This is a genomic window from Methylobacillus flagellatus KT, assembly GCF_000013705.1.
Lineage (GTDB): Bacteria > Pseudomonadota > Gammaproteobacteria > Burkholderiales > Methylophilaceae > Methylobacillus > Methylobacillus flagellatus.
In genome coordinates, this window is the sequence record NC_007947.1 from 627,882 (window position 1) to 858,567 (window position 230,686).

General features: G+C 55.3%; 214 protein-coding genes, 2 tRNA genes, 2 pseudogenes and 1 CRISPR repeat array (2 of these 219 only partly in view). Of the genes and pseudogenes, 107 read left to right on the top strand and 111 right to left on the bottom strand.

The window, feature by feature from the left end; genetic code table 11:
* From cas8c to MFLA_RS03115, 6 genes are all read left to right on the top strand, one after another.
* Positions 1-1,633, top strand: partial view of a type I-C CRISPR-associated protein Cas8c/Csd1 gene (gene cas8c / locus MFLA_RS03090; RefSeq protein WP_011478970.1) — the 3' portion only. The gene continues 182 nt to the left of window position 1, outside the view; only the last 1,633 of its 1,815 coding nucleotides appear in the window; its start codon lies off the left edge, out of view; it ends in the stop codon at positions 1,631-1,633.
* An 18-nt stretch (positions 1,634-1,651) separates the two neighbouring features.
* Complete coding sequence (gene cas7c, locus MFLA_RS03095; protein ID WP_011478971.1) at positions 1,652-2,533, top strand: type I-C CRISPR-associated protein Cas7/Csd2; 882 nt, start codon at positions 1,652-1,654, stop codon at positions 2,531-2,533.
* 37 nt (positions 2,534-2,570) lie between these two features.
* A complete protein-coding gene (gene cas4 / locus MFLA_RS03100; RefSeq protein ID WP_011478972.1) occupies positions 2,571-3,221 on the top strand; it encodes a CRISPR-associated protein Cas4 in 651 nt (216 codons plus the stop codon).
* Positions 3,218-4,234 carry a type I-C CRISPR-associated endonuclease Cas1c gene (cas1c, locus tag MFLA_RS03105; protein ID WP_011478973.1) on the top strand — a complete coding sequence of 339 codons (1,017 nt, stop codon included), beginning with the start codon at positions 3,218-3,220 and terminating at the stop codon, positions 4,232-4,234. The genes cas4 and cas1c overlap by 4 nt, the downstream gene beginning before the upstream one ends.
* Positions 4,235-4,241: 7 nt before the next feature.
* A complete protein-coding gene (gene cas2, locus MFLA_RS03110) occupies positions 4,242-4,535 on the top strand; it encodes a CRISPR-associated endonuclease Cas2 (RefSeq protein WP_011478974.1) in 294 nt (97 codons plus the stop codon).
* Positions 4,536-4,710: 175 nt separating this feature from the next.
* Positions 4,711-10,873: direct repeats of the CRISPR family, unit length 32 nt; unit sequence GTCGCACCCTGCGCGGGTGCGTGAATTGAAAC.
* Between the two features lie 322 nt (positions 10,874-11,195).
* Complete coding sequence (locus MFLA_RS03115; RefSeq protein WP_195742061.1) at positions 11,196-12,728, top strand: EAL domain-containing protein; 1,533 nt, start codon at positions 11,196-11,198, stop codon at positions 12,726-12,728.
* 45 nt (positions 12,729-12,773) lie between these two features.
* Here MFLA_RS03115 and MFLA_RS03120 read toward each other — a convergent pair whose 3' ends face one another.
* From MFLA_RS03120 to MFLA_RS03140, 6 genes are all read right to left on the bottom strand, one after another.
* On the bottom strand, positions 12,774-13,853 hold the full coding sequence (locus MFLA_RS03120; RefSeq protein ID WP_011478976.1) for a sulfate/molybdate ABC transporter ATP-binding protein: 1,080 nt from the start codon (positions 13,851-13,853) through the stop codon (positions 12,774-12,776).
* Positions 13,854-13,888: 35 nt separating this feature from the next.
* On the bottom strand, positions 13,889-14,785 hold the full coding sequence (cysW, locus tag MFLA_RS03125) for a sulfate ABC transporter permease subunit CysW (RefSeq protein ID WP_011478977.1): 897 nt from the start codon (positions 14,783-14,785) through the stop codon (positions 13,889-13,891).
* Positions 14,786-14,798: 13 nt separating this feature from the next.
* Entirely contained in the window at positions 14,799-15,638 is an 840-nt protein-coding gene (gene cysT, locus MFLA_RS03130; RefSeq protein ID WP_011478978.1) for a sulfate ABC transporter permease subunit CysT, read from the bottom strand.
* Positions 15,639-15,761: 123 nt separating this feature from the next.
* Complete coding sequence (locus tag MFLA_RS03135; protein WP_407635286.1) at positions 15,762-16,367, bottom strand: EAL domain-containing protein; 606 nt, start codon at positions 16,365-16,367, stop codon at positions 15,762-15,764.
* The gene (locus MFLA_RS15035) at positions 16,352-16,645 is read right to left on the bottom strand and encodes a hypothetical protein (protein WP_011478980.1); all 294 of its coding nucleotides are present in this window, start codon (positions 16,643-16,645) and stop codon (positions 16,352-16,354) included. Before MFLA_RS15035 ends, MFLA_RS03135 begins: the two co-directional genes overlap by 16 nt.
* A 10-nt stretch (positions 16,646-16,655) precedes the next feature.
* Positions 16,656-17,645: a sulfate ABC transporter substrate-binding protein gene (locus tag MFLA_RS03140; RefSeq protein WP_011478981.1), complete on the bottom strand. Its 990-nt coding sequence runs from the start codon at positions 17,643-17,645 to the stop codon at positions 16,656-16,658.
* 355 nt (positions 17,646-18,000) lie between these two features.
* Here MFLA_RS03140 and epsC point away from each other — a divergent pair, with 355 nt between their 5' ends.
* From epsC to MFLA_RS03155, 3 genes are read left to right on the top strand one after another with little or no spacing between them, the layout of a single operon-like run.
* Positions 18,001-18,954, top strand: a complete 954-nt coding sequence (gene epsC / locus MFLA_RS03145) for a serine O-acetyltransferase EpsC (RefSeq protein WP_011478982.1) — start codon at positions 18,001-18,003, stop codon at positions 18,952-18,954.
* Positions 18,955-19,012: 58 nt separating this feature from the next.
* On the top strand, positions 19,013-19,930 hold the full coding sequence (locus tag MFLA_RS03150) for a family 2A encapsulin nanocompartment shell protein (RefSeq protein ID WP_011478983.1): 918 nt from the start codon (positions 19,013-19,015) through the stop codon (positions 19,928-19,930).
* Positions 19,917-21,782 carry a family 2A encapsulin nanocompartment cargo protein cysteine desulfurase gene (locus MFLA_RS03155; RefSeq protein ID WP_011478984.1) on the top strand — a complete coding sequence of 622 codons (1,866 nt, stop codon included), beginning with the start codon at positions 19,917-19,919 and terminating at the stop codon, positions 21,780-21,782. The genes MFLA_RS03150 and MFLA_RS03155 overlap by 14 nt, the downstream gene beginning before the upstream one ends.
* Positions 21,783-21,860: 78 nt before the next feature.
* Here the strand turns inward: MFLA_RS03155 and MFLA_RS03160 are convergent, their stop codons facing one another.
* The 6 genes from MFLA_RS03160 to MFLA_RS03185 all read right to left on the bottom strand — a co-directional run bounded on the left by MFLA_RS03160 (position 21,861) and on the right by MFLA_RS03185 (position 26,365).
* Positions 21,861-22,076 (bottom strand): TOBE domain-containing protein, encoded by a 216-nt coding sequence (locus MFLA_RS03160; RefSeq protein ID WP_011478985.1) that lies wholly within the window; start codon positions 22,074-22,076, stop codon positions 21,861-21,863.
* 42 nt (positions 22,077-22,118) lie between these two features.
* Complete coding sequence (locus tag MFLA_RS03165; RefSeq protein ID WP_011478986.1) at positions 22,119-22,478, bottom strand: DUF2325 domain-containing protein; 360 nt, start codon at positions 22,476-22,478, stop codon at positions 22,119-22,121.
* A 74-nt stretch (positions 22,479-22,552) separates the two neighbouring features.
* Positions 22,553-23,563, bottom strand: coding sequence for a sulfate ABC transporter substrate-binding protein (locus MFLA_RS03170; protein WP_011478987.1), 1,011 nt, complete (start codon positions 23,561-23,563; stop codon positions 22,553-22,555).
* Between the two features lie 27 nt (positions 23,564-23,590).
* Positions 23,591-23,791, bottom strand: a complete 201-nt coding sequence (locus MFLA_RS03175; RefSeq protein WP_011478988.1) for a YezD family protein — start codon at positions 23,789-23,791, stop codon at positions 23,591-23,593.
* A 175-nt stretch (positions 23,792-23,966) separates the two neighbouring features.
* Positions 23,967-25,502: an alginate export family protein gene (locus MFLA_RS03180; RefSeq protein WP_011478989.1), complete on the bottom strand. Its 1,536-nt coding sequence runs from the start codon at positions 25,500-25,502 to the stop codon at positions 23,967-23,969.
* A 287-nt stretch (positions 25,503-25,789) separates the two neighbouring features.
* Positions 25,790-26,365: a cob(I)yrinic acid a,c-diamide adenosyltransferase gene (locus MFLA_RS03185; protein WP_011478990.1), complete on the bottom strand. Its 576-nt coding sequence runs from the start codon at positions 26,363-26,365 to the stop codon at positions 25,790-25,792.
* A 146-nt stretch (positions 26,366-26,511) separates the two neighbouring features.
* On the opposite strand from MFLA_RS03185, the gene murI reads away from it, so the two are divergent.
* Entirely contained in the window at positions 26,512-27,300 is a 789-nt protein-coding gene (gene murI / locus MFLA_RS03190) for a glutamate racemase (RefSeq protein ID WP_048811532.1), read from the top strand.
* 82 nt (positions 27,301-27,382) lie between these two features.
* Here the strand turns inward: murI and MFLA_RS14305 are convergent, their stop codons facing one another.
* Complete coding sequence (locus tag MFLA_RS14305) at positions 27,383-27,574, bottom strand: zinc-finger domain-containing protein (RefSeq protein WP_011478992.1); 192 nt, start codon at positions 27,572-27,574, stop codon at positions 27,383-27,385.
* Between the two features lie 29 nt (positions 27,575-27,603).
* On the bottom strand, positions 27,604-28,524 hold the full coding sequence (locus MFLA_RS03200; protein WP_011478993.1) for a branched-chain amino acid transaminase: 921 nt from the start codon (positions 28,522-28,524) through the stop codon (positions 27,604-27,606).
* A gap of 260 nt (positions 28,525-28,784) precedes the next feature.
* Here MFLA_RS03200 and MFLA_RS03205 point away from each other — a divergent pair, with 260 nt between their 5' ends.
* The 12 genes from MFLA_RS03205 to MFLA_RS03255 all read left to right on the top strand — a co-directional run bounded on the left by MFLA_RS03205 (position 28,785) and on the right by MFLA_RS03255 (position 39,824).
* Positions 28,785-29,444 (top strand): OmpW/AlkL family protein, encoded by a 660-nt coding sequence (locus MFLA_RS03205; protein ID WP_011478994.1) that lies wholly within the window; start codon positions 28,785-28,787, stop codon positions 29,442-29,444.
* A gap of 86 nt (positions 29,445-29,530) precedes the next feature.
* On the top strand, positions 29,531-30,106 hold the full coding sequence (locus tag MFLA_RS03210) for an SCO family protein (RefSeq protein WP_011478995.1): 576 nt from the start codon (positions 29,531-29,533) through the stop codon (positions 30,104-30,106).
* A 79-nt stretch (positions 30,107-30,185) separates the two neighbouring features.
* The gene (ccoN, locus tag MFLA_RS03215; protein ID WP_011478996.1) at positions 30,186-31,643 is read left to right on the top strand and encodes a cytochrome-c oxidase, cbb3-type subunit I; all 1,458 of its coding nucleotides are present in this window, start codon (positions 30,186-30,188) and stop codon (positions 31,641-31,643) included.
* 44 nt (positions 31,644-31,687) lie between these two features.
* Positions 31,688-32,422 carry a cytochrome-c oxidase, cbb3-type subunit II gene (ccoO, locus tag MFLA_RS03220; protein WP_011478997.1) on the top strand — a complete coding sequence of 245 codons (735 nt, stop codon included), beginning with the start codon at positions 31,688-31,690 and terminating at the stop codon, positions 32,420-32,422.
* A gap of 12 nt (positions 32,423-32,434) precedes the next feature.
* Positions 32,435-32,602 (top strand): cbb3-type cytochrome c oxidase subunit 3, encoded by a 168-nt coding sequence (locus MFLA_RS14310; RefSeq protein WP_195742136.1) that lies wholly within the window; start codon positions 32,435-32,437, stop codon positions 32,600-32,602.
* Positions 32,603-32,617: 15 nt separating this feature from the next.
* A complete protein-coding gene (gene ccoP, locus MFLA_RS03225; protein WP_011478999.1) occupies positions 32,618-33,553 on the top strand; it encodes a cytochrome-c oxidase, cbb3-type subunit III in 936 nt (311 codons plus the stop codon).
* 90 nt (positions 33,554-33,643) lie between these two features.
* A complete protein-coding gene (gene ccoG, locus MFLA_RS03230; RefSeq protein ID WP_011479000.1) occupies positions 33,644-35,080 on the top strand; it encodes a cytochrome c oxidase accessory protein CcoG in 1,437 nt (478 codons plus the stop codon).
* A 3-nt stretch (positions 35,081-35,083) separates the two neighbouring features.
* Positions 35,084-35,881: a FixH family protein gene (locus MFLA_RS03235; RefSeq protein WP_011479001.1), complete on the top strand. Its 798-nt coding sequence runs from the start codon at positions 35,084-35,086 to the stop codon at positions 35,879-35,881.
* Entirely contained in the window at positions 35,874-38,294 is a 2,421-nt protein-coding gene (locus MFLA_RS03240) for a heavy metal translocating P-type ATPase (protein ID WP_011479002.1), read from the top strand. Before MFLA_RS03235 ends, MFLA_RS03240 begins: the two co-directional genes overlap by 8 nt.
* Before the next feature lie 199 nt (positions 38,295-38,493).
* Positions 38,494-38,979, top strand: a complete 486-nt coding sequence (bfr, locus tag MFLA_RS03245) for a bacterioferritin (protein WP_011479003.1) — start codon at positions 38,494-38,496, stop codon at positions 38,977-38,979.
* A gap of 13 nt (positions 38,980-38,992) precedes the next feature.
* Positions 38,993-39,472, top strand: a complete 480-nt coding sequence (gene bfr, locus MFLA_RS03250; protein ID WP_011479004.1) for a bacterioferritin — start codon at positions 38,993-38,995, stop codon at positions 39,470-39,472.
* Positions 39,473-39,626: 154 nt separating this feature from the next.
* Positions 39,627-39,824, top strand: a complete 198-nt coding sequence (locus MFLA_RS03255; RefSeq protein WP_048811831.1) for a (2Fe-2S)-binding protein — start codon at positions 39,627-39,629, stop codon at positions 39,822-39,824.
* A 77-nt stretch (positions 39,825-39,901) separates the two neighbouring features.
* On the opposite strand, the gene hmpA is transcribed toward MFLA_RS03255, so the two are convergent.
* The 8 genes from hmpA to lnt all read right to left on the bottom strand — a co-directional run bounded on the left by hmpA (position 39,902) and on the right by lnt (position 48,376).
* Positions 39,902-41,110, bottom strand: a complete 1,209-nt coding sequence (gene hmpA, locus MFLA_RS03260) for an NO-inducible flavohemoprotein (RefSeq protein ID WP_011479006.1) — start codon at positions 41,108-41,110, stop codon at positions 39,902-39,904.
* Between the two features lie 76 nt (positions 41,111-41,186).
* Positions 41,187-41,636 (bottom strand): RrF2 family transcriptional regulator, encoded by a 450-nt coding sequence (locus tag MFLA_RS03265; RefSeq protein ID WP_011479007.1) that lies wholly within the window; start codon positions 41,634-41,636, stop codon positions 41,187-41,189.
* 62 nt (positions 41,637-41,698) lie between these two features.
* Positions 41,699-42,409 (bottom strand): M48 family metallopeptidase, encoded by a 711-nt coding sequence (locus tag MFLA_RS03270; protein ID WP_011479008.1) that lies wholly within the window; start codon positions 42,407-42,409, stop codon positions 41,699-41,701.
* Entirely contained in the window at positions 42,409-43,119 is a 711-nt protein-coding gene (locus tag MFLA_RS03275; RefSeq protein ID WP_011479009.1) for a lysophospholipid acyltransferase family protein, read from the bottom strand. The genes MFLA_RS03270 and MFLA_RS03275 overlap by 1 nt, the downstream gene beginning before the upstream one ends.
* Positions 43,120-43,148: 29 nt before the next feature.
* Positions 43,149-43,691 carry a D-glycero-beta-D-manno-heptose 1,7-bisphosphate 7-phosphatase gene (gmhB, locus tag MFLA_RS03280; RefSeq protein ID WP_011479010.1) on the bottom strand — a complete coding sequence of 181 codons (543 nt, stop codon included), beginning with the start codon at positions 43,689-43,691 and terminating at the stop codon, positions 43,149-43,151.
* A gap of 29 nt (positions 43,692-43,720) precedes the next feature.
* Positions 43,721-45,847, bottom strand: coding sequence for a glycine--tRNA ligase subunit beta (glyS, locus tag MFLA_RS03285; protein WP_011479011.1), 2,127 nt, complete (start codon positions 45,845-45,847; stop codon positions 43,721-43,723).
* Entirely contained in the window at positions 45,844-46,782 is a 939-nt protein-coding gene (gene glyQ, locus MFLA_RS03290) for a glycine--tRNA ligase subunit alpha (protein WP_011479012.1), read from the bottom strand. The genes glyS and glyQ overlap by 4 nt, the downstream gene beginning before the upstream one ends.
* 100 nt (positions 46,783-46,882) lie before the next feature.
* Entirely contained in the window at positions 46,883-48,376 is a 1,494-nt protein-coding gene (lnt, locus tag MFLA_RS03295) for an apolipoprotein N-acyltransferase (RefSeq protein WP_011479013.1), read from the bottom strand.
* A 126-nt stretch (positions 48,377-48,502) separates the two neighbouring features.
* Here lnt and mscL point away from each other — a divergent pair, with 126 nt between their 5' ends.
* A complete protein-coding gene (gene mscL, locus MFLA_RS03300) occupies positions 48,503-48,922 on the top strand; it encodes a large conductance mechanosensitive channel protein MscL (RefSeq protein WP_011479014.1) in 420 nt (139 codons plus the stop codon).
* A 232-nt stretch (positions 48,923-49,154) separates the two neighbouring features.
* Here mscL and MFLA_RS03305 read toward each other — a convergent pair whose 3' ends face one another.
* From MFLA_RS03305 to miaB, 4 genes are read right to left on the bottom strand one after another with little or no spacing between them, the layout of a single operon-like run.
* The gene (locus tag MFLA_RS03305; protein WP_011479015.1) at positions 49,155-50,015 is read right to left on the bottom strand and encodes an HlyC/CorC family transporter; all 861 of its coding nucleotides are present in this window, start codon (positions 50,013-50,015) and stop codon (positions 49,155-49,157) included.
* Positions 50,016-50,024: 9 nt separating this feature from the next.
* Positions 50,025-50,474, bottom strand: a complete 450-nt coding sequence (ybeY, locus tag MFLA_RS03310; protein ID WP_011479016.1) for an rRNA maturation RNase YbeY — start codon at positions 50,472-50,474, stop codon at positions 50,025-50,027.
* A gap of 5 nt (positions 50,475-50,479) precedes the next feature.
* On the bottom strand, positions 50,480-51,460 hold the full coding sequence (locus MFLA_RS03315) for a PhoH family protein (protein WP_048811832.1): 981 nt from the start codon (positions 51,458-51,460) through the stop codon (positions 50,480-50,482).
* Positions 51,461-51,470: 10 nt separating this feature from the next.
* Positions 51,471-52,799, bottom strand: coding sequence for a tRNA (N6-isopentenyl adenosine(37)-C2)-methylthiotransferase MiaB (gene miaB / locus MFLA_RS03320; RefSeq protein WP_011479018.1), 1,329 nt, complete (start codon positions 52,797-52,799; stop codon positions 51,471-51,473).
* A 250-nt stretch (positions 52,800-53,049) separates the two neighbouring features.
* On the opposite strand from miaB, the gene cysG reads away from it, so the two are divergent.
* On the top strand, positions 53,050-54,453 hold the full coding sequence (gene cysG, locus MFLA_RS03325) for a siroheme synthase CysG (protein ID WP_048811535.1): 1,404 nt from the start codon (positions 53,050-53,052) through the stop codon (positions 54,451-54,453).
* On the opposite strand, the gene MFLA_RS03330 is transcribed toward cysG, so the two are convergent.
* Both MFLA_RS03330 and ompR read right to left on the bottom strand, forming a co-directional pair.
* Complete coding sequence (locus MFLA_RS03330; RefSeq protein WP_287111931.1) at positions 54,374-55,738, bottom strand: ATP-binding protein; 1,365 nt, start codon at positions 55,736-55,738, stop codon at positions 54,374-54,376. The genes cysG and MFLA_RS03330 overlap by 80 nt on opposite strands.
* Positions 55,739-55,750: 12 nt before the next feature.
* Positions 55,751-56,479 (bottom strand): osmolarity response regulator transcription factor OmpR, encoded by a 729-nt coding sequence (ompR, locus tag MFLA_RS03335; RefSeq protein ID WP_048811833.1) that lies wholly within the window; start codon positions 56,477-56,479, stop codon positions 55,751-55,753.
* 266 nt (positions 56,480-56,745) lie between these two features.
* Between ompR and MFLA_RS03340 the strand changes: the two genes are divergently transcribed.
* The 3 genes from MFLA_RS03340 (at position 56,746) to MFLA_RS03350 (ending at position 59,188) form a co-directional block, all read left to right on the top strand.
* Positions 56,746-57,375, top strand: coding sequence for a hypothetical protein (locus tag MFLA_RS03340; protein WP_229407149.1), 630 nt, complete (start codon positions 56,746-56,748; stop codon positions 57,373-57,375).
* A 222-nt stretch (positions 57,376-57,597) separates the two neighbouring features.
* On the top strand, positions 57,598-57,810 hold the full coding sequence (locus MFLA_RS03345) for a glycine zipper 2TM domain-containing protein (RefSeq protein WP_011479023.1): 213 nt from the start codon (positions 57,598-57,600) through the stop codon (positions 57,808-57,810).
* Positions 57,811-58,066: 256 nt separating this feature from the next.
* Positions 58,067-59,188 carry a GNAT family N-acetyltransferase gene (locus MFLA_RS03350; RefSeq protein WP_011479024.1) on the top strand — a complete coding sequence of 374 codons (1,122 nt, stop codon included), beginning with the start codon at positions 58,067-58,069 and terminating at the stop codon, positions 59,186-59,188.
* A gap of 7 nt (positions 59,189-59,195) precedes the next feature.
* On the opposite strand, the gene ybaL is transcribed toward MFLA_RS03350, so the two are convergent.
* Complete coding sequence (ybaL, locus tag MFLA_RS03355) at positions 59,196-60,863, bottom strand: YbaL family putative K(+) efflux transporter (protein WP_011479025.1); 1,668 nt, start codon at positions 60,861-60,863, stop codon at positions 59,196-59,198.
* Positions 60,864-61,140: 277 nt separating this feature from the next.
* On the opposite strand from ybaL, the gene MFLA_RS03360 reads away from it, so the two are divergent.
* From MFLA_RS03360 to MFLA_RS03370, 3 genes are read left to right on the top strand one after another with little or no spacing between them, the layout of a single operon-like run.
* Positions 61,141-61,617, top strand: a complete 477-nt coding sequence (locus MFLA_RS03360) for an SRPBCC family protein (RefSeq protein WP_011479026.1) — start codon at positions 61,141-61,143, stop codon at positions 61,615-61,617.
* Between the two features lie 17 nt (positions 61,618-61,634).
* A complete protein-coding gene (locus MFLA_RS03365) occupies positions 61,635-61,829 on the top strand; it encodes a hypothetical protein (protein ID WP_195742062.1) in 195 nt (64 codons plus the stop codon).
* Positions 61,830-61,837: 8 nt separating this feature from the next.
* On the top strand, positions 61,838-62,077 hold the full coding sequence (locus tag MFLA_RS03370) for a hypothetical protein (RefSeq protein ID WP_048811537.1): 240 nt from the start codon (positions 61,838-61,840) through the stop codon (positions 62,075-62,077).
* Positions 62,078-62,100: 23 nt separating this feature from the next.
* On the opposite strand, the gene MFLA_RS03375 is transcribed toward MFLA_RS03370, so the two are convergent.
* Positions 62,101-62,358, bottom strand: a complete 258-nt coding sequence (locus MFLA_RS03375; RefSeq protein WP_011479028.1) for a hypothetical protein — start codon at positions 62,356-62,358, stop codon at positions 62,101-62,103.
* A 574-nt stretch (positions 62,359-62,932) separates the two neighbouring features.
* Here MFLA_RS03375 and MFLA_RS14315 point away from each other — a divergent pair.
* Positions 62,933-63,220 carry a hypothetical protein gene (locus MFLA_RS14315; RefSeq protein ID WP_195742063.1) on the top strand — a complete coding sequence of 96 codons (288 nt, stop codon included), beginning with the start codon at positions 62,933-62,935 and terminating at the stop codon, positions 63,218-63,220.
* A 171-nt stretch (positions 63,221-63,391) separates the two neighbouring features.
* A complete protein-coding gene (locus MFLA_RS03385) occupies positions 63,392-64,915 on the top strand; it encodes a phospholipase D family protein (protein WP_195742064.1) in 1,524 nt (507 codons plus the stop codon).
* A 63-nt stretch (positions 64,916-64,978) separates the two neighbouring features.
* Here the strand turns inward: MFLA_RS03385 and MFLA_RS03390 are convergent, their stop codons facing one another.
* From MFLA_RS03390 to MFLA_RS03425, 7 genes and pseudogenes are all read right to left on the bottom strand, one after another.
* Positions 64,979-65,215: a hypothetical protein gene (locus MFLA_RS03390; protein WP_011479031.1), complete on the bottom strand. Its 237-nt coding sequence runs from the start codon at positions 65,213-65,215 to the stop codon at positions 64,979-64,981.
* A 610-nt stretch (positions 65,216-65,825) separates the two neighbouring features.
* Complete coding sequence (locus tag MFLA_RS03395) at positions 65,826-68,009, bottom strand: putative bifunctional diguanylate cyclase/phosphodiesterase (RefSeq protein WP_011479032.1); 2,184 nt, start codon at positions 68,007-68,009, stop codon at positions 65,826-65,828.
* Positions 68,010-68,256: 247 nt separating this feature from the next.
* Complete coding sequence (locus tag MFLA_RS03400; protein WP_011479033.1) at positions 68,257-68,508, bottom strand: hypothetical protein; 252 nt, start codon at positions 68,506-68,508, stop codon at positions 68,257-68,259.
* A gap of 153 nt (positions 68,509-68,661) precedes the next feature.
* Complete coding sequence (locus MFLA_RS03405) at positions 68,662-70,713, bottom strand: hybrid sensor histidine kinase/response regulator (protein WP_195742065.1); 2,052 nt, start codon at positions 70,711-70,713, stop codon at positions 68,662-68,664.
* 99 nt (positions 70,714-70,812) lie between these two features.
* Positions 70,813-71,079, bottom strand: coding sequence for a hypothetical protein (locus MFLA_RS03410; protein ID WP_011479035.1), 267 nt, complete (start codon positions 71,077-71,079; stop codon positions 70,813-70,815).
* 432 nt (positions 71,080-71,511) lie between these two features.
* Positions 71,512-72,708: pseudogene (locus MFLA_RS03415) on the bottom strand (FAD-dependent monooxygenase).
* A 665-nt stretch (positions 72,709-73,373) separates the two neighbouring features.
* Positions 73,374-73,450 (bottom strand) — tRNA-Met (locus MFLA_RS03425).
* Between the two features lie 8 nt (positions 73,451-73,458).
* Between MFLA_RS03425 and MFLA_RS14810 the strand changes: the two genes are divergently transcribed.
* A complete protein-coding gene (locus tag MFLA_RS14810; RefSeq protein WP_229407151.1) occupies positions 73,459-73,638 on the top strand; it encodes a hypothetical protein in 180 nt (59 codons plus the stop codon).
* Between the two features lie 114 nt (positions 73,639-73,752).
* Entirely contained in the window at positions 73,753-75,231 is a 1,479-nt protein-coding gene (locus MFLA_RS03430; protein WP_011479036.1) for an iron-containing redox enzyme family protein, read from the top strand.
* A 118-nt stretch (positions 75,232-75,349) separates the two neighbouring features.
* On the opposite strand, the gene MFLA_RS03435 is transcribed toward MFLA_RS03430, so the two are convergent.
* A complete protein-coding gene (locus MFLA_RS03435; RefSeq protein ID WP_011479037.1) occupies positions 75,350-75,592 on the bottom strand; it encodes a KGG domain-containing protein in 243 nt (80 codons plus the stop codon).
* A 197-nt stretch (positions 75,593-75,789) separates the two neighbouring features.
* Complete coding sequence (locus MFLA_RS03440; protein WP_011479038.1) at positions 75,790-76,344, bottom strand: DUF4142 domain-containing protein; 555 nt, start codon at positions 76,342-76,344, stop codon at positions 75,790-75,792.
* Between the two features lie 265 nt (positions 76,345-76,609).
* Here MFLA_RS03440 and MFLA_RS03445 point away from each other — a divergent pair, with 265 nt between their 5' ends.
* On the top strand, positions 76,610-77,041 hold the full coding sequence (locus MFLA_RS03445; protein WP_011479039.1) for a DUF421 domain-containing protein: 432 nt from the start codon (positions 76,610-76,612) through the stop codon (positions 77,039-77,041).
* A gap of 61 nt (positions 77,042-77,102) precedes the next feature.
* On the opposite strand, the gene ychF is transcribed toward MFLA_RS03445, so the two are convergent.
* The 8 genes from ychF to MFLA_RS03485 all read right to left on the bottom strand — a co-directional run bounded on the left by ychF (position 77,103) and on the right by MFLA_RS03485 (position 83,963).
* On the bottom strand, positions 77,103-78,188 hold the full coding sequence (gene ychF / locus MFLA_RS03450; protein ID WP_011479040.1) for a redox-regulated ATPase YchF: 1,086 nt from the start codon (positions 78,186-78,188) through the stop codon (positions 77,103-77,105).
* A gap of 33 nt (positions 78,189-78,221) precedes the next feature.
* Positions 78,222-78,800, bottom strand: coding sequence for an aminoacyl-tRNA hydrolase (pth, locus tag MFLA_RS03455; protein WP_048811835.1), 579 nt, complete (start codon positions 78,798-78,800; stop codon positions 78,222-78,224).
* Between the two features lie 74 nt (positions 78,801-78,874).
* Positions 78,875-79,498, bottom strand: a complete 624-nt coding sequence (locus MFLA_RS03460) for a 50S ribosomal protein L25/general stress protein Ctc (RefSeq protein ID WP_011479042.1) — start codon at positions 79,496-79,498, stop codon at positions 78,875-78,877.
* A gap of 109 nt (positions 79,499-79,607) precedes the next feature.
* On the bottom strand, positions 79,608-80,543 hold the full coding sequence (locus MFLA_RS03465) for a ribose-phosphate pyrophosphokinase (protein WP_011479043.1): 936 nt from the start codon (positions 80,541-80,543) through the stop codon (positions 79,608-79,610).
* A gap of 118 nt (positions 80,544-80,661) precedes the next feature.
* Positions 80,662-80,738 (bottom strand) — tRNA-Gln (locus tag MFLA_RS03470).
* Between the two features lie 17 nt (positions 80,739-80,755).
* Complete coding sequence (gene ispE, locus MFLA_RS03475) at positions 80,756-81,628, bottom strand: 4-(cytidine 5'-diphospho)-2-C-methyl-D-erythritol kinase (protein ID WP_011479044.1); 873 nt, start codon at positions 81,626-81,628, stop codon at positions 80,756-80,758.
* A 43-nt stretch (positions 81,629-81,671) separates the two neighbouring features.
* On the bottom strand, positions 81,672-82,274 hold the full coding sequence (gene lolB, locus MFLA_RS03480) for a lipoprotein insertase outer membrane protein LolB (protein ID WP_011479045.1): 603 nt from the start codon (positions 82,272-82,274) through the stop codon (positions 81,672-81,674).
* A complete protein-coding gene (locus MFLA_RS03485) occupies positions 82,275-83,963 on the bottom strand; it encodes a tetratricopeptide repeat protein (RefSeq protein WP_011479046.1) in 1,689 nt (562 codons plus the stop codon).
* 357 nt (positions 83,964-84,320) lie between these two features.
* Here MFLA_RS03485 and MFLA_RS03495 point away from each other — a divergent pair, with 357 nt between their 5' ends.
* The 11 genes from MFLA_RS03495 (at position 84,321) to MFLA_RS03545 (ending at position 94,698) form a co-directional block, all read left to right on the top strand.
* Positions 84,321-85,253 carry an ABC transporter ATP-binding protein gene (locus MFLA_RS03495; protein ID WP_011479047.1) on the top strand — a complete coding sequence of 311 codons (933 nt, stop codon included), beginning with the start codon at positions 84,321-84,323 and terminating at the stop codon, positions 85,251-85,253.
* A 31-nt stretch (positions 85,254-85,284) separates the two neighbouring features.
* Entirely contained in the window at positions 85,285-86,031 is a 747-nt protein-coding gene (locus MFLA_RS03500) for an ABC transporter permease subunit (protein WP_011479048.1), read from the top strand.
* Positions 86,032-86,043: 12 nt separating this feature from the next.
* Positions 86,044-87,417, top strand: coding sequence for a GldG family protein (locus MFLA_RS03505; protein ID WP_011479049.1), 1,374 nt, complete (start codon positions 86,044-86,046; stop codon positions 87,415-87,417).
* Positions 87,414-88,295: a DUF4340 domain-containing protein gene (locus MFLA_RS03510; RefSeq protein WP_011479050.1), complete on the top strand. Its 882-nt coding sequence runs from the start codon at positions 87,414-87,416 to the stop codon at positions 88,293-88,295. The genes MFLA_RS03505 and MFLA_RS03510 overlap by 4 nt, the downstream gene beginning before the upstream one ends.
* Before the next feature lie 12 nt (positions 88,296-88,307).
* A complete protein-coding gene (gene mutM / locus MFLA_RS03515; RefSeq protein WP_011479051.1) occupies positions 88,308-89,147 on the top strand; it encodes a bifunctional DNA-formamidopyrimidine glycosylase/DNA-(apurinic or apyrimidinic site) lyase in 840 nt (279 codons plus the stop codon).
* A gap of 281 nt (positions 89,148-89,428) precedes the next feature.
* Entirely contained in the window at positions 89,429-90,460 is a 1,032-nt protein-coding gene (locus tag MFLA_RS03520) for an AAA family ATPase (RefSeq protein WP_011479052.1), read from the top strand.
* Between the two features lie 3 nt (positions 90,461-90,463).
* On the top strand, positions 90,464-91,327 hold the full coding sequence (locus tag MFLA_RS03525) for a DUF58 domain-containing protein (RefSeq protein ID WP_011479053.1): 864 nt from the start codon (positions 90,464-90,466) through the stop codon (positions 91,325-91,327).
* Complete coding sequence (locus tag MFLA_RS03530) at positions 91,324-92,229, top strand: hypothetical protein (protein WP_011479054.1); 906 nt, start codon at positions 91,324-91,326, stop codon at positions 92,227-92,229. Before MFLA_RS03525 ends, MFLA_RS03530 begins: the two co-directional genes overlap by 4 nt.
* Positions 92,226-93,206 (top strand): vWA domain-containing protein, encoded by a 981-nt coding sequence (locus MFLA_RS03535; protein WP_011479055.1) that lies wholly within the window; start codon positions 92,226-92,228, stop codon positions 93,204-93,206. Before MFLA_RS03530 ends, MFLA_RS03535 begins: the two co-directional genes overlap by 4 nt.
* Positions 93,191-93,727, top strand: a complete 537-nt coding sequence (locus MFLA_RS03540; protein ID WP_011479056.1) for a hypothetical protein — start codon at positions 93,191-93,193, stop codon at positions 93,725-93,727. Before MFLA_RS03535 ends, MFLA_RS03540 begins: the two co-directional genes overlap by 16 nt.
* Positions 93,724-94,698, top strand: a complete 975-nt coding sequence (locus MFLA_RS03545) for a vWA domain-containing protein (RefSeq protein ID WP_011479057.1) — start codon at positions 93,724-93,726, stop codon at positions 94,696-94,698. Before MFLA_RS03540 ends, MFLA_RS03545 begins: the two co-directional genes overlap by 4 nt.
* A gap of 94 nt (positions 94,699-94,792) precedes the next feature.
* Here MFLA_RS03545 and cadR read toward each other — a convergent pair whose 3' ends face one another.
* Positions 94,793-95,254: a Cd(II)/Pb(II)-responsive transcriptional regulator gene (gene cadR / locus MFLA_RS03550; RefSeq protein ID WP_011479058.1), complete on the bottom strand. Its 462-nt coding sequence runs from the start codon at positions 95,252-95,254 to the stop codon at positions 94,793-94,795.
* Positions 95,255-95,290: 36 nt separating this feature from the next.
* On the opposite strand from cadR, the gene MFLA_RS03555 reads away from it, so the two are divergent.
* A complete protein-coding gene (locus tag MFLA_RS03555) occupies positions 95,291-96,184 on the top strand; it encodes a cation transporter (RefSeq protein WP_011479059.1) in 894 nt (297 codons plus the stop codon).
* A gap of 243 nt (positions 96,185-96,427) precedes the next feature.
* On the opposite strand, the gene MFLA_RS03560 is transcribed toward MFLA_RS03555, so the two are convergent.
* From MFLA_RS03560 to MFLA_RS03580, 5 genes are all read right to left on the bottom strand, one after another.
* The gene (locus MFLA_RS03560; protein WP_011479060.1) at positions 96,428-97,906 is read right to left on the bottom strand and encodes a sodium:solute symporter family protein; all 1,479 of its coding nucleotides are present in this window, start codon (positions 97,904-97,906) and stop codon (positions 96,428-96,430) included.
* Positions 97,907-98,049: 143 nt separating this feature from the next.
* Positions 98,050-99,594 (bottom strand): ubiquinone biosynthesis regulatory protein kinase UbiB, encoded by a 1,545-nt coding sequence (gene ubiB / locus MFLA_RS03565; protein WP_011479061.1) that lies wholly within the window; start codon positions 99,592-99,594, stop codon positions 98,050-98,052.
* A gap of 11 nt (positions 99,595-99,605) precedes the next feature.
* Positions 99,606-100,196 carry a ubiquinone biosynthesis accessory factor UbiJ gene (locus tag MFLA_RS03570; protein ID WP_011479062.1) on the bottom strand — a complete coding sequence of 197 codons (591 nt, stop codon included), beginning with the start codon at positions 100,194-100,196 and terminating at the stop codon, positions 99,606-99,608.
* 31 nt (positions 100,197-100,227) lie between these two features.
* Entirely contained in the window at positions 100,228-100,968 is a 741-nt protein-coding gene (gene ubiE, locus MFLA_RS03575; RefSeq protein WP_011479063.1) for a bifunctional demethylmenaquinone methyltransferase/2-methoxy-6-polyprenyl-1,4-benzoquinol methylase UbiE, read from the bottom strand.
* Positions 100,969-100,983: 15 nt separating this feature from the next.
* Positions 100,984-101,358, bottom strand: a complete 375-nt coding sequence (locus tag MFLA_RS03580; protein WP_011479064.1) for a gamma-butyrobetaine hydroxylase-like domain-containing protein — start codon at positions 101,356-101,358, stop codon at positions 100,984-100,986.
* 193 nt (positions 101,359-101,551) lie between these two features.
* Here MFLA_RS03580 and MFLA_RS03585 point away from each other — a divergent pair, with 193 nt between their 5' ends.
* From MFLA_RS03585 to MFLA_RS14320, 3 genes are read left to right on the top strand one after another with little or no spacing between them, the layout of a single operon-like run.
* The gene (locus MFLA_RS03585) at positions 101,552-103,510 is read left to right on the top strand and encodes a dynamin family protein (protein WP_011479065.1); all 1,959 of its coding nucleotides are present in this window, start codon (positions 101,552-101,554) and stop codon (positions 103,508-103,510) included.
* Positions 103,507-103,713, top strand: coding sequence for a cbb3-type cytochrome oxidase assembly protein CcoS (gene ccoS, locus MFLA_RS03590; RefSeq protein WP_011479066.1), 207 nt, complete (start codon positions 103,507-103,509; stop codon positions 103,711-103,713). Before MFLA_RS03585 ends, ccoS begins: the two co-directional genes overlap by 4 nt.
* 18 nt (positions 103,714-103,731) lie before the next feature.
* Positions 103,732-103,872, top strand: coding sequence for a hypothetical protein (locus MFLA_RS14320; protein WP_195742223.1), 141 nt, complete (start codon positions 103,732-103,734; stop codon positions 103,870-103,872).
* Positions 103,873-103,966: 94 nt separating this feature from the next.
* Here MFLA_RS14320 and rpoH read toward each other — a convergent pair whose 3' ends face one another.
* The 7 genes from rpoH to MFLA_RS03625 all read right to left on the bottom strand — a co-directional run bounded on the left by rpoH (position 103,967) and on the right by MFLA_RS03625 (position 111,183).
* Entirely contained in the window at positions 103,967-104,824 is an 858-nt protein-coding gene (rpoH, locus tag MFLA_RS03595) for an RNA polymerase sigma factor RpoH (protein WP_011479067.1), read from the bottom strand.
* Between the two features lie 144 nt (positions 104,825-104,968).
* The gene (locus MFLA_RS03600) at positions 104,969-105,583 is read right to left on the bottom strand and encodes a DUF3299 domain-containing protein (protein WP_011479068.1); all 615 of its coding nucleotides are present in this window, start codon (positions 105,581-105,583) and stop codon (positions 104,969-104,971) included.
* Between the two features lie 33 nt (positions 105,584-105,616).
* Positions 105,617-106,888 carry an ABC transporter permease gene (locus MFLA_RS03605; RefSeq protein WP_011479069.1) on the bottom strand — a complete coding sequence of 424 codons (1,272 nt, stop codon included), beginning with the start codon at positions 106,886-106,888 and terminating at the stop codon, positions 105,617-105,619.
* Positions 106,885-107,583: an ABC transporter ATP-binding protein gene (locus MFLA_RS03610; RefSeq protein ID WP_011479070.1), complete on the bottom strand. Its 699-nt coding sequence runs from the start codon at positions 107,581-107,583 to the stop codon at positions 106,885-106,887. The genes MFLA_RS03605 and MFLA_RS03610 overlap by 4 nt, the downstream gene beginning before the upstream one ends.
* 2 nt (positions 107,584-107,585) lie before the next feature.
* On the bottom strand, positions 107,586-108,137 hold the full coding sequence (locus MFLA_RS14110) for a DUF2796 domain-containing protein (RefSeq protein WP_011479071.1): 552 nt from the start codon (positions 108,135-108,137) through the stop codon (positions 107,586-107,588).
* Positions 108,138-108,171: 34 nt separating this feature from the next.
* Entirely contained in the window at positions 108,172-108,927 is a 756-nt protein-coding gene (locus MFLA_RS03620; protein WP_011479072.1) for a ZIP family metal transporter, read from the bottom strand.
* Positions 108,928-109,008: 81 nt separating this feature from the next.
* The gene (locus MFLA_RS03625) at positions 109,009-111,183 is read right to left on the bottom strand and encodes a TonB-dependent receptor (protein WP_195742069.1); all 2,175 of its coding nucleotides are present in this window, start codon (positions 111,181-111,183) and stop codon (positions 109,009-109,011) included.
* A gap of 141 nt (positions 111,184-111,324) precedes the next feature.
* Here MFLA_RS03625 and MFLA_RS03630 point away from each other — a divergent pair, with 141 nt between their 5' ends.
* From MFLA_RS03630 to MFLA_RS03645, 4 genes are all read left to right on the top strand, one after another.
* The gene (locus tag MFLA_RS03630) at positions 111,325-112,110 is read left to right on the top strand and encodes a PEP-CTERM sorting domain-containing protein (RefSeq protein WP_011479074.1); all 786 of its coding nucleotides are present in this window, start codon (positions 111,325-111,327) and stop codon (positions 112,108-112,110) included.
* A gap of 51 nt (positions 112,111-112,161) precedes the next feature.
* On the top strand, positions 112,162-112,674 hold the full coding sequence (locus MFLA_RS03635) for a hypothetical protein (protein WP_011479075.1): 513 nt from the start codon (positions 112,162-112,164) through the stop codon (positions 112,672-112,674).
* A complete protein-coding gene (locus MFLA_RS03640) occupies positions 112,668-112,979 on the top strand; it encodes a hypothetical protein (RefSeq protein WP_195742070.1) in 312 nt (103 codons plus the stop codon). Before MFLA_RS03635 ends, MFLA_RS03640 begins: the two co-directional genes overlap by 7 nt.
* Before the next feature lie 274 nt (positions 112,980-113,253).
* Positions 113,254-113,526 (top strand): hypothetical protein, encoded by a 273-nt coding sequence (locus tag MFLA_RS03645; RefSeq protein ID WP_195742071.1) that lies wholly within the window; start codon positions 113,254-113,256, stop codon positions 113,524-113,526.
* A 425-nt stretch (positions 113,527-113,951) separates the two neighbouring features.
* Here the strand turns inward: MFLA_RS03645 and MFLA_RS03650 are convergent, their stop codons facing one another.
* Both MFLA_RS03650 and MFLA_RS03655 read right to left on the bottom strand, forming a co-directional pair.
* On the bottom strand, positions 113,952-114,164 hold the full coding sequence (locus tag MFLA_RS03650; RefSeq protein ID WP_011479077.1) for a DUF3820 family protein: 213 nt from the start codon (positions 114,162-114,164) through the stop codon (positions 113,952-113,954).
* Between the two features lie 3 nt (positions 114,165-114,167).
* The gene (locus MFLA_RS03655) at positions 114,168-114,485 is read right to left on the bottom strand and encodes a DUF4144 domain-containing protein (RefSeq protein WP_011479078.1); all 318 of its coding nucleotides are present in this window, start codon (positions 114,483-114,485) and stop codon (positions 114,168-114,170) included.
* A 164-nt stretch (positions 114,486-114,649) separates the two neighbouring features.
* Here MFLA_RS03655 and MFLA_RS03660 point away from each other — a divergent pair, with 164 nt between their 5' ends.
* The gene (locus MFLA_RS03660; protein ID WP_011479079.1) at positions 114,650-114,979 is read left to right on the top strand and encodes a cupin domain-containing protein; all 330 of its coding nucleotides are present in this window, start codon (positions 114,650-114,652) and stop codon (positions 114,977-114,979) included.
* A gap of 210 nt (positions 114,980-115,189) precedes the next feature.
* Here MFLA_RS03660 and MFLA_RS14325 read toward each other — a convergent pair whose 3' ends face one another.
* The 3 genes from MFLA_RS14325 to MFLA_RS03670 form a co-directional block, all read right to left on the bottom strand.
* Entirely contained in the window at positions 115,190-115,402 is a 213-nt protein-coding gene (locus tag MFLA_RS14325; protein WP_195742072.1) for a hypothetical protein, read from the bottom strand.
* A 209-nt stretch (positions 115,403-115,611) separates the two neighbouring features.
* Positions 115,612-116,949 carry a sensor histidine kinase gene (locus MFLA_RS03665; protein ID WP_011479080.1) on the bottom strand — a complete coding sequence of 446 codons (1,338 nt, stop codon included), beginning with the start codon at positions 116,947-116,949 and terminating at the stop codon, positions 115,612-115,614.
* 16 nt (positions 116,950-116,965) lie between these two features.
* Entirely contained in the window at positions 116,966-117,667 is a 702-nt protein-coding gene (locus tag MFLA_RS03670) for a response regulator transcription factor (RefSeq protein ID WP_011479081.1), read from the bottom strand.
* Positions 117,668-117,860: 193 nt separating this feature from the next.
* Here MFLA_RS03670 and MFLA_RS03675 point away from each other — a divergent pair, with 193 nt between their 5' ends.
* The gene (locus MFLA_RS03675; RefSeq protein ID WP_011479082.1) at positions 117,861-118,373 is read left to right on the top strand and encodes a Spy/CpxP family protein refolding chaperone; all 513 of its coding nucleotides are present in this window, start codon (positions 117,861-117,863) and stop codon (positions 118,371-118,373) included.
* Positions 118,374-118,452: 79 nt separating this feature from the next.
* On the opposite strand, the gene MFLA_RS03680 is transcribed toward MFLA_RS03675, so the two are convergent.
* The 6 genes from MFLA_RS03680 to MFLA_RS03705 form a co-directional block, all read right to left on the bottom strand.
* Positions 118,453-118,671 carry a formate dehydrogenase subunit delta gene (locus tag MFLA_RS03680; RefSeq protein ID WP_011479083.1) on the bottom strand — a complete coding sequence of 73 codons (219 nt, stop codon included), beginning with the start codon at positions 118,669-118,671 and terminating at the stop codon, positions 118,453-118,455.
* Positions 118,672-118,673: 2 nt separating this feature from the next.
* Positions 118,674-119,510 (bottom strand): formate dehydrogenase accessory sulfurtransferase FdhD, encoded by an 837-nt coding sequence (gene fdhD / locus MFLA_RS03685; protein ID WP_011479084.1) that lies wholly within the window; start codon positions 119,508-119,510, stop codon positions 118,674-118,676.
* 2 nt (positions 119,511-119,512) lie between these two features.
* Positions 119,513-122,362 carry a formate dehydrogenase subunit alpha gene (fdhF, locus tag MFLA_RS03690; protein ID WP_011479085.1) on the bottom strand — a complete coding sequence of 950 codons (2,850 nt, stop codon included), beginning with the start codon at positions 122,360-122,362 and terminating at the stop codon, positions 119,513-119,515.
* A gap of 181 nt (positions 122,363-122,543) precedes the next feature.
* Entirely contained in the window at positions 122,544-124,094 is a 1,551-nt protein-coding gene (locus MFLA_RS03695) for a formate dehydrogenase beta subunit (protein WP_011479086.1), read from the bottom strand.
* Positions 124,091-124,561 (bottom strand): formate dehydrogenase subunit gamma, encoded by a 471-nt coding sequence (locus MFLA_RS03700; protein WP_011479087.1) that lies wholly within the window; start codon positions 124,559-124,561, stop codon positions 124,091-124,093. Before MFLA_RS03700 ends, MFLA_RS03695 begins: the two co-directional genes overlap by 4 nt.
* 579 nt (positions 124,562-125,140) lie before the next feature.
* Entirely contained in the window at positions 125,141-126,553 is a 1,413-nt protein-coding gene (locus MFLA_RS03705; RefSeq protein ID WP_011479088.1) for an FAD-binding oxidoreductase, read from the bottom strand.
* A gap of 234 nt (positions 126,554-126,787) precedes the next feature.
* Between MFLA_RS03705 and serA the strand changes: the two genes are divergently transcribed.
* Positions 126,788-128,020, top strand: a complete 1,233-nt coding sequence (gene serA, locus MFLA_RS03710) for a phosphoglycerate dehydrogenase (RefSeq protein WP_011479089.1) — start codon at positions 126,788-126,790, stop codon at positions 128,018-128,020.
* Positions 128,021-128,263: 243 nt separating this feature from the next.
* Here the strand turns inward: serA and MFLA_RS03715 are convergent, their stop codons facing one another.
* Positions 128,264-129,913 carry an electron transfer flavoprotein-ubiquinone oxidoreductase gene (locus MFLA_RS03715; protein WP_011479090.1) on the bottom strand — a complete coding sequence of 550 codons (1,650 nt, stop codon included), beginning with the start codon at positions 129,911-129,913 and terminating at the stop codon, positions 128,264-128,266.
* A gap of 10 nt (positions 129,914-129,923) precedes the next feature.
* The gene (locus MFLA_RS03720) at positions 129,924-130,850 is read right to left on the bottom strand and encodes a LysR family transcriptional regulator (protein ID WP_011479091.1); all 927 of its coding nucleotides are present in this window, start codon (positions 130,848-130,850) and stop codon (positions 129,924-129,926) included.
* Positions 130,851-130,963: 113 nt separating this feature from the next.
* Between MFLA_RS03720 and MFLA_RS03725 the strand changes: the two genes are divergently transcribed.
* The 3 genes from MFLA_RS03725 to MFLA_RS03735 are packed head-to-tail and all read left to right on the top strand — an operon-like array spanning position 130,964 to position 133,447.
* Entirely contained in the window at positions 130,964-131,710 is a 747-nt protein-coding gene (locus MFLA_RS03725; protein ID WP_011479092.1) for an electron transfer flavoprotein subunit beta/FixA family protein, read from the top strand.
* Positions 131,710-132,639 carry an electron transfer flavoprotein subunit alpha/FixB family protein gene (locus tag MFLA_RS03730; RefSeq protein WP_011479093.1) on the top strand — a complete coding sequence of 310 codons (930 nt, stop codon included), beginning with the start codon at positions 131,710-131,712 and terminating at the stop codon, positions 132,637-132,639. The genes MFLA_RS03725 and MFLA_RS03730 overlap by 1 nt, the downstream gene beginning before the upstream one ends.
* 31 nt (positions 132,640-132,670) lie before the next feature.
* Entirely contained in the window at positions 132,671-133,447 is a 777-nt protein-coding gene (locus tag MFLA_RS03735; protein WP_011479094.1) for a ferredoxin--NADP reductase, read from the top strand.
* A gap of 146 nt (positions 133,448-133,593) precedes the next feature.
* Here MFLA_RS03735 and MFLA_RS03740 read toward each other — a convergent pair whose 3' ends face one another.
* From MFLA_RS03740 to ftsY, 4 genes are read right to left on the bottom strand one after another with little or no spacing between them, the layout of a single operon-like run.
* Positions 133,594-134,649, bottom strand: a complete 1,056-nt coding sequence (locus MFLA_RS03740; RefSeq protein ID WP_011479095.1) for a hypothetical protein — start codon at positions 134,647-134,649, stop codon at positions 133,594-133,596.
* A gap of 29 nt (positions 134,650-134,678) precedes the next feature.
* The gene (gene ftsX, locus MFLA_RS03745; RefSeq protein WP_011479096.1) at positions 134,679-135,578 is read right to left on the bottom strand and encodes a permease-like cell division protein FtsX; all 900 of its coding nucleotides are present in this window, start codon (positions 135,576-135,578) and stop codon (positions 134,679-134,681) included.
* Positions 135,575-136,231 carry a cell division ATP-binding protein FtsE gene (gene ftsE, locus MFLA_RS03750; protein WP_011479097.1) on the bottom strand — a complete coding sequence of 219 codons (657 nt, stop codon included), beginning with the start codon at positions 136,229-136,231 and terminating at the stop codon, positions 135,575-135,577. Before ftsE ends, ftsX begins: the two co-directional genes overlap by 4 nt.
* Positions 136,232-136,283: 52 nt before the next feature.
* Positions 136,284-137,291 (bottom strand): signal recognition particle-docking protein FtsY, encoded by a 1,008-nt coding sequence (ftsY, locus tag MFLA_RS03755; RefSeq protein WP_011479098.1) that lies wholly within the window; start codon positions 137,289-137,291, stop codon positions 136,284-136,286.
* 328 nt (positions 137,292-137,619) lie between these two features.
* Here ftsY and MFLA_RS03760 point away from each other — a divergent pair, with 328 nt between their 5' ends.
* The 13 genes from MFLA_RS03760 (at position 137,620) to MFLA_RS03820 (ending at position 155,225) form a co-directional block, all read left to right on the top strand.
* On the top strand, positions 137,620-138,939 hold the full coding sequence (locus MFLA_RS03760) for a M16 family metallopeptidase (RefSeq protein WP_048811842.1): 1,320 nt from the start codon (positions 137,620-137,622) through the stop codon (positions 138,937-138,939).
* Positions 138,929-140,269: a M16 family metallopeptidase gene (locus MFLA_RS03765; protein ID WP_011479100.1), complete on the top strand. Its 1,341-nt coding sequence runs from the start codon at positions 138,929-138,931 to the stop codon at positions 140,267-140,269. The genes MFLA_RS03760 and MFLA_RS03765 overlap by 11 nt, the downstream gene beginning before the upstream one ends.
* Entirely contained in the window at positions 140,256-140,813 is a 558-nt protein-coding gene (gene rsmD / locus MFLA_RS03770) for a 16S rRNA (guanine(966)-N(2))-methyltransferase RsmD (protein WP_011479101.1), read from the top strand. The genes MFLA_RS03765 and rsmD overlap by 14 nt, the downstream gene beginning before the upstream one ends.
* Positions 140,814-140,852: 39 nt before the next feature.
* Positions 140,853-141,335: a pantetheine-phosphate adenylyltransferase gene (coaD, locus tag MFLA_RS03775; RefSeq protein WP_011479102.1), complete on the top strand. Its 483-nt coding sequence runs from the start codon at positions 140,853-140,855 to the stop codon at positions 141,333-141,335.
* A 19-nt stretch (positions 141,336-141,354) separates the two neighbouring features.
* Positions 141,355-141,612, top strand: a complete 258-nt coding sequence (locus tag MFLA_RS14330; protein WP_011479103.1) for a YfhL family 4Fe-4S dicluster ferredoxin — start codon at positions 141,355-141,357, stop codon at positions 141,610-141,612.
* Positions 141,613-141,893: 281 nt separating this feature from the next.
* Positions 141,894-142,292, top strand: a complete 399-nt coding sequence (gene gloA / locus MFLA_RS03785) for a lactoylglutathione lyase (protein ID WP_011479104.1) — start codon at positions 141,894-141,896, stop codon at positions 142,290-142,292.
* 137 nt (positions 142,293-142,429) lie between these two features.
* On the top strand, positions 142,430-143,386 hold the full coding sequence (locus MFLA_RS03790) for a bifunctional enoyl-CoA hydratase/phosphate acetyltransferase (protein WP_011479105.1): 957 nt from the start codon (positions 142,430-142,432) through the stop codon (positions 143,384-143,386).
* Positions 143,383-144,570: an acetate/propionate family kinase gene (locus tag MFLA_RS03795; protein ID WP_011479106.1), complete on the top strand. Its 1,188-nt coding sequence runs from the start codon at positions 143,383-143,385 to the stop codon at positions 144,568-144,570. Before MFLA_RS03790 ends, MFLA_RS03795 begins: the two co-directional genes overlap by 4 nt.
* A 175-nt stretch (positions 144,571-144,745) precedes the next feature.
* On the top strand, positions 144,746-146,086 hold the full coding sequence (locus tag MFLA_RS03800; RefSeq protein WP_195742073.1) for an MdtA/MuxA family multidrug efflux RND transporter periplasmic adaptor subunit: 1,341 nt from the start codon (positions 144,746-144,748) through the stop codon (positions 146,084-146,086).
* A complete protein-coding gene (locus tag MFLA_RS03805; RefSeq protein ID WP_011479108.1) occupies positions 146,083-149,217 on the top strand; it encodes an MdtB/MuxB family multidrug efflux RND transporter permease subunit in 3,135 nt (1,044 codons plus the stop codon). Before MFLA_RS03800 ends, MFLA_RS03805 begins: the two co-directional genes overlap by 4 nt.
* 19 nt (positions 149,218-149,236) lie before the next feature.
* Positions 149,237-152,392 (top strand): multidrug efflux RND transporter permease subunit, encoded by a 3,156-nt coding sequence (locus MFLA_RS03810; RefSeq protein ID WP_011479109.1) that lies wholly within the window; start codon positions 149,237-149,239, stop codon positions 152,390-152,392.
* Positions 152,389-153,822, top strand: coding sequence for an efflux transporter outer membrane subunit (locus MFLA_RS03815; RefSeq protein ID WP_011479110.1), 1,434 nt, complete (start codon positions 152,389-152,391; stop codon positions 153,820-153,822). Before MFLA_RS03810 ends, MFLA_RS03815 begins: the two co-directional genes overlap by 4 nt.
* 407 nt (positions 153,823-154,229) lie before the next feature.
* The gene (locus MFLA_RS03820) at positions 154,230-155,225 is read left to right on the top strand and encodes an alpha/beta hydrolase (protein WP_011479111.1); all 996 of its coding nucleotides are present in this window, start codon (positions 154,230-154,232) and stop codon (positions 155,223-155,225) included.
* 227 nt (positions 155,226-155,452) lie between these two features.
* Here MFLA_RS03820 and MFLA_RS14335 read toward each other — a convergent pair whose 3' ends face one another.
* The gene (locus MFLA_RS14335; RefSeq protein WP_011479112.1) at positions 155,453-155,713 is read right to left on the bottom strand and encodes a hypothetical protein; all 261 of its coding nucleotides are present in this window, start codon (positions 155,711-155,713) and stop codon (positions 155,453-155,455) included.
* 48 nt (positions 155,714-155,761) lie between these two features.
* On the opposite strand from MFLA_RS14335, the gene leuA reads away from it, so the two are divergent.
* Positions 155,762-157,447, top strand: a complete 1,686-nt coding sequence (leuA, locus tag MFLA_RS03825) for a 2-isopropylmalate synthase (protein ID WP_229407291.1) — start codon at positions 155,762-155,764, stop codon at positions 157,445-157,447.
* Between the two features lie 116 nt (positions 157,448-157,563).
* Here leuA and MFLA_RS14340 read toward each other — a convergent pair.
* From MFLA_RS14340 to waaC, 6 genes and pseudogenes are all read right to left on the bottom strand, one after another.
* Positions 157,564-158,736 (bottom strand): annotated as a pseudogene (locus tag MFLA_RS14340) (Bcr/CflA family multidrug efflux MFS transporter); the annotation flags it as partial.
* A 138-nt stretch (positions 158,737-158,874) separates the two neighbouring features.
* The gene (locus tag MFLA_RS03835) at positions 158,875-159,216 is read right to left on the bottom strand and encodes a hypothetical protein (RefSeq protein WP_048811549.1); all 342 of its coding nucleotides are present in this window, start codon (positions 159,214-159,216) and stop codon (positions 158,875-158,877) included.
* 21 nt (positions 159,217-159,237) lie between these two features.
* A complete protein-coding gene (gene dnaJ, locus MFLA_RS03840; protein ID WP_011479115.1) occupies positions 159,238-160,359 on the bottom strand; it encodes a molecular chaperone DnaJ in 1,122 nt (373 codons plus the stop codon).
* A gap of 232 nt (positions 160,360-160,591) precedes the next feature.
* Positions 160,592-162,514, bottom strand: a complete 1,923-nt coding sequence (dnaK, locus tag MFLA_RS03845; protein ID WP_011479116.1) for a molecular chaperone DnaK — start codon at positions 162,512-162,514, stop codon at positions 160,592-160,594.
* 134 nt (positions 162,515-162,648) lie between these two features.
* Positions 162,649-163,203, bottom strand: coding sequence for a nucleotide exchange factor GrpE (grpE, locus tag MFLA_RS03850; protein WP_011479117.1), 555 nt, complete (start codon positions 163,201-163,203; stop codon positions 162,649-162,651).
* Between the two features lie 112 nt (positions 163,204-163,315).
* Positions 163,316-164,266, bottom strand: a complete 951-nt coding sequence (gene waaC / locus MFLA_RS03855; protein WP_229407156.1) for a lipopolysaccharide heptosyltransferase I — start codon at positions 164,264-164,266, stop codon at positions 163,316-163,318.
* 72 nt (positions 164,267-164,338) lie between these two features.
* Between waaC and MFLA_RS03860 the strand changes: the two genes are divergently transcribed.
* From MFLA_RS03860 to MFLA_RS14345, 12 genes are all read left to right on the top strand, one after another.
* On the top strand, positions 164,339-165,514 hold the full coding sequence (locus MFLA_RS03860; protein ID WP_011479119.1) for a glycosyltransferase family 4 protein: 1,176 nt from the start codon (positions 164,339-164,341) through the stop codon (positions 165,512-165,514).
* On the top strand, positions 165,511-166,347 hold the full coding sequence (gene rfaP, locus MFLA_RS03865; RefSeq protein WP_011479120.1) for a lipopolysaccharide core heptose(I) kinase RfaP: 837 nt from the start codon (positions 165,511-165,513) through the stop codon (positions 166,345-166,347). Before MFLA_RS03860 ends, rfaP begins: the two co-directional genes overlap by 4 nt.
* 38 nt (positions 166,348-166,385) lie before the next feature.
* Positions 166,386-168,083: a phosphoethanolamine transferase CptA gene (gene cptA / locus MFLA_RS03870; protein ID WP_011479121.1), complete on the top strand. Its 1,698-nt coding sequence runs from the start codon at positions 166,386-166,388 to the stop codon at positions 168,081-168,083.
* Positions 168,076-169,578 (top strand): lipopolysaccharide kinase InaA family protein, encoded by a 1,503-nt coding sequence (locus tag MFLA_RS03875; RefSeq protein ID WP_048811550.1) that lies wholly within the window; start codon positions 168,076-168,078, stop codon positions 169,576-169,578. Before cptA ends, MFLA_RS03875 begins: the two co-directional genes overlap by 8 nt.
* Complete coding sequence (locus MFLA_RS03880; protein WP_011479123.1) at positions 169,575-171,293, top strand: carbamoyltransferase family protein; 1,719 nt, start codon at positions 169,575-169,577, stop codon at positions 171,291-171,293. The genes MFLA_RS03875 and MFLA_RS03880 overlap by 4 nt, the downstream gene beginning before the upstream one ends.
* A gap of 142 nt (positions 171,294-171,435) precedes the next feature.
* Positions 171,436-173,250, top strand: coding sequence for a phosphogluconate dehydratase (gene edd / locus MFLA_RS03885; RefSeq protein ID WP_048811551.1), 1,815 nt, complete (start codon positions 171,436-171,438; stop codon positions 173,248-173,250).
* Positions 173,251-173,408: 158 nt separating this feature from the next.
* Positions 173,409-174,038: a bifunctional 4-hydroxy-2-oxoglutarate aldolase/2-dehydro-3-deoxy-phosphogluconate aldolase gene (gene eda / locus MFLA_RS03890; protein ID WP_011479125.1), complete on the top strand. Its 630-nt coding sequence runs from the start codon at positions 173,409-173,411 to the stop codon at positions 174,036-174,038.
* Positions 174,039-174,133: 95 nt separating this feature from the next.
* Positions 174,134-174,802 carry an HAD family hydrolase gene (locus MFLA_RS03895; protein WP_011479126.1) on the top strand — a complete coding sequence of 223 codons (669 nt, stop codon included), beginning with the start codon at positions 174,134-174,136 and terminating at the stop codon, positions 174,800-174,802.
* A complete protein-coding gene (locus tag MFLA_RS03900) occupies positions 174,796-175,485 on the top strand; it encodes a toluene tolerance protein (protein ID WP_011479127.1) in 690 nt (229 codons plus the stop codon). Before MFLA_RS03895 ends, MFLA_RS03900 begins: the two co-directional genes overlap by 7 nt.
* A gap of 3 nt (positions 175,486-175,488) precedes the next feature.
* Positions 175,489-176,583 (top strand): glycosyltransferase, encoded by a 1,095-nt coding sequence (locus MFLA_RS03905; protein ID WP_011479128.1) that lies wholly within the window; start codon positions 175,489-175,491, stop codon positions 176,581-176,583.
* A 22-nt stretch (positions 176,584-176,605) separates the two neighbouring features.
* Positions 176,606-177,457: an FkbM family methyltransferase gene (locus MFLA_RS03910; RefSeq protein ID WP_011479129.1), complete on the top strand. Its 852-nt coding sequence runs from the start codon at positions 176,606-176,608 to the stop codon at positions 177,455-177,457.
* 9 nt (positions 177,458-177,466) lie between these two features.
* The gene (locus MFLA_RS14345) at positions 177,467-178,336 is read left to right on the top strand and encodes a DUF6625 family protein (RefSeq protein ID WP_011479130.1); all 870 of its coding nucleotides are present in this window, start codon (positions 177,467-177,469) and stop codon (positions 178,334-178,336) included.
* On the opposite strand, the gene MFLA_RS14350 is transcribed toward MFLA_RS14345, so the two are convergent.
* The 8 genes from MFLA_RS14350 to hrcA form a co-directional block, all read right to left on the bottom strand.
* Positions 178,323-179,252 carry a hypothetical protein gene (locus MFLA_RS14350; RefSeq protein WP_195742074.1) on the bottom strand — a complete coding sequence of 310 codons (930 nt, stop codon included), beginning with the start codon at positions 179,250-179,252 and terminating at the stop codon, positions 178,323-178,325. The two genes, MFLA_RS14345 and MFLA_RS14350, sit on opposite strands and share 14 nt — an antisense overlap.
* Positions 179,221-179,847, bottom strand: a complete 627-nt coding sequence (locus tag MFLA_RS14355; RefSeq protein WP_011479132.1) for a hypothetical protein — start codon at positions 179,845-179,847, stop codon at positions 179,221-179,223. The genes MFLA_RS14350 and MFLA_RS14355 overlap by 32 nt, the downstream gene beginning before the upstream one ends.
* A 12-nt stretch (positions 179,848-179,859) precedes the next feature.
* Positions 179,860-180,900, bottom strand: coding sequence for a lipopolysaccharide heptosyltransferase II (gene waaF, locus MFLA_RS03925; RefSeq protein WP_011479133.1), 1,041 nt, complete (start codon positions 180,898-180,900; stop codon positions 179,860-179,862).
* On the bottom strand, positions 180,900-182,366 hold the full coding sequence (hldE, locus tag MFLA_RS03930) for a bifunctional D-glycero-beta-D-manno-heptose-7-phosphate kinase/D-glycero-beta-D-manno-heptose 1-phosphate adenylyltransferase HldE (RefSeq protein WP_011479134.1): 1,467 nt from the start codon (positions 182,364-182,366) through the stop codon (positions 180,900-180,902). The genes waaF and hldE overlap by 1 nt, the downstream gene beginning before the upstream one ends.
* Positions 182,367-182,388: 22 nt before the next feature.
* Entirely contained in the window at positions 182,389-182,952 is a 564-nt protein-coding gene (locus MFLA_RS03935; protein WP_011479135.1) for a D-sedoheptulose 7-phosphate isomerase, read from the bottom strand.
* A gap of 19 nt (positions 182,953-182,971) precedes the next feature.
* Positions 182,972-183,952, bottom strand: a complete 981-nt coding sequence (rfaD, locus tag MFLA_RS03940) for an ADP-glyceromanno-heptose 6-epimerase (RefSeq protein WP_011479136.1) — start codon at positions 183,950-183,952, stop codon at positions 182,972-182,974.
* A gap of 109 nt (positions 183,953-184,061) precedes the next feature.
* Complete coding sequence (gene hemH, locus MFLA_RS03945; RefSeq protein WP_011479137.1) at positions 184,062-185,096, bottom strand: ferrochelatase; 1,035 nt, start codon at positions 185,094-185,096, stop codon at positions 184,062-184,064.
* Positions 185,097-185,171: 75 nt separating this feature from the next.
* Positions 185,172-186,191 (bottom strand): heat-inducible transcriptional repressor HrcA, encoded by a 1,020-nt coding sequence (gene hrcA / locus MFLA_RS03950; protein ID WP_011479138.1) that lies wholly within the window; start codon positions 186,189-186,191, stop codon positions 185,172-185,174.
* Positions 186,192-186,353: 162 nt separating this feature from the next.
* On the opposite strand from hrcA, the gene MFLA_RS03955 reads away from it, so the two are divergent.
* The 8 genes from MFLA_RS03955 to MFLA_RS03990 all read left to right on the top strand — a co-directional run bounded on the left by MFLA_RS03955 (position 186,354) and on the right by MFLA_RS03990 (position 196,373).
* A complete protein-coding gene (locus MFLA_RS03955) occupies positions 186,354-187,217 on the top strand; it encodes an NAD kinase (protein WP_048811847.1) in 864 nt (287 codons plus the stop codon).
* An 86-nt stretch (positions 187,218-187,303) separates the two neighbouring features.
* Positions 187,304-188,962, top strand: coding sequence for a DNA repair protein RecN (recN, locus tag MFLA_RS03960; RefSeq protein WP_011479140.1), 1,659 nt, complete (start codon positions 187,304-187,306; stop codon positions 188,960-188,962).
* Positions 188,963-188,998: 36 nt separating this feature from the next.
* On the top strand, positions 188,999-189,844 hold the full coding sequence (bamE, locus tag MFLA_RS03965; protein ID WP_011479141.1) for an outer membrane protein assembly factor BamE: 846 nt from the start codon (positions 188,999-189,001) through the stop codon (positions 189,842-189,844).
* A 110-nt stretch (positions 189,845-189,954) separates the two neighbouring features.
* A complete protein-coding gene (gene dapB, locus MFLA_RS03970) occupies positions 189,955-190,758 on the top strand; it encodes a 4-hydroxy-tetrahydrodipicolinate reductase (RefSeq protein WP_011479142.1) in 804 nt (267 codons plus the stop codon).
* Between the two features lie 194 nt (positions 190,759-190,952).
* Positions 190,953-192,083 carry a glutamine-hydrolyzing carbamoyl-phosphate synthase small subunit gene (gene carA / locus MFLA_RS03975; RefSeq protein ID WP_011479143.1) on the top strand — a complete coding sequence of 377 codons (1,131 nt, stop codon included), beginning with the start codon at positions 190,953-190,955 and terminating at the stop codon, positions 192,081-192,083.
* Positions 192,084-192,088: 5 nt separating this feature from the next.
* The gene (gene carB / locus MFLA_RS03980; RefSeq protein WP_011479144.1) at positions 192,089-195,295 is read left to right on the top strand and encodes a carbamoyl-phosphate synthase large subunit; all 3,207 of its coding nucleotides are present in this window, start codon (positions 192,089-192,091) and stop codon (positions 195,293-195,295) included.
* 133 nt (positions 195,296-195,428) lie between these two features.
* Positions 195,429-195,905, top strand: a complete 477-nt coding sequence (gene greA, locus MFLA_RS03985) for a transcription elongation factor GreA (protein ID WP_011479145.1) — start codon at positions 195,429-195,431, stop codon at positions 195,903-195,905.
* Between the two features lie 12 nt (positions 195,906-195,917).
* Entirely contained in the window at positions 195,918-196,373 is a 456-nt protein-coding gene (locus MFLA_RS03990; protein WP_011479146.1) for a DUF4149 domain-containing protein, read from the top strand.
* A gap of 58 nt (positions 196,374-196,431) precedes the next feature.
* Here the strand turns inward: MFLA_RS03990 and MFLA_RS03995 are convergent, their stop codons facing one another.
* Positions 196,432-196,725: a YhbY family RNA-binding protein gene (locus MFLA_RS03995; protein WP_048811849.1), complete on the bottom strand. Its 294-nt coding sequence runs from the start codon at positions 196,723-196,725 to the stop codon at positions 196,432-196,434.
* Positions 196,726-196,761: 36 nt separating this feature from the next.
* On the opposite strand from MFLA_RS03995, the gene rlmE reads away from it, so the two are divergent.
* The 5 genes from rlmE (at position 196,762) to MFLA_RS04020 (ending at position 202,280) form a co-directional block, all read left to right on the top strand.
* Complete coding sequence (gene rlmE, locus MFLA_RS04000; RefSeq protein ID WP_011479147.1) at positions 196,762-197,385, top strand: 23S rRNA (uridine(2552)-2'-O)-methyltransferase RlmE; 624 nt, start codon at positions 196,762-196,764, stop codon at positions 197,383-197,385.
* 72 nt (positions 197,386-197,457) lie between these two features.
* Positions 197,458-199,353: an ATP-dependent zinc metalloprotease FtsH gene (ftsH, locus tag MFLA_RS04005; RefSeq protein WP_011479148.1), complete on the top strand. Its 1,896-nt coding sequence runs from the start codon at positions 197,458-197,460 to the stop codon at positions 199,351-199,353.
* A gap of 84 nt (positions 199,354-199,437) precedes the next feature.
* The gene (gene folP / locus MFLA_RS04010) at positions 199,438-200,277 is read left to right on the top strand and encodes a dihydropteroate synthase (protein WP_011479149.1); all 840 of its coding nucleotides are present in this window, start codon (positions 199,438-199,440) and stop codon (positions 200,275-200,277) included.
* Positions 200,278-200,310: 33 nt separating this feature from the next.
* Positions 200,311-201,672: a phosphoglucosamine mutase gene (gene glmM, locus MFLA_RS04015; RefSeq protein WP_011479150.1), complete on the top strand. Its 1,362-nt coding sequence runs from the start codon at positions 200,311-200,313 to the stop codon at positions 201,670-201,672.
* A 68-nt stretch (positions 201,673-201,740) separates the two neighbouring features.
* The gene (locus MFLA_RS04020; RefSeq protein ID WP_011479151.1) at positions 201,741-202,280 is read left to right on the top strand and encodes a phosphatase PAP2 family protein; all 540 of its coding nucleotides are present in this window, start codon (positions 201,741-201,743) and stop codon (positions 202,278-202,280) included.
* Positions 202,281-202,337: 57 nt separating this feature from the next.
* Here the strand turns inward: MFLA_RS04020 and MFLA_RS04025 are convergent, their stop codons facing one another.
* Positions 202,338-203,171, bottom strand: coding sequence for a zinc dependent phospholipase C family protein (locus MFLA_RS04025; protein ID WP_011479152.1), 834 nt, complete (start codon positions 203,169-203,171; stop codon positions 202,338-202,340).
* A 130-nt stretch (positions 203,172-203,301) separates the two neighbouring features.
* On the opposite strand from MFLA_RS04025, the gene MFLA_RS04030 reads away from it, so the two are divergent.
* Positions 203,302-203,670, top strand: coding sequence for a diacylglycerol kinase (locus MFLA_RS04030; RefSeq protein WP_011479153.1), 369 nt, complete (start codon positions 203,302-203,304; stop codon positions 203,668-203,670).
* 19 nt (positions 203,671-203,689) lie between these two features.
* Here MFLA_RS04030 and MFLA_RS04035 read toward each other — a convergent pair whose 3' ends face one another.
* The gene (locus tag MFLA_RS04035) at positions 203,690-204,334 is read right to left on the bottom strand and encodes a hypothetical protein (RefSeq protein ID WP_229407161.1); all 645 of its coding nucleotides are present in this window, start codon (positions 204,332-204,334) and stop codon (positions 203,690-203,692) included.
* Between the two features lie 166 nt (positions 204,335-204,500).
* Between MFLA_RS04035 and MFLA_RS04040 the strand changes: the two genes are divergently transcribed.
* The gene (locus MFLA_RS04040) at positions 204,501-205,703 is read left to right on the top strand and encodes a glycosyltransferase (RefSeq protein ID WP_011479155.1); all 1,203 of its coding nucleotides are present in this window, start codon (positions 204,501-204,503) and stop codon (positions 205,701-205,703) included.
* 74 nt (positions 205,704-205,777) lie between these two features.
* Complete coding sequence (locus MFLA_RS04045) at positions 205,778-207,031, top strand: D-amino acid dehydrogenase (RefSeq protein ID WP_011479156.1); 1,254 nt, start codon at positions 205,778-205,780, stop codon at positions 207,029-207,031.
* A 49-nt stretch (positions 207,032-207,080) separates the two neighbouring features.
* Here MFLA_RS04045 and pstB read toward each other — a convergent pair whose 3' ends face one another.
* The 4 genes from pstB to MFLA_RS04065 all read right to left on the bottom strand — a co-directional run bounded on the left by pstB (position 207,081) and on the right by MFLA_RS04065 (position 210,912).
* Positions 207,081-207,860, bottom strand: coding sequence for a phosphate ABC transporter ATP-binding protein PstB (gene pstB, locus MFLA_RS04050; RefSeq protein WP_011479157.1), 780 nt, complete (start codon positions 207,858-207,860; stop codon positions 207,081-207,083).
* A gap of 53 nt (positions 207,861-207,913) precedes the next feature.
* Positions 207,914-208,852 carry a phosphate ABC transporter permease PstA gene (pstA, locus tag MFLA_RS04055; RefSeq protein WP_011479158.1) on the bottom strand — a complete coding sequence of 313 codons (939 nt, stop codon included), beginning with the start codon at positions 208,850-208,852 and terminating at the stop codon, positions 207,914-207,916.
* Between the two features lie 2 nt (positions 208,853-208,854).
* A complete protein-coding gene (gene pstC / locus MFLA_RS04060; protein WP_048811850.1) occupies positions 208,855-209,796 on the bottom strand; it encodes a phosphate ABC transporter permease subunit PstC in 942 nt (313 codons plus the stop codon).
* A 93-nt stretch (positions 209,797-209,889) separates the two neighbouring features.
* A complete protein-coding gene (locus MFLA_RS04065; RefSeq protein ID WP_011479160.1) occupies positions 209,890-210,912 on the bottom strand; it encodes a PstS family phosphate ABC transporter substrate-binding protein in 1,023 nt (340 codons plus the stop codon).
* Between the two features lie 397 nt (positions 210,913-211,309).
* On the opposite strand from MFLA_RS04065, the gene prfB reads away from it, so the two are divergent.
* The 3 genes from prfB (at position 211,310) to MFLA_RS04080 (ending at position 214,883) form a co-directional block, all read left to right on the top strand.
* A protein-coding gene (prfB, locus tag MFLA_RS04070; protein ID WP_195742076.1) for a peptide chain release factor 2 occupies positions 211,310-212,414 on the top strand; the annotation gives its coding sequence in 2 pieces (ribosomal slippage) (positions 211,310-211,390 and positions 211,392-212,414; 1,104 coding nt in all).
* Positions 212,415-212,416: 2 nt separating this feature from the next.
* Positions 212,417-213,946, top strand: a complete 1,530-nt coding sequence (gene lysS / locus MFLA_RS04075; protein WP_011479162.1) for a lysine--tRNA ligase — start codon at positions 212,417-212,419, stop codon at positions 213,944-213,946.
* A 379-nt stretch (positions 213,947-214,325) separates the two neighbouring features.
* Positions 214,326-214,883 carry a bactofilin family protein gene (locus MFLA_RS04080; protein WP_011479163.1) on the top strand — a complete coding sequence of 186 codons (558 nt, stop codon included), beginning with the start codon at positions 214,326-214,328 and terminating at the stop codon, positions 214,881-214,883.
* 65 nt (positions 214,884-214,948) lie between these two features.
* Here MFLA_RS04080 and MFLA_RS04085 read toward each other — a convergent pair whose 3' ends face one another.
* Both MFLA_RS04085 and MFLA_RS04090 read right to left on the bottom strand, forming a co-directional pair.
* Positions 214,949-216,508, bottom strand: a complete 1,560-nt coding sequence (locus MFLA_RS04085) for a SulP family inorganic anion transporter (RefSeq protein WP_011479164.1) — start codon at positions 216,506-216,508, stop codon at positions 214,949-214,951.
* A 40-nt stretch (positions 216,509-216,548) separates the two neighbouring features.
* Positions 216,549-217,214 carry a carbonic anhydrase gene (locus tag MFLA_RS04090; protein WP_011479165.1) on the bottom strand — a complete coding sequence of 222 codons (666 nt, stop codon included), beginning with the start codon at positions 217,212-217,214 and terminating at the stop codon, positions 216,549-216,551.
* Positions 217,215-217,681: 467 nt separating this feature from the next.
* Here MFLA_RS04090 and MFLA_RS04095 point away from each other — a divergent pair, with 467 nt between their 5' ends.
* Both MFLA_RS04095 and MFLA_RS04100 read left to right on the top strand, forming a co-directional pair.
* Positions 217,682-219,103 (top strand): porin, encoded by a 1,422-nt coding sequence (locus MFLA_RS04095; protein WP_011479166.1) that lies wholly within the window; start codon positions 217,682-217,684, stop codon positions 219,101-219,103.
* A 104-nt stretch (positions 219,104-219,207) separates the two neighbouring features.
* Positions 219,208-222,615 (top strand): bifunctional diguanylate cyclase/phosphodiesterase, encoded by a 3,408-nt coding sequence (locus MFLA_RS04100; protein ID WP_195742077.1) that lies wholly within the window; start codon positions 219,208-219,210, stop codon positions 222,613-222,615.
* Here the strand turns inward: MFLA_RS04100 and fdx are convergent.
* From fdx to MFLA_RS04150, 10 genes are all read right to left on the bottom strand, one after another.
* On the bottom strand, positions 222,612-222,953 hold the full coding sequence (fdx, locus tag MFLA_RS04105) for an ISC system 2Fe-2S type ferredoxin (protein ID WP_011479168.1): 342 nt from the start codon (positions 222,951-222,953) through the stop codon (positions 222,612-222,614). The two genes, MFLA_RS04100 and fdx, sit on opposite strands and share 4 nt — an antisense overlap.
* 1 nt (position 222,954) lies before the next feature.
* Positions 222,955-224,823 carry a Fe-S protein assembly chaperone HscA gene (hscA, locus tag MFLA_RS04110; protein ID WP_011479169.1) on the bottom strand — a complete coding sequence of 623 codons (1,869 nt, stop codon included), beginning with the start codon at positions 224,821-224,823 and terminating at the stop codon, positions 222,955-222,957.
* A 9-nt stretch (positions 224,824-224,832) separates the two neighbouring features.
* Positions 224,833-225,366 carry a Fe-S protein assembly co-chaperone HscB gene (gene hscB / locus MFLA_RS04115; protein WP_011479170.1) on the bottom strand — a complete coding sequence of 178 codons (534 nt, stop codon included), beginning with the start codon at positions 225,364-225,366 and terminating at the stop codon, positions 224,833-224,835.
* Between the two features lie 59 nt (positions 225,367-225,425).
* The gene (gene iscA / locus MFLA_RS04120; RefSeq protein ID WP_011479171.1) at positions 225,426-225,749 is read right to left on the bottom strand and encodes an iron-sulfur cluster assembly protein IscA; all 324 of its coding nucleotides are present in this window, start codon (positions 225,747-225,749) and stop codon (positions 225,426-225,428) included.
* 12 nt (positions 225,750-225,761) lie between these two features.
* Positions 225,762-226,163, bottom strand: a complete 402-nt coding sequence (gene iscU, locus MFLA_RS04125) for a Fe-S cluster assembly scaffold IscU (protein ID WP_011479172.1) — start codon at positions 226,161-226,163, stop codon at positions 225,762-225,764.
* A 129-nt stretch (positions 226,164-226,292) separates the two neighbouring features.
* Positions 226,293-227,510, bottom strand: a complete 1,218-nt coding sequence (locus MFLA_RS04130) for an IscS subfamily cysteine desulfurase (protein ID WP_011479173.1) — start codon at positions 227,508-227,510, stop codon at positions 226,293-226,295.
* Positions 227,511-227,521: 11 nt separating this feature from the next.
* Positions 227,522-228,670 (bottom strand): cysteine desulfurase family protein, encoded by a 1,149-nt coding sequence (locus MFLA_RS04135; protein ID WP_011479174.1) that lies wholly within the window; start codon positions 228,668-228,670, stop codon positions 227,522-227,524.
* 10 nt (positions 228,671-228,680) lie between these two features.
* A complete protein-coding gene (gene iscR / locus MFLA_RS04140) occupies positions 228,681-229,151 on the bottom strand; it encodes a Fe-S cluster assembly transcriptional regulator IscR (RefSeq protein WP_011479175.1) in 471 nt (156 codons plus the stop codon).
* A 99-nt stretch (positions 229,152-229,250) separates the two neighbouring features.
* A complete protein-coding gene (gene cysE / locus MFLA_RS04145) occupies positions 229,251-230,003 on the bottom strand; it encodes a serine O-acetyltransferase (protein ID WP_011479176.1) in 753 nt (250 codons plus the stop codon).
* Between the two features lie 33 nt (positions 230,004-230,036).
* Positions 230,037-230,686: the 3' portion of an RNA methyltransferase gene (locus MFLA_RS04150; protein ID WP_011479177.1), read on the bottom strand. Its footprint extends 106 nt past the window's final position; only the last 650 of its 756 coding nucleotides appear in the window; its start codon lies beyond the right edge, outside the window; its stop codon occupies positions 230,037-230,039.

Genomic DNA, 230,686 nt, shown 5'->3' on the forward strand with positions numbered 1-230,686 from the left:
GCCGGTACCTCGACTTATATCTGTTCCCAGGCCAGAGAAGCGCACGTCAGGGATCAAGCCTAATTTTATGTGGGACAAAACCGCCTATGTGCTTGGCGTGGAAAGTAATAAAGACAAGAGTGCTGCCAAGGAGCAACCCTGGGTAGTCGCGGATAAAACCTTCCAGGCATTCAAGCAACTACATCTTGAGAAATTGCAGAGTGTTGAAGATGTAGGATTGCAAGCATTATGTAAGTTTCTCCAATCCTGGCAGCCCACAGAATTTGCGCAAGCGCCATTTTCAGCAGAGATGGTGGATGCCAATGTGGTGTTCCGACTTGATGGCGACTATGAGTTTCTGCATGAAAAGCCTGAGACTAGGCAGATATGGGGCGCCATGCTGGTTCCAGATGATGATGCGCTCATCGCCCCTTGCCTGGTGACTGGTGAAGCATCAGCCGTTGCACGCTTGCACCCTCCCATCAAAGGTGTTTACGGTGGACAAAGCTCCGGCGGTTCCATTGTTTCCTTCAATGCTGATGCTTATGCATCTTATGGCAAGGTGCAAGGGGAAAATGCTCCAGTATCCGAGGCAGCTGCGTTTGCTTACACCACGGCGTTAAACTATTTATTGCGCCGCGATAATCGTCAATGCGTATCCATTGGCGATGCCAGCACTGTGTTTTGGGCTGTGGCCAGCGATGAGACTTCGGCGCAGGAGGCCGAGCAGTTTTTTGCGGCATGTTTTGATCGTCCAGTCGATGATGCTGAGGAGCAAGCCAGGATCAGGCCTTTTTTAGAGAAAATTTCGCACGGGCGGCCATTGGCCGAGTGCAACCCGGGTGTTGATCTTCAAACCAGGTTCTATATTCTCGGGTTGGCACCAAATGCCGCGCGGATTTCTATTAGATATTGGATGGATACGACCTTTGGCGAGCTAGCGGAACATGTTGCCCAGCATTTCCGGGATATGCAGTTGGAGCCTTGTGCGTGGCGCGAGCCGCCTTCGATATGGCGTTTGTTGATTCAGACTGCAGCCCAAGGTAAAAGCGAAAATATTCCTCCTCAGTTGGCTGGAGAGTTAATGCGATCCATTGTGACAGGGCAACGATATCCGAGGATGTTGCTGTCGCAATTGACACAAAGAGTTCGAGTTGATGGTGATGTCACTGGGCTGCGGGCAGCATTGATAAAAGCAGTGTTGCAGCGAGATTATCGTAAACGGCTAATTCAAGAGGAGGTGCCTGTGGGACTGGATAGAGACAATAAAAACGTAGCATATTTGCTGGGGCGTTTGTTCGCAGTGATTGAGCGGATCCAGGAAGCGACCTTAGGGGATGTAAATAGTAGTGTCGTCGATAAGTATTACGGCTCGGCTTCCTCGATACCGTTCTCGGTATTTCCACGATTACTGGCTGGCAGCCAGAATCACCTGGCCAAGCTGCGGCGTGACAAACATGGTTACGCGGTGTTGTTGGGCAGGGATATGGGCGAGATTGTGGATGGGCTGGGCGGCACTTTCCCTAAACATTTTTCCATGGAGGATCAAGGGCGATTTGCCATCGGGTATTACCAGCAGAAACAGCATTATTTCACTACTAGAGGTAGTAAAAATGAAAAAGTTCTAGAAGCTGATGCTGTACCGGAAGATTAATTAATTGGGAGGATAAAAATGGCGATTACTAACCGATATGAGTTTGTATATTTTTTTGATGTAACCAATGGTAACCCCAATGGGGACCCTGATGCTGGCAATATGCCGCGGCTTGATCCTGATTCTAGTAAAGGCTTGGTCACTGATGTTTGCTTGAAACGAAAAATCCGGAATTTTGTGGAGCTGACAGAGGAAGGCCATCCTGGTTTTGAGATATATGTCAAAGAAAAAGGCATTCTGAATTTACAGAATAAAAAAGCGTATGAAGCATTGTCCATTACGCCTGAACCCAAGAAGCTGCCTAAAGATGAGGCAAAAGCAAGGGAGGTGACGGCATGGATGTGTGCGAATTTCTTTGATGTGCGTACTTTTGGCGCTGTGATGACTACCGAAGTCAACAGTGGGCAGGTGCGTGGCCCTGTTCAACTTGCATTTGCGAAATCAATCGACCCGATTATTCCATTGGAGCTTTCAATTACCAGAATGGCTGTTACCACTGAGAAAGAGGCAGAGGCTCAATCGGGTGGTAACCGGACAATGGGACGCAAGCATATTGTGCCTTATGGTTTGTATCGGGTGCATGGCTTTGTTTCCGCTAAGCTTTCGGAGAAGACAGGATTTTCTGACGATGATCTTGCCAAGCTATGGCAGGCGTTGACCTTGATGTTTGAACATGACCGATCTGCTGCACGTGGGGAAATGGCTGCGCGTAAGCTCGTGGTGTTCAAGCACGCTGATGCGCTGGGCAGTGCACCTGCGCACTTATTGTTTGACCGGGTAAAGGTAGAGCGGGTGAGTGGAGAGCGAGATACACCTGCTACTACTTTTTCAGATTACCGGATTGTTCTCGATACCAATGGTTTAGATGCCTTAGGCGTGACTGTCGAGGAAAAGTTTTAGCCTTTCCTTTGGCACGATAGTGATAGAGGGGGACGATATGATGGTTGCTGAGGCTAAGGAAATGGAGGTGCTGACTATCTCTGCATTACAGCACGTGGCTTATTGTCCTCGCCAGTTTGCATTGATTCATGTTGAGCAAGTTTGGGAAGAAAACTTTTTCACTGCACATGGACAGGTTCTGCATCAGCGCGTGGATGCAGGGGCGGCAGAACAACGTGGAAATGTACGTTCTGAGCGTGCTGTGTCAGTCTACTCTACAAAGTTAGGATTAAGTGGCAAGCTGGATTTGCTTGAGGTGGATGTATCTGGGGAAAATACGCGTTACTTTCCAGTGGAATATAAACGCGGAAAACCCAAGGTCGAAGATTGGGATCGTATCCAGTTATGTGCTCAGGCGATGTGTCTTGAGGAGATGAGAGGGATCCGTATCACGGAAGGAGCAATGTGGTATTGGCAGGAGAGGAAGAGGCAATCCGTGCAAATTGACCAGACATTACGGGATGCCACTGTCAGCGCCATCAAGCTGGCGCGTGAAATTCTGCTTTCCGGCAGAACACCATCTCCGGTCAAGGAAAAATCAAGGTGTAAGGCTTGTTCTTTGAATGAGTTGTGTGTGCCTGATGCGATTCGGAAGGATAATTCAGCAAATTATGTTGAGCAGATGTTTCATCAAGGTGTGCATGCATGAAGAAATTGCTGAATACGCTCTATGTAACGAGGCAGGAAACCTACGTACATAAGGAGCGCGATACCATTGTCATCAACAGCGCAGGGGAGAAGCTGGCTCAATTTCCCGCCCTCACGATCAGTAATATTCTCTGCTTTGGTCAAGTATCTGTTTCTCCACCTATGATGGGATACTGTGGTGAAAATGGAATAGGACTGGTTTTCTATACTGAATATGGTCGGTTCCTAGCCAGGATGATAGGTAAGCAGACTGGCAACGTACTACTGCGGCGTACGCAATATCGGCTAGCGGATGATCCTGAAAAAGCCAATGCCATTGCCAGGGTAATGGTGGGCGCGAAGATTGCCAATGCACGTACTGTGCTGATGAGGGAAATTCGTAATCATGGCGAACATGCGAATATAAGTCGTGCGGTCGAGCAATTGGGATATAGCCTGAAAAGCTGCCAATTCAGTCAATCTGTACCACAGACGATGGGAATAGAAGGGGATGCTGCCGCAACCTATTTTTCAGTATTCAATGGATTGATACGAGGCAGCAGATTTCAGTTTAATGGCCGTATTCGTCGACCAGCCACAGATCCTGTCAATGCCTTGTTATCCTTCATCTATTCCCTGATTACTCAAGAGTGTGTTTCTGCCTTGATGGGGGTGGGCTTGGATCCATATGTTGGATTTTTACATCAGGATAGGCCTGGTAGACCTAGCCTTGCTTTGGATTTGTTGGAAGAGTTCCGGGCATCGTGGGCAGATCGATTTGTCTTGACATTGCTCAATCGAAGACAACTATCACCGCAAGCATTTGTTACAGAAGCCAGTGGTGCTGTACGGCTGACGGATGATACGAGAAAACAAGTATTAGTTGCTTTTCAAGAGCGCAAACAGGAAGAGGTTGTACATCCCTACCTTCAGGAAAAGGTGCCTTATGGGTTATTGCCTCATTGCCAAGCATTGTTATTGGCCAGACATCTGCGTGGAGATATGGAGTTTTATACTCCATATCTGATTAAGTGAGTGCGCTATGTTGATTCTGATTACTTACGATGTGAGTGTATTGACGAAATCTGGCCAGCGTCGATTAAGAGCTATAGCAAGAACATGTCTGGATTATGGAATGCGAGTACAGAACTCGGTATTTGAGTGTGAAGTAACTCCAGATCAATATGTACGCCTGAAAAACGAATTGCTGAATATCTATGACCCTCATCAAGATAGTTTGCGATTCTATATGTTAGGCAGTAAAGGTCGACAAAAAATAGAGCACTGGGGTGCCAAAGTTATACCCGACCCTATCAAAGATGCTTTGATCATCTGATCCGCTAATCTCCTGTTCTCATCAAATCCCTAAGGGGTTATCGCTTTTTAACAATTTGAATTGATAAGCATAGTAAGTAAATGGCGCATAGTTTTGGTAAACTTGCGCTATTCCGTAAGTAGTTAGCGGGATGAAGGTTCGCAACCCAGACCCCATGCAGACTTACAGCAATACGGTCGCACCCTGCGCGGGTGCGTGAATTGAAACATGTTTGGCACAAGACCAGCGGTTGAACGCACCGTCGCACCCTGCGCGGGTGCGTGAATTGAAACATGAGGTCGCGGAAATCATCCAGGGCGCCGGTGGTCGCACCCTGCGCGGGTGCGTGAATTGAAACGAGTCAAAGACAAGCACCGTCCGCTGCTCAATCAAAGTCGCACCCTGCGCGGGTGCGTGAATTGAAACAACCAGAAGGGCTGTAAGGGATTCCAGACTGAAGTCGCACCCTGCGCGGGTGCGTGAATTGAAACCGATTCAACGTGAATGGCGCAGTGGCCGGGCAGGTCGCACCCTGCGCGGGTGCGTGAATTGAAACACCATCATGGCAGACGGTGAGGATGACAAAGAAGGGCGTCGCACCCTGCGCGGGTGCGTGAATTGAAACGCTTCAGCGCTAGGTGCCGTTAGGCGTTGGGGAGGTCGCACCCTGCGCGGGTGCGTGAATTGAAACTTTGCGTAATAGGTTCTGCTGGAATAGTGACTCGGTCGCACCCTGCGCGGGTGCGTGAATTGAAACCGCCTTCGGCCCACGTTTTATAGTCGTCGTACAGGTCGCACCCTGCGCGGGTGCGTGAATTGAAACGTGCGACACCCATCCGCCAGACTGCTTGCCGTCAGTCGCACCCTGCGCGGGTGCGTGAATTGAAACCATCCGGGTACGTCTTGCCGCCCATAATGCCAACGTCGCACCCTGCGCGGGTGCGTGAATTGAAACATATCTGACACCCGTTGATTTCCGTCCGTCCGACGTCGCACCCTGCGCGGGTGCGTGAATTGAAACATCTCGAAACTAGCCACCGCAACGGGTTCACCTTGTCGCACCCTGCGCGGGTGCGTGAATTGAAACTTGTCTTTGTTGCTCCATACCACCAGGGAGTTATGGTCGCACCCTGCGCGGGTGCGTGAATTGAAACTTCTCAACCCGGTTTCTCATTTCTCCAAGCTGACGCGTCGCACCCTGCGCGGGTGCGTGAATTGAAACGCACTGTCATGCGCTCAACCAGGTAATATGGCTGAGGGCGTCGCACCCTGCGCGGGTGCGTGAATTGAAACGCACAGGACAGAATGACCCCGGATCTGTTCGGTAGTCGCACCCTGCGCGGGTGCGTGAATTGAAACCTGCGCGTTGTGCAACAGCCAGCTTCGACTCCAGAGTCGCACCCTGCGCGGGTGCGTGAATTGAAACACCATCATGGCAGACGGTGAGGATGACAAAGAAGGGGTCGCACCCTGCGCGGGTGCGTGAATTGAAACATAAGTGTTCAATCTGTGGTCACTGCGGTGAGTGGGTCGCACCCTGCGCGGGTGCGTGAATTGAAACTAAGGTTGTGTGCTCTAACGGTTAGAGTGTGCCTGGTCGCACCCTGCGCGGGTGCGTGAATTGAAACCTGTGCTGCCAGCTTGTAGTTTTCAAAGCTAAGTGGTCGCACCCTGCGCGGGTGCGTGAATTGAAACCTGACGGCGCTCCCGCATGAAGTCCTCCAGGTCGCGTCGCACCCTGCGCGGGTGCGTGAATTGAAACCTGCGGCAACTATTCAGCTTGCTGATGGCGAGCGCGTCGCACCCTGCGCGGGTGCGTGAATTGAAACCAGACTGAATCCATCGGTTAAGTAGAGTAGATAGCGTCGCACCCTGCGCGGGTGCGTGAATTGAAACTACGATCTTACGCACCCTTGCCCGACGGGTTTATGTCGCACCCTGCGCGGGTGCGTGAATTGAAACCGAATGCCATTGATATGGTCAACCTGATGGGGCCGTCGCACCCTGCGCGGGTGCGTGAATTGAAACGTTTTAGCTGGTCGTTTGCAATTTCATAAACAGTCGTCGCACCCTGCGCGGGTGCGTGAATTGAAACTCCAAGCTGACGCTTGTATGAGCGTTCCATGGCGGGTCGCACCCTGCGCGGGTGCGTGAATTGAAACAACGACAAAGCAGAGAGTGTCGCTAAGTTTATCCGTCGCACCCTGCGCGGGTGCGTGAATTGAAACAAATTGATTTAATTCAAACTCGAAAACATACCGGCCGTCGCACCCTGCGCGGGTGCGTGAATTGAAACGTGAAGCCTGTTTGCTGGATCCAGAAAATTGCATGTCGCACCCTGCGCGGGTGCGTGAATTGAAACGTTAAGAGGTGTTTCGATGGTGGTGATTGACATGCGTCGCACCCTGCGCGGGTGCGTGAATTGAAACCGCGCGTTGCTGGCATGGGTGCCCGATGAGGATCGTCGCACCCTGCGCGGGTGCGTGAATTGAAACGAGTACATGATCTTGATGTTTTGCCGCTCGCACTCGTCGCACCCTGCGCGGGTGCGTGAATTGAAACGCGCCGCCACGCTCGCCATTGCGCCCACACCTCGGGTCGCACCCTGCGCGGGTGCGTGAATTGAAACCAGGCCTGGGGCGGGGCCTCAAAATTAGAGAGCGAGTCGCACCCTGCGCGGGTGCGTGAATTGAAACTGCCCTTATGGTGTCGGTTCGCGGGAAGTGTATTCGTCGCACCCTGCGCGGGTGCGTGAATTGAAACTGGGACAAGACCAACTGGCAGAGCCTGTGCGATGAGTCGCACCCTGCGCGGGTGCGTGAATTGAAACAGGCGAATCAATTAATTCCCTCGGTTTAAAATATCGTCGCACCCTGCGCGGGTGCGTGAATTGAAACAGTAGTGGATCGCGGCAGGGCCATTCCCCGGGCCTGTCGCACCCTGCGCGGGTGCGTGAATTGAAACTGGGATAAGGACAACTGGCAGAGTCTGTGCGATGAGTCGCACCCTGCGCGGGTGCGTGAATTGAAACCTGCTTGTCGTTGCTATCTATATCAATGGCTGGCTCGTCGCACCCTGCGCGGGTGCGTGAATTGAAACAAACTAATCAATGAATGTCGCCCGCGCTGCCAGGGTCGCACCCTGCGCGGGTGCGTGAATTGAAACAGTCAACCCGCAAGGTGATCTGTTTGGCAACTCCGGTCGCACCCTGCGCGGGTGCGTGAATTGAAACCGACAATCAATAACATCACGGGATTAGTTAGAAGGTCGCACCCTGCGCGGGTGCGTGAATTGAAACGTGACAATTGGGAGTTGTTCGATACTCTCGGAAGTCGCACCCTGCGCGGGTGCGTGAATTGAAACTTCATACAAACAGCAAGGATTTTACTTTGTATTTGTCGCACCCTGCGCGGGTGCGTGAATTGAAACCTTCACTGAGCATGGTATGATTATTGGCCTTGCTTCGTCGCACCCTGCGCGGGTGCGTGAATTGAAACCTGAGTTGAACGCCAGTCCCAATGTCTCGCAAAAAGTCGCACCCTGCGCGGGTGCGTGAATTGAAACCGGCCAATATCAAGTGCTGGAACCCCAACCAAGCGAGTCGCACCCTGCGCGGGTGCGTGAATTGAAACTGGAAATCATGGGCCTGCCTCCGTTTACACATGAAGTCGCACCCTGCGCGGGTGCGTGAATTGAAACGTCGGTACGGCTTACAAGCACCGGCACGTTGGCAACAGGTCGCACCCTGCGCGGGTGCGTGAATTGAAACCGGTGTCGATGTCTGGGGCGATGCGAACTACAGCAGTCGCACCCTGCGCGGGTGCGTGAATTGAAACTGCCCGCCGTGGCCCAAACCGATCAACCCAGAAGGTCGCACCCTGCGCGGGTGCGTGAATTGAAACGTGTGACCGTCATCAGCATGTCCAGAATTGGTGTGTCGCACCCTGCGCGGGTGCGTGAATTGAAACTCGACATCATGGGCCTCCCTCCGTTCACACATGAACGTCGCACCCTGCGCGGGTGCGTGAATTGAAACACCATATCTGCGATGGCCTCAACATGCTTCGACCGTCGCACCCTGCGCGGGTGCGTGAATTGAAACAATCAGAGGCGGGGTGACTTCGATGGTGGTGCCGGTGGTCGCACCCTGCGCGGGTGCGTGAATTGAAACGTCGTCATCACGCAGTTTCCGCACCTGGTGCATGTCGCACCCTGCGCGGGTGCGTGAATTGAAACGTGTCGCCCCATACATCAATGCCTTGACGCCAAGTCGCACCCTGCGCGGGTGCGTGAATTGAAACTTGTTGCTCCTGGTCGTGGTGCCGATGATGGGCTAGTCGCACCCTGCGCGGGTGCGTGAATTGAAACACACATGAACGGGACATCCCGTCGAGCGGCGATTGTCGCACCCTGCGCGGGTGCGTGAATTGAAACGTGAGATACGGGACAACAAACGGGTTGCGCAGGACGTCGCACCCTGCGCGGGTGCGTGAATTGAAACACGGAACACTACCCACCCAAGTAAACCAATGAGAGGTCGCACCCTGCGCGGGTGCGTGAATTGAAACTGCCTCAACAGGCCCGGATGTTTTGAACTGCGAATGTCGCACCCTGCGCGGGTGCGTGAATTGAAACTCAATAATTTCACCTGTACTGGAATCAATCAAATGTCGCACCCTGCGCGGGTGCGTGAATTGAAACCTGTGATGAGGGAGAGCATGCCTTGCCAGATCAATGTCGCACCCTGCGCGGGTGCGTGAATTGAAACCTGCATGGCCGCTTGGACATGGCCGACTTGCCGGTCGCACCCTGCGCGGGTGCGTGAATTGAAACATGAATCATGCCATTGCCGAAGATGTCTTAATGACGTCGCACCCTGCGCGGGTGCGTGAATTGAAACTTGCAGTGAGCGTAATTCTTGACCGGCGGCTTCAGTCGCACCCTGCGCGGGTGCGTGAATTGAAACACCCATAAAACGGGGCCAGTTGTCCCATACTAAGTCGCACCCTGCGCGGGTGCGTGAATTGAAACTGGATTTGAGAATCATTCATTTGAGCGACATAAGGGTCGCACCCTGCGCGGGTGCGTGAATTGAAACGGTTTTCATCCCTTACAGCTACCGCGACCAGGCTGTCGCACCCTGCGCGGGTGCGTGAATTGAAACCAGTACTACCACCAGAACAGAAACGCCGGCGACAGGTCGCACCCTGCGCGGGTGCGTGAATTGAAACACGCCGATGGAAACCAATGGCGTCGACCGTGACCTGTCGCACCCTGCGCGGGTGCGTGAATTGAAACAGACTCAGGAACAGACAATTTGTCAAGAAGTAATGTCGCACCCTGCGCGGGTGCGTGAATTGAAACGCAGACTCTCGCCATTGGCTATCCGTACGCAGATGGTCGCACCCTGCGCGGGTGCGTGAATTGAAACCGCACAATCAGATCAGGAGCTACATTCCCCACTGGTCGCACCCTGCGCGGGTGCGTGAATTGAAACAAATCAGCAACTTGACGTTGATGAGCAGTATTGGGTCGCACCCTGCGCGGGTGCGTGAATTGAAACCCTTGCTGCGGCAGCAGCCGAACAAACGCCGCCTGTCGCACCCTGCGCGGGTGCGTGAATTGAAACGAGCCGACCAGCTTGAGGAAACCACCCGGAAACTGTCGCACCCTGCGCGGGTGCGTGAATTGAAACTCATAGCTGAGGGCTATCAGATCGCCAGTATAGAGTCGCACCCTGCGCGGGTGCGTGAATTGAAACTCTGGATGGCCTCGAATCCGTTGTAATCAGTCTCGTCGCACCCTGCGCGGGTGCGTGAATTGAAACCAGGCTGGATCCCGGATATTACTCGCCAACAACAGTCGCACCCTGCGCGGGTGCGTGAATTGAAACGTGAACAGGTCACGACTTTAAATCTTAATCGTTTTGTCGCACCCTGCGCGGGTGCGTGAATTGAAACCGCCCGGGCGCACCTCCCAAGGTCGCGCGAGCACGTCGCACCCTGCGCGGGTGCGTGAATTGAAACCACCGCGATGATGAGCGTTTCCTGCGCTGGTTGCGTCGCACCCTGCGCGGGTGCGTGAATTGAAACTTTTGTGTAGGCAAGATTCTAGTATCGTGCTTGCTGGTCGCACCCTGCGCGGGTGCGTGAATTGAAACCGCACAGGGGAGATGATGAGCGGCGTTACGGGCTGTCGCACCCTGCGCGGGTGCGTGAATTGAAACGCCATCCGCGGCACGGGCAATGTCGACAATATTGAGTCGCACCCTGCGCGGGTGCGTGAATTGAAACCCAGTCAATGTTCGACCACGGGTCAAATACCCAGGTCGCACCCTGCGCGGGTGCGTGAATTGAAACGGTTGCCTGGCTGAATGGATAGAAAGGGGACATTGTCGCACCCTGCGAGTGAGTGGCTGGTGAGCATGCCTACGAGTCAAAGCGCTTCAATTAAAAAGAAAATATTGTCTATTGATTGACAAATAAATTGCCTACTACACAATCACCTTGTTGGCTTGAGATGCTACAGTAAGCGCTTACAGGGAGAGTGCTTTGTATTATTGTCCTAGAAATGGGCTTTTAATAAGCAATCAAGTTTCTAATTCAACATGACTGGCATGGAGAGGAATGGAAGAGCTCATGCTATTCGCGTTGATATCTAAAGATGATAGGCAGAGGTTGGGTGGGTACATTCAAGCAATGGCTGGAGTTTTCTCTCGTTGCATTTGCTGTGTTGTTTTTCGCAATGGCATTCCTTTTTTTGGGCAATGTCGTGATGCTTCAGGGTGATCGCCAGGATTTGCAAAGCTATTCCAACGATTTATTCGCCCGCGCTGTGGCCGTTGCTGCAGAGACTGAAAAAATTCTGGACTCTGATTGGGGCACTGAGGCGCCTTGCAGTGAGGATGATCTGGATCGCATGCGGTATGTCATTTTCTATTCGCGCATGCTTCGTGATGTCGGGCGGCTGGAGGTGAACCGGTTATTATGCTCTGCCGGGTGGGGGGCGTTGCCGGATGAGCTCCAGGCGTTACCGCCTTCTCAGTATCACATAGGAGCCGTCAGGTTCTGGTCGAAGATCATTAATCCTGCCCACCCACAAGTGATCAGTGATATCGCTGCCAAAGGCGATATTTTTGTGGCGACATCGCCAGCGGCATTCGACCGTTTTAGCTCTCCTCCTTCTGGCATTGGTGCCAAGGTGGTCACTTCGGATGGGCAATATGTATTTGAGAAGTTTGGTGAGGCAGACGCAATCAATTATGTTCCGGCAGAACAGTGGCGCGACCAAGGGAGTACGCTGCGTTTTGTGCGTTGTGACGAGAAGTACGCGTTATGTGTTGTTTCCCAGAAGACTGATGGCGGGCTCTTTTCAAGAGAAATCGTCCTGCCGGTGGTGTTGGCCTTGGCTGGGACGTTGTTTGGACTCTTCGCCGGACTGGTGGGCGTGATCCAGCTCCGTCACCAGCAATCGCTGCCGGTAAGGCTGCGTAAAATGCTGAGGGAAAAGAGCCTGGTGTTGCACTACCAGCCACTGCGGGTGTTGAGTTCCGGGAAGCTAGTCGGGGCGGAGGCGTTGGCGCGTTGGCCGCTGCACAATGGATCGTCGGTTTCACCTGATAAATTCATTCCCCTGGCTGAAGAGTTGGGCTTGATGAGTGAGTTGACCCGGCTAGTCGTTGAAAAAGCATTGGCGGAGATGGGCGCACGCCTGAGGGAGGATCCAGGTTTTTATATCAGCATCAATATTACTGCGGCGGATCTTCTGGATCATGATTTCGGCAAAGTGCTGGATGCCTCGGTTAAGCATCATGGGGTGTCGCCTGCGCAGGTAGTGCTCGAAATTACCGAGCGAACCACTTCCGATTATAGCCAGCTCGACGGAGCGATGCGATCACTGAGCCAGAAAGGGTTTAGATTCTATATGGATGACTTCGGGACGGGGTATTCGAATCTCGGCAGCCTTGCGCAGCTACCATTGGATGCCATCAAAGTGGACAAGGTGTTTGTGAAGGCCATTGGCACGGACTCGCCAGTGGCGGAGATGTTCGGACCGATCAGCAAAATTGCGCAGGATCTCCGCGTGAATATCGTTGCCGAAGGGATCGAGACTGCTGAGCAGTCCAGTGGGGTCTTGCAATGGGTGCCTGATGCCATTGGCCAGGGGTGGCTATTGGGGAGGCCGGTTCCTGCCGCCATGTTCCCCGCCAATTAGCATCGTGTTGAATATGGATGCTGGCGGTGCCAGGTTGCCATTCTTCTAGGCCGCGTTGCTGGTATTACCTTCCAGAAACACTTGTACGCTGCGCGGTCTGAGGTAGACATGGCTGCCTTGGTCGATGCCAAGTTCGCGGAAGCGCTCGCGTGTGATCTCGGCCTCGATGATGTCGGCCTCGTTCACGGGTTGCAGTTCCAGTCTTACCAGCGGGCCAGCGGCATGAATATAACTGACAACTGCCTGCAAGGCAGGGTGACCATTTTGCTCGGTATAAATGTCAATGTCGTGTGGGCGTACATAAGCGAGTGCATCGCTGTTTTGAACGGTGTGGTGCTCATTCAGGTTCAGTGCGATGTTGCCGATATGCGCTTGGCCTTGGTCAACCCGGCTGTAGAACTGGTTGACGTTGCCGAGGAATTTGTAGACAAATGGTGAAGCTGGGTTATCGTATACCTCTTGAGGGGAGCCGATTTGTTCGATCTTGCCTTGATTCATGACAACGATCCGATCCGCGACTTCGAGGGCTTCTTCCTGGTCGTGCGTGACGAATACACTGGTGATATGTAATTCGTCATGCAGGCGTCGTAGCCAGCGACGCAAGTCCTTGCGTACCTTGGCATCCAATGCGCCAAACGGCTCGTCCAGCAGCAATACCTTAGGTTCTACAGCGAGCGCGCGGGCGAGTGCAATGCGCTGGCGCTGGCCCCCGGAAAGCTGTGGCGGGTAGCGGTCAGCGAGCCAATCGAGTTGCACCAGGCTCAATAGCTGGTGTACCCGTCGATGGATTTCGGCGTCGCTGGGGCGCGTTTTCTTGGGCCTGACCCGCAGGCCGAACGCGACGTTCTCGAACACGGTCATATGGCGGAACAGCGCGTAATGCTGGAAAACGAAGCCGACCTGGCGTTCACGCACATCGCGATTGGTTGCTTCCTCGCCGTGGAAGTGGATGCTGCCGGAATCAGGCGTCTCCAGGCCGGCGATAATGCGGAGCAGCGTGGTTTTGCCGCATCCTGAAGGGCCGAGCAGGGCAACCAGTTCGCCGCTTGGCACATCCAGACTGACATTCCCCAGTGCTGTAAAGCTGCCGAATTCTTTTTTGATGTTGCGGATTTCAATACTCATGAAGTCATCCTTATGGCAGGTGTGCTGCCAATGCGTTATTGGTCAGAGGCTTTTTCACGCGCAATCGCGCTGCGGCTGCTTTGCCATTCGATATACGACTTGAGCGCCAGTGTGATGAGCGCAAGAAAAGCCAGCAGCGACGCCACGGCAAAAGCCGCCGCATAGTTGTATTCGTTGTAGAGGATTTCCACATGCAGCGGCATGGTGTTGGTGAGTCCTCGAATATGCCCCGACACCACCGACACAGCGCCAAACTCGCCCATTGCGCGGGCATTGGTGAGAATCACTCCATACAGTAGGCCCCATTTGATGTTGGGCAGGGTGATGTGCCAGAGTATCTGCCAGCCTGACGCGCCCAGCACCAAGCCTGCCTCCTCCTCTTCCTTGCCCTGTGCCTGCATGAGGGGGATCAGTTCGCGCGCGATGAACGGGAAGGTAACGAAGATGGTGGCCAGCACTATGCCCGGGAGGGCAAAAATCACCTTGAGGTCATGGTCGATCAGCCATTCGCCGAACCAGCCTTGCAGGCCGAAGATCAGTACATAGATCAAGCCGGCAATGACCGGGGAAACGGCAAACGGCAAGTCGATCAGCGTGATGAGGATGCTTTTTCCCTTGAACTCGAACTTGGCAATCGCCCAGGCTGCTGCAATGCCGAACACCAGGTTGAGCGGTAGCGAAATGGCGGCCGCGATCAGGGTAAGCTTGATCGCGGAGACGGCATCGGGCTCCACCAGAGCGGCAACATAGGTATCAAAGCCCTTGCGCAGTGCCTCGGTGAATACGGCAGCCAGGGGAATAAAGAGGAACAGGCTGAGGAACAGCAGGGACGAGATGATGAGCGCCCAACGGACCCAGGTGGGTTCCGAGGTCGCGCGGCTACGTGCTACCTTGGCATTGTAGTGAGCGAGTTGGGAAACGGTGGTCGACATTATTATGGTGTTCCTATCTCGAGGTGCTGTTGCGGCGGCTGCTCCACCATTGCAGGCCGTTGATGGTGAGCAATAGCAGGAATGAGATAACCAGCATGACCACGGCGACTGCGGTAGCGCCGGTGTAGTCATACTGCTCCAGTTTGGTGATGATGATCAGCGGGGTGATCTCGGAAATCATCGGCATATTGCCTGCAATGAAGATGACGGAGCCATATTCGCCAATCGCGCGGGCAAAGGCGAGTGCGAAGCCGGTGAGCAGGGCAGGCCAGAGCGCAGGAAGGATGATGCGGTGGAAGGTCTGCCAGCGGTTGGCGCCCAGGCTAGCAGCAGCTTCTTCGGCTTCAGCCTCCATATCTTCGAGCACGGGCTGCACGGTGCGTACAACGAATGGCAGTCCGATGAATGTCAGGGCCACCACGACGCCGAGCGGGGTAAATGCCACTTTCAGGCCATAGGGTTCGAGCAGGCTGCCGATCCAGCCATTGGTCGAGTAAACCGCCGTGAATGCGATGCCTGCCACTGCAGTTGGCAAGGCGAACGGCAGGTCAACCAGCGCGTCGACCAATTTTTTTCCGGGAAAAGTGTAACGGGTCAGCACCCAGGCAGTCAGCAGGCCAAAAATGGCATTGATGATGGCAGCGAGCAGGGATGCCCCGAAAGTCAGCTTGTAGGAAGCGACGACCCTGGGTGTCGTGACGGTATGCCAGAATTCACTGAAACTCAGTTCGGTGGTCTTGATGAAGGCGGCAGACAAGGGGATCAAGACGATCAGGCTCAGGTATAGCAGGGTATAGCCAAGAGAAAGATTGAAACCGGGCAGCACGCGGTGCGGTTTATGTTTTTTTGCCATGTTTTAAAGTTAGTGTGTTTGGCGGGAGTAGGGCCGGTGCAATGTAGCAGAAGCCACTGCTAGGCAAAAATAATATGTTTTCATAACGATATACCCCGATGTTATTTCCCCGAGGCTGTGCGATTATGCTACAGCTTGTTTGTTCAGGCGCAGGGGCTTCAATGCTTCGGCAGGCTGTAACTCCTTGGCGGTGACAGGCTTGCCGAGGAAGTGGCCTTGCAGCAATGTGCTGCCCGACTCGATGGCGATTTCCAGGCCGGCCTGCGATTCGATGCCGGTGATGACCGGTTGCGCGCCGATGTCATGTACAAGCTGAATCAGGCGGGGCAGTATCTTGCGTACGCGCGGGTTGCGCTCGGCCTCCTTGATCAAGCTGGTATCCAGCTTCACGAACTCGGGCGAGAGCTTCCACAGCCGCTCCAGATGGGAGTGCTTGCTGCCGAAGTTGTCGATGGCAATACGATAGCCACGCTCCGCGTAGTTCTCAATGGCATCCACCAGCTGGTTTTCGTGCTCGACGACACTTTCCTGTATCTCGATGACCACGCGATTGGTTGGCACGGAGTTCGCATGCAGGATACGCTCGAATACCTTGCCGTGGGCATTGACGCTGATCAGCAGGCTGGGGTGCACATTGAGGAACAGCAAGCCGTTTTCTGCATAGATCTGACGGAAATTGAGCACGTGAAGCGTACGCACGACACGATCGAACTTCACCAGCTTGCCCACTTGCCCAGCAAAGCTGAAGGCGAATTCAGGGCTGATGCCCTGTTGGCCGCCAAGCGATGGCCGGATAAGGCCTCATGCCCGAACAGGTCACCAGCCTCGCTATCGTAGATAGGCTGGAAGGCACTGTTGAGTTGCAAGCCTAGGAAGGTACTGTCGAACTCTCCCGAGGACTGTTCTTCCAGTCCATACTCGTCGAGGTCCAGATAGAGGGATTCCCGCAATTGGGACTTGAGCTGCTCAATGGCAGAAACACTAGGAGCTGTATTCTTTGTCGTCATGGCTGGCTACTTATTTGTTTACGTAGATCTGGTCAAAGGTGCCACCATCGGAAAAATGCGTTTTTTGCGCTTTCTGCCATCCCCCGAATAGTTCATCAACGGTGAATAGCTGCAGTGGCTTGAAGTCTGCCTGGTGGGCTGCCAATACTTCTGCGGAACGAGGGCGCAGGTAATGGCGGGCAGCGATTTCCTGCCCTTCCTGTGAATAGTGGAACTCAAGGTACGCTTGCGCCACCTGGCGCGTCTTGCGCTTGTCCACCACTTTGTCGACCAGGGCAATCGGGTTTTCCGCCAGGATGCTGGAGGATGGGTAGACCACGTCGAAGTTATGGTTGCCCAGTTCCTTCTTGATCAGGAAGACCTCATTTTCGAATGTCAGCAATACGTCGCCAATGCCGCGTTGAACAAACGTCGTGGTGGCGCCGCGGCCACCGGCGTCCAGTACCGGCACATTCTTGAACAGTTTCGTGACGAAATCGCGCGCCTTGGCTTCGTCGCCGCCTTTCTTGATCACGGCGCCCCACGCGGCAAGATAGCTGTAGCGACCATTACCGGAAGTCTTGGGATTGGGGATGACCACCCCGATCCCGGGCTGGACCAGGTCCTCCCAGTCCTTGATGTTCTTGGGGTTGCCCTTGCGCACCAGGAAGACGGTGGTCGACGTGGTAGGCGAGCTGGCATGGGGCAGGCGTTTTTGCCAATCGGCAGGGATGAGTTTGCCGCGCTCGAAGAGGATGTCGATATCGTTGCTCTGGTTCATGGAAATGACGTCTGCCTGCAAGCCGTCCGCCACTGACCTGGCCTGCTTGCTCGAGCCGCCATGAGACTGGTTGATCGTGACGGATTCCCCGGTCTTCTGCTTCCAGTACTGGCTGAAGGCAGGATTGAAGTCTTTGTAGAACTCGCGCGTCACGTCGTAGGAAACGTTCAGCAGCGTGGTGCCGGCATGCGCTAGGCTCGCTGCGACCAACAGGCTGACCGCCAATATTTTGTTCAGCATTAAGACCTCGAGAGGGATTGAGAGATGATGAGGCGCACTATAAAAGACTTATAAAATAATGTAAAAGAATATAGGGGAATATAATTAGGCTTGTCCATTATTTATGAGTGGATTCATTTATATATTTTTTGATTCTATTCATAGAAGTATTTTGAATATGTGATACTCTTCCATTATTGCTGTGTTTGTTGCACCATGATCAACATGGACAGCAAGCCTGCTATGTTGGGATCTGCGTAGGGACATCCTTTCAACACATGTTAGCGTAAGCTGACCGGACAACCGGAAGCCAGCACCTCATGAAAGAGGGGCTGGCTTTTTTATTTTTTACAAGACCAATGTGGGTGGCACCTGAATGAGTCAACTTCGAAACAATGCTGAGCTCGGTGATGAACTGGGGATCAGCCAGATCGTCACTAGCTTGCGCGAAGTCAGGTTAACTGCGTTGGAGCACCGCAACCGGCTGAACCGCCCTCCCAAGCTTCCTGCGCGCAAGGCGCTTGCGGGAGTCGTAGAGGGGTTGGGAGCCGCCTTATTTCCCAACCGCCTTGGTTTGCCGGACCTGCGGGAGGAGGGCATTGATTATTTCGTGGGGCATACGCTGGATGTGGCACTACGGGAACTGGTCGCTCAGGTGCGGCTGGAGTTGAGCTTCATCGCAGAGCTCGATCAGGTCGAGGACCTGAAAGTGCGCGCAACGGCCTTGGTGCGTGAGTTCGCTTCCCAGCTGCCCGCCATCCGGCATTTGCTCGACAGCGACATCCGCGCGGCTTATGAAGGTGATCCGGCAGCGCGCAGCGTAGACGAAGTGCTGGTGTGCTACCCAGGTATCAACGCTATCACCCACTACCGTATTGCTCATGTGCTTCACCAGTTGGGTGTGCCGTTGATTGCTCGCATGATCACTGAAATTGCCCATTCCGCCACAGGCATCGACATTCATCCCGGTGCCCAGATCGGTGAGGGGTTTTTTATTGACCACGGTACGGGCGTTGTCATCGGAGAGACCAGCATTATTGGCCGCCATGTACGCCTCTACCAGGCAGTCACGCTGGGCGCCAAGCGCTTTCCTGTAGATGCCGATGGCACCCTGGTGAAGGGGAATGCGCGCCACCCGATTGTCGAGGATGACGTCGTCATCTACGCCGGAGCCACGATCCTGGGCCGCATTACGATAGGTCGCGGCTCGGTGATCGGCGGCAATGTCTGGCTCACTTACAGTGTTCCACCCAATAGCAATATCACCCAGGCGCAGATGGGGGAAGGCGCGCCTGCAGGCCCGCGCAACGGCACTGTGACTCATCAGTAAAGCAATAGGCGGCATCTGGTCCGCCGCATCAATCGGTAATTTTAAAGGAGAGATTTTCATGTCAGACATTCATCAAGGGCAAACTGCCCTCGGCGACGTCGCGGCCCGCACGCTGGCGAATGCCACGAAAACCGTGCCCATGCTGGGTTCCATCACGCCGCGCTGGCTGGTGCACCTGTTGCAATGGGTACCGGTGGAGGCGGGTATCTACCGCGTCAACAAGGTCAAGGATAACCACCATGTCGAGGTGGATTGCTCCAACAAGGACGAACGCGAATTGCCCGCTACTTTCGTGGATTACGAAGAATGGGGCCGCGAGTATGTGCTGAATGCCGTGAATACCGTGGTGGATGTGCATACTCGCATTTCAGATCTCTACAGCAGTCCGCACAACCAGATCCGCGAGCAGTTGCGTTTGACCATCGAGACAGTGAAGGAGCGCCAGGAAAGCGAGCTGATCAACAACAAGGAATACGGCTTGCTGCACAACATTGCAGACGGGCAGAAAGTGAAGTCCCGCAGCGGCTCGCCCACGCCGGACGATTTCGATGAATTGATTTCCCGCGTGTGGAAGGAGCCAGCGTTCTTCCTCGCGCATCCGCAGGCGATTGCAGCCTTCGGCCGCGAGTGCACACGCCGCGGCGTGCCGCCGCCGACTGTCAGCCTGTTCGGTTCCCAGTTCATCACCTGGCGCGGCATCCCCATCATTCCGTGCGACAAGCTGCGGGTGACCAAGGGCAAGACCAACATCCTGCTGTTGCGTACCGGCGAAAGCCGCCAGGGCGTAGTGGGCCTGTACCAGCCCAACCTGCCAGGCCAGCAAAGCATGGGGTTGTCCGTCCGTTTCATGGGCATCAATCACAAGGCGATTGCTTCCTACCTGGTTTCCCTTTATTGCTCGCTGGCGGTATTGACCGAAGATGCGATTGCCGTGCTCGAGAATGTCGACGTAGGCAACTACTATGACTACAAGTAACATTCACGACCTGTCATCGTTTGAGCCCGAAGCCATCCTGGCAGCATTCCCGGGCGAGCATCCGCGCATGGCCGCGGCCATTGTGGTGGGGCGGGAGGCGCAGGCAAGCGGGCATCTGGATATTGACGAGCTGACCCGTATTGCCAATGAAATCTATGCCGAAGGTTTTCCGCATGGTGCGCCAGAACTTCCTTCCACGGCATCATTGACGGATTCCGCTGTGCCATATGCTGCCGGTAGCCCGGGAATAGGGGCACCCGTGCCGCCCGTCCCTTCCGCAGTGTCTGCATTGCCGGCGGGCGCGCCCGCTGCGGCCAATGTCGTTCCCGGTATTGAGCTTGCGCAGGTCACGCCCCCCAGCCTCGGGGTGTCGCCGTCCCGGCTACCGCCGGAATTCAGCCAGGAGCGGGTTGAGGCCGTTGGGCCTGCGCCTGCCTTCCCAGGGCTGGATATCAGCAGTTTGCTTGGCGGCGTGGATATCCCGTATCCAGTCGATCTGCAAGGTTTGCTGACTTTACCTGTCAATAGCCTGTACCCGCATGGCTCGGGAAATCCAGGCGCTGGCAATGCATCGCCTTACTATTTTGTCGCGGAGCGTCCCGGCATACCGGATGTAGCAGCTTCGGCCCATCCGCCGTTCGACGTCAGTCTGGTGCGCAAGGATTTTCCTATCCTGAGTGAGTTGGTGAACGGCAGGCCGTTGATCTGGCTGGATAACGCTGCGACGACACAGAAGCCGCAGGCGGTGATCGACCGCCTGTCCTATTTCTATCAGCACGAGAATTCCAATATCCATCGTGCAGCGCATGAGCTAGCGGCGCGTGCGACTGATGCCTATGAAGGCGCGCGTGAAACGGTACGCCGTTTCATCAATGCGCCTGCGGTGGAAAACATCGTGTTTGTGCGCGGCACGACCGAGGCCATCAACCTGGTGGCCAAGACCTGGGGCAGGAAGCATCTGGGCGAGGGCGACGAGGTGGTGGTGACCCACCTGGAGCACCATGCCAATATCGTGCCTTGGCAGCAGTTGTGCCAGGAGACCGGGGCCAAGCTCAAAGTGGTGCCGGTGGACGATACTGGACAGGTGCTGCTCGACGAATATCAGAAATTACTGACTTCGCGCACCAAGCTGGTTTCCTTCACCCAGGTTTCCAATGCTCTCGGCACCGTGACGCCGGCAAGGGAGATGATCGCCATGGCGCATGCCGTGGGTGCCAAGGTGCTGTTAGATGGCGCGCAATCAGTCTCGCACATGCGTACGGACGTGCAATCCCTGGATTGCGATTTCCTGGTATTCTCGGGCCACAAGATATTTGGCCCGACAGGCATCGGGGCGTTGTACGGCAAGGCTGAGGTGCTGGACGACATGCCCGCCTGGCAAGGTGGCGGCAATATGATCCAGGACGTCACTTTCGAGAAGACGGTATATCATGGCGCGCCTGCCAAGTTCGAGGCGGGAACCGGCAATATCGCCGATGCGGTGGGCATGGGAGCTGCGCTCGAGTACGTGGAGCGATTGGGTATAGAGAACATTGCGCGTTATGAGCACGAGCTGTTGGTCTATGCGACCGCCGCGCTGAACAAGGTGCCGGGGCTGCGCTTGATCGGCACCGCCCAGCACAAGGCCAGCGTGCTCTCGTTCAATCTGCAGGGCTACAAGAGTGAAGAGGTCGGGGCTGCATTGAATCAGGAAGGTATTGCGGTACGCTCTGGCCACCATTGCGCGCAACCGATACTGCGACGCTTCGGTGTGGAAGCCACGGTCAGGCCCTCCCTGGCTTTCTACAATACTTATGCCGAGGTGGATGTCTTGCAGGGGGTGCTGTCCAAACTGGCTTCCGCGAAACGCTGAACGTATCTCTGGGCGAGCTAACAAGGCCAGGAGCACTCCTGGCCTTGTCGTTTAACCAGCGGTTAAATCAGTTGGTCGCTATACTTTGGCGAGGGAAACCTCGGTCGCCTTGATCAGTGCCAGCACTTCCGTGCCGACCTGCAAATTCAATTCATTGACCGAGCGCGTGGTGATGACGGAGGTGACAATGCCGACTGGTGTCTCGACGTCAATTTCCGAGACGACGGGGCCTAGTACGATTTCCTTGACCCTGCCCCGGAACTGGTTGCGAACGTTAATTGCGTGAATGGCCATGGTAAAACTCCTTTGGCAGTATCAATAAATATGAAGCGCAGATTAATTTAGGAAGAGACGGTCTTGCCTGCGGGCATTGGCGTGAATGCCCTCGCTACACTCTCCCTCCGCGACATAGTCTGGATTCAGTTGCTTCAAGCGAGTACGCAATGCTGTTGGACCATTCGGCGTGTAGACAATCCGCACGCCGCGCTTGGCCGCGGTCTGCTTGATCTTGTGGGTGAAGGTGTGGCTGATCCAGTCGGTGACCAACACGATCAGGTCGGTATCGTGCGGAATGACTTTCTTGCCGTCGCCGACCTTGCGGCCCGACCAGTGGTTGATATGCGTGACACCGAAGTTGGATAGTTCTTGCTTGATGCCTTCAATCTGGTCGCCGCCTACAATTAACGCAGTACTCATGATGAGAGTCTCCTTTAGCTGCTGCCAGCGCCAAATTGTGCTCGGCGCTGACTGTTAATCAATGAATCGTCAATTTATTGCTGATAGATCTGGTCGAAGGTGCCGCCATCGGCAAAGTGCGTTTTCTGCGCCTTCTGCCAGCCGCCAAACGCCTGGTCTATGGTGACCAGGCTGAGCTTGGGAAAGAACTTTTCATACTTCTTGGCGACACTCTCAAGACGCGGGCGGTAGTAGTTCTTTGCGGCGATTTCTTGACCCTCCTCGCTGTACAGATGCTGCAGATAGGCTTCCGCCACCTTGCGGGTGCCGCGCTTGTCGACCACCTTGTCCACTACCGAGACGGATGGTTCGGCCAGGATGGACAGCGACGGTGCGACGATCTCGAACTTGTCTGGGCCTAGTTCCTTTTGTGCCAGGAAGGCTTCGTTTTCCCACGCCAGCAGGACATCACCAATTCCACGTTCCACGAAGGTGGTTGTTGAGCCACGGGCGCCGGAATCCAGCACCGGGACATTCTTGAGAATCTTGCCGATGAATTCGCGGGTCTTGGATTCATCATTGTTGAACTTCTTCTGGCCGTAAGCCCATGCCGCCAGGTAGTTCCAGCGCGCGCCGCCGGAAGTTTTGGGGTTGGGGGTAATCACCTTGATGCCAGGCTTGGCGAGGTCGTCCCAATCCTTGATGTTCTTGGGGTTGCCCTTGCGTACCAGGAACACGATGGTGGAGGTATAAGGGGAGCTGTTGTCAGGCAGGCGCTTGATCCAGTCCTTGGGAATCAGCTTGGCTTTTTCTTGCAGCGCATCGACATCATAGGCAAGCGCGAGCGTGACCACATCGGCCTGCAGGCCGTCGATGACGGCGCGGGCTTGCTTGCCTGATCCGCCGTGAGAGGTCTTGATGGTTACCTTGTCGCCTGTTTTTTCTTTCCAGTATTTTGCGAATACGTTGTTGTATTCTTGGTAAAGCTCGCGTGTCGGGTCATAGGATACATTCAGCAGGGTGATATCGGCCGCCAACGCAGAGAGTGAGCTGCCCAATGCCGTGATGGTAATCAGGCCGGCAAGGCGGGGAAGAAAACGTTTCATGCAAAATCCTTTGGTTATTGGCTTTATTTAGTGGTTAACAGCATTTTGCAAGGCTGGCTTGGGTTTTGTGGCCTCATTGTTGAAGCGGATTTTTTCACGACGCTCGATCTGGGTGACGCGGCTATCGTGAACGGTGATTTCGATGGAGCCAAAGCGCAACAGGTCGATGGAACGCAGGATTTCCTGGATCACCTCGTCGCTGGCTTTCAATTTTGGTGCTTGTGACATACGCTTGCCTTTGGCAGTGTTCAATGAATGGAGGAACTGTAGCAAGGTTATTAAATAGTTAAAAATAATTTGTTTTTATAATTTTATCGTTTTTTTGAATATGTGTTTGGGGTGTAAAAAAAACCGAGAAGCTTATGGCATCTCGGTTGACACGGAGCTATACAGAGCAAGGCGGCTAGAAGGCGCTGACCGTCAGCTCGACATAGAAGAAGTTGGAAGTGTCCTTGCGGTCGCCAATATTGCCTTTCACATACTCGCCGCCCTTGAAATATGCATAACCGATATTGGCCGCTACATGCTTGTGCAAGGGGAATCGCACACGGATATCATATTCTTCGCCTAAGTCGCGCCCATAGCGGCCTAAACGGTCTCTGCTGATGCTGCTGGCACCCCAGCGGTCCGTCGCACTGTCCAGTTTGTACCAGCTATAGCCGGTATCAATATTCACGCCGGTGAAGGGACTGAATTCGGCGCGTATCTTGGTGGCATTGACATTTTCCATCTGGATGTAATCGTTGCTGGACCAGGGGCGCGCAAACCCGAACAGGCGGTCGAACCTTTCCATGGTCCCCGTGCTGGAGCTTTTGTCGCCGCTGGCAACACCGTAATTGATACTGAAGCGCGGTTTCCAGGCAAGGTCGGCGGTGTAGCCGAATTCTGTAATGTGGGAATATGCCTTGTGGTCGCTTGCTCCATCCTCACCCCATTGGCGGTAATAGCTGATGTCGTAATCAAGGCCGGTCTTGCCGATGAGGCCATAGCCGCGCAGGCCTGCCGTGTGGATCTCGCGGTCATTGGCATTGTTGACTCTGGTGCCGGAGGAATTGTATTTCACCTCATCTCCATTTTGCTTCAGGTAAAAATACGATGGCGATAGCGTCACAACGTCCGACCATTTGCGCCAGTCGAATACCGCGCCATAGAACCATTGACCCTTGTCCCTTTGATTGAGTTGCTCGGTGAAGCGCACGATAGGCTGCAGTGCGAACAGGTCCAGCTCCCAGTCGTTCTTATGTTGACCGAAAGTGGCGCGTACGCCCTGGAATGTGTTCGTGGTGTTGCGCCACTCGTTACGGGCGATCAGACGGCGGTCCAGCTGCTCGAAGGCCATGCGACCGGCCTTGATGCTGATGGGGCGGTCATTGCCCAGGTCATCCTGGCCCAGGCCGTCCTTGAAAAACAGCTCGCCATAGAACTGAATCGGTTCTGCCAAGTCGACATCGCGGTTATCGCGGGTGAAATGGCTATGGTTCCTTCTCGCATCCTCAATTTCCATGGTGAATCGGAAGGGATCGAACTTGTTGCGTACGGCTAGGTAAACGCGCGAGCGCAGCAGGAATGGCTCGTCTCTCACATTGATGCTGCGGCGGAAATCGTTTTCCCGATTTTCATAGCGGAAGCGGTAATCGGCACCTATGTCCAGCCAGTCTATATCCGTATAATCCTTGAGCCAGGTTTGGTTAATCGGCTTGGTAAACTTGGGAGGCTCGGATTCGCGTGTCGTGCCATAAGCGCGTGGTGCTACCCAGTAGCCTTTTTCCGCTTTTTTCGCACGTGCAGCTTCTGCGGCAATTTCCGCTTGGCGCGCCTTGATGCGTGCGCCTTGATCGAGATCCTGGGCGGATTCTTCGGTGGCATGAGCCAGCCCTGCTGCCGTTAGCGTGATGCTTCCAGCAATGAGTAGCCGGATAAGCCTGTTGTTCTTGATCAAAATACTTCTCCCTGATTGTGCTGCTTCCGGTTGACTGGCAAGCCAACCTGGTTAACCGATGAGGATGATTGCGACCGCTGGAATACAGCGGGCGTTAAGCGCGTTTACGTATTACGGCAAAGCGCTGGGGCACAGTCTTGCTTCTACACTAAAGCGACTGCCTGTTCACGGAAAGGCATGGTGCGAGTGTCTGGGCTGATATCAACATGAGACAGAAAACCTTCAGATTGCATTCATAAAGCAAGGCTGTAATGTAGCAATGCGTTTTAATAATTAAAAATACTTTTTTAGTCTATTGTTATATTTATTTTTAATATTCGAGCTTGGTTTTGCCACAATATATCTGCTCGCCCTGCGGTATGATTGAGATGGCGTGCCATGACGAACAGCAAGTCTGACAGGCGGTTCAGGTATGGCAAGGCGGCATCGCTGGTCACTTGCTCGCGATGCAGGGATAGCAGCACCCGTTCCGCACGTCGGCATATGGTGCGAGCTTGGTGGCATAATGCAGCAGCGCGCGTGCCGCCGGGAAGAATGAACTCCTTGAGCGGCTCAAGGTCGGCGTTCAGCTTGTCCAGTGTTTGTTCCAGTGCTGCGACGCGGCTTGTTTGCAACCGCTGGTACCCGGGGATGGAAATTTCGCTGCCCAGGTCGAACAGGTCATGCTGAATCTGCGTCAATGATTGGGTGATTTGTTCAGGCAATGTTTCCGCCAATAAAACGCCGAGTGCGGCATTGAGCTCATCCACGCAGCCCATGGCCTCCACACGCGGGCTGTCCTTCTCAATGCGCGAGCCGTCACCGAGGCCGGTAGTCCCATTGTCGCCCGTGCGTGTGTATATTTTGCTTAAGCGGTTGCCCATGCCCTATTCTCCTGATGATGATATCAGCCAAATTGTAAGACAATCTGCATGCTGGCTTGTGGCTGTATGCTTGGGTAAACTCCCGGGGTTCATTTCTTTTGTCGATTGCGGCTTATACATCCATGCATTCTCTTGAAAGCACCAGCATGACTCCTGCCATTGGTGTGTTCGACTCTGGCGTGGGAGGCTTGTCTGTGCTGCGGCATATCCAGCAGCAGCTTCCCCACGAGCACCTGCTTTATGTTGCCGACTCCCTGAATGCGCCATATGGTCCCAAGCCGCAAGCCTTCATTATTGAGCGCTCGCGGAACATTGCCCAATTCCTGATCGAATCCGGAGCCAAGGCCATTGTCGTTGCGTGCAATACGGCGACAGCGGCAGCAATCCGCATTCTCAGGAATGAGCTCGATATTCCTGTCATCGGAATGGAGCCCGCAGTCAAGCCTGCGGCGGCGGCAACCCGCAGCGGCGTGGTCGGTGTGCTTGCGACGACCGGAACATTGAAAAGCGCCCAGTTTGCTGCCTTGCTTGAGCATTACGGCAAACATATCAAGGTGGTGGCCCAGGCGTGCGTGGGACTTGTAGAGTGCATAGAGCGAGGTGAGTTGGATACTCCATCAACCCGGGCTTTGGTTGCTGGATATGTGGCGCCACTGATGGAGGAGGGAGCCGATACAATAGTGCTGGGCTGCACCCATTATCCTTTTATCAAGCCACTGATCGCGGATATTGCCGGGCCGGATGTCGTGCTCATCGATACGGGGGCGGCAGTGGCGAGACAAGTTGGCCATCGATTGGAGGAAGCCGGGCTGCTGACCGCTTCTCGGGCGCCGGGTAGCGTCAAGGCCTGGACCAACAGCGCCGCAGGTAATGCGCAACAGCTGATCCGCTTGCTGCATGCTGGACATATTGATGTCGAGGTATTCAATGGATAGTCAGCTGACTTGCAGGAAGCGTTGCAGACAGGGTTGACCCTGTCGTGGAAACAATCAAGCCGGACTTGTCCGGCTTGATTGTTCAATGGTGTGCGACGGTTTCGCCAGCTTTCAGTCTGTACTTGGTGCCGCAGTAGGGACAAGCAACATGACCCGTTGCAGCTACATCGAGAAAAATGCGTGGGTGCGAACACCACAGTGCCACGTCATCGGTGGGACAATGCAGAGGAAGCTCTTTCGCCGTGACTTCGATTTCCTTGCGATCAGTTGCCATATGTAGTGTCCTCCTGCTCTCGTACTGTGTTATACCAGTGTCAGCCAGTCGATATGCTCGGGAGAGCGGCCATGCACCACGTCGAAATACTTGGATTGCAGCTTTTCCGTGATGGGGCCGCGTGTCCCGGTGCCAATGGCGCGATTGTCCAGTTCGCGGATCGGGGTGACTTCGGCGGCGGTGCCTGTGAAGAATGCCTCGTCTGCGGAATAGACCTCATCACGGGTAATGCGTTTTTCGATGATCTGGTAGCCGAATTCCGTAGCAAGCTGGACGACGGTGTCGCGGGTAATGCCTTCGAGCGCACTGGTAAGGTCTGGCGTGTAGATCTTGTTGTTGCGGATGATGAAGATGTTTTCACCCGAGCCTTCGGCGACGAAACCATCGACATCCAGCAGCAGGGCTTCGTCATAGCCATCCTGAACGGCTTCCTGGTGGGCCAGGATAGAGTTCATGTAGTTGCCGTTGGCTTTTGCCTTGCACATATGGATATTGACATGGTGCCGGGCAAAGGAGGAGGTCTTGACACGGATACCATGCTTGATCGCATCATCTCCCATATAGGCACCCCATTTCCATGCCGCCACGATCACATGGGTGGAAAGCGTCTTGGCGGAAATGCCCATGGCTTCGGCGCCATAGAACGCCATGGGGCGCATATAGCCCGACTCGAGATTGTTCTCGCGGATGGCAGCTTTCTGCGCTTCCAGTAGAGTGGCTTTGTCATATGGCAGTTTCATGCCCAGGATATGAGCTGATCGGAATAGACGGTCGGTGTGATCCTGCAGGCGGAAAATCGCAGTGCCCTTGTCCGTTTTATAGGCGCGAACACCTTCGAAAACACCCATGCCGTAGTGCAGTGTATGGGTCAATACATGTGTAGTGGCATCACGCCACGGCACCATTTTTCCGTCATACCAAATCAGACCATCGCGGTCGGCCATCGACATCTTTGCTTCTCCGTTACCAAGTGCTGTCAAAAGCTGCCATTGTACGCGCAAGGCCTTGTATTTGAATAGCTGGTTTTCTCAAATTGTTCATCGGCAATGTCGCGGCCAGTGGTGTTCATATCTGGTAATGAAACCAATAATATGGAGCCTAAATAACTTGAGTAAAATGCTCGGATATTAACCACTTTCATATTATGGTTAATAGGATTAGAATGGTTCACGTGGTATCCGTTTTATAGTGAATAATAAAAGTGAGAGATATGATGAAACTGAAGCGAAGTGTGCTGTTGGCTTGTGCGTTGATGGTTCCGGCTACTGCAATGGCTGAGGCCGGGGACTGGGTGATCCGTGCGCGCGCGGTAAATATTAGCCCGAATGAAAGTAGCCGTTTGGGAGATCATACCAATGCCTTATTGGGCGTTGGCGCTGGCTCCAAGCTGGAAGTCAACGATCAGGTGATCCCGGAATTGGATATTTCTTACTATGTGACCAAGAACATTGCGCTGGAGTTGATCCTCGCCTTGGGTACTCGTCATGATGTGAGCATCAAGGGTGCCAATGGGGTTGCGAGCGAAAATCTTGGTTCAGTGAACCTGCTGCCGCCGACATTGACAGTGCAATGGCATTTCCGTCCCGACCAGACAGTTGATCCATATGTCGGTGCAGGTATCAACTATACGCGTTTTATGGATAACGGCCTCCATTCCAGTCAGGTGGGAGATATCCGTGTAGAGCGCAACAGCTGGGCTCCTGCGTTTCAAGCCGGTTTCGATATCAATCTCAAGGATGGCTGGTTGCTCAACGCTGACGTCAAGTATCTTTGGATCGATACCGACGTCAAGCTCAAGGACGGCCCCAAGATCGATAGCTTGGACATCAACCCCTGGGTCATCGGCTTTGGTTTTGGTAAGCGCTTCTAATTGCTCATCAACCGCAATCTGCGGTTTGGCATAAATCGCCTGGTGGCCGATAATCTTGGTTTGGATTGTCGGCTGCAGGTGAGCATATGTTGAGATGGCTGTGGATGTTCCTGGTTTTTTCCTTGGTTGCATGCGGTCCGGGGAAGCAGGAGCTGGAACTGTACGGTACTGATATCAGCGACAGGGAGCTGGAAGGAGCTTTCACCCTGACTGACCACCTGGGGCAGGTGAGGCACCTGGAAGATTTCAAGGGCAAGGTAGTGGTGGTGTTTTTCGGTTATACGCATTGCCCGGACGTTTGCCCTACAACCATGCTTTCCATGGCGAATGCCATGAAGCTGATGGGAGACAAGGCGCAAGAAGTCCAGGTGTTATTTATCAGTGTGGATCCTGAACGTGATACGCCGGAGGTGCTGGCGCAGTATGTTCCATTTTTTGATGCGCGGTTCATTGGATTGAATGGGACGCCAGAGCAGTTGAAGCAGGCTGCAAGAAATTACAAGGTGGTATACGCCAAGCGGTCGGTGGAAGGTGGTGATGCCTATACGGTCGATCACAGCGCCGGGATATATGTGGTTGATCGCAAGGGTCGGGTTCGTGCTTATTTGCGGCATGACGCAACGCCGGAACAACTGGTACATGATATTACCCAATTTTTTTAGGGTTTTTCTTGTCCATGAGCTTGGATAAAGAATATAATTTTGGGATTTTTAAAATTCGACTTTTTTGAGGAGTGCGACCATGGCAACGGCAAGCATTGCGTCTGCTGGTGTTGGTGCTAGCGAACAATATAACTACGATATTATTCGCAAGTTCGCCATCATGACCTTGATCTGGGGAGCGATTGGGATGTTCGTCGGCGTATATATCGCCTCTGAGCTGGCCTTTCCGTTCCTTAATTTCGATAGCCCGTACATTACATTCGGGCGTTTGCGCCCGGTGCATACCAGTGGCGTGATCTTCGGTTTCGGTGGCAGTGCCCTGTTTGCAACTTCTTACTATGTTGTACAGCGTACCTGTCAGGCTCGCTTGTTCGGCGGAGAGGGGTTGGCCAATTTCACCTTCTGGGGCTGGCAGGCAGCAGTTGCACTCTCTGCATTGGGTTATATGTTTGGCTATACCCAGGCACGTGAGTATGCCGAGATGACGTGGCCGGTTGACTTGCTGATCCTCTTCGTCTGGGTGGCTTATCTGAGCATTTATGTGGGGACTTTGCTCAAACGCAAGCAGCCACATATCTACGTCGCCAATTGGTTCTACCTTGCCTTCATTCTGGCAACCGCATTGCTGCATATCTTCAATAATCTGCAAGTGCCAGTGAAGCTGTTCTCCCTGGAATCCTACAGTCTGTTCGCCGGCACCCAGGATGCGATGACGCAATGGTGGTACGGCCACAATGCAGTGGGCTTCTTCCTGACCGCGGCCTTCCTCGGCATGATGTACTACTTCGTACCTAAGCAAGCCGGCCGTCCTGTCTACTCCTACCGACTGTCCATCCTGCACTTCTGGGCGATTATCTTCCTGTACATGTGGGCCGGTGCGCACCACTTGCACTGGACTGCATTGCCTGACTGGACCGGCACGCTGGCCGCCACCTTCTCCATCATGCTGTTGCTGCCATCCTGGGGCGGCATGATCAACGGCATCATGACCTTGTCTGGTGCCTGGGACAAACTGCGTACCGATCCGGTGATTCGCTTCCTGATCGTCGCATTGTCCTTCTACGGTATGTCCACTTTTGAAGGCCCAATGATGTCCCTGAAGGATGTGAATGCGCTGTCGCACTATACGGACTGGACCGTAGGTCATGTTCACTCCGGTGCGCTGGGCTGGGTTGCCATGATTACCTTCGGCAGTATGTATCACCTGGTGCCACGCATCTGGAACACGCAGATGTACAGCCTGCGCCTGATCAATGTCCACTTCTGGTTGGCGACGATCGGGGTGTTGCTCTACATCACCGCCATGTGGATCTCGGGCATCATGCAAGGCTTGATGTGGCGTGCGTTCGATGATTTCGGCAACCTTCAGTATTCCTTCGTCGAGTCTGTTGCTGCTGCGCATCCGTTCTATGTCATGCGCGCCGCTGGCGGGGCATTCTTCCTCGCGGGCATGATTCTCATGTGCTACAACATGTACAAGACCATTCGCCAAGGCAGTACAGAGGCCCATGCCGGTCTCAATGTGGCAACGGCCTGAACGGGCGCTTGATTGTTAGACGAGTTACTGTACTGGAGTTATTCATGAAGCATGACAAAATTGAGCGCAACCTGGGCATATTGCTGGTGTTCACCATGCTGGCCATCAGCGCGGGCGGCATGGTTGAAATTATTCCCCTGTTTTTCATTGAAGAAACAGTGGAGAAGGTGGATGGCGTCCGGCCTTACACGCCACTTGAGCAACGTGGGCGGGATATTTATGTCAGAGAAGGTTGCTATCTCTGTCATTCGCAGATGATTCGTCCATTCCGCGATGAGGCATTGCGCTATGGCCATTACTCGCTGGCTGCAGAATCCAAGTACGATCACCCGTTCCAATGGGGTTCCAAGCGTACAGGTCCTGATTTGGCACGTGTGGGCGGCAAGTATTCCAATAGTTGGCATACTCAGCACTTGATTGCTCCCCGTTCCTTGGTGCCTGAATCAGTGATGCCGAATTATCCTTGGCTGGCGACGACTGAACTTCAATATGATGATATTCAGGATCGGATGCGCGCCCTGCGTCGTGTCGGCGTGCCGTACTCAAACAGTCAGGCCGAGTATGAGCGCAATGTAGAGGAGTTCGGTGAAGAGATAGCCGATCAATTACATATTCCCAATGCAAAAGAGAGTTTAGTGGAGCAGGCTAAATCTGGTAATTACGATACGGATCCAAGCAATATCACTGAAATGGATGCATTGGTGGCCTATTTGCAGGTGCTGGGCACCATGGTGGATTTCAAGAAATATGATGACGATTATTTTGTCAAATTCCGCTAAGGAGTAAAGATGATGGAATGGTTGCTTTGGTTCACCCGTTTTGAAAACACTAAGCCTTTATCTTTGTTGATTTTCTTTCTCGTGTTCTGCGGCATCCTGTTCTATGTCTTCGGAAGCAAAAAGCGCGGCGAAAGGCTGGAAAGCCACAAGCATATTCCGTTGCAAGATGACGAAATCTAGTTAGGAAAGCATTATATGAGTCAGGATAAGGCTACGACGACACCAAAAACTACGGGCCATAGCTGGGATGGTATCGAGGAATATACCAACCCGTTACCCACCTGGTGGATATGGGGGTTTTACATTACATTCATCTTTACAGTGGTCTACTGGCTGCTGTATCCCGCCTGGCCGATTGGCGACAAGTTCACCAAAGGTGTTCCTGGTTTGCACACCATTACCTATACCGCGACGACGGCGGATGGCAAAGAGGTGGAAAAAACAACCCATTGGAACATGCGTGCCAAATACATGCGGGAAATGAATGAACACCAGGCCGCGCAGAAACAGTGGTTCGACAAAGTGGCTGCGATGCCGTTCGAGGATGTGGCCAAGGACGCGGAGTTGATGCAATTCGTGAATTCCGCTGGCAAGACCCTGTTTTCTGACAACTGCGCTGCTTGTCACCAAGCCGGCGGTCAAGGCAAGATCGGTATGGCGCCGAACCTGACTGATGACCATTGGCAGTTCGGCGGTACTTATGAGCAGATCCACGCAAGCATCGAAGGAGGGCGCAATGGCATCATGCCGCCCTTCAAGAATTCTTTGCAAGATGACCAGATCACCCAGCTTGCGCATTATGTGCTGAGTTTGTCTGGGGAGCCGCATGATTCATCATTGGCTGAGCAAGGTAAAACCCTATTCAATGGCGCGGGCATCTGCTTTACCTGTCACGGACCTGATGCCAAGGGTAATACGGCCATGGGCTCTGCTGATCTGACCGATAAGATATGGCTTTGGGCAGATGTTGTCGGCAAGACAGGGCAGGAGGCCAAGGTTGCGGAAGTCAAGCGCATCATTGCAAACGGTATGAATACTGGTGTGATGCCAGCTTGGGAAGGTCGCTTAAAGCCAGAACAAATCAAGCTCCTGACGGTCTATGTACATGACACACTGGGCGGCGGTCATTAAATCGCATGATGCTGAATAAAGGCTCACGGTGACGTGGGCCTTTATTGCTAGCGTAGCTCATTTTTAGAGGGGTGGTGTATTACCAGCGTTATGGAAGCAACTAGTTCGGCCAGCACTACTAAGAAATCCCCGCTTCTAAACCGGCAAATCCCGATTGTTACCCGTTCGGTAAAAGGCAAATTCCGCAATTTCAAGACTGCGGTGATGGTGATTGCCTATTCCGTCTATTTTCTATTGCCATGGCTTCCATGGGAACGCAATAGCGCTGCGAGCCAGGCGATACTCTTTGACTTGGAGTCGCGCCGCTTTTTCATCTTCAATCTGATCGTCTATCCTCAGGATATTTTCTGGCTGGCCATGTTGCTGTTCATAGCAGCTGCCCTGCTGTTTTTCACTACGGGCCTGATTGGCCGTGCCTGGTGCGGCTATTTCTGTTTCCAGACCCTGTGGACTGACCTTTTTATCATGATTGAGCGCCTGATCCAGGGGGAGCGGCCGGCACGCCTGAGGTTGCTCAAGCAGCCCTGGAATGCTGAGAAGATCATCAAGGTTGGAGGGTCACATGCCCTGATGGTGCTGGTCTCATTCTGGACTGCAGTGACGTTTGCCTGCTATTTTACCTATGCGCCGGATTTCGTACCCCGGCTGTTCAGCGGTACAGCAGCAGAGGCAGGATATATCACGGTCGTCGTGCTGACCATCACGACGTATGTGGCCGCGGGTTTGTCTCGCGAGCACATTTGCACGCTTGCTTGCCCATATGCCAGGTTCCAGGGAGTCATGTACGAGCCGGATACCTTGACTGTTGCCTATGATGTGAGGCGAGGCGAGGGCACGGCTGGCCGCAAGGCGCCAGTCAAGGGATTGCGTACGCGTGAGGAGCGCCAGGCGGCAGGGCATGGAGATTGTATCGATTGCGGTTACTGTGTCCAGGTTTGCCCGACGGGGATCGATATCCGGGACGGCCTGCAGTACCAGTGTATTTCCTGTGGGCTGTGCATCGATGCGTGCAATACGATCATGGACTCGATCGGTTCTCCCCGTGGCTTGATCCGCTATGATTCAGAACAGAACATTGCAAGTCCCTCTCCTCATCAGCCGCGTCTGGAGTGGAAACGTCCCAAGGTGTTGGGTTATGCCTCAGCGCTGATGGTGGCGACCGTGATATTGTGCTACAACATCGGTACTCGCAATGACACCGAGGCCAGTGTACAGCAGATCAGGCAGCCCCTGTTTGTCATGCTGTCTGATGGCAGTGTACGCAACCGCTATCAGATCAGTATCGCTAATAAGACAGAACATGAGCAGCGCTATGAGTTGAAAGTGCAGGGAATACCAACCGACGCTCTGGATCTCGGCAATATTCCAGAAATCAGGGTGCGCGCTGGCAAGAGCCTGAGCCTGAATGCCAAGGTCGATCTTTCCAGTGATCTCGCGCGCAATACCAAGGAATTCTCATTTGTCATCATCCCTACCATCGCAGATGCCGAGCCTGTCGTGGTGAAAGCCAATTTCAACAGTCATTGACACATGCTTAAGCTGATTCCTGCGTTATCTATTGCTGAAACCTTGTTTGGCGGCCTCCTTTTCGCCGTTGGGTTGTATTTCTTACTGCGTGCCGTCAGGATCGCTAATTTCTGGGCCGCTGTCCTGAGCGGTGCCATACCTTTCATTCTGTATATCATCTACAGTACGCAGCATTGGGCCGGCGGCGATGTGCTTGCCATTCACTTCGTGGTATTCCTTGCCAATGCGGGTCTGCTCGGCGTGTTCGGCAGCATGAGGCGGAAGAAGCAATCCATGCACTGGGGACCCAAGGTCATCATCGGGTTTTTCATCTTCCTGGCGATTTCCAACGCGATCCTGCTTTCTATTGCCGGACGCGGCCTGCCACATGGCCTGGCATCTTTTTTCCTCCCCGTTCCTGAGAATGGGCGCGTGCATACGGCTTTTCCCGGTGTCATGCCGCATGACCGCAACAAGAGCTATCAACCGCACCTGGAGCAGTTGCAACAGCAACAAGCCTTGGGGTGGCAGCTCAAGCTGCTGGGTATCGATGAGCTGAGCCCCGGCGTTTCGCAGCGCATTGCAGCCCGTATCCTGGACGGCCAAGGCCAGGCCATCACCCAGGCCGAGGTGACGCTCAATTTCTGGCGTATGGCAAACAGCCGCGATGACAAGGTTTATTCCCTGAAGGAGCAGGCTGTAGGGGAGTATGCTGCCGATGTCATTCTGCCTGACTCGGGGCGATGGGTTGCCGAGGTTCTGGTGAAGCAGGGCGACAAGCGTTATCGCAAGCAGGAGTCGCTGTTTATCGGTGATGACTAATCTGCAGGCAATCGGGGTGTCCTGCTACCACTGTGGGCTGCCGGTGCCCTCCGGCAGCGAGTTTTATGCTGCTATCCTCGGGCAGCGCCGCCGCATGTGCTGTCACGGCTGTCAGGCCGTGGCGGAGTCGATCGTCGATAATGGGCTGGAGGATTATTACCAGCACCGTACCGAACTACCCCAGACCGCCGAAGAACTGGTGCCGGAAGAGCTGCGTCAGCTTGAGTTGTATGACCATCCTGAAGTGCAGAAAAGCTTTGTGCACGATGAATCGGGAGATCTGCTGGAAGCTTCCCTGATTCTTGAAGGCATCACCTGTGCAGCCTGCATCTGGCTCAATGAGCGTCACTTGCAGCAGCTCAATGGCGTGGTGTCCGCTTCCATCAATTACTCTTCTCACCGTGCACGCGTCAGGTGGGACGACAGTAAGATCCGTCTGAGCCAGATACTGGCGGAGATCCGCAGATTGGGCTATCACGCTCATCCCTTCAGCGCTCAGCAACAGGAAGCCGTACGTGAGCAGCGTCGGCGGCAGGATTTCAGGGGGCTGGCGATTGCAGGGCTTTCGGCCGCCCAGGTGATGATGGTGGCTGTGGCGTTTTATGCCGGCCCGGAGCAGGGGCTTGAGCCGGCTACCGAGCAACTGCTGCGCTGGTTCAGCCTGGTCATCACTGTCCCTGCCATGATCTACTCGGCCTGGCCTTTCTATCAGGCCGCCTGGCGCAGCATTGTCAATCGCAGGGTCGGCATGGATGTGCCTATCAGCCTGGGCTTGATTACCGGATTCATCGGCAGTGTCTGGGTGACATTCCAGGGCCAGGGCACCGTGTATTACGACACGCTGACCATGCTCATTTTCTTTCTGCTTGCCACACGTTATCTGGAGCGCCATGCGCGCGAGAAGTCAGTAGAAGCGGCAGAAAATCTACACCGCCTGATTCCCCCGATGGCGACCAGGCTGGATGCCAATCAGCAACCGCAGATAGTGCCGCTGCATGCATTACAGGCAGGCGATACCTTGCTGGTGAAGCCTGGAGAGGCAATTGCAGGGGATGGTGTCGTGATTCAAGGACAAAGCCAAGTGGACGAAGCGCTGCTGACGGGTGAAAGTCGACCAGTCGCCAAGCTGCCAGGCGCATATGTCTATGCCGGCAGCGTCAATTATGAAAGTCCTTTGCAAGTCAGGGTGACCGGACTCGGAGAGCAGACTGTCATTGCGGGAATCGCGCGCCTGTTGGACCGGGCTCAGGCAGAGAAACCTCGTCTGGCCAGGATCGCCGACCATGTGGCCATGTATTTCACTTCCATTCTGCTGGTTGCCGTGGTGCTGATCGGTGCCGCCTGGTGGTGGATTGCGCCAGAACGTTGCTTTGAAATCGTGCTGTCGGTGCTGGTGGTGAGCTGCCCGTGCGCATTGTCGCTGGCAGCGCCAGCGGCATTTGCAGCTGCGGGCTCGCACTTGGTCGGCCGGGGCGTATTGCTGACGCGCGGTCATGCCCTGGAAACCCTTGCCAGGGTCACACATGTGGTATTCGACAAGACTGGTACACTGACCATGGGACGCCCGCGAATAACAGCGACCATCCCTTATCATGGGTACCAGGCAGGCACAGTGCTGCGTATTGCCGCAAGCCTGGAGCAAGCCTCAGAACATCCGCTGGCGCGCAGTTTCATGGATATGGTCCCAGCAGGCGAGCGAGCCGGTGGGGTGGATATCCGCAATCATCCAGGCAAGGGTATCAGTGGCGAAGTGGACGGCGAGCGTTATTTTATCGGCAATATGGCGCTCAACCCCCAGCTCGCCTATCCCGAGGTGGCAGGCGTGGAACCCGGGAGCAGCGTCGTATGGCTCAGTAATGCGCAGCAGGTGGTGGCAGCTTTTGTATTGGCTGACACAATGCGCCCCGGTGTGATTGAACTGATTGACCAGCTCAAGAGCCGCAATATAACAGTTTCGATATTGAGCGGGGATACGGCTTCCAGCGTGCAGCATTTTGCCTCGATAGCCGGGATAGGTGACTGGCGGGCAGCGCTGACTCCAGAAGGTAAGTTGACTGCGTTACGTGAAATGCAGCAGCGCGGAGAGGTGGTTGCCATGGTAGGGGACGGCATTAATGATGCTCCTGTGCTGGCCGGGGCACAGGTTTCGTTTGCGATGGGGAGCGGCACGCAAATGGCCCGGGCATCAGGGGACATCGTGCTGCTGGGCGAGAACTTGCTGGAAATTGATCATGCCATTACGACAGGGCGTTTCACTGTCAGCATCGTGCGTCAGAATTTCACCTGGGCCTTGGTCTACAATGCATTGGCACTGCCATTTGCCGCTGCCGGGCTGATTGCGCCGTGGATGGCAGCGATCGGTATGTCAGTAAGCTCCTTGATCGTCATCCTCAATGCCTTGCGGCTGCGATAACGCAAGACTTGTCTTTTTATATCCCCAATCGATTTCTGCGCGAAAGTGATGTGTTCTCTTGTAATACGAAGAATGCTTCTTGTTGGTATTTTTCTTTATAAAATCATTAAAAATCAATTATTTACAAATAAATTTTCTGTTCATTTCGAAATGGATCAGGTATGATGCATGCAACTGGATACATCCTGTTGGAGGGACTATGAAAGGCGATAAAAACATCATTGATATTTTGAACGGGCTGCTGGCAGGGGAACTGACAGCCGTTGATCAATACCTGCTGCATGGCGAAATGTATGCAGATTTTGGCTTGGGTCAATTGGCGCAGAAAACCTTGCACGAATCTGACCATGAACGCCAGCATGCACGCGCCATCATTCAGCGCATCCTTTTCCTGGAAGGAGAGCCTGACCTCGAAAAGCGGCATCCCTTGACGACCGGGAAAACTGTGCCTGAAATGCTGAAATCGGATCTGGCGCTGGAGTACAAGGTGGTTCGAGACCTCAAGGCAGCGATGGCGCAATGTGAAAAGGCTGGTGATTATGTGACCCGGGACATGCTGCTGCTGCAACTCGACGATACCGAAATGGATCATGCCTATTGGCTAGAGAAGCAATTGCGCCTGATTGACATGGTGGGTCTGGAAAATTACCTGCAAAGCCAGATGAGTTCTGAGCCTGCCGTTTGATGAGGAGTCTGTGATGAAAGGTGATAAACGAGTTATCGATATCCTGAACAAGGTGTTGAAGAATGAGCTGACTTCGATCAATCAATATTTCTTGCATGCCCGCATGTTTCGCAACTGGGGACTGGAGAAGCTCAATGACTACCAATACAAGCAATCCATCCGCGTCATGAAGGAGGCGGATAAGCTAATCGAGCGTATCCTGTTCTTGGACGGCCTGCCCAACCTGCAGAATCTGGGTAAGCTGCTGATCGGTGAAAATGTGGTGGAATGTCTCCAGGGCGACCTCAAGTACGAAAGGGAAATACACCGCCCATTGCTGGTGGAGGCGATCGCATTGTGCGAAGAGTTACAGGATTATGTCAGCCGCGATCTGCTGGAAGAACTGCTGGAAAACAGTGAGGCCGCGATTGATTGGCTGGAAACACAGCACAGCCTGATTGCGGATGTGACTCTGCCCAACTATCTGCAAGCCCATATGGAGGCAGCAGACTAAGCTGGCTTTTACCCAGGAAAAACCGCAGCTTTGCCTGCGGTTTTTTGTTGCATTTATTCGGCAAATTTTCTTGACAAGACAGTGAGTTAAAACGATAATAATTATCGTTTGTTAACGCATGTTGATTCAGCAAGAGAAAGCTGCCGATAGATTTATGTACGTATGTGTGTGTCGAGCTATTACTGATCGCCAAATTCTCCAGGCGGCGCGCGCAGGAGCCAGTAGTCTCAAGGATTTGAGGCGTGACCTGGGCGTGGCTACAGAATGTGGCCAATGCGCCAGTTGCGCGAAGCAGTGTTTGCGTGAAGCGCATCAGGATAGCGATATTGCCATGCCGATCAGTTTCGCCTGATCAAGTCAGCATGCTATGTGACCGGCAGGCTGGCACATTGGCCAGCCTGTGCCGGATTCCTTGTTGATGGAATCTTCCTACAGCAGGTGGTCCAGAAGATCTGGCCCGAATACTTCCCGCTTGATATGGCTTGCCGCCACCCCTGCTTGCAATAACTGCTCGCGTTGTGCTTGCATAAAGCCTAGTGGGCCACACAGGTAGATATCGGCATGATGCAGGACCGCCGGCCATAAGTCAGTGATATCCATGCGTCCTTGATACACTCCCCCTATGCTGCCATGTGCACCTTCCAGGCTTTCATAGAATAAAGCCGTTTGCAGATTGGTCATACGATACCTGGCCTCTTGCAGATCCAGGCTATGGCTTTGCCATGCAGGGCTGCGAGCCGCATGCGCGAAGAAGACTGGGCGCTGCGGGGCGAGGTCGCGCACTGAATTCAACATGGACAGCATGGGGGTGATGCCGATTCCAGCTGAGATAAGCAGCAATGGCTGGTCGCTGATGACGGGATCCAGAACAAAGTCGCCAAATGCCGGTGTGGCGTGAATTAAGTCGCCGACCTTGACCTCGTCATGCAGCCAGTTGGAAAGCAGGCCCTCCGGTTTTTCTGCTTCCTGCTCGCGCTTCACCGAGATACGCCACCACGGAGCCGTGCTTGAGTCCGAGAGGCTGTATTGCCTGAGCTGGCGCCTTTTGTTTTGCTCGAATTGCATCTCTACGCTGATGTATTGGCCTGGCAGAAAATCTCCGGGTTTACGCCCGTCTGGGTGCTGCAGGTAAAACGAGACTATGTGTTCCGACTCAAATACCTTGCGCGCGACCTTGAGCGTCATCAGGGCGCCAGCCGTGCTGGCTGTGCTGGCATATAACGACTTTTCCTCCTCGATCAGGAGATTGGCCAATGACCAATAGGCCTCGCCCCATGCAGCCAGCAGCTCATCGGTGGCGGCCTCTCCCAATACTTGCTTGATGGCGCCGATCAGGTATTGGCCTACGATGGGGTAGTGTTCTGGTTTGATGCCGACGGCAGCATGCTTGTGGACGATGCGTTTGACGACGGGCGCCAGCGCTGCGGGATTGTCGATGTTGGCGGCATACGCGAATACGGCTGCAGCCAAGGACTGCTGCTGGATGCCGTTGGCCTGGTTGCCCATATTGAACAGGTTCTTGAGCTCAGGATGGGCGCTGAGCATATTGTGATAGAAGGTTTGTGTGATTTTCAGGCCGTGCTCTCTCAGTACGGGAACACTAGCTTCAATATAGGGACGGGCTGTGGCAGAAAGCATATCGGCTCCTTATGTTGTATTTAATAGGAAACAATTAATCCAGAAAAACAGAGGGGCAGTTCCATACGGGCATATATCAATGCACTCCTGTCAAATGACTTTGATGGAGCTTGAGGATGATATGGGCTGTGCGATTGCGGATTACATCCTGCAACGTATAAGTATCCATGTAGTCGTAGAATGCATTCAGCCCCAGGTCCAGTGCATGCTTGAGTCCGCACTGTCCTGCCAGAGGGCAGGGCGGTTCCTGGCAGTTCACTAGAGAAGCGCTGCCTTCCAGCACCCGGATGACATGGCCGAGATGCAATGAGGCAGGATCGGTGCCCAGCCGCAGGCCGCCGTTAGGGCCGCGCGTGGTCTGGATCCAGCCCGTCTTGTTGAGGAAAGTGACGACCTTGATCAGGTGGTTGCGCGGTATATTGAACTGTGTGGCGATTTCGCTGATGGTGATGGGTTTGTTGCGCTCATGCTGGGACACATACATCAGTACCCGTAAGCCAAGATCGGTAAATTTGGTGAGCTGCATATTGGGCACAGTATAATATTGTTTATTTTTAGATGCAACAATTGTAGCCAAGGAACGAGGGCTCAGCCAAGGCGGTAGAGTTGCTGTGAGCTGACCTTGAGGGCTTGCTCGGCGGATCTGTAGCCGGGATAAAGCTTGGCTACGATTGCCCAAAACCGGGCAGAATGGTTCATTTCGCGCAGGTGCGCGAGCTCATGAGCAATGACATAGTCAATGAGAGCCGGCGGAGCCTGGATCAGGCGCCAGTTGAGCCGGACTTCACGCTTGGAATTGCAGCTGCCCCAGCGGGTCTTGGCATTCGACAGAAACAGGGCGGGTGTGGGCTCTCCAAGCTGGGCCGCGAGTAAGATTAACCGGGCCGCGAAATCCTTCCGGGCTTCTTTCTGTAGCCATTGGATGACTTTGCGGGCAATCATGGCATGGTCGTGGCTATTGGTAACAGCCAATTTCAAGACATCGCCTTCGCGTCGGGGGCCACTGTTGCGCGAGGATGGCATGATGCTCAAACTCAATGGCTGACCCAATAGCTGCAGCTCGGCACCATCGCACCACTCGAACTCAGGAACGACAGCCGCTTGCCTCGCCTTGAGCTTGGTCGTGATCCAGCGTGCCTTGCTACGCAATAATGCTTCGAGATCGGCGTGGCGAATGCGTAACGGCGCATGCACGATCAGGCCATCAATGGTGATTTTCATGCCGATGGTGCGCCTGGCGCGCCGTTCAAGCTGATAAGGGATCAGGTCACCATTGGGTAGTGCCAGGACATACTGCATTATTTGCGATCCAGCAACAGCATTTCCTGCTCAATCCACTCTTCGACTCGTTGGTTGAGTTCATCAGCCTTCATGCCCGCTGTTTCAATGGGTTTGCCGATGCTCAATGTGATTGTACCTGGACGTTTCAGGAAGGAGTTCTTGCCCCAGTATTCGCCTGCGTTGTGCGCGACCGGAACGACAGTCGTCTTGGTGTGGGTGGCAAGCCATGCTCCGCCAATATGGTATTTGCCGCGGGTGCCCGGAGCGACGCGAGTACCCTCGGGGAAGATTACGACAAAGAAGCCCTGCTCGAGCCGCTCCTTGCCCTTGGCGACCAATTGCTTCAGGGCCTCGCGGCCTGATGCGCGGTTGATGGCGATAGGGGATGTCAGCGCTAGTCCCCAACCGAAGAATGGGATCCATAGCAGCTCTCGCTTCAGCACCCATACTTGCGGCGGAAAAATCTGTTGCAAGGCCAGGGTTTCCCAGGCGGACTGATGTTTGCAGAGGATGATGCTGGGATGATCGGGAATGTTCTCTCTGCCGATGACGCGATAGCGCAAGCCGCAGGTTACCTTCAGCCACCAGAGCATGCTCCTGGCCCAGCCGGAGATCAGGATGTAGCGCGTTCTGCGTGGCAATGGGAAGGTGAGGAGCGAAAGCGTGGTGAATATGGGGGTGAAAATCCACATGCCCAGCATGTAGAGGGATGAACGTATATAGATCATAGGTTAAGCCAATTCGATCTGCGAGGTTGTTAAGCAAGTTCCGTGATGATGCGTTGCGCAGCCTCGGCCAGGTTGTCGCATACCCAGGTATTTTCCGGCAGGCCGCCGACTTCCAGGGTTTTCTCCCCCTTGCCAGTGAGCACCAGGATGGGCTGGGCGCCGAATGCAGCGCTGGCCTGCAAGTCACGTAATGAGTCTCCCACGCTGGGCACACCCTTGAGATCCATGCCAAAGCGCTTGCTGATTTCTTCTATCATCCCTGGTCTGGGTTTGCGGCAACTGCAGTTTGCATCGGCTGCATGCGGACAATAGAACAATGCATCGATGCGCCCGCCGAACTGCGCGAGCGCCTTGTGCATCTTGTCGTGGATCGCGTTCAGGGTGGCCATGTCGAACAGGCCGCGGCCAATGCCCGACTGGTTGGTCGCCAATGCCACCCGGTAACCGTTCTGGTTGAGCAGGGCGATGGCTTCCAGGCTGCCCTCGATCGGTTTCCATTCATCAGGGCTCTTGATGAATTGGGGGCTGTCGTAGTTGATTACTCCATCACGGTCCAGAATGACAAGTTTCATGGCTGTTTTCGCTCAGGCTGGCCTGTGTATTATGCCGCGAGTCTGGATAAGTCGGCTACCTGGTTCATGGCTTGATGCAACGTTGCCAGCAGGGCCAGGCGGTTGGTTTTCAATGCCGGGTCTTCGGCGTTCACCATGACATGGTCAAAGAAAGCGTCCACGGGAGCCTTGAGCGCAGCTAGTGCCTTGAGTGAGCCCGTATAGTCGCCTGCGGCAAAGGCTTGCTGTGCTTGTGGTTGTACTTGAGCCAATGCCTGCGCCAGTGTTTTTTCGGCATCTTCCTGCAATAGAGCTGGGTTGATTGCCGCCTCAATGGCACTGTCGGATTTTTTGAGGATATTGCCTACGCGCTTGTTGGCGGCGGCCAGGCTGGCTGCTTCAGGCAGGCTGGCAAAGGCGCGCACGGCTTCCAGCCGCTTCGTGATATCGCCGAGTAGCTGAGGTTTCATTGCCAGCACCGCGTCAACCTCCTGCACGCTGTAGCCTTGATCGCGAAGGCTGCCGGAGAGCCGGTCGAAAATGAACTCTTCCACCGCCTGCAATGCTGTGTCATGGTCGAACTCATGCTGGAATACCGACAATGTCTGTTCAAGCAGGGTATTGAGCGGCAAGGATAAGCCGCCCTCGGTGAGGATGCGCAGGATGCCGATTGCATGGCGGCGCAGGGCAAAGGGGTCTTTCTCGCCGGTAGGCTTCTCGCCAATGCTGAAAAGCCCGGCCAGGGTTTCCAGCTTGTCAGCGAGGGCGACGATCATGCCAACTTTGTTACGAGGCAGTGCGTCACCTGAAAAGCGCGGACGGTAGTGGTCTTCGATGGCATAGGCGATGTCGTCGCTGAGACCCTCGTGCTGCGCATAATAGCGCCCCATGATGCCTTGCAGTTCTGGAAATTCGCCTACCATGTCGGTGACGAGGTCGGCCTTGGCCAGTTGCGCTGCCTGCGAGGCTTGTGCGGCCAGCGTCTGGTCGCCCAGTGCCGTGCCCACCAGGTTGGCAATCTCACTTACGCGGGCGATGCGTTCGCCCTGCGAGCCCAGCTTGTTGTGGTATACGACCTTGGATAGGCCGGGAATGCGTGATTCCAGGGTTTTCTTGCGATCCTGCTCGAAGAAGAACTTGGCGTCGGCCAGGCGCGGGCGCACTACGCGTTCGTTGCCGCCGACTACGGCGCTCGGGTCTGCCGGGCTGATGTTGGATACGATGAGGAACTTGTTGGTAAGCCTGCCTTGCGCATCCAGCAGCGGGAAGTATTTCTGGTTGGCCTTCATCGTCAGGATCAGGCACTCCTGCGGCACCGCCAGGAATGCTTGCTCAAATTGTCCGACCAGCACGTTGGGACGCTCGACCAGCGCAGTGACTTCTTCCAGCAGCGCTTCATCCTCGATCGGGCGCAGCTTGAGCTTGCCGGCGGCCGCTTCCAGTTGACGTGCGATCTCGTCGCGGCGTTCCTTGAAGCCGGGAATCACGGCGCCGTCCTGCTGCAATTGCTCAGCATAGCTGTCGGCATTTCGCAGCACGATGGGACTTTGCGTGGCTTCGAAGCGATGACCTTGTGTTCGGTTGCCCGCGGTCAGGCCCAATGCGCGGATTGGAACGACTTCATTGCCGTGTAGGGCGACCAGGCCGTGCGCCGGACGTACGAAGTTGACATTGCTCCAGCCGTCCTCCAGCTGATAGGTCATGACCTTGGGGATCGGCAGCTTGGCAATCGCTTCATCCAGTGCTTTCTGCAGGCCTTCCGCCAAGGTGGCACCTCTGACGGTGCGATCGAGGAGTAGCACTTCTGCCTTGCCGTCATGCTCGCGCTTGAGTTGACTCACGGCACTTTCATCGGCGCCCAGCGCCGCCAGTTTCTTCAATAACGCGGGCGTAGCGTTGCCGTCGGCATCCAGGCCCACGCTGGCTGGCATGAGTTTTTGCGCTAGTTGTTTGTCAGGTGCTTTTTGAGTGACATTTCTTATCCATACAGCAATTCTGCGTGGACTGGCAAACCATTTCCAAGGGGATGGGTTTGCTGCATCTAACTCAGAGGGTGGCTCTATTAAGTCTTGTGTGACAAGGGAGTGGTATATCTGATCGGCGAAAGAAATGCCTATGTTCTGCAAAGCCTTGGGTGGCAATTCTTCGACGAATAATTCTACGAGGAGGTTGCTCATGCTGCTGCCTTCTTTGCCAATTCTGCCAATACTTCATCTGCCCAGGCCTTGGGTGCCATCGGGAAGCCGAGGCGGGCGCGGCTGTCGAGGTAGCTTGCGGCCACGGCGCGTGCCAGATTGCGGATGCGTCCGATATACGTAGCACGCTCGGTGACGGAAATGGCGCCGCGTGCATCCAGCAGGTTGAAGGTATGCGCTGCCTTGAGCACTTGTTCGTAGGCGGGCAGGGCGAGTTTATGTTCCATAAGTTCCTGTGCCTTCTTTTCATGGGCGTTGAAGGCGGTGAAGAGGAAGTCGGCGTCGCTGTGCTCAAAATTGTAGGCGGACTGTTCAACTTCGTTCTGGTGGAATACATCGCCGTACTTGAGGTCGGGGGCGCCGTTGACTCCCTTGGAGTACACGAGGTCATAGACGTTTTCCACACCTTGCAGGTACATGGCCAGGCGCTCAAGGCCATAAGTGATTTCGCCGGTGATCGGGCGGCAGTTGATACCTCCGACTTGCTGGAAGTAGGTGAACTGTGTGACTTCCATGCCATTGAGCCAGACCTCCCAGCCCAGGCCCCAGGCTCCCAGCGTCGGGTTTTCCCAATCGTCCTCAACGAAGCGGATGTCGTTTTGCTGCAGATCGAAACCCAGGGCTTCCAGTGAGCCCAGGTAGAGCTCCAGGATATTGCCAGGGGCCGGCTTGAGCACGACCTGGAATTGATAGTAATGCTGCAGACGGTTGGGGTTGTCGCCATATCGGCCATCCTTGGGGCGGCGACTAGGTTGCACATAGGCGGCCTTCCAGGGCTCGGGGCCGAGTGCGCGCAGGAAGGTGGCGGTATGCGAAGTGCCGGCGCCAACTTCCATGTCGTAAGGCTGCAGCAGGGCGCAGCCTTGCTTGTCCCAATATTGCTGCAGGGTCAGGATGATCTGTTGAAAAGTCAGCATGGTATGGTTAGCTATTTGTATTGATCGGGGTTTGCGCCTGCTGATGCCGAATGATGCCCATCGGTATAGTCAGTGCAAAAGCGCTTGATTCTACTTCTTTTTACTGCGCGGCAAAAGGCCGGGCGCGGTGGCGCAGCAAAACACCAACGCTGGTGAACAGCAGGATCAGGATCGGCCAGTTGCCCCAGCGCACGTAAGGTGTTGCCCCCTGGTATCCCTGGACCTCGCCTTCGAGGATCATGGTCTGGAAATGGGGTGCATGGGCGGCTAGCGTGCCGTCGGTCCGGATAATCGCAGTGGCGCCGGTGTTGGTCGAGCGCAGCATCATGCGGGCGGTTTCCATTGATCGTGCCTGGGCGATCTGCAAATGCTGGTAGGCGGCGAACGAGTCGCCATACCAGGCATCATTGCTGGTATTCACCAGTATATTCGCTTCAGGCAACTGCAAGATGATCTCCTCGCCGAATACATCTTCGTAGCAGATATTGATGGCGACGGCTTGACCGGCGATCTGCATCGGCCGTTGCTGGAAGCCCCCGCGCGACATGTCGGTGAGCGGGATGTCCAGCCAGTTCTCGTAGATCCAGCCAAATACCTGTTTAAGCGGAATGAATTCCCCGAAAGGCACCAAGTGCGTCTTGCGATAGGATTGCGCTGGCGAGGTGCCGAGGCTCAGCATGCTGTTGTAGTACTGGCCGTTTTCATATTCGATGGTGCCGATCAGGATGTCGCCGCCATTTTGCCGCGCATGATCGGCAAGGCGTTGCAGGTAGTCGGCAGGTAATTGGCTAGAAATCAGCGGGAATGCGGTTTCAGGCAGGATGATGAGCTGGGCCCTGGTCTGCAGTGTCATGTCCAAGTAGCGCTGGAATGTTTCATGTAGCGTCTGGTGTTCCCATTTCAGGTCTTGCGTGATATTGCCTTGCAGCAAGGCGACGGACACCGGCTCGCCAGAAGGCGTGCTCCAATGGGGAAGCTTCAGCAGCACGCCAGCAATCCACAGCAGGGCCAGTAACGCGATATTGCGACGCAGCACGGTGTGTTGGCGCCAATGCAACGCCATGGCTGCCAGCAGGCTGGCACTGACGACAGTGGCGAGTGAGACCCCGTGGATGCCGAGCACTGGGGCAAACCCGGCCAGCGGACTGCCTGGGATTTGTGAATAGCCTGATAGCAGCCAGGGAAAGCCGGTGAATATCCAGCCGCGCACCCATTCGCTCAATACCCATAGCACCGGGATGCTCAGCCAGGGGTTGCCGACTTTGCGTGCCCCCCAGCCGGTGATGGCCGGGAACAGAGCCATGAAAAGGCTGAGCATGAAGGTGGCGAAGGCGGCCATGGCAGTGGGCATACCGCCAAAATCATGCAGGCTGATGTAGATCCAGTAGATGCCGACGCCAAATAGGCCGAGCCCGAAGGCTAGACCCAGCCACCATGCCTGGCCGGGCGTTTCTGCCTTGTGCCACAGGGCAATCAGGACAGCTAGCCCCAGGATTGTTGCCGGAAACCAATAAAAAGGGGCAAAACCGGTGACGCAGAATGCTCCGGCAAGCAGGGCGGCAACATGGCGCAGACCTAGACGTGGAAGTTTCAAGTGGGCCTCGGGGTATTAAGCTGGACGGGTATCGCGAGTTTATTGCATTATAGCGGCTTGGGCTGGTCCAGGCATGCAGCATGCATGTGCGATTCGACAATCTGGCTGTTTTTGATGGGAGAATATATGTTTAAAGAATTCAAAGCGTTTGCGATGCGCGGCAATGTCGTCGATATGGCGGTGGGTATCATCATCGGGGCTGCCTTCGGCGCCATCGTGAAATCCCTGGTGGATGATGTGATCATGCCGCCGATTGGGTTGCTGCTGGGGAATGTCGATTTCAGCAATCTCTTCATTGTGCTCAAGGATGGCGCAGAGGTCGCTCCCCCTTACGCATCAGTGGCTGCGGCTCAGGCTGCAGGCGCCGTCACGCTGAACTATGGGCTGTTCATCAATGCCGTCGTTAGTTTCACCATCGTGGCATTTGCCGTGTTCCTCTTGATCCGTGCCATCAACAAATTGAAAGCGGAAGAGCCTGCCGCGCCAGAAGTCACGCCTGAGGATATCGTGCTGTTGCGTGAAATTCGCGATGCCTTGAAGAAATAACTGTATTTTCCTGGGTTGAATAAGCGATGTGCCGATGCACATCGCTTTTTTTATCGCGCCGGGCAGAACACATGCTTGAGGGCTGCGAAAAGGAGAGCCTGGCTTCATGACGAGGGGCACCACTTTGAATCTGGGAGCAGGGGGTAGCTATTTCATGTTGACGAACGTGCTGCCAGAGCATTGATGGCGATCATGTCCTGCGCAGGAGGCTTGGGACACTCCATGTCGCAGCTCAGTCTTCTGGAAGGTCTCCGGCAGGAGGGAGCACTTCTACCAGCAGGGAATGCACTCGGCGGCTGTCGGCTCGCAGAACCGTGACTTTGAGATTGTCAAAGCTGACTTCTTCGCCACGCTTGGGCATATGCTGGAATTTGCTGACAACCAGGCCGCCGATAGTGGAGAACTCCTCGTCGCTGAGTTGGGTGCCTAGGATTTCGTTCACATCCGAAATTTCGGTCAGTGCCTTGACACGGTATCGACCATGCGAATCCTGGATAATGTTGTCCTCGTTCTCATCCTCATCAAATTCATCCTCAATATCCCCAACGATCTGCTCTAGCACATCCTCGATGGTCACCATGCCGGCAACGCCACCGTACTCGTCGACGACGATCGCGATGTGATTGCGGTTGCTGCGGAACTCCTTGAGCAGGACGTTCAGTCGCTTGGACTCAGGAATGAATACAGCGGGACGCAGCATTTCGCGTACGTTGAAGTCCTTGCCACTATAGAACTTCAATAAATCCTTGGCCAGCAGGATGCCGATGACGTCGTCCTTGTTTTCATCAATGACGGGAAAGCGGGAGTGTGCGGCTTCGATGACAAATGGGATGAATTTCTCTGGCGGGTCGGTAATGTCGATGACGTCCATTTGCGAGCGCGGGATCATGATGTCGCGTACCTGCATTTCCGAAACCTGCAATACTCCCTCGATCATGGCCAGCGCATCGGCATCGAGCACGCTGTTTTCATAAGCAGTATGGAGTTGCTCTATGAGTTGCTCGCGGTCTTCGGGTTCGCGCAAGAGAAAGTGGGTCAGGCGTTCCAGCCAGTGGGGCTTGTCGTTGGCGTTACGTTTGTCGGGTTCTGCCATGATGGTAGATTAGCGCTTCCGTTTTTCTGATGAATAAGGGTCTGGGTAACCAAGCTGGATCATGGTGAAGGATTCTATCGACTCCATCAGCTCAGCCTGGTGTTCGTCCTCGTGATCGTAGCCATGCATGTGCAAGATGCCATGCACAGTAAGGTGGGCATAATGCGATTCTAGTGTAATGTTTTGTTCAGCTGCTTCCCTGGCCACAACCGGGGCACATAGGATAATGTCGCCGACCAGCCACGGCTCTTCTTCCAGCGGGAAGGTCAGCACGTTGGTGGCGTAATCCTTTCCACGGTAGTCGCGGTTGAGCATGCGGCCTTCCTCTTCATCCACGATGCGTAACGTTGCTTCGGTATCCACCCGCAGGGCGGCGCGTGCCCACTTGCGGAACTGTTTTTCGTTGGGAAGGCTGTCCCATTCGCTGGCATATTGCACATTCATGGCAAGCCTGGGCATGGTGGTTAATCCTTGTCTGCTCCGGGGTTGCCTGCATTGGGTTGTGCGTGACGGTCACTATCGTAGCGCTCATAGGCGTTGATGATCTTCTGCACCAGCGGATGGCGTACCACATCTTCGGAAAGGAACTGGGTAAAGGCAATGCCACGCACATCATTGAGCACCTTCTGCGCCTCCACCAGCCCGCTTTTCTGGCCACGGCCGAGGTCAATCTGGGTGACATCGCCGGTAATGACCGCCTTGGTGCCGAAGCCAATACGGGTGAGGAACATCTTCATTTGTTCCGGCGTAGTATTCTGCGCCTCGTCGAGAATGATGAAGCTCTGGTTCAGGGTGCGGCCGCGCATATAGGCTAGCGGCGCCACTTCGATGGCGCCGCGCTCGAACATCTTGTTGACACTGTCGTAGCCCGCGAGGTCGTACAGCGCATCATAGAGCGGACGTAAGTAAGGGTCCACTTTCTGTGCGAGATCTCCAGGCAGAAAACCCAGGCGTTCTCCCGCTTCTACTGCAGGGCGTATTAGCACGATGCGCTTGACACGGTCGCGTGTCATGGCGTCAATGGCGCTGGCAACCGCGAGATAGGTCTTGCCTGTGCCTGCAGGGCCTATGCCGAAGGTAATGTCGAAGTCCTGGATCTGCTGCAAATAGCTGACCTGCCTGGGCGTTCGTCCATGCAGATCCTGCCGCCTGGTCATCAGGGACGGCATGGGTGTGGTGACTTGATCGGGCGCCAGGCGGTCAAGCTCGACCAGTCCAAGCTGGATTTCTTCTAGGCTGATGGGTTTTCCCGCCCGCTCATAATAGTTTTCGACCAGTTGCGCCGCTAGCCGAGTATTGCCTTGTTCTCCGGAAAAGCGAAAATTCGCACCGCGGCGGGCAATGCCGACATCCAGTGCATCCTCGATCTGCTTGAGATTCTCGTCCAGTGCGCCGCACAGGTTGGCAAGGCGTATATTGTCTTCAGGTTGTAGGGTAATTTCCACCGGCATATGTTTAAACTAGCTCTCCTCGCAGGGTATGGGAAAGGGCTTCCGTAATTCTGACATTGACGAATTGGTTGATCAGCGCAGTATCGCCAGGGAAGTTGACGATGCGGTTATTATCGGTGCGCCCGGCCAGCTCGTCGGCGCGCTTGGCAGAGACGCTTTCGATCAGCACCCGCTGGATGCTGCCGACCATGGAAGCGCTAATGGCTTTGCCCTGGGCCTCGTTCAGTGCCTGCAGGCGGGATAGGCGCGATTGTTTTTCTTCTGGGCTGCAATCATCTGGCAAGTAAGAGGCGGGTGTGCCTGGACGCGGGCTGTAAATAAAGCTGAAGCTAAAATCAAACCCGACATCGCGCATGAGCTTCATCGTTGCTTCGAAATCCTGCTCGGTTTCGCCCGGGAAGCCGACGATAAAGTCGGAACTGATGCAGATATCGGGCCGGGCCGCACGGAGCTTGCGGATGATGGACTTGTACTGCAAGACGGTGTAGTTGCGCTTCATATTCATGAGCACCCGGTCAGAACCTGCCTGCACCGGCAGGTGCAAATGGGATACCAGCTTGGGGATGCGGGCATAGCAGTCTATCAATGCCGGGGTCATTTCGTTCGGGTGCGAGGTGGTATAGCGGATACGCTCGATCTCGGGAATTTCCGCCAGATATTCGATGAGTAGCGCGAGGTCGGCCATTTCGCCGTCCGCCGTCTCACTGCGATAGCCATTGACATTCTGTCCAAGCAGCGTGATTTCCTTGACACCTTGCTCAGCCAGCTGGATCGCCTCGGTCAGGATATCGTCGAAGGGGCGCGAGACTTCGTCGCCTCGTGTATATGGCACGACGCAGAACGTGCAATATTTGCTGCAACCCTCCATGATGGAAAGGAATGCCGCGGCTCCTTCCACTCGTGGCGGCGGAAGATGGTCGAATTTTTCTACCTCGGGGAAACTGATGTCGACTTGGGAAATACCGGTCCTGCGCTTGGATTCGATCATGTCCGGCAGGCGGTGCAGCGTCTGCGGGCCAAACACGACATCGACGTAGGGTGCGCGTGCCACGATGCTTTCGCCTTCCTGGCTTGCAACACAGCCGCCAACACCGATCACGAGGTCAGGATTTTTTTCCTTGAGCGGTGCAAAGCGCCCTAAATGGCTGAATACTTTCTCTTGGGCCTTTTCACGAACTGAACAGGTGTTGAGCAGGATGACATCGGCTTCTTCGGGATTGTCGGTTGTCTGCATTCCTTCAGCAGCTTGCAGCATGTCCAGCATGCGCGACGAATCATACTCATTCATCTGGCAACCAAAGGTTTTTATAAAGATTCTTTTTGGCAGGTTCATACAGCAGATCAGGCTGCCAACACGGCAGTAGATATGTGAAAGGTGGACGTTGCAGGCTGCAAAATAGCGTAAGAAAAACAGTAGGGTAAGGACCCATTTTAGCTTAGCTATTGTCGAAAGCCAATCTTAGTGTCATGCCATGTTCAATTTATCTTGAAATGCGTTGTTCTTCATGTCCGCTTGTAACAGCATTGCCTGTGTCGTTATGCCTGATCCCGTATTCAGATGGAAATGGAATAGAATGTCGCGGATGGAAACCCTGCCTATCTTCATGAAACTGCGTGATCGCCCTTGCCTAGTGGTCGGAGGTGGTGAAATTGCGAGTCGCAAAGTTAGCCTACTGGAAAAAGCCGGTGCCAGCGTTACAGTGGTGTCGCCTGAGTTGCACCCGACGTTGGCAAAGTCGCTGGCGGAGGGGCGGATCCGGCATCTTGCCTCTGTATTCGAGCCTGCGCAGCTGGATGGTGCGGTACTGGTGATCGCCGCGACCGATGATGCCGAGGTGAACCGTGCGGTGTCACGGGAGGCACAGGCCCGCAATATTCCTGTGAATGTGGTGGATGCACCTGAGCTGTGTACATTCATCGTGCCTTCGATCGTGGACCGATCCCCATTGCTGGTGGCCGTATCCAGCGGCGGGACGGCGCCGGTGCTGGCGCGCATGCTGCGTACCAGGATTGAAACGCTGATCCCCGCGACTTATGGCCGCTTGGCTGCCTTTGCCGCCGAGTTCCGTGAGGCAGTGAAGCAGCGCTTCAGTACCGGACAGCAACGGCGAATTTTCTGGGAGGATGTATTCCAGGGGGTGATAGGCGAGCAAGTGTTGTCCGGCCAGGAAGAGGCGGCAAGGCATGCCATGCAGCAAGTGCTGTCGGGGCGTGGCGAGTTGCACCATGGCGAAGTGTACCTTGTCGGTGGTGGTCCGGGTGACCCGGACTTGCTGACTTTCCGCGCATTGCGCCTGATGCAGCAGGCTGATGTATGCGTCTATGACAAGCTCGTGAGCAAAGAGGTGATGGCGCTGGTGCGGCGGGATGCCGAGCTGATTTATGTGGGCAAGTCGCGAGATCAGCATACCTTGCCGCAGGAAGACATCAATCAATTGCTGGTGCGCCTTGCCAAGGAAGGCAAGCGAGTACTACGCCTGAAGGGCGGAGATCCGTTTATTTTCGGGCGCGGCGGCGAAGAGATCGAGACCTTGATGGAAAATGGCATCCCATTCCAGGTGGTGCCTGGCATTACTGCTGCAAACGGGGTGTCCAGCTATGCCGGTATTCCGCTCACGCATCGGGATTACGCTCAGTCGTGCCTGTTCACGACCGGACATTTGAAAGACGGCTCGGTCAATCTGGACTGGGATGCGCTGGTGCGTCCTAACCAGACGGTTGTGATTTATATGGGGTTGGTGGGCTTGCCCGAGATATGCAGGCAGATGGTGGCTCATGGTGCCCCCGAAAATCTGCCGATTGCCATTGTCCAGCAAGGAACCACGCAGCGGCAGAGAGTCGTGGAGGGTACATTGGCAACATTGCCAGGGCTGGTGGAGCGTGCGGGTCTGCGCGCTCCCTGCCTGATTATTGTCGGCCAGGTTGTGCGTTTACGCGAAAAGCTTGCTTGGTTTGCGCCGTCACCTGAGGTTGTATCGGCAGGGTAAGCCTGGCTTCCAACCCTCCCTGCGGGCGGTTAAGCAGGGTAAGCTGTCCCTTGTGCAGCTTGGCGATACGGTCTGCGATCGCCAGGCCCAGCCCGCTGCCACTCTTGTTGCCCCGAGCCGTGTCGAGACGCTCGAACGGGCGTAGCAACCTTTCCATCTGCGCAGCGGGAATGCCGGGACCATTGTCCAGCACGCTGAGGATGATATTGCCGGCAGTGATGCGTGTCGTGACCGTGACTTCCCCGCCTCCATAGGCAAATGCGTTGTCGATTAGGTTGGTGAGCAATCGCTGCATCGCAAGCGGCCGTAGGGGAATCAGGTGGGTGGGGGCCAATGACATGGTCAGCTTGCGGCCAGCGCGAGTATGGCGGTCTGCCACCGAGGTGAGCAAGGCATTGAGGTCCATCATTTGCGTCGGTTCGCCCTCTATTCCGCGCACAAAGTCCAGAAATTGGTGAATGATGCTATCCATGTCGCCTATATCTTGGATCATGCCAGCCTTGAGGCTGGCACAATATTCGTCGGGCAGCATTTCCACTGACAGCCGAAGGCGTGCAAGGGGCGTCCGCAGGTCATGCGAGATACCAGCCAGTAACAAGGTTCGTTCATTGTCTAGTCTGACCAGTGCCTCGGTCATTTCGTTGAAGGTGCGGCTGACTTCACGTAACTCATGGGCACCTTCTTCGGGTAGTGGCGGAGGGTATTCGCCACTACTCAGTCGTCCTGCGGCCTTGACTAGCAGGCGTAGGGGGTGATGAATGTTCGATGCAATCAGGTAGGCGCCTAGCAGCGATAGCATGATGACGAGGGCCCCCCATCCTAGCCATTGCCAAGGGAATGGACGGTCTACTTGGATACGTGGAATGACCACCCAGTAATCGTCCTGGCCTATGCTGAAACTGACCCATAGGCCAGGTATGCCGAAATGGTTCAATACGACGAGCGTGTCCTCCCCCAGGCGCTCGCGAATTTTCTCCGCAATCAGGCGGATCAGATGATCATTAGGAAGAGGTTCGATCTCCTCGAGCATGTCTGCGGCGTAAATCCTCACCCCTTCTCGGCCAGATAGCTCTGAGAGTAGGGCTAGCCTGCGATTCTCGTGGGCCGCAAGCAGGGATGCGCGAGTGTAGTTGACGACAGTGATGGCCTGGAGCGCTGCTGCCATGGCGCGCGGCTCGCTTTCGAAATAGTCGAACAGCTTCAAGGCCGCAAACTGACCTGCTGCGAGCAGCAGGGCGATCAGCAGCATGACACGTGCGAGAAGGGTACGAGGCAGCAGGCTCACTGGAGCGCGGCACTAGTTTTTCTGGGTTTCGCCATCTGGCACGAATACGTAACCAAATCCCCACATGGTCTGCAGATAACGCGGATGCGATGGGTCAGGCTCAATCAGGCGCCGTAACCGTGATACCTGCACGTCGATACTGCGGTCAAACACATCCAGCTCCCGTCCGCGTGCCAGCTGCATCAAACGGTCGCGCGACAATGGCTGCCTCGGATGGTCGACAAATACCTTGAGAAGTGCAAATTCACCACTGGTAATCGTCACTGGTTCGCCATTCTTGGTCAGCGTGCGAGTCGATGGGTCGAAGATGAATTCACCGAAACTGATGTGATCTGCCTCTGCAACTGGTGTCCCTGGGGGAAGTCGACTATGGCGACGGAGAACGGCGTTGATGCGGGCAAGCAGCTCGCGCGGGTTGAACGGTTTCGGAAGGTAGTCGTCAGCTCCCATTTCCAGCCCGATGATACGGTCTATCTCATCCCCGCGCGCGGTTAGCATGATGACGGGAATGGTGCTGCCGTTTGCGCGCAGGCGGCGGCAAATCGCCAGCCCGTCCTCGCCTGGCAGCATAAGATCCAGCACAAGCAAGTCCACATGCTCGTGGGCAAGCACTTGATCCATTTCTCCGGCATCGGAGACGGCTTTTACCGAAAAGCCCTGTTCGCCTAGGTAACGTTGCAACAACTCGCGCATGCGCAGGTCGTCGTCCACCATTAATATTTTTTTCGAAGGTGTCTGCATAGCCATATTTTCTGCGGAAATAGGGTTGGATGAAAAGTATTATTTACATGATTCCATTCTTTTGATGATGAATTCCTTCTGTGCTGCCCATGGTTGCCATGGCGGGAAAATCCCGCAAAACCATTGTTACAATTTTTTACAATGGTGAGTTGATATGAAACACTCAGTTTACATCAATGAGGGATGATGTCGCCTCATTCAACTGCTCGGCAGTAGAATTCTGTATCCGCTGGGGCGAGTGTGAGTGATTCCTGGGTCAGATAAGGTTGTCAGCCAGGGCAGGTAAGCTTAAAACAGGGGCGAGCGAATCATATGATCTTGCAAGTGGACGGTTTGGCTTTATGTTAATGGTCTCCAATCAGTTTTGGCGTCGCCAACTGATGCTGGCAGCAGTAGTGTTGGTTGCTGCTGCTCATGTCCAGGCAGGAAATGATGATGTCGCGGCAGATGCGCAGGAAGTTTCGACTGCACACATTCACCAGACCCTGGATGCAAAGATTTCCGGTGAGGATCGCCAGCGCTTGCGGCGCGATCTTTACGAATATTCCCGTAGCCTTGATGCCGCCCATGCCCAGATAGAAGAACGCAGGCGCATCATGCGCCAGCGTGTTCTCGAGCGTTTCCAAGAGGCAGATAAAGATGGCAATGGTGTGATTTCACGAGAGGAAGCTATGGAGTTGCTTCCTCAGGTTGCCCGCCATTTCATGCAGTTCGACCTCAACGGCGATGGAGTTATTGCCATCAATGAGCTTGAGACTATGCAGGCTCAGATTGCAGAGCGGCAGCACAAGGCCCTTGAAAAGAGGGATAAAGCACTTCAGGATGCGGCTGAGCCTGCACCACTGCGGGATGAAATAAAAGATGTCAGTGTCTCCGTTCCAAAGCGAGCGCTATAACCAGATTCCTATAATAAACTTCCTTGTGAAACCCTTAAGCACTGCCTTGCCGGGACAGTGCTTTTCTTTTGTCTGCAATTAGCGACAGCTTCTTTATTTTTTTCTTGTGACATCCTATCTGTTCTTATCTAACTAATTGATTTTATTTTGATAGTGTTTCGTGGCCTAGTTTTTGCTCTGTGAGATGAAACGGGTAATGCCCGAGCGTCGAAAGGAAATGAAATGAAGAAAACGATGATATGGATATTGTTGGTCATCATGATGAGTGGCTGTTCCGGATTGTCCACACGGCAAAAGAATGCGGCTACCGGTGCCGCGGTCGGCGGGGTGGCGGGAGCGGTGCTCACAGGCGGAAGCTCGTTCGGTACTGTGGGCGGTGCTGCAATTGGTGGCGTCATTGGGCATGGCGTCGATTCCGCAGTCAAGCGTAAATAATATCCTGCACAAGCGCGTCGTGGTTTTGCGACGCTTTATTGTCACTGTATTTCGCTTCTCCTCCATCTCACCACGATGACGCCAACTGGCGCATCGTGGTATTTTTTCGACGGCGTATTCGTCATTATCCTGCTACTCTATAGATTAGATTCCCAGTATCCGAGAGGTGGGCTGCCTTGTCTCAATCCAGCAAAAACATCGAGTATTGCGTTACATCCAGGCGGTATCACCGTTGCCCACCGGGATGAAGTAGGCAATGGAGATCGGGATTGCAGCGTCTGTCAGCGAGTTGGATGGCGTGCAATGGGATGCCTTGTCAGATGGCTCTCCCTTGCTCAGCCACGCTTTCCTCAGTGCACTGGAGCATAGTGGCTCGGTTGGCGAAGGTACTGGCTGGCAGCCGATGCCGCTGACAGTGAGGCGCGATGGAAAGCTGATTGGGGCTGTACCCCTTTATCTCAAGCATCACTCATACGGCGAGTATGTGTTTGACTGGTCGTGGGCCGGTGCCTATACCCAGCACGGCGGGGAATATTATCCCAAGCTGGTGGCGGCAGTGCCGTTCACGCCGATCACAGGGTCACGCCTGCTATCTCACGATCCCATGCTGCAAGCGCATATGGCAGAGGTTTTGCGCGATACAGTGCAGCGCTTGCAGCTATCCTCTGCCCATGTCCTCTTCCCCGACGAGCAAAGTGCAGAGGTGTTGTCGGGCCAGGGCTGGCTCAGACGCCAGGGGGTGCAGTTTCGCTGGCACAACCAGGGATTTGCCAGTTTTGATGAATTTCTCATGACGCTGACCCACGACAAGCGCAAGAAAATTCGCCAGGAGCGAAGAAAGGTTGACGCGGCTGGAGTGATTTGCCGACGATTGTTGGGAGCGGAAATTGGGGAGCGCGAATGGGATTTCTTCTACAAGTGCTATGTTAATACTTATCTGGAGCACCGCTCCAGCCCTTACCTGACCCAGGCATTTTTCCATGAACTGGGCGAGCGCTTACCGGGCAACGTCATGCTGGTACTGGCAGAGCGCGATGGCCGGCGCATTGGCGCCGCGCTGAACCTCTATGACACGGATTGCCTGTATGGGCGTTATTGGGGAGCATTAGCCTATGTGCCCAACCTGCATTTCGAGCTTTGTTATTACCAAGCACAGCTATTCTGTATTGAACGAGGCATCCGGTTTTTCGAAGGAGGCGCACAGGGGGAGCATAAGCTAGCGCGAGGTTTCGTTGCACGGGAGACATGTTCGTTTCATCATATTGCCCATCCCGATTTCGAGGCTGCGATCAGGCATTTTGTCTCACGGGAGGCTGTGGGGGTCAGTCACTACCAGCAAGAGCTGGATGAGCGCGCGCCGTATCGAAAGCCGGGCTAGTTCAGAGTCACCATTCCACGCCAGCGCGTACCCAGTTCGCCATGCCTTTGGCAATCTCTCTTTCACCCATGATGGTGTAGGATGCTCCGTGCTTTTCCAGATGCTCGATCTGCGCATCGGAGTGGGCGCGTGCAACGACTTCGATCTGCGGGTTGATTTTTCTGGCATGCTGAATGATGTGTCCTGCTTCCAGCGCATCGGGGATGGCGACCAATAGCCAGCGTGCAGACTTGATGTTGGCGGCTTCCATCATGCCGGGTGCTGCGGCGTTGCCGCACAAGGCGGGAATGCCCTGTTCTCGCAAGGATTGGACCACTTCTGGCTGGTCCTCCAGCACGATGAAAGGTTGGTCTTGCTGACGCAGCGCAGCGCCAACCAGTTTGCCCACCCGGCCATAGCCTACTAGAACGGCATGGGCATGAAGATGGGGGTAGGAGATGGTGCGTGCGCCGCTCTCGCCTTTGAGCGGCTTTTTCTCTTCACGGTTGAGCAGCCACGGTTTCAGACGGTCGAGCCAGGCAAATAGCATCGGGTTGATCAGGATGGACAGGATGGCGCCGCTCAGGATGAGGTCGCGGCCTGTGTCCGAAAGCAGGCCCAGCGATGCTCCGAGAGAGGCAAGGATGAACGAGAATTCTCCGATTTGTGCGAGGCTGGCAGAAATCGTCAATGCAGTGCCCAGAGGGTGACGGAAGGCGAGCACAATGCCAAAGGCGGCCAATGATTTCCCGATCACGATAATAAACAGCGTAGCCAGAATGAGCCACGGCTCGCGAACCAGGATGGAGGGGTCGAACAGCATGCCCACTGATACGAAGAATAGTACGGCAAATGCGTCGCGCAGCGGCAGGGACTCTTCGGCGGCACGATGGCTGAGTTCAGACTCGCTTAGGATCATGCCGGCAAAAAATGCACCCAGTGCAAACGATACGCCAAAAATGTAAGTTGCCCCCAGCGCAAATCCGAGGGCGATTGCGAGTACGGCAAGGCGGAACAACTCCCGGGAGCCAGTGGCTGCCGTGCGCGCGAGCAGCCAGGGAATGACGCGGCGGCCCACGAGTAGCATGACGGCGACAAAGGCAATAATCTTGCCCATGGTCAAAGCCATGGTATTGAAGAGTGCGCTGCCTTCAAGCGTGTTGCCATCTCCGCCCAGCATGCCACTCAGGACAGGCACCAGCACCAGGGTGAGCACCATGGCAATATCTTCCACGATGAGCCAGCCGATGGCGATTTGTCCACGCTTGGTTTCCAGTATGCGCCGCTCCTGCAATGCCGTGAGCAGTACGACGGTGCTGGCTGTCGATAGCGCCAAGCCGAATATCAGCCCTTCACCCAGTGGCCAACCGATTGCCAGGGCCATGGATAGCCCGAGTAGGGTGGCAATGGCGATCTGCACGATGGCACCGGGAATGGCAATTGACTTCACCGATAGCAGGTCGCGCAATGAAAAATGCAGACCAACGCCGAACATGAGCAGGATGACGCCGATTTCCGATAATTCGTGAGCAAGGTCGGCGTCGGCAACAAACCCTGGCGTATGCGGACCTACGACAACGCCTGCGATCAGGTAGCCGACGAGTGGTGGCATCCTGAGACGGTTGGCCAGCATGCCGAAAATAAAAGCCAGTACCAGGCCTCCAACTATGGTGGCAATCAGTGGGGTGTGCTCCATCCGAGGGGGACCTTTCAAGCTTGGCGAGGTATTTGGAATGCAGGCCGTGCTGCCTGGCGTGTCGCACAAGCAGTATGGGTATCCCGAAATTACCCCAAGATGATGCCAGAGTGCAACTTTTTACATGAAATTCTTGCCCTTTTATACGCATGCCTACCAGTGTGCGAGGAGCTAACCGTCTGTTTTTCTGACACGATTTTAGGAGTAGGCCAGTTTTTGCAAGCGTAGGGTGCTATTACACTGGGCCTTCCCCTTTTGAAGTGCAGGTGAGGTTTTTATGCCGAGGCTAGAAAACACCATAGATATCAAGGTTCCCGTCAATATTGCCTATAACCAGTGGACTCAGTTCGAAACTTTTCCGAATTTCATGAGCAGTGTCCTTCAGGTCAAGCAGCTGGATGACAGCCATGTGTGGTGGCAGGTTGAGATCGGCGGACATGCGATTGAATGGGAGACTGAGATTATTGAGCAGGTGCCTGATGATCATATCGCCTGGCGTAGCGTGTCCGGTCCACGCCATCTAGGACTTGTTTCCTTCAAGCATGTGGATATTCATGCTACGCGCGTCCATGTTGAGATTGAGTATGAAGCCGACATGAAGGCTGAAGTGAGTGCGACCATGACGGGATTATTGGAACAGAAAATCTCTGAAGCGCTGACGTGCTATCGTCAGTTGCTTGAGTCACGCAAGCGTCCGGCAGGCGGTTGGCGTGGCCGTATTGCTGTCGGTACCGATAACGCGGTACGGCATTGACGCAAGAGAAATGCGATATGGCGTTGTTTATTGTGACCGTAGGATATAAAGGGCAGCTGGCTAGCGAGTCCCCGTTATGGCGTCATGAGATCCATGCGGGAAGTGTGGAGGAGGCGTACCGTATCGGCAAGGCCCAGTTCGAAGCGGAGCGTCCCGACCTTGCAAATGAGCCTGTGAGCATTGAAGCGGCATCAGGGTATGTGGAGAAATGAGGGTAAACATGGAGAGCTTGGTTGCAAAACTCAAGATCCCGTCACCGCATCATGAGGTGGAGATAGAAGCTGACGGCTTCATCATTCGCCCGCTGGATGACAGCGTAAGCGCGTTTGAGGATTTCCAGACCGTGGCGCAGGAAGCGATGCGTTATGCTGGAGAAGACTATGAAATAGTGGCCCATCCAGCAGATGGTGCGCCAGGAAAATTCAACAAGGTGTATTTCAACAGGGTACGGTGTACCTGAGCGCTGGTGCCATGGCTAGCTTATTACTCGCAAAGTGCCAGCCACTTTTCCAAATACTCATTGAGATACTCGCGGTCTCCTTCCACGATATTACCAATGATCCCTTGTTCGACAAGCCGGTTTTTCTGTTCCTGAATGCAGAAGGATAAGGCCCTCTTGTCAGGATGCGCCGCGACGACAGCTTTCATGAGGATGCGATATTCCAGGCTTTCCAGGGTGCGTTGGTTTAGTTGCCTGGCCATGGCTTCGAGCTGTGCTTGCAGTATTGGAATTCTTTCCATATGCGATCTTTCCAGAATAATGTCCCCGATGACCTATTTCCGCAGCTTGCGACTGGCGCGGTAATATTTTCAACTTTTTCCACTATTGTCACAAAATAGCGTCAGTCTGCCAACTGGGGGCCCGCAAGTTGAGAGGGAAGGCCTCTGGCGTCTCCTTTCATACCGGAGATTCGAGTGAAATTGGGGCTGGGTGCTGATCATGGTCGCCCCTCTGACTCCCTATCATTCTCTTCCACTTGATGAAAGTGGGAGCATGCATGATGGCGCAATCGATGGGGTATGACAATGCCAACAATGCCTTTGTCCTGGGCTGGATGAAGTAAAAAAATCAATTGATGGGAATGACCGTATTTTGTCTGGGAAGGGGAAGACGACTCGGCATGCATATTTCACGGTCTAGGGTATTGCTGCCATTGGCTTTATGCACTTGCACGATGTAGATGGATAGCGTTGAGAAAAGGCTGCCTGTTTTCAATCAAGGATCCTGACGGTATTTCAGGATGAATTCATTTTCCATGAATTCGCATGCTTCGGCGACATATTTCAGCTCGGTGGGGGATAAGGCGGATTGGGCGTGACGCTTCCAGCAATCTTTTATGGCGGCACGGTCGTTGCGCTGTTCCATGCTTTCAGGGATTACTGGTGTGCCGAAAAGATAGTAAAGCAGCACTGCGCTGATGAAGACGACAATAAAAAGCCAAAGCCAAGGTTGCGACCTCCATTGCTGAGTGCGGCTGGTCATGGTGTGATGCTCCTTTTTGCCATCGTGATGGAATTGCTGGTGATCGTATCATGCATTGATTATAGTCCGGTATGGCTGTTTTCAAGCTTTACGCAGAGCTTATTTTCTCCTGGTGTATAAAGAACCCGCAGGGCATTGATATGTCAGATATCGAAGTCGTTCCAGCATGCTTTCAGAAGAGGTTTATAAGATGAAGAAAATGCCAACATGATGGCTTTATTTATCAGGTGGGTGCACAGGAGGGGCTCTCTACCTATTGGAGTCCGCTGGTTACATCGCACGCTGATGTTGATGCTGGTTGCGCCTCTGTTTGCATGTGGGCTGCCGCATGTTCGGGACAGCGACAAGCCTTCTTCTGCAGCATTTCCGATCGATGAGGTTGCGGAGACTAAGTTGGGCCAGACCATGCAGCCGCTCAAGGCTGCCCATCCTGGCGAGTCTGGCATTATGCCGTTACTGGATGCGTATAGCGCTTTTGCAGCTCGGATGTTGTTGACGCATTCCGCAGAAAAAAGCCTGGATGTCCAATATTACATCTGGCGCAATGACAATACCGGCATCCTGTTCCTCGAAGCATTACGCAAAGCGGCGGAGCGTGGTGTCAGGGTACGCCTGCTGCTGGACGATAATGGCATCAGGGGGCGCGAAATGGACGCCAGATTGGCCGCGCTCAACAAGCATCCCAATATCGAAATCCGCCTGTTCAACCCTTTTCCTTTACGTACATTCAAGTCATTGGGTTTTCTGACAGACTTTTCACGTCTCAACCGGCGCATGCACAACAAATCATTCACGGCCGATAACATGGTGACCATCATTGGCGGGCGCAATGTCGGGGATGAGTATTTCGGAGCGGCGGATGGTGTGCTGTTCGCAGACCTGGATGTCATGGCAATTGGTACGGTGGTGGATGATACGTCACGAGATTTTGACCGCTATTGGGCCAGTCCGGCTGCCTATCCATTGCGTCTGCTGATCCCTGACCCTAGCGACCGGGAATTGCAGGCGCTGAGCATGGCGGCGGAGAAAGCGGAAAAAACCGTCACTGGCCAAGGTTATCTCAAAGCGCTGAAGGAAAGCCAATTCATCCACGATTTCATCAAGGGGTTGCGCGCATTCGACTGGGCCAAGGTGGAGTTGATCAGTGATAGCCCGGGCAAGATTACTGGTCATGCGGAAAAAGATGAGCTGATGGTCTTCAGTTTGGCTAAGATCCTGCGCAACCCCAGGGAGAGCGTGGATTTGGTGTCTCCTTATTTCGTGCCTACCCAGACAGGCGTGGATGGTTTTTCCGCGCTGGCTAGACGCGGTATCCATATCCGCATCCTGACCAATGCACTCGAGTCCACCGACGTGGCCGCTGTGCATGCGGGCTATGCAAAGTGGCGAAAACCCCTGTTGCAGGCCGGTATCCAATTATATGAAATGCGCCGCCAGGTAGCTGAAAACGGCATGGCAAAGTACCTGGGTCCTCTGGGCAGCTCGGGGTCCAGTTTGCATGCCAAGACATTTACCATTGATCGTTCACGCGTATTTATCGGGTCATTCAATTTTGACCCGCGCTCAGCCCAGCTGAATACGGAACTGGGATTTATCATCGAAAGTCAAAAATTAGCCCAACAGGTAGAGGAGGCATTCAAGGCGGATGTGCCCCAAAGTGCTTATGAAGTCAGGCTGGATGAACATGACCGTTTGTATTGGCTTTTCTACCAAGACGGTGTCGAGCAGCGATTCGATGTGGATCCGGGTACCAACATGCTGCAACGATTTTTTGTGAAAATATTGTCGGTGTTACCGATCGACTGGTTGTTATAGGAAACGGGATACGGGCCAAATAAAAAGGCGGAACGATGTCCGCCCTTGGGAACACTGCTCAGCTTATGTCTTCTTGACCAGCGTCATCCCGGTCCTTTTGGCTTTCAGCAATACTTCAAAAACCTCCAGGGCAGACACCTTATGTGTCTTCACCACTGCGTCAAATGCAGCAATCAGTTCTGGCATGCCTTCACTTTGACGATTCAGTTCCACCGATTGCTTTTCCAGCGCTTCCAGTTGCTCTGTCAAAGCGGAAATCTTCTGCTTCAATTTTTCTCTTTTTGTATCAATAGATGCCATGAGTTGATCCTATTTGTAATCACGTAAAAAAATAAATCATCGGGATTGATACGTGAAAAAATCAATGTATTAATTATTCTGATTAATTCACTTCAATGCGGCATTATATTCAAATTTTCATTAAAAATAAAACATTGAATCTCTCACTGATTGAACGAACATGAGTGTATTTATCTGCATACAATACCTGTCAGTATTGGCAATAGACTGGTCAATGATGGGAGCATCGCATGGGTTAATTCCTCGGAAAAAACGAAAAAATGACAGGGAAGAGCACGAGTCATGTTTTCAATTTTTCATGCCAGGGAGCAGCTGGGAATTTTTAATTCCATCTACCAAGATCAAGATGGATGGAGGCTGAGATAGCGGTTGATGCCAGATTGATATTGCTGGAAATCCGGCATGTGTGATTATCACGAATGACAGAAAATCAATGGCAGGCATTGGTGTTTGTACTGTGCGCATGCAAGACGAAATAACGTTCTACAAGGCTCTGTTAATGCCCTGAGAAAAATGGTGTCGGCCGGGAACTGCTGAGGCTGATCCTTGCTGGCGTGAGACAAGACCATTCACGGAGAAAAGATATATTTCCTGTGTGTCGAAAGCTCAATCACGCTCTTCTTGACAGCGGTTGTCCCAAACCGAATGCATCCGTAAATTGAATGGCAGATAACGGTTTGGAAAAAAAGTATCCTTGCCCTTCCGAGCAGCCCATCTCGAACAGGGCCGTTTGTTGTGCTGCGGTTTCAATCCCTTCTGCAATGGTGTCCAGGGAGAACGCCCTGGCCATGTCGATGACGGCATTGATGACGGCCCGGTCCTGCGGTGAATCGAGTATGCCTTGCACAAACGACCGGTCTATCTTGATGCGGCTCAAGGGGTAATGTTTGAGCAAGCTTAGCGATGCGTAGCCTGTACCAAAATCATCGAAGGCGACACCAACGCCAGCTTCACGCAAGCTTCGTAGTGATTCGAGGGCAATTTCATCCTGTTCGAGGACAATATTTTCCGTGATTTCCAGCTCGAGCGCCGAGGGTGGCAGTCCATGGCGCTCAAGAGTCGAGATGACGGTTGCGGCAAGGTCATCAACCCGGAACTGTGCCCCAAACAGGTTGACTCCCATGCGGAAGTCCGTCATGCCTTGTCGCCTCCAGTGCGCGGCTTGGGCGCAAGCTTCATCCAGTACCCAGTTTCCTATTGTTGCAGCCAGGGGGCCATTTTCCAATGCAGGCAGGAAAGCCGCGGGCGACAGCAGGCCGCGTTCAGGATGTCGCCAGCGGATCAGCGCTTCTGCGCCAACCAGTGCGCCGTCGGATAGCCTGATTTGCGGTTGATAGAAGAGGACAAATTCGCCATTGTGGACTGCCCGGTGCAGCTCCAGGCCGTAAAGATGGCGCGCTACTGCTTCCATTCTCAGCGCAGGTGTGAATACGTGGGATTGCGCGCCGCCCAGCCGCTTGGCATGAAACAACGCCAAATCTGCATTGCCGATCAATGTCAGCGCTTCCTGGGCATGCTGGGGCGAAATTGCTACGCCACAGCTTGCCGTGATGCGAATTTCGTGATGGTCGATCAAAATGGCGTGGGCCAATCCTTTAACCAAGGATTGCGCTATTGACTGCGCTTTCTCGGGCTGATCGATCTGGTGTAGCACGACGGCGAACTCATCGCCGCCAATCCGGGCTGCCAACCCGGAAGCCCCGATTCCATCCTCGAGCCTGCGGCCTATTTCACAGAGAATGCTGTCCCCGACTGCGTGTCCCAATGTGTCATTCACATCCTTGAATCCGTCGAGATCAAGCATCAAGACGGCCATGGGCTCGGCTGAGACCAAGGCGCGTTCGACCTCGCGATAAAAACGGCCCCGATTGGCCATGCCGGTCAGCAGGTCGGTGGTGGCGAGGCGGTGCAGCTCTTTTTCTTCACGTTTTTTTGCGGTGATGTCTTGCAGGTGAGCATTGAAAATGAGCTGACCATGCTCATGCCAGCAAAACAGGGAAAGTCCCAGCTCAAACTCGCTCCCGTCCTTGCGGATGCCGTATGCAGCTTCCGGCATGCATATGCCGTCGAAAGTACCGGCTTCCACTGCCTGTTCGACCAACCGGTGAAATGTCGGTCGTTCCCGCTCCGGGATCAATTGGTCGACCAGCAGGCCTTCGCCTTCCTCTACTGCATAACCATGCAATGCGGCTGCAGCCTGGTTCCAGGAGACAATCCTGCGATGGATGTCAAACCAGACCATAGCGGTAGGAGAGTTGCGCGCAACCTCTTCAAACGGCCGACGCGACTGCTCAGTTGAGATTTCCAGCCGGCGCAACTCGAGTCGGTCGACCGCCATCTTGGCAAGCTCCCGCAGGCGTTCGCAATCTTCCTCGGAAAACTCCCTGGGCTGACTGTCTATCACACACAATGCCCCTAGGGCATGACCATCAGGTGATATCAATGGAATGCCTGCATAGAAACTCAGATTGGCTGGCCCCATGACCAATGGGTTGTCGTGAAATCGCTCATCAAGATGGGAGTCGGGGACTACCATGACATTGGTCTGGTTGATGGCATGGGCGCAGAAAGACACGTCCCGCCGCATATCCACATCGCCGGCTCCTATGCTGGCGGCAAAAAACACGTGATCACTACCGATCATATTGATGGCTGCCACAGGCATGTCAAACATACGGGCGGCGATCTTCACGACCGGCTCAAGGGCAGGAAGCGGCCGGGTCGGATCTAGCCCATATGCGGCCAATGCCTGCAAGCGTTCAGTTTCGTCTGGAGGAATCGAAGGGCATTTCATCAGGAGTTTCCTATCAGCAGAATACAGTGTTGGGACTGTGGGTGACAGATTGAATTGTGAAGCGATATCCCATCATATTGAAACTTAACATAGGTTTGCATGCTGAGTGACTGACATCCTTGGATGCCATCCATCCGGCCCACAGTATGTCTCGACTGGCCTCGGCTGTACTTATGGTACGCAGCAGGCAAGGTAGGCGCTATGTGATTTCTCATTCGCAACGCCTATCCGGTCAAGGGGGAATGTCCTAAAGATCTTGCAATGACCGCTTCAAATAGCTCGAGTTCTCGATTTGGTCGATGGCGCGATGAAGCTCAAGCATTAGTGCCATTGCCTGATCTATAGTGAATGCATAGTGTGGGCCCGTGGCAGCGTTTTCTGGATGTTGTCCCAATGCGTTCAGATAAACCGGAGAAAACAGAATGAGCTTGTTTTCAGGGACAGGGGTAGTGGTGAATGTGACAATGGGAAATAAAGGCACTGGATTTTCCTGGGTCATACATTTTCCTTTTCGTATCCCGTTTGAGCTCAGGTTGAAGGTTCGAGCTGGTTATTGGGGAGAGGTTCCAGAATGCTTGGCCAGCAGAAAATACTGCTCGTGGGCAAACCATAGGAAAGCCATTCCCGGCTTGACTGCGCCGGGATATGGCCTTCAGCCGCTGTGCCGGTGCAGTTGCTTTCTCAGTGCGGCATGGATGGCGGCCACGGAGACAGGCTTGGATACGACATCATCGAAGCCGGCAGAATACAGTTTCTCGCAGTTTCCCTGGAGGTTGATGCCAGTCACGGCAATGAGCGGCGTTGTCACTGTCTTTTCATTTGCTCGCAACCTCCTTGCCAATTGGAAGCCATCCAGATCGGGCATGTCGATATCCGAGAGGATAAGGTCGTAACTATATTCGGCTGTATCGATCATCTCTAGACCGCTCTTCCCGCCTAGTGCCACGTCTACCTGATAACCCTCCAACGTGAGTAGATGCGATAGCAAGTCGGCAGAGTCCTGATTGTCCTCAATCAGCAGCAAGCGAACGGAGTGATTCAGTGTAGACGGATCTTGACTGGCCTCTGCGGGGACTGTACGGCTCAGCGGCAAAAAGACGCGAAAATTTGCGCCTGTGCCTTTGCCGCGGGAACAGGCTTCCACTTTGCCTTGATGCAACTCCACAATCTGCTTGACCAGGGCCAACCCGATGCCCAGGCCGCCCTTGATGCGCGACGAGGAGGAGTCTTCCTGCACGAACATGTCGAATACATGTGGCAAGACTTCGGCAGCAATGCCTTGTCCAGTATCCGACACTTCGAGTATCGCCCAGTCATCCCGCGATGATAGGGAAACATGGATGGCGCCGCCTGAAGGAGTGAATTTCAGTGCATTGGAAAGCAGGTTCCATATGACCTGTTCAATGCGTGCCGCATCGGCGTGGATGAGGAGGTTGGGCTGCAACGCATGGCTGAGCGCAATGCCATTGTGCTGCGCTTCGTCCTGGAAAGAGGTGATCAATCTCCTGACCAGGGGTTCAAAGTGCAGGCTATGACATTGCAGCGCGAGTTTGCCGGTATTGATGCGGGAAAGATCCAGCAGGTCATCAACCACGATTGCCAGATTTTTCACTGTCCGGCTCAAGGTTTCCGCCGTGCGTTGGATGATGGGCTGGGTTTGGGCCTCGGGGATACGTGCCAGCAATTCAGCGTTGAGCAGAATCAGGTTCAACGGGTTGCGCAGCTCGTGCGAAACCACGGCGAGAAAATCATCTTTTGCCTTGTTGGCCTTGAGCAGGGCCTGCTCAGCGGCGATGCGCGAGGAAATGTCCTTGAATAATACGCAGACGGTATGTTCTTCTGGATCGTCAATGCGAAATCCATAGACTTCATAAAAGCGCTTCAATGCTTCCGCCTTGTGCTCAAAACGCTCAGGTATACTAGTCCTGTCGATGCGGGCATAGGTATCAAACCAGAATTGCTCATGATGTGGTGCCAGCTCGCGCATGCCTTTCCCAATGACATTGGCGAGCCCGGTCTGGCTGGCAAAGGCAGCGTTGGCATGCAGGAAGATGTAGTCGATCGGCTTGCCGTCGCGATCATAGACCATCCGGATGATGCACATGCCCTGGTCTATGGAATCAAAAATTTGCTGCGAGCGCATCTCGGTAAGGCAAAGCGCATGTTCTGCACGTGCCCGCTCCACTGTTTCCCAGGTGCGCTCAGCGACCTTCTGCAGCAGAAGCGCATCCCGTCGGGACCAGCGCCGAGGCGTGGTGGCATTCACCGAGAGCACGGCCATGAGCGTGGACTGCTTGATCAATGGCACGGCAATATAGCTCTGAACACCCACCGAAGCATAAGCCTGCCGCTCTTCCGCGTTGAGCGATGCTTCCTGCTGGATATTCTGCATGATGAGTGTTTCGCCCATGTGCAGGCGGCCCATCAGATCTTTGCCAAATTGATCCAATTCGAACTTGCCATGGATTTCCGCAATGCCGGGGGTCTGGTATGACACATTGATCATTGCGTCGCCGACGGCGCTGATTTCGGAGTAAATGGCCCGCTCGGCCGACATCGCCTCACAAAGCATCTTGCAGACGCAGCGCTTGATTTCTTCAGTGTTGACGAGGGGGCGAATGGTGCTGCTGAGCTTAAGCAAGAACTGATACTCATCCTCTCCCATGGAACTGGGGGTGGCGTCATGCATGGTCGGCGCTTTCAAGGGCAAGCTTTCCTCTCTGCATCTGGGGGGGGCTGGATACGAGTCAAGATTGACCGACATCAATCGTGTGCATTATGCCATGGCTGGACAAAAAGAGAGTCAGCGTTTCTGCCAGTCGTATTGTTTGAGCTGCCGCTGGAAATTGTCGTCGGAGTCGGGTGGGTCGCTGGAAATTGAACGCTGGCGGGCATTCCCCGGATGCTCATACTGGCCGCCAAAAGTTTCACGGTGCCCACTGCGTTCATATTGCCGGAGTGCTTCGACCTGCTGGCGTTGCCGGGTTTCTTCTTCTGCCGCCTCATATTTGCCCTCTGCATGAACAAGCGTTGCCATCAGTAGAAGAAAACCTTCGAGAAAAAATTTCATGCAAGTCGCGCCTCCTGTAAGACAGACTCGGCAATCCCGTGAAAGTTGCCCCAGGACGGTACGCGCTTCGGGATCACTTTCTCAGCCTGAACTTTGTCCTTTGTAAGTTTCTGAAGATTTGCTCACTATTTCGAAAATGGCCTGGCAATGCTGAGGCAATGATCTGTTAATCCGCCGATACCAGGAAGATTTCAATCATCGCTCGGGATGCTCCAGAAGGCATTGCGCAGCATGACCATCTGGCAGGGTTGAATTTGATTGTCGCCAAACTGGATTGCTTTGTGTTGCATCATCAGCTGCTGATGATCAGCCTCATGTAGGGGAGGCTTCCAGCTCCGTCACCCATTGATCCCATACTGCTGGTTCTGGTGTGATGAGTTCAGGCGTGACATGGATTGCACCACTACCCCATGATGTAGGGCGAAGTCCCACTCAGCTTGATGCGTGATATTGATAATCGGGCAAGTCGACCTTATCGGCGGCAGGCATCGCCACCTTCGTCAGCACCTTCTGGATCCCGGGTTTCGACACGAACCTGAGCGCGGATCTCTGAAATGAGACACCCAGACGACTGTGCGGATGCATTAGCCGCGGTCCGAACTTCGGGACATTCTGCCCCTTCTCGACGAAGGGGCGCATGATGTTTTCATAGCACTTAAATGCCTGTGCAATGTCGTGTGTCTTCGATAGTTCGCCAGCGAGCACATAGGCCCCGACGATCGCGAGGGTGGTGCCGATGCCGCTGAGCGGCGTTGCGCACCATGCCGCATCGCCTGTCAGCGCGATCCGGCCCTTGTGCCATCGTTTCATTCTCACCTGCCGCAGCAGGTCGAAATAGAGGTCTGTCGCGTCTTCGAGCCCATCAAGCACCCGCGGCGCCTCCCAGCCTGCATCGGCGAATCGTTCTTTGAGCCACCTTTTCTGTTCCTGTGCTGACTCCGGCGCTTCGCGAATGGGGGCTTGCAGCGTCAGGACGGCGCGCGTCGTGCCTTTGTTGTCTGGGCGCAGGAAGATGCTCCTGCCTCCGGGTGCGTTGTACCAGCGGGCGTCGGTGCTGTCCCCCGGCCCCTTGGGGATCGTGAAATAACCCATCGTGACGTCCATCCAACGCGGCTAGTTCTCGCCCTTGAAGATCAATTCGCGTGTCAACGATCCTACCCCTTCGGCAACCAGTACGAGATCATATTCCTCGCTCCTGCCGCTCTCGAAGCGCACGTGCGCAGCATGAACATCATCTTCAATCGCAGCGATGGCGTCGCCGAAACGATAGTCAACGCGTTCGTGAACGCTCTCGTACAGCACCCTGGCCAGCTCGCCACGCAGGACTTCCAGCTCGGCCGTAGGGCCGTCTGCCCCCAGTTTACTCAGTTCGAACTTGGCGATGACCTTGCCGTGCTCATCGACGAAGGTCCAGGCGGTTTCTCCGGTTCCATGGGCAGCGACCTTCTCTTCCAGCTCCATGCGTCGTAATACGCTTCGCGCCACACCGCGCACGTCAATGCTCTGACCACCGTCGCGGAACTCCGCTGCCTTTTCGACGACCGTAACGTCGAATCCACCCCTGAGCAGCCACCATGCAAGCGTGTTCGCTGCGACGCTACCACCGGTAACAAGAACTCGTTTCGCCATCACGTGCCTCCTTGATCCTGACTGTCGACAGCAGATACTTGCAGCATCATTCGCGTTTGCTGATCGCTCCGTTTTTCACACTTTAACCAGGGTTCCTGCAGGTGCCTTACCGAAAGAGTCGCAAACCCGCTGGGTGAAAGCGTCGAATGACTTTGTTCCGATGTGGTCTGCGCTTTGTTCGCTATCTACGGGCCATCCATTCCTTGGCTACCACCTTAGCACTGTTTGCCACACTACCGGCTTGTGCTGATTGATGCGCCTTGCGTTTTGCACTGGGGTCAATCAGCGGGACTCTAGCCAACAAGCTCTTGGCTGTATCACGGCGTTCACGGGCGTTTGCATGACTGACGTCAGCAAAGGTGTCCTGCGAGAGCAGTTTTTCCTTGCCGTTAAAGCAGTATTAGAAACGCTACTATTACTCCCGGCTGGGGGTATCTTGAATGAACCATCCCGCTTCATCATCAAGCGGGGTGTGTTATCACATGGCTTGGCATTTAAGATGGCGTCTGAAAGTGCCATGTTTGGATAACCGCTCCCCGGAAATTACGCTTCTAAAACATGAGATGTCAAGCAACGGGATTGGATGGAATAATACAAAAAAAGCCGCAGATTCAGTGATCATGCGGCTTTTTTGATACTTGGTGAAACTCTGTGAGACGGGTAAATGGTGGTGATGGGGGGACTTGAACCCTCGACCCCAGGATTATGAATCCTGTGCTCTAACCAGCTGAGCTACATCACCAGAATCCAATGGATTCAACCAAGCCCGCTATTCTATTTTCTTGTGGGCAGAAAGTCAAAGCCAATGTGATTTTCTATGTTGAGCGTGACTTGGATAAGTCAGAAGAAAGGATCCTGGAAAAATCGGGATTTTTTCATGGAATGATTCAACCGATTGAAATGGAATGGAAATCTCCAGATTCTTGTTGATCGGAATGGTTTTCCTACGGAAGTTGATGGTGCTGTCTGACGGTATCCAGATACACGTTCATGAATAATCTCTTCTATCCTAATCTTACTGGCATTGTTTTATGGAGGTGCATCATGAAAGAAGTGACGCTGGGTCGGGGCATGATACCGGGAGTCGTTCCAAGCTTGGCATTCAGGCGTGATGTTTCCTCCATTGTGGCCAAGCGCAACCCTTCGCCCTCCATCCGGGCTTCCTTTCCTGTGCGTGACTTGTTTCATGCCTTGGCGCGCAGCGCTGGTGACAGCGATACCCATCATGCTGCACGGAAATTCCTTGATGAGAGGCTGGTGGAGGTGGCGCACCTGGAGAGCGATCTTCCGCACGATATAGCCGCGTTGCCACAATGGCTGGAGCAGCGCTGCGCTCGGGTGAGAAGCGACTACCGGGCCTATTTAGCCGACAGGCATGCCGGCCAACAGGCGCGGTATTTCTCCTGCAGGGCCCATGCCTTGCATTTTTTGCAATCGATGGCGCCCAGCAGGATGGTGGAAGGCGCCTGGCTCTACGGCTTTTTAAAACACTGGCGCGAGGCTAGGTTCGCTCCCATGTGCAGGGTCTATCTCCGCAATCTGGGCGATGGCGATCCGGGCTGCAACCAGGTCAGTTTATACCAGAAGTTGCTCGATCGAAACGGATGCGCAGACTGGCACGGCCTGGATGATCAGTATTATGTCCAAGGCGCCATCAGGCTGGCACTGGGACATCATGTCGATCATTACCTGCCGGAAATCATCGGCTTCAACCTGGGTTACGATCAGGTCTCGCTTCCGATGCTGATTGCTGCTTATGAACTGAGTGAGCAAGGGGTGCTGCCGCATTATTTTACTTTACATGTCACCGAGGACGACGCTGGTGCCTCCAGCGCCATGAAATTGCTAGGATCCCTGCTGGACACGGCGGACAGCGCGAAGGCAAGGGAGATGTTGCTTCATCGTGTCAACAACGGCTACAAACTGCATCGATTGGGCCTGGATATCCCCGGTATCGTTGCGTCATTCGATTTGCAAAAGGCATTTCTCGCTGTCATGCAGCCTTGCGCGGCGTATCTTGAGCGCGTTTATCGGATTGATTGCATGGAGAGGGGCATTCGTGGGCGCTGGACGGATAGCTTGCCGTTGCCCTTGCTATTGCAGCAGCTTTGCAATGAGGGGTGGATGCATCCAGATGAGAAAGGCAAGACGAGGTTGTGGCAGGTGCTGGAACGAGGGAACTTACTGCCTGCACCGGGGTATCCGCAGCAAGTGGTGGTGGACTGGTCCGCCCGTAGCGATGAATACGGTAAGCGTCTGCCACATACCGATGTTGCAGATCTGGTGCCAGTTTCGCCCCCACCTGCCCGCAGGCCGGAAGAGGCAGAGGAGCACTGGGCTGATTTCAATGAGTCCGGCAGCCAGGCGGATCTCATGGAGCACATGATCCGGCTCCTGTCGCCACTGGCACATCATACGCAGGAAGGGCTCAAGGCAGCGCGGATATACAAATCCATCCTGGAAAAAGGCAGTGAGCTTTATTCGCAACATTCTGCTTTGTTCCTGTGGCATGGCAGGGTGTAAACCGCTGCGCAATTGTCTCGGCATCAATGAAAAAGCCAGGCAAAATGCCTGGCTTTTTCATGCTGGGTACCAAGTCAATAGAGACGGCCATCAGCTGACGACCGCCTTTGATGAATGACTAGGAGCTGCGCCGACCGCCTTTGCGGCCTGCAGCACGTGCCTCTTTGGAGGTAAATTGGTGTGCAGTGCCTTTTGCATGTGCGGCGCGACCACCCTTGCGTCCTGCCTCCCGGGCAGAGGCAGAGTCGAATTCATGCGCTGTGCCCTTGGCATGTGCGGCTTTGCCACCCATGCTGGCAATCTGGCGTTGTTTTTCGGGACTCATTGCGGCAAAGCCGCGCGGGCTTGCAGTTTGTACCATGGTAGACCTCCATAATGATGTTGATAGAGTGAGGCAATGGGGTTGTTGCAACTCTCTCCGTTAAAAGAAAGTGTGATCATTATTGGTCGGCCCGGCGCTGCTCGTTATAAGCCGCCGTCTTATAACCGTGTCAGAAAACTCGACAGGAAGGACACGCTGGAAATGCATGCTGGATATGCAAGCGAAGGAGCCTAGTTTCAGTCATCTTCCACCTTGAGGACGGCGAGCAGGGCTTTGGCGGTTTCGAGGTTGGATGTGGCTGGAGATAAGTGTTGCAGGGCAAATGCCTTGATCTCCGGATCTTCCGCACGATTGGCGATTTTGCCGAGCAAGTTCACCATTTCTTCCTGAGACTTGACGCCGACCGTCTTGGCATAGCCGAGGTCAAATTCAGCGCCATCCTTGGCGGACAGGCTCCTGAGCTTGGCTTTTTGCCATAAGGAGGGTTCTTTGGGGAGTGAAGCACGCTTCTGGTTGGCGATCTGCTTGAGCGCCTCACCCAGCTGGGCCTGAATCTTGATTATTTCCTGCGCATGATGGCGTACCGCCTCGTTGCTGGACTTGACGACGGCCAACTCGCTGGCTTCAATCTGTAATATCCCCAAGCGAGCGATATCTTTCAGGTATCCCTGATCTTTTGCAGACAGGGCCTCTGCCGCAGCGGCATTACTCAACATCAGGATGGGGGAGGCAAGCAGTGATATGGCAAGTAGGTTGAGCCACTGCTTGCGTAGCCATAATACAGACATCATGTCAGGCTCCGTTTTTATGCGTGAATAGGCATGATGACGGCAGGCTGCGGCTGATGTAAACCAGAGAACCCTGATTCGCGTGTAGGAGCGATGAGGACAAGCTGCATCGGGGATACAGGCATATTTTCCTGTTTTTTCCTACAATGCTTTGCGGATTCCACCTACATGCGGCCACGTAAGACATGCTTAATATAGCGGCAATTCATAGAAGCGAGAGCCAGCGATGGAGTTATTCACTTTCAGTGTTGCGCCATGGGAAATTATAGTGCGTGGCTCTCTGGTATTCTGGTTCCTCTTCATCATCTTCCGGTTCATTCTGCGTCGGGATGTAGGAAGCCTGGGCATCGGCGACTTCCTGTTCGTCGTGATTGTTGCGGATGCCTCTCAAAATGCGATGAGCGGCGACTCCGAAACCTTTTTGGATGGCGCGCTGCTGGTCATGACCTTGCTGGGCTGGAACCTGCTGTTCGACTACCTGGGCTACCGCTTCCCATTGGTCCGGCAATTTACCGAGTCCTCCAGCATGATGCTGGTGCGCAATGGTGAAATCCAATGGAAGAATCTGCGGCGGGAATGGATTACCAAGGAAGAACTTATGTCGAAAATGCGCGAGGAGGGCCTGGAGAAGCTGGAGCAGGTCAAGGAAATGCGCTTGGAGCCTGACGGCAGGATCAGCGTGATCCGGCTGTCGGCTTGAGTAGGTTGGATGAGGAGAATCCGTGCCGTAGCACAGATTTCCCCCTCCACTGGATGGCGGGTCAGACGTTGAAGCGGAAGTGCATGATGTCGCCATCCTGCACAATGTAGTCTTTGCCTTCCAGGCGCATCTTGCCTGCTTCTTGGGCGCCTTTTTCCCCTTTGTGCTTGACGTACTCATCGTACGCAATTACTTCGGCGCGGATGAAGCCGCGTTCGAAATCCGTATGGATGACGCCGGCGGCTTGTGGTGCGGTCGAACCTTTGCGTATGGTCCAGGCGCGTACTTCCTTTACGCCGGCGGTGAAGTAGGTCTGCAGGCCGAGCAGGTCGTAGGCGGCGCGGATCACGCGGTCCAGCCCTGGCTCTTCCAGCCCTAGCTCGGCGAGGAACATGGCCTTGTCTTCATCTTCCAGGTCGGCGATTTCACTCTCGATCTTGGCGCAAATTGCGACCACCGGTGCGCTTTCTTTCTTGCCGAGTTCCAGTACTTTTTCCAGCAAGGGGTTATTGTCGAAACCCTCTTCGTCGACATTGGCGAGGTACATCACCGGCTTGACCGTGATCAGGCACAGCGGCTTGATCAATTTGAGCTGGTCTTCGTCCAGGCCCAGGGTGCGGACCGGATGGCCCTGGTCCAGATGTTGCTGCACCTTTTCCAGCACGGCGCAGAGGGCAATGGCCTCCTTGTCGCCGGATTTGGCTTTCTTGCTTTCACGCTGCAGGGTTTTCTCCACGGTTTCCATGTCGGCAAGCGCCAGCTCGGTATTGATGGTCTCGACATCGGCCAGCGGGTCGACCTTGCCTGCGACGTGCACGATGTTGCCGTCGTCGAAGCAGCGTACGACATGCGCAATCGCATCGGTTTCGCGGATGTTGGCGAGGAACTTGTTGCCCAAGCCTTCGCCCTTGGATGCACCTGCGACCAGTCCGGCGATGTCGACAAATTCGACAATGGCTGGCTGGACTTTCTGCGGGTTGACGATCTCGATCAGTGGTTTGAGGCGCGGATCGGGCACTTCAACGATGCCGACATTGGGTTCTATGGTGCAGAACGGGTAATTGGCCGCTTCGATGCCTGCACGGGTAATCGCGTTGAAGAGGGTGGATTTTCCTACGTTGGGTAGGCCAACAATTCCGCATTTCATGGTGATCTGCCTGTTCTTGGTTAAGGGTTAATTCTACTTGGTCTTGGTGTGCAGCTTGAGCATGGCTTCCTCGAACTTGCCTTCGAGCAGTTGCGGCAATACGAGCATGCTGTCGTCCATGGCATATGCTATCTGCTGCATTTCATCGCGCAGTGGGGCATTGAGCACATAATTGACCACCGCGCTGCGGTCGCCAGGATGGCCGATGCCCAGGCGCAGGCGCCAGAAATCATTGGTACCCAGTTGCGCGGCGATGTCCTTGAGGCCGTTATGGCCGCTATGGCCGCCGCCCTTCTTCAGGCGCGCAGCGCCGGGAGGCAAGTCCAGTTCGTCATGGACGACGAGGATTTGCTCTGCCGGAATTTTGTAAAAACGCGCGAGTGCTGCCACAGCACGGCCGCTGGCATTCATGAAGGTGGTAGGCTTGAGCAGCCAGGTGTCGGCATGGCCGTTGAGGCGGCCACTCAGGCCAAAGAACTTGGCTTCCAGGGTAGTTTTGCTGGCAGTCTGCGCGCAGAGCTGGTCTATCCACCAGAAGCCTGCATTGTGGCGGGTGTCTTCATATTGGGCGCCGGGATTACCGAGGCCAACAAACAGGCGGATACCATTCATGATGATCTGAGTCTTTAAAATGAATACGCGCGCGCCGGTTGCCCGGCGCGCGCGTTCAAGCATTGACGCTGGTATTACTCGGCTGCAGCTTCGCCTTCAGCATCGGCTTCGCCTTCAGCGCCAGCACCGCCGCGCGGCTTGGAGATGGATGCCACAGCTGCATCGTTGTCGTGTGCCAGTTGTACGAACTCAACGCCGTTGGGCAGCTTGATTTGCGACAAGTGGATGGAGTGACCGGCTTCAAGGTTGCTCAAGTCCACTTCGATGAACTCTGGCAGGTCCTTGGGCAGGCAGCTCACATCGGCTTCAGTCAGGATATGGGTCACGATGCCGCCGGCCAGTTTCACGCCTGGGGCGATGTCGGCATTGATGAAGTGCAGAGGCACTTTCACGTGCACTTTCTCGCTTGCACTGACGCGCTGGAAGTCGATGTGCTGAATGGTGTTGCGGACTGGGTGCAGCTGGTAGTCACGCAGAACGACTTGCTCTTTTTGGCCGTCCACTTCCAGGTTCAGGATGGAAGCGTGGAATGTTTCATGACGGAACTCGAGGAACAGTTCCTTGTGATTGAACTCGAGGCTGACTGCTTCCTTGTCCCCACCGTAAACCACGCCTGGAACATTACCAGCGCGACGGAGGCGGCGGCTCGCACTCGTACCCTTGCCCTCGCGCTTGGTTGCTTTGATTGTAATTGCCATGTTAACTACTCCTAATAAAAGGCCTGTCGGCCTTGGGTTTGCCTGTTATCCGCGACCAGATAACAGAAAAGGCGGACGGGTATGCCCATCCGCCGGAACCATGCTCCCGCTATTCTACGAACAGGGAGCTGACTGAGTCTTCATTGCTGATACGGCGTATCGTTTCCGCGAACAGCTCGCCCGCGCTGACCACACGTATCTTTGGTGATTGTTGCGCATTCGGGCGCAGCGGGATCGTGTTGGTGACCACCAGTTCATCCAATTCGGAGTTGGTGATACGCGATACCGCCTCGCCGGAGAGCACGGGATGAGTACAGTAGGCCACGACTTTCTTGGCGCCTTGCTGCTTCAGTGCAATGGCGGCTTCGCACAAGGTGTTGGCGGTATCTACCATGTCGTCCATCAATACGCAGGTGCGACCAGAAACATCGCCGATGATATTCATGACCTTGGCCACATTGGGCTTGGGCCTGCGCTTGTCGATAATGGCCAGGTCGACGTTGAGATGTTTGGCCGCGGCACGGGCACGCACCACGCCGCCAACGTCGGGGGACACCACGACAAGGTCATCATGGTTTTGCTGGGTCAAGTCCTGGAGCAGGATGGGGGTGGCGTAGATGTTGTCCACCGGAATATCGAAAAAGCCCTGAATCTGGTCGGAGTGCAAGTCCATGGTCAGCAGGCGATTGACGCCAACCGTGGTCAGCATGTTGGCGATCACCTTGGCGGTAATCGCGACCCGTGCGGAACGCGGGCGCCTGTCCTGGCGCGCATAGCCAAAATAAGGAATGGCTGCGGTGATGCGTGCGGCAGAGGAGCGGCGCAGGGCATCGACCATGACCATGACTTCCATCAGATGGTCGTTGGTCGGCATGCAGGTGGATTGCAGGATGAAGACATCCTTGCCACGGACATTGTCCAGCAGCTCGATCATGACTTCGCCATCGCTGAAGCGGTCTACGGTGGCCCGGCCAAGCGCTATGCCCAGGTGGCTGACCACCTCTTCGGCAAGCGCACGGTTGGCGTTGCCGGTAAATACCATCATGTCGCCCTTGGCCACAGTTGGAATCCTTATCTCTAAAAAAACAAGCCGCGAGAAATCGTGGTGTCAATCGCGTGCAAAAAACAAAAGCGTGTAATTTTTAAGTTACACGCTTTTATTCTGGCTGGGGAGGAAGGATTCGAACCTTCGCATGCCGGAATCAAAATCCGGTGCCTTAACCAGCTTGGCGACTCCCCATTTGATCGTTGTCTCCATCAGGTTGCAAAACTGCGCAGGGGATGTTGATCCAACCCTTTTGCGCAGAAGCCTGAAACTTCACAACCTACGAATTGTGGCAACTCGCGTGCCTCATTCACTCTTGCAAGTACAGCTTCTGCAGATTCCTGGCTATCGAATGCTGCGAATACCGAAGCGCCAGAACCACTCATGCGCGCCTTGGAGAATCGAGAAAGCCATTGCAGGCATTTTTCAACTTCCGGGTGCTGTTGTCTGACCACGGTTTCGAGATCGTTGTGAACCAAGTCCCTCAGAAAGGCCGCTATTGTCGTGGGATTCGTGTCTCTTGTCAATTGCTTCGATGCAAAAATTTCCGCGGTCGAGATATGGATGCGCGGCGTGATGACGACATAATAGGCTTGGGGTAATTGAATTGATTGCAGTTTTTCCCCAATGCCCTCTACCCAGGCGCTTTCTCCGAAAATGAAGAAGGGAACGTCTGCTCCCAGACTGAGGCCCAGCGTGATCAATTCCTCGCGACGCAAGTGAAGATGCCATAACTGGTTGAGGGCGAGCAAAACGCTTGCAGCGTCTGAACTGCCTCCGCCCAGTCCGCCGCCCATCGGCGTGCGCTTGGTCACGTAGATATCGGCCCCTAGTTTGCAGCCGGAATGGCGTTGCAGCAGTGTTGCCGCGCGGATGCACAAATCGCTTTCCTCTGGTACGCCGGGTGTGTTTTCCGTGCGCCGGATGAGATGGTCGGCTCGCGGCCTGATATGCACGGTATCACCAAAGTCCAGTAGGCGGAATACGCTTTGCAGCAGGTGGTAGCCATCAGGGCGGCGGCCCGTGATATGCAGGAACAGGTTGATTTTTGCTGGCGCGGGGTAAGCGTGGAAGTCTTGCATCATCAGGACAGATAATATTGCTGAATGCGATGGAGTTGGTGATCGGTTAGGGCAGTTGCCATTGCTGCACGATCAGCTTGAGCGTGAGCTTGCTGGCATGACGCAGGGTGAGGCGGGTAGGGAGCTGGTAATGGCCAATGGCGGTATATTGGCCGTATTCGATATCCCATCCATCCTGCCTGAGCTTGACGAGCCGTCCGGCATCATCCCACTGCACGGTTTCTATCGGCGCCTTGCCTGGCCGTCCAAGCACCCAGTCTGCCAGCCCGTTCATGGGCAGGCGCCAGCCCAGGTTCTGCTCCGTCAGGGTTTCGGCATCCGCCGCTTCAAAATGCTTGTTGTCGCTAGTCACCAGACTGAGACTGCCGCTGGTGCGATGGATTGCGGCAACTTGGCTTCCCAGCGGCGAAAACAGGGCGATCTCGTCCTGCAGCGGAGTGTGCTGCCATTGCGTCGAGCCAGAGAATCCCTTGGTTTCGGTCTGCACGCCAATGCGCCCCTTCAGGCCGAACTGGTCTATCTTGGCCAGGGTGGCCAGGTGTTGTCGGTGAGTTTCGGGCGTGCTGGGCGCCGTGGCAGGTGGGATGCTGGCGCAGCCGGGGACGGCCAGGATGGTGCCCAGGAGCAACCAGCGTGCTAAGGCTTGCATTTAGCGGTTGAATTTTCTGTTGGTGCTGATCAGGACTTCGTTTTCCGGGAAAGCGGAAAGCGCAGCTTCCCAGGTCTTGACCGCCTCGTCGCGCTTACCCTGCTTCCAGAGCACTTCCCCTAGGTGGGCGGCAATTTCAGGGTCTGGCTGCTGGGCATAGGCGCGTCGTAAATATTCCAGGGCCTTGTCCAGGTCGCCCAGGCGGTAATATACCCAGCCCAGGCTGTCGAGAATATAGTGATCGTCCGGGCTGAGTTCATGTGCCTTTTCAATCATCGCCTTGGCTTCATCCAGGCGAATATTGCGGTCCGCCAGGGAATAGCCCAATGCATTGTAGGCCTGTGCGAAGTCGGGTTGCATCTTGATCAGTTTGCGCAGCTCGCGCTCCATCACATCCAGTTTGTTGATGCGTTCTGCCGCCATGGCAAAGTCATAGACCAGCTCTGGGGAGTTGGGCAGGGTGTTGATGGCATTCTCCAGGCGAGCATAGGCTTCCTGGTAACGCTTGGCCTGGGTCAGAACATTGGCTTGCGCGTGGACGATGGCCGCACGCTGGGCATCGGTCAGATCTTTCAGGTTTTCCAGCGACTGGATGGCGGCATCGATGCCATCGCGGCGCGAAATGACATTGGCTACCCCGAGCTGGGCATCAACATAGCGCACCTCGCCAGGCGCAACCTTGCTGTACCATTGCAGCGCTTCTTCATCGTTACGCTTCCTCTCGGCGATCTGGCCGAGGTAGATGTAGAGCTGGTCCTTATCCTTGAAACCCTTGCCCAGGGCCTCCTTGAAATACTTTTCCGCATCTGGCAGCTCATTGGCTTGTAGGGAGAGCAGACCCACCACGACCAGGATTTCGGGGTTGCCATTCGCCGCTTCTATCAACTTGATGAATTCGGCCTTGGCTTCGTCGAATTTCTTTTGTCCGGCGAGTATCCGCGCGAGCGCTAGGCGCACTTCATTGGCACCTGTATTCGTCGACAGGAAGCTGCGGTAAAACGCCACGGCTTCTGCCGGCGATTTGCCAAGCAGCACCTGCCCACGCATCAATGCTGCCATTTCCCAGCCCGGGCGCAATTTGTCCGCTTGGCTGAGTTCGTTGAGGGAAAGGTCGATATTGCCTGCATTCCAGGCAGCATGCGCAATTGCGAAATGGGCTTCGGGAAGGTCAGGGTAGTCGCGCGCAAGCTCCTGCACGAGGCTCAACACCGCTGCCTTGTTTTGCTGGCGCGAAAGTAAGTTGTTGAGGAACATGAAGCCGCCAGCACGGCCTTCTTCGTTGGCAAGCAGGGCCCTGAGGTGTGGTTTGGCCTCATTCAGCTTACCAGTGTTGATCAGCATCTGGGTCAAGGCCTGGTGTGCCTCTGCGGAGCTAGGGTCGAGCTGCGACCATAGGCTGGCTGCGTCGATGGCCGTGCGTCCGTCGTTGCCCATCACGGCGGTCTTGGCTGCGCGTTCGGCTAGACGTGAGTCCTGGCTGGTCTTGGCCAGGTCGAGAAACAATGCGCTTGCCAGGTCAAACTGGCCACGTTGTCCGGCAATTTCCCCAATCAGGTATTTATATACGAACTCGCCAGTGAGCGCGGGAGAGGGGTTTTCTGTCTTGGTTGCTGCGCCAGCAGCAGTTCCCATACCCAACGATACCGCTGCATAGGCAACTACAATTGCAATCTTTTTGCTAATAGGCATTTTCAAGGAAATCTCGTAGCGGGTTGATAATTAGCATATTGAAGCCTGCCTGGGGCATTTTCAATGGGGTGAGGCAAGTTTTCCAAGAATTTTCACAGTTATTCTTAGTCCGTGACAGTGCGCACAAGTTCACCCATAATGCGCGATGCCATCAGCTGGACTGTTTGGTGTTTACTTGTCTGTATGTTTTAGAGATCACTCTGTCATCCGGAGATGGTGGTTTTACACGCGAATTTTTCAACATTGTCAGGCTTGTTGTGACGTTCCTGTAGCGCTGCGCAGGTGAGACAAACTTGACAGGCGAGTGATGTTTTTCTAACTTAGCACCCCTTAAAAACCGGATAATTCACTCAATATATGACGACTATTACCGTAGAGGCTTCAGAGTTAACCCGTCAATATGGCAGCCGCGCGGCCGTCAATGATGTCAGCTTCACCTTGAGCAAGGGTGAGGTGCTGGGTTTTCTGGGGCCGAATGGCGCAGGCAAGTCCACCACCATGAAGATGCTGACAGGCAATCTGGCTCCTAGCAACGGTTCGGTGAAGATCTGTGGTATCGATATGATGGAGCGTCCCAAGGATGCCAAGGCATTGATCGGCTACCTTCCTGAGCAGCCTCCCTTGTACCGCGAATTGACCGTCGACGAGTTTCTCACGATTGCGGCCCGTTTGCACCGTGTCAGCCCCCAGCATATCAAGAAAGCGGTCGATGTTGCCAAGCAGCGTTGTGGGCTGACCGAAATGGGCAAGCGCCTGATCGAGAACTTATCCAAGGGTTACCAGCAGCGCGTGGGAATTGCCCAGGCCATCATTCACAACCCGATGGTGGTCATCCTGGATGAGCCTACGGTGGGACTGGATCCGATCCAGATCCGCGATATCCGTGCCTTGATCAAGGAGCTTGGAGGCGAACACAGCGTGATTCTTTCCACACATATCCTGCCAGAGGTGGAAATGGTCTGTGACCGCGTTCAGATTATTCACAAGGGCAGCCTGGTCTTCAATGGCGGAATTGATGTCCTCAAGCAGCAGCGCCATGGTAACCGCCTGCTGGTGGGACTCCGGAACCCGCCTGCACACGAGGCATTGCTGAGCATTCCCGGCGTGGAGGCGGTAGAGGCGGTGGAGGGTAGCCTGCTGCGTATCCGCCATACCCCAGGCGAAGCGCCATCCGAGGCGCTGGTTCAGGCTGCCGTCAGCCAGGGATGGGGGCTATTCCAGATCAATCCCGACCAGACTTCGTTGGAGGAGGTCTTTGTCCAACTCACATTCCAGGAAGCTGCTGCCTGAAGGCAGCAGCCTGCGTTTTAAGGATTTCTCCATGATCGTCAATATTGCCAGAAAAGAATTGAAGAGCCTGTTCTCTTCGCCCATGGGCTGGGTGATCCTTGCCCTGCTGCAGTTTGTGTTTGCCACGTTCTACCTAATGAGTGTGGACCAGTATTTCTTGACCATGTCGGGTGCGATGCGTCCCGACCAGCGCATCGGCGTCACTGAGTTCGTCGGTGGCAGCGTATTCGGCATTGCGCCTTTTATCATGCTATTTGCCGTGCCCTTGCTCTCGATGCGGCTGATTAGTGAGGAACGCCGCCAGCAGACGCTGCCTTTCCTGTTCAGCGCTCCCTTGTCGCTGACCGAGATCGTCCTGGGCAAGTTTGTCGGCTTGCTATCATTCCTGTCGGTGAGCGTGTTGCTGATCGGGGCCATGGTATTCTCGCTTAATCTGTGGGCAGATATCGATTTCGGTTTTCTGTTTGCCAACCTGCTGGGCCTGTTCCTGCTGCTGGCCAGCTATTGTGCACTGGGGACGTATGTTTCCAGTACCACGCAGCAGCCGGTGGTTGCTGCGATCATTACCTTCGTCGCACTGCTGGCCCTGCAGTTGATCGAGTATTTTCTCGCAGGGGATCCGAGCAATACTGTCGCAAACCTGTCCCTGATGCGCCATTTTGAGCCTCTTTCTCGCGGCATGCTGGATACCCGCGACATTGCCTATTTCTTGTTGTTTATCATTACTTTTCTGACCCTGACTATTCGTAGGCTGGATGCAGATCGCTTGCGTGGCTGATCGAGAGACTTTATGAAAACCAATCGCAAACTACGCTTTCAATTGTTCGTACAGAACAGCTTCTTCGTGGTGCTGTTTCTGGTGCTGGTGTTCCTGCTCGGATTCCTGACATATCAATATCATTTCAGCCGCGACGTGACGCAGGGCGGCCGCAATACCTTGAGCGAGGGAAGTATCAATATCCTCAAGGAGATGGACGGGCCGATCAATATCACTGCCTACGTCGTCAAGGACAACGACACACGCAAGTACATCAGCAAGTTCGTCGATCGCTATCAGCGTGCCAAGCCGGATATCCACCTGAGCTTCATCAGCCCGACCGAAGAGCCCAAGGCAACGCAGGAAGCCGGGGTAAAGGCGGAAGTCGAGCTGGTGGTTGAATACAACCAGCGGACCGAACATATCGTACCGCCGCAGGCATTCACGGAGCAGGAAATGACTAACCTGCTGGTTCGGCTGTCGCGCACCAACCAGAATGCCATCATGTTCCTGGACGGGCATGGAGAGCGCAGCCTGATCGGCGTCAAGAACCACGATCTCGGGGATTTTGGGCGCCATCTGGAGAAAAGAGGCTTCAAGCTGTCGAATCCTGACCTGCTGCTTGCCCAGGAGGTGCCGAGCAATGGCTCCATGCTGGTGATCGCCAGTCCGCAGGTGGATCTCACGGATGTGGAGGTCCAGAAGATCAAGCGCTATCTTGAGCAGGGAGGCAATCTGCTGTGGCTGATCGATGACGAAATCAACCTGCGTGGTTTGCAGCCGATTGCCGAATATCTGGGGCTACAGCTGACGCCGGGCATGGTGGTGGATCTTTCTGCGACCCGCTACGGCGCGGATGCCAAGGTGGCCTTCGCCAACCAGTACGGCGTGCATGCCATCACCAAGAACTTCATGCTGCGCACCTTGTTCCCTGAGGCACGCATGGTGCATGCCGAAGATTCGTTTGAGAATGGTTGGCGGGTTTCCAACCTGGTGGAAGTGGCACCTAATGGCTGGCTAGAAACCGACAGCGTGGACGGTAATGTCAGCTTCGACAGCAAGAAGGATCTGCCAGGCCCGATCAACATCGCGGTGGCGCTGGAGCGTCAATATGGTGACAAGGGCCAGCGCGTAGTCGTGGTGGGCAATGGCAACTTCCTTGCCAATACTTTCCTCTCCAATGGCGGTAATCTCGACCTGGGCCTGAATATGGTCAACTGGCTGGCTGGAGACGACAGGCTCATCACTATCCAGCCCAAGCCGCGCCGGGATGTGAATATCGTGATTCCATCCGAGGGCTGGGCCAACTTGCTTGCGCAATTTGTATTCATCGGGTTCAGCCGTATTTTGCCGCTGGCCTTGATCGTGATCGGTATTGTCATCTGGTGGAGGCGTCGCAAGGCATGAGGGCGAGGTGGATAGTTAACCTGGTGCTACTGGTGCTGGTGGCGGGAATCGTAGCGTTCCTTTATCTCAAGCCGCAGGAGCAGGAGGAGCAGGAGGCTACTTATGAGGTGTCCAGTCTCAAGTTGTCGGATTTCGACAAGCTCAGCATCGAGTTTCCCGCCAAGGCACCAGTGGTGTTCGAAAAGAAGGATGGCTTCTGGTACTTGGCCCAGCCATATGCTGCAAGGGCCGACCAGCCGACTGTGCTGCAGATTGTCTCCATTGTGGCCGCGACCAGTCGCGAGAAGTTTTCTGCCGAGGATCCGGCCCGCTTTGGCCTGGACAATCCCAGGCTAAAAATCAGGCTCAATGACGAGGAGTTCATTTTCGGGCTGTATAACCCGGTGACTTCCGAGCAATATGTGGCTTATCAGGATGCTGTCTATCTGTTGTCCGGCATCTACTCTGAAACGGCCGCGATCCAGCTGCTGGAAATGCTGGACAAGAGCCCGTTGAAGCCCAAGGAAGACATTGCAGGCTTTGATTTCTCGCGCCTGGAGCAGTGGCAGGAGGTTCGCCTGCAACTGGATCGCGACCCCGGCGGCAAGTGGCAGGTATCAGTACCAGGCGCCAAGCCCAAGCAGGAAGAAATTGAGGGATGGTTCGACGAATTCTGGGAAAAAGTCCGAGCTGCTTCTGTCGAGCCATACACCCCGGGTCGCCAAGCCCAATACCCATCGTTCACGGTCAAGCTCAAGGACGGTGGAAAAGTGCATTTCGACAAGATGCAGGAGTCTCCGCAGTTGATACTGGGCCGCCCTGATGAGGGAATGCGCTACCATTTCCCTGCTGATGTTGGTTTTACGCTGCTCAACCCACCCATTGGGCTGGACAAGTAAGCTGCTGGACTGATGCCGGAGTTACCCGAGGTCGAGGTCACGCGTCGCGGCTTGGAGCCATTAATCGGCGCCACCGTGACGCAGGCCGTGATTCGCCAGCCCGCCATGCGTTGGCCCATCCCTTCCCACTTGCCGCAAGTGCTGCATGGCGCCAGGCTGCTGGAACTGAGGCGCCGCGGCAAATACATCATTGCCCGCTTTGAAAGCGGCTGTTTGATCCTGCACCTGGGCATGTCAGGGCGGCTTTGCCTGCTGGAAAGCGATACGTTTCCTGAAAAGCATGACCATTTCGACCTGCATTTTGCCGATGGGCGTGTGATGCGTATGCGCGATCCGCGCAGGTTCGGCGCGGTATTGTGGGCGGGAGATCAGCCGGACGAGCACAGCTTGCTCAAGGTGTTAGGTCAGGAGCCGCTGGATGAGGCGTTCAATGGGGAGTTCCTGCAGCAGGCCATTCGCACCCGGTCATCCCCGATCAAGACCGTGATCATGGATAGCCACCTGGTGGTGGGGGTTGGGAATATTTATGCCAGCGAGTCCCTGTTCCGTGCGGGCATCCACCCGGAAACGCCGGCAAGGGCGCTGACACTGGCGCAATGCCGGCGCTTGGTGGAGGAGGTCAAGCTGACCTTGCAAGATGCCTTGCAGGCCGGGGGAAGCAGCCTGCGTGATTTTTTCGGTGCGGACGGCAATCCCGGCTATTTCCAGCAAACCTATTTTGTCTATGGCCGCACCGGCCAGCCTTGCCGGGTATGCCAAACGCCTATTGCAGTCCTGCGCCTGGGGCAGCGCTCGACTTTTTACTGCCCTGCCTGCCAACAAGGCCAGCCACCATCCAATGCCATGCCTTGATTGGCAATGGGGACTGTTTTGTCCTGAGAAGTTTCAGTGCACGATCGTTAGCCCATGATGGTATGCAAGCTGTCGGCGTGCCATACTTTGTTGTCCATTTTTGTTGCTTAATTCTCCTGTTATCCAGTTGTTTTGATGGCGAATGCCCATGTCACCTGGCTGAAATTTGGCGCTGTTACTTGGTTCTTGATTTAGGGGCTTGTTAAAAAAAGCATTGCCAAATATGAATTTCGCCATCAAAATATACAGATCTGTATATAAATTGGCGATTGAGGATGAATATGGCAAGTGCAGCAACGGAAGGTCAGCTGGCGGACTGGAGAACGCGCGCCCTGAAGCTGGAAGACGAGGTTAAAAAGGTCATCGTTGGCCAGGATGCGGCAATACGCCTGATCAATATCGCCATCTTCGCACGTGGGCATGTCATGCTGGAGGGCGGGGTGGGTGTCGGCAAGACGACGTTGCTGCAATCGGTGGCACGTGGCATTGGCGGTGCTTATGAGCGAATCGAAGGCACGGTGGACTTGATGCCGAACGACCTTGTCTACCATACTTTCCTCGGCCCGGAGGGCCGCCCGCAGATCGACGAGGGTCCATTGCTGCGTGCAGGCGAGAACCTCTCGGTGTTCTTCTTCAACGAAATCAACCGCGCCCGGCCACAAGTCCATGCGCTGATGCTGCGTGTGATGGCGGAGCGCCACCTGCATGCGTTCAAGCGCGAATATCGTCTGCCGCACATGGTGGTGTTCGCCGACCGCAACCAGGTGGAGAAGAATGAAACCTTTGAAATCCCGTCCGCAGCACGTGACCGCTTCATGATGGAAATTCCCATCCATGTGCCGGAGGACAAGGCGCTGCGGAAATCGCTGGTGTTCGATACGCGCTTCCAGCATGCCGAGCAATTGACACACACTGTCGAGAGCGGCCTGCTGCCGTTTAATATGCTCAACGATTTCTCCGACGTGGTGCAGAACCATGTGCAGTCTTCCCAGGCCCTGGAAGATTATGTGATCGACCTCTGGGATGCCACGCAAAAGCCGCAGGATTTCGGTATCACGCTCGAAGGCATCGACATGCAGCGCCTGATCCAGGCCGGTGCGAGCCCGCGCGGCATGGGGATGCTGCTCAAGGCTGCTCGCGTGCATGCCTGGCTTATGGAGCGGGAATATGTCTATCCCGAGGATATCCATGCGGTGTTTCACGAGGTGATTGCGCACCGCCTCGTGTTCAATTCCATGTACGAAAGCCGCCGCACGGTGCTGGCCCGCGAGTTGACTGCCAAGATACTGCAAACCGTGGCAGTACCTTCCTGAGCCATGTTGCCGTCATATATCAAGCCGTTTTCCTACCAGATTCCCTGGAAGTCATCCAGCGTTCATGCCGGCGACCATCTGGGGATACAGCGCGGACTGGGGTTAGAGTACAAGGGCAACGCCTCGCTAGTCGATTATCCCGACTTGCGCCGCATGGATGTGCGCCAGAGCTTGCGCGACCCTTACGAGCAGGTGCAGGTGCGCTTGTTTTACCACGACTCGATCACGCCAGTGTATGCGGTGTGCGACCTGTCCAGCTCCATGCAGTACAAGGGCAGCCGCCGCAAGATCGAGCTGGTGCAGGAGGTCGCGGCATCGATTGCGTATTCTGTTTCGGCCGAGAACGACGTATTCAGCCTGATCGGCTACGACCAGCATTTGCTCGATGATTACGTGCTGCCGCTCGGCTACCAGGTGCATGAAGCGCTGGAGCGTATCGATGCCTTTACCGGCATAGATGCGCTTGGGCGGGGCTCGACCGGCATTCTGGAGGTAGGCCCCCTGTTGAGCCAGAACAAGGGGCTGGTGTTCTGGATATCGGATTTTCACATGCCGCTCGACACTATCATCCAGGCCATGAACATGTTTTCCCGTCACCAGGTAGTGCCTGTCGTACTGTGGGAGGAAGAGGAGTATCGGCGCCTGCCGCGCTTTGGCCTGGGGACGATGCTGGATCCCGAGACCGGGCGCGACCGCACGATTTTCTTTCGCGAGTCGGTCCGTGCCAAATTCATTACCGCATTCGAACAGCGCCGGGCAGCGCTGGAAGACCTGTTCCTGGCGTTCGAAAGCCCGCCGCATTTCGTCAGCGGCGTATTCGAGGCCGAGGCTATGACGCATTATTTTGAGAAATACCTGACAGCATGAAAAAACTGACGACCTTGTTTTACCTCTGCCTGCTTCCTATCGGCCTGTGCGTGGGGGCGATGGCATATGCAGCGGAAGCTACCCTGGTCAGCCTGGACAACCCACGCATCGCGACAGGCATCATGATAGGCGACGTACTCGAGCGCAGACTGATAATCGAGGCCAGTCCTCCCTATGAGTTGCCAAAGTCGGCCCTGCCCCTCAAGGGCGAGCGCGTCGACGGAATAGAGCTGGTGGGCGTCGCGTTGCAGGACACGAAGAGGGCTGGCAACCAACGCTATGAAGTCAAGCTCAGCTACCAGGTGTTCGCTGCGGCAACTAAGCCCAGCGTCATGCGTCTGCCGGCTTTGACACTGGCGCTCGGTGGCGGCGATGCGCCAGCGGAGGTGAATGTGCCCGCCTGGCATTTCTGGAGCTCGCCGTTGGCGGCAGGCAACATCCATACCGCGCGTAGCAATGCGCAACCGCAGCGCAAGCCGGCCTTGCTCGATACGGGGCCGGAGCGCCTGGCGATTGCATTGGCCATATTCCTGGTCGGTGTTGCCGGTTTGGTCTATGTCAACGCTGACCGTCGCTGGCTGCCCTGGATGGGCGGCAGCTTCGCCCAGGCTTATCGCAAGCTGCGCAAGATGCCTGCGCAATCCGGGCGTGAGGCGCAGGCCCTGGGTTACATGCACCAGGCATTCAACCAGGTGCATGGAAGCACCTTGTTCCGGCGGCAATTGGGCGAGTTTCTTGCGCGGCATTCGCAGTACCGGCCGCTTGCACAAGATATCGACAGTTTTTTCCAGCGCTCGGAAACCTTGCTGTTCACCGGCGAAAACGCGAATGGCCCGGCATTGGTTAGTGAGCTGCAGCAGCTTTGCCGACGCCTGAGGGATTGTGAACGGGGAGTCGCATGAGCTTGCTCAATCCCTGGGCCTTGCTGCTATTGCCGCTTGCGCTGGTGCCTTTCTGGCTCAGGAGCCTGCAGGGGCAGCGCTACTCTTGGCTGGACATGGTGCCGGAAGACCCGTTCTCGGACAACATCGTGTTGCTGTTCAAGGTGGTGACGGCCGTCATCATCGCTAGCCTCGTGCTTGCCCTCGCCGCCCCGCAAGGCAGCGACAAGGTTGTGAACCGTGTCGGCAAGGGTGCGCAGACCGTGATGGTGATCGACCGCAGTGTGAGCATGGACCATCCTTTTGCCGGGGACGCCACCAGCGGCCGGGCCGGGGAAATCAAGTCCGGCGCCGCACGCCGGCTGATCACGCAGTTCATCGATTCTCGTCCCGATGACATGATGGGCGTGGTGGCGTTTACCAATTCCGCCTTGTACGGCGTGAAGATCACGGCCAACCGCGATGCCATCCATGCCGCGATCAACGCCGCGACCAGCGCCGGCATCAACCAGACCAATATCGGCGCCGGCATCACCCAGGCGGCCAGCCTGTTCGACAGCATCCAGAGCTCGGGCTCGCGCGCCATCATTCTGCTATCCGACGGCGCGGGCAAACTGAGCCCCCGCGTCAAGGCGAGGATCAGGGAAGAGCTCAGGGACAAGGATATCAAGCTCTACTGGATCGTCTTGCGCGAACCGGACGACGTGAGCATATTTGGCGACCGGGTGTTCGAGGAGGACAGGGGGCCTGCGGCAATCCAGCTCGACCGCTTCTTCAAGTCGCTCAATATTACCTACAAGGCTTACGAAGCGGATAATCCCGTGGCGCTGCAAATGGCGATCCAGGATATCGACAGCCGTGAAAAACATACGATCCAGTATGCCATTACCGTGCCGGGGCGCGATTACGCGCGCGACTTGATTGTAGTGGCCCTGGTGCTGAGCCTGGGCATGTTCGTCATTAAAAATTTCAGGGTAAAAGCATGGGAATCCGCATAAAAGGCCTCAACCTGCTGTTTGGACTGCTGGCGGTTGCCGGCTTGGCGGGCAGCATCTATGAAGGCAATGCGCTGGTGCAGCGTCATGATGTCAACCGGCAGATCCAGGCCGGGGCATTGGTCGCTCACGACGGCTTTGGTTTCGAACAGAAGTTCATGGCGGCTTACAAGCTGGGAGAGTCCGGGGATTACAAGCACGCGGTGCAAAGCTACAGCCAGCTGCTCGAAACCGGCTTGAGCCAGCCGCAGCAGGCGCTGGTGCAGTACAACATCGGCAACAACCTCCTGCAGTCCGGTTTGAAGCGCCGCCTCAATGACGACGGCAGCCTCAAGGACGAGGCGAAATACGACTTGTCCCAGGCACAGATCGCCTATGAGCAAGCCTTGCGGCTAGACCCCGCATTCAGGCAGGCAAAGTTCAACCTCAGCCTGATGCTGCTGGTGCAGCCTAATGGCATCGATGGGTTGAAAAAGGAACAGGAAGGCATGGAGCTCAGCAACATTCCGGTGGGCCTGCCATGAAGTGGCAGTTGAGGCTGCGCCATGGCTGGCGCTGGGCCAGGGATCATTACGAGTCCGGGTTGTACCTGTTGGTGGTCGTGTTGCTGCTGCTGGCGATCTTTAAGCCGGAAATACAGCTCAAGCAGCGCGTGCATAACTATCTCTTGCTCGCCGATGTTTCGCAAAGCATGAACGCAGAGGACGTCAGCCTCAACGGCAAGCCGGTGAGCCGCATGGCCTATATGCGACACCTCATGCGCAAGCTGGTGGAGAATTCGCCCTGCGGCACTTACTTCAGCCTAGGCGTGTTTGCCGCGGAAGACGTCGCGCTGTTGTTCACACCGCTGGAAACCTGCGCCAACTACGACATCATCGTCGATGCGATCGAGCACCTGGAGTGGCGCATGTCCTGGCGCGGCAACAGCCGCATCAGTTTTGGCGTCAAGGGAGCGGCCAAGGCCTTCGACTCGCTCAATGCGCCTGCGCGCCTGCTGTTCTTCACCGACGGCGACGAGGCGCCCAAGGTGAACGCGATCAACAAGCTCAAGCTCGATGACGTGCAGATCGGCGAGAATATCGTCTTCGTCGGCGTCGGCGGCAACGAGGACGTGCCGATTCCGCGTTACAACTCCAGCAACAAATGGGTGGGCTATTGGTCCTCCGATGCCAAGGAGAACTCCGCCGGCGCGGTCGGCGTCACCTACAACGATACCAGCCGCGACGATCCGGATCCGGTGGTAGCTTCTGCCGACTACGACCGCTATCTTTCCAAGCTGGACGAGGCATATCTGAAGGAACTGGCCGAGGAGATCAATGCCCAGTACGTGCTGGCCCAGGACAAGCCCGATTTCTACACATTCGTGCAAAAGCAGAAGCCGGTCGCCAGCTTTGTCACCGCCTATTCATTGCGCTGGGTCTATCTTTCGCTCGCCCTGGTGCTGATATTGGCCACCTACTGGCCGCATTTCCGTCAAAGGCTGAATGCTGCTTGATCCTGTATTGTTAGCTTTTCTGATGTGGGTGGAGATGCGCTGAGTAGTTGTGTAGATAACATCGCTGCTCGTGACGGCGGTCGCCAAAAGAAGCTTATTGATTTGATTGCTTGGTGGAGGATGTGCTACCCAATCGGGTAGTCGTGGTCAATGCGCCAGTCGTTGCGGTTCTACGAAGCGATTTGAGCGCTCCGCATTTATCAATGCACACGCCGCCAGCACAGGTCTCGCGAATGGCGCGTAGCTGCACACGCAAGGCGTTTAGTTCTGCCAGACGCTGATTGACCATTCGCAGGTGTTCGTCAAGCAGGGTATTGACATCGTCGCAAGGTTGCTCAGGGTCGCTTTGGAGGCGTAGTAGCGCGCGTATCTCGACATGCGACATACCCAGTGAACGGCACCGAAGCACGAATAACAGTTGCGTTACATGTTCATCTCCATAGTCCCGGTAGTTGTTGTTTCCGCGAGAGGCCGCTTGCAACAACCCCTCCGCCTCGAAAAAGCGGATAGTGGGCACTTGGCAACCTGTCAGAGCGCTGAGTTGACCAATTTTCATTTCTAATATCTCCAAACTTGACCCTCTAGTAACTTGATGGTTTTTAATTCAGACATGAGCACTTGTCAAAACAAATCCTGCCTTGGAAATTGCAGTACCCCGTTAGTAACCGAACCGTCGGTACAGATGCCTGCAACGCTGAGCGTCTTTTCCATTCCCAAGATGGATTGCCCATCTGAAGAAAATCTTATCCGTATGGTGTTAGGCAGTGCGCCCGAAGTTGGCGACCTAACATTCGATTTGCAAGCGAGGGAGCTTAAAGTCTTACACTATGGAGCCTCGGCTGCGGTGTTAGATAAGCTCACTCCTTTGAACCTGGGCGCACGGCTGCTGATGTCTGAGCAAACCACTGCTCACGATATGATTGAAACCGATAACGATGGTAATACTGGAGAAGCGCGCACGCTCAAGATATTACTTGCCATCAATGGTGCAATGTTTCTTTTTGAAATGGCGGTGGGCATTATTGGAGAGTCGACTGGCATCATTGCAGACTCTCTGGATATGTTTGCCGATGCAGCGGTCTATGGTCTTGCCCTTTATGCGGTAGGTCGTGCTGAGGACATGAAGTTACGTGCTGCTTATTGCGCAGGCTGGCTCCAGATGATGCTGGCGATGGGGACATTACTCGAAGTTGTCAGACGGTTTTTCTTTGGTAGCGAGCCGCAGTCGATTCTCATGATGGGCATCGGCTTAATTGCATTGGTTGCAAATGTTGTCTGCCTCTATCTTATCGCTAAGAAGCGGGATCGCGGTGCCCATATGACCGCGAGCTATATTTTTTCTGCTAATGACGTCATTGCCAACGCTGGTGTCATCGTTGCTGGTATGCTCGTCGCATGGACGAATTCTCCTTATCCCGATCTTGTCATTGGCACTATCATCGCCATGTTCATCCTCAATGGCGCTAGACGTATACTGGCTTTATAGGCAGAGGTGTGTTCGCATTTCCCGACCATGGTCTAGGTATTTGGTGTGAAAGTGCACGGAGAAGGGATCCGGAGTGGGTGATTTTCGGTATAAGCCGTTTGGAATCAGTTAACAAAACTCTACAGGCGAACACACTTTGCTGAGTTTTGTGAGTAAAAGGCCAAGGTGTTGGTTGATACTGCAGAAATGACCAGCATCACTATAAATGCTCCTTGGTTAAAGAAATGCTCCTTGGTTAAAGTGTTATTTATGCGGGCCATGCGGATGTGCCGCGTGGCTATGCAGGTAGCTCGTCGGTTGCTCATGTTGACGATGAGGGGCGATCTTCTGCGGCAATAGCGAGCCTACCACCATGCCGATGATGCTAACGCCAAGCCCCAGCAGTTGTGGTGGTACCAAGCCTTCCTCACCCACCAATACTTCCACCAATACCCAGGTGCTGATGCCGCCGATGATGGCGGCCAATGCGCCCTGGTTGGTTGCGCGTTTCCAGAACACACCGAAGAACAATGGCACAAAAGCGCCTGCCAAGGTGATCTTGTAGGCGGATTCCACCATATGGAAGATGGACAGCTCAGTGTTCAATGCATAGAGCAGCACGCAGCTAGCGAAGCCCACCAGGCAGATGCGCATGATGTTGAGGAAGCCTTGGTCGTTCAGGTGTGGAAAATAGCCGCGTACGATGTTCTCGGCGAACGAGATGGAGGGGGCGAGCAAGGTGGCAGACGAGCAGCTCATGATTGCCGATAGCACGGCACCGAAGAAGATCACCTGGGCTGCAATCGGCATATGCTGCAGCACCAGGGTGGGCAGCACGCGCTGCGAATCCTGGTCGATCAGGGTATTGAAGAAGCCTGGGTCGATCAGGGTGGCGGAATAGGCGATGAACATCGGAACGAAGGTGAAGCAGAAATAGACCGATGCGCCCAGGACGGAACCCCAGATGGCGACCTTGGCGCTCTTGGCCGATGTGATGCGCTGGAACACGTCCTGTTGAGGGATGGAGCCCAGCATCATGGTCATCCAGGCGCCGATGAAGGTGACCCAGAGCCAGGGGTCGGCTGGCGGAAAGAAGTCCAGCTTGCCAGCTAGCCGGGCATGCTCAATGACGGGTGCGACGCCACCGGTCATGCCTGAGACCATGTAAGCGATATAGAGCATGCCACCAATGATGACACTCATCTGCACGAAATCCAGGATGGCGACCGAGAGCATGCCGCCCAGCGTGGTGTAGGTCAGCACAATGGCCGTGCCGAGGATCATGCCGACTTCCTCACTCACCATGCCGTCGGTGATGATATGGAAGATCAGGCCTAGCGCCTTGATCTGTGCGGCAACCCAGCCCAGGTAGGAAATGACGATGGCAATCGTGGTAAGCACTTCCACGGTGCGGTTATAGCGCATACGGTAGAAGTCGCCCAGGGTAATGATGTTGAGCTTGTATAGCTTGGTTGCGAAAAAGAAGCCTGCGATGACCAGGCACATGCTGGAGCCGAACGGGTCAGCGACGATACCATTGAGCCCGTCCTTGACGAAGGTGGCGGAGATGCCGAATACGGCTTCCGCGCCGAACCAGGTGGCAAACACGGTCGCCATGACTACCGGCAGGGGCAGGTGGCGTCCGGCTACGGCATAGTCCTTGGTGGTTTTGACTCGGGTCGCGGCAAACAGGCCGATGCTGATGGACACCAGGACGTAAAGAATGACAAACCAGATCAGCACTGAACCAGCCCTTTGCTATGAGGTTGATAATGGGGTAAATGTGGTGCCTTTTCAAAGGAAGGCAGATTTTAGCAAAAACTTGTCCTGAAAGTAGGCTTTATCTCTGAAAATCAATGGCTTTGCAGAAATCGTCCGGCTTCGTATCAATGCCGGGCCAGCCACCATAGCAGGAGGGCCGTACTTTGCAGCAATACCAGCAAGATCAATGCCACAGTGATGAGGCGCAGCCAGCGGGTCTGGCGTTGGTGCTCCTCGCGCATGCGTTCCAGCTCGGCATTGGTGGGAGAGTATTGCAGGCCGCGCTCCAGCTGCTGGTGGATCAGGCGCGGCATTTGGGGAAGAATTTTGCTCCAATAGGGCAGCTCTGCTCTCAGGTTGTCCAGTGCGCTGCGCCAGCCGACCTGCTCGGACATCCAGCGCTCCAGATAGGGGCGCGCGGTTTTCCATAGGTCGAGATTGGGGTCGAGATCGCGTCCCAGGCCTTCGACGTTGAGCAGGGTTTTCTGCAGCATGGCGAGCTGGGGCTGGATTTCGACGCCGAAGCGGCGCGAAGTCTGGAACAGGCGTAGCAATACCTTGCCGAACGAGATTTCCTTGAGCGGCTTGTCGAAAATGGGCTCGCATACGGCGCGGATCGCGGTTTCGAATTCGTCGATCGGCGTGTCCTTGGGCGCCCAGCCAGATTCGATATGTGCGCGCGCGACTTCGCGGTAGTCGCGGCGGAAGAAGGCGAGGAAATTGCGCGCCAGGTATTGCTTATCCTCGTCGTTCAGGGTGCCCATGATGCCAAAATCCAGTGCGACATAACGACCGTCGTCAGCTACTTGCACATTGCCTGGGTGCATGTCGGCATGGAAAAAGCCGTCGCGGAACACCTGGGTAAAGAAGATTTCCACACCGTCGCGTGCGAGCTTGGGAATATCGACACCGATTTCGCGCAGGTGATCCACCTGGCTGACCGGGGTGCCATTCATGCGCTCCATCACCATCACTTGCTCGTGGCACCAGTCCCAATAGACGTCGGGCACCAGTAGCAGGCGTTTGTCGGCAAAGTTGCGGCCTAACAGGCTGCAGTTGGCCGCCTCCAGCATGAGGTCGAGCTCGCTGTGGATATGGCGCGCGAATTCGGCCACCACTTCCCGTGGTTTCAGGCGCTTGCCGTCCGAGGAGAGCGTCTGTAGCAGCCATGCCGCGCTATCCAGCAGCTTGAGGTCTTTTTCTATGACCTTGCTGATGCCGGGCCGCAGGATCTTGACCGCCACTGGCCTGCCGTCAGGCAGTTGGGCGAAATGCACCTGGGCGACCGAGGCGCTGGCAATCGGTTCGACGTCGAAGCTTTGGAATACTTCCAGTACCGGTTTGCCATAAGCCTGCTTGAGAATGGTCTCAACGTCATCGTAGCCAAAGGCCGGCACCCGGTCCTGCAGCTTCGCCAGTTCGTCTGCGAGATCCAGCGGAATGAGGTCGCGCCGCGTGGAAAGCATCTGGCCGAACTTGACGAAGATGGGGCCCAGCGACTCAAGCGCCAGGCGCAGCCGTTCGCCGCGCGGGCGGGAAGTGTCGCGCCAGAACAGGAGGACTTGCACCGGGCGCTGTAATGGGCGCAAGCTGGTATGCCCGAGGATAAACTCGTCCAGGCCGAAGCGTAGTGTGACTAGGATGATGTGGAACAGGCGCAGCCAACGCATGGGAATTCTTTCTATTGATCCGCCTGCAGGCGGGATTTCAGCTTGTCGATGCGCTTTTGCAGGCGCTCTGCATCCTCACGCAGCGTATCCACGTCACGCACGAATTGCTCGATATGGCGCTTTTTGGCAATCAGCGGTTGTTCCTCCTGCCAGTATTCCGCCAGCATGCCAGCCACATTTTCAGCTTGGCGTCTTGCTTGTGAGACTGCGGCTCGGCCCAGTTTGACGGCTTCGTGGGCGGGGGCGTCGCCGATGATGCGGCTCAGATCCTCTTCATATTCCCATGACATGTCTTGCAATACGCTGGCCAAACCTGCAGCGAACTCGGTATCGCCCGAGACGGATGCGGCAGTGCCGGCCGATTCGTCGCCAGCCAGCATGCGCAATGCCACGGAAGGCGGCACCGTGATGGTGGCGTCGGTATCGGCGGTTTCTCCGGCGATAGCCAGGCCGCCATCCTCAAGCACGGCCAGCGTGACGCTGAACGGGGGCAGGAGCAGGCGGGCATGCTTGCCGCCGAAAGGCTGCAGTTGTTGCATGGCCCAGCTGTTCTGGGTCAGTAGGTGATGGAGCAGGCGGGTGAGGAGTGGCTTCAGCATCATGACTTCAATTCCAGCGGGTTGGGGCAAGGGCTCAGGTTTTCCAGCCTTTGTGCAGGGCGACCACGCCAGCGGCCAGATTATAGTAATCGACCTTGCTGAGGCCGGCATCCAGCATCATCTGCTTCAGGGTTTCCTGGTCTGGGTGCATGCGGATGGACTCGGCCAGGTAACGATAGCTGTCGGCATCGTTGGCAAGCAGTTTACCCATGAGGGGCAGCAGCTTGAATGAGTAAGCGTCGTAAATTGGCGCCAGCGGCTTCCATACCTGAGAGAACTCCAGCACCAGCAGTCGGCCCCCCGGCTTGAGCACGCGCTGCATCTCGGTCAGCGCCTTATCCTTGTGCGTCATGTTGCGCAGGCCGAAGGCGACGATGACACAGTCGAAATGCTCGTCGGGAAATGGGAGTTGTTCGGCGTCGCATTGCAGCGCGGGAACAGCCTTACCGTCGTCGATCAGGCGATCGCGTCCTACTGCAAGCATCGAGGCGTTGATATCGGTCAGGATGACCTGGCCTGATTGGCCGACCTTGTTGGAGAACAATCGGGACAGATCGCCGCTGCCGCCGGCGACATCCAGTACGCGGTCACCGGGCCTGACACCGCTGACTTCAACAGTAAAGCGTTTCCAGGCGCGGTGCAGGCCCGCGGACATGACGTCGTTCATGAGGTCATATTTGCGCGCCACCGAGTGGAATACTTCACCGACCTTGCGGGCTTTCTCGCGTTCATCCACAGTCTGGAAGCCGAAGTGCGTCTTGGTGTTGTCGCTCATGGTGTTTGCCTCAAATTAATTGTCAGGGTCGCGGCTGGCGCCTGCCTGCGCGAGCCGGTCTAGATATTGCTGCCACAGCGCTTCATGCTGTAGCAGCAATTCATAAAGATAGTCCCAGGAGTAAAGTCCGGTGTCATGACCATCGCTGAACACCAGCTTCACGGCATAATGGCCGACTGGCTCGATGCTAGTGATATTGACGTCCCGCTTTCCGGTCTGAAGCACAGGGTTCCCATGCCCCTGCACTTCTGCCGATGGAGAGTATACCCGAAGGAATTCGCACGGCAGCTTGCCGCTGACACCATTGTCAAAGGTGATTTCCAATAAGCGCGAAGCCTGGTGCAAGCGGATATCAGTCGGGCGTGGAATGTCTGGGCTCAAGCCGCTCATCTGCCAAATGCCGGGATTTACTCAAAAGGCGATGATAGCAGAATGTATTCACGCGCTTCAAAATACCATGACAATGGCGGCGTATGATGGTAGCTGCACATGCTTCGTGGAGGGTGATTAGGCGGCTGATTCATTTGATGATTTACATAAGCATGCTAAAGTAGCGCCTAAATAATAAGCATCGGGGGGTGCTATGGCCGACAACAAGCTTGAGCGTCACTTCCAGGCCTATTCCGAGTGGCGGAAGGGCTTGGTGGAAGCGATCTGTGATTATCGCAACTGGTTGAATGAACAGGAACTCAACGATGCACAGATAGAGTTGCGGCTGCAGCAGTTGCTGGAGCGTCTGCGCGAGGACAAGCTCAATGTGGCCTTCGTGGCGGAGTTTTCCCGCGGCAAGTCCGAGCTGATCAATGCGATCTTCTTCTCGGCTTATGGCCAGCGCCTGCTGCCTTCGAGCGCCGGCCGCACCACCATGTGCCCTACCGAACTGCTGTACGACCCCTCCAAGCCTACCTCCCTACAGCTCCTGCCGGTGGAAACCCGGACTTCGGATGCTACCACCACCGAATACAAGCGCTACCCCGAAGAGTGGACTGTGTTGCCGTTCGATGTCGCCGACAGCGACAACATGGTGGAGGTCTTCAAGGAGGTCAGCCGCACCAAGCAGGTGTCCGTGGAAGAGGCCGAGCGCTACGGCCTGTTCGATACCAATAGCGCCGATGATGCCTTGGCAGTCAACGCGGACGGTACCGTGGACATTCCCTGCTGGCGTTATGCCGTCATCAATTTCCCCCACCCCTTGCTGGAGCAGGGGCTGGTGATTCTCGATACCCCAGGGCTCAATGCCATCGGTACTGAGCCTGAGCTGACCCTCAACATGCTGCCAAATGCGCATGCCGTGTTATTTATCCTTTCTGCCGACACCGGCGTCACCAAATCTGAAGTGGATGTCTGGCGCCAATACATCAGCGGTACACGCTGGAAGCAGAATGGCAGGCTGGCGGTACTGAACAAGATTGACGGTCTGTGGGACGAATTACGCAATGAAGCCGAAATCAGCCGTGAAATTGCCAAGCAGCTTGCATCCAGCGCCGAGTTGTTGGGGCTTGAGCAAGATCAGATTTTCCCGATTTCTGCCCAGAAAGGGTTGTTGGCCAAGATCGCGGGGGACCAAGCCCTACTGGAGCGCAGCGGGCTGCCTCTCCTGGAAAAGGCATTATCCGGAGAGCTGATCCCATCCAAGCGTGAGATCGTACGCGACAATACCATCAGCGAAGTCGACGATTTGGTCAAGAACACCAATATGCTGCTGGATGCCCGACTGGCCAGCCTCAATGAGCAGCTGGAGGAGCTACGCGGTTTGCGCGGCAAGAATGAAGATGTCATCGAACACATGATGAACAAGGTCAAGGTGGACAAGGAAATCTTCGAGAAGGGCTTGCAGCGTTTTCAGGCGCTGCGCAGCGTATTTTCGCAGCAAACCAACAAGCTGTTCACTTTGCTCGGCATGGAAGCCCTGCGTGTGCAGGTGGCCAATACCCGAAGCACCATGATCAATGCAAACTTTACCAAGAATATACGCAGTGCAATGGATGGGTTTTTTGCTGACCTGCGTGACCGCTTGCTGAAATCCGAGGCGCAAATCGACGAAATCAAGCGCATGATGGACGCCATGTATGAGAAATTCGCGCAGGATCATGGCTTACGCAAGGCTGAGCCTCCAGCGTTTTCCACCTTGCGTTATCAGAAGGAGCTGGGCAAGCTGGAACGCGCATATCGCGAACAATTCAATACGACATTGAATATGCTGACGAACGAAAAGATGACTTTGACATCTAAGTTCTTTGAGACGTTGGCTAGTCGCGTCATCCATGTATATGAGGTGGCCAACCATGATGTCGAGAATTGGCTGAAGGCGGTCATTGCCCCGATGGAATCCCAGGTGCGTGAACACCAGCTGCAACTGCGGCGGCGCCTGGAAAGCATCAAACGCATCTACAAGGCGACGGATACATTGGAAGACCGTATTGGCGAATTGGAGGCCATCGAAAGGCATATTCTGGCCCAGATGGCCGATCTCAAGGTCTTGCGCCAGCACATGCATAATGCGCTGGTCTTTGAAAACAGGATAGAGGAAGAAGCGGCATGAATCTTACCAGCCTGCTGCTGCAACTGGGCTTGACATTTGTGTTCATCGGCCTTGCTGCTGCGGGGATTCTATGGGCAATTAAAAGTGGTCAGTATGATGACCTGGAAGGCCCTGCACAGCGCATCCTGATGGACGACGATGACCCCATGATCCCGTTTAACCACTTGAAGACTGGGGCTAATCAGCATAAAATCAAGAAATAATTTGCAAGGGAATTCATCATGGCTACTGGCACTAACAACAAGGACGACGACGACGGTTTGAAGTCCTACTTCACGTTTGAGAACCTGCCGCTTACGATCACCATCGCCCTCATTATCTTGGCATGGCTAAGCGCACTGTCGGTCATACTTTTTGGGTAAGAGGAAATAGTTTTACATCCCGCATGAAGCGACACCATGAAAAAAGGCTGCAACTGCAGCCTTTTTTCATGGTGTCGTATCCAAGGTCCCGCCATTAAGCCAGAGTCAAGAAGCCTCTCATCTGCTTCATGGCTTTTTGCTCGATTTGGCGGATACGCTCTGCAGATACGCCGAATTCTTCAGCCAGATCATGCAGAGTAGCGTTATGACCCTCCTGCAGCCATCGAGCTTCCACGATACGGCGGCTGCGGTCATCCAGCTTTGCGAGTGCGGTGGAGAGCCCTGTCGTGTGCAGCTGGTCAGCTTCCTGCGCTTCCAGAATTTCAGAAGGCTCGGCATGGCTTGCCTGCAAGTAGGAAATAGGGCTGAACATGTCCTCGTTGTCATCGTCTGCATTGCCTTCGAGGGAAATCTCGTGCCCGGACATGCGAGCCTCCATTTCCAGCACCTCTTCTGGCTTCACGTTGAGCTCACGCGCGATATGGGCGACCTCGTCCGAATGCAGGCTGGCGGTTTGCCCTTTCTTCATGCTGCGCAGATTGAAGAATAGCTTGCGTTGTGCCTTCGTCGTCGCAACTTTGACCAGCCGCCAGTTCCGCACGATATATTCATGGATCTCGGCCTTGATCCAGTGCATGGCAAAGGAAACCAAGCGCACGCCACGATCTGGGTCAAAGCGACGCACCGCCTTCATCAGGCCGATATTGCCTTCCTGGATCAAGTCGGCTTGGGGAAGGCCGTACCCCGCGTAATTGCGGGCAATGCTTGCTACCAGTCGCAGATGAGACACTACCAGGGTTTTGGCGGCCTCAAGGTCATTATACTTTTTGAGGCGTGTTGCCAGCTTCAATTCCTCTTCTGCGCTAAGCACAGGAAAGCTCTTGATGGCACGCAAGTACTGATCAAGGCTGTCGAAAGATGAAATTGCAGGTAATGTCATGCTGTTGGTCATATTTGAAACCTCCGTCATGGAAACGATTCTAGCACTCACTGTTTGAGTGTGCTAGTGGTGAAAAGTTTCAAGGCAAACAGAATACTTCTGAATGACGAGTATTTGTCGACATGCCAGTGCTCAATAGGTATTGATGCTCAGGTGCTAATTTTCCTTGAGCTTGTACGGCATGAGGCGCTCGGCCTTGATGCGGTATCCGGCGAAGCCCATCGAAGTATTGCTGGCAACGGTCTCCATCAAACCGCTCACAGAGATTGGACCATATTGCCGCGCCGCCAGGTCCAGTGTTTTCTGCTGATCCTTGGGCAGCGTTTTGGGCAGGATGATATGGATGACCTGATTGCTGGGCGGCGGAGGCACATGGATGCATGCGCCGAAATAAGGCACCAACAGGAACTCGCGCACCTGCGTCCCATTCATGTCAAGGGGAACGACGAATCCTGGAATCTGCACGCGCTGCTTATCCAGCTTTTGCACAATAGGAGCATCGTTCCAAGCGCTGCGCATCTGTTCCAATGCTTCGATCGCGCGCGGATCGGCGTCATCCAGCTTGTCCAGGTCCAGTTCCTTCAGTGATTTCATAGGATCCCAGTCCACGGGCATCATGTCATCCCAGTCCAGCGTTTTATAGGTCGGATTCGCTTGCGAGATTGCCTTGACCTCGCCGATGCGCTCGCCGACCTTGTAGTCGGCCGCCAGCGCAGACACATGGCCGCCGATGGCGACGATCATGCCCAGCATGCAAAAAATCTTGTCCATTCTCTCACTCCGATTGATTGATCCGTCCATGCGTTACAGTCTGGGTGTGAGGCCGTCCGCCAACGAGAGCCTGTAGGCCATCCAGGCCGGGAACAGGCTCGCTAGTATGCTGATCAGTACCATGGCGGCAAGCAGGCGAAGCTCTTCCAGGCTGGGCCAACCGACTGTCATGTTGATGCCGAAATGGGTCTGCATGATAGGCGCCGCGCATAGGGTGGCGATGGTCAGGGCGAGCAGGCCGATCACGATGCTGGCCAGGGTGACGAATATTCCTTCATATATCAACAGCAGCAGGATTTCCTTCGGTTGCGCGCCCACTGCCCGCAGGATGGCGAGCTCCCGGCGTCGCTCGTTCAGGCCGGCCATGATGACGGCGACCAGACCGCTCAGGCTTACCACGACCACGATGGCGGATACCGCCATCAGGCTTTTTTCTGCCACGCCGACTACCTGCCACAGTTGCTCCAGCGCCAGACCGGGCATGACGGCGAGCAAGGGCTCGTCCTTGCTTTCATTCACCATCCGTTGGGTGCGGAACACCGCCGCCCGGCTTTTCAGGCCGATCAGCACGGCGGTGACATCCTTGGGCTGCAGGTCGAATTTCTGTACGTGTTGTGGCGGAATCTGGAAGCCGGGGGCTGGTGAACCACCCACCCAATCCAGATGGATGGCGCTGATGGCTTCCAGACTGACATGCACGGTGCGGTCGACCGGCGTCCCCGTGGGCTTGAGGATGCCGACGACCGTAAATGGCTTGTCTCCGTGCTGCGCCAGAGCGTTCGCGCCGCCCATGCCGTGGCTCAGGGTGATGCGGCTGCCTATGTTGTAGCCGAGCTGCTTGGCGACACTGGCCCCCAGCACCGCGTCGAAAGTAGCGACGAATGGCTGGCCAGAGGCGAGCTCCAGGGGCAGGTGGTCGCCGTAACGGAAATGCCTGAAGTAGTCCTGGGTGGTGCCCAGCACGGCGAAACCATGATGCGAATCCCCCAGTGAGATTGGCACGCTCCAGGCCACCGTGGGATGCTGTTTCAGCTTTTCGTAGCTGGCCCAACTGATGTTGTTGGTGGCTTCGCCGATGTGGAATATGGCATACAACATGAGCTGAACCGGGCTGGTGCGTGCGCCTACCACCAGGTCGGTCCCTGAGACGGATAGGCTGAATCCCTGGCGCACCTGCTCACGCAGGCGCTCGACCCCGAGCAGCAGCATGACACTCAGGGCGATCGCCACCACGGTCATGCCCAGGGTCAGCTTACGGTTCCAGGCGCTGTGCATTGCCAGCTTCAGCAGGTATTTCGTATTCATTCCGGTACCTTTACGCTAACCCGGTTGAGCTCGGCAAGGGCAATGCTGCGGTCAAAGCTGGTCGCAAGTCGGTGATCATGGCTGACGAAGATCAGGGCGCTGGCCGAAGCGAGGCATTCTTGCATCAGCAGGTCGATAAATGCCTGTTGGTGGCTTGCATCGAGCGCGGAGGTGGGCTCGTCTGCGATGATGATTTCTGGCCTGCCGATCAATGCCCTGGCTGCGGCAACCCGTTGTTGCTGGCCTATGCTCAAGGTCGTGACCTTGCGGTGCCCAAGGGTGGCATCGATGCGGAGCGCCGCAAGCAGGCGCTGTGCTTCCTGCTCCACGTTGCCGGCAATATTGTTGCGCCGGTATGCCGAAAAGCGGCACGGCAGCAAGACGTTGTCCAGTACAGAGAGATAGGGGATCAGGTTGAATTGCTGGAACAAGAAGCCGATATGGTCGGCGCGGAAACGGTCGCGGGCCGCGCCGTTCAGCGTGTCCAGTCTCTGGCTCAGGATGTCGATGATGCCTGTTTGGGGAAGGTGCATGCCGCCGAGCAATCCCAGCAGCGTACTTTTGCCGCTGCCGCTCGGCCCATGCAGGAAAATACGCTCGCCCGGCATCACGTCCAGAGACGCGATATCCAGGCAGGGGCGCCCGGATGTCCATTCAAACTGCAGGTTCTCCAGGTGGATAGCAGGTGACGCCATGCCTACCATGTGACCCGGTTTTGTCCAGGGACGAGCCTGATGATTTTTCTGGTTTGCCCGGCCACGATCTGGACATCGATCTTGCGCAGGTGGGGGAACTGTTCAAACAACCGCACGTTCAATCCTTTCAATCGGCTCGATTGGCTCGATTGGCTACACTCATAGACAAACTCGGCGTCAAGGTCAGCGTGATGGCCGTTGTGCGTATGGAACTTATCTTCGAACAACGGTGATGCCAGGGTGATGGCCGTGCTTTTGCAACCAGCCTTGCCCGGTAGATCAAACAGCTGGTCGGGTGTGGAGAGCTGTTGTTTCAGTGCATTCACCACTGCCTGCTCTTGCGGGTTATGGGGAGCATGTTCGAAGCCCAGCAAGCTTTCCATAGGGCTTTCCAGCGCGAGGATCAGTGTCTTGCCTTCCATGGCGATATTCAGTTTGGCTGTACCGTGCACATGCGCACGCTGTTCATGCGCGAGTGCAGGCATCGCGGCGAGTGCCAGGCTGCTGAGGCCGATGGATAATCCGTGGATGAATAACCTGCAGTATAAATGCATACGTCTTTTTGTCCTGCCTACGCTAATACCGTGGTCAATGGTGATGAAGATGCTGGGCAGCCAACGACACGGCAACCCCGCCGAGTATCAATGCAACCTGGATTGCACCATCCCGCAATGAGCGTTTACGTTGCAATTCCGGCACCAGGTCCGCGACGGCGATATAAATGAAGCTGGATGCCGCGACGATCAGGATCACGGGGATCGCGGTTTGCATCGTATCCAGCGACAGCCAGCCGAGAAAACCGCCCAGCACCATGGCCGCGCCCGACAAGGCGTTGAGCAGCAAGGCACGGCTTTTCGACAGGCCGGCGTTCAATAACACCATGAAATCCGACACTTCCTGGGGGATCTCATGCAGCATCACCGTGACGGCCATCGTCCAGCCTAACGCCGGGTCAGTCAAGAAGGCGGCGGCGATCAACATGCCGTCGACGAAGTTGTGCAACCCGTCCCCGATCACGATCATGGACACTTTCTGATCAATAGCGGTTTCATGATCAGCGCCATGCGCCTGCCGGTGATCGTGTCGCCATAATGCCATTTTCTCCAGCAGGAAGAACGCCAGGATGCCAGCCAGCAATATCCAGCCGGTATCATCGGGCGATAAGCCCGACTCGATCGCTTCCGGCAGGATATCCGTCAACGTAAAGGTCAGCAAAATCCCGACGGCGAATGCGACCATCTTGTCGGCAACCCGTGCCAGGACGGTGAGCGAGACGATGGACGAGATCAGGACTGAAGCGACGCCGCCCAACAGGGTGGCAATGCAGATGGAGAGTAGGAGCATTGAGCAGGGGGAACTTAATCAGACATGTACAAATGAGGTCGAGAGTGCATTGTCATGGTTAGTGACATGAGGCGCAGCCCATTAAAGATCGATTCGCATGCCGATCTCGATATTATGGCCCAGCTCTGGCGTGTAATAGCGCAGGAATGACGTGCTGTTGCGGATTTCCGCATTGGTGATGTTGCGCATGTTGATGAAAAGGTCGCCGGTGAACCAGTTCGGCACTTCGATGCTGCGTCGTAGCGCGATATCGACCTTGTGATAGCTGTCGGTCCCTGGTTCCAGCACTATTTCGTCATTCATTGGCATTGTGCCGGTGCGTTTCTGCGCTCGCATGTGCGTGAGCCTGATTTCACCATCCCATTTGCCCATGCCTGCCTGTATCAGCAGCCCGTGCCGGGCTGGGGTAAGGCGCGGCACATGGGTATCATCATCCAGCATGCCGCGTACCTGGTCGGCAAATACACTGGCGCGAAACTTTCGTAACCCGGGAATGTGCAGTGGCAAGCCCATTTCCGCTTCATAACCATGAAACCTGGCGTCTTGTTGGGAATGGCGGGTGGTTATCAGGCAGGTGGCCGGGTTCGCGCAGCGCATGACGGGGTGGGGAATGGCCGCATCGGTTTCGTACAGGCCTTCATTCTGTTGGTAGATGTAGTTTTTTGCAGAATACTTGAACAGGTTCAGATTACCTTCCAGTTTGCCGAGACGTTGCTGAAAGCGGATGTCCCAGCCGTTCAGCGTTTCGATATCCAAGTCTTGATTGCCGAAATCGTAAGTTCTGGTGGCCAGGTGTGGTCCCAGTGCATATAGCTCTTGTACGTCAGGTGCGCGTTTTGCGATCCATCTATTGACCGTGATGCTGCCGGTACTGTGCATACGTTTTACAGCCAGTGTATAGCTTTCCGGAGCCAGCTTTCTTGCCGGAAAGACTTCAGTGTGCGAGATCGGGCCGAAGTAAACAGTCTGCGGGCTGGGGTCAAGTTTGACCTGTTCCTTTCTTAGGCCTAATTCCACTTGCCATGGATTGAGGTCAATCGTCTCGATGAGGTAGACGCCCTTTGTGTCAATCGATGTGGACGGGACAAAGGCCTCAATGCCTAGCGCGGAGAATTCACGGTCAATGCCATGAAGCCCCAATGTTCCTGAAACGCGGGCATGTAGTGCATGCGTGAATTCCAGACGGGACTCAGTAACATCATTCTGAAAGCGGGTCTGCTGGATACCGTTGCTTAGCTCGTCATGGTGATATCGGGATTTACCAATTCTAAAGCTGATGCTTTCCAACCACTCCCAAGGCAGGAATAGTTCGCCTTTGAGGTCTAGGCGTTCTTGATGGAGGTCAATGCGCACATTGTCCGCTTCTGCCGCATTCCCTGTGCATGGTCCATGACAATGCGCAGGACCAAGCGGTATGCCGTAATTGTTGCTGTAGCGGCTGATTGACATGCCGACGTATCCCATCTCGCCGAACAAACTTATACCCATGCTGCCCCCGTCGCTGTGTGCATTGGTATTGCCCGTATAACCATGGGTGTTATTGGGTGATGGCACATAAAAAAGCTGGGTAAAGGCATCCTGGTCAATAGCCATGCCGGGGATGTGAATATTGTTGCTTTCCCGACCATGCACATCGGCATGAAAGGCGACCTGGCCTGCCTTGGTCAGCAGTTCCGTCGCCATGATGCGCTCGTCATGGTTGGTGTTGAAGCGCAATTGCGTCGTGACCTTGGTCTTGGTGGGTAGGTGCTCGGGGATGCGGCCGTCGGTGATCTCCACTGCGCCGCCGATGGCGCCGCCACCGTTGCGGATGGTCGCCGGGCCACGCAACACCTTGATTTCCTTGGCCAGCAAGGATTCCACCGTGGTGCCATGGTCTGGGCTCATGGCGGATGCATCATGCGTGCCTAAGCCGTTGACCATGACCCGGGTGCGCGGGCCATGCTGCCCTCGAATCAACGGCAGTCCCACGTTCGGGCCGAATGTCGCATTGGCCACCCCCAGCTCATTCTGCAACGTGGCACCTAAAGTGGCAGCACTCTTGAGCATCAACTCTTTGCCTGAAAGCGTACTGGATGGATCCAGGGAGTTGGTTGGGCTATCGGGTGCAGCCTGGACTTCTATGGCATCCAACACAATAGAGGAGCCGGGTGAGGAAGACCTCTCCGTCTCTGCAGAGTATGCCTCGGGGAATATGGCAGAGGCGGCCAAGGCCAATGGTAACGCACGGCGGGTGAATTTGAAGGGAAAGCGCACATCCAAACCAGGTTCAAGTGATGGGGAAGTTTCAGGGACTTGGCAACTGTAATGCAACATTGTGGCATATTATAAATTGAAGTTCAGATATTGGATCTGAATGGGAGCTTATATCTTCTTGTTTATAAAGGGAGTAGTACCATGCGTCATTTGATCGCAACCATGTTTGTCAGTGCCAGTTTATTTAGCGTTTCCGCCTATGCAGCCGATGACCATCATCATGACCATGGTCATGATCATCTGCATTCGGGTGATATTGAAATTGAAGTGGAGGGTGGCAAGCTTGGCACTCATGGTGCAGGCCATTCCCAAGAGGGATCCGGATATGCCATTTTCGAAGGAGATTTCCGTGATCTTGCGGGTGGGCCGTATCGCACGAATGCGCCTGGGTTTGACAGTCATGCAGGGACTTTTGACCAAGGCGACATCATTGGATACCAGGCAATTGGCAATTTGTGGTCCTGGAATGGAAGCAGCTGGACAAATACTGTACTCAATGGCGAAACTCTCAGCCTGACTGGCAATTGGGGAGAAAACACTGTCTGGAGTACGACAGGCGTCAGCGGTGATGCTATTGGCTTACTGGGCCAAGCCGGTAGCAGCGGCAATATTCATGAGCACCTGAACTTTGAGATTTCTTCCTCCAGTGGCCTGCCGACTGATGGTGCTTATTTCGTCACACTGCAGTTGTTGTCTGTGGATCTCAACAGCACGGGCGACGGATTTGTGGCTGGCAGCAAGTATGCAAGCTCCGATCCTTTCTACTTGATTTTCAACAATGGCTTGAGCGCGGACGAGTTTCATACCGCTCTGCATGGTCTTGAAGACAATCTGATTGCTGCTGTTCCTGAGCCAAGTACCTATGCCATGTTCCTGGCTGGTCTGGGCTTGATGGGTTGGCAGTTACGTCGTCGCCAACAGGCCTAAAATTCTTGGAAACAGCCCCTTTAATGGGGCTGTCATTTTGGAGAGCATGCAATGATCAAATCTTCGATATTGGCATTTGCCATGTTAGGGTACGCCACTTTTGCCCAGGCTGTACATTACGATGTACGTGTGGGGACCAGTAACGGCCCGGTCGCCGGCAGTAAAATCGATATTGATTTTTATGGTGACTTTGATCTGGCCGGCAAATTGCCCATTGACCCACATACTGGATACAAGATTTTCCCCGGCTACTTTGATGACTTGGCGGGTGGGCCGCGGCTGACGGATGACCCTGGGTTTCAATCTTTTTCCAATACATTGCTATATGGGGAAGAGGTTCATTTTCGTGCGCTGGGAACGCTAGAATACTGGAATCCCGCTACCGGGGCATGGGGCGGGGCCGATGCTGGGAGCGTGACGCTTTACGGCGGAATACCCACCAATGTATGGATCAACTACATGCTCAACCCCCGAAATCCTGCCAATGTAGCAGAGTACAATTATTATGCAGGGGGACTGTCTATTCCGGACAGGGCATTTCCGGGCCGCAAACCGCGTTGGTAGATGGTGGAGATAGGAACGGGACTTTTCATTCCCATCTCAACTGGGAGTTGTCTGAAGATGCACCGGCTGGTGCATATCTTGTCACCCTGCAGCTGTGGTCACCGGCCATGGGAAATGGTGAACAGAAATACATTGACTCCGATCCCTTCCATGTCTTGTTCAAGTCGGCCGGCATTACTCAGGCGCAGTATGATGAAGCTTTCAACTTACGCATTGCGGCGGCAGTGCCTGAAGCCAATACATGGGCGATGCTGGTGGTCGGCCTAATGCTGATGATCGGCTGGAGGTTGAAGGCAAAACGATAATGTCATGATTCGTTCAGTTCCCCCTCTGCATTGAAAGCAGCATGGGGGAGCCGGATAGATGCGCTGTTCTCTTCCCTGTTGATTCAATTGAAACAATCTCCTAGTTTCCATTTCCCATTGCATTGATGTCACCAAACACGGCATAAGCATGGTGTGGTGAGCGCAGGACTAGTTCTTGTGACACATGATTGTCATGGAAATGACATCAAGGTGGGTTACCTTCCCTGCTGAAGGCTCAAGGATGAGCTTTGTGCTTTTCAACGGGAGATTGATCATGAGAGTGTATACATGCAAGCCAGAATATTTGACCAAGGCATTGGAGTTGAGTGACAAGAAGGCTGAGCGCCTGCTGTCCAGAATGAGCGTGCATTTGCATTCCCAGCTTGTGCGGGAGGGCTATTCGCCGCAGGAGATCATGGCAATCCAGCTGCAGATCGAAGATGAGCAATTGCAGGATTGGCGAGCGCGCGTTGCACAAATGCGCAAGCAAGATCGGTTGTGGGTGGAGCAAAATACACATTTGGCCAATAGGTCATCTCTCAACTGAGTCCGGCCACTTCATCAATAAGCGCATTCCACGACGTTTCAGTTCAGCGATCAACCCCCGTCTCCTTTTGGAGACGGGGGTTTTTGTTTTAAAAACATGGGGTTGTGTTTTTTGTGCCTAGGTGTTGACGTGAGGGGCGTCTCTTTTTGGAGACATGTAGAGGGAGAGTTTTTGGCTGAACGTATTTATTTTTTAATAGAATCAATGAGTTGTTTTTTTGGCATAAAAGGTGCTTTGCTATAGCCGAAGTACTAGCCTGCTCTTAGGGCTATCTTTAGAGTCCAAGCCATTCCCCCCCTGGCGGAAGACTCAACATCCGACGCCGGGCTTTTTGCCCGGCGTTTTTATGTTGCAAGCCAGGTATGATGATCGGGATGAGCTGGAGAGGCCTGATACGGCTCAAGCTGAGAGGCTGGAAAAGTCAGTTATATGGAGCGCAAAGGCGTCAGCAGACTCGTTAGTCCGTTATGATCCAACTCCTGCATCAAGGCCAATAATCGTCCTATTTCGCCCGGAGGGAAGCCTTCCCGGGCAAACCAGTTGAGGTAGTGCCCTGGCAGATCGGCAATCAGCCGCCCCTTATATTTGCCGAAAGGCATGGTGCGAGTGACGAGCAGTTCCAGGTCGCGTGCGTCCATCGTCTACCCTTTCACGATGCTGGAGAGTATGGTCAGGGCCGTAGGAATGTCAGGCGCGCCAAGTTTTGGCGTGCAGCAGATACCCTCCAGTATGGCGTGGGCGCGGATCAATGCCAGGATTTCTTCCAGTGAAGCCAGGCCTTTCATGATCAAGCGTTTGTCCCTGTCGATAACATACGTTTTCCCTTCCTTATCGATCAGTGTTGCCGGCGTGGATGTGAGCTGCCATGTGTCGAATGCGGCTGCGTCGGGAATGAACTCAAGCTCGGCATCGCCAGGATGTTGGATCAATGCCGGCCATGTGGGAAGAGGTGAAGTCATTGGCGTTGTTTCAAACTCGATCACTTGATGAAAATAAAAGCCGGGCTCGTTATTGCTGGTATTGCGCAGGCATGGGCGTTACCATAACGCCTTTTATTCCTGTTATCCAGAAGCAGGATTCTAAAACGCCCCTCGGCAATGGGGACAATACCGAAAGCATATCAATGAGTCAGATTGTAATTGAAAGCAAACCCTCTGCCACGCGCCTGGAGCAACTGGGTGTCAGCAAATGGCCGACTTGGTCCAAGGAAGTCTCGACGTTTCCATGGGTGTTCCCAGAGCAGGAAATTGCCTACGTGCTTGAGGGGGAAGTCGTGATTACCCCAGACGGTGGCGGCGCGCCCGTGACGTTCCGCAAGGGCGACCTGGTTACTTTCCCTGCAGGCCTGCGCTGCACATGGGAGGTCAAGCAGCCCCTGCGTAAGCATTACCAGCTGGACGGTACGCTCGTCGGCCGCATTTATCGTCGTATCAAGCTGTTCTTCACACGTTGATATCCCCGGGCCAGCCTGAGGAGCCGGGCGGCTGGCTTCTCTCGCGAGTCCCTTCTGTTTTCTGCGGATGCTTGCGCGATCGTGCGTGTTGACAGGGCCAACTCCTAAAGCCCCATCATTCCCGCGATTTCGATAATCAAGACGATGCGTATGCCACTCTCCGGCCACATCTTCAACCTGTGTGCGCAGGCACATCTGCGGCATGGCCTATCAGTATTTTCCTACATCAACTTCAGGTGCCTCTGACTGCGGATGGCGTGCTGATCGCGCAAGATAGCGCCTTCTCAAATCGCAGCAAGAATAAATCGGAAAACTTGTATGGAACTGTTCAAGGTATGCGTTGCCTTTGATGACGGCGGAGATATTTGCCTGAGTGATGCTTTCGAGCATGAAGATGCCATTTGCCTGATGCTTAACGGACATGATGCCGGGCCTACATGGAAAAGAGCGCATCCGAAGCGCGTGCTGCGCCTACCCAAGGAGCAACTCAAGGCAACTGCTGATTCATTGTATTATGCGTTTCTATTGCCGAGACCGCTGCCGGCGCAGTTGCGGACGGCCAGGCAAGCGGCAGATGTCCCCGAAGGGTTCACAATGGAATTCTATCCTGACGATATCTTTGATCTGCAGGTTCAGGCAGGAGCGGCGGTGAGCGGAAAAGTGCACCGTACGCACAGGCCGCCATCATCGCAATTACTGAGCGAAATGTTGCCCTGATGATGCTCGATGGCGCGCTTGGCGATGGCAAGTCCCAGGCCGTATCCGACATGTCCTGCCTTTTCCGTACCGCGGACGCGATAGAATGGCTGGAACACTGACTCAATCTCTGTTTCCGGCAAGCCTGGGCCATGGTCCCGCACTTCGACGATCACCGCACTCTGCGTCTTGAGAATTGAGACTGTTACTGCTTGACCAGCTTGATTATATTTGAGCGCATTACGGATAATGTTCTCGAATGCGCGGCGCAGCAATTCATAATGTCCCTGTAGTATTACTTCATCTGCAGCATGAAACGTGATGCTGCTGCCCACGGCTTGCGCCTCGAAATTGGCGTCCTGAATAATGGTGGCAAGCAAATCATTGAGGTTGAGTGTCTCGCTGTTTTCACTGCTGATGCCTGACTCCAACCGCGAAAGCGTCAGCATCTGGCCAAGCAGTTCGTCCAGCCTCTCGGTTTCACGCTCGATACGGCTCAGCGCCGAGGCCAGTTTGTCCGGTTGCTGCTGGGCGAGCCCCACGGCAAGCCGCATGCGGGCGACCGGGGAACGCAGCTCATGAGAAACATCGTGCAGCAATAATCGCTGGGCATCCAGCAAGGTCTGAAGGCGTGTTGCCATATAGTCAAAGTCCGCGCCGAGTTCTATGAGTTCATCGTTGCGATTGCCGAGCTCTGGGCTTACACGCGTGCTCAAGTCGCCTTCTGCGAGCCTGCGGCTGGCCCGCCGCAACAGCTTGATTGGACGGCTCAGGTAGAGTGCAAATCCGGCGCTGAACAGCAGGCTTGCAAGCAGGGCGATGAAAATCTGCAGTTGCAGGTTGTAGCGGGGTGGTCCTGCAGAGTCTGCCCCTTCTGCAGGAATGAAGAGAATGTATTGGTTGCCATTGCTTGCCTGGACGCGCCGCACGCTGGGAATCGGCGGGGATTGGTCCAGCGCATGGATGGCTTGTTGCAAGGTTTCCGACCTGACGGTGCGGTTGAGGATATCCTGATGATGCTGGTTGATGACCAGTACGGTTGGCACCTTGTGCCCGGGCCAGTGTTCGAGTAGTGCCTTGGCACCCGCCTCTCCGCCATACTGCAGGGCATTGGCGGTGACACCGACGACAAAATCAGCCCTGCGGTCACGCAGGAAGCCTTCCTCGCCGGAAGCAGTCTTTTCATTTAAATAGATGGCACCGCCGACACCAGCGACCGTCACCAGTAATGTCAGCGAGAACCCAAGAAATATTTTCCAGAACAGTTTGCCCATAGGGATGGTCGACCGGCTACCCTGCAATGAATTGGTAGCCGACGCCGCGCACGGTCTGGATCGGCGAGCGTCCGTCTTCCAGCAGCCCCAGCTTCTGGCGCAAATTGCTGACGTGCACATCCACGCTGCGGTCGTAGCGGGATTCGGCACGCCCCAGTGCCTGGGTAAAGAGCTCAGCCTTGCTCACCACGTGTCCTGCATGACGGGCAAGGACTTCCAGGAGTGCATATTCGCTGGTGGTGATATCCAGCGGTTCGCCCTTCCATTCGATGATACGCTCGGAAGGGTAGATGGCAATTTTGCCCACGCGGGTGATGCTGGGCTTGTTGTGATGGTTTTGCAACGCCTCATCCCGCACGACGACACGGCGCTGTATGGCGCGCAGGCGTGCAACGAGCTCGCGGGGGTTGAACGGCTTGGACAGGTAATCGTCTGCTCCCAGCTCAAGGCCGACGATGCGATCTATCTCGTCTCCCTTGGCAGTGAGCATGATCACCGGGATCTGGCTGCTGGCGCGAATCAGGCGCAAGGTATCGAAGCCGTTGAAGCGGGGCATCATCACATCCAGCACTACGAGGTCATGTTCACCGGACAGGGCGAGACGTGCGCCCTCTTCGCCGTCATGGGCGATCGTCAATGAGAAGTCTTCCGCTCCAAGGTATTCCTCCATCATTTGGCAGAGTTCGACGTCGTCATCGATCAGCAGGATACGTAGCACTGTGTTCACCTTTCACTACTTTCTAAATTGCAAACCGCATTCTGCCGCAGGCTTTGCGGCAGCAATCAGCATCTTACAAATTTTTACGCACAATTACACCGATTTCACCAAAGGCAACAAACATTTAGCCAAGGTTGAGATCATAGTGGGACAAGCGTGATTTATCGTGATTCACAACCAAAGGAGCTATCAAATGACCAAGCCACGCAAACTCCTGGTCCCCTCTCTTATCCTGGCATCATCCTTACTCGCACTGAATATCGCAGTGACCCATGCCGGGACGGAACATGGTGACAAGAGGTGCGACAAGGAAAAAAAGCATGCCGCGCATGGTGAGCATCGCGGTTTTTCAGAAGGACATTTCCTGGAGCGCAAGCTCGGCAAGCTGGGCCTGAGCAGTGAGCAGCAAGCCCAAGTGAAGCAGATCGTGGATAAGCAGAAGCCGGCACTGGCTGAAAAGCGCCAGGCCCTGCATGCCTCGTTCAAGGCCTTGGCTTCAGCCTCGGCAACCGATCAATACGATCAAAAGAAAGTGCAGGAGATCGCCAGCGAACAAGCCAAGCTGCAAGCAGATTTATTGGTGTTGCGCAGCAATACGCTGCACGAGGTCTATCAGGTGCTGACGCCTGAACAAAAGCAGAAATGGACCGAGTTTCAATCCAAAGTGCGCCCACGGCACGGCGAAAAAGCCTCGTCTATCGGGTAGGGAGTGAAACGCCGCTATCCTGTCATCAATATGCCCTGGTTTTACCAGGCATATTGAGCTAGAGGAGGGGTGCTGCTGCCTAATGCAGATATTCCTTGATCGCGCTTGATACCAGTGGCGCAAGACCGTTATCACTTGGGTGTGTGTTGATGTGCTGCATGATCTGCTGGCGCATCTGTGGTGCCCAGAAGCGTTGCAGATGGCTTGCTATATCCTTTTTAGCCTGTTCATGATCGGGATAGGACTGGAAGAAGTCCCCGATCTGGTTGGCCATCTTCACCAGCTGCTCGATGTTCATGCTCACGCCAGCTCCTTGTGTAACACACGTTCTGCACCGCTATAGACGACATGTTGTTCCTTGCGGGCGAATCCCACCAGCGTCAGGCCGCAACCCCGGGCCATGCGAATCGCCAGTCCAGTAGGTGCCGAGATGGCCACCAGCATGGGAATATCTGCGCTAGCGGCCTTCTGTACCATTTCGTAGCTCGCCCGGCTGGAAGTCAGCACAAACCCCTCGCGGGGCAACTGCCGCTTCGCGATGGCACCAATCAATTTATCGAGGGCGTTGTGTCGTCCGACGTCCTCCCTCACTAGCAGCACTTGGCCTTCCCGGTCCGCCCATGCCGAGGCATGGGTCGCCCCGGTCCTACTCTGTAATGCTTGTTGCGTCTGCAATTCGCGCTGGGCGCGGTAGATGGCCTCGGCATCGAAAGTGATATTCGCGGCTTGTATCCTGCGGGGCACCCTGATGGCCTGGTCCAGGCTTTGTGAGCCGCAAAGGCCGCAGCCTGTGCGGCCGGCCATGCTGCGCCTGTGTTCCTTCAGATGGGCGAAATTCTCGCTGGCGATTTCCATCTGCAGCTCAATGCCATTGACGCGCTCGACGATGTCGATGCCGTAAAGCTCTTTCGGGTCGGACAGTATGCCCTCACTCAGCGAGAAGCCGAGCGCGAAATCGGCAAGGTCATCTGGTGTGGCCAGCATGACGGCATGGGATATGCCGTTGTAGATCATGGCGATTGGGACTTCTTCGGCGACCTGGTCCTGTACCTCCCGCAGTTCGCCATGCTCGTACTTGTGCACGGTGATGCGACTGTCGGTCGCCTCGGCTTCAATCAAGAACTCTAATGTATTCATCCTTATCCCATGCGGGCCATATCCCGTTGTTTGACCAGGGCGATCTGGCTGTTGCTGAATTCCTGGTAGCGGCGCTGCCAGTCTGACAGTTGCGACACGCGAGTAACCTGTACCGCAGTGACCTTGAATTCAGGGCAGTTGGTTGCCCAGTCCGAGTTATCGGTAGTAATGACGTTGGCGCCGGATTCCGGATGGTGAAAAGTGGTGTAGATCACGCCGGGCTGCACACGCTCGGTAATCTTGGCGCGTAGCACGGTGTTGCCAGCTCGGCTGGTGATTCCTACCCAGTCACCATCCTTGATGCCGCGGTCTTCTGCATCATGGGGATGGATTTCCACCATATCCTCGGGATGCCAGGTGACATTGTCGGTACGACGTGTCTGGGCGCCTACGTTGTATTGCGAAAGTATACGCCCGGTCGTGAGGATCAGGGGGTACTTCTCGTTGACCCTTTCCGAGGTCGGCACGTATTCTGTGATCATGAAGCGCCCCTTGCCGCGCACGAACTCGTCCACGTGCATGATGGGCGTGCCGTTCGGATGTTCTTCGTTGCATGGCCATTGTATGCTGCCCATTTCCTCCAGCTTCTTGAAGCTGACCCCATGGAATGTTGGTGTCAGGCGTGCGATTTCGTCCAGGATTTCCGAGGCATGACGATAGGGCATCGGGTAGCCCAGCGCCTCGGAAAGCATAGCGGTGATCTGCCAGTCCTCATAGCCGTTCTTGGGTGTCATCACGCGGCGCACGGGTGAGATGCGGCGTTCGGCGTTGGTGAAGGTGCCGTTTTTCTCCAGGAAGGAGCAGCCGGGCAGGAACACGTGCGCATACATCGCGGTCTCGTTGAGGAACAGGTCCTGCACGATCACACACTCCATGGATGAGAGTGCCTGGGTGACATGCTGGGTATTGGGATCGGACTGGGCAATGTCTTCGCCTTCGCAATAGAGGGCCTTGAAGCTGCCATGGATGGCGAAGTCGAGCATGTTGGGGATGCGCAGCCCGGGTTCCTTGTCCAGTGGCCTGCCCCAGGCAGCCTCGAATAGTGCGCGCGTCGTATCATCGGAGACATGACGGTAGCCGGGAAACTCGTGCGGGAAAGAGCCCATGTCGCAAGCGCCCTGCACGTTGTTCTGGCCGCGCAATGGATTGACGCCCACGCCTTCGCGCCCGATGTTGCCGGTTGCCATCGCGAGGTTGGCGATCCCCATGACCATGGTCGAGCCCTGGCTGTGCTCGGTGACGCCCAGACCGTAGTAGATGGCGGCATTGCCCCCGGTGGCGTACAGTCGTGCGGCCGCACGGAGGTCTTGGGCTGGAACCCCGATGACGTCCTGCATGGCTTCGGGGGAGTGTTCAGGCTGCGCGACGAACTCACTCCAGTATTGGTAGGAGTCCCACTCGCAGCGTTCTCTGACGAAGGCTTCATCGACCAGGCCTTCGGTGACGACCACATGCGCCAGTGCAGTGATCAGGGCGACGTTGGTACCGGGGCGCAGTTTCAGGTGGTAGTCCGCCTTGACGTGAGGGCCGGAGACCAGATCGATCGCGCGCGGATCGGCAATGATGAGTTTCGCCCCTTCACGCAATCTGCGCTTCATCTGGGAGCCGAATACCGGGTGGCCATCGGTTGGGTTGGCGCCGATCACCATGATCACGTCGGATTTCATGATGGAGTCGAAAGTCTGCGTGCCAGCCGATTCGCCTAAAGTCTGCTTGAGGCCGTAGCCGGTGGGCGAGTGGCAGACGCGGGCGCAGGTGTCGACGTTATTGTTGCCGAATGCAGCGCGTACCAGCTTCTGCACCAGGTAGGTTTCCTCATTGGTGCAACGTGAGGATGTGATTGCGCCGATGGAGTTCCGGCCGTGCTTGGCCTGGATACGTTTGAGCTCGCTGGCAGCGTAGGTAATCGCTTCTTCCCAGCTCACTTCCTGCCATGGATCGTGGATGCTCTTGCGTATCATGGGTGTGGTAATGCGGTCGCGATGGGTAGCGTAGCCCCAGGCGAAGCGGCCCTTTACGCAGGAGTGGCCATGATTGGCGCCGCCATTCTTGTCCGGCACCATGCGCACCACCTGCTCGCCCTTCATCTCGGCGCGGAACGAGCAGCCGACGCCGCAATAGGCGCAGGTAGTGATGACACTGTGCTCGGGCTGGCCGTGCTCGATGACGGTTTTTTCCATCAATGTCGCGGTAGGGCAGGCCGTGACACAGGCGCCGCAGGAAACGCATTCTGACTCCAGGAAGTTGTCGAAGTTGCCAGCAGCCACCTTGGAATCGAACCCGCGGCCCTGGATGGTAAGTGCGAATGTGCCCTGCGTTTCCTCACAGGCACGCACGCAACGAGAGCAGACAATGCATTTTGAGGGATCGAATTGGAAATAAGGATTGGAGAGATCTTTTTCTGCATGCAGGTGGTTGCTGCCGTCGTAGCCATAGCGTACTTCACGCAGGCCAACTGCTCCCGCCATATCCTGCAGCTCACAGTCGCCGTTGGCCGAGCAGGTAAGGCAGTCCAATGGATGGTCGGAAATGTAGAGTTCCATCACGCCGCGGCGGATGTCTGCCAGTTTTGGGGTCTGGGTGTGAACCTTGAGGCCTTCGTCCACCGGCGTGGTACAGGAGGCTGGATAGCCGCGCCTGCCTTCGATTTCCACCAGGCAGAGCCTGCATGAGCCGAACGGCTCCAGGGTATCCGTGGCGCAAAGCTTGGGGATGCTGACCCCTGCCTCCATCGCGGCGCGCATGATCGAGGTGCCTTTGGCGACGGTGACTTGCATGCCATCAATTTCCAGCGTGACTTGCTGCTCAGTTGTCCGGCTCGCTGGGGTGCCGTAATCCGCTTGCTTGTCCATCACTTTCTCCTCTTCACCTTTTGTGGCAGGCCCCGATTGTTATAGTAGGTGTCCTGTCGATAATCATGTCTTGGTGCGAGCAACAAAACGCAGCGAAGCAATCCTGGCTAGGCGTGCTGGCGAAATAGTAAGATCGGGCAGTGCCAACAACGCCAGGAAAGGTTTGTTTGTTGCGCTTAACTCATGCTGCCTGCTCCTTTTTGCTGATGCCAAAATCCTCCGGAAAATGGTTGAGCGCGCTCAGAACCGGATAAGGCGTCATGCCCCCAAGTGCGCAGAGTGAGCCATTCAGCATGGTGTCACCGAGGTCACGCACCAGCGCGATGTGCTTGGCGGGGTCCGTACCTGCGATAATCTTGTCCATGACTTCCACGCCACGGGTGGAGCCGATGCGGCAGGGCGTGCATTTGCCGCAGGATTCCACGGCGCAGAATTCAAAGGCATAACGCGCCATGTGCGCCATATCCACGGTATCGTCGAAGGCGACAATACCGCCGTGGCCCAGCACAGCCCACAATTTGCCGAATTCCTCGTAGTCCAGCGGGGTGTCGAATTGGGATTCCGGCAGGTAGGCGCCCAGCGGGCCGCCGACCTGGACGGCCTTGATCGGCCTGCCGCTGGCGGAGCCGCCGCCGTAGTCGTACAACAATTCGCGCAGGGTGACGCCAAAGGCTTTTTCCACCAGGCCGCCATGCTTGATATTGCCTGCGAGCTGGATCGGCAAGGTGCCGCGGGAACGGCCCATGCCGTAGTCGCGGTAATAGACGCTGCCCTTGTCGAGGATGATGGGCACGCTGGCGAGGGAGATAACGTTGTTGATGACGGTCGGCTTGCCAAACAGGCCGGAAATGGCGGGCAACGGCGGCTTGAAACGCACCAGTCCGCGCTTGCCTTCCAGGCTTTCCAGCAGGGCGGTTTCCTCGCCGCAGACATAGGCGCCTGCGGCACGGCGCACTTCCAGGTAGAAATCATGCCGGCTACCGAGAATGCCCCGCCCGAGATAACCTGCTTCATAGGCGCTCTTGATCGCGAGATTGAGCGCGGCGATCGAGTGTGGGTATTCAGAGCGCACATAGATATAACCTTGCGTGGCGCCGACGGCGATGCCTGCGATCGTCATGCCCTCGATCAGGACGAATGGGTCGCCTTCCATGATCATGCGGTCAGAGAATGTCCCCGAGTCGCCTTCGTCTGCGTTGCAGACGACGTATTTCTGCTCGGCTGGCGCTTCCAGCACCGTCTTCCACTTGATGCCGGTGGGGAACGCGGCGCCACCGCGACCGCGCAGGCCGGAATCGGTGACCTGCTGCACGATGTCTTGCGGCGCCATGTCGATCGCATTGCGCAGGCCCTTGTAGCCGTCATGGGCAAGGTAGTCCTGCAGCGATACCGGGTCGGTGATGCCGACGCGCGCAAAGGTCAGGCGCTCCTGGTGCTTCATCCAGGGTAGCTCCTCCGTCGGACCCAGGCTTAGCGCATGCTGTCCGCCATCTAGAAAACCTGCGTCAAACAGGGATGCCACCTGGTCAGTCGTGACGGGGCCATAGGCGATGCGTCCCACACTCGTGGCGACTTCGACCAATGGCTCAAGCCAGAACATGCCGCGTGAGCCATTACGGATGATATTCAGGGGAATGTTGCGCGATTCGGCTTCCTTGGCGATGGCGGCGGCCACCAGGTTGGCGCCCAGCGAAATGGCGCTGGAATCGCGGGGAATGTAAACGGTATTCATGGATTGTCCCTCCGTGCGCTGGCGAGAAGGGATTCGACTTGCTGGGGGCTGACGCGGCCATAGATTTCGTCATCGAGCATGATGGCGGGAGAGCAGGCGCAGTTGCCTAGGCAGTAAACAGGTTCCAGCGTGATGCTGCCGTCGCTGGTAGTTTCATGGTAGTCAATGCCCAGCGAGGACTTCACATGGGATTCCAACGCACCGCAACCCATGGCCTGGCACGACTCGGCGCGGCATACCTGCAGGACATGCCTGCCTGGCGGGCGGGTGCGGAAATGGTGATAAAACGTCACCACGCCATGGACTTCTGCGACAGAGAGGTTGAGCGCTTTGGCAATCAAGCCATAGCATTCTTCCGGGATATAGCTCAAATCGTCTTGAATCGCATGCAACAAGGGCATTAACGCACCAGCCATGTGTTGATGTGATTCGATGTGCGATTGAATGCGTGCCATCTGGTCATGCATGACTTTCTCCTCGAATCCATTCTCACTACAGACTACGTTATGATTCTTATGGCTCCATGGTACGACTGATATACAGATTTGTACATACCTATCTCTGATTGGATGGGCGTTCTAACTCGATGTATTAAAAACGAACATTTACCTTGTCGTTAATCGAGTGGAAGAAAACCATTTATTCTATTGGTCTCAAATGGAAGTTAGCGATAAGTGTTGCTTCAGATAGCTAATAGAGTGGCGCTTATTGCAAGGCCGATGAGGGATAGGTTGCGGTCACGGCTTTTCTGTAGAACTTCTGCACAAAGAATGCGCTCCTTTGCTGTCAGCCATGATTCCAAGTCTCAATGAGACAAGGCTAAGCAGTCGAATGCAGGAAACCCATATGATCGGTTGTTTGAATGGGCTGGGAAATCCTATAATTAGTTAGGATGAAGTTGCTATCTGCTAAATGTGGTGTGTGTGTGGGGCGGCACGGAATGGTATGAAAGTGTCTGGTCGACAAATGTTTCAGCCAAGGCTTGCGGCGCTATTGATGTTCCAGTGTACAAGGAGCAGAAGTCGTCACCCGACTTCTGCTCAGTACTATGAAAGGTCGAAGATCTTGCCCGGATTCATAATGCCGTTTGGATCGAACACTTTCTTGAGTTCGCGCATGTATTCGATTTCGATGGGGTCCCGGGTGTAGGTGAGATAGTCTTTCTTGGTCATGCCCACGCCGTGTTCTGCGGAGATCGAGCCATTGTATTTCTGCACGGTCTCGAAGACGAACTGGTTGACCACCTTGCATTTCTCGAAGAATTCATCCTTGGTCAGGTCGGCCGGCTTGAGAATGTTGAGGTGCAGGTTGCCGTCGCCGATATGGCCAAACCAGCAGACTTCGAAGTCCGGATAATTGGCAGCCACAACCGCATCGATATCGGCGATGAAGGCGGGCACATGGGTGATCAGCACCGAGATGTCGTTCTTGTACGGTGTGAATGGGGCAATCGTTTCCGAAATGCCTTCGCGCAAATGCCATAACGCTTCGGCCTGTGCCTGGGATTGGCTCATGACGCCGTCGAGTATCCAGCCTTGTTCCATGCAATGCTCGAATATCTGCATGGCGTCGTCGACCACGGCCTCGAAACGGCCCTCGAATTCGAGCAGCACATACAACGGGGATTCGGTGTCAAAAGGGCGCACCGCATGGCCGTGAGCGAGGACTTTTTCCAGCGCCACGTGATTGAAGAACTCGAAGGCGGTGAGGTCGATGCGCTGCTGGAACGCATGCAGGATAGGCATGACAGCGGCGAAGTCGGGCACGCTCAATACCAGCACCTTGAGGTCCTGTGGCTGTCGCGTAAGCTTGATTTCCGCCTCAGTGACGATGCCCAGCGTGCCTTCGGAGCCGATGAACAATTGGTGCAGTGCGTAGCCGGTGGCGTTCTTGATCATGCCCTTGTTGAGGTGCAGGATGTCGCCCTTGCCGGTGACAACGGTGAGGCCCAGCACCCATTCGCGCGTCATGCCGTAATGGATGACCTTGATGCCGCCCGCATTGGTGCCGATGTTGCCGCCCATCTGGCTGGAGCCGGCGGCGGCGAAATCCACAGGGTAATAGAGGCCTTGCTGCTCGGCATATTGCTGTAATTGCTCGGTGACCACGCCGGCCTGGATGCGCACCAGTCGGTCGGCATGCAGGAAGGACAAGACCTTGTTCATGCGGTCCAGGCTGATGACGATCTCGCCATTGGCGGCGACCGCCCCGGCAGAAAGTCCAGTGCGGCCGCCGCTAGGAGTGATGGCGATGTTGAATTGGTTGGCCAGTTTGACGATGGCCTGCACTTCCTCGGTGCTCCCGGGAAAGACAATGGCGGATGGACGCGGTTCGAAATGTTTGGTCCAGTCCACGCCCCAGCTTTTCAGGCTGTCTTCATCGGTCTTGACGCGTTGTTCGCCTACGATGGTTTGGAGTTGTTCCAAAAGAGAGGAGGGAAGGCTGGCGGCTGCATTCATCAAACATCTACCTGTGAAAATGACATTGAATCTTCAAATGGGAATTAAAGCGCGGTCAATCGACTTAATCGCTTATTTTATCAGTTTTATAATGGGTATTGATTCCCGATCTCAGTTTTATCTGGCCTTATCGCGTTTATGATGAGGAATGGTCGTATCCCTGATCTTCGAGGGGTTTAATAAGTGTGGCGGTGTGCTACGATCACTGATTTTTGGCCTTTTACCGGAGCCGTCATGACCCAACAACTTTCCCTGCCAAAGGACAAGATCCGTTTTTTACTGCTGGAAGGCGTGCACCAAAACGCCGTGGAGGTGCTCAATGCCGCCGGTTACCGTAATATCGACTATCGCAAGACTGCACTGGACGAAGATGCGCTGATCGAGGCAATCAAGGATGTACATTTCCTTGGCATTCGCTCCCGCACCCAGGTAACGGCCAAGGTGCTGGACGCTGCCAATAAACTCACTGCCATCGGCTGCTTCTGCATCGGCACCAACCAGGTGGACCTGGATGGCGCGCTGGAGCGGGGCATCCCAGTATTCAATGCCCCTTACTCGAACACTCGCTCCGTCGCCGAACTGGTACTGGCGCAGACTATTCTGCTGCTGCGCGGTATTCCGGAGAAGAACGCGTTGGTGCACAGGGGCGGCTGGACCAAGTCCGCTGAAGGATCCTTCGAGGCGCGAGGCAAGACCTTGGGTATCGTCGGTTATGGTTCCATTGGTTCGCAGCTGTCCGTGTTGGCCGAAAGCCTGGGCATGAAAGTGATCTACTTTGATGTCATTGCCAAGCTGCCTTTGGGCAATGCACGCCAGGTTGGCACGATGGAGGAATTGTTGTCGCAGGCGGATGTGGTGTCTCTGCACGTGCCGGAATTGCCCTCCACCAAGAACATGATGCGCGCCGAGCAGTTCGCGCAAATGAAGAAGGGGAGCATCTTCATCAATGCGGCCCGCGGCACCTGCGTGGATATCGACGCATTGGCACGGGCGATCGAGTCCAAGCACCTGGCCGGTGCGGCGATCGATGTATTCCCCGTTGAGCCCAAGAGCAATGATGAGGAGTTCCAGTCACCTTTGCGCGCTTTTGACAATGTCATCCTCACTCCGCATATCGGCGGCTCAACCCAAGAAGCGCAAGCCAATATCGGCATCGAGGTCGGCGAGAAGTTCGTGCGCTATTCCGACGCGGGATCGACAATCACTGCCGTGAATTTCCCTGAAGTCTCTATTCCGAAGCAGCCAGGCACGCATCGCTTGTTGCATATCCATCGGAATGTGCCGGGTGTATTGTCCGCTGTCAATAGCCTGTTCGCGCGCAACAACATCAACATTGCGGCCCAGAGCATGATGACCAAGGGCGATATCGGTTACATGATCATGGATGTGGAAGCCTCGGCATCTAGCGCCGCGATCGAAGCGTTGCAGACGGTTGAGGGAACATTGCGCACTCGAGTGCTTTATTAATCTTTGAAGCAGCGTGCTTGAAGCATGTAAGTACTTTGCAAACCCTTGGCTTTTGCCAGGGGTTTATTTTTTATGGGATTTCAGTTTGGGTTGTTCTCCGTAGTATGTCCCTTACTTAAGGCCAAGGGCGAGCGCAACGTAAGCCAAGTCACCATTGACTTTTCTCCCGTCTAGTTGCGCAGGGGCAAGCTACCGGCCCTGCATGCTCATCTGCTGTGCTTGCCCTTGGTTTTGTTGGATTTTTTACATGCTGACGTAGTTTGGTCCACCGCCGCCTTCCGGCGTGCGCCAGTTGATGTTCTGCAATGGATCCTTGATGTCACAGGTCTTGCAGTGAATGCAATTGGATGCATTGATCTGCAATCTCGGGTTGCCCTCATTGGTGACGATTTCATAGACCCCTGCAGGGCAATAGCGTTGTTCTGGCGCGTCGTACTGCGGCAGGTTGATGTCGACCGGAATGCTCTGGTCGCGCAATACCAGGTGGCAAGGCTGGTCTTCCTCGTGGAAGACATTGGTGAGATACACCGATGACAATTTGTCGAAGCTAACCACGCCATCCGGTTTGGGATAGGTAATTTTCGGGCAGGCTGCTGCCGGTTTGAGGCACTCGTGATCGGCTTTGCCATGTGACAGTGTCCAGGGCGTGGTGATGCCGAACGAGGCCAGCCACATTTCCATGCCGCCATACATGCTGCCAAGGATATTGCCGAAGCGCGAAAGGGCGGGCTTGACGTTGCGCACTGCGTGCAGGTCTTTCCATATCCACGAGTTGCGGATTTTGTCCGGGTAGCTTTCCAGCGTGGCGCCAAATGATTCCTGCGCCAGGGCTTCCACCACGGCTTCAGCCGCGAGCATGCCCGACTTCATGGCATTGTGGGAGCCCTTGATGCGTGGCACGTTCATGAAGCCGGCAGTGCAGCCGATCAGCAAGCCGCCTGGGAAAGCCAGGCGCGGGATGGATTGCAGGCCGCCTTCTGTCAGCGCGCGTGCACCGTAGCTAAGGCGTTTGCCGCCCTCCAACAGCGGGCGAATGGCAGGGTGTGTCTTGAAACGCTGGAACTCATCGAATGGGCTCAGGTGCGGGTTGCTGTAGTTGAGGTGCACTACGAAGCCGATGGCCACGGTGTTTTCCTTCAGATGATAGATGAATGATCCACCGCCTGTGCTGTTGTCCAATGGCCAGCCTTGCGAATGCATGACCGAGCCGGGCTTGGATTTTTCCGGCTCGATCTGCCAGATTTCCTTGAAGCCGATACCGAATTTCTGTGGCTCTGATAATGCGCGAAGCTGGAAATGCTCGGTGAGGTCCTTGGTCAGCGATCCGCGCGCGCCTTCCGCAAACAGGGTGTAGTGCGCGCGCAGTTCCATGCCCAGTGCAAATCCCGGTTTTTCGTGACCTTCCTTGTCGCGGCCCATGTCACCGGTGATGACCCCTTGGACAACGCCAGCTTCATCATAAATGACCTCGGCAGCACTGAAACCGGGGTAGATTTCCACGCCCAGGGCTTCCGCTTGTTCGCCCAGCCAGCGGCAAACGTCGCCCAAACTGACGATGTAATTACCATGGTTGTTCATGAGGGGTGGGATCAGCTTGGCTGGGATGTCGAAACTTTTTTCCTCGCTCAAGACGAGGAAGTGGTCGTCAGTGACGGGGGTATGAAGCGGAGCGCCTTTTTCCTTCCAGTCGGGAATCAGTTCATTGAGGGCAATCGGGTCGATCACGGCGCCTGAAAGAATATGTGCGCCTACCTCGGCGCCTTTTTCCAGTACGCAGACGTTGATTTCACGCCCCTGTTCCAGCGCCAGCTGCTTGATGCGGATCGCGGCGGACAGTCCAGATGGGCCAGCGCCGACGATCAATACGTCATAATTCATTACATCGCGTTGCATGCTAAGACTTTCATGGAAGATACGGTATGTTGATTTCGTCGCTGCGCCGCACATCGCGGGTCAGCAGCCGGCAATGATTGAGGAATTCGCGCACGGCGGCAGTCTGGTATTTCTTCTTGTGCCAGACGAACATGAACTGGCGTTTCAGATCGAGCTCGGGCGTTGCCAGCGCCACCAGGTTACCACGCGTGATATCGTCCTTGAGCGCGAGGCGGGAAATGCAGCCCAGGCCGATGCCGGATTCCACGGCACGCTTGATGGCTTCGGTATGCTCGAGCACCATGCGTACCTGCAGGCGGCTGTGATGGTGGCGCAAGGCATGATCGAACGTCTCGCGCGTGCCCGAGCCATGTTCACGCAAGACCCAGCTTTCCTGAAGAATGGTCTCCAGGCTGGCACTGCCCTGTTTGGCGAGCGGATGCTGGGGCGAGCAGAATACGGTCAGTTCATCTTCGATCCAGGGCTCAACCTGCAGATCGGGGTGGTGACAATTGCCTTCGATCAGGCCGAGGTCCAGGTCGTACATTGCCACCTGCTGCATGATGGCGTTCGTATTTTGCACATGCAATTGCACTTGGCAAGCTTGATGCTGCTTCATGAAGGAGCCGATCAGCAGGGTGGCGAGATAGTTACCTATCGTCAGTGTGGCACCCACTTTTAGCAAGCCAAAGGCGGATTTTCCCTGTAAAATGCTCTCTATTTCAGCAGCGCGGTCTAGCACAGCTGCCGCCATCGGCAGCAGGCTGCGGCCCAGCTCGTTGAGTTTCAGCACTTTACCCATGCGGTCAAACAGTTTGCAATCAAACTGTCGTTCCAGTTCGGCAAGTGCAGTACTGGCGGCGGATTGCGACAATGACAAATCCTCGGCCGCTCGTGACACATTCTCCAGGCGTGCAATGGCAACGAATACTTCGAGTTGTCGTAGGGTATGCTTCACCTGAGAATGATTCTCATATCGATGTGGTAGATATGTGATATAGTGATAATTGATTTAACAGATATTTTACCGCTGATTAAAATATGCGGCAAATGATGGAGTGGGATCACAATATGAAAGTCTTAGTTGCTGTAAAGCATGTGGTGGATTACAACATCAAGCCCCGCGTGAAGCAGGACGGCTCTGATGTCGATATCGCCGGCGTCAAGATGGGTATCAACCCATTTGACGAAATTGCCGTGGAAGAAGCAGTGCGCATGAAGGAACGTGGCATTGTGACTGAAGTCGTTGCCGTGACCATCGGCAAGACCAACAGCCAGGATACCTTGCGCCATGCATTGGCCATGGGCGCCGACAGGGTCATCTTGGTCGAGACCGAGGCCGAATTGCAGCCTTTGGGTGTTGCCAAGCTGCTCAAGGCTGTGGTGGAGCGCGAGCAGCCTCGCCTCATCATTCTCGGCAAGCAGGCCATTGACGACGACCTTGGACAGACCGGCCAGATGCTGGCTGCCTTGATCAATGCAGGGCAGGGCACTTTTGCCTCCGTGCTCGAGGTCAAGGGCGATGAAATCGAGGTCACGCGCGAAATCGATGGTGGTACTGACGTGGTGGCGCTCAAGCTGCCTGCGGTCGTCACGACTGATCTTCGTCTGAACGAACCTCGCTTCATCAAGCTGCCCGCGATGATGATGGCGAAGAAAAAGCCGATCGAAAATATCAAGGCAGCCGATCTCGGTATCGATATTGCGCCCCGCCTCAAGCAACTCAAAGTTGCAGATCCCGAGCCACGCAAGCCTGGCATCAAGGTGGCGAACGTGGCCGAACTCGTTGAAAAACTACGTCTTGCGGAAGTCCTGTAATGAGTATCCTGATTCTGGCCGAACACGACGGCAACCACATCAAGCAATCTACCCGTCAGGCAGTCAGCGCCGCCGCTGCCTGGCAACTTCCCATCCATCTCCTGGTGGCTGGCTCCAGTAGCGAATCACTTGCCAAGGAAGCTAGCGGGATCGCTGGTGTCGCCAAGGTGCTGCATGCAGAGGCAGCGCATTTCGAGCACCCCCTGGCAGAGGATGTGGCTGCATTGCTGGTGCAGCTCGGGGCAGACTACAAGGTGATTCTTTCTGCGCATACTTCTTTCAGCAAAAGTGTATTGCCGCGCGTTGCTGCCTTGCTTGATGTGGCAATGGTCTCCGACGTGGTGAGCATTACCGCGCCGGCAACGTATGTACGCCCGATCTATGCAGGTAACGTGCTTTCTACCGTTGAAAGCAGTGATGCCATTCAGGTGCTGACGATTCGTGCTACCTCTTTTGCCGCCGCTACCGATGGTGCCAATGCCGAAGTGGCTAAAGTCAATGTGCCTCCCAGTACTGGTCTCAGCCGCTGGGTGAAGGAAGACAAGACCGTGTCAGACCGGCCCGAGCTTTCTTCCGCGCGTGTTGTGGTGTCAGGTGGACGAAGCCTGGGTGAGCGCTTCAACGAGTTGCTCGAACCCTTGGCACATCGCTTTGGTGGCGCGCTGGGCGCAACCCGGGCTGCTGTGGATGCGGGCTTTGCACCGAATGACATCCAGGTCGGGCAGACCGGTACCATCGTCGCGCCCGAGCTGTATTTCGCCATTGGCATTTCCGGTGCGATGCAGCATCTGGCAGGCATGAAAGACAGCAAGATTATCGTTGCGATCAACCACGATCCTGATGCACCTATTTTCCAATATGCGGACTACGGCCTGGTGGCCAACCTGTTTGAGGCAGTGCCCGAACTAACGGCAGCCTTGAGCAAGTAAACCCAAAAAATTCAAAGAGAATCTACAATCAATGAGTGCATTTAATTCCGAGAAAGTACTGAGCGTTAAGCACTGGAACGACAGCCTGTTCAGTTTTACTACCACACGCAATGAGTCCCTGCGGTTCGAGAATGGGCAGTTCGTCATGATCGGCCTGCAGGTGGATGGCAAGCCGCTGATGCGCGCCTACAGCATTGCCAGCCCCAATTATGCGGAGCACCTCGAGTTCTTCAGCATCAAGGTTCCGAATGGTCCACTGACTTCACGCTTGCAGCACCTCAAGGTGGGGGATGAGCTGTTGGTCAGCCGTAAGCCTACCGGTACATTACTGCTGTCCGACCTGCGGCCTGGCAAGCATCTTTACTTGCTTTCAACCGGTACTGGTCTGGCGCCATTCATATGCTTGATCCAAGATCCTGAAATCTACGAGCGTTTCGAGAAAGTGATCTTGGTGCATGGAGTACGCCGTGTCAATGACCTGGCTTACGAAGAGTTCATTACCAAGGAATTGCCGGAAAACGAATTTTTCGGCGAGCAGGTGAAGAACCAGCTGATCTACTACCCCACCGTGACCCGCGAGGAATTCCGCAATCAGGGCCGCCTGACCGACCTCATGGAAAGCGGCAAGCTGTTCCAGGATATCGGCCTGCCGCCGCTCAATCCTGAAACGGATCGCGCCATGCTGTGCGGCAGCCCGCAAATGCTGGTTGATACCTGCAAGATTCTCGATGCTGCAGGGCTCAAGGTGTCGGAGCGGATAGGTGATGTCGGGGATTACGTGATCGAACGGGCGTTTGCCGAGAAGTAATCGATACGCTTTTCCTGATATATGAATAAAAAAGCTTGATGCATGCAGCATCAAGCTTTTTTGCTTTTAAGGGCTTTTACAAGAGTGAACACAGCGGCACCAACGTCAACAGTAACTTGGCAGCTGTGCTCGCCCTACGTCAAGCACTAGGGCACCGGATACCTAGGTGGTCCAGGCGGTGGTCTCTGGCGCTGCATATCCAGGTAACGTATGTCGCCATCGCCGAAGAATTCCTTGATGAGGAAATCCTCCAGACCGGCGCTGTCTTCCATGCGCGCGGACAATACCACCACGCGGCCCAGTTGCCTTGATTCCCAGTTGAAGTCGCCAGAGTAGTGGCGGCGAATCAGTTCTATCATCTTGCGCACGGTGGCGCGCTGGATGTCTTCGCCCGCCTTGGCCTCGATCTGGAATACCTCGCGTTTGGCAGTACTGAAATCGTTGATCCAGCCACGGAACTCGAAAGTGGAGGTGTAGTTGCTCATGCTGAGGATGCGGAAGACGCCGCTGGCCCCCGAGGACAGGTTTTTCTTGATGGTTTCATCGCGTTTTTCTTCGTCGGACAACGAGCGGTTGCCGGATTCGCGTTGGGCGCGCTGGTTTTCCATCATCGCTGCATAGTTGTTGTCGGTGGCGCGGCGGTATTCACGCATGGCGGCCATATAGGATGACATATCCGAATATTGCGAGGGGTCGGGCTCCTGCGGGCGCGGCGGCGCTGGCGTCGGTGCAGGCTGCGGCTCAGGGCGGGGGGCCGGTTTTTGCTCGGGCTGGGGCAAAGGCTTGCTCTTGCCAGTGACGACGGGGGGCGCAGGCTTGCTTTGCCTGCGTGGCTGTTGGGGCGTGGGCTTGCTGGCAGGAGGCGGTGGTGGCGTAGCCGCTGGCGGTGGTGCCATTTCAGGTTGCGGCTTCTTATCCGGTTGGGCCAGGCTCACGACCAACTCTTTCTGCCCGCCATCCTTCTCGGATTCCTCTCCCTGATCCATCGTCGGCATGATGAAGCCGAAGAACAGGATCAAGTGCAGGATCAGGGAAAAGATCAATGCATACAGTGTGCGTCGGCTGATACGGAATTCGAAGTAGTCCTCCCCATCGACAGGGGCCTCCCAGGGAAGGGCGGCTTGATCCGTGTGAGCGCGTGTCTGACCGAGACGACTTGCGATCAATGCGTAGAGGTGGCGAAACAGGCGTAGGGCAGCCACGGTGAATTCAGTCCGGGGTTCTCGATCGATTAGTGGGGGTTCAAGCTTGCCAGTGAGCGGCTGACGGCAATATAGGAGCCCAGCCAGCCGAGCACGACAGCGCATGCGACTATCCCCAGGCTGATTTCCCAGCCGGGTAATACTAGGATGAAGCTGCTGCCATAAAGTTCTGCCAGCTCTGCGACCGAAAAGTTGAAGATGGTCAATATGCCATTGACGAATCCTAATGCAAGCAGGCTGCCGCCCAGGCCGTACAAGCTGCCTGCATAGAGAAATGGGCGACGGATGAATCCATCGGTGGCGCCTATCAATTTACTGACTTCAATTTCCTCGCGCTGGGTGGCAATCTGCAGACGTATGGTATTGCCGATAATGGCCACCAATGCAAATCCGAGCAGGCCGGAAAGCACCCACACTGCCTTTCTGCCAAGCTGCAGCAGCGCATAGAGGCGCTTGGCCCAGTCTGCGTCAGCCAGCACATGTTCTACGCCTGGATACCCCTGGAGTTCATGGTGCAGGCGGGAAATGGCGTCGGGGGAATGGTCCTTGGGCTCGATAAAGAATGCATCGGGCAAGGGGTTCTCCTCCAGCTGGCTGGCAATATTCTGGCTTTCCTGCATTTCCTGCCATGCGGCTTCCTTGCTGACAAACTGGTATTTTGCGATGCCCGGGTGCTGTTGCAGTGTTTGGTTGAATTCCTTCACCAAGGCTGCCTCGGCATCCAGCTTCATGAAAACACTGATTTGCGGCTCATTCCTGATGTTGCCTGCCAGTTGGTTGAGGTTGTCGATGACAATATACAGGATAGCGGGCAAGCTCAGCGCGATGCCAATGACGCCCCAGATCATGAGGGTGGAGAGCTTGTTACGCATGATGCGGGACAGGACGAGGCGCCAGACCTGTGTGTGCTGGTTGATCCAGTGTTTCATGATACCGAAAGCTTTCCGTGGTCGAGGTGCAGGACTTTAGCGGGAATGCTCTGGATACTGTGTGCGTCATGCGTGGCGATGATGACGGTGGCACCTACTTGCTGGAATGCGAGGAACAGCGTCATGATGTCCGAGGCGTACGCTTCATCCAGGTTGCCCGTTGGCTCGTCCGCAATGAGGATGGCAGGGCGACTGACCACTGCGCGCGCGATGGCGAGGCGTTGCTGTTCTCCGCCCGACAAGGTGATGGGGATCGCTTTCTCCTTGCCAAGCAGGCCTACCTTGTCGAGTGCTGCACGGATGCGTCTGGCAGCTTCCTGCCCGGTGATGCCATTGATGTAGAGCGGAAGGGCGACATTTTCGAAACAGCTGCGGTCATATAGTAGCTTGTGATCCTGGAATACCAGGCCGAACTTGCGGCGCAGGTAGGGGAGCATGCGCGGTCGCAATTTGCTGATGTTCTGGTTGCCGATCAATACGGTCCCACTGGAAGGGCGTTCTATACCTGCCATCAGCTTGAGGAGGGTGCTTTTACCCGCACCAGAGTGCCCGGTGATGAACACCAGTTCGCCCGCTTCGATCTCGAAGCTGACATTGCGCAATATCTCGTCGCTGCCGCGGTAACGCTTGTTGACCTGGTCGAAACGTATCATGCGCGAAAGATTTCCTTATTCAAGCAAGGCATGTTATGCCATCAGCAGCGCGTCATTCAAATAATGCATCGATGAACTCGCTGGCCTTGAATGGACGAAGATCGTCGATGGATTCGCCGATGCCGATGTAGCGGATGGGAACGGGGCGCGATTGTGCGATCGCCGCGATTACGCCGCCCTTGGCGGTACCATCCAGCTTGCTCAGCACAAGGCCGGTAACGCCCAGGGCATCGTCAAATGCTTTGACCTGCGTAACCGCGTTCTGCCCGGTGTTGGAATCCAGTACCAGCAGGACCTCATGTGGGGCGCCAGGCAGTGCCTTGTCAATGACGCGCTGCACTTTGCGGATCTCCTCCATGAGGTTGAGCTGTGTGGGTAGCCGGCCTGCGGTGTCTGCCAGCACGATATCGATGCCGCGCGCCTTGGCCGAATTGACGGCGTCGAAAATCACGGCAGCGGGGTCGCCGCTCTCCTGAGCAACCACGTGCACGTTGTTGCGCTCGCCCCAGGCCTGCAGCTGCTCGCGTGCCGCAGCGCGGAAAGTATCACCCGCTGCGATCAGGACGGACTTGCCCTGGGCCTGGAACAAGTTGGCGAGTTTGCCTATGGTCGTCGTCTTGCCTGCACCATTGACACCGGCCAGCATGATGACGAAAGGTTGCGCGGTGGTGGTATCCAGCGGCTTCTCCAGCGGGGTGAGCAGCTCCAGCAGGGATTGCTTGAGTGCTTCCTTGAGCTGGGTGGTGTCGCTGAGGTTCTGACGTTTCACGCGCGTGCGGATCTGCTCCAGCAGCGCCTGGGTGGCGGCGATGCCCACGTCAGAGGTCAGCAGGATGGTTTCGAGCTCCTCGTAAACGTTTTCGTCAATCTTACCGCCACCGAACAGGCGTGCCAGTTGCTGGCCCCATTGGCTGCGTGTCTTGGCCAGGCTGCGCTTGAGCCGCTCCGCCCAGCTCAAGGAAGGCTTTTCCTGGGTTAGCGGCTGCGGCGCAGGGACAGGGTCTTGCGCCGCTGGCGTAGGTGGATCCTCAGGCTTGTTTTTCTTGAAAAAGTCGAACATGGGTATTGAAATGACAATGGATTGGATATTCTAAAGCAAAATAGGTGCTCAATAACGGTATGTGCGCGTCTTTTACTTCACATGCGGGAGATAGAACTTAGTCATTGCTGCCGGGTCAGAGCAAAGTTGTCATTCATGATCCCTGAGCCACCAAGCGCCTGGGGGTTTGCCATATGCATGCATCAAGTGCCGTTATAATGCCGCATTCTTGATGCGCCAAAAGGAGAAGAACAAGGTGGTTGAAGCAATCAAAAATCGCCCCATGCTGGCTGACAGAAGCCGGTGGGGAGGGGCAGCATCAGCACTGCTATATATTGCGCTGGCATGCATGCCGCAGGCGCAGGCTGCAGAAACGCATGAATTCAAGCTCGACAACGGCATGCGCGTCATTGTACAGGAGGATCACCGTGCGCCCGTCGTGGTGTCACAAGTGTGGTACCGCGCTGGCAGCGTGGACGAGGTCAATGGCAAGACTGGCGTAGCCCATGTGCTGGAACACATGATGTTCAAGGGCACCAAGACTGTGCCGCCAGGGCAGTTCTCGCGGCTGATTGCGGCTGCCGGCGGGCGTGAGAATGCGTTTACTGGCACTGACTATACCGCTTATTACCAACAGCTGGAGAAGTCGAAGTTGCCATTGGCGATCAGGCTCGAGGCTGATCGCATGGCCAACCTGGAACTGACCGAGGAAGAGTTTTCGAAAGAAATCAAGGTGGTGATGGAGGAGCGCCGCTGGCGCACGGATGACAAGCCGCAGGGCATGCTCAACGAGCAGTTCAATGCGGTCGCATACCATGCCCATCCTTATGGTCGCCCCATTGTTGGCTGGATGAACGACTTGGAGAACATGACGGTCGCAGATGCGCGCGAGTGGTATCAGACCTGGTATACGCCGAGCAATGCGATTCTTGTCGTGGTGGGTGATGTCGATCCCCAGGCGGTGTACAAGCTTGCCAAGCAGCATTTCGGCAAGATCAAGCCACATGCCTTGCCCCCGCGCAAGCCCCAGGTGGAGCCGAAGCAGATTGGCGAGCGCCGCATCGTGGTGAAAGTGCCTGCCGAGCTGCCTTACGTGCGCCTGGGTTTTCATGTGCCGGTATTGCAGGATGCAGACAAGGATTGGGAGCCATATGCGCTTGAAATCCTTGCCGGCGTACTGGATGGCCACGCCTCAGCACGCCTCAATCAGAACCTGGTCCGGCAGAAGCAGCTGGCCGTGGAGGTGGGGGCTGGTTATGACCTGATCCAGCGAGGACAGGTCGGCTTGTTCGAGCTGGAAGGTACGCCAAGTGAAGGCAGGACAGTGGCAGAGTTGGAAGAAGCCTTGCTCAATGAAGTGGAGCGCATCAAGCAGGAAGGTGTGACGGAAGAAGAGTTGCAGCGCGTCAAGGCCCAGGTCATCGCGGCCGATGTATACCAGCGCGACTCCATGTTCTACCAAGCCATGCAGATCGGCCGCCTGGAGACTACCGGTTTCTCGTGGCGCACACTGAAGCACTACCCCGCAAGGCTGCAGGCAGTGACGCCGCAGCAGGTGCAGGATGTCGCCCGCAAATACCTCGTCAAGGACGGCATGACAGTGGCCATCCTGGATCCGCAACCGATTGACCCCAATGCAAAACCAAAAGGCAAGCCATATGCGCACTAATCTTTCTTTTGTCAGGCGCGTGCAACAGGTACTCATCATTGCCGCAGGACTGTTGCCGGCCCTTTATGCACAGGCCGCTCTCAATATCCAGCACTGGGAGACCAGTAATGGAAGCGCGGTCTATTTCGTCGAGAATCACGATCTGCCCATCATCGACATCAGTACAAACTTTGCTGCGGGTAGTGCGCGCGATGGCGACAAGCCCGGGCTGGCCGGGCTGACCCGCTACCTCATGACTTTGGGTGCAGGCGGCATGTCAGACGAGCAGATTTCCAGCGGCATGGCCGATGTCGGCGCCATTCTCGGCGGCGATCTCGATGCTGACCGGGCGGCACTCAAGTTGCGCACCCTGAGCAGCGAGCGCGAGCAGAAGGTGGCGCTGGATATCTATACAAAGATTCTGCACCAGCCTGATTTTCCCGAAACCACCTTGGCGCGGGAAAAGGCCCGTATCGTTGCTGGCCTCAAGGAGGCGGCTACCCAGCCCGCGAGCATCGCCAACCGGGCTTTCCTCAAGGCACTGTATGGCAGCCATCCCTATGCCGTGGAAGAGGAAGGGGAGCCAGAGGCGGTGAGTGCGCTCAGCCAGGCAGACCTGCAACAGTTCTACCGTCGTTACTACGGTGCAAGAAATGCCGTGATTGCCCTGATGGGCGACCTGACGCCGGAACAGGCGCGCGCGATTGCCGAGCGTATTTCCGCGGGCTTGCCAGACAGCCCTGCTGCTGCTGCCCTGCCCGAGGTGGCATACCCGCAAGCTGCGGTAGAGCGCCGCATCCCGCATCCGGCAAGCCAATCTCACATCATGCTGGGTTACCCGGGAGTGAAACGAGGTGACCCGGATTATTTCGCGCTTTACGTCGGTAATTACATTCTTGGCGGGGGCGGCTTCGTTTCTCGCCTGACAGAAGAAGTGCGCGAAAAGCGCGGGCTGGTATATAGCGTGTACAGCTATTTCTTGCCGATGCAGCAACTGGGTCAGTTCCAGATTGGCCTGCAGACCAAGCGCGACCAGGCCGACGATGCACTCAGGCTGGTACGCGAAACCCTGGCCAACTTCATCAGCAAGGGCGTGACCGAGGCAGAACTCAAGGCGGCCAAGCAAAACATTGTCGGCGGATTTCCGCTGCGGATCGACAGCAACAGCAAAATCCTCGACTATTTGGCCGTGATCGGTTTCTATCGACTGCCGCTCAATTACCTCGATGAGTTCAACGGCAAGGTGGAAGCGGTGACGGCGGCCCAGATTAAGGATGCGTTCAGCCGCCGCATCGACCCTGAGAAAATGGTGACGGTGGTGGTGGGCGGCACCGAGAGTGGCGGCAAATAACCGGGTACGTATCAGCGGCGGGGAGTGGCGCAGCCGCCTGCTGAGCTTCCCGGATGTGCCGGGCTTACGGCCTACCCCTGACCGTGTGCGCCAGACCGTGTTCAATTGGCTGGGCCAGGATATGCATGGGAGGCGCTGCCTCGACTTGTTTGCCGGTACTGGCGCGATGGGCTTCGAGGCGTTGTCTCGTGGCGCGAGCGCCGTTGTGCTGGTAGAGAAATCCGCACCTGCCGCCAAATCTCTGCAGCAGAACCAGTCCCTGCTCAAGGCGGGCGCTGCGCGCATATTGCAGCAGGATGCCGTGCAATTCCTCGCACAGAATCGAGAACGCTTCGACGTGATCTTCCTTGATCCTCCCTATCAGCAGGGGTGGTTGCCCAAGCTCCTGCCCTGTCTGCCAAACCACCTGGCAGAGGGCGGTGTGGTGTATGTGGAGGCCGAGTTTGCGCTCTGTGACGATGCGTTGTGGCAGGTCATCAAGCAAGGCAAGGCGGGCAATGTCTTCTATCACCTGTTAAAATTGGCAGATAGATCAACCGATTGACAGGCAGTTCTGCCTGCTTCGCATTGCAAGGATATTGATTTGAGTCAGCTGAAAGTCGTCTACCCAGGCACCTTTGATCCGATCACCCGCGGTCACGAAGATATTGTGCGGCGTGCCGCCGGCTTGTTTGATCATGTTGTCGTGGCGGTTGCCAAAAGCCCGGGGAAACATCCCATGTTTACACTGGATGAACGCGTGGACCTGGCTTCCAGCATCCTGTCCGATTGCCCGAATGTCGAGGTGCTGGGGTTTTCTGGCCTGTTGATGCATTTTGTGCGTGAGCAGGGTGCACGCGCCGTAGTGCGCGGGCTGAGGGCGGTGTCTGATTTCGAGTATGAATTTCAGCTGGCAGGCATGAACCGCCAGCTATTCCCCGAGATGGAAACCATTTTCCTCACCCCAGCTGAGCAGCACATGTTCGTCTCGGCCAGCCTGGTACGTGAGATTGCCCAGCTCAAGGGCGACATCAGCCAGTTCGTCTCGCCCCTGGTGCAGGAACGCATTACGCTCAAGCTGGCTTGAGCGGGGCAAGGAGTACGCCATGGCGCTAATGATCACGGATGAATGCATCAACTGCGATGTTTGCGAGCCCGAGTGCCCCAACGGCGCGATCTATCAGGGCGAGGAAATCTATGAGATCAACCCCAACCTCTGCACCGAGTGCGTCGGTCATTTCAGCAATCCGCAGTGCCAGGATGTTTGTCCGGTAGGCTGTATACCGCATGACCCGGACCATGCAGAGACGCATGAGCAATTGCACCAGAAATACCTGCGGATCATGCTGGTAAAGCAGTCTTGAGTCTTGACTGCTGAAGCTGACGACGCGCCCCGCGTCGGGGTTTGATGTGGTGTCCATCGGTCAGCTCGCGAATCGTGGTTGCTTCGAGAAAAGTGCAATTCCAAGTCCCATCGGCCGTCTCAGGCGGCCGGGAGTCTTCATCAAATCCAGTTAGCACTATCGACAATGGTGGCGAGACCATCGTCCATCTTTAATCTCGTTGATTGCCGGCATCTCCATGGAGACTAAAACTGATGCAGTTATAATGCGACTTTAGTCATTCATCATAGGGAGAAAGTCTCGTGCGCATATTGCATACCATGTTACGGGTCGGCGACCTGGAGAAGTCGCTGGCGTTCTATACCCAGGTGCTCGGCATGAAGCTATTGCGCCGCCATGAGTATCCTGATGGCAAGTTCACATTGGCATTTGTCGGATATGGCAGCGAACGTGACCAGGCGGTGATCGAGCTGACCTACAATTGGTATACCAGCAGTTATGACAAGGGCAATGCCTACGGCCACATCGCCATCGAAGTGGACGACGCCTATGCCGCGTGCGAAGCGGTCAGGCAGGCTGGTGGCAAGGTAGTGCGCGAGGCTGGGCCGATGATGCATGGTACGACGGTGATCGCCTTTATCGAGGATCCGGACGGCTATAAGGTGGAGTTCATCCAGAAGGGTACCTGGACGCCGGCCTGATGCCTGTTTGAACGAATCTTGGGCCAGCGCTCAACGGATTTTCTTCACCGGGCCGACAGCAATTTCTGCACTGCGCTCGCAAGCGGCTGATAGTCGAAATTTGGCGAGGCACATGCACCGAGAATAAGGAGCCGCGAATGTCACCAGCTTTACCCTTGGCCACGCCAGGCCAGTCACTGGATTTGTTGCAGGACTTGATCCGTTATGCACAGGCGTTGCCTGCTGTCAGGACGGGCGTGGTGCATCCGTGCGATGCTGTCAGCCTGGCAGCGGCACTGGAGGCGAAAACCTTGGGGTTGGTAGATCCCGTGCTGATTGCTCCGCGTGGCAAGCTGGAGGCTGTTGCCCGGCAGGAGAGGCTAACCCTGGAAGGCATCGAGATTGCGGATGTGCCACATAGTCATGCGGCTGCGGCAAAAGGAGCGGAGCTGGCTGCCGCAGGTGAGGTGCAGGCGCTCATGAAAGGCAGTCTGCATACCGACGAGCTGATGTCCGCGATCTTGCCGTCCAGCGCGGGGTTGCGCACCAAGCGCCGGGTTTCGCATTGTTTCCTCATGCAGGTGCCGACTTATCCTCGCGCCTTCATCATCACGGATGCGGCGATCAATATCGCGCCTGACTTGTCGGCGAAAGCGGATATCGTACGCAATGCCATCGACCTGGCCGTGATTCTTGGTGCGAAGTCTCCCAAGGTGGCCTTGCTGGCGGCAGTGGAAACGGTCTCCCCACACATGCAGGCGACGATGGATGCGGCCATCCTCTGCAAGATGGCGGATCGCGGGCAGATTACCGGCGGTGTGCTCGACGGGCCGCTGGCATTCGATAATGCCATTTCCAGCGAAGCGGCGAAGATAAAAGGGATCAGTTCGGCAGTGGCGGGACAGGCCGATATCCTCGTGGCGCCGGACCTGGAAAGCGCGAACATGCTGGCGAAGCAGCTTGAGTACCTTGGCAATGCGCATAGCGCCGGCATCGTGGTTGGCGCTAAAGTACCGGTTGTCCTCACCAGCAGGGCAGACCCCAAGCAGAGCCGGTTGGCATCCTGTGCAATCGCTTCCATCCTCGCCCGGCATTACCGGGAGTGCCCGCCATGAGCAAACTGGTACTGGTCCTGAACTGCGGTTCCTCCAGCATCAAGTTCGGCTTGTTCGACATCGGCCAGGCCGAGATTCCACGCAGGCCGCGCTGGAACGGCAAAGTGGATGGCATTCTCGGCCCCCATCCCAGCTACGGAGATAGCCTGACCAGGCCGTACCAGGTGGAGCTCGGTTGCGAGCATCCATATTCCGAGGCGTTGCGCTACATTATCGACCGTACACAGGCGCAATTGCATGGCGATCGGTTGGTAGCGATTGCGCACCGCGTCGTGCATGGTGGCAGCAAGTATTTCAAGCCGGTGCGCGTGGATGATGAGGTCTTGCGCGACCTGCGCAGCTACATCCCCCTGGCGCCGCTGCACCAGCCTTTTGCCCTGGAGGCGATTGAACGCTTGCTGGAAATAGACCCTGGCCTGCCTCAGGTGGCTTGTTTCGATACCGCTTTCCACCATACCCTGCCCGAGGTCGAACAGGTCTTGCCACTGCCTTATGCGGCCTACGAGCGCGGCATCAGGCGTTATGGGTTTCATGGATTGTCCTATGAGTACATGGCCATGCACCTGCCGGAGTTGGCCGGAGACCGGGCCAGGGGGCGCACCATCGTTGCGCACCTGGGCAGCGGTGCCAGCTTGTGCGGCATGCAGGATTTGCGCAGCATGGCAACCACCATGAGCTTTTCCGCGCTGGACGGCCTGATGATGGGCACACGCTGCGGTGCGCTCGACCCCGGCGTGCTACTGCACATGATGGAAGTTGAGCATCTTACGCCGGCCAGGGTAGGGGAAATGCTGTATCACGAATCCGGCCTGCTGGGCGTGTCCGGCATCGCATCCGATCCGCGCGTATTGCTGCAATGCGAAGCAGCGGAGCCACGCGCGCGGCTGGCGCTGGCATTGTACGTGCGGCGCATCGTGCGGGAGATCGGTGCCATGGCAGCGGCACTTGGTGGGCTGGACATGCTGGTGTTCACGGCCGGCATCGGGGAGCATAACGCAGAGATACGCAAGCGAGTGGTGGATGGACTGGACTTTCTTGGTTTGGAACTGGATGAAGCAGCCAACCAGGCGCATGCACAGGTGATTTCTGCGCCAGGTAGCCGGCCCCTGGCACTCGTGGCCTTGACGAACGAGGAGTGGATGGCTGCACGCCATGCACAGGCATTGCTGCGCTTCGATTTGTAAAGCTTTGTAAGCGCCAGCTAAACTGCCATGGTTCTATGTAGAGTTGTGTAAATTAGTTTGCCGCGATAGGTTGTGAGCAAATAATATTGTTTTCAGGGCAGTGCATTGGCAGACAGCTGCGGCAAGCAAGGCGTCATAGCCGTTTAAACTATTCCATTCAGATGTATAACATCCTATGTCCACTCCATTATTGAAAACCCTGCGTCCTTGGCTCATCTTGTCCATTGTACTGGCAGCCGCCGCTTATGCGTTATGGAAGTATGTGCCTCTGTCGTCGTCGCCGGAGCACGGTCCCCCAGGGATGAGGCAAGGGATGCCGCCGGGTGCTGCCGGCGGTCCTGGAGCTGGCGGCCCGAGGCCTGGAGGCGGCTTCCCCGGCGGAGGCCGTTTTGGCATGTTCGGAGAGAGCATGCTGGTCAGTGTAGGCGAAGTAGTTCAGATGCCGCTTTCCGTGAAGCTGGATGCGGTAGGCACGGTGACTTCGCTCAATACAGTGAACGTTACGGCCCGGGTGGAAGGTCAGCTGAGCAGGATATTATTCACGGAAGGCCAAGAGGTGAAGCAGGGCGACGTGCTGGCCGAGATCGATCCGCGTCCTTATGAAGCGGCGCTCAGGCAGGCAGAGGGTATTGTGAGCCAGTACCGTGCCCAGCTCAGAAACGCCGAGATTGATCTTGCGCGCTATCAGGAATTGAAGGAAGAGGATTCGATCGCGATCCAGACACTGGATACCCAGGCAGCCCTGGTGCGCCAGTATCAGGGCAACCTGGACAATGCACTGGGCCAGCTCGAGGCAGCGAGGCTGAATCTGGACTTTACCAAGGTGCGGGCGCCGATCAGCGGACGCATCGGCCTGCGACAGGTCGATGTCGGCAACCAGGTGTCGGTCAATGCCACTACGCCAATCACCGTACTGACGCAGACGCGTCCGATCAGCGTGGTATTCAGCCTGCCGGAGCAACAGCTTGCAACGGTAAGGCGGCAGTTGAGTCAGAATCCTGACAAGCTGGTGGTCGAGGCACTGGATCGCCAGCGTCAGGTACGCATTGCCAAAGGCAAAGTGGTGAGCATTGATAACCAGATCGACATTGCAACGGGCACATTCAAGCTGCGTGCGCGTTTCGACAATGCAGACGACAGCCTTTATCCCAACCAGTTTGTCAATGTGCGTCTGCAGGCCGCGGAAGTGCCCAATGCACTGTTGATTCCGGCTGGCGCCTTGCAGCGCGACGACCAGGGCACCTACGTCTATACGATAGATGCAGAGAAAAAGGTGTCGAAGCAGCGTATTACTGTCGGCATCAGCCAGGCTGAGCAGGTGGAGGTGCGCCAGGGGCTGGCCGCCGGGCAACGCATCGTGGTGGATGGTGTGGACAGGTTGTCGGATGGGATGGTGGTACGGGTTGCGGGCGAGGATGATGTTCTGCCTGCTGCAGGCAAGCAGGGAGAGCGCAGGCAAGGTGGCGCGGAGGGCAGGCGCGGAGCCGGTTCACCAGGCCGAGGCCCCGGCGCATGAATCCCTCCCGGGTTTTTATCGAAAGGCCGGTAGCGACTACGCTGCTGATGCTGGCCTTGCTTATATCAGGCCTGCTGGCCTATACCTTGTTGCCTGTCGCCTCCTTGCCGGAAGTGGAATATCCCACTATCCAGGTGAAGACCTTGTATCCCGGGGCCAGCCCCGAGGTGGTCAATTCCATGATCACAGCACCGTTGGAAAGCCAGCTCGGCAGGATTGCAGGCCTGGACGAAATGTCTTCCAGCAGTTCAGGCGGCGCTTCGGTGATCACACTGCGCTTCAACCTCAATACGAGCCTGGGCATTGCCGAGCAAGGCGTGCAAGCCGCGATCAATACCGCATCCAACCTGCTGCCCAATGATTTGCCGACTCAGCCGGTCTACAGCAAGGTCAATCCTGCTGATGTCCCTGTGTTGACCCTGGCCGTCACTTCCGACGCCTTGCCCCTGCCCAAGGTGCAGGACCTGGTCGATACGCGGCTCGCACAGAAGATCGCGCAGATTTCAGGTGTCGGCATGGTCAGCATCAGTGGTGGGCAGCGGCCGGCAGTACGCGTCAGCGCCAATCCCACCGCGCTGGCGGCTTATGGCCTCAGCCTGGAGTCCATCCGGACGGCGATTGCCAGCAATAACCTGAACGGATCCAAGGGCAGCTTCAACGGTGCCACGCGCTCTACCATCATCGATGCCAATGATCAGATGCGCAGCGTCGAGGAGTATCGCAACCTGGTGCTGAGCTACCAGAATGGCGCGCCGATAAGGCTCAAGGACGTGGCTGAGGCCTATGACGGTGCCGAAAACGAATACCTCGCCGCGTGGGCAAATGACAAGCCGGCCGTCATCGTCAATATCCAGCGCCAGCCCGGGGCGAATGTGATCGAGGTGGTCGAGCGTGTGCGGGACATGTTGCCCAGCCTCAAGGAAAGCCTGCCAGAGAATGTGCATGTCTCCATCCTGAGCGACCGCAGTCACACCATCCAGGCTTCGGTGAGGGATACGCAGTTCGAACTGCTGCTTGCGATCGGGCTGGTAGTCCTGGTGACTTTCCTTTTCCTGCAGGATGCCCGTGCAACCCTGATACCGTCCATTGCCGTGCCACTGTCGTTGATCGGCACCTTTGGCGTCATGTACCTGGCTGGGTTTTCCCTCAATAACCTTACCTTGATGGCATTGACGATTGCCACCGGCTTCGTCATCGACGATGCCATCGTCATGCTGGAAAATATCGAGCGCTACATTGAGCAGGGAGACAGTCCGCTGCAGGCGGCATTGAAGGGTTCGAAGCAGATCAGCTTCACCATCATTTCATTGACGGTTTCACTGGTTGCCGTATTGATTCCGCTCCTTTTCATGAGCGATATTGCCGGACGCTTGTTCCGCGAGTTTGCGTTGACCCTCGCCATCGCCATTCTCGTATCGATGCTGATTTCTCTGACCTTGACCCCCATGTTGTGCTCGTTATGGCTCAAACATGTGCCACACACCGAAAAGGGGCGGTTTTCTCAGGCCGGCGCCCGGATGATGCAGGGGCTCATCACGCATTATGGCCGCGCATTGAAATGGGTGTTGTCGCATCAGTGGTCGACACTGTTTGCAGCATTGGTGACGCTGCTCATTACGGTGCTGCTCTATCTCTATTTGCCCAAGGGTTTCTTCCCGACCCAGGACACCGGGTTGATCCAGGGGATCAGCGAGGCACCACAGTCGGCGTCATTTAACGCCATGGCAAGAAAGCAAGCGCATCTGGCCCGCGTGATCCAGCGCGACCCGGCCGTGGAAAGCGTGTCATCCTACATCGGGGTAGACGGTACCAACGAAGCGCTTAATACCGGACGTTTGCTGATCAACCTCAAGCCCCATGCGGATCGCGACGTGACCGCCAGTCAGGTGATCGCCCGTCTCAAGCAGGCGACGGCGGATATCCCGGATTTCAAGCTCTACCTGCAGCCGGTGCAGGATCTCACCATAGAGGACAAGAGCAGCCGCACACAGTACCGCTTCTTGCTCACGGACCCCGATATCAGCGTGCTGCAGTCTGCCATGCCGCGCGTGCTGGAACGCCTGGGCCAGTTGCCGCAGATCACCGATGTCGCCAGTGACCTTCAGGGCAAGGGCCTGCAGGCTTTCCTGGTGATAGACCGTGACAATGCGGCCCGGCTCGGGGTGACCGTTGCCAATATCAATGCGGTGTTGTACAACGCTTTCGGCCAACGGCTGATTTCCACCATCTACACCCAGGCCAACCAATACCGTGTGGTCATGGAAGTGCCGCCCAACTTCCGCAGCGGCCCTGTGGCGCTCGCCAATCTCTATGTGCCCGGGAGCAGCACCGATAGCGCAGGCAATGTAGTGACGACGCAGGTGCCACTCAATACACTGGTACACGTTGAGGAGCGCAACACCTTGCTCACCATTAACCATATCGGCCAATTCCCTGCCGCCACCGTGTCTTTCAATCTGGCTGAAAATGTCGCGCTGGGTGATGCTGTGGCGGCTATTCGAGAGGCCGTGGCCGGGCTGCAGTTGCCGGGCAGTGTACAGACCCGGTTCCAGGGAGCGGCGCTGGCATTCGAGGCTTCGCTTTCCAATACCTTGTTCCTGATCCTGGCGGCGCTGGTATGCATGTATATCGTACTCGGCATCCTGTATGAGAGCTTTATCCATCCAGTGACCATTCTTTCCACGCTGCCTTCAGCAACCGTGGGGGCGATGCTGGCATTGTGGGTGTACGGACATGAAATCGGCATGGTGGCCATCATCGGCATCATCTTACTGATCGGCATCGTGAAGAAGAACGCCATCATGATGATCGATTTTGCACTGGCTGCGGAGCGCGAGCAGGGGCTCAAGCCGGTAGATGCGATCTACCAGGCCTGCCTGCTGCGTTTCCGCCCCATCCTGATGACGACCATGGCAGCCTTGTTCGGCGCCTTACCGCTGATGTTTTCCACCGGGGCGGGCGCGGAATTGCGGCAGCCCCTAGGTATTACCATGGTGGGTGGGCTGTTGCTGTCGCAATTGCTGACCATCTTCACTACGCCTGTGATTTACCTGATGTTCGATCGTCTGGTGCGGCGCCGACGTGCCAGTGCGGAACGCCGTAGCGGCAACACGGGTGAGGAGCTGGCCTGATGCAGGCGGAAGGCCTCGCATGAAGCGCATCATTTCCTGGTCCAGGCTCAGGCCCGATGAGCGCGGACCTGCCTCCCTGTTCATCCTGCGGCCAGTGATGACCCTGCTGGTGTCGCTGGGCATGATGCTTGCGGGCTGGCTGGCTTTTGGCCTGTTGCCGGTTGCGCCGTTGCCGCAGGTGGATTTCCCGACGATCAATGTTACCGCCTCGCTGGCCGGTGCGAACCCGGAGACCATGGCCTCTTCGGTGGCGACACCGCTAGAGCGTAGCCTGGGCCGGATATCGGGCATCAGCGAAATTACGTCATCCAGTTCCCAGGGGAGCACGTCGATTACCTTGCAGTTCAACCTGGACAAGGATATCGATGTCGCTGCACGGGAAGTGCAGGCCGCAATCAATGCGGCTGCGAGCATGTTGCCCAGCGGCATGCCGAATCGACCCAGCTATCGCAAGATCAATCCGGCGGATATGCCGAGCATGGTGCTTACCATGACTTCCAGAACCAAGAGCATGGGTGAGCTGTACGACCTGGCTACCAACATGGTGTCGCGCAAGATTTCGCAAGTACAGGGGGTGAGCCAGGTCAATGTCGCAGGCAGCTCCCTGCCGGCAGTACGCGTGGATATCAATCCCGATGCCTTGGTTCAGCAAGGACTGTCGCTGGATGCAGTACGCAATGCCATCAGCGCTGCTAATGGCAACGGCCCCAAGGGATATCTGCAGAATGACGAATACCGTTGGCAGCTGGATGCGGATGACCGCCTGCTGCGTGCCAAGGATTACCGCTCACTCATCATCGCCACCAATCAAGGTGCGGTGACGCGCCTGAGCGACGTGGCCAGGGTGTATGACTCGGTGGAGGATATCCGCAACGTGGGCTTCCACAATAACCAGCGTGCCATCCTGCTGATGGTCAGCCGCGAGCCGGGCGCCAACATCATCGAGATGATTGAGCGTATCCATGCAGAGCTGCCCAGCATCCAGAGTAGCCTGGGCGAGGATATCAAGCTCACCGTTGTGGAAGACCGCAGCCCGAATATCCGTGCTTCCCTGCACGAAGCCGAGCTGACACTGGTGATTGCGGTGGCGCTTGTGATCCTGGTAGTGTTTCTTTTCCTGCGAAATAGTCGCGCGACGCTGATTCCTGCGTTGGCCGTGCCGGTGTCGCTGATATCAACCTTTGCCGTCATGTATCTTTGTGGGTATTCACTGAATAACCTGACCTTGATGGCGCTGATCATCGCCACGGGTTTTGTCGTGGATGATGCCATCGTGGTGGTTGAGCATATCAGCAAGCGCATCGAGCAGGGTGAAGCGCCGCTCCGGGCTTCGTTGCGCGGTGCCCGTGAAGTCGGCTTTACCGTGGTGTCCATGAGCTTTTCGCTGGTGGCGGTGTTCATCCCGCTGCTGTTCATGGGAGATATCACTGGCCGCCTGTTCCGGGAGTTTGCAGTGACGCTGTCTGTCGCGATCCTGGTCTCGCTGTTCGTCTCGCTGACGCTGACGCCCATGCTGTGCGCCTATCTGCTCAGGCGTCAAGATGCTGCGACCATTGAGGGAGAAAGCGCCCCGGAGAGACGCAGAGCAGGCTTGTTCATCCGCATACAGCGCCGCTACCGCCAGAGCCTGGCCTGGGCTTTGGATCATGCTGCGGGGATGATGGTGATCCTGCTGTTCGCAGTTGCGGTCAATGTCTACCTCTATATTGCCATCCCCAAGGGGATGTTTCCGGAGCAGGATACTGGCCGGCTGTTTGGCAATGCCCGCGCGGACCAAGGCGTGTCGTTCAATGAGCTACAGAGAAAGCTGGAAGCATTCCGCAGCATCCTGCTGGCAGATCCCGCAGTAGACCAGGTCATGGGGATGTCGGGTAGTGGACGCGGGCCGGGTGCCTCCACCAATTCCGGCAACTTTATCATTATCCTCAAGAACATTCGCGAGCGTGAGTCGGCACAAGCCGTCATTGCACGCTTGCGGCCCAAGCTGGCGCAAGTGCCGGGGGCCTCCATGTTCCTGGTCAATATGCAGGATTTGCGCATCGGCGGCCGATCTACCGATTCCAGCTACCAGATGACACTGAAGAGCGATGATGTCAAAGACCTACGCAAATGGGAGAACAAGGTATTGGAGACTCTGCAATCCTTGCCCGATATCACGGATGTTGGCGGCGGCGGCCGCAGCCGTTCAATACAGGTTTTCCTCGATATAGACCGCGAGGCGGCCAAACGCCTGGGTATCGACGTTGAGATGGTGATTGCGCTGCTGAACAACTCCTACGCCCAGCGCCAGATTTCCACGATTTACGAAGACCAGAACCAGTACCGCGTGGTCATGGGTGTGGACGAAAAATACATGCAGGGCCCCGATATCTTGTCTAGCCTTTATGTGCTGACTGCCAGCGGCAACCGTGTACCGCTGTCCAACCTCGTGAGCCTGAGTTACAACAATGCACCGCCAAGGATAGAGCACGAGGGGCAGTTCGCCTCCGTGACCTATTCCTTCAATCTGCCAGAGGGCGGTAATCTCGAATATGCGAAGCAGAAGATCAGGAGTGCCCTTGCCGATCTCAAAATGCCGCTCAACGTGCAGGCGACCTTTTCCGGTACGGCCAGCGCCCAAAGCAAAGTGCTCAAGCAAATGCCATGGCTGATCCTGGCTGCGCTGGTTTCGGTCTATATTGTCCTGGGCATGCTGTACGAGAGTTACGTCCATCCACTCACCATCCTCTCGACACTGCCTTCTGCAGGTGTGGGTGCGTTGCTCGCCTTGATCCTGTTCGATACGCCGCTCACCCTCATCGCCTTGATCGGCATCATCCTCCTGATTGGCATCGTCAAGAAAAACGCCATTCTCATGATCGATTTCGCACTGGTGGCGGAGCGCGAACGTGGCTTGTCTTCCAGGGATGCCATCATGGATGCCTGCCAGCAGCGTCTGCGCCCCATTCTCATGACGACCATGGCGGCGTTGCTGGGCGCATTGCCATTGATATTCGGCACCGACGGCGATGCGCCATTGCGTCGGCCTCTGGGTATCGCGATCGTCGGCGGCCTGCTGCTGAGTCAGTTGCTTACCTTATACACCACACCCGTGGTCTATCTTTACCTTGATCGTTTACGCCTGTGGGTCTTGCGTCGCAAGCCGCAGGCCGCAATGATGGAGAAAACGGAATGAATTCTTTCTCTGCCAAGCTAGGCGTTATCGGCTTGTCCCTGTTGTTGCCGGCATGCATGGTCGGTCCGGATTACCGCAGGCCGCAAACCGTGGCGCCTGCCGCATTCAAGCATCAGGAAGGGTGGAGCATCGCTGCCCCAGCCGATGACATTCCCAAGGGGGAATGGTGGAAGCGCTATGGCGATGCAGAACTCAACCAGCTGGTCGCCCGCCTCAACAACAGCAATCTGACCCTGGCCCAGTATGAAGCACAATACCGGCAGGCCTTCGCCCTGGCGCAAAGCGCCCGCGGCGCCTTGTGGCCTCAGCTGAATGCAACGCTGGGCAAGACCAGGGCGGGACAGGGAGCGGGCAGTTCGACCTCCAGCCAGGCCGTGCAGGTCAGTGGCATACGCACCACTTACAATGCTGCTCTGAATGCAAGCTGGGAAATCGATATCTGGGGCCGTTTGCGGCGTACCCTGGAAGCAAACAGGGCCAGTGCGGAGGCTAGCCTCGCCACCCTGGCGGCCATGCGGCTCAGCATGCAGTCCGAGCTGGTGCAGAACTATCTGCAGCTCCGGGTCATGGACCAGCAAAAGCGGCTTTTGACAGAAACCGCGGACACCTACCGCCGTGTAGTGCAGTTGACCGAGAGCCAGTACAAGCGTGGCGTAGTGGCAAGCGCCGATGTCGCTGCGGCCACCACCCAGCTCAAGAATACGGAAGCGGAATTGGTTGATTTGGTCTGGCAGCGGGCGCAGCTGGAAAACGCGATTGCCGTGCTGATCGGGGAGGCGCCTGCGAATTTCAGCCTGGCTGAAGCCGATACAATGCCGCAATTGCCTGCCGTGCCGGCAGCCGTGCCAAGCCAACTACTTGAGCGCAGGCCGGATGTGGCGGCAGCAGAGCGCTCAGTCATGGCGGCCAATGCCAATATCGGGGTGGCCAAGTCCGCCTATTACCCGAGCTTGACCTTGTCGGCGACGGGCGGATACCGTAGCAGAACATTTGATGACTGGATGACCATGCCCAACCGCTATTGGTCGGTCGGGCCACAACTTGCCATGACCTTATTCAACGGCCTGCAGAACAAGTATAACGTTGTGCAAGCCGAGGCCAGTTACGATGCCGCAGTGGCTGGCTATCGACAGACAGTCCTGACCGCATTTCAGGAAGTCGAGGATTACCTAGTGGCATTGCACACCTTGGGTGAGGAGGCCACGCTGCGGGAAGAGTCTGTGGCGGCAGCGCGCAAGGCGCTCAGGCAATATACCAATCAATACCGTGTCGGCCTGATTGGTTTTCTGGACGTAGTGACCGCCCAGACCACGGCGCTCAATAGTGAGCGTACGCTGCTGACCTTGCAGCAAAGCCGCCTGATCAGCAGCGTGCAATTGATTGCTGCGCTGGGTGGCGGCTGGGATGGTTTGCCTATACAGAATAAATGACGGATGCCTGATACTTGCCGCCGCCGGTGACCTGCCATCAAGGCTGGAGTGCGCGGCAGCATGGCGAGGCAGGCTGTTGCAACATCTGCTCATTTGCAACTGACACTGGTCATCTGACAATATTCCCAGGGCCTACCACTTGCCCCATGCCGGGAGAGCCTGTCACCGACATCGTAGGCCTTTGGCGGCAATATTGGCCTGACATCGCTCTCCTGCCGCATCCCAGCCCTTGCACATGTATGGCTCGTCATCCGTGGTCTGGCGCGAAATGCATTGTGCTGTGAGACAGCGCCATGCTGCGTCAGGATGAGATGCTTCTGACAAGATTGTCAGTGACTGACTGACAGATTCGAACAGCCCGGGCTGCTAGAGTCAACATTCACTACAATCTGAGCCGGAGATCTATCGTGAATATCCTTGACCCGATCATGCATACCCTGATGCCCGAGACAGATCAATACAGTGGCATGGAGCCGAAAACCCGGGCATTTCTCGAGGAGTTGGCGGCATCCGATAGCAAGCCAGTGGAAGCGTTGAGTCCAGAAGAGGCGAGGAAGGTGCTGAGCGACTTACAAGCCGGGGTGGATGTCGAGCTGGGCGGCGTGACCGTCGAGGAGCGGGAAATCGCGATCGAGGGACACTCCATTCACCTATTCATCGTCAAGCCAGCCGATATCGCCATCAGCCCACCCGTGGTCATGTTTTTCCATGGCGGCGGCTGGGTGCTGGGCGACTTCCCTACCCATCAGCGACTAGTGCATGACCTGTGTGTCGCTTCAAACTGTGCTGTGGTTTTCGTCGACTATTCCCGCTCGCCGGAGGTGAAGTATCCTACTGCGATTATCGAATGCTACCTTGCCACCAAATGGGTTGCGCAAAACGGCGCGGAAATCGGTGTGGACCCAGCCCGCCTCGCAGTTGCTGGCAACAGTGCCGGAGGCAACATGGCGGCTGTCGTCTGTATGATGGCCAAGGAAAAGCGCGAGCCCTTCATCAAGCACCAGACCCTGTTCTGGCCCGTGACCGACGCCAGGTTCAACACCGACTCCTACCAGCAATTCGATGAGGGTTATTTCCTGACCCGCAACATGATGAAATGGTTCTGGGACAATTATCTTGAAAACAAGGACGCACGCAAGGAGATCTATGCGTCGCCACTCAATGCCAGCCTGGAACATTTGGCAGACCTGCCGCCCGCCTTGATCCAGACAGCGGAATTCGACGTGCTGCGGGATGAGGGCGAAGCCTATGCCCACTTGTTGATGGATGCGGGCGTGAGCGTGACCTGCACCCGCTATCTGGGGGCGATCCATGATTTCGGCCTGCTCAACCCGCTGGCCAAGACGCCGCAGGCATACGCCTCCATCATGCAGGCGGCGGGCGAAATCAGGAAACATATCTAGGCTGCATCATCCTCGACGGCAGACATCGGCTGCCGGCTGGTGCTAGAGCGGCTAACAGAACTCAACAGCAATCCTGGCTGGACGCTCTGCGCAGGAAATACAGATCACTACGGCAAGTCAGGTCAACGACGCCAGGCGCATGTTGTTGACCGCGCTGCCCGCAAGTTTGACAGGGGCGGCGCCTTCTGTTTATGATTGCCCTCATGATGCAAATCCAGCAGTCCACATCATTCGTGTTTTCCTCCCTGGCTTTCCTTAGCCAAGGGCTGCTGCTGCGCTTCGCGCGCATCTAATCCACCTCTTCCTGCCAGTGAGTTTGTTTTATCCTCGTTGTTAGAGGGCAGGACAATATTGTTTGTATTTCCGGTTTTATTCCAGAAAGTATTTTCATCATGTGTGACACGCCATATCATTTTTGGCAGTTTCGACTGCCCCGCGGTTGTCAGGCCTTGCGTGAGCGGTAGCCAGCCAGCCCCGGATATTGTCATGCCGCTGACTAGACTGATATATCGAGCCGATATCTTGAGAGAATAATGATGTTAAAGAATCCAAGCAGCAAATACCGCCCGTTTACCCCGATTGACTTGCCCAACCGGCAATGGCCGGCCCGCACCATCACCCAGGCGCCGATCTGGATGAGCACCGACCTGCGAGACGGCAACCAAGCCCTGTTCGAGCCCATGAACGCTGAACGCAAGATGCGCATGTTCAAGATGCTGGTTGAAATCGGCTTCAAGGAAATCGAGGTGGCATTTCCTTCCGCCTCGCAGACCGATTTCGATTTTGTGCGTACCTTGATTGAGGAAGAACATATTCCTGGTGACGTGACCATCGAGGTGTTGACCCAGGCGCGCGAAGACCTGATCCGCCGCACGTTCGAATCCTTGCGCGGTGCAAGGCGGGCGATTGTCCATGTCTATAATGCGACTTCCCCTGTGTTCCGCGAGACAGTGTTTCGCACCGACAAGGCCGGGGCCAAGAAGATTGCCACCGATGCCGCCCGCCTCATCAAGCAGCTTGCGGATGAGCGCCCGGAAACCGAATGGGTGTTCCAATATAGTCCGGAAACCTTTACCGCGACCGAGCTCGATTTCGCCAAGGAAGTCTGCGATGCTGTCACGGACATCTGGCAGGCCACGCCCGAGCGCAAGGTCATCCTCAACCTGCCTGCGACGGTGGAAATTGGCACACCCAATTACTACGCTGACCAGATTGAGTGGATGCACACCAACCTAGCGCGCCGCGACAGTGTGATCATCAGCGTGCATCCGCACAATGACCGCGGTACCGCAGTGGCGGCGGCGGAGTTGGCGGTAATGGCTGGCGCGGATCGTATCGAAGGCTGCCTCTTCGGGCATGGCGAGCGCACCGGCAATGTCGATTTGGTAACCTTGGCGCTCAATCTCTATACGCAGGGTATCGACCCCCGTCTGGATTTCTCCCAGATCAACAGCATCGCTCGCACCGTAGAGGATTGCACCCAGTTGCCGGTGCATGCCCGCCATCCCTATGCGGGCGACCTTGTGTTCACGGCATTTTCCGGTTCGCACCAGGACGCAATCAAGAAGGGCTTTGCCGTGCAGCAGCCAGGCGATCTTTGGCAAGTGCCTTATCTGCCGATAGACCCACATGATGTGGGCCGCACCTACGACTCCATCATCCGCGTCAACAGCCAATCGGGTAAAGGCGGCATCGCCTATTTGCTGGAATCTGGCTATGGCCTCGCCATGCCGCGCCGCATGCAGGTGGAGTTCAGCGGCGCTGTGCAGCGTCTCACCGATAGCAGCGGGCAGGAAGTCAGTGCCGAGGGCATCTGGCAATTGTTCAACGAAGAATATATCGCGGCGGATGAGCCCGTGCGCTATATCGACCATGTGCTCGACGAGCAGGATGATGTCCAGCACATCAAGCTCATCGCGCGCATCCATGGCGTGGAAACCGTGCTCGAAGGCCGCGGCAACGGCCCGATCGATGCCCTGGTGCACGCGTTCGGCAGCAAATTCCGCATCCATGACTACGAGGAGCGCGCGCTTGGCGCGGGCGCTGCCGCCAGGGCCGTGGCGTTTGCCGAGCTGGAGAAGGATGGCCAGCCCGGTACCGTGTATGGTGCGGGAATCCACGACAACCTGGTCACGGCATCCATTCTGGCCGTGATCAGCGGTATCAACCGCTTGTACCAGCGCCTTGATGCGGCTGCACAGCAGGCGCTTCTACCGCGGTGAGTTGCGCCAACTGACTGATGCCAATGGCGAAACAAAAAGCCCGCATACTCGCGGGCTTTTTGTTGTCTGCTGTACCGCCGGATGTAGCGCACGATGATCAGGCGGTGCGCCAGCCAAGCTCCTATGCCACATCCCGCCATGACCGTCACCATCGGGAAAGTCGTGCCGTCGTGCAATAGATTGACCAGGCCACCTGCAATGGTGGCCAGGCCGAACTGCAGCGATCCCATCAAGGCGGATGCCGTGCCTGCCTGCTGGCCGTGGGTGGCCAGTGTCGCTGCGCCAGCATCGGGGCCGATATAGCCGATGCTGGCGACAAAGAGGAAAATGCCGATTAGCAGCAGGGGCAGGGTGACATGCCCCGTCAGTGACAGGCCCAGCAATAACACGCCGATGCCGCCAGGCAGCCACAGGGCACGTGAGAGCAGCACGGTGGCCCGATGCTTTTTCAGCCGCCATACATTGATCTGGCTCACCAGAATCAACCCTGCGGCGTTCATCCCGAATATCCAGCCGTAATGCTGCGCTGGGATGTGGTAATACTCGATGAAGACAAAAGGCGAGCCGGCAATATAGGCAAACATCCCGGCGCGCGCCAGGCCGCCACTCAGTGTGTAACCGATGAACCTGCGATCCATGAACAGTCTGCCGTAGTTCCGTAGGATGCGGCCCAGTACCAGCGGCGGTTCGTGGCGCGTATCATGCGTTTCCTCCAGCCAGAAATACACTGCGATCAATCCTAGTATGCCGGCTACCCCCAAGGTGATGAACAGGACACGCCAATCGAATGAGGTGACAATCCAGCCGCCAATGAGCGGCGCGAGAATGGGTGCCAGCCCCATCACCAATATCAGCATGGAGAATGCGCGTGCCGCATCATTCGCGCTGCAGCGGTCGCGGATGACCGCCATCGTGATCACCATGCCTGCGCAGCCGCCCAATGCCTGCAGGAAGCGCCAGAAAATCAGCTCGGGGATACTACTGGTAAACGCACAACCGAACGACGCCAAAATATAAATCACCAGCCCAATAAGCAAGGGCAGGCGCCGCCCGAAGCGGTCGCTGAGCGGACCGTAGAACAACTGACCGATCGCCAACCCGATGAAATAACTGGCCAGCGTCAGCTGTGCGCTGCCTGCCTGCGCGAGCAGGCTTTTCTCGATGGCTGGAAAGCCCGGCAGGTACATGTCGATCGACAGCGGTGCCAGGCCAGTGAGCGCTCCCAGTAGCAGTAGCCAGCCACTCGTGAGGGAGGGAGGAGATGTGGAAGCGTTGTTATTATTCGACATGAAAAGTAGAGGTAGATTTTGTCTGGGATAGTATAGGAGTAACTTCTTCACACAATAGTTGCTTGCCTAGTGGGTAAGCAACATGCACGGATGTTGTTTTCGATTGCCCATTCAGAAGTCTTTCATTGCGCTAAACGATCACGATAAAGAACCCCGGAAGAGAAAATAAGACATAGTTCCCATCATTGTAGAGTAAACCATGCTATTGCCCGGGAGTGGGGAGCGTCGGTTTTGAAAAGAAAACAAAATGGATGCTGCCTGTGCTGCGGAAAATATTGGCAGGAGAAAAGCCGTGAGTGAAAAGGTCTCCAATCTCAGGGCTTCAGATTGCGTATCCCCATCTTGAAGCCCATGGAGATGGTGTTCAAGAGGTTTTATCATCAAGAAGGTCAATAGGGCTTTTGCCACAAGAAGTTCAAGTTGAATGGTGAAGCTTTGATCTATTCCGGGTAGAAAATAAAAAGACATGGTAGAAACCATGTCTTTTCTGCACTTCAAGTATTACTGAAAGAAATCTTTCACCTTGGTCATCCAGGATTTCTCTCTGGGGCTGTGTTTCCCGGAGTCCTGCTGGTTGATATCCTCCAGTTCCCGTAACAACTCTTTCTGGCGTTCCGTCAGCTTGACCGGTGTTTCTACGATGACATGGCAAAACAAGTCGCCATGCTCGTTGCTGCGCAATGGCTTGATGCCCTTGCCACGCAGGCGGAACACAGCACCGGTCTGGGTCTCCGGCGGCACCTTCATCTTGGCGTGACCGTCCAGGGTCGGGATTTCAATTTCGCCGCCCAGGGCTGCTGTCGTGAAGCTGATCGGCATTTCGCAATGCAGGTTGGCACCGTCGCGCTCAAAGATTGGATGCTTCTTCAGGTGCACCACAACATAGAGATCCCCAGGTGGTCCGCCATTGACACCAGCTTCGCCTTCGCCAGAGAGGCGGATGCGGTCGCCCTCGTCCACGCCAGCCGGAATCTTGACCGACAGCGTCTTGTGCTGCTTGACGCGTCCACCACCATGGCAGGTGGGGCAGGGGTCCTTGACCATCTTGCCGGACCCATGGCACTTGGGGCAGGTCTGTTGCACGGAGAAGAAGCCTTGCTGCATGCGCACCTGGCCATGGCCGCCGCAAGTGGAGCAGGTAACGGGCTGGGTGCCAGGGCGTGCGCCTGAGCCGTGGCAAGTTTCACACTCTGCCATGACGGGGATACGGATCTTGGTTTCTGTACCCCGTGCGGCTTCTTCCAGGGAGATTTCCATGTTGTAGCGCAGATCTGCACCACGGTAGACATTGGAGCGTCGGCCGCCTCCGCCCCCACCGAAAATATCGCCAAAGATGTCGCCGAAGGCATCGGCGAAATTGCCGAAACCACCTGCTCCCGCGCCAGCAGCAGCGCTCGGGTCTACGCCCGCATGACCGTATTGATCGTATGCCGCGCGCTTCTGGTCGTCAGAAAGCACTTCATAGGCCTCCTTGGCTTCCTTGAAGTGTTCTTCGGCTTTTGGGTTGTCCGGGTTCCGGTCCGGATGATATTTCATCGCCAGCTTGCGGTAAGCCTTCTTGATTTCTTCATCCGTAGCGTCCCGGTTGACACCGAGTACCTCGTAATAATCTCTTTTTGCCATTTTCTTCTGCTAAAAAGTTAAGGATGCCCTGAATTCGGCCCTTGCTGCATACATTCATAAAAGCGGGCTGGGCGCCTGGTTGCAAACGAGTGACCCTCACTGGTCGCTGGTTTGCGCCTTGCATTCCATCCCGCTCCGCAGCGAATGTCCGCTGCCTGGCTGATTCAGGGCTTCCAGATGAGGCACATCGGGAAACTCCCTGTGCGCCTCATGAGGTTACATGGTAAAGGAATTACTTCTTGTCATCCTTGACTTCCTCGAACTCAGCATCCACCACTTCGGCATCCACTGTCTTTTCCTGTGGCTCGCCTGGTTCTGCGGCGCTGCTTTCGGTTTCGCCGGCAGCGTAGACTTTTTCACCAAGTTTCTGCGAGGCCTCGATCAAGGCATTAGTCTTGCTCTCGATCGCTGCCTTGTCGTCACCCTTGATGACGTCTTCCAGCTCTTGTACCGCCTTTTCAATGGCTCCCTTTTCAGCCGCATCCAGTTTGTCACCATGCTCGGCCAGGGATTTCTTCACGCTGTGGATAGCACTGTCGGCGCTATTGCGTGCGTCAACCAGTTCACGCAGCTTCTTGTCCTCGTCTGCATATTTGGCAGCCTCTTCCTCCATGCGCTTGATCTCTTCATCGGATAAGCCAGAGTTCGCCTTGATGGTAATCTTGTTTTCCTTGCCTGTCGCCTTATCCTTGGCCGATACATGCAAGATACCATTGGCGTCGATGTCGAAGGTGACTTCGATCTGTGGCATGCCACGCGGTGCGGGCGGGATATCAGTCAGGTTGAACTGACCCAGGCTCTTGTTGCCGGATGCCATTTCACGCTCACCTTGCAGGACGTGGATCGTTACGGCAGACTGGTTGTCCTCGGCTGTCGAGAACACTTGCGATGCCTTGGTCGGGATCGTGGTGTTCTTCTGGATCAGTTTGGTCATCACGCCACCCAGGGTTTCGATTCCCAAGGAAAGCGGAGTGACGTCGAGCAAGAGAACATCCTTCACGTCGCCTTGCAGTACGCCACCCTGGATAGCGGCACCTACAGCGACAGCTTCGTCAGGGTTCACATCCTTGCGAGGTTCCTTACCGAAGAATTCCTTGACCTTTTCCTGCACCTTGGGCATGCGGGTCTGACCGCCAACCAAGATCACGTCCTGGATATCGGATACCTTGACTCCTGCATCCTTCAATGCAACTTCGCATGGCTTGATGGAGCGCTCGATCAAGTCTTCCACCAGGCTCTCGAACTTGGCGCGTGTGATCTTCACCACCAAGTGTTTTGGTCCGCTGGCATCCGCGGTAATGTAAGGCAGGTTGACTTCGGTCTGCGTGCTGGAAGAAAGCTCGATCTTGGCCTTTTCTGCGGCCTCCTTCAAGCGCTGCTTGGCCAGCAAGTCGTTGCGCAGGTCGATACCGTTTTCCTTCTTGAATTCGTCCGCCAGGAAATCGATCAGGCGGTTATCGAAGTCTTCGCCGCCCAGGAAGGTGTCACCGTTGGTGGACAATACCTCGAACTGGTGCTCACCATCAATTTCGGAAATCTCGATGATGGAAATATCGAAAGTACCGCCGCCCAAGTCGTAGACTGCAATCTTACGATCACCTTCCTGTTTGTCCAGACCAAAAGCCAGTGCAGCCGCAGTCGGTTCATTAATGATACGCTTGACTTCCAGGCCAGCGATACGGCCTGCATCTTTGGTGGCCTGGCGTTGGCTGTCGTTGAAGTAGGCAGGTACCGTGATGACGGCCTCGGTGACCTCTTCACCCAGGTAGTCCTCTGCGGTTTTCTTCATCTTGCGCAACACTTCTGCGGAGATTTGCGGTGGCGCCAGCTTCTGGCCGCGGACTTCTACCCATGCATCACCGTTGTCAGCCTTGGTGATGGTGTAAGGCATGAGGCCGATGTCTTTCTGAACTTCCTTTTCGTCAAAGCGGCGACCAATCAGGCGCTTGACGGCAAATAGAGTATTTTTCGGATTGGTCACCGCCTGGCGCTTGGCAGGAGCGCCTACCAGAATTTCACCGTCTTCCTGATAGGCAATGACGGAAGGTGTGGTGCGTGCGCCTTCGGCGTTCTCGATCACGCGAGGCTTTCCACCCTCCATCACGGCTACGCAGGAGTTGGTGGTGCCTAAGTCAATACCGATAATTTTTCCCATTGTCTTGGTTCCTTGTGTTCTTTATAACTCTGAAAGTGGATAACTATGCCGTCAACATGGGGATAGGCGATGCGATTTCAAGCCTAGTTTGCAAAAATGACGTGCAAAATCCCCCCATGGCAGCGTAAAGGTGGTTATTTTGCAACCATGACCAGCGCCGGACGCAGCACCCGGTCATTGAGGGTGTAACCCTTCTGCAGCACATTGACCACGGTATTGCTTTCCGCCTCGCTTTCCACAGTGCCGATCGCTTGGTGCTTGTTCGGGTCGAATTTCTCGCCGACCGGATTGATTTCGACAATGCTGAATTTCTCGAATACGGCAGTCAGCTGTTTGGCCGTAAGCTCAACACCATCGCGATAGCTTTCCAGCGTAGCGGAGCCGACATTCAAGGCTGCATCCAGGCTATCCTTGACGGCGAGAAGTTCGCTGGAAAATTTTTCCAGCGCAAACTTGCGTGCCTTTTCGATATCCTCCGCTGCGCGGCGACGGATGTTTTCGCCTTCCGCCTTGGCGTACAGCACGGCAGCCTGCTGTTCGGCCAGCTTTGCTTCCAGTTCGGCAATCCTGTCATCAATCGAGCCGGCAGCCCCCGCTTCTTGCGGAGTGGCAGGGGCATTTTCCTGCTGCAGTTCAGTTTCCGGCGTCTTGTTTTCCTGTTGCTCGGGCGTCTTGTCTTCGTGTTGCATAATAGTCCCTGTTGGTGATGATGTGACAACGGGACACATGGGGGTGTATGCCCGGATTACAAGAGGGCATGAAGATTTTTATTCGCCCGGAACAGTCTGCAAGCCTTTGCTGCTACCTTGCCGTGACCTGGGCCAGGGCTTCGAGCACGGCATCGACTGGCGGAACCTGGCCTTGTCCCCCCAGGTTGCGGATCTTGTGCTGGTCGTGGGCCAGCACTCCCGTCAGTTCCGGGTCGGTGTCGGTATAGATCGCCACAGTGGGCAGGTCGAGGGCTGCGGCCAGGTGCACCAGACCGGTATCGACGCCGATCGCGGCATAGCTGTTGCTTAGCACGGCAGCGAGCTGGCTAAGAGGTAGCCGCGGCAATACCACGCAACCGGGTACGGTGTCGGCAATGCGCCGCGCCCGGGATTCTTCGCCAGCGCTGCCCCAAGGTAGTAACAGTTTCAAATCTTGCTCGAGCAAGGCGTTGCCCAGTCGGCTCCAGTGGTTTTCCGGCCAGAGCTTGGCATCCCGGCTGGTGGCGTGCAGCCCGGCAATATAACGGCTGGGCAATCCTAGTGTGGCGGGAGCCGTAGCATGAATGCCGTAGTCCGGCGGGCTGGACGGAATAGCGTATCCTAGCGCACGCGCGGCCAGTTCGCGGTTGCGCGCGACCGCATGCTGACCGCGTGCCACAGGGTGGCGTTGCTGGTAGAACAGTGCAGCCCAGGGCTCCCGCGCGGAGGCGCCATCCTGTCCGTGAAAGATGCCCCGTGCTTGACTGCCGATCAATGCGCTTTTCAGCAGGCCCTGGGTGTCGATGACATGGTCGTAATTGTGTGAGCGCAGCTGGCGGCGTATGTCTCGAATTTCCTGCCAGGTGCTGGCCTGCAACAAGTGTCTGCGCCAACGCCGGACTGCGACGGTAAAGACCCTGTTGACTCCCGGATGCAACCGTGGAATGTCGGCAAAGCTTTCTTCCACCACCCAGTCTATCTGCATGTCTGGAAATGCAGCCTTGACGTCCGTGATGACCGGCAGGTTGTGGATGACATCCCCCAGGGAAGTGGTTTTGATCATGAGCAAGCGAGGCATGGGCGGCATTTTCGCATACAATTCAGCTTCTTTAACCCTGATTGAAGGCTGTAGCCATTGAAGTTTGCTTTCCTGATCTTCAAGTATTTCCCTTATGGCGGCATGCAGCGCGACATGCTGCGCACTGCTACCCGGCTTGCTGAGGCGGGGCATTCCGTGGATATCTTTACCATGTCATGGGATGGCGAGATGCCGCAGGTTGGCGCTGCCCATGGCAGGATATCTGTGCACATCATGCCGGCAAAAGGCTGGTTCAATTTCCGGAAATACCAGGACTTCATTCGTCAGGCACAAGCCCGCATTGCCTGTGAATTCAATGTCGACTTGATCGTAGGATACAATCGCATGGGCGGTCTGGACGTGTATTTTGCCGCCGACCCCTGTTTTATCGAGCGGGCCCATACCCAGCGTAATTGGCTGTATCGCTTGACGCCGCGCTACCGCTGGTTCCAGCGTACAGAACAGGTCATTTTCTCACCGCAAGGCAAGACGCAGGTATTGATGGTGGATATGGCGGAAAAAGCTGTATTCCAGCGCTGGTATCACACTCAGGACGACCGCTTTCACTACATCCCGCCCTATCTTTCTGGCGAGCGACTGCAATTGCATGACCGCGCGGAAATGCGTGCCTATTTGCGGAATGCGTTCAACCTGCCACCGGAGACGAAGATCGCCCTGCTGGTCGGTTCAGGGTTCTATATGAAGGGATTGGATCGCGCGGTGCATGCATTGGCGAGCCTACCCGCGGACATGCGCCAGGACTTCAAGCTGATTGCCATCGGGCAGGATAAGCCAGCGCCCTTCATCAGGATGGCAAGCAAGCTCAAGGTGGCGGACAACCTGATCATTTCACGCGGCAGGCCCGACATCCCGCAATTGATGCAAGGTGCAGATTTCTACCTGCATCCGGCCTACCGGGAGAATACCGGTCTGGTCATCCTGGAGGCGATGGCGAGTGGCGTGCCGGTACTGGCGACGGCCAGCTGCGGTTATGCGGTGCATGTCCAGAAGGCCGATGCCGGGCAAGTGGTACCGTTGCCGTTTGAGCAGGCGGTGTTGAACCGGATGCTGGAGGAAATGGTATCGCTTGTGCATGCAAGGGATGCTCGGCTGGAGAAGTGGCGCGACAACGGCTTGCGGCATGCACACAGGTTGATGACGGAGAACGATGGTAGTGCCGAGGCTGCGATCATGCTCCGGATTGCCGGGAAAAAGCAGGAGGACGCGATATGAATTGCAAGGAATTGCAGTTGTCGCCGGAGCTGACGCAAGCACTGGGAGAGGGCGATGTGTTTTCGCGTGTCATGGCGCTGGGGGGAGAGGTGTTCCGCGATGTGCCGGGACGCAAGACCGTCCGTGTTCAACTTGCCGGCCAGCCCTATTTCATCAAGCAACACTTTGGCGTGGGATGGGGGGAGATTTTCAAGAATCTCTTGGCGTTCAAGGTGCCCATCGTCAGTGCAAACACCGAGAAGCAGGCGATAGAAAAGCTCGGCGAGATTGGCATCGCCACTACGCCGCTGGCAGGTTTCGGCAGCCGCGGGTGCAGCCCGGCAAGCCGCCAGTCATTCCTGATCACGCATGACCTGGGCGATATATTGTCGCTGGAGACCCTGGCGGACCAGTGGATGCAATCCCCGCCCGAGCCGCGCTTCAAGCGCCGCTTGTTGATGGAAGTTGCCACCTTGGCGGCACGCCTGCATGACAGCGGCCTCAATCACCGCGATTTCTATATCTGCCATATCTGCCTTGACCTGCCCCGGCTCAGGCATGGCGATATCCATTTATATCTCATAGACCTGCATCGCGTCGGAATTCGTGAGACAATCCGCCCCCAAGATCGCATGAAGGATATAGCAGCATTGTATTTTTCTGCGATGAATGCGGGACTAGTAACCAGGGATTATCTGCGTTTCCTGCGTCGTTATCGTGGCAAGCCAATCAGGCAGGTCATGCGCGAAGAGCGGGATTTCTGGCAGCAGGTGCAGGCCCGCGCAATCAAACTTTATATCAAACTTCACAAGGTTGAGCCCGGCCTACACCAGATTGGCGGAATGATCGGCTGATATGTAGCGGCCCGGCGTAAAGAGGAAGTCTATAATATATGCCATTCACATTCGCCTGGAAGCGTTCAGACTGGAGCGCTTGGTTCAATTACTACCTGTTTTTCTTCTATTTCTCCGGCATTACCCATTTCTTGCTGCAAATCAGTGGCACGACCATTTTTGTCGGTATGCGCCAAGCAATTGTGATGAGCTTGCTGTGGCTGATACCGGTGATGCTGGTGCGGCGCCACGCTCGCAAGATAGCCGCTGTGATCGGGCTGGTGCTGTGGGCATCTTCGCTGGTCAGTCTCGGGTATTTCTGTATTTACGGGCAGGAGTTTTCGCAAAGCGTGATGTTCACGATCTTCGAGTCCAACCCGGCCGAATCCAGCGAGTTCATTGCCCAGTACTTCGTCTGGTGGATGATTCCGGTATTGCTATTGCATAGCGGTGTAGCCTATTGGCTCTGGCGCAGGCTGGGGCCGCTCCAGATCAGCGCGCGCGCCGCCTGGACAGTGTCCGCGGGCATCCTGGTCTTGCTGTTCGTGCAGCCGATGTTCAAGCAGTTGGTGCTCAACAAGGCAAGCCTCGACGATGCCGTGGAAAAATTGCAAATACGCATGGAGCCCGCCGTGCCCTGGCAGATGGTGATAGGCTACATCCACTACCGCAAGCAGCTTGCCAATATGGAAACCTTGCTCGAGCAGAACAGCAGGATTCCGCCGCTATCCAACCTGCAAGACGCCAATGCCGGCCAGCCTGCGACTTTGGTGCTGGTGCTGGGCGAGTCGACCAATCGCCAGCGCATGAGCCTGTATGGCTACCACCGCAAGACGACGCCCAGACTGGACGCCCTGCGACAAGAGTTGAGCGTGTTCGTCAATGTAGTAACACCGCGACCCTATACGATAGAGGCACTGACCCAGGCGCTGACTTTTGCAGACCAAGAACATCCTGAGCTGCACCTCACTAAGCCTTCGCTCATGAACATGATGCGCCAGGCGGGTTACAAGTCGTACTGGATTACCAACCATCAGACAATGACCAAACGCAACACGATGTTGACCAATTTTTCCAAACAGACGGACGAGCAGTTCTACATGAACAACAGCCGTGCGCAGAACTCCCGCGAGTATGATGCCAATGTATTTGCCCCGTTCGAGGAAGTGCTGCGTGATCCTGCGCCCAGGAAGTTCATCATTGTGCATTTGCTTGGCACGCATATGAAATATGAGTACCGTTACCCTGCAGAGTTTGACGTATTCAAAGGGCGCGAGGGTGTGCCTGCCATATTGAACGACAGGCAGGCCAAGGTCTACAACCATTATGATAATGCCGTGCTCTATAATGATTATGTGATATCCACCCTGATTGAAACCTTGCGCACGCAGGCCCCGAACAGCCTGCTGGTCTATTTCTCTGACCATGGCGAAGACGTCTACGATGCGCCGGGGCATGACATGCTGGGACGCAACGAGGCCAAGCCCACCCTGCCTATGTATACGGTGCCTTTCATCATATGGGCGTCCGAGCAGTGGAGGGCCGGGCATGACATGCGCTTCGACGGCATGCTCGAGCGCCCCTACAGTAACGCGCATTTCATCCATACCTGGGCGGATCTGGCTGGCTTGAGCTTCGACGGCTTCGAGCCGTCGCTCAGTCTCGTGAATTTGCAATTCAAGGAGCATCCATTGCTGATTGGCGACCCGTACCAGCCTGACACCATCCGTCCGCTGGATATTCATGCCCATGACTAACCTTGCCGCGCTCTCCATCCCTGATTTGCAGCAATATGCGCAAGGAGCTGTTGCTGCACCATTCGGCCTGGTGCTGGATGATGGCAGTGTATTGCAGTCGCTGGAGGTCGTGCGCCGTGTCCCGGGCAAGCGTCTGGTTTGCCGTGGCTTGCTGAATGGGCAGGCCATTTATGCCAAGCTTTTCATTGGCGGTCAGGCGGGCAAGTATGCGGCGCGTGACAAGCGCGGCGCTCGCTGGCTAGCGCAAGCCAGGCTTGCAACGCCGACATTGCTGCTAGAGTCTGGCGTGGCGAGTCAAGGATGTGAAGCCTTGCTCTATGGAGCCATTCCCGCCCGCAACGCCGAACAGGTATGGCAGGACCTCGATGAGGAAGGGCGTCATGCGCTGGCCCTGCGGCTTGTGGAGGAAGTTGCCCGGCATCATCGCGCAGGGTTGCTGCAAACGGATTTGTACTTGAAAAATTTCCTGGTGGATGCACAGGCTGTCTATACCCTGGACGGTGACGGCATCCGGCAGTTGCGCGTTTTTGGCAGGCAGCGGCAACAATGGGACAACCTGGCGCGCCTGATTTCGAAGTTCGATGTCGATGCGGTGGCAGCGTGGTTACCCAGCCTGCTGCGGCAGTATGTTGCGGTGATAGGGGGGGGGGCGTCTGATATTGATATCATGCAGCAGCTGATCGCGCGCCACTGGCGGCGCGATATGCGTCAGTACGCCAGCAAAGTGCAGCGCTCCTGCACGGACGTAGCGGTGGAGGAGAAACCCTGGCATTACCTGGCCATCAATCGCGCACAAGACAGCCCGGGAGTGCGGCAGGCCTTGGCAACACCCGATGGCTTGCTCGACGCAACAAGCGCGGTCAGGCTCAAGAGTGGGAATACCTGCACCGTGGCTGCCGTTGAAATTGATCAGCGCAAGATGGTGATCAAAAGGTACAATATCAAGAATTTCTGGCATGGCCTGGGCCGTGCTTGGCGGCCTTCCCGGGCTGTGGTGTCATGGTCCAATGCCTTCCGTTTGCAGTTGAAGGGTATTGCCACTCCGGCGGCTGTGGCCGTACTGGAACGCCGGTGGCTGGGGCTGCGCCGAGAGGCCTACCTGCTGACCGAATTCATGATTGCCCGGGATGCGGCGGAATTCTATGCCGACCTCACGATTGATCGCGAGGTGAAGGAGCGGGTCGCGCAACGCATCGCCAGGCTTTTCTTCCAGTTGTTTTGCCTGCAGCTGGAACACGGCGATTTCAAGGCAACCAACATATTGATTCGCGACCAGTACCCATTGTTAATCGACTTGGACAGTATGCGGCAGCATGCATGCAAAAAACGCTTCGAGCGCAGGCATGCACGCGACCTGCAGCGGTTCTTCAAGAATTGGCAAGGCGATGCTGCGACTTCTCAATTACTGGCGGCGGCCTTCAGGGCAGTTTATGCGGATGGCCGTGTGCTGGACCAGGCGGGCATCGTATTTAATCAAAGCGAAAAAGACGAATGATCATTCTAGGTTTATCAGGTGCGCTGGGGCATGATGCCTCGGCTGCCATTATTGTGGATGGAAACATTGTAGCGGCCGCGGAAGAAGAGCGTTTCATCCGCGACAAGCATGCCAAGAACAAGTTTCCGCTTGAGGCGGCAAAATACTGTTTGCGCGAGGCCGGGGTGCGGCCCGAGCAAGTGGATATCGTCGCGTTTCCCTATGGCGAGATTCCATTGAGCAGCGGAGCTCGCTGGCATTATGCCAAGCGTTACTGGTATGCGCCCGACCGCGCGCTCGATGCCATTTTCAACGGAAACCGCCGTTTTCGCCGCAACCGCGACAAGTCCCTGGATCTGATGCGCGAGCTTGGCCTGACCAAGGCGCGTTTTGTGCCGGTCGAGCACCACCTGGCGCATGCCAGTAGCGCGTATCACTTGAGTGGTTTCAAGGAAAAGACCGCGATCGTCGGCATCGATGGCAAGGGCGAGTATGCCACGACCTTCTTTGGCTATGGCGAGAATGGCAAGATCCATAAGATCAAGGAGTTTTACGACCCGGATTCCCTGGGCGGCATGTACGGCGCGATCACGGAGTATCTTGGCTTCGAGATGCTGGACGGCGAGTTCAAGGTCATGGGCATGGCGCCTTACGGCGATCCCAAGCGCTACGACTTGTCGCGCCTGGCCAAGTTCGAGCACGGCGAGCTCAAGATCAATACCGACTACGTCAATGTGGTTGGTTTGCGCCGCTACAAGGAAAACGGCAGGGGTTTCTATTTCACGCCCAAATTGATCGAGTGGTTGGGGCCCAAGCGCCAGGGCGACGAGATCGACGATCCCTACATTCATTATGCTGCTTCTGTGCAGCAGCTGCTGGAAGACATTGCGCTGGAGATGATCGAATATTATCTCGGCGATATCATCCGCGAAACTGGCCGTATTGCGATGGCAGGCGGTGTGGCGCTCAATGTCAAGCTCAACCAGCGCATCATTGCCTTGCCACATGTCAAAGAGCTGTTCGTGCAACCTGCCTCCGGCGACAACGGCACCTCGCTCGGCGCGGCCAGTTTCGTGGCCGCAGAGATGGGGGAGCCGCTGGAGCCAATGCGTCATGCCTACCTCGGTCCGTCGTTCACAACAGAGGAGTGCCTGGCAGCCTGCGAGGCACATCCTGCCAAACCCAGGTTCCAGCGTGTTGAAAACGCACCGCAGAAAGGCGCCGAGATTCTGGCTGCGGGCAACCCCTTGGCCTGGTTCCAGGGTCGCATGGAGTTTGGCCCGCGCGCGCTGGGTTGTCGCAGCATCCTCGGCGACCCCAGCCATCCCGGCGTGGCGGACCGTATCAATGCGCAAATCAAGTATCGCGAGCGCTGGCGGCCATTCTGTCCTAGCATGTTGGACCGGGTTGCCGCTGACATACTACAGACAGATCATCCTGCGCCCTACATGACCTTCACTTTCGATGTGGCCGAGCATTGGAAGCCACGCATTCCCGAGGTCGTCCATGAAGATGGCACGGCACGTGCGCAGATCGTGACCAAGGAAACCAATCCGCGCTATTACGCCTTGATCGAGGAGCTGGAGCGCCTGCGCAATGTGCCCGTAGTCCTCAACACCTCATTGAACCGTCGCGGCGAACCAATGGTTTGCAGTCCGACTGATGCGCTCAATATGTTCTACGGGTGCGATCTCGAATATCTGCTGATGGAAGACGTTCTTGTGACCAAGAATTAGGCCGGGGCGGGCTTGCAGCAGAGACTCAGCAGTTGCAAGCCCATGGTTTTTTTACCTTATCCCAGTCGTGGTTAATTTGACGATGTCCAACGCTTTCAGCGATAATTCCCGGCTAAATTCAACTTTCAGCAGCACACCATTAATGACACAAACCCTGATAGAAGTCACCGAGCGCATTCGGGAACGTAGTGCACCTACCCGCAAAGCCTATTTGCAACGTATCGACCAGATCATCAACCGCACGCGCGGCCCTGACCGTCTGGGCTGTGCGAATGTGGCGCATGCCTTTGCTGCCCTGCCGAGCAACGACAAATTTCGTGTCGTAGCGGAAAAGGCCCCGCATATCGGGATTGTGACGGCTTACAACGATATGTTGTCGGCGCACCAGCCATATGAGACTTACCCCAGCATCATCCGGGACGAAGCGCGCAAACATGGCGCTACCGTACAGGTAGCAGGCGGCGTGCCTGCGATGTGCGACGGCATCACCCAGGGCGAGCCTGGCATGGAGTTAAGCCTGTTCTCGCGCGATACCATCGCAATGAGCACAGCGATTTCCCTGTCTCATGACGTATTCGATGCAGCCCTGATGCTTGGCGTGTGTGACAAGATCGTACCGGGACTGTTGATCGGTGCCTTGCATTTTGGTCACTTGCCTACCCTATTCGTGCCCGCCGGCCCGATGGCGACAGGCATAGACAACACCACCAAATCCAAGGTGCGCGAGAAATATGCCCAGGGCCTGGTGGGCCGGGACGAACTGTTGGCTTCCGAATCCGCTGCCTATCACGGTGCTGGCACCTGTACTTTCTTTGGCACCGCCAATAGTAACCAGATGCTGATCGAGGCAATGGGCTTGCACGTGCCGGGTGCTGCTTTTGTGCATCCGCATGATGATATGCGCGAATTGTTGACCCGCGAGGCGGTGAAGACTGTGCTTTCCATTACGAAGGGCCAGCGCTTTACGCCCATCGGCAAGATGGTGGATGAGCGTGTCATCGTCAATGCGATCGTGGCGCTGCTGGCTACCGGCGGCAGCACCAATCACCTGATTCATTGGGTGGCCGTGGCCAGGGCTGCTGGCATCATCATCGACTGGTCCGACTTTTCCAAGCTCTCGCAGAATACCCCTTTGCTGGCGCGTGTCTATCCTAACGGTACGGCCGATGTGAACCAGTTCCAGGCGGCCGGAGGACCGAGCTTTGTCATTCGCGAGCTGATCGAAGGCGGCTATATGCATGGGGATGTTACCTCTGTCGTGCTGGGCGGCTTGCGGGATTTCTGCAAGAAGCCGGTCAAGTCCGATGATGGTCTGATCTGGGTTGACTTGCCCAAGGAAAGCCCTGACGAGACTATCGTGCGCAATGTCTCCAAGCCGTTCAGCGCGACTGGCGGCCTGCGCCTGTTGACGGGCAATCTCGGGCGTTCCGTGATTAAAAGCTCCGCCGTACCGGAAGACCGTCAGATCATCGAGGCGCCCGCCATCGTATTCAATGGCCAGGAAGAGCTGCTGGCAGCGTTTGAGCGTGGTGAGCTGGAGAAGGATTTTATCGCCGTTGTGCGCTTCCAGGGTCCGCGTGCCAATGGCATGCCTGAGCTGCACAAGCTGACACCGCCTTTGTCCGTGTTGCAAGGTAAGGGATTCCGGGTTGCAATCGTGACTGATGGTCGCATGAGCGGCGCCTCTGGCAAGGTGCCGGCTGCGATCCACTTGAGCCCTGAAGCGGTGGCTGGCGGCGCGATCGGCAAAATCCGTACAGGTGACATGATCCGTCTCAATGCGATCGTCGGTACCTTGAACGCCTTGGTCGATGATGAAGAATGGCAGGCCCGACCCGTGGCTGTCATGACCGAAGCGCAGCGCAACAACAACAGTCATGGCATTGGCCGTGAATTGTTCGGCGGCATGCGCAAGAATGTGCATAGTGCCGAAGAAGGTGCTGTTACCTGGCTTTAAGCCATTTGAAAAACCAGGCCATGCGTCGTTTGCTCTCGCTTGCCGTACTACCGTACTGTCTGCGCTCAAACGCCTTGGCCTCCGCGATTTTGAAATGGCAATATAGTTTGCCTTTCTGCTTGCAGATTTTTAATAATCAATCCATAGGTATATAGAACATGAGCACACTCGATTTAGCCAACCATGGCCCAGTCATCCCGGTCATTGTCATCAACAAAGTGGAAGACGCGGTGCCGATGGCAGAAGCTTTGCTCGAAGGTGGTATCAAGGTACTGGAAGTGACCTTGCGCACGCCAGTGGCCTTGCAGGCCATGGAGGCCATCGCCAAGGCCGTGCCTGATGCCATCGTGGGTGCCGGGACTGTGCGCAACATCAAGGATGCGCAAAACTGCAAGGATGTTGGCTGTCAATTCGCCGTTAGCCCAGGCTATACCAGTGAACTGGGCCGTGCTGCGCGTGAAATGGGGTTGCCATTGCTGCCTGGCGTATCGACCGGTAGCGAGATCATGCAAGCAAATGCCGATGATTACTATTTCCTCAAGCTGTTCCCGGCTGTTGCTGTGGGTGGCATTAACCTACTCAAGGGCTTTGCCGGCCCGTTCGGCGATGTCAAGTTCTGCCCTACGGGCGGGCTAACGGTAGAATCGGCTCCCCAGTTTCTGGCGTTGCCTAACGTCGTGGTTTGCGGCGGCACCTGGCTCACGCCTGGCGATGCCGTGGCGCGCAAGGATTGGGCGCATATCACCAAGCTGGCGCGCGAGGCCAGTGCGATCAAGGCTGCAGCCTAACAAGCAATACCAGGCCCCTCTCGGGGCCTGTAGTCTTCATATCCCCAGGCTGTGCACATGCCAATTGCCTATGGCACCAACCTTCAGGTCGCGCTATGCTGAATCTCGAGCAATACCACACATGGGTGTTTGATTGCGATGGCGTCATCCTCAACTCCAACCATCTCAAGATCGAGGCGTATTACGCCACGGCCAAGAACTTCGGCGCGAACGACCAGCAAGCGCAGGCACTGGTGGATTACCACATCAAGCTGGGCGGTATTTCCCGCTTCGTCAAATTCGAGTATTTCCTCAAGCAGATCCTGAAGCAGCCCTTTACGCAGGATGACGTGGATTTCTTGCTGCAGGATTTCGGTCGCGAGGTGCGCAAGCGTTTGGCGAGCTGTGAAATTGCTTCCGGGCTGCAAGCACTGCGTGAAAAAACCGCAGCCAGCAATTGGCTGGTGATTTCAGGCGGGGACCAGGAGGAGTTGCGTGCCATTTTTGCCGAGCGTAAGCTGTCCTCATTGTTTGATGGCGGCATTTTCGGCAGCCCGGATAACAAGGACGAGATCATGGCCCGCGAAACCGGCCGCGAGAATATCCGCCGACCCGCGATATTTATCGGCGATAGCCGCTACGATCATGAATCGTCGAGCCGTGCCGGCCTGGATTTCGTCTTTCTGCACAAATGGACCGATTTCCCCGGTTGGCAGGCTTATTGCGCTAGCCAGGATATTGCCACATTGCCCGATATCAACGCCTTATTAACGCATACATGCTGATTCCCCGCCTGAATATTCGCAGCAGCCACCTGCTTGCCCCGGAAGACTTTGCGCAATTAAGCCGGAATGCCAAGGTGCTCGAGCAGGATGAGCGCGGCATCAAAGTGCTGCAGATGGACAATGGCAATATCCTCAAGGTGTTCCGCGTGCGCCATACCTTTACCTTGGCCCGCGTGTACTCCTACGCGCGCCATTTCTGCCGCAATGCGGACAGGCTCAAGCGGCTCGGCGTTCCTACGGTCGAGATCGTGCAATTGTTCCATTTCGAGGAAAGTACCGATACTGCCGTACTCTACCGGCCGTTGCAGGGGCATACCTTGCGGCAACTGCATATCTCCGGTCTGGCGGAGCATGGACTCATGGAAAGTTTTGGACGTTTTGTCGCGCAACTGCATCAGCATGGCGTTTATTTCCGCTCGCTGCATTTTGGCAATGTCGTCAGGACGCCGGATGGACGGCTTGGCTTGATTGATATTGCCGATCTCAAGGTGTATCGGCATGGCCTGACCAACTGGCATCGCGCGCGTAATTTCCGCCATCTGCAGCGTTACCAGGCTGATTGGGAGTCATTGCCTATGGCCGAACGCAAAGTGTTTGCGGATGGCTATTTCTCCACGGCGCAATTGCCGCCCAAAGCCGCGTCTGCGCTTAGGTCGAGGCTGAAGTTTTTATCCGGTGCTTAAACCATGTACGTACTGCATATCTGCCATAGCTATTATCCTCCCTTCCTCGATTGCGCCCGCCAATATGCTGCCTTGTTCAAGGATAGTCCCTACAAGGTGGTGACGGTCTACCTGACTGGGAAACCTGATCCCGAGGTGGAGCGAGGCAGCGCATCCGATGAGGTGGTTTTTCTTGGTTACAGCAGCAAGCAGGTAAAAGGGCTCAAGCTGGGGGCGATTGCGAAAATCCGGCAATTGGTGAAAAGCCGGAACTTCGCATTTTGCATTGCCCATCGCGCCAAGCCTACCTATGTGGCATTGCTCGCTACCGGTCTGCCAGTGGTGAGCGTACACCATAACTACAATGACTACGGGCGGTTCACCCGGCGCATCCTCGTCAACTTCTACCGCAAGCGTATATTGATGCTATGCGTGTCGAATTCCGTGCGGGACGAAATGCGCCAGCACCTCAAACACTGGCCCGCCGAGCAGATCCAGACCTTGTATAACCGCATTGACGTGGACGCGGTCAGGCAATCCCTGTTGCCCAGGCAGGAAGCCCGCCGCCTGCTTGAATTGGAAGACGATACTTACGTAATCGCCAATGTCGGCCGCTTGCACCGGGACAAGGACCAAGCGACTCTGTTGCGTGGATTTGCCCAGGCACTGCCTGAGCTGCCTGCGAACACCTTATTGTTGATCCTGGGTAAAGGCCCGCTGGAACAGGAGCTGAAGGCATTGGCGAGCGAGCTGGGTATTGCCGGAAACGTCCGCTTTGCAGGCCAGGTGCCGGAAGCAAGACGATATTTCCGGGCGTTTGATTTGTTTGTCTTGACCTCGGATCACGAGCCTTTCGGCATGGTATTGCTGGAGGCGATGGCGGCGGAGTTGCCGATTATTTGCAGTGATAGCGGGGGCGGGGCAGAAGTGGTGAATGGGTACGGAGATTTGTTCTCACTAGGAAACCCTCATCACTTGTCGAGTCTGCTGATTGCACGCAGTAGATTACCTCAGGCTGCCAATTCTTCCGCTGACATTCTGCATGAAAAATTTAGTGATGCTGCTGCGAGAAAACATTTCTTTATGTTGACATTCATCAAAGACTTATTATTCATTTAATTATTCAGAATTGGAGAGTGGGATGCATCGCTCCCTGGTAAAGCTAACGACTAAAAGAGGGAAAGTATTGAGCGCGTTTGAGGGTGACGCGATCACACAGGAAATTCAGAAAAAAGGGGAGTATGACAGCAATATTTTAAATTCATTGGCAGATGTTTTGGGAGACATTAAGCCTGAAACCAGCCTTGATATTGGTGCTAATATTGGCAATCATGCGCTAGTGATTGCTGATTATTCCCGCCATCTGATTGCATTTGAGCCTGTTGACTTTATCTTTCAGGTCCTTAAGGTCAATGTTGAGCAAAATAATGTCAAGAATGCAGAGGTCGTGAATGTAGGCTTGTCTGATGTTGACCAAGAAATGGAAATATTCATCCCAGATAACGCCAATCTTGGGTCTTCTAGCCTTGAAGTCATGGAGGGAGATGGACAAAGATTGAAAGTCAGAACGCTGATAGGAGATGAATACTTGGCTCAACGACAAGTAAATCAGGTTGATTTTATAAAAATGGATGTCGAAGGGCATGAGGTGCCGGCTCTTAAAGGCTTGAAACATACCATTCAACAACACCAGCCATTATTGCTGTTAGAATATAAAAATAAAAAAACCCTCGATGAATTTATTGAGTATGATTTATTGAATAATTTGTTTTCTGGGTATACTATTTTTTCTATTACTATCACCAATAGTAGAAAGATTCATGGCAGAGGTGTTTGCGGGTTTTTAAGAAGATTTTATTACAAATACTTTGATCGACGTTGGGTATTGTCCAGTTTCTTTCCTGAGAAAAAATACTCTAATATCTATCTTGTTCCTGAAAGATACTTAGGGATTTTCAGGAAATATCGTTTTATTCCGTCCTCTGCTCAATAAAATTAGAATATGCAAAAAGAGCGATCTAGTATTTGTATATTAATACCTTATTTTGGTAACTGGCCATTTTGGATATCCTTATTCTTACATGGGTGTCGCGCCAATCCAACAGTAAATTGGATAATTTATACTGATTGCGATTTGCCTGAAAATTGCCCTAAGAATGTTCAAATAAGGCATGTGACATATCAAAATTACTGTTGTTGTATATCGGAAAGTCTTGGGATAGAGTTTGCGCCAAAGAGCCCATATAAGCTATGTGATATAAAGCCTGCTCTTGGATATATTCATAGCGAGGAAATTAAGAGTTATGACTTTTGGGGATTTGGTGATCTAGACTTAATCTATGGTGATTTACGAGCGTATTTTAGTTGCCATCGATTACAGTCAAAAGATTTGTTTTCTACTACTGGTAGACGTGTGTCAGGCCATCTTTGTTTAATGCGAAATATTGAAGAAATGCGCACAGCATTTATGCGAGTCGAAGGATGGAAGCAGATATTTAGCAGCAATCAGCATGTTGCATTCGATGAAAAACATTTTAGTAAAATATTTCTTCGTCATAAAAACTCTCCATTTTTTGTTCGGTGGATAGCAGCTAAATTTGACTCATGGTTGACCCGGGGGGAGTTTAATGAAGCTTATGTAACTCCTAATGCTGGAATACCGTGGATTGATGGCACATATGATTTTCCAACTGAATGGTATTGGAAAGATGGGGTGGTTACTAATAATTTGACTGGAGACAGAGAGTTTCCTTATTTTCATTTCATGATTTGGAAGAATAAATGGTCAAAATCTAATACATTATCAATGCTTGATCTAAACAATATGCAGGATAGAGTGATTGTGACTGAAAGCGGAATTACTGTGGTGTGATCTTCTGGTAAATAACAGTGTACTTTTTATTATAGGGGCCATTAAACCGTGCTATTTCTTTATAGTGTGGATACTCAGCCGCAAATGCCTCTTGTTGTTCTGGATGTCTCTTATTAATTCCACCAATCACGACAAATGGTTTAGTAATATTTTTGCCTTTATGAATGGAATCCAACACAAATCTTCCTCCTGATCCTATAAAAGGCGCTCCCGCATAATAGCGTAATCTAGCGCTATCAAAAAATACATCTTGGTTATCAATATGATGTTCTTTCAACCATCGAATGGCATCTTGCTCATGATTGAAGCCAGTAGGCTTGGGCCATAGGTTGGTCAATAAGCCAATTAATATGGATGCTGGAATTACCCATAGAATGGCACGCCCGGCTCGGCTTTTTGGAAACCCAGCTTTATAACGATCAAACAAATATGCCATGTAAAAAGTAGCATAGATCATAAGTATCAGCGCGAGAGCAATGACATATCGCCCTGACAGGACAAATACTTTTGTGATAATCAAGAATATATTGATCAGTGAAATCAATATGCCAGCGTTCAATATTGTTTTTACCGGGGGCGTGACTAACAGTGGTTTAGCAGTAATGGCAAAGACGCTGAGAATCGTATTGACCAAGCCTGTTGCATAAAACACTTTGAAAATGATGATGAAAGCAAAGGTAATTAGCAGGCTAGGCACAGCGAACTCATCTAGGTATTTTCCCAATACGAGCTCTGCCATGATGTTTGCTTGGGTGAACAGTTTCTGGGTGAGTTGTTGATAAATATCCAGAGTGAGAATTTCCTGTAATCGGCCTAATTCCGTTGCTTTCAAGCCTAGAATTAATATGGAGGCTAGCAAACCGACAGCTGCAAATATGTTCAAACTATGTGCTTGCAGAAATGCTTTGAGTTTCATTGGTCCCGGGGCGGTGAAAAGCACGGCCAGTGGTAGTAGTGCCAGATAGCTGATACCCTCTATCCTGAATAGGGCGGCGGAGCATCATGCAAATCTGCCATAGCAGAGCATCCCTGATACGGTAGTGCTTGGCGTAGCGGACGAGAAACACCAAGCTGGTCAGGAAGAAAGCCCAGAAGCCTTGATCACGAAGTAGCATGGTTAGAATGTCGCCCACAATATATTGGGAGCTGAACAGAATCAGTCCTCCCGAGATCAGTGCAGTTTTGTGCCCTCCAGATTCTCGAATGAGTTGAAGAAAACTTGCTGTAGCAAGTCCAAATAACAGGGTATTCAACACTTGGGCGGAGCAGTGGATATCCAGTCCGCTTAATTTGTGTACTCCTGCAATGAGAAATGGAAAGAATGGCCATCCCCAGACTTCCATGCCCGCTTTCCACTCCCCGAGGCTGAATAGTCTCGCAGCTTCAAAATACAGGACAGAATCTCCATTGATCCAGCCATGTTGAATATAGTTAATCCACGATGCAAACAACAGCGCCAGGGCAATGAAAATGAAATGCAGTTGGCGAATGCTGTATGAGAATAGGCTCATGCGTAATGCCTGTTAATTGAGTGTTAGCGTATGAATAATGTGTTTGGGTGAAATTTGTTTCAAGCAGTTCAAATGCCCCAGTGGACATTCCCGCTGAAAACACGGGCTGCATTCCAGGCCTAGGTACTCAATCACCGCTTTGCTGCTCATTGGTGGCGTGTGATGCGGATCGGAAGAGCCGTAGATGGCGATGAGTTTTTTATCGAGCGCGGCGGCGACATGCATGAGGCCTGAGTCGTTGCTGACCACTGCGGTGCATAGCGACATCAGGTCGATCGCATCTCCTAGTTTGGTTCTGCCACCCAAATCCAGGCATACCATGTTGCTCAGCTGGTTGATTTCTGCGGTGAATGGGACATCTTTCTCTGAGCCGAACAACCAGACTTGCCATCCGTGGGCATATGCTGCGCGTGCGACCTCGGCATAGTATGCTATCGGCCAACGCTTGGCTTCCCCATACTCTGCCCCTGGGCACAGGCCTAGCACTGGGGCTTGCGGAACATCAATGTCCATCTTTGTCAGGCAGGCTAGGGCATTTTCCTTACTGGCCACCAGGGTGGGGTTGGGGATTGCGGATGGAATTGCGGCATCTGGGTTGACGCCGAGGGCGACAAAACGGTCCACAGTCCTTGGCAGTCTGGTTTTGTCGAGAGGGCGGATGTCGTTGAGGAGGCCATAGCGCATTTCTCCGAGGAAGCCGGTACGCCGCTTGATGCCGCTGGCAGCGGGGAGGATGGCCGATTTAAGGGAGTTGGTGAGCATGATGGATTGTGTGTAATGCCTATCCTTCAAGCGGCGGCCAAAGCGGATACGTTCCCTCAATGCCAGCTGGCCATGCTTGAATGGCAGGGGAATGGCGGCATCGACTTCCGGCATGCGCTCCAGCAGCGGTAGTGTCCACCCAGGCGCCGCAACTTCGATGATGCAGTCAGGTTTTTGCTGTTTGAGTATCTTGAACAGGCTTTGTGCCAGTACCATGTCGCCCACCCAGGAAGGGCCCATGATGAGGATTTTGTCTTGCTGGGTATTGGTCACCTGGCGAACCTCAGCCATCAGGATGCAAGTTTGCGGATGATATTGCTAGTGCTGCGCCCGGGTACGACGTCAATCAATGCGACTTTTCCGCCCCAGGATTTGACTTCTGCACCACCCACTACTTGGTCTTCTGTGTAGTCACTGCCCTTGGCGATGACGTCGGGACGGATGGCGTTGATCAAATCAATTGGCGTGTCTTCGTCAAACAGGATGACGGCGTCCACGGACTCGAGCGCGGCAAGCACGCGAGCCCGATCCTGTTCATGGATCACCGGGCGGCTTGGGCCTTTCAATGCGCTCACCGAGCGGTCCGTGTTGAGGCCTAACACTAGTCGGTCTCCGGTATTCCGGGCTGCCTCCAGATAGGTCACATGCCCGGCATGCAGCAGGTCGAAGCAGCCGTTGGTAAAGACGATGCGCTCGCCTTGATGTCGCCAGTTTTGCACGCGAGCCAGCAGGCTGTCCAGATTGCATACCTTGTCTGCCTGTGCGGCGGATTGCTGGGATTGCAGCTCCTGTTCAAGCTCTGCCTTGTTGATCGGCACCGTGCCGACCTTGCCCACCACAATGCCTGCCGCGATGTTGGCAAGCTCGATCGCATCGTGCAAGGGGAGGCCATGTGCCAAGCCTGCGGTAAGTGTAGCAATCACGGTGTCGCCAGCACCTGAAACGTCATAGACCTGGCGCGCAGTGGCTGCCAGATGTGCGCTGCCCTGACGGTCCAGGACCGTGATGCCTTCCTCGCCGCGGGTAACGGCGAGAAAGTCGAGTTTCAGCGTATGGCGCAATTGTTCTGCAGCAGCAAGCAATGCCTGGTCGTCATGCGGGGCAACATGGCAGGCTTCGGCGGTTTCGCGTTTATTCGGGGTCAGGCCGGTTGCACCGTGGTATTTGCTGTAGTCGCGCCCCTTGGGGTCAACCAGCACCGGGATGCCGGAGGCCGTGGCTTGTGCGATGATGGACTGGCACAGGGTTTCACTCAGCACCCCCTTGGCATAGTCGGAGAGAATGATGGCCGCAGGCCTATCAGTCAGTGCTGCGGCGATGGCGGTTTGCAGGGCCAGTTGTTCTTCTGCTGACAATGCTGCGGCATCCTCCTGGTCCAGGCGCATCATTTGCTGGTGTCCACCCAAGATGCGGGTCTTGGTAATGGTGGGCCTGCATGCGCTGCAGTGAATGTGCTGCGTATCTGCGCCGATATCATGCATTAATCCGAGCAGCGTCTCTGCTTCGGCATCCTGACCGATGACTCCCGCGATCCTGGTTTTGATTCCGAGTCCTGCCAGGTTAGCCGCTACATTGGCTGCGCCACCGGCACGCTCATCCTGGGACTTGAGTAATACAACGGGCACCGGCGCTTCCGGCGATATACGTTGTACATCGCCAAATAGGTAGCGGTCCAGCATGAGGTCGCCGACGACCAGTATCCACACTGGGTCGTGTCCGAAATGGTGCTGAATGGTATCGAGGAAGGACTCGCGCATATGAATTGAGGATAATGAAATGTCAGTCGGCTTCGACCAGATCGCACAGGCTGTGCCCGATCAGAATGTGGGCTTCTTGGATGCGTGGGGTGTCACTGGTTGGCATGGTCAGCACATGATCGCAAAGACTCGCCAGCTTGCCGCCGCTCCCGCCTGTCATGGCGACGGTAACGGCGCCGATTTCACGTGCTTTTTCGATGCCAAGCACCACATTGCGGCTATTGCCCGAGGTGGAAAAGCCAATCACGAGGTCTATTGGCAAGCACAGCGCTTCCACTTGGCGGGAAAATATGAAGTCAAAACCGTAGTCGTTGCCAACCGAAGTGAGGATGGAAGTGTCAGTGGTCAAGGCGATGGCGGGTAAACCCCGGCGCTCCTTCTTGTAGCGTCCGACAATCTCAGCGGCGATATGCTGGCTGTCCGCGGCACTGCCGCCGTTGCCGAACAGCAGTATCTTGCCACCTTTGGCCAGGCAGGCGCGCATTGCCTGCGCGACGTCGGCAATGCTCGGGAGCAGTGGCTCCAGCGCCGCTATGACGGCTTGGTGTTCAGCGAAAGCCTGTTTCAGGGTTGCGACAGCGTTCAAGGTATTCTCCTGGCCCATTTCAGCAATAAGGGTCTGTTTGCATCAGGTATTGCTGGACATAGTCCTGCACGCCTTGCTCCAAGGTTTGGAAGGGAGCGGTATAGCCTGTATTGCGTAGCTTGCTGATATTGGCCTGTGTGAAGTATTGGTACTTGCCCATGAGGTCCTGTGGCATGTCGATGTATTCAATACTGGGTTCGCGCCCCATACTGATCATGACTGCGCTGGCTAGGTCTCTGAAGGCGCGCGCTTCACCCGTACCGATATTGAACAGGCCGGAATGCTGGGGTTGTTCGAGGAAGTGCGCCATCACGGCAACCGCATCCTTCACATAGATAAAGTCACGCAATTGCATGCCATCCTCGAAGCCGGGCTTGTGGCTCTTGAACAGCTTGACATTGCCTTGCTCGCGGACTTGATTGAACGTGTGAAAGGCGACACTGGCCATGCGTTCCTTGTGATATTCATTCGGGCCGTATACATTGAAGAACTTGAACCCGCACCACTGGGGCGGCGTTGCCAGCCCTTCGCTGGATTGGCGCAATACCCACTGGTCGAAAAACTGTTTTGAATAGCCATATCCATTCAGGGGACGCAACTGGTCTATGGCCGACTCTTCGTCATCGTAGCCGAACTCACCCCCGCCATAGGTTGCAGCGGAACTTGCGTAGAGGAATGGCACCTCATTCTCAGCACACCACGTCCACAGCAATTGGCTATAGCGGATATTGTCCTGTACCAGCTTGTTGAAATCGCGTTCCGTGGTGGCGCTGATGGCACCCATATGGATGATGGCATCTATCTTGCCGATCTTGGGCAGCCAGGTAAGCAGCTCGTCCTTGTCCAGGTAATTGGCATAACGGCGATGGCAAAGGTTTTGCCATTGCTCAGGGTGGGCAATGCGGTCTACGATCACGATATCGTCGCGTTGCAGCACGGTATTGAGATGCCAGGCCATCATGCTGCCTATCATGCCTGCGCCGCCAGTGATGACTATCATTATTTGAATCCGTTTCTAGCTAATCTGAGAGTATAACAAAAGCCAGTTCCTTCTTGGGCAGGCAGCGATACATCACCGGGAAGAAAGAAATGCGTGGGGCTTCCGAAACTCAACGCCGGGTTACCCAACCTTGCAGATTGTCCAGGGCGATTTCACGCATGGCTTTTATCCAGGTGTCGTTGTCATTCAGGGCTGGAATGTAATGGTACTCTCCACCTCCACCTTCGAGAAATAGGCTTTTCCCCTCCATGGCAATCTCCTCTAGGGTCTCCAGGCAATCGCTGGAAAAGCCCGGGCATACGACATCCACGCGGCGTAGTTTCTGTTTGCCCAGTGCCTGGATGGAAGGTGCAAAATAAGGCTGCAGCCATTCTGCTGTGCCAAACCGGGATTGGAATGCAATCATGTATTGGTCTTCCTCGAGGCCCAATGCCTGGGCGACCAATTTTCCACTTGTCTGGCACTGGTCGTAATAAGGGTCACCCAAGTCGTAGGTGCGGCGGGGGACACCATGGAAGCTCATGACCAGCTTTTCCGGTTTGCCATGTTGCTGCCAATAGAGCCGGATGCTTTTGGCGACTGCATGGATATAGGCCGGATGGTCGTGATAGTCACGTATGGTACGGATTTCCGGCATGTTGCGTGTGCGGATCAGCGTGCGCATTGCTTCATCAAGTGCAGAGGCGCTGCTACTTGCCGCATATTGCGGATAAAGTGGGAACAGCAAAATACGGTTGCAATTCTTTGCTTTGAGCTTGCCGAGCGCCGATGCTATCGACGGGGAGCCGTAACGCATGCCCAGCTCAACAGCATATGGCGAGGATATTGCCTCGTGGAGATAGCCTTCCAGCAGTCTGGCTTGCTTCTGGCTGTTCACCATCAGGGGGGGGCCTTCCTTATCCCAGATTGTGGCATATTTATGTGCCGATTGCCGTGGACGCAGTACCAGGATGACGCCGTTGAGGATGAACCACCAGAGGGGGCGGGGCAGCTCAATGACGCGGCGGTCGCTGAGGAATTGCCTTAAATAAGGTCGCAAGGCTTTGGCGGTGGGGGCTTCGGGCGTGCCCAGGTTCATGACTAGGATGCCGGTACGCTCAGGCTCCTGGGTGGGAATGCTCGGTTCTTTCAGGTAATAAGCCATGCCATTTCCTTTGGTTGGGCAGAGGATTGCTGTCGTTGATTGTCCGCGGTCATGCTGCGGGCTGGGCTGGCATACTCAATGGTTGTTGGACAAAGCATTAGATAGCAGTTTTGCCGTAATGTCCACAATGGGGATCACGCGCTCGTAAGCCATGCGCGTCGGGCCGATCACGCCCAGCGTGCCGATGGTCTGCCCGTTGGTTTCGTAGGGTGCTGTCACCATGCTGCACTCATCCAGCGGCAGATAGCCTGATTCCCCCCCGATGAAAATCTGGACCCCACTGGCTTTCTGGCTTTGATCCAGCAGCTGCATGAGCGAAGTGCGGTGCTCGAACATCTCGAACAGTTTGCGTAGGGAGCTGACGTTGGTGGAGAGGTCCTGCACATCCAGAAGATTGCGCTTACCGGCAATGACGACGCCATCCTTGTTGTCCGCTGTTTTGCTGCTGGCCTCCAGGGCGGCTGCCATCAGGCGGGTCATATCGGATTGCATTTGCTTCAGCTCTTCATGCAGCTTCTGTTTCACCTCGTCCAGCGTATTGCCTGCGTAGTGCTGATTGAAGAAGTTGCTCGCCTGTGTCAGGTCTGAAGCGCTATAAGGCTTCTCGGCAAGAATGATGCGGTTTTGCACTGCGCCGTCCGTCGTGACGATGATGACCAGGATGCGTTTTTCAGAAAGGGGCAGGAATTCCAAATGGCGGAAAGCAGCGCCCTGACGCTTGGGGATCATGACCAGGCCGGCAAAGTGCGTCAGACTGGAGAGGAGTTCCGCAGCCTTGTTGATGAGTTCCTGGGGGTCTGGTGAAGACAGTACATTTTCCAGTTTGCGGATTTCCTGGTTCTGCAGCGGCTGCACAGTGAGCAATGTATCGACGAACAGACGGTAACCCCGCTGGGTGGGAATCCGGCCGGCAGAGGTGTGTGGGCTGGCGATAAAGCCATGATCCTCCAGTTCTGACATGATATTGCGGATCGATGCGGGACTGAGGTCCAGCCCGGAGGCTACTGACAGTTTGCGTGAGCCAACGGGCTGACCGTCACTGATGTAGTGCTCTATCAGGGTCTTCAGCAATATCTGGGCGCGTTTGTCTAGCATATGCGTAATAAATGAGGGTGTGTCATTGTGAATTCAATGCATGCCGACAGGCTATATTTAATAGAAAATTATCCGATACAGCTGAACCTCGCGCAATGTATTATTGATTGTGACGAGCGGCAAGGGTTTTAAGCGCCAACCTTCTATGATTTAATGCCAGCCATGAAAAGCGCCTTCCAAACAGTGGCATTGATCGGCAAGTACATGAACCCGGAAACCCGGGAGCAGATTCTTTCCTTGGCGCGTTTCCTTGGCGAGCGCCATATCGGTGTGTTCATCGAGGAGAAGACGGCGCAGCACTCCAGCATCAAGGGTTATACCACGCTGCAGATGAACGCCATAGGCGCTTATGCCGACCTGGCGATCGTGCTGGGAGGTGATGGCACGATGCTGACAGTGGCGCGGGCCCTGGTGGATTACAAAATTCCGCTGGTTGGTGTCAATCGCGGCCGTTTTGGCTTCCTGACCGATATCAATTCGGATCATATGCTGGAAAGCGTGGCCGCGATATTGGATGGTATGTTTGATACCGAGCAGCGCATCTTGCTCGAGGCATGCATCGTTCGGGAAGGCAGGACGGTGGCGCAAGGGTATGCCTTGAATGATGTGGTCGTGAACAAGAACGGGCTGGCGCGCCTGATCGAGCTGGAAATTCATATTGACGGGCATTTCGTGCAAAGGCAGCGCTCGGACGGCTTGATCGTTGCGACGCCGACCGGCACGACCGCTTATTCACTTTCCGCGGGGGGCCCCATACTGTACCCCACGCTGGATGCGATTGCCCTGGTTCCCATTTGTCCCCATACACTAAGTAACCGTCCAATTGCCATCAGCAGTGCCAGCCAGGTATCGATTCAGGTGGTACATGCCGAGGATGCCAGCGTGCATCTGGACGGGCAAATGAAAATGGCATTGCAGCCCGGCGACCATGTGCAGGTCAAGCGTGCGAAAAACACCATCACCTTGCTGCATCCGCCGGGGCATAACCATTATGATGTCCTGCGTGAAAAGCTGCATTGGGGCTAGGCATGATCATGGCAACTATGCGGCCGCAATGCCTGGGTGACGTGCCAGCCCGTCCTTCGCCATTTTACTGTGAACATACCTGACCTATGCTGCAAACACTCTCCATACGTGATTTCGTCATTGTCGATAAGCTGGAGCTCGAGTTCAGCCCTGGCTTTACGGTATTGACCGGTGAAACCGGCGCGGGCAAGTCCATCCTGATCGATGCGTTGTCATTGGTGCTGGGCGCGCGCGGCGAGGGCGGCATTACCCGTGCAGGCGCGGAAAAAGCCGAAATCAATGCGGTGTTCGATATTGCGGCATTGCCGGGATTGCAGGCCTGGCTGCTGGAAAACGAAATTGACCTGGATGATGCGCAGCTGCTGCTACGCCGGGTCATTTATGCCGATGGGCGTTCTCGCGCTTTTATCAACGGTTCGTCTGCTACCATTCAGCAGTTGAGGGATATTGGCGAGTTCTTGGTTGATATCTATAGCCAGCATGCCCATCATGCCTTGCTCAAATCCAGCACGCAGCGACAGGTGCTGGATGCCTATGGCGGTGTGCAGGCTCTGGTGGGAGAGGTTGCCAATGCCTACCATGTATGGCAGGCCCTGTATCGCAAGCGGGTGGATGCAGAGAGGAATGCTGAGGCTCATGCGATTGAGCTGGCGGGGTTGCGTGACCAGGTGCGCGAACTGGCCGCGTTGGCGCCTTCTGCCGAAGAGTGGGAGCCGTTGCAGCAGGAGCATGCGCGGTTATCCCACGGCGCAAGCATATTGGCAGGTGGTGAAGCCTGCCGGGAGTTGATGAGCGAGGGGGAGTTGGCTGCTCTCACGCAGCTAAGCAGTGTGCAGCACAAACTGCAGGAGCTGGTGGAATATGACTGCGGATTGCAGGAGGCGCTGGATATATTGGACGGCGCTATCATTCAGTTGGAGGAGGCCGATCGCTTCCTCAACCGCTACTTGCAGCGCGCGGACCTGGATCCCGAGCGGTTGCATGAGGTCGAGGGCCGCATCCAGGCCCTGCATGCGGCCGCACGCAAATACAGGTCGCGGCCGGAAGAGCTACCGGAATTGCTCGCGTCATGGCAATTGCGCATGGCGGAGCTTGAATCTGCACATGACAACAGCCAGCTGCAACAGGAGGAAGCCCAGGCACGCGCCACTTACGATGCCTTGGCGCAGCGCTTGAGCGACGCGCGCCAGCAAGCGGCGCTCAGTCTTGGTGACAAGATTAGCCATGAAATGCAGCGTCTTGCATTGAGTGGCGGACGGTTTGAAGTGGCACTCAATGCTCAGGCGCCCGCCGCGACTGGAAACGAGCAGGTCGAGTTCCTTGTGGCCGGCCATGCTGGCGTGGCGCCCAGGCCTTTATCCAAAGTGGCCTCGGGTGGCGAGCTTTCGCGCATCAGTTTGGCGATTCGCGTTGTCACAGCGCAGCAGGGCGATATGCCGACCATGATTTTCGATGAAGTGGACGTCGGTATTGGCGGTGGGGTGGCTGAGGTGGTCGGCAAGTTGCTCAAGACCTTGGGCAACCAACGCCAGGTGCTGGTGATTACCCATCTGCCACAAGTGGCGGCGCAGGGTAGTCAGCATTTGCGGGTAAGCAAGCAACTGCAGGATGGACAGACCTTGAGCAGAATCGAAGTGCTCACTCCTGCGCAGCGCGTTGACGAGGTCGCCCGCATGCTGGGCGGGATGGAGATCACCGAGACTACATTGCAGCATGCCAGCGAGATGCTGGCCGGCGGCGCTTGAGCCGAGTTGGCGCGCGAAAATCCTGAACGGAGATCAATGCGCCTGAAACCCGACTATCATGTCGTGGTATATTACGCCATTTCTTGCCAAAGTCGTCGTGTGATGCGCCATATTATTCTTTTAACAGCGCTGCTGTGTGCTGCCTGCAGCTCTACATTGCCTTCCTTCAAGCCTTACAAGATGGATATTCAGCAGGGCAATGTCGTCACCTCCAAGATGATGCTGCAGTTGCGGCCTGGTATGACCAAGTCCCAGGTGCGCTTCATCATGGGCTCTCCATTGATCCAGGATAGCTTTCACCGTGACCGCTGGGATTATTTCTACCAGATGCGCAAGGGCGGCAAAGTCATCGAGCAGCGCCGCATCATCATGGAGTTCGAGAATGATGCCTTGAAGCGTGTGCGTGGCGATATCATTCCCGCTTCTCCGGAAGATCTGGCGGTGACGGCACCTACGCCCGCCACGCCTGTCGTGGTCGAACCCAAGCCACCGCAAAAGAAAAGCCTGCTGGATCGCCTGAAGTTCTGGAAAGGTGATGAAGAGCTGCCTGTTGGTGCAGAGTATTACGACATGAGGCCGGCGACACCCGTGGTACAGGAAGATCCAGCCGCACCGAGGAAGGTGGTGCCGGAGCTTGCAGCGCCTGGTGTGGCACCCGCAGCCTCTCCGGTTCAGGCACCAACTCAATCGCCGCCACCACAGCCTGCTACCCAGCAGGCCCCAGCAACACCTGCGGCCAAGCCTGCGGCACAACCTGCCGCTGGTGCCGCCACGACAATCCAGCCAGCCGCTGATTCGGATGATGAAGATGACGAAGACGATTTGCCGCCTGAAGATGAGCCTGGCTATTTCGAACGCATGCTGGAAAAGATCGGTTTCTAGTGAACTGTCAAGTGGTGGCTATCGCGCAGATTTGCGCGTGCAAGTGACTGGTGGGACAGTACGCTAAAGCTTGAGTGGCCGTTTAATCAATCAATGAATATGGTTAGAAAATGCAGAAAATCGTCATTGCCGGTTGTTCCGGTCGCATGGGGCATGCCCTGCTCGAGGGCGTATTTGAAGATGATGGGCTGGAGTTGCATGGCGCACTTGATCGCGCCGATAGTCCACAGATAGGGCGCGATGCGGGGGAGCAGCTTGGCCGCAAAACCGGCGTTAAGGTGACGGCCGATGTGGCTGCTGCCATCAGGGGAGCGGATGTACTTGTTGATTTCACACGCCCGGAGCCCAGTCTGGAATACCTGGAAGCCTGCCGTAGGGCAGGTGTGAAGCTGGTGATAGGCACCACGGGCTTCAGTGCGGGTCAGAAGCAGCAGATCGAACGTGCAGCGCAGGATGTGGCCATTGTATTTGCACCTAACATGAGCGTGGGCGTGACCCTGTTGATCAGCTTGGTGCAGGCTGCCGCCAAGGTGCTGAATCAAGGGTATGATGTGGAAATCATCGAGGCGCACCATCGGTTCAAGGTGGATGCCCCCTCCGGCACGGCTTTGCGCCTGGGTGAGGCAGCCGCGGAAGCATTAGGCCGCAACCTGGAAGAGGCCGCAATTTATGGTCGCCAGGGTGTCACGGGAGAACGCGACCCGAACACCATCGGCTTTGCCACGGTGCGCGGTGGCGATGTGGTGGGGGATCATACCGTGCTGTTCGCGGGCATTGGCGAACGTATGGAGCTGACGCACAAGGCGTCCAGTCGTGCCACTTTTGCGCTCGGGGCCCTGAGGGCGGCAAAGTTTCTCGCTGATCGCCGGGTTGGCTTGTATGACATGCAGGATGTGCTTGGGCTGAAAAAATAACGTGCCGGCTTGGCTGCCTAGCGGTCATGGCTGCAATGTGAAAATTGTTTAAGCTGTGCGTTGAAGGCAATAACGCATTGAGCTATAATTCTACAAATATTAAAGCGGGATGGGCGGAAGCCCGTCCCGCTTTGCACATCCGCTCTCCGTGCTTGCTTTTGTGCGGAATATCAAATAGTTACAAGGAGTTAGAATTGCCGCAAACCCCAGCCGTACTTGTGCTCGCAGACGGGACAGTGTTCAGGGGCATTTCAATCGGTGCCTTGGGTGAGACTGTGGGGGAGGTGGTATTCAACACCTCCATTACCGGGTATCAGGAGATTCTCACCGACCCATCCTATACCAAACAGATTGTGACATTGACTTACCCGCATATCGGCAATGTCGGCGTGAATGCCGAGGATGTCGAATCTGGGCGTGTCTATGCAAGCGGGCTTGTCATTCGCGACCTGCCATTGCTGAGCAGTAGCTGGCGCAGTGAGAAATCCTTATCTGAATACTTGGTCGAAAATAACGTAGTGGCCATCGCTGACATTGACACGCGCAAGTTGACCCGGATCTTGCGCGAAAAGGGTGCTCAAGCAGGCTGCATCATCGCAGGCGAAGTTGATGAGGCGCGCGCGCTGGAGTTGGCGCGCAGCTTTCCTGGGCTGGCCGGCATGGACTTGGCAAAAGTGGTCAGCAGGAAGGATGCCGGCACGTTCGCGCTGGGCGAATGGAAACTGGGCTCGGGCTATGCCGCTCAGGATCAGGCCAGGTTTCATGTGGTGGCGTTCGACTATGGGGTCAAGCATAACATCCTGCGCATGCTGGTGGAGCGCGGTTGCAAAGTCACCATCCTGCCTGCCCAGGCGACAGCCGAAGAGGCACTGGCACTGCGTCCAGACGGCGTTTTTCTTTCCAACGGCCCGGGAGATCCCGAGCCTTGTGATTATGCCATCAAGGCCATCAGCAATGTGGTGGACTCCGGCATCCCAGTATTCGGTATTTGCCTGGGACACCAGCTGCTGGCTCTTGCGAGCGGTGCTAAAACCGTCAAGATGAAGTTTGGTCATCATGGCGCCAACCACCCGGTGCAGGACCTGGACGACAAGCGTGTATTCATCACCAGCCAGAACCATGGCTTTGCAGTCGATCCAGAAAGTCTGCCCGCTAATCTCAAGCCTACCCATGTTTCCTTGTTCGATGGCAGTCTGCAAGGGATCGCCCGTACCGACAAGCCTGCGTTCAGCTTCCAGGGTCACCCCGAAGCCAGCCCGGGCCCGAATGAGATGAGCTATCTTTTTGACCGCTTCATCAACCTGATGGGACAGCAAAAGCAATAAACACCATGGCAAAACGAACCGATATCAAATCCATCCTTATCATAGGCGCAGGCCCGATCGTGATCGGCCAGGCCTGTGAATTCGATTATTCCGGCGCGCAGGCATGCAAGGCTCTGCGCGAGGAAGGCTACCGGGTGATCCTGGTCAATTCCAACCCGGCGACCATCATGACCGACCCGGACATGGCGGATGCCACCTACATCGAGCCTGTCACCTGGCAGATGGTCGAGAAGATCATCGCCATTGAGCGCCCGGATGCCTTGTTGCCTACCATGGGGGGGCAGACCGCCCTGAATTGTGCATTGGACCTTGCCAAGCATGGCGTGCTGGAAAAATACCATGTGGAACTGATTGGTGCCTCCAAAGAGGCGATCGACAAGGCGGAAGACCGCGAGAAGTTCAAAGCGGCGATGACCAAGATCGGCTTGGGGTCAGCCCGTTCGGCAGTGGCGCACAGTATGGAAGAGGCGTTGCAGGTACAAGCCTCGATTGGCTATCCCGCCATCATCCGTCCCTCGTTTACCATGGGTGGTAGTGGCGGCGGCATAGCCTATAACCGTGAAGAGTTCATGACAATCTGTGAGCGTGGCCTCGAGGCTTCGCCCACCAGTGAGCTGCTGATCGAGGAGTCCCTGCTTGGGTGGAAAGAGTATGAGATGGAAGTGGTCCGCGACAGCCAGGACAACTGCATCATCATCTGTTCGATCGAAAACCTTGACCCCATGGGCGTGCATACCGGCGACTCGATCACCGTCGCGCCGGCGCAGACCCTGACCGACAAGGAGTACCAGATCATGCGCAACGCCTCTCTCGCGGTGTTGCGAGAGATTGGTGTTGATACCGGCGGATCCAACGTACAGTTTGCGATCAATCCCGACGATGGCCGCATGATCGTGATCGAGATGAATCCGCGTGTATCGCGCTCATCCGCCTTGGCCTCCAAGGCCACTGGTTTCCCGATTGCCAAGGTGGCAGCAAAGCTCGCGGTTGGTTTTACCCTGGATGAGCTGCGTAACGAGATTACGGGCGGTGCGACACCGGCTTCGTTCGAGCCTTCCATTGATTATGTCGTGACCAAGATTCCTCGTTTTGCGTTCGAGAAGTTCCCGCAGGCTGATTCCCGGTTGACGACACAGATGAAGTCTGTTGGCGAAGTGATGGCGATTGGCCGCACTTTCCAGGAGTCCTTCCAGAAGGCTTTGCGCGGCCTGGAAGTGGGTGCGGACGGCCTGGACGAAAAGACGACCGACCTCGACGAAATCCAGAAGGAGTTGGGCGAACCAGGTCCTGAGCGCATCTGGTTCGTAGGCGATGCTTTCCGTGCCGGCCTGTCGGTGGACCAGGTGTTCGACCTTTCCAAGATAGACCGCTGGTTCCTTGTACAGATTGAAGACATCATCAAACGCGAGCAGGCACTCAAGGGTCGCCATCTCGCCGACCTGGATCGCGATGCACTGTTCCAGCTCAAGCGTCGCGGCTTCTCCGACAAGCGCTTGGCCAAGTTGCTGGGTACGGATCAGCACGCTGTGCGTGCCTATCGCCAGGCATTGAATGTGCGCCCGGTATACAAGCGTGTGGATACCTGCGCTGCCGAGTTTGCAACGGATACCGCTTATATGTATTCCACTTATGAGGAGGAGTGCGAGGCGAACCCGACCAGCAAACGGAAGATCATGGTGCTGGGAGGCGGGCCGAACCGTATCGGCCAGGGCATTGAATTCGACTATTGCTGTGTGCATGCCGCTTTTGCACTGCGCGAGGATGGTTACGAGACCATCATGGTCAACTGCAATCCGGAAACGGTATCGACCGATTACGATACTTCTGATCGTCTCTACTTCGAGCCTTTGACGTTGGAAGATGTGCTGGAGATCGTGGCACTGGAAAAGCCGGAAGGCGTCATCGTGCAATATGGCGGACAGACTCCGCTTAAACTCGCGCGCGACCTGGAGAAGGCCGGCGTGCCCATCATCGGTACCAGCCCGGACGCGATCGACCGTGCTGAAGATCGCGAGCGTTTCCAGCAGATGCTGCAGGAGCTCGACCTGAAGCAGCCGCCCAACCGCACCGCGCGTACGCCTGAAGAGGCGATCCGCCTGGCGCAGGAAATCGGCTACCCATTGGTGGTGCGTCCCTCTTACGTACTGGGCGGTCGCGCCATGGAAATTGTGCATGAGCAGGCACAGCTCGAGCGTTATATGCGCGAGGCAGTCAAGGTGTCCAATGAGTCCCCGGTATTGCTCGACCGCTTCCTCAACGATGCGCTAGAAGTGGATGTCGATGCCCTTTCCGATGGCGAGGACGTCATCATTGGTGGCATCATGGAACACGTGGAGCAGGCCGGCGTACATTCGGGCGACTCTGCATGTTCGTTACCGCCATATAGCTTATCTCCAGCCATGCAGGACGAGTTGCGCGAGCAGACTGTCAAGATGGCCAAGGCGCTGGGCGTGGTCGGCCTCATGAACGTGCAGTTCGCTATCCAGGGCGAAACGGTCTATGTACTGGAAGTGAATCCGCGTGCCTCACGTACCGTGCCGTTCGTGTCCAAGGCCTGCGGTTTGCAGTTGGCCAAGATCGCAGCACGTTGCATGACGGGGCGTAAGCTCAAGGCGCAGGGCGTGACCCGCGAAGTCGTACCGCCTTACTATTCCGTGAAGGAAGCGGTATTCCCGTTCATAAAGTTCCCCGGCGTAGATACTATTCTTGGCCCGGAAATGAAGTCGACCGGCGAAGTCATGGGGGTAGGCAAGACCTTTGCCGAAGCCTTCGTTAAATCCCAGCTCGGCTCCGGCACCAAGCTGCCCAAGGGCGGCAAGGCATTCATCAGTGTACGGCGTGAGGACCGCGAGCGCGTGGTCGAGATTGCCCAGGCTTTGGCCGGGCTTGGGTTCAAACTGGTGGCGACGCGCGGTACTGCCGGGGCGCTGACTGAAGCTGGCTTGAGCGTGACACCGGTGAATAAGGTCGCCGAGGGCCGCCCGCATATCGTCGACATGATCAAGAATGGCGAGATCAGTTTCATCGTCAATGTCACCGAGGATAAGCGTGCCGTAGCGGACTCTTATGAAATCCGCCGAAGCGCGTTGCAACAGAAAGTGACCTACTACACAACACTGGCTGGTGCAAAGGCAGCATGTATCGGTATGGCACATATGCAGGAGCTAGAGGTACAGTCCCTGCAAAGCTTGCATAAGCAGCTCGCTCAGTAATACCATAGTGAACGATCAAACCACGCCTGCATCATGCGGGTGTGGTTTTTATTTTTGTCTGCATGCCTGTAGAGGTTGCTTCATCAGGTATTGCATTGTGTTCAAGCAAATCGTGGATTCCAAGGAATAGCAAATGAATCAAATCCCAATTACAGTCAAAGGCGCCGAACTTCTCAAAGCCGAATTGCAGCGCCTGCGCAGCGTGGACCGGCCGGCAGTGATCCAGGCGATTGCAGAGGCGCGCGCGCAGGGTGACCTTTCCGAAAATGCAGAATATGATGCGGCCAAGGAGCGTCAGAGCTTTATCGAGGGCCGCATTGCTGAAATCGAGGCCAAACTCTCCAATGCCATGATTATCGATCCGGCTACGCTGAATGCCGAAGGCCGCTGTGTTTTCGGTGCTACGGTCGAGGTCGAGGACTTGGACAGCGGGGAAGTCTCTACCTACCAAATCGTGGGCGATGACGAAGCAGACATCAAGAGCGGCAAGATTTCGATCGGCTCGCCGATAGCGCGCGCGTTGATCGGCAAGGTCGAAGGAGACGTGGCAGAAGTGGTGGCTCCCGGCGGTCTTCGCTCCTACGAAATACTGAGTGTGAAGTATATCTAGCGAGATCAAGATATGAATGCGTGGTCGGACAAGTTAGCATTAGTAATCGTCACCCTGTGGGTGGGGGCTTTGTGGACGGTTGGCTATGTCGTGGCACCCAGCCTGTTCCATCAGCTCTCCGAAAACAAGCCCCTGGCAGGCAATCTAGCCGGGCAGCTTTTCGAGCTGGTAGCATATATCGGCATGGTCAGCGCCGTTTACCTGTTATTGCACCGTGTGCTGCGCTTTGGTGCACCTGCATTGAAACAAGGCTTTTTCTGGGCTGTGGTCGTCATGCTGCTGCTGACATTGGCGGGGCAGTTCGGTATCCAGCCGCTCATGGCTTCGCTGAAAGCCCAAGCGTTACCAGCTGATGTGATGCACAGTGCGTTTGCCGACCGTTTTAGGACTTGGCACGGCATTGCCAGCATTGGCTACCTGGTCGAGAGCTTGCTGGGCCTTGTGCTGATATTCAAAGTGAGGCCGTAAACAAGCTAAAGCCGCAATCACGATGAGTTGCGGCTCTTGGATGGATCAATGTCTCTGGCTACTTCGGAATGACGATCTTGGGTTGCTCTGCCTGGCGGTAGATAATGAGTTGTTTGCCGATATGGTGCACGGGAATGGCACCGGTTTTCTCGCAGATTTCCTGCAGCATGGCGACCCGGGCAGCACGATCGTCGCCGGAAACCTTGATCTTGATCAACTCATGTGACTTCAGGCTGACATCGATTTCTTTCAGCACCTGCTCGGACAGGCCGTTATTGCCTATCATCACGACAGCATGCAAACTGTGGCCCAAGCCACGCAAAAAACTGATTTGTTTGGAATTCAATTGAATTATCTTGTTGATTCGAAAAGGCTCGCAGTTTAGCAGATGAAACGCCGACCTACTAGTAAAGCTTGGTTGCAGGAACATGTGAATGACGAATTCGTCAAGCGCGCTCAGCGGGATGGTTATCGCGCCCGCGCAGCCTATAAACTGCTCGAGATTGACGATAAGGATCAGTTGATCAAGCCGGGCATGACGATTGTCGATCTTGGGTCCGCGCCAGGCAGTTGGTCGCAGGTAGCAGTTCAGCGCCTGGCCGGGCAGGGCCGAGTGATTGCCCTTGATATCCTGGAAATGCCGCCCATTCCCGGCGTCGAGTTTATTCAAGGGGATTTTCGCGAAGAGGAAATTCTGCTCGTACTGGAGAAAAGCTTGAATGGCAAGCCTGTGGACCTTGTAATTGCCGACATGGCCCCCAATATCAGTGGCATCAGTGATGTGGACCAAGCAAGGGCCGCTTATCTTGTCGAGCTTGCCCTTGAATTTAGCCGGGAGTGGCTGAAACCGGGGGGCAATTTCCTGGTCAAAGTATTCGTCGGTTCTGGTTTCGACGAGATTGTGATGGCCATGCGAGACAGTTTTGAGAAAGTGGTGACGCGCAAACCCAAAGCATCCCGGGACCGCAGCAGTGAAGTTTATCTTCTGGGCCTCAAGCGCAGGAACGCCTGAATAGTAGGGCAGAATGGTGCAAATAGGTTTAGAATAAAGAAGTAAGTGTCCATATGAATAAGGATCAGGACTTTGAATAACATCGTAAAGAACATTGCTATCTGGCTGATAGTGGCGCTGGTGCTCATGACGGTTTTCAACCAGTTCGGCCCCAAGAGTTCTTCCGAAAGCCAGGTGGTTTATTCCCAGTTCATCAATGAGGTGAAGGAGGGCCGGATCGCCAAGGTCACTATTGATGGCCGTGTACTGCGCGGCGTGACTAACGAAGGCCGCAAGTTCAACACATATGCGCCTTCGGACCCATGGCTGGTCTCCGATTTGCTCAAGCATAACGTGACCGTGGAAGCCAAGCCGGACGAAGAGCCATCTCTCCTCATGAGTATCTTTGTGTCATGGTTCCCCATGCTGCTCCTGATCGGCGTCTGGATTTTCTTCATGCGCCAGATGCAAGGCGGTGGCAAAGGAGGGGCATTCTCGTTCGGAAAGAGCAAGGCGCGCCAGCTGGATGAAAACTCTAACCATACTACCTTTGCGGATGTGGCCGGGTGTGACGAAGCCAAGGAAGAAGTGTCTGAGCTTGTCGAGTTCTTGCGCGATCCGACCAAGTTCCAGAAGCTTGGCGGACGCATTCCGCGTGGCGTATTGATGGTGGGGCCTCCGGGAACTGGCAAGACCTTGCTTGCCAAGGCTATCGCGGGTGAGGCCAAAGTACCGTTCTTCACGATTTCCGGTTCCGACTTTGTCGAAATGTTTGTCGGCGTGGGTGCTGCCCGTGTGCGTGACATGTTCGAGCAGGCCAAGAAGAATGCGCCATGCATCGTCTTCATTGACGAAATTGATGCCGTTGGCCGCCATCGCGGTGCAGGCACTGGCGGCGGCAATGATGAGCGCGAACAGACCTTAAATCAGTTGTTGGTCGAGATGGACGGTTTCGAAGCCAATTCTGGCGTGATCGTGATCGCCGCGACCAACCGCGCTGACGTGCTGGACAAGGCCTTGCTGCGCCCCGGGCGTTTTGACCGCCAGGTCATGGTCGGCTTGCCTGATATCCGTGGGCGTGAGCAGATCCTCAAGGTGCATATGCGCAAAGTACCTATTGCTGCAGACGTCAAGGCAGATATTCTGGCGCGCGGTACTCCGGGCTTCTCCGGGGCCGACTTGGCTAATCTGGTCAATGAAGCAGCATTGTTTGCCGCTCGCCGGAATAAGCGCACTGTCGATATGCAGGATTTCGAGGACGCCAAAGACAAAATATTCATGGGGCCAGAGCGCAAATCTATGATTATGCGCGAGGAAGAGCGCCGCAATACCGCTTACCATGAATCTGGTCATGCCGTGGTGGCAGCATTGTTACCGCATGCCGATCCTGTGCATAAGGTCACCATCATGCCGCGAGGCTGGGCGCTGGGCTTGACCTGGCAATTGCCCGAGCATGATCGCATCAGCAACTACAAGGACAAGATGCTGGAAGAAATTTCCATCCTGTTCGGTGGTCGCATTGCGGAAGAAATCTTCATGAACCAGATGTCGACCGGGGCTTCCAATGACTTCGAGAGGGCCACCAAGATCGCGCGCGACATGGTGACCAAATATGGGATGTCGGATGTACTCGGGACCATGGTTTACGTTGGCAACGAGCAGGATTCCTTCTTCGGCAGCATGTCAGCCAAGACGGTATCCGAAGCGACCCAGCAAAAGGTGGATGCAGAAATCCGCCGTATCCTGGATGAGCAATATGCGGTGGCAAGGAAGTTACTAGAAGAAAACCGCGATAAAGTAGAGGCAATGACAGCTGCATTGCTGGAATGGGAAACCATTGATGCCGAGCAAATCAAGGATATCATGGAGGGCAGGCCGCCGCGTCCGCCCAAACCAGCGCAATCGAGCAGCAAGCCAGCGGCAGATAATGACAATGGCGGTGGTACAACAACCACTGAGCCAGCGCCACAGCCTGCTGCCAAAGCCTGATTAGTTTCCGCTCGCAGGCCACATGACTCGAAAATGATGATTTCGAGACTTGTGGCCTTTATCGTTTCTATCTGTTGATTGAATATGCATATCCCTCACCAATTCATTTGTGGCAAATACCAGCTTGACCTCACACGGCCCCATGTCATGGGCATCGTCAATGTCACCCCAGATTCCTTTTCAGATGGTGGACGTTATGCCTCGACGGAACTGGCGGTTTCTCATGCTTTGCAACTGGCCGCCGAGGGGGCTGATATCCTCGACATCGGTGGCGAGTCGACCCGGCCCAATGCGACGCCTGTGGGGTTGGAGGAGGAGCTGAGCCGGGTTATTCCCGTCATAGAGCGCCTGGCAAAAGAGGTGGAGGTACCATTGTCCATAGACACTTATAAGCCAGAAGTAATGCGCGAGGCGGTAAAAGCCGGCGCGGCCATCATTAACGATATCCGTGGCCTGCAGGAGCCAGGAGCTGTAGCGGTGGCTGCAGAAACAAATGCTGGCATATGCATCATGCATATGCAGGGAACGCCGCAGACCATGCAGCAGAATCCGGTCTACGAAGATGTCGTCGCGGAGGTGAGGGCGTTTCTGCTAGAACGCTTGCAGGCATGCGAGGCGGCCGGTATTCCTGCTGAACGTATCGTGCTTGACCCCGGTTTTGGTTTCGGTAAGCGCACTGTGCATAACATTGCCTTGCTCAACGGCTTGCCAGACATCCTCGAGTTGGGCCGTCCCTTGCTGGTGGGTCTGTCGCGCAAGTCGGTGCTTGGGCAGATCGTCGGCAGTGATGTCGATCAAAGGCTGCACGCCAGCCTGGCAGCATCGGTGATTGCGGCAATGAAGGGCGGTCGTATTATCCGGGTGCACGACGTGAAGGCAACAGTAGACGCGCTGAAAGTCGTGAACGCCGTCGTCACTGCATAAGTAACACTGATAAAGTCTAATGAGTCATCAACAATGAGTAGAAAATATTTTGGGACAGATGGTGTACGCGGCAAGGTGGGTACATTTCCCATCACCCCGGATTTTGTCATGCGCCTGGGCTATGCAGCTGGTCGCGTATTGACGCGCATGGATCATCACCTGGTGCCCGGCACAAAGCCATTGGTGATCATTGGCAAGGACACCCGTATTTCGGGTTATATGTTCGAGACGGCTTTGGTTTCCGGCCTTTGCGCAGGCGGCGTCAATGTCCGTATCACTGGGCCGTTGCCGACCCCTGCCATCGCGCATGTGACCCGTGCACAGCGTGCGCAGGCCGGCATCGTGATTTCGGCTTCGCATAATCCGTTTGACGACAACGGGATCAAGTTTTTTTCTGCGCAGGGTACCAAGCTGCCTGACGAGGTGGAGCTCGCGATTGAGGCTGAATTGGATCAGCCCATGGAGCTTGTGCCGACGGAACAGATTGGACGTGTGAAGCGGATCGATGATGCCGCAGGTCGGTATATTGAGTTCTGCAAGAGCACCTTCCCGAATGCGTTGGATTTGCGCGGCCTGAAAATCGTGCTCGATTGCGCGAACGGTGCAACCTACCATGTGGCCCCGCCGGTATTCCATGAACTGGGCGCTGAGGTCATCAGCATCGGAACCCAGCCGAATGGCTTGAACATCAACCTGAATGTCGGCTCCACACATCCAGAGTCCTTGCAGCAGGCCGTGGTTGAGCACCAGGCTGACTTAGGCATTGCTTTCGATGGCGACGGTGACCGCGTCGTCATGGCAGACAATCAAGGCCAACTGCTGGATGGCGATCAATTGCTCTACATCATTGCCAGTCATCGCCACCAACGTGGCCGGTTGGGCGGCGGTGTGGTCGGCACTCTCATGACCAACCTGGCACTCGAGCATGCCTTGGGCAAGGAGGGCATTCCGTTCCAGCGTGCCAAGGTCGGGGATCGCTACGTCCTGGAATTGCTCAATGCCAATGAATGGCAATTGGGCGGGGAAAACTCCGGGCATATTCTCTGCCTGGACAAGCACAGCAGTGGCGATGGGATCATTGCCGCCTTGCAGGTGCTGCACGCCTTGCGTGCCTCTGGCCTGAGTCTGGCAGACTGGGCCAAGCGCTTGCCGCTCTACCCGCAGGTGCTCATCAACGTCAAGGTCGCACAGCGGATTGACCTGGATAGCAACACTGCATTGCAGGCTGCTGTGACATCTGCCGAGGGTGCCTTGAAGGGCACTGGTCGCGTGTTGTTGCGCGCCTCCGGCACGGAACCCAAAATCCGGGTGATGGTCGAGGGGCAGGATCGTCCCCTGGTGCAACGCTTGGCCGAGGAGATTGCGGCCGTGGTGCAGCAAGAGGCAGCTAGCTAAAAAAACCTGTCATCGTAAATTCAGGGGAGTGACACGTTTTTGTCACGAGGGCATGCGAATCTGCGCCCATGCATAACCGATCCCTGACACATTATCTTGAACGTATCTGTGCGCTGGACAGTGCCTTGTGCATCAAGGTCAACCGCAGCAGCCATTACCGTCTGGTACGTTGGAGCTTCCGCCTGGTGAGCCGACTGGGCGATGGCATGTTTTGGTACGCTATCATGCTGGGCATTGTCCTGACCCAAGGTGAGGACGGTATTGCGGCTTGCCTGCACATGATGAGTGTCGGCTTGAGTGGGACATTGATCTACAAATGGCTCAAAGGCAAGACCTTGCGTCCGAGACCATATGAGGTGCATCAGGATGTATGGTTGGCAGGAAAGCCGCTCGACAAGTTCAGCTTTCCCTCTGGCCATACCCTGCATGCCGTGGCGTTCAGCGTGGTGGCCTTGACCTATTATCCGCAGCTTGGCATGCTGATCATGCCGTTTGCCATACTCGTGGCGATGTCGCGCGTGGTGTTGGGTTTGCACTACCCGAGTGATGTGCTGGCGGGAGCCTTGCTTGGTGCCTTGATTGCAATGGTATCTTTCATATTCATCTAGCTGTTTTTATTTTCCTCACGCCATTGTTGCGCCCGCCCTTGTGGAATATCAGTGGCGTCAGTAAAAGTATTCAATTGGGCTATTGAGCCTGCGCTTGAGGTCAGCCAGGCAACGCTTGCGCCAGCGTTGCATTTGCTCGCTGGGCACGTGGTTGAGTTCCGGTTCCCAGTGCGGCCTGCCGCCTTGCAGCAAGGTGCCGATATGGCTGAGTGCCGTCTGGGTCCTGGCGATGTAGAAGGCAAAGTTGCGGAACAGGCGTTTATCGAGCAGCCGCATGCCGTGGTAGATCACACCTGGCAGGCGTGATAATCGTAACAGGCGATCGGCCTGACCCAATCTGAAGATGGTGCGGGTGGCTTCTGCGGCACTGCAGTTGAAGTGAGTGGCAATGAAACGTCCCAGTGTATGCCTGTGCTTCGTCAATAGCTGTGCGGGCGTATGCTCCAGCAAGGGCGCCAGGTAGGCATCCATCGCCCATTCTGCGCCAATGTGCGTGATCATGCTGCCCTCCATCCACATGGCTTCATGGGCAGGAACGAAGTGGTTGTGCGCGATGACGTCTATGTAGAGGTGGCTGGCGTAGCCGATGGCAATCGCGGTTTCCTCATCGCCGCTGGCATTGGCCAGCATTTGGTGAGCGTTTTCCCAATAATGGCTGTGGCTGAAGCGCGGCGATACGATGGCGAGGTCCGGCAGGCAGGCCCCCGCCATTACCAGTTGCGGGAAGCGGCTGATGGCGCGTTTCAGGCGCGGGTCGAGCAACGGCATTGCCCAGAGCAGCGAGTGGGCGAAGTAGACATGGGTGACCAGGCCCCAGGCCTGGGCGTCCGCACTGTAGCCCACGATTGGTGTGAACCACAGCAATGAAGTCAATATTTTGCCGGTATTCATGCCGTTAATGTGCTGGCTGGCAATGAATGGATTGTGGCAATTCCGTGATGTTATCGTGACAATGACAGGGGCTGCCGGCAATTTGCTATACTGCCGCGCTCAATCTCCCACATTCTGTTCCGAGGAATTCATGGAAAGTCCGTACAAGGGCAAGACCGGTTTGCGTCGTCTGATCAATGCGTTTGGCTACTCTGTCGACGGGCTTGCGGCTGCTTACCGCAATGAGGACGCGTTCCGCCAGGAAGTGCTCATGGCGGTGATCATGATTCCTTTGGCCATTTATCTTGGCAACGATGCGATTGCCAAAACGTTGATGATAGGCAGCGTGCTGCTCGTGATTATCGTCGAATTGCTCAATTCTGCCATCGAGGCGACGGTAGACCGGATTTCGCTGGAAAACCACCAGCTTGCCAAGCGCGCCAAGGATATCGGCAGTGCCGCCGTATTGATTTCCCTGATCAACCTGGTGGTGGTCTGGGGTCTGTTGATCTTCGGCTAGCGTATTTTCTGGCCGCGCCTCACCAAAGCGGGGCAGAGAGCAGGCGCAAGCCGATGCTGAGCCAGCGTTCGTCGCTATTGTTGTGCATGCGGTTGCCGTAGGTGGTGTCGATCTGTACCCGGTCCTGTACCAGCCAATAGCGCAGGCCTGCCTGGTAATAGGGACGCGAGCGATGGTCTCCATAAGTTTCCGTAATCAGGTCCAATTTGCCTGCGAGCGGGATTTCCGAACCAAATCCCCAAGTCATGTCAGTCCGGCTTTTTTCCTTGTCGTGCAATGCGCCCAGGTTGGCGTGCAGGATCAACTTGTCGCTGAAGAGCGAGGCGCTGACCGGGACGTAGGCATAGGCGTTGCCCACCATGCTGGAATTGTTGTCCAGCCTGGGATGCTGTGCATAGCCTACGACCAGGCCATAGCCGTAGCTATTGGTTTCCAGCGGCTTGAACAATGCTTTCGCCTGCATCATCAGGTCTGTGTTCTGCGAGGCGCCGTCTTCGCGGGTAATAGCTCCGCCGAGCGTCAGCTCCAGGTTCTCCGCCGGGCTGCATCCGGGCAACGCCCAATATTCCGTGCTGTTACGGTTGCGTTTTGCCCATGATTCGAGCTGGCAGCTTTGCGGATCGACAACGCGGGCATCGTCGGTAATCATCGGGCGTGCTGCCATGGCAGGCGAGGGCATCAATAGCGCGCACAATACAAATGAACAGGCAAAATTCCTCATGCTGCCAGTCTAAATGAAAAATAATGACGCGTGCATGGCAGTTCATTGAAGCGTCACAATTTGCAGGTATCTTCATCGTTATGTGTTCGTTGATCATGGAGCGGATCGCGTGAAGATATTGTTCATCTCTGATGTCTATTTCCCCCGTGTGAACGGGGTTTCCACCTCGATCCGTACTTTTGTGAGTCAGATGCAGGCGCTGGGTCATGAGGTGCACTTGATTGCGCCGGATTACGGCGTCGTGACGGAAGATGAGGCCTGGATCAAGCGCATTCCCGCACGCAGGATTTATTTCGATCCCGAGGACAGGTTGATGCGCTATAGGGCCGTGCTCAAGCTATTGCCGTCGCTACGGGAGGAGAATTACGATATTGTGCATATCCATACGCCGTTCGTGGCGCATTATCTCGGGCTCAAGCTTGCGCGCTTGCTGGATATTCCCTGCCTGGAAACCTATCACACTTTCTTTGAAGACTATATGCACCACTATTTGCCATGGATCCCCCAGTCCATGGCGCGCAAAATTGCGATCAATACCTCGCGGCGGCAGTGCAATGCAGTGAGTGCAGTGATTGCACCCTCACAGCCCATGCTCGATGCATTGCGCCATTATGGGATTAAGACTAGTGCAGAAGTGATTCCTACGGGGTTACTGGAAACAAGCTTCGAGGAGGCAGACGGCGGGACCTTCCGAGACCGCTATGGCATCTCGCGCCAGCGTCCTGTGGCCTTGTTCGTGGGCCGTGTTGCTCATGAGAAGAACATCGACTTCCTGCTGCGCATGGCGAATGAGCTGCGACGGCAACAGCCCGATGTGTTGCTTGTCATTGCGGGGGAGGGGCCGGCACAAAAACATCTGGAGGCGTTGAGTGCAGAGCTAGTGCTGGGCGACAACATCAAGTTCATCGGTTACCTCGACCGTAAAACAGAGTTGAATGCCTGCTACAAGGCGGCGGATGTCTTCGTATTCGCTTCCAAGACCGAGACGCAAGGCCTGGTATTGTTGGAGGCCATGGCGCAAGGTGTGCCTGTCGTGGCGCTGGCGGAGCTGGGGACCAAGTCCATCCTGAGAGAGGGCGAGGGGGCGATGATCTCCCCTGAGGATGAACGTATTTTCGCGTCCAAGGTATTCAGCCTGCTTGCCAATCCGGGCAAGCGCGCCAAGCTGGGAGAGGCTGCCAGGCAATGCATGATGAAGCGATGGACCGCGCGCCTGCAGGCAGAACGCATGCTGCAGTTTTACCAGCGTGTGCAAAGCCGTAGCGCATTTCATGCCATGAACATGGATAACTTCAAAACCAGAGGAAGTTAGGAGGGCAAACTCCGCCTCGCCCGGGGTGCCTGCTTGGTGTAAGCTAGCCTTGTCTGGCATGGTGAGGAAGCGGTGTGAAAGTGATCGTCTTGGGCAGTGGCGTCATCGGCGTGACGGCTGCCTGGTATCTTGCCGAGGCAGGACATGAAGTCATCGTACTGGACCGGCAACCTGGCCCAGCGCTTGAAACCAGCTACGCCAATGCCGGACAGGTGTCTCCCGGTTATGCCAGTCCATGGGCAGCGCCGGGCATTCCGCTCAAGGCAATCAAATGGATGCTGCGCCGCCATGCGCCTTTGTTCATCAAACCTGACGGCACCTGGCAGCAACTGCGATGGATGTGGCAACTGCTGCAGAATTGCACAGGGACGCGTTATGAGCAGAACAAGGCGCGCATGGTGCGCCTCGCTGAATACAGTCGAGATTGCCTGGATCAATTGCGCGCTGATACCGGCATCGAATACGAAGGCAGGCAGCGGGGCACCTTGCAGCTGTTCCGCACCCGTGAACAACTTGATGCCGCGTTGCGGGACATCGAAGTCCTGCGCTTTGCCCATGTGCCTTTTGAGTTGTTGCCGCCATCACTGTTGACCAAGGCTGAGCCTGCCCTAGAACATGTCAAGCATAAACTGACAGGCGGCCTGTGGCTGCCACGCGATGAAACCGGGGATTGCCGATTGTTCACGGTTCGCCTGGCAGACATGGCGGCGGCCAGGGGCGTGCAGTTTCGCTATGGACAGGAAATCTCTCATCTCGCTATTGAATCGGGCAATGTCAACGGCGTGGTCGTGAGTGGTGTGCGGGTGCAGGCGGATGCCTATGTCGTCGCCTTGGCCGCCTATTCGGTTGATGTTCTCAAGGGTGTGCTCGACTTGCCCGTTTATCCAGTCAAGGGATACTCCATTACCGTGCCCATCATTGATGAGGCCTTGGCTCCCGTGTCGACCGTGCTGGATGAAACTTACAAGACCGCTGTCACGCGCTTCGACAATCGTATCCGTGTCGGCGGCATGGCAGAATTGGTCGGCTTCGACCGCCGTCTCAGCCCCAGGCGGGAAGGTACGTTGAAACTGATCGTCCACGACTTGTTCCCTGGCGCAGCCGACCTCAGCCAGACTAGCTTCTGGACTGGCTTGCGCCCCATGACGCCTGATGGGCCCCCCATCATCGGTGCGACGCCCATTCCCAACCTTTACCTGAACACCGGGCATGGCACGCTGGGCTGGACCATGGCATGCGGCTCAGGAAAACTACTTGCCGATATCATCTCGGGCAAGAAAACCGACATCCAGCATGATGACTTGGGAATAGGGCGATACGCAAAATAAAAGCCGGAAGGATCCGGCTTTTATTAGGGCATATTTCCTGAGGGGCTGATTAGCCGAACTTGCCGGTAATATAGTCTTCGGTTTCCTTACGGCTGGGGTTGGTGAAGATCTTGTCGGTATCGTCGTATTCGATCAATTCGCCCAGGTACATGTAGGCTGTGTAGTCGGAAACGCGCGCGGCTTGCTGCATATTATGCGTCACGACCAGAATGGTAAGCTTGTTGCGCAGCTCGGACATGAGCTCTTCGATATTGGCGGTCGCGATCGGGTCCAGCGCGGAAGTCGGCTCGTCGAACAGCATGATCTCCGGATCGGTCGCCAAGGCCCGTGCGATGCATAGTCGCTGCTGTTGGCCGCCGGAGAGATTGAAGGCCAAGTCGTGCAGGCGGTCCTTGACTTCATCCCACAACGCCGCGCCCTTGAGCGCTTCTTCAACCTTGTCGTCCACCACGCGCTTATTGCGTTCACCGCGCACGCGCAGGCCGTAAGCGACATTCTCGTAAATGGATTTGGGGAAGGGGTTGGGCTTCTGGAACACCATGCTGATGCGCATGCGCACTTCAATCGGATCGACGCCGTTGTCGAGGATGTTGGTGTTGTCCGGGTACATCACGATCTGGCCATCGTACTTGTTGCCTGGGTAGAGATCATGCATGCGGTTGAAGCAGCGCAGGAATGTGGACTTGCCACAGCCGGATGGGCCGATCAATGCCGTGATGCGTTTCTCGTACAGCGGCATGGTGATGCCCTTGAGTGCCTTGTGGCCACTGCTGTAATAGAAACTCAGATTGCGTGATTCGGCTTTGACCGGACTAGTTGTTGTCACCATGATGTCGATATCCTGATTCTGATTCGTTTTGTTCTATATGTTGTGCGTTGGGCTTACCACTTGATGTTCTTGCGGATGCGGTAGCGCAACCAGATCGCCGTACCGTTCATGAGCAAGGTGACGACGATGATCAAGGCACCGGTGGCGGCGGCATTGATGTGGAAAGCGTGGTCGGGGCGGGACAGCCAGTTGAACATCTGGATAGGCAGCACGGTGAAGCCGGATTGCAGCCATTCGAAGTTGATGAAGGGCGCGACGTCACTGACCGGGGATGGTGGCAGGAAGGCGATGAAGGTCAGTGCCCCGATGGTAATGATGGGGGCGGTTTCGCCCAGCGCGCGCGCCATGCCGATAATGATGCCGGTCAGGATGCCGCCGGAGGAGTAATGCAGCACGTGGTGGAACACCACTTGCCACTTGGTTGCCCCGACAGCATACGCTGCTTCGCGGATGGACACCGGGATGCCTCGGATGGACTCACGCGTGGTGACAATGACGATAGGCAGGATGAGCAAGCCCAGCGTCAAACCTGCAGTCAGGATACTTTCACCCAGGTTCAGACCGTATACGAACAGACCGAGTGCCAGCAAGCCATACACGATGGAGGGAACACCGGCGAGGTTGGTGACATTGATCTCAATCAGGTCGGAGAACCAGTTCTTCGGGGCGTACTCTTCCAGATAAATGCCGGCAGCCACTCCCAGGGGAACGGCGGAGAAGAATGTCACCAGCATGACCAGTAGGGAGCCGACCCATGCCGAGAGCAAACCTGCGCTGGCTGCGCGGCGGGAGGGATAGCTGGTCAGGAAGTCCAGAGTGAAGCGAGGATAACCGTCTACCACTAGGTCAACGAACAATGTGAGCAGGGTGAGCAGGCCTATCATCAATGCCACCAAGCCAATGATGGAGAAAATGTAGTCGTTGCGCTTGTGCTTGCGGATCATGGCCCGCACTTCGGCTAGGTTTTCCAGAACGGATGCTTGTGTCGTCATGATCAATATACCTCGCGGAATCTCTTGCGGGTGATGTGGCCGATGACGTTGAAAGTGAGTGTCATTAGCATCAGCACCAGCCCTGCGGCAAAAATGCTTTGGTAGCCGATACTGCCATGCGGCAGGTCACCCATCGCAACTTGCACAATGTAGGCTGTAATCGTGGCGGCGCTTTCCATGGGGTTGAAGGTCAGGTTGGGTTGCTGACCGGCAGCAAGCGCTACTACCATGGTTTCACCCACGGCACGAGAAATGCCGAGAATATAAGCTGCGATGATGCCGGAAATGGCGGCAGGCGTCACTACGCGGAGCGCTGTCTGGAAGCGGGTGGCACCCATGGCATATGAACCCTCGCGCATGCTCATGGGTACGGCGCGCATGGCATCTTCAGCCATGGAGCTGATATAGGGGATGATCATGATCCCCATCACGATGCCTGGCCCCAGCATATTGAAGCCGGGCAGTTCGGGAAAGATTTTCTGCAGTAGCGGTGTAACGAACAGCAAGGCGAAGTAGCCGAATACCACAGTCGGGACGCCGACCAGCAATTCCAGGATGGGCTTGATGATTTCGCGGGTACGGTGCGAAGCGAATTCCGAAAGATAAATTGCGCCTATGGTGCCTAACGGAATCGCCACGGCGAGGGCGATGGCCGAGGTGGTCAAGGTGCCGGACACCAGCGGCAGGATGCCATAGTGGGCATTCTCGAACAGCGGGGTCCACTCCGTATCGGTCAGGAAGTCCCACAAGGAAACATGTTCGAAGAAGCTGAAGGATTCGTACAGCAGAATCACGACGATAGAGATCGTGGTGGCAACGGCAGAAAGCGCCGCCAGCATCAGGATGAATTCAATGACCCGTTCCATGATGTGGCGGCGCACATTCTTGGCCAGGCGGGCACTGATGGGGAGTTCTGCAGGGTTTTGTAACACTTGAGATACCATGATCACATTGATAATCCGCATATTGTAACGGAATGCAGTTATGCGGGCGATGACGGAAAGCCGAGGATTCCTTGGCTTCCCGTCAATAGGGGCTTACTTGATGCGTTTCAGCAAGTCGGTGATTTTGACGCCTACTTCAGGCTCGCCGCCAAAGCCAGTGCCGACCTTCATTGCTTTCCAATGCTCCATGACAGCCGCATATTCATGTTCAGGCAGAGCAATGTATTTCACTTCTTCGACCAACTCCTTGGCATTGGCCAGGTAGAAGTCGATGAAAGCCTTGACGTTGGGGTTGCTCTTTGCAGCATTTGCACTGATATAGATGAACAGCGGGCGGGACAGTGGCTGATAGGTTCCATTCATCACGGTCTCACGCGACGGCAGAACGGCGGGAGCGCCAGGCTTTGCCACGATAGGCACCGCCTTCACGCGCTTGCTGTTTTCCTCGTAGTAGGCAAAGCCGAAATAACCCGTGGCCGCGATATCGCTCGCAACACCTTGCACTAGCACATTGTCGTCTTCGGAAGCCGTGAAATCGCCACGGCTGGACTTGGCCTTGCCGACAATGGCCTCGGTGAAGTAATCGAACGTCCCGGAGTCAGAGCCGGCACCAAACAGCTTCACGGGCGTATCAGGCCAGCTTGGGTTGACTTGTTTCCAGGTCTTGATCTTGCCTTGCGCTTCAGGTTCCCACAGCTTCTTCAGCTCTTCGACAGTGAAGTGCTTGACGAAGGTATTTTTCGGGTTCACTACCACAGTCAGGGCATCATAAGCCACGGGCAACTCAATGAATTCAATGCCGGCTGCCTTGCAAGCTTCCATTTCCTTGGCGAGGATGGGACGTGAAGCCTCGGAGATATCGGTTTCTCCGCGGCAGAATTTCTTGAAGCCGCCGCCAGTGCCGGAAATGCCAACGGTCACCTTGATACGCTTGGCCTTCTGAAACTCCTCGGCAACAGCTTCTGTGATTGGATATACGGTACTGGAGCCGTCGATACGGATGATGTCGTTTTTTGCTGGGGCCGCGTCCGCATGGGGCATGGAGAATACAGCGGCAACGAGGGCAGCCACACTGGCTGCCTTCAATAACTGGCTTGGAACAAATGGGGATTGCATATAGGCTCCGTCGATTGGTCAATTGTTGTCTGGGGATTCAGTCAATGATGCCCCGATGACAACCCGGCAAATATAAAGCGTAAATATTTCATATTTGTGACAAATTGGCAAAAGGCCATTTAGCGCGCCATCTCCTGACGGAGGCACTTGGGGGGACGAGCGGCGAGGACGAACACTGCGATATGCAGGCCAATGGGGCAGGAAACCGGTGGCTGGGCGTGGCAGGATAGCGGATTTGGCAGATTGCATCCGTATGGTGCAGAAGAAATGCATGGAGTTGTCGATCAGATCCTGAGTGGCGCTATTGCGGGGGGTGCGTGTTCCGCATTGTAGACAGCGGCTGTTGGGTCATTAATGTATAATTACGCGCTTTGAATTCAGTCAGTTCGGATATTGTATGGAAGCGGAACAACTCAATCTTATCGCCCACCGCCTGGATGATCTTGCGGAGCGCCACCAGGCCTTACGGGGGTATCTTTGACTTCGATACCAAGCAGCAACGTCTGGAAGAGGTTTCTCAGCTTTTAGAAGACCCCAACATCTGGAACGATAACGAACGCTCTCAGAAGCTTGGCAAGGAAAGACGGGAGCTGGAGTTCGTTGTCAATTCGCTGACGGAAGTGGAGAACGGCGTGCGCGACAGCCGCGAGCTGTTTGAGATGGCGCGCGAGGAAAACGATGACGACACCCTGCGCAGCATTGATGCCGATACGCAGGCGCTGGAAAAAATCGTTGCGGAAATGGAGTTCCGCCGCATGTTTTCCCATCCGATGGATCAGAACAATTGCTTCCTGGATATCCAGGCTGGCTCGGGCGGTACCGAAGCGCAGGATTGGGCGTCCATGCTGCTGCGCATGTATTTGCGTTATTGCGAGAACAAGGGCTTCAAGGTCGAAGTGTTGGAGGAGTCGGAAGGAGACGTGGCCGGGATCAAGAGTGCGTCCCTGAAAATCTCCGGTGACTATGCCTATGGGTTCCTGCGTACCGAGAGCGGCGTGCATCGCCTGGTGCGCAAATCGCCATTCGATTCCGGCAACCGCCGGCATACCTCGTTCGCGAGCGTGTTCGTCTACCCCGAGGTGGACGATTCCATCGTGGTGGAAATCAATCCTGCTGACTTGCGTATTGACACTTATCGCGCCTCGGGAGCGGGTGGTCAGCATATCAACAAGACCGATTCCGCTGTCCGTATTACTCACTTGCCGACCAATACTGTCGTGCAGTGCCAGAATGACCGCTCTCAGCATCGCAACAAGGATGAGGCGATGAATATGCTGAAGGCGCAGTTGTATGCATTGGAACTCCGCAAGCGCAACGAGGAAAAGCAAGCGATGGAAGATGCCAAGACCGACATTGGTTGGGGGCACCAGATTCGTTCCTATGTGCTCGACCAATCCCGCATCAAGGATTTGCGCACCAATGTTGAGGTCGGCAACACCCAGGGGGTACTCGATGGCGACCTGGATCCATTTATTTCTGAAAGTTTGAAGCAGGGAGTGTAAGGGTGAGTGACGCGCAAAATGCCAAGACGGTAAATGAAGCAGCCAGTGTGCAGCCGGACGAAAACCATGTGATCGCCGAGCGCCGCGAGAAGCTCAAGGCGATTCGCGAACAGGGCGTGGCCTTTCCCAACGATTTCAGGCCTGAGCATATCGCACAAAGCCTGCATGATAGTTACGATGCCGTTGAAGCCGAGGCGCTGGAGTCTCAGGCACTAGGCGTGGCGATCGCTGGTCGCATGATGCTCAAGCGCGTCATGGGCAAGGCCAGCTTTGCCACTGTGCAGGATAGAAGCGGCCGCATCCAGATATTTATTACCAGAGAAAATGTCGGCGAAGCAACCTACGACGCTTTCAAGAAATGGGACCTGGGCGATATCATCGCGGCCCGGGGAACTTTGTTCAAGACCAAGACGGGGGAGCTTTCGGTCAAGGTAAGCGAGCTACGCCTGCTGACCAAGTCCCTACGCCCCTTGCCGGAAAAGTTTCATGGTTTGGCAGATCAGGAAACCAAATATCGCCAGCGCTATGTCGACCTGATTGTCTCCGAGGAAACCCGCAAGACTTTCGTGGCGCGCAGCAAGATCGTGGCGGCGATTCGTGCGTTCATGCTCAGCCACGAGTTTCTGGAAGTGGAGACGCCTATGTTGCATCCCATCCCCGGGGGCGCCGCAGCCAAGCCCTTCATCACCCACCATAATGCGCTGGACCTGCAAATGTACATGCGGATTGCGCCCGAGCTTTATCTCAAGCGCCTCGTGGTTGGCGGTTTCGAACGGGTGTTCGAGATCAACCGTAATTTCCGCAACGAAGGCTTGAGCGTAAGACACAATCCCGAGTTCACCATGATGGAGTTTTATGCGGCCTATACGGACTACAAGTGGCTGATGGATTTCACCGAGAGTTGCATTCGTGCTGCAGCGATTGCGGCCTGCGGGTCAGCCGTGGTCGAATATCAGGGGCGGGAGCTGGACTTGGGCAAGCCATTTGAACGACTGACCATTATCGGCGCAATCCAGAAATACGCGCCGCAGTACACGCTGGAGCAATTGAGCGACCAGGCATTTCTACGCCAGGAGCTCAAAAAGTTCGGAGTGGAGGCCTTACCCCACTTGGGCCTGGGTGCCTTGCAACTGGCCTTGTTCGAGGAAACGGCGGAAAGCCAGCTCTGGAACCCGACCTATATCATCGATTATCCGGTCGAGGTATCCCCGCTGGCGCGTGCATCCGATAGCGATCCCTCAATCACTGAGCGGTATGAGTTATTTATTACGGGGCGTGAAATTGCGAATGGCTTCTCGGAGTTGAACGATGCCGAAGACCAGGCCGCCCGCTTCCATGCGCAGGTGGCCGCCAAGGAGGCTGGCGATGACGAGGCCATGTATTACGATGGGGACTTCATTCGTGCACTCGAGTACGGCATGCCGCCGACAGGGGGGTGCGGTATCGGCATCGATCGCTTGGTAATGCTGCTGACCGATAGCCCCAGTATACGTGACGTGATCCTGTTTCCGCATATGCGGCCAGAACATTAAGTCGACAAGGCCGGTCTTCCCGGCCTTTTTATTGCTTGTATTGCTGGTCGGTTGTTGTCTGTCAGCGACAGACGCTTTGTTTGTAGTATTCAACGACGTTTGCCTGCTATCGGGGACGCACGACTGATATAGCGTTGTTTGGTGACGGCATATCATACAGCTTTGATGGCATCATGCCGGATATTGGGTACGCTAGGAGCCTGCAACGTCGTACATCAGCGACATTTTAGGCGGAAATCTCTTGTTGAATATGAATTTATTTTCATAACAGTTTGATTGTTAATCATTAATGCTGTGTGGCATATACCTTGCTGACTGTCGATGGTCTTGGCCTATTAATCAAATAGGCCCGTCCGTCATCCATTGAGAGGTTTTATCCATGTTAAACAAGCAAGGTCTATTCAGCCGCACTTCTACCTCCCACAACAGCACCAGTGTCAATCCTGCTCCAGCTGCTCCCCTGAACAGCAAACCGGACGCTGTGTCTGTACCTTACCAGTCTGCTCCAGTCAGCCATACATCCTCCTCCAAGCCAGAAACCCCAGCAGCGTCAGCCGCGCGTGCAGACGCCCAGACCGGTAGCCGGTTGATTGTCGGGCCTGACGTCAAACTGAAAGGGGCCGAGATCCAGGATTGCGACATTCTTGTAGTGGAGGGGCGTGTTGAAGCCACCATGGATAGTCGGGTGATCCAGATTGCGGAGCATGGCGCTTTTTCGGGCAAGGTGGGCATTGATGTTGCCGAGGTCCATGGCCACTTCGAAGGTGAATTGACTGCACGCAGTCAGCTGATCATTCATTCCACGGGTCGTGTAAGCGGGAAAATCCGCTATGGCAAGATCCTGATTGAAGAGGGGGGCGAGCTCTCCGGGGATATTGCCTCGCTGACCGCGGATGAAGGGAACAGTAATAAAGTCAAGCGCATCCAGTCTGCCTGAGGTTCGGCGGAACATAATAGAAAAGCCCCTGACGGGGCTTTATCTATTATGGGCGAAGGAGGTGATCAATTGCCTTCGGCAATGGCGGTCTCTCTGGCATGGTATTTGCCAATCAGGCTGTCCCATTCGATGATGACTTTGCCGCCTGTCATCTGGTATTGCTTTTGCCAGCCATCCAGCAATTGGATGCAGGCATGGTCAATATATTCCAGGTCATCAAACAGCACATGGATTTCGCGTCCCGGTTCCAGATGATCCAATACGGAAACCAGCTTGGGAATACCCAGTTGCGTGGCGGAGCCTTTCAGGTGCAGCGTGGTTTGCTTGCTGTCGGGTTGATGCTCCGCCTTGATGGAAACATGGGAGAACACGTACAACAGCTTTGCAATCGACAATACCAGGCCGGTGACGACGCCTGCCAACAGGTTGAAGCTGACGATCGTCACAATGGTGATGATGTAGATGGCAAGCTCGGCCTTGCCGTAAGAGAGCAATTCCTTGGCTACCTTGGGATAAGCCAGCTTGTAACCGGTGTAGACCAGCACACCTGCCAGGGTGGCAACGGGAATGTATTCCAGCGTGAACAGGAAAACACTGATGAACAGCAGTAGCCACAAGCCGTGCAGGATGGTGGATACACGACTGGTCGCGCCTGCTTCCACATTGGCGCTGGAGCGCACGATTACCCCTGTCATCGGTAGGGCACTCAGGAAACCGCAAATGGCATTGCCTACGCCCTGCGCCATGAGCTCGCGGTCGTACTTGGTGCGGACTCCCTGGTGCATCTGGTCAACCGCCGCACAAGACAACAAAGACTCCGCGCTGGCGATGAATGCCAACGAAACGACCGCGAGCAATACGCCAGTGGTCATGGATGCCTCGATCGTGCTCATGGTCGGGGTGATGATCGTGCCCAAGATGTTTTGCAGGTCAGTAGGGCCATCAAACAGGTCGGTGAGGTATTTGATATCGAAATTGAACAGGTTGGCTACGATGACCGCCAAGACAACGCCGATCAATGCCCCTGGGATCAGCTTCAGTTTTGCGGGAGCAAAGCGGGTCCAGAGGACAATGGCCACAATGGTGATGATGCCGGTAATGGCAGCATATATGTTGCCGCCATGCGACTCGAACGTTTCCAACAGGCCGTTGGGAATGTCGATCAAGTTTGCGATACCGCTTGACAGGGGATCACGGTCTAACATGATGTGGAACTGGGAACCGATAATCAATATACCAATACCGCCCAGCATGCCATGGATGACTGCAGGCGAAATGGCGCGGAACCAAACCCCCAGCTTGAATACGCCAGCAAGAATCTGTACCAGGCCTGCAGCCAATACGATCACACCGTAAATGGCCAGGCCGAACTCGGCGACGATGTCTGCAACGATGACGACCAGGCCAGCGGCCGGACCGCTGACGGTCAGCGGCGATCCGGAAATCGAGCCAACAACCAATCCACCGATGATCCCTGTAATAATCCCGGCGGTTGGCGGCAGGCCGGATGCAATGGCAATGCCAAGACACAATGGCACTGCCACCAGAAATACCACAATGGAAGCAAAGAAATCTCTGCTGAAACTACCTGCTTTTACTTCAACCGTATTGGTTTGAGTTGTCATGCTAATTTAATCCTGAGTTAAAGGTGTGATCCCGGTTGGCCTAGTTCTGCACCAAGGGATGGTCAGCGCTGAATATCTGGTAGGCCTCTGGAAAGCTCACCTTGGCAGTGGCCAGGTCATAGATGCCGCCTACAATGCCGATTTTTCCTTGATTCAATAAATCCCGCAGGATTTCGCTGGAATTCCAGATATTGTCGATCTGGGTCTTGACGTTGAGTTTGCATACATGGCTCACAAAAGCCTTGTTGGACGAGGAGCGGTTCTCTTTTGTCTCCTTTTCAGCTTCTACCGCAGGGAAAATCATTTTAGTGATTTCCCCAATATGGCCACCCGAGAAACCGTCGCAGGCTGCACTCACTGCGCCGCAATTGGTATGGCCAAGCACCACGATGAGCTTGCTGCCAAGGTATTTGCACGAATACTCCAAGCTGCCAATCGCTTTGCGCGAGGCGATGTTGCCTGCCAGCCTGACACTGAAGAGATCGCCGAGACTTTGATCGAAGATGAGTTCGGTGGATGTGCGTGAGTCGCTGCAACTGAGGATGGCGGCAAAAGGATGCTGCTTGTCCTTGATAATGTTCACTACATTCAACAAGTCACGATGGGCTGAAATATTCTGAGTGAAGCGTTCATTGCCTTCCAGCAGGATGGCCAAGGCTTCTTGTGGCGACATTCTATCGCGGTCTTGTAGTGGATGTTTATACATGTTTTTACTTTCCCTGCTAAGTTAAGAATATAGGGTGTTAAAGGGTGTTCTGCACATAAACACGTTTTGAAACAGACATGCGGATGGATAATTCGTTCCGTATAAATATGATTATTATAGATAAATATTGATATTTCTATAAATGTCTTAATGTAAAGAAATGTAAGTTTCTGAAAGTATTTGGCAAAAATTCATCGCATCATGCAGTTAAATCATGACGGTTTAATGAAAGTAATGGAAAGGAGCCAGGTTTCATAGTCCTTTTCTGATGCCGGAATTTACGCTTGTGTCATAAATATGTCATTTTTTGGACATTATTCAGTCATATTTCATCCACATACTTCACGCCACATCGTTGACGAAGTTTAGGCTCCCTCAATGATTGGCAGCCTCGCTGCCATACGCGGTATCAGTCCTGATACATATCCTTGAATCAATAATAAGTGTAGATAGTAAAAGTGATTGCGATGACAACTGGGAAGATGGCCCGCAAAACCTTGGCGACAGCGCTCATGCTGGCATCTGCCATGGCAATGGCTGATGCGCAGGTGCTGGAGCTGTATGTGGATTCCAATACCAAACAGATTTTCTCCGAGCCCGGGCCTAACCGGGTAAAAATAGGAACCTTTAGGTCAGTCGACAATCCGGCTGACACCAAGCAGGAGAATACCGCTAGTATCGATCTGGTCGAAATGAGACAGGAGCTCGAGCTAAGGCAAAGGGAGCTGGAGGAAAAACTCGACAAGATTGCCATGGCGCCTGCGCCCAAGCCAGCCAAGAAAAACTGGGCCGAGACCATGAAGGTGCGTGGCTATATGCAGATACGCAGCAATCCTATCATTGGTGGCGACAAGGATATTAGTCACCAGGCGGACCGTTCGATAGGTGACAACAACAATTTCCTTATCCGCCGTATGCGGCTGATTTTTTTTGGGGATATTGGCGAGCGGCTGTCCTATTATATCCAGCCGGATTTCGCGAGCCGGACTGGCGACGGAACAGGGAATATTGCCCAATTGCGCGATGCTTATGGAGATATTTACCTGACCAAGGACAGGGTGCATCGCCTGCGGGTTGGTCAGTCCAAGATTCCATACAGCTTCGAGAACCTGCAGTCCAGCCAGAACCGTATCGCGCTGGACCGGAACGACGCCTTGAACAGTTGCTGTAAGGATGAGCGTGACCTAGGTGTGTTTTATTATTATACGCCAGAGGACAAGCAGGAAATGTTCAAGTACCTGGTGGACAGTGGCTTGAAGGGCTCAGGCAACTATGGTGTGTTTGCTTTCGGCGCATACAATGGCACCGGTGCCAACCGAGCCGAGAACAACGACAACCTGCACCTGGTTTCGCGCTTTACTTACCCTGTCAAGTTCGAGAACGGGCAGATTTTCGAGGCAGGTATCCAGGGGATTTATGGTACCTTCAAGCCGAGTAGAAGCGGCACGGTGGTGGCTGATTCCAAGACAGACGGATTCAAGGACCAGCGCGTAGGTGTGCATGCTGTGTTGTATCCGCAGCCATTCGGCCTGCAGGCGGAGTGGAACTGGGGTAAGGGGCCGTCATTGAATGATGCTGGCACGATGATTGAAGAAACGTCCCTCAATGGTGGCTACATCCAGGCCATGTACCGTATCACGGATTTCTTCGGTTATGGCGTGATGTTGCCGTTCGTGAAGTGGCAATATTATGATGGTGCGCAGAAATTTGAGTCCAACGCGCCGCAGAACCATGTCAATGACTGGGAGGCTGGCTTCGAGTGGCAGCCAGTACCGGAGATCGAGTTTACGGCTTACTATTCCAAGCTGGATCGCAACAATCTGGCGACCGCGCCGTATTCTAAGTACAACACCGATATATTGCGTTTCCAGCTGCAATACAATTTCTAAAGCTGGTCTATGCAGAAGTCTCAGCCCGCCATGTGCGGGCTTTTTATTTATGGCAGGCTTTTTAAGCCGCCGTTGTAGGAATTTGCTACTACAATGCATAAATTATGTATATATCAAGTCATCAGCCTGGGCAGAAAGCCAGGCCACTGCGATATTTGCTGATTTCGTCGGCGATGGCCCTCGGGTATTTCCTGCTTGGCCATAGCGCGATTCAACTCGGGACGCCCACCACCTTTTCCACTTTCATCTGGCCCCCTGCGGGTTTTGCGTTGGCGGTATTGATACTGGCAGGTGCGCGAATGCTGCCAGGCCTGTTGCTTGGCGCGGTGGCGACGCAATATACCGCTGGATTGGTATTTCCCGCATCTTTCTTGATTGGTTGTGGCAATGTTGCCAGCGCAGCCTTGGGATATTACCTTCTTAAGCGGTTCATCCGGTTCGAACCCGAAATGACGCGGTTGCGTGATCTCATGGGGATGGTGCTGGTAGGAGCCGTCATCAGCCCATTGCTCAGTGCCACTTCAGGCGCGCTGGGGCTGAGGTTGTTCGGTGTCGTGCCTGATTCGGATCTGCACGTGACTTGGTTGCAATGGTGGATGGGCGACGCCCTCGGCATCATTCTGCTAACGCCTGCTATCCTGGCCTGCTTCCATTACGAACCCATCCGCTGGACCCGGGCCAAGCTGCTCGAAGCCGTCTCCCTGGCCAGCATGTTGCTGGGTTTGTGCTTCCTGGCGTTCAACGATCTCTTGTCCCAGGCTGGTGAGCTGGAAGCCAAGGCATTCCTGGTCTTTCCATTGGTCATCTGGGCAGTATTGAGTTTTCATCAGCGAGGGGCCGCAGCAGCTTCTTTACTGATCGTGATGACGGCTTTGTGGGGCGGTGGCGGATATCATGGTTTCTTCAGCATGGAAATCAGCAATGCCGCGCTGTTCAATTATTGGATGTTTGCCCTGGTGACGGTATCCATAGGAGTAGGGCTATCGGGACTCCATGTAGGGCGCTTGCAGGCGGATGAGCGGCTACGACAGCAACTGGGGCTTTATAACGCGCTGAGCAACGCCCAGTCCGATGCTGGCGAAGGGGTGATGGTGATTGAGGACGGCAAGATCATCTATGCCAATGAGGCGGTGCGGAAAATAGGCGGATATGATGCCAGGGATATTTCCATGGGCTCAAGCTTTCTCAGCCTGATCCATCCTAGCGACCGCGAGCGGGTAGCGCAGCATTACAAGCAGCGCATCCGGGGGGAATATACGCCAAGCCGGTACGAAGCGCTTGCCATCAGCAAGCTAGGCAAACCTATCCCGATTGAGGTGGCTGCAGCCAATTACCGTGACGGCAGTGAGCGTATCGTGGTGCTGATCATCGATATCAGCAGCCGCAAGCAAGCAGAAGAGGCCTTGCTGCAAAGCCGTGCGGAGTACCGCAAGCTGGTGGAGTCCGTGAAAGCCGTAGTATGGCGGGCGACGCCCGAGGCGGCATTTACTTTTGTCAGCCAGGAGGCTGAAAGTCTGCTTGGGTATCCAGTCCGAGAGTGGACTAGCAATACCAGTTTCTGGGTGGATAAGCTGCATCCGGATGACCGCCCATGGGTCGTGGATTTCTGCGCTCGGGAAACTCGGCAGCTCAAGGATCATGTGCTCGAATACAGGATGCGGGCCGCGGATGGTCGTACGGTTTGGCTTCAGGACATTGTGCGCGTCATCCCGGACAGATTCGGCAAGCCGCAGGAGTTGTTTGGTGTGATGCTGGATATTACGGATCGCAAGGCGGCAGAGGAAAGCCTGAACCTCTCCAAACAGGTGTTTGACAATACGAGCGAAGCGATTTTGATAGCAGATCGTGACCGCAACATTCTCGAAGTCAACCAAGCCTATCTCGATATGACGGGCTATGGACGGGAGGACTGTGTCGGTACGTATTTGGCGTTGCTGGATGAGCCTGCGGGTGGCGGGCAACTGATAGGGAATCTGGTGCAGCAGCATGGAAAATGGATGGGTGAGCTACTCGCCCAAAAGAGGAGTGGTGAATACTATCCGGCATGGGTGTCCATCAGTACCGTGCATGATAATCATGGTAGCTTGCAGAATTATGTCGTGGTCTTGACCGATATCAGCCAGCGCAAGCAGGCCGAGGAGAGACTGCAGTTTCTCGCCACTCATGACGGTCTGACTGGCCTGCCCAATCGTACGCTGTTGCAAGAGCGCATGGAGTTGGCCGTATTGCGGGCACAACGCTATCAACAATGCGTTGGTGTGTTATTCATCGACCTTGACCGATTCAAGATCATCAACGATACCTTGGGTCACCAGGCCGGTGATGTGCTGCTGCAGGAAGTGGCTGGCAGGCTGGGGGAATGTTTGCGGCAAACGGATACCATCGCCCGCCAGGGCGGGGACGAGTTCGTGGTGCTGGTCGAGGATTTCATTGAGCAGCAATACCTGGTGAACGTGGCGCGCAAGATCATGCATGCGTTAGCACAGCCTTTCATTCTCATGCAACAGGAGTTGTATATTAGTGCGAGCATCGGCATTAGCGTCTATCCCGATGACGGTGTAGATATCTCTTCTTTGCTCAAGAATGCGGATATGGCCATGTATCGTGCCAAGGATGATGGCAAGAATACCTTCCATTTTTATTCGGCGGATGGCAATGCCAACAGTGTCAGCCGGCTGACACTGGAAAATAGCTTGCGGCGCGCGCTGGAGCGGAATGAATTCAGTTTGCTTTACCAGGCCAAGCTGGATCTGGCTGAGCAGAACATCATTGGCGCAGAGGCCTTGATCCGGTGGCACAGTGCCGAGCTTGGCATGGTGTCGCCTCAGGATTTCATTCCGGTGGCTGAGGAAACAGGTATGATTATCGAGATTGGCGAATGGGTTCTGCAGCAAGCATGTCGCGACGCCTGTCATTGGCAGGAAGTCGCAGGCCGACCAATCAGAGTGGGGGTGAACATATCTGCCCGGCAGTTCCGCGAAGACAGCTTATACCAGGCGATCAGCAATGCATTGGAAGAAAGTGGCCTGACGCCGAATTGCCTGGAACTGGAGATCACGGAGAGCATGATTATGCAGAATGCAGAGCGTGCCAGCCAGATGCTGCAGCATTTCCGTAATCTGGGCAGTTACGTATTAATTGATGATTTCGGTACCGGATATTCCTCACTCGGTTACCTCAAGCATTTCCCGATAGACTCCTTGAAGATTGACCGATCCTTTGTGCGAGACATTCCGCAGGATAGCGACGATATGGCCATCACGCAGGCAATTATCGCCATGGCGCACAGTCTCAAGATCAATGTAGTGGCCGAGGGTGTAGAAACCCAGGCTCAGCTTGAGTTCCTGCGAGGGCAAGGCTGCGACCAGCTGCAGGGGTATATCTTCAGTCGACCGCTTGTCGTGGAGGACTTTGTCGGCTTGCTGCGTTTTGATACAGCCCGACGCGCAGGGCGGACCTATGCGGCTGGGCTTCAGCTGAGGGAATCTCAGCTGGCGGCAGAAACCGGCTAGTGAGGGGGTTCCTTGGCCAGGTTGAGAGAGTAGATTGGTATTTCCACGACGATATCCTCAACCCCGACAATGGCTTGGCATGAAAGACGGGAATTAGGCCGCAATCCCCACGCCTGATCCAACATATCCTCCTCTATTTCTTCAGGCTCGGATAGCGAGTCATAGCCTTTCTGGATATAGACGTGACAGGTGGTGCATGCACAGACGCCGCCACATGCGCTGTCGATGTCTACACCCTGCTTGTGCAGGTTGTGGCAGATCGATCTGTCAGGCTGCGCTTCGAATGTCTTGCCCTCGGGACAATATTCTGGATGAGGGAGAACCGTGATTTTTGCCATGCTAGATATCCAGAGTGTTCAGTGATTGCCCTGCAAGCGCCTGCTTTACGGAAGCATCCATACGGCGCGCCGCAAAGGTCTCCGTCGCATGATTGAGCGCGTCGACGGCCTTGTTGATTGCATCGCTGTCTTCGTGTTGGGCGATGTTGCGCAGGTGTTCCATCTGCCTGGTAATCTCGGTTCTTTCCTCGTCATTCAGCAGTTTGTCGCCGTCCTGCCGCAATGCGGCTTCAAGCGCTTCCAGCAGCCTGGCGGCATCGACCCTGGCTTCCTGCAATGCGCGGGCATGTTTGTCTGCTTCTGCAGCGGTAAAGGAGGCCTGCAGCATGTTGGTAATTTGCTCCTCGCTCAAGCCATAGGAGGGTTTGACCACGATATTGGCATGAGCGCCGCTGGTCTGTTCCTGTGCCGATACGGAAAGTAGGCCGTCTGCATCAACCTGGAACGTGACACGAATGCGGGCAGCGCCCGCAGCCATTGGGGGAATGCCGCGCAATTCAAAACGACCTAGTGAGCGGCAGTCTGCCACCATTTCGCGTTCTCCCTGCAACACATGAATGCTCATGGCAGTCTGTCCATCCTTGAAGGTTGTAAAGTCTTGGGCGCGTGCAATTGGCAAGGTGGAGTTCCGCGGAATGATTTTTTCCACCAATCCTCCCATGGTTTCCAGCCCGAGAGAGAGCGGGATGACATCCAGGAGCAGCAGCTCATCGTCGTGACGGTTACCAGCAAGAATATTGGCCTGGATAGCAGCGCCAAGGGCGACGACTTGGTCCGGATCCAGATTGGTCAAGGGCGCTTGGCCGAAGAAATCGGCAACGGCCTGTTGTACTTGAGGCATGCGGGTTGCCCCGCCGACCAGCACAATGCCCTTGACCTCTTTCACCGTCAGCGAGGCGTCGCGTAATGCCTTCCGTATTGGTACCAACGTGCGGTTGAGTAGTGGTTGCGTGAGGGAGTGGAACTCCGTCCGGCTCAGCGACAGATCGACTGTTTTTCCGTTACTGAGGGTTACTGCGATGTTGGCGCTTGTATGCTCCGTGAGCCATTCCTTCGCTTCCTTGGATGCGGTCATCAGCAGGCGTGTATCTGCTGGGTTAGGGGCTTGCAGGTGGGTCTGCTCCAGAATCCAGTGGAAAATGCGGCGGTCGAAGTCATCTCCGCCGAGCGCAGAATCACCATTGGTCGACAGTACCTCGAACACCCCCTTGGTCAGGCGCAGGATGGAGACGTCAAAAGTACCCCCGCCTAGGTCGTAGACAACGTAAATGCCTTCGGAAGCATTGTCCAGGCCGTAGGCGATGGCGGCGGCTGTTGGCTCGTTCAGCAGGCGCAGCACGTTGATGCCGGCGATGCGTGCTGCATCTTTGGTCGCTTGGCGCTGGGCATCGTCGAAATAGGCTGGCACTGTGATGACGGCACCTGTCAGCTCTCCACCTAGCGCCTGCTCGGCACGCGCTTTGAGCGATTTGAGGATTTCAGCAGAGATTTCAACAGGGCTCTTGATGCCAGCACGGGTCTCAATCTGCACCATGCCTGGTACGTCAACAAACTGGTAGGGTAGATGTGAGGTGTCACCAATATCGTTCAATCCGCGACCAAGGAAACGCTTGGCTGATGCGATGGTATTTTGTGGATCATGGCTTTGCTGTCTCTGGGCTGCATAGCCTACTTCGACTTGTCCGTTGGCCGCGTAATGCACGACCGAAGGAAGCAATGCCTTGCCCGCTTCATCAAGCAACACGGTACTCAAGCCGCTGCGCACCGTCGCCACGAGGGAATTCGTGGTGCCCAGGTCTATACCCACTGCCAGACGATGCTGGTGAGGCGCCGTGCTCTGGCCGGGTTCTGATATCTGTAATAAAGCCATAATTTGCCGCTATTCGTCTTCCAGTTTGCTTATCTTATGCTCCACATCGTTGGAGATTTTGTCGATGAAACTCAGTTTCCGCACAATTTCTGTCGATGCCTGCCATGCGCGCTGCCGATCCAGTGTGTCTTCTAGTGATTGCTCCAAAGTTCTGGCCTGTTCGCGCATCTCCTTGAGCAAACTTTCCAGAGTAGTGACGTCACCGTTGTCAAAAGCTTCCTCGACCGCTTCCCGCCATTCCATTTGCAGCATGAGGAAATCGGCAGGCATCACCGTATTGCTTTCCTCTTCCGTATCCACTCCATGCAGCTGCAGCAGGTAACGAGCGCGTGAGGTTGGGTGCTTGAGGATGCGGTAAGCTTCGTTGGCCTGGGTTGCCCATTGCATGGACTGCATGCGCTCGTTGGCCGAGGCTGCCACGAAACGGTCGGGATGCACTTCTGCCTGCAATGTACGATAACGCTGGTCAAGCAAGGCCGTATCCAGGGCAAACTGGACGGGCAAGCCAAACAGCTCAAAGTAATTCTGCTGTATTGTGGACATAGAGGGCGGAGATTGGGTGGGATGAAGCGGGCTACGGGGCCATCGGCAAGGGGAAACAACTACACCGTGAAACTTTCACCGCAGCCGCATTCATCTTTGACATTCGGGTTGTTGAACTTGAAGCCTTCATTCAAGCCTTCCTTGGCAAAATCCAGTTCCGTGCCGTCGATGTAAACCAGGCTTTTCGGATCGACAATCACTTTGACGCCGTGACTTTCGAATACCAGATCTTCCACCTGGATCTCGTCAACGAATTCCAGGGTGTAAGCCATGCCGGAGCACCCGGTCGTTTTGACGCCCAGACGCAGGCCTACACCTTTGCCGCGGTTGGCAAGAAATTTCTGCACTCGCTTGGCAGCGGTCTCTGTCAGGGAAATTGCCATGAACCAGCTCCTTTATGCCACCTGTTGATCCTTGGCGCCCTGCTTGGCTTTGAGATCGGCCACCGCTGCACGGATGGCGTCTTCAGCCAGTACCGAGCAGTGGATTTTGACTGGAGGCAGCGCCAGTTCCTGGGCAATATCGGAATTCTTGATTTCCATGGCCTGGTCAAGGGACTTGCCCTTAATCAGTTCAGTCACCAGTGAGCTGGATGCAATGGCAGAGCCGCAACCGTAAGTCTTGAACTTGGCGTCTTCAATAATGCCCTGGTCATTGACCTTGATTTGCAGCTTCATCACGTCCCCACAGGCAGGAGCACCCACCATGCCGGTACCGACAGAGGGATCGTTCTTGTCCAGTGAGCCTACGTTACGTGGGTTTTCATAATGGTCGAGTACTTTGTCCGAATAAGCCATTTTTCTACTCCTCAATATTGTCAATATGCCGCTTTATCAAACGGGTGATCCGACACTTTGACAGGTGCATGTATCTAAATGTTGTCTCTTCGAGCGGCTAGGCTGCTGCTCAGGATATTCCTGTATGCGTTAATGCGTTGCCCAAGCCACGGCATTGAGATCCACACCTTCCAGGTGCATTTCCCAAAGCGGAGACAATTCGCGCAACTTGCCTATCTTGCTTTTCATCAGCTGTATGGTGTAGTCAATTTCTTCTTCCGTTGTAAAACGTCCGATCGAGAAGCGGATTGAGCTATGCGCCAACTCGTCGGAGCGTCCCAGCGCCCTCAATACATAAGACGGTTCCAAGCTTGCCGAAGTGCAAGCAGAACCACTGGAAACGGCAATATCTTTGACCGCCATGATCAGTGATTCGCCCTCGACAAAGTTGAAGCTGATGTTCAAGTTATGGGCAACACGGTGTTCAAGGTCGCCATTGACGTACACCTCTTCAATCTCTTGTAGACCCTTTAGCAGCCGGTCGCGCAACTGGCGGATGCGTACGTTCTCGCTATCCATTTCTTCACGTGCGATGCGGAACGCCTCACCCATGCCGACAATCTGGTGTGTGGCCAGTGTGCCTGAACGCATACCGCGCTCATGACCGCCGCCGTGCATCTGTGCCTCGATGCGTACACGTGGTTTGCGGCGTACATAGAGGGCACCGATGCCCTTGGGACCGTAGGTCTTGTGCGCGGAAAAGCTCATCAGGTCCACAGGCAGTTTTTGTAGGTCGATATGCACTTTCCCGGTGGCCTGTGCAGCATCCACATGGAAAATCACGCCTTGCTCACGGCAGATATTGCCGATTGCCTCGATATCCTGAATGACACCGATTTCGTTATTGACCAGCATGACCGATGCCAGCACGGTATCCGGACGCAACGCAGCCTTGAATTTATCCAGATCAATCAGACCGTTCGGCTCGGGTATTAGGTAAGTCGCCTCGTACCCCAGACGTTCCAGTTCGCGCACGGTGTCGATGACAGCTTTGTGCTCGGTTTGCACCGTGACGATATGCTTGCCCTTGGATGGGCTGTAGAAGTTGGCAGCACCCTTGATCGCCAAGTTGTTCGATTCCGTAGCGCCCGAAGTCCAGACGATTTCACGCGGGTCTGCATTTACTAGCCTAGCTACTTCTTCGCGCGCATTTTCCACAGCCTTTTCTGCTGTCCAGCCGAAAGCATGGCTGCGCGAGGCAGGGTTGCCGAAGTGTTCCGTCAGGTAAGGGATCATTTTCTCCGCTACCCGCGGATCAATCGGGGTAGTGGCTGAATAATCCAGGTAAATTGGCGTACGTACTGTCATTTTTCGGTTTCCTAAACTGCGACTGCAGTTAACTTTCTCAATCTTGTGAGTTCGCTTTCCAGCGCTTGCAGGAAGGCATTGATCTCATCTATGTCGTTATTAGCGCCCAAACTGACGCGAATTGCACCCCGGGCAGTATCCGGCTGGATACCCATGGCCAACAGGACATGGCTGGGCTCTGTATTGTCGCTCGAGCAGGCTGAGCCGCTGGTAACGGCGAACCCTTGCTTGTCCAACGCCATCACCAGGGTCTCACCTTCAATACCGGCGAAAGCAAAAAAGCTGGTGTTGGGCAGACGCTCGGCTTCAGCACCAAAAATAACCGCATCCAGCCTGCGGAGACCCTGCTCAAGATGCTCGCGCAGGCGAGCCAGCTCGGTGCGGCCTTGCCGCGCTTCCGCGACAGCCAGGCTGCAGGCTGCTCCGAAGCCCACGATCGCGGCGATATTTTCGCTACCGCTTCTCAAGCCTCTTTCTTGACCGCCGCCGTAAAGGAGAGGCTGAATATCGATCCGTTTGTCCAGAATCAATGCGCCAGCGCCCTGAGGACCATTGATCTTGTGCGAGGACAAGCTCATGGCATGGACATTCAGGCTGGCGAAATCCACATCCATCTTGCCTAATGCCTGTACTGCATCAGTGTGCATATAGGCCTTGTGCTTGCGTGCAAGCTCGCCCAGGCCAGCAACATCTTGGATGACGCCAGTCTCGTTATTCGCCAGCATGACCGAGACCATATCGGTCTTATTTTGTAATATGGCTTCCAGTGCGTTTTTTTCAACCTGTCCATGCCGGTTACTGGCAATACGGTCAAGTATCCAGCCATGCCACCTCAGGGCTTCTGCTGGCCGGGATACTGCAGGGTGCTCCAGGCAGCTGACAGCAATCCTGCCGTTGCCCAGTGCGTTTGCTACTCCCGTGATGGCAAGATTGTCAGCTTCGGTGCCGCTACTGGTGAAAATCACTTGCGAGGGATGCGCGCCCACGGCGTCCGCGACCTGTTCGCGTGCCTGGTCAATGGCATTGCGGGCAGAACGGCCATACATATGGCGGCTGGTGGCATTGCCTTGCTGTTCGGACAAGTAAGGCAGCATTGCCTGCAACACCTTGGGGTGGAGGGCAGTGGTGCCATTGTTGTCGAAGTAGGCAGCGCGAGGCATTCCGCAATCCTTAAGCTGCGACCTGGACGGCTGGACGCGAGGTTTCCCGGCGGACGGTGAATCGGATTTCCTTACCTTCGCGTTGCGAAGCCACAAGGTCTGAGAGTGCCACACCTGAAAGGTATTCCAGAATCTTGGCGTTAAGGCTGGACCAGAGGTCATGGGTCATGCATGGCTTGCCTTCATGGCAATTTTCTTTGCCGCCGCACTGAGTCGCGTCAATCAATTCATCCACGGCAGTAATGATGTCAGAGACGGAAATCTCGTGATGGTTCTTGGTAAGGCGGTAGCCTCCGCCAGGACCTCGTACGCTCTTGACCAAGCCGTTGCGACGTAGACGGCTGAAAAGTTGCTCCAGATAGGAAAGTGAGATGCCTTGCCGCTCGCTGATACCGGCCAGGGTGACCGGCTTTTCCTCTTCGTTCAGCGCCAGGTCCAGCATCGCAGTGACTGCAAAACGGCCTTTTGTAGTTAATCGCATGTTTCGTTCCTAAAGTTGTTCGGATCATGCGCCATTGCTGGGTGGTGCAGCAATTTAATGGCGTATTTCTAGAGTGAAATTCTAGAATACCTGAATACTTTAGTCAACTATTTTGTTGATGGAGTTCACATCGAAAGCATGTCCGATTTCGACATCGGTTTCGATATCAGCGCCGAGTTTTGCCAGCTGTTGCCTGACCTCTTGCAGTTGATTGTCCTGATTGGCAATATGATCGATGAGGGTTTGAATGGCCTTGTTCAATGGGTCATTCATCTTTTCGCTGACAGCATAGGCGGCAAAGCCGATTTTCTCTGCCATATTGTCCTGCGGGCGCGGTTGTTCCTGGTCGACGATTCTTGCAGGAATACCCACTGCGGTGGCATTGTCCGGCACATCCTTGACGACGACGGCATTGGATCCGATCTTGGCCTTTGCGCCGATGGTGATTGGGCCCAGCACTTTGGCGCCAGCGCCAATCACGACGCCATTTAGCAATGTTGGATGGCGCTTGCCCTTGTTCCAGGATGTACCGCCCAGGGTGACGCCGTGATATAGAGTGCAGTCATCTCCTATCACGGCCGTTTCACCGATGACCACGCCCATGCCGTGGTCGATAAACACACGGCGCCCAATGACGGCGCCTGGGTGGATTTCGATCCCCGTAAACCAGCGTGCGATATAAGAGCTGAGCCGTGCCAACCAGTAAAGGCGCATCCGCCAAAGCCGGTGCGAGAAACGGTGAATGAGCAAAGCATGGACGCCAGGGTAGGTGGTGAGGATTTCCCAACGTGTACGCGCTGCGGGATCTCGCTCAAACACAACGCCGATATCTTCTTTTATTTTGCTGAACATCCGACTATTTTACTCTGAAATGAGAAGTCGGCGTCATGCTTCAGGGGAAGGGCGCGGCGGGCGAGGCGTCTGTGTCGCGCTGAGTATGCCCCGCAGGATATTGACTTCTTCCTTTTCCAGCCTAGCGCGTCCGTACATGCGGCGCAGGCGCTGCATCAGGCGTTTAGGCTGCGCAGGATTCAGGAAGCCAATCTCAATCAACACTTGTTCCAGATGCGCATATAAGCGCTCGATTTCTTCGCTGGTTGCCAATGGGGCGGACTCAGTGCGCGTAGGACCGGGATGATCCAACACTGCCATACGCAGCTCATAGCTGATCACCTGCACAGCAGCAGCGAGGTTGAGCGAAGAGTATTCAGGGTTGGCTGGGATCATGGCCAGCAATTGGCAGTGATCGAGCTCTGCATTGGAAAGCCCGCTCATCTCCGTGCCGAATACGATGGCGACAGGGGCGTCGTGGGCTGCTTCGATTGCACGTTGCACACCAGTACGCGCGGAAACCAGCTCATGTGAAAGTTCACGCCTGCGTGCGCTCATGCCGATGGCAAGTGTCGTACCGTGTAATGCTTCTGCCAAAGTGGCGCATACCTGGGTGTTATCGAGGATGTCCGTAGCGCCCGATGCCATGGCGGTCGCCTCGGCATGAGGGAACGATTTCGGCTTTACCAGCACGAGCTGTGACA

Excerpts from the sequence above, each read along its gene's own strand:
- MFLA_RS03375 (WP_011479028.1), bottom strand. The coding sequence starts at position 62,358 with ATGGAAAGAATTCCAATACTGCAAGCACAGCTCGAAGCCATGGCCAGG.
- MFLA_RS03510 (WP_011479050.1), top strand. The coding sequence starts at position 87,414 with ATGAGGGCGAGGTGGATAGTTAACCTGGTGCTACTGGTGCTGGTGGCG.
- epsC (WP_011478982.1), top strand. The coding sequence starts at position 18,001 with ATGAGTCAACTTCGAAACAATGCTGAGCTCGGTGATGAACTGGGGATC.
- MFLA_RS03610 (WP_011479070.1), bottom strand. The coding sequence starts at position 107,583 with ATGGCGTCACCTGCTATCCACCTGGAGAACCTGCAGTTTGAATGGACA.
- MFLA_RS03160 (WP_011478985.1), bottom strand. The coding sequence starts at position 22,076 with ATGGCCATTCACGCAATTAACGTTCGCAACCAGTTCCGGGGCAGGGTC.
- MFLA_RS03305 (WP_011479015.1), bottom strand. The coding sequence starts at position 50,015 with ATGGCAGAACCCGACAAACGTAACGCCAACGACAAGCCCCACTGGCTG.
- MFLA_RS03630 (WP_011479074.1), top strand. The coding sequence starts at position 111,325 with ATGCGTCATTTGATCGCAACCATGTTTGTCAGTGCCAGTTTATTTAGC.
- serA (WP_011479089.1), top strand. The coding sequence starts at position 126,788 with ATGACCCAACAACTTTCCCTGCCAAAGGACAAGATCCGTTTTTTACTG.
- pth (WP_048811835.1), bottom strand. The coding sequence starts at position 78,800 with ATGAATGGTATCCGCCTGTTTGTTGGCCTCGGTAATCCCGGCGCCCAA.
- MFLA_RS14305 (WP_011478992.1), bottom strand. The coding sequence starts at position 27,574 with ATGGCAACTGATCGCAAGGAAATCGAAGTCACGGCGAAAGAGCTTCCT.
- MFLA_RS03810 (WP_011479109.1), top strand. The coding sequence starts at position 149,237 with ATGAAGCGCATCATTTCCTGGTCCAGGCTCAGGCCCGATGAGCGCGGA.
- ccoP (WP_011478999.1), top strand. The coding sequence starts at position 32,618 with ATGAGTCAGGATAAGGCTACGACGACACCAAAAACTACGGGCCATAGC.
- MFLA_RS03790 (WP_011479105.1), top strand. The coding sequence starts at position 142,430 with ATGTCACCAGCTTTACCCTTGGCCACGCCAGGCCAGTCACTGGATTTG.
- MFLA_RS03650 (WP_011479077.1), bottom strand. The coding sequence starts at position 114,164 with ATGGACGCACGCGACCTGGAACTGCTCGTCACTCGCACCATGCCTTTC.
- MFLA_RS03900 (WP_011479127.1), top strand. The coding sequence starts at position 174,796 with ATGCTGATTCCCCGCCTGAATATTCGCAGCAGCCACCTGCTTGCCCCG.
- MFLA_RS03735 (WP_011479094.1), top strand. The coding sequence starts at position 132,671 with ATGAGTGCATTTAATTCCGAGAAAGTACTGAGCGTTAAGCACTGGAAC.
- iscR (WP_011479175.1), bottom strand. The coding sequence starts at position 229,151 with ATGCGATTAACTACAAAAGGCCGTTTTGCAGTCACTGCGATGCTGGAC.
- MFLA_RS04130 (WP_011479173.1), bottom strand. The coding sequence starts at position 227,510 with ATGACAGTACGTACGCCAATTTACCTGGATTATTCAGCCACTACCCCG.
- cadR (WP_011479058.1), bottom strand. The coding sequence starts at position 95,254 with ATGAAAATTGGTCAACTCAGCGCTCTGACAGGTTGCCAAGTGCCCACT.
- MFLA_RS03395 (WP_011479032.1), bottom strand. The coding sequence starts at position 68,009 with ATGAAATGCCCTTCGATTCCTCCAGACGAAACTGAACGCTTGCAGGCA.
- MFLA_RS03585 (WP_011479065.1), top strand. The coding sequence starts at position 101,552 with ATGGCCGACAACAAGCTTGAGCGTCACTTCCAGGCCTATTCCGAGTGG.
- MFLA_RS14320 (WP_195742223.1), top strand. The coding sequence starts at position 103,732 with ATGGCTACTGGCACTAACAACAAGGACGACGACGACGGTTTGAAGTCC.
- gmhB (WP_011479010.1), bottom strand. The coding sequence starts at position 43,691 with ATGAAACTTGTCATTCTGGACCGTGATGGAGTAATCAACTACGACAGC.
- recN (WP_011479140.1), top strand. The coding sequence starts at position 187,304 with ATGCTGCAAACACTCTCCATACGTGATTTCGTCATTGTCGATAAGCTG.
- MFLA_RS03460 (WP_011479042.1), bottom strand. The coding sequence starts at position 79,498 with ATGGCAATTACAATCAAAGCAACCAAGCGCGAGGGCAAGGGTACGAGT.
- ispE (WP_011479044.1), bottom strand. The coding sequence starts at position 81,628 with ATGATGCAAGACTTCCACGCTTACCCCGCGCCAGCAAAAATCAACCTG.
- MFLA_RS03570 (WP_011479062.1), bottom strand. The coding sequence starts at position 100,196 with ATGATGCTGAAGCCACTCCTCACCCGCCTGCTCCATCACCTACTGACC.
- MFLA_RS03835 (WP_048811549.1), bottom strand. The coding sequence starts at position 159,216 with ATGGTTTCTACCATGTCTTTTTATTTTCTACCCGGAATAGATCAAAGC.
- MFLA_RS03665 (WP_011479080.1), bottom strand. The coding sequence starts at position 116,949 with ATGGGCAAACTGTTCTGGAAAATATTTCTTGGGTTCTCGCTGACATTA.
- MFLA_RS03715 (WP_011479090.1), bottom strand. The coding sequence starts at position 129,913 with ATGCAACGCGATGTAATGAATTATGACGTATTGATCGTCGGCGCTGGC.
- MFLA_RS03390 (WP_011479031.1), bottom strand. The coding sequence starts at position 65,215 with ATGGCATCTATTGATACAAAAAGAGAAAAATTGAAGCAGAAGATTTCC.
- MFLA_RS04135 (WP_011479174.1), bottom strand. The coding sequence starts at position 228,670 with ATGCCTCGCGCTGCCTACTTCGACAACAATGGCACCACTGCCCTCCAC.
- MFLA_RS03435 (WP_011479037.1), bottom strand. The coding sequence starts at position 75,592 with ATGGTACAAACTGCAAGCCCGCGCGGCTTTGCCGCAATGAGTCCCGAA.
- cysW (WP_011478977.1), bottom strand. The coding sequence starts at position 14,785 with ATGTCGACCACCGTTTCCCAACTCGCTCACTACAATGCCAAGGTAGCA.
- MFLA_RS03525 (WP_011479053.1), top strand. The coding sequence starts at position 90,464 with ATGTTGCCGTCATATATCAAGCCGTTTTCCTACCAGATTCCCTGGAAG.
- MFLA_RS03765 (WP_011479100.1), top strand. The coding sequence starts at position 138,929 with ATGCGCACTAATCTTTCTTTTGTCAGGCGCGTGCAACAGGTACTCATC.
- MFLA_RS03545 (WP_011479057.1), top strand. The coding sequence starts at position 93,724 with ATGAAGTGGCAGTTGAGGCTGCGCCATGGCTGGCGCTGGGCCAGGGAT.
- MFLA_RS14355 (WP_011479132.1), bottom strand. The coding sequence starts at position 179,847 with ATGAGCCTATTCTCATACAGCATTCGCCAACTGCATTTCATTTTCATT.
- cysE (WP_011479176.1), bottom strand. The coding sequence starts at position 230,003 with ATGTTCAGCAAAATAAAAGAAGATATCGGCGTTGTGTTTGAGCGAGAT.
- mutM (WP_011479051.1), top strand. The coding sequence starts at position 88,308 with ATGCCGGAGTTACCCGAGGTCGAGGTCACGCGTCGCGGCTTGGAGCCA.
- MFLA_RS03535 (WP_011479055.1), top strand. The coding sequence starts at position 92,226 with ATGAGCTTGCTCAATCCCTGGGCCTTGCTGCTATTGCCGCTTGCGCTG.
- rfaD (WP_011479136.1), bottom strand. The coding sequence starts at position 183,952 with ATGATAGTCATCACTGGCGGCGCAGGCATGATAGGCAGCATGATGGCC.
- MFLA_RS03660 (WP_011479079.1), top strand. The coding sequence starts at position 114,650 with ATGAGTCAGATTGTAATTGAAAGCAAACCCTCTGCCACGCGCCTGGAG.
- glyQ (WP_011479012.1), bottom strand. The coding sequence starts at position 46,782 with ATGCTGACTTTTCAACAGATCATCCTGACCCTGCAGCAATATTGGGAC.
- grpE (WP_011479117.1), bottom strand. The coding sequence starts at position 163,203 with ATGCAACACGAAGACAAGACGCCCGAGCAACAGGAAAACAAGACGCCG.
- MFLA_RS03730 (WP_011479093.1), top strand. The coding sequence starts at position 131,710 with ATGAGTATCCTGATTCTGGCCGAACACGACGGCAACCACATCAAGCAA.
- MFLA_RS03360 (WP_011479026.1), top strand. The coding sequence starts at position 61,141 with ATGCCGAGGCTAGAAAACACCATAGATATCAAGGTTCCCGTCAATATT.
- MFLA_RS03350 (WP_011479024.1), top strand. The coding sequence starts at position 58,067 with ATGGAGATCGGGATTGCAGCGTCTGTCAGCGAGTTGGATGGCGTGCAA.
- carB (WP_011479144.1), top strand. The coding sequence starts at position 192,089 with ATGGCAAAACGAACCGATATCAAATCCATCCTTATCATAGGCGCAGGC.
- MFLA_RS03205 (WP_011478994.1), top strand. The coding sequence starts at position 28,785 with ATGATGAAACTGAAGCGAAGTGTGCTGTTGGCTTGTGCGTTGATGGTT.
- dnaK (WP_011479116.1), bottom strand. The coding sequence starts at position 162,514 with ATGGGAAAAATTATCGGTATTGACTTAGGCACCACCAACTCCTGCGTA.
- MFLA_RS03270 (WP_011479008.1), bottom strand. The coding sequence starts at position 42,409 with ATGCAGTATGTCCTGGCACTACCCAATGGTGACCTGATCCCTTATCAG.
- MFLA_RS03695 (WP_011479086.1), bottom strand. The coding sequence starts at position 124,094 with ATGAATACCGTTTACATTCCCCGCGATTCCAGCGCCATTTCGCTGGGC.
- ccoO (WP_011478997.1), top strand. The coding sequence starts at position 31,688 with ATGAAGCATGACAAAATTGAGCGCAACCTGGGCATATTGCTGGTGTTC.
- pstA (WP_011479158.1), bottom strand. The coding sequence starts at position 208,852 with ATGACGACACAAGCATCCGTTCTGGAAAACCTAGCCGAAGTGCGGGCC.
- MFLA_RS03725 (WP_011479092.1), top strand. The coding sequence starts at position 130,964 with ATGAAAGTCTTAGTTGCTGTAAAGCATGTGGTGGATTACAACATCAAG.
- MFLA_RS03990 (WP_011479146.1), top strand. The coding sequence starts at position 195,918 with ATGAATGCGTGGTCGGACAAGTTAGCATTAGTAATCGTCACCCTGTGG.
- ccoG (WP_011479000.1), top strand. The coding sequence starts at position 33,644 with ATGGAAGCAACTAGTTCGGCCAGCACTACTAAGAAATCCCCGCTTCTA.
- MFLA_RS04090 (WP_011479165.1), bottom strand. The coding sequence starts at position 217,214 with ATGTATAAACATCCACTACAAGACCGCGATAGAATGTCGCCACAAGAA.
- lolB (WP_011479045.1), bottom strand. The coding sequence starts at position 82,274 with ATGCAAGCCTTAGCACGCTGGTTGCTCCTGGGCACCATCCTGGCCGTC.
- MFLA_RS03365 (WP_195742062.1), top strand. The coding sequence starts at position 61,635 with ATGGCGTTGTTTATTGTGACCGTAGGATATAAAGGGCAGCTGGCTAGC.
- MFLA_RS04100 (WP_195742077.1), top strand. The coding sequence starts at position 219,208 with ATGTATATATCAAGTCATCAGCCTGGGCAGAAAGCCAGGCCACTGCGA.
- MFLA_RS03465 (WP_011479043.1), bottom strand. The coding sequence starts at position 80,543 with ATGATGGTATTTACCGGCAACGCCAACCGTGCGCTTGCCGAAGAGGTG.
- MFLA_RS03680 (WP_011479083.1), bottom strand. The coding sequence starts at position 118,671 with ATGAACATCGAGCAGCTGGTGAAGATGGCCAACCAGATCGGGGACTTC.
- cas7c (WP_011478971.1), top strand. The coding sequence starts at position 1,652 with ATGGCGATTACTAACCGATATGAGTTTGTATATTTTTTTGATGTAACC.
- mscL (WP_011479014.1), top strand. The coding sequence starts at position 48,503 with ATGTTTAAAGAATTCAAAGCGTTTGCGATGCGCGGCAATGTCGTCGAT.
- ychF (WP_011479040.1), bottom strand. The coding sequence starts at position 78,188 with ATGAAATGCGGAATTGTTGGCCTACCCAACGTAGGAAAATCCACCCTC.
- fdhD (WP_011479084.1), bottom strand. The coding sequence starts at position 119,510 with ATGAATACATTAGAGTTCTTGATTGAAGCCGAGGCGACCGACAGTCGC.
- MFLA_RS04025 (WP_011479152.1), bottom strand. The coding sequence starts at position 203,171 with ATGAATACCGGCAAAATATTGACTTCATTGCTGTGGTTCACACCAATC.
- waaC (WP_229407156.1), bottom strand. The coding sequence starts at position 164,266 with ATGATCAAAACCACTTCCCTGGGGGATGTCATCCACAACCTGCCGGTC.
- MFLA_RS03620 (WP_011479072.1), bottom strand. The coding sequence starts at position 108,927 with ATGCTCCTACTCTCCATCTGCATTGCCACCCTGTTGGGCGGCGTCGCT.
- MFLA_RS03910 (WP_011479129.1), top strand. The coding sequence starts at position 176,606 with ATGCATCGCTCCCTGGTAAAGCTAACGACTAAAAGAGGGAAAGTATTG.
- iscU (WP_011479172.1), bottom strand. The coding sequence starts at position 226,163 with ATGGCTTATTCGGACAAAGTACTCGACCATTATGAAAACCCACGTAAC.
- glyS (WP_011479011.1), bottom strand. The coding sequence starts at position 45,847 with ATGAGCAACCTCCTCGTAGAATTATTCGTCGAAGAATTGCCACCCAAG.
- MFLA_RS03175 (WP_011478988.1), bottom strand. The coding sequence starts at position 23,791 with ATGTCACAAGCACCAAAATTGAAAGCCAGCGACGAGGTGATCCAGGAA.
- MFLA_RS03485 (WP_011479046.1), bottom strand. The coding sequence starts at position 83,963 with ATGCCTATTAGCAAAAAGATTGCAATTGTAGTTGCCTATGCAGCGGTA.
- MFLA_RS03555 (WP_011479059.1), top strand. The coding sequence starts at position 95,291 with ATGGTTTTTAATTCAGACATGAGCACTTGTCAAAACAAATCCTGCCTT.
- murI (WP_048811532.1), top strand. The coding sequence starts at position 26,512 with ATGACTCCTGCCATTGGTGTGTTCGACTCTGGCGTGGGAGGCTTGTCT.
- MFLA_RS03265 (WP_011479007.1), bottom strand. The coding sequence starts at position 41,636 with ATGCAGCTCACCAAATTTACCGATCTTGGCTTACGGGTACTGATGTAT.
- MFLA_RS03185 (WP_011478990.1), bottom strand. The coding sequence starts at position 26,365 with ATGGGCAACCGCTTAAGCAAAATATACACACGCACGGGCGACAATGGG.
- hemH (WP_011479137.1), bottom strand. The coding sequence starts at position 185,096 with ATGGCTTATTACCTGAAAGAACCGAGCATTCCCACCCAGGAGCCTGAG.
- rfaP (WP_011479120.1), top strand. The coding sequence starts at position 165,511 with ATGAATTGCAAGGAATTGCAGTTGTCGCCGGAGCTGACGCAAGCACTG.
- MFLA_RS03400 (WP_011479033.1), bottom strand. The coding sequence starts at position 68,508 with ATGACCCAGGAAAATCCAGTGCCTTTATTTCCCATTGTCACATTCACC.
- MFLA_RS04065 (WP_011479160.1), bottom strand. The coding sequence starts at position 210,912 with ATGCAATCCCCATTTGTTCCAAGCCAGTTATTGAAGGCAGCCAGTGTG.
- greA (WP_011479145.1), top strand. The coding sequence starts at position 195,429 with ATGAATCAAATCCCAATTACAGTCAAAGGCGCCGAACTTCTCAAAGCC.
- MFLA_RS14310 (WP_195742136.1), top strand. The coding sequence starts at position 32,435 with ATGGAATGGTTGCTTTGGTTCACCCGTTTTGAAAACACTAAGCCTTTA.
- MFLA_RS04020 (WP_011479151.1), top strand. The coding sequence starts at position 201,741 with ATGCATAACCGATCCCTGACACATTATCTTGAACGTATCTGTGCGCTG.
- cysT (WP_011478978.1), bottom strand. The coding sequence starts at position 15,638 with ATGGCAAAAAAACATAAACCGCACCGCGTGCTGCCCGGTTTCAATCTT.
- MFLA_RS03530 (WP_011479054.1), top strand. The coding sequence starts at position 91,324 with ATGAAAAAACTGACGACCTTGTTTTACCTCTGCCTGCTTCCTATCGGC.
- MFLA_RS03880 (WP_011479123.1), top strand. The coding sequence starts at position 169,575 with ATGATCATTCTAGGTTTATCAGGTGCGCTGGGGCATGATGCCTCGGCT.
- glmM (WP_011479150.1), top strand. The coding sequence starts at position 200,311 with ATGAGTAGAAAATATTTTGGGACAGATGGTGTACGCGGCAAGGTGGGT.
- hscA (WP_011479169.1), bottom strand. The coding sequence starts at position 224,823 with ATGGCTTTATTACAGATATCAGAACCCGGCCAGAGCACGGCGCCTCAC.
- ybeY (WP_011479016.1), bottom strand. The coding sequence starts at position 50,474 with ATGCCCAGGCTTGCCATGAATGTGCAATATGCCAGCGAATGGGACAGC.
- MFLA_RS14110 (WP_011479071.1), bottom strand. The coding sequence starts at position 108,137 with ATGCATTTATACTGCAGGTTATTCATCCACGGATTATCCATCGGCCTC.
- dapB (WP_011479142.1), top strand. The coding sequence starts at position 189,955 with ATGCAGAAAATCGTCATTGCCGGTTGTTCCGGTCGCATGGGGCATGCC.
- cas2 (WP_011478974.1), top strand. The coding sequence starts at position 4,242 with ATGTTGATTCTGATTACTTACGATGTGAGTGTATTGACGAAATCTGGC.
- MFLA_RS03605 (WP_011479069.1), bottom strand. The coding sequence starts at position 106,888 with ATGAATACGAAATACCTGCTGAAGCTGGCAATGCACAGCGCCTGGAAC.
- MFLA_RS03955 (WP_048811847.1), top strand. The coding sequence starts at position 186,354 with ATGAAAAGCGCCTTCCAAACAGTGGCATTGATCGGCAAGTACATGAAC.
- fdx (WP_011479168.1), bottom strand. The coding sequence starts at position 222,953 with ATGGCAAAAATCACGGTTCTCCCTCATCCAGAATATTGTCCCGAGGGC.
- MFLA_RS03675 (WP_011479082.1), top strand. The coding sequence starts at position 117,861 with ATGACCAAGCCACGCAAACTCCTGGTCCCCTCTCTTATCCTGGCATCA.
- MFLA_RS03150 (WP_011478983.1), top strand. The coding sequence starts at position 19,013 with ATGTCAGACATTCATCAAGGGCAAACTGCCCTCGGCGACGTCGCGGCC.
- ccoS (WP_011479066.1), top strand. The coding sequence starts at position 103,507 with ATGAATCTTACCAGCCTGCTGCTGCAACTGGGCTTGACATTTGTGTTC.
- ftsE (WP_011479097.1), bottom strand. The coding sequence starts at position 136,231 with ATGATACGTTTCGACCAGGTCAACAAGCGTTACCGCGGCAGCGACGAG.
- hscB (WP_011479170.1), bottom strand. The coding sequence starts at position 225,366 with ATGTCCACAATACAGCAGAATTACTTTGAGCTGTTTGGCTTGCCCGTC.
- MFLA_RS03345 (WP_011479023.1), top strand. The coding sequence starts at position 57,598 with ATGAAGAAAACGATGATATGGATATTGTTGGTCATCATGATGAGTGGC.
- cas1c (WP_011478973.1), top strand. The coding sequence starts at position 3,218 with ATGAAGAAATTGCTGAATACGCTCTATGTAACGAGGCAGGAAACCTAC.
- MFLA_RS14330 (WP_011479103.1), top strand. The coding sequence starts at position 141,355 with ATGGCGCTAATGATCACGGATGAATGCATCAACTGCGATGTTTGCGAG.
- MFLA_RS03370 (WP_048811537.1), top strand. The coding sequence starts at position 61,838 with ATGGAGAGCTTGGTTGCAAAACTCAAGATCCCGTCACCGCATCATGAG.
- MFLA_RS03815 (WP_011479110.1), top strand. The coding sequence starts at position 152,389 with ATGAATTCTTTCTCTGCCAAGCTAGGCGTTATCGGCTTGTCCCTGTTG.
- MFLA_RS03635 (WP_011479075.1), top strand. The coding sequence starts at position 112,162 with ATGATCAAATCTTCGATATTGGCATTTGCCATGTTAGGGTACGCCACT.
- MFLA_RS03120 (WP_011478976.1), bottom strand. The coding sequence starts at position 13,853 with ATGAGTATTGAAATCCGCAACATCAAAAAAGAATTCGGCAGCTTTACA.
- MFLA_RS03505 (WP_011479049.1), top strand. The coding sequence starts at position 86,044 with ATGAAAACCAATCGCAAACTACGCTTTCAATTGTTCGTACAGAACAGC.
- MFLA_RS03155 (WP_011478984.1), top strand. The coding sequence starts at position 19,917 with ATGACTACAAGTAACATTCACGACCTGTCATCGTTTGAGCCCGAAGCC.
- MFLA_RS03210 (WP_011478995.1), top strand. The coding sequence starts at position 29,531 with ATGTTGAGATGGCTGTGGATGTTCCTGGTTTTTTCCTTGGTTGCATGC.
- MFLA_RS03495 (WP_011479047.1), top strand. The coding sequence starts at position 84,321 with ATGACGACTATTACCGTAGAGGCTTCAGAGTTAACCCGTCAATATGGC.
- MFLA_RS03240 (WP_011479002.1), top strand. The coding sequence starts at position 35,874 with ATGACTAATCTGCAGGCAATCGGGGTGTCCTGCTACCACTGTGGGCTG.
- MFLA_RS03905 (WP_011479128.1), top strand. The coding sequence starts at position 175,489 with ATGTACGTACTGCATATCTGCCATAGCTATTATCCTCCCTTCCTCGAT.
- MFLA_RS03170 (WP_011478987.1), bottom strand. The coding sequence starts at position 23,563 with ATGAAACGTTTTCTTCCCCGCCTTGCCGGCCTGATTACCATCACGGCA.
- MFLA_RS03275 (WP_011479009.1), bottom strand. The coding sequence starts at position 43,119 with ATGATCTATATACGTTCATCCCTCTACATGCTGGGCATGTGGATTTTC.
- MFLA_RS03700 (WP_011479087.1), bottom strand. The coding sequence starts at position 124,561 with ATGCATGACCAGATGGCACGCATTCAATCGCACATCGAATCACATCAA.
- MFLA_RS03795 (WP_011479106.1), top strand. The coding sequence starts at position 143,383 with ATGAGCAAACTGGTACTGGTCCTGAACTGCGGTTCCTCCAGCATCAAG.
- MFLA_RS03430 (WP_011479036.1), top strand. The coding sequence starts at position 73,753 with ATGAAAGAAGTGACGCTGGGTCGGGGCATGATACCGGGAGTCGTTCCA.
- MFLA_RS03600 (WP_011479068.1), bottom strand. The coding sequence starts at position 105,583 with ATGGACAAGATTTTTTGCATGCTGGGCATGATCGTCGCCATCGGCGGC.
- MFLA_RS15035 (WP_011478980.1), bottom strand. The coding sequence starts at position 16,645 with ATGACGACAAAGAATACAGCTCCTAGTGTTTCTGCCATTGAGCAGCTC.
- MFLA_RS14335 (WP_011479112.1), bottom strand. The coding sequence starts at position 155,713 with ATGACAATATCCGGGGCTGGCTGGCTACCGCTCACGCAAGGCCTGACA.
- cptA (WP_011479121.1), top strand. The coding sequence starts at position 166,386 with ATGCCATTCACATTCGCCTGGAAGCGTTCAGACTGGAGCGCTTGGTTC.
- MFLA_RS03580 (WP_011479064.1), bottom strand. The coding sequence starts at position 101,358 with ATGAGCGGCTTGAGCCCAGACATTCCACGCCCGACTGATATCCGCTTG.
- MFLA_RS03500 (WP_011479048.1), top strand. The coding sequence starts at position 85,285 with ATGATCGTCAATATTGCCAGAAAAGAATTGAAGAGCCTGTTCTCTTCG.
- MFLA_RS03165 (WP_011478986.1), bottom strand. The coding sequence starts at position 22,478 with ATGAGTACTGCGTTAATTGTAGGCGGCGACCAGATTGAAGGCATCAAG.
- rpoH (WP_011479067.1), bottom strand. The coding sequence starts at position 104,824 with ATGACCAACAGCATGACATTACCTGCAATTTCATCTTTCGACAGCCTT.
- ompR (WP_048811833.1), bottom strand. The coding sequence starts at position 56,479 with ATGCAGACACCTTCGAAAAAAATATTAATGGTGGACGACGACCTGCGC.
- MFLA_RS04085 (WP_011479164.1), bottom strand. The coding sequence starts at position 216,508 with ATGACAACTCAAACCAATACGGTTGAAGTAAAAGCAGGTAGTTTCAGC.
- MFLA_RS04080 (WP_011479163.1), top strand. The coding sequence starts at position 214,326 with ATGTTAAACAAGCAAGGTCTATTCAGCCGCACTTCTACCTCCCACAAC.
- bamE (WP_011479141.1), top strand. The coding sequence starts at position 188,999 with ATGCGCCTGAAACCCGACTATCATGTCGTGGTATATTACGCCATTTCT.
- folP (WP_011479149.1), top strand. The coding sequence starts at position 199,438 with ATGCATATCCCTCACCAATTCATTTGTGGCAAATACCAGCTTGACCTC.
- cysG (WP_048811535.1), top strand. The coding sequence starts at position 53,050 with ATGGAAACCCTGCCTATCTTCATGAAACTGCGTGATCGCCCTTGCCTA.
- MFLA_RS03875 (WP_048811550.1), top strand. The coding sequence starts at position 168,076 with ATGACTAACCTTGCCGCGCTCTCCATCCCTGATTTGCAGCAATATGCG.
- MFLA_RS03705 (WP_011479088.1), bottom strand. The coding sequence starts at position 126,553 with ATGAATGCAGCCGCCAGCCTTCCCTCCTCTCTTTTGGAACAACTCCAA.
- MFLA_RS04035 (WP_229407161.1), bottom strand. The coding sequence starts at position 204,334 with ATGGCAGCACGCCCGATGATTACCGACGATGCCCGCGTTGTCGATCCG.
- MFLA_RS03140 (WP_011478981.1), bottom strand. The coding sequence starts at position 17,645 with ATGCTGAACAAAATATTGGCGGTCAGCCTGTTGGTCGCAGCGAGCCTA.
- ybaL (WP_011479025.1), bottom strand. The coding sequence starts at position 60,863 with ATGGAGCACACCCCACTGATTGCCACCATAGTTGGAGGCCTGGTACTG.
- MFLA_RS03805 (WP_011479108.1), top strand. The coding sequence starts at position 146,083 with ATGAATCCCTCCCGGGTTTTTATCGAAAGGCCGGTAGCGACTACGCTG.
- dnaJ (WP_011479115.1), bottom strand. The coding sequence starts at position 160,359 with ATGGCAAAAAGAGATTATTACGAGGTACTCGGTGTCAACCGGGACGCT.
- MFLA_RS03200 (WP_011478993.1), bottom strand. The coding sequence starts at position 28,524 with ATGTCGATGGCCGACCGCGATGGTCTGATTTGGTATGACGGAAAAATG.
- cas4 (WP_011478972.1), top strand. The coding sequence starts at position 2,571 with ATGATGGTTGCTGAGGCTAAGGAAATGGAGGTGCTGACTATCTCTGCA.
- hldE (WP_011479134.1), bottom strand. The coding sequence starts at position 182,366 with ATGCGCGAGTCCTTCCTCGATACCATTCAGCACCATTTCGGACACGAC.
- ftsX (WP_011479096.1), bottom strand. The coding sequence starts at position 135,578 with ATGAAACACTGGATCAACCAGCACACACAGGTCTGGCGCCTCGTCCTG.
- leuA (WP_229407291.1), top strand. The coding sequence starts at position 155,762 with ATGTTAAAGAATCCAAGCAGCAAATACCGCCCGTTTACCCCGATTGAC.
- waaF (WP_011479133.1), bottom strand. The coding sequence starts at position 180,900 with ATGGCTGAGGTTCGCCAGGTGACCAATACCCAGCAAGACAAAATCCTC.
- pstB (WP_011479157.1), bottom strand. The coding sequence starts at position 207,860 with ATGGTGACAACAACTAGTCCGGTCAAAGCCGAATCACGCAATCTGAGT.
- MFLA_RS03800 (WP_195742073.1), top strand. The coding sequence starts at position 144,746 with ATGTCCACTCCATTATTGAAAACCCTGCGTCCTTGGCTCATCTTGTCC.
- MFLA_RS14325 (WP_195742072.1), bottom strand. The coding sequence starts at position 115,402 with ATGTCCGTTAAGCATCAGGCAAATGGCATCTTCATGCTCGAAAGCATC.
- MFLA_RS03540 (WP_011479056.1), top strand. The coding sequence starts at position 93,191 with ATGGGAATCCGCATAAAAGGCCTCAACCTGCTGTTTGGACTGCTGGCG.
- MFLA_RS14810 (WP_229407151.1), top strand. The coding sequence starts at position 73,459 with ATGGATTCAACCAAGCCCGCTATTCTATTTTCTTGTGGGCAGAAAGTC.
- MFLA_RS03895 (WP_011479126.1), top strand. The coding sequence starts at position 174,134 with ATGCTGAATCTCGAGCAATACCACACATGGGTGTTTGATTGCGATGGC.
- MFLA_RS03255 (WP_048811831.1), top strand. The coding sequence starts at position 39,627 with ATGTACGTATGTGTGTGTCGAGCTATTACTGATCGCCAAATTCTCCAG.
- edd (WP_048811551.1), top strand. The coding sequence starts at position 171,436 with ATGACACAAACCCTGATAGAAGTCACCGAGCGCATTCGGGAACGTAGT.
- MFLA_RS03410 (WP_011479035.1), bottom strand. The coding sequence starts at position 71,079 with ATGAAATTTTTTCTCGAAGGTTTTCTTCTACTGATGGCAACGCTTGTT.
- ftsY (WP_011479098.1), bottom strand. The coding sequence starts at position 137,291 with ATGTTCGACTTTTTCAAGAAAAACAAGCCTGAGGATCCACCTACGCCA.
- miaB (WP_011479018.1), bottom strand. The coding sequence starts at position 52,799 with ATGAACCTGCCAAAAAGAATCTTTATAAAAACCTTTGGTTGCCAGATG.
- ccoN (WP_011478996.1), top strand. The coding sequence starts at position 30,186 with ATGGCAACGGCAAGCATTGCGTCTGCTGGTGTTGGTGCTAGCGAACAA.
- MFLA_RS03760 (WP_048811842.1), top strand. The coding sequence starts at position 137,620 with ATGCCGCAGGCGCAGGCTGCAGAAACGCATGAATTCAAGCTCGACAAC.
- hrcA (WP_011479138.1), bottom strand. The coding sequence starts at position 186,191 with ATGCTAGACAAACGCGCCCAGATATTGCTGAAGACCCTGATAGAGCAC.
- MFLA_RS04030 (WP_011479153.1), top strand. The coding sequence starts at position 203,302 with ATGGAAAGTCCGTACAAGGGCAAGACCGGTTTGCGTCGTCTGATCAAT.
- ubiE (WP_011479063.1), bottom strand. The coding sequence starts at position 100,968 with ATGAGCGACAACACCAAGACGCACTTCGGCTTCCAGACTGTGGATGAA.
- MFLA_RS03645 (WP_195742071.1), top strand. The coding sequence starts at position 113,254 with ATGAGAGTGTATACATGCAAGCCAGAATATTTGACCAAGGCATTGGAG.
- MFLA_RS03440 (WP_011479038.1), bottom strand. The coding sequence starts at position 76,344 with ATGATGTCTGTATTATGGCTACGCAAGCAGTGGCTCAACCTACTTGCC.
- rlmE (WP_011479147.1), top strand. The coding sequence starts at position 196,762 with ATGAAACGCCGACCTACTAGTAAAGCTTGGTTGCAGGAACATGTGAAT.
- MFLA_RS04095 (WP_011479166.1), top strand. The coding sequence starts at position 217,682 with ATGACAACTGGGAAGATGGCCCGCAAAACCTTGGCGACAGCGCTCATG.
- MFLA_RS03235 (WP_011479001.1), top strand. The coding sequence starts at position 35,084 with ATGCTTAAGCTGATTCCTGCGTTATCTATTGCTGAAACCTTGTTTGGC.
- MFLA_RS14350 (WP_195742074.1), bottom strand. The coding sequence starts at position 179,252 with ATGAAACTCAAAGCATTTCTGCAAGCACATAGTTTGAACATATTTGCA.
- MFLA_RS03655 (WP_011479078.1), bottom strand. The coding sequence starts at position 114,485 with ATGACTTCACCTCTTCCCACATGGCCGGCATTGATCCAACATCCTGGC.
- bfr (WP_011479004.1), top strand. The coding sequence starts at position 38,993 with ATGAAAGGTGATAAACGAGTTATCGATATCCTGAACAAGGTGTTGAAG.
- MFLA_RS14345 (WP_011479130.1), top strand. The coding sequence starts at position 177,467 with ATGCAAAAAGAGCGATCTAGTATTTGTATATTAATACCTTATTTTGGT.
- eda (WP_011479125.1), top strand. The coding sequence starts at position 173,409 with ATGAGCACACTCGATTTAGCCAACCATGGCCCAGTCATCCCGGTCATT.
- MFLA_RS03520 (WP_011479052.1), top strand. The coding sequence starts at position 89,429 with ATGGCAAGTGCAGCAACGGAAGGTCAGCTGGCGGACTGGAGAACGCGC.
- MFLA_RS03385 (WP_195742064.1), top strand. The coding sequence starts at position 63,392 with ATGCTGGTTGCGCCTCTGTTTGCATGTGGGCTGCCGCATGTTCGGGAC.
- hmpA (WP_011479006.1), bottom strand. The coding sequence starts at position 41,110 with ATGCTTTCTGCCACAGCCCGTCCCTATATTGAAGCTAGTGTTCCCGTA.
- ubiB (WP_011479061.1), bottom strand. The coding sequence starts at position 99,594 with ATGCGTTGGCTGCGCCTGTTCCACATCATCCTAGTCACACTACGCTTC.
- pstC (WP_048811850.1), bottom strand. The coding sequence starts at position 209,796 with ATGGTATCTCAAGTGTTACAAAACCCTGCAGAACTCCCCATCAGTGCC.
- iscA (WP_011479171.1), bottom strand. The coding sequence starts at position 225,749 with ATGGCAATTTCCCTGACAGAGACCGCTGCCAAGCGAGTGCAGAAATTT.
- fdhF (WP_011479085.1), bottom strand. The coding sequence starts at position 122,362 with ATGGACAAGCAAGCGGATTACGGCACCCCAGCGAGCCGGACAACTGAG.
- bfr (WP_011479003.1), top strand. The coding sequence starts at position 38,494 with ATGAAAGGCGATAAAAACATCATTGATATTTTGAACGGGCTGCTGGCA.